Below are 230,686 nucleotides of genomic sequence, written 5' to 3' on the forward strand. Positions count from 1 at the left end.
CGATTATCACGATTGCCCATAACTTGGGGTTAACTGTAGTCGCCGAAGGTGTAGAAGATGAAAAACAACTGGCCATCCTTAGACGGTATCAATGTGAAATGATTCAGGGCTTTTTATATAGCAAACCCTTGAATAAAGAACGATTTAGCAAACTGCTATCTGAAAGTCACAAAATGAAGAAACTGATTAAACATCAAATATAGCCATCACAGACGTATTTCTTCCTGTCGCTATACACCTGGAATCTGAACACCACCAATTAAAGCGTAAAGCGCAACAACAATCTTTTGTGATTGCGTGCTCTATATTTATTATTCCTGATTTTACTCCACAGCTACCGCGTTAAACCTGATATTTATCTTTAAAATTCAACAATATATAAATTGGCATGATCTAAGCATTAATAAGCTTGAATATGACATTACGTCAATATTCGGACATAACACATCAAATTATAATGAAGGAAACAAAAAATGTTAAAAGCTTATGCAATCGCTTTAGTGCTTAGCACTTCACCTGTCGCCAATACCGCTAATGACGGAGCAAAAGAGCAGCAGAAAGACGTTACTACTGCTACTGAACAAGCTCTTAAGCCAGGTGGAATGATTCGTCGCGCGCTTAAGCCTGGCGGTATGATTCGTCGTTAATTAACGATGCACATCGTTGTCAGATGTGACTTAGGCAACAAAGATAGCCAAAAAAGAGAGGAAACTCTCTTTTTTTATGCCGATAGAAAAATTGAATTGAAACCAATGGTTTTACGCAATGCCATGCGTTTTTTAGCCGTAAAAATAGGTAATAACATGGGACCGGCTAACAAACCTGCGAGTGCCCACTTTTTGGCACTTAGCCCATATTTAAAGGCTTGAACGTAATAAAATAAAGAACTCAACGAAACCGTAATCAGTATTAACAACATCTATACACAACTCAAAGATATAACCACGTAAACGGATGACCAGTTTACTTTTTCATCGGAATGGCGACAAATTAGACAGCTAAAAAAATACCGGGCACGGCCCGGTATTTGTGTCGTTTAATTGACTAACTGTTAATAAAACGTAACTTTTTCCTTGGCCATTTTTTGCAATACCGCAGCGGGAGTAAATTTATCACCCAACAGCTTTTGATAATGGCTTAACCGCGCCACCACATGATCAATACCCAAGCTATCCATATAACGGAATGGCCCGCCCAGGAACGGAGGGAAACCAATACCAAAAATTGCGCCAATATCACCATCACGAGCATTACGAATCACACCTTCATCCAGACACATTGCCGCTTCGTTAAGCATTAACAATACGGTACGCTCAGCAATTTGATCATGTCCAAGTTTTTGATTGGGAGTAATATTCAGCAATTCATATACCGATGGGTCTACTTCTTTACCAGGCTTCTTGCCCTTGTAATCGTAAAGTCCTTTCTGGTTTTTCTTGCCCTTGCGATCATCCGTCAATAATTTGTCAAACGCATCCGGAGCGGTAAAACGTTCGCCTAAGTCTGCAACCAGAATAGGACTAATCTTGGAGCCTACATCAATACCGACTTCATCGAGTAACTTCATCGGACCGACAGGGAAACCAAAATTCAATAAGGCTTTATCAATATGCTCAATGGGTTCACCGGACAATAAAATACAAGCCGCTTCATTCATATAAGGCGCCAGAATACGGTTTACATAAAACCCGGCGCCATCTTTAACTACAATTGGGGTTTTGCCCTGCTTGCGAGCGAACGCAACAGTAGTTGAAATAGTCTGCTCTGATGTCGCCTCATGCGCGATAACCTCAGCCAATGGCATTTTATCTACCGGAGAAAAATAATGCAGACCAATAACTTGTTCTGGTCGCGCAGATTGACTGGCAATCTGTCCAATCGGAATAGAAGAAGTATTAGTGGCAAAAATTGTCTCCGCGCGGCAATGCTGTTCCACATCGGCAACCATTTGCTGCTTTAATTGCAAATCTTCGAATACTGCTTCAACCACAATATCAGTATTAGCAAAACCTTGATAATCAGTACTACCGGTTAATAGCGATAATTGCTTTTGCATCTCCGTACGAGAAATGATTCGGCGTTTAACCCGTTTATTTAATATGTCGTAGCTATACTTAATTGCATTGGCGATACCTTCGGCGCGAATATCTTTAATTCTTACCGGAATTTTGGCTTTGCCTGTAACAAACGCAATCCCTCCGCCCATTAAGCCACCACCTAACACCGCCGCTTTCTTAATCTCTTTAGGTTCAACACCTTCAACACCGGTTTCTTTTTTCATTTCAGTGGTAGCAAAAAAGATATTGCGCAACTGTTTGGATTCAGGTGACATCACCAGCTCACCAAAATGCTTGGCCTCAAGCTGATAACCTTTAGTCGGATTTGAGCAACCGGCTTCAATCACATCAATAATACGCTCCGGTGCCGGATAGTTTCCGCGCGTTTTACTTAAGGTCTGCTTGCGGGCTTGGCTAAATAAAATATTGCGACCCACAGGTGTTTTTTCTAACAACTTGCTGACCAAGTTCAACTTGGGTTGCGGAGCAGAGGGTTTCGATTTCCCTGCAAAAATTATCGCCACATCAAGTAACACCGATAAAGGAACCACTTCGTCGACTAATCCGGCTTTTTTGGCCTGTTTAGGACGTAACTGCTTACCGGTTAACATCATTTGCATCGCGGTCTGAACACCGATTAAACGGGGTAAACGCTGGGTGCCCCCGCTTCCTGGCAATAACCCTAACTGCACCTCAGGTAAGCCCATTACCGTGCTGTTACTATCACTACAAACACGGTAATGACAACACAATGCTAATTCCAGTCCGCCCCCTAAAGCCGGTCCATGAATAGCGGCGACAAAAGGAATGCGCATTTTTTCAATACGTTGCATCACTGCCTGACCACTGCTGGACAGCAACTGAGCGTCATCAGCCGATGTGCAAGCATCCAGCATCCCAATATCTGCACCGGCGACAAACGAATTCTTTTTACCACTCGCTAATACCACCCCTTTGATACTTTTATCCGTATCAATTTGGTCAAGGATCTGGCTGATCTGATCGCCAAATTCCGCTTTCAGGGTGTTCATCGATTCACCCGGTACATCCATGGTGATAACGGCAATACCGTCTTCGCGTACTTGTAAATCAAATGCGCTATTATTTTGGTTACTCATCGTTATCACTCCTTATTCGGTTTCAACAATCATCGCCGCGCCCAGACCACCTGCCGCACAGGCCGTTAATAAGCCACAGCCTCCACCACGACGATTTAATTCATTCAACATCTGCGTGATCATTCGGGTCCCTGTCGCTGCAAAAGGGTGTCCATAGGCAATAGAACTACCCATCACATTAAATTTAGTCATATCCACTTCACCGGTAGCTTTACTGCGCCCTAATTTATCTTGAGCAAACTTGTCACTGGCAAACATCTTTAAATTGGCCAGTGTCTGTGCAGCAAAAGCTTCATGCATTTCTATCAAAGTCAGATCGGATAGCTGCATTCCCGCTCGTTCCAACGCAATAGGCGTGGCATAAGATGGTCCCATCAACATATCTTCCCAGACATCGATAGCGGCAAACGCATAGCTACGCAAATAACCCAATGGGGTATAGCCCAACGCTTTGGCACGACTTTCTGTCATCATTACTATGGCAGATGCCCCATCGGTTAATGGCGTCGCGTTTGCGGCGGTAACCGTGCCGTATTTTTTATCAAATACCGGGCGTAATTTAGCGTAGCTTTCCAGTTTGGAGTCAAAACGTACGTTGTTATCTTTTTCCAGGGCCCCTTTATAGGGTTCGGAATAGGCCGTCATTACCTCACCGGCGAGCTTCCCTTCATTCCAGCTTGCAGCAGCATTTGTGTGAGAACGATGGGCTAGCGCATCTTGATCCTGACGGCTGATCTGATGGGTTTTAGCCATCTGTTCGGCCGTTTGTCCCATCGATAAACCGGTGGAATATTCCGCCACAGCAGGGGGAACAGGTAATAAATCTTTCAATCCCAACTTTTTCAATACGGACCATTTTTGTCCAAGGGTCTTAGTTTTTTGCAAATCGACCAACGCTCTGGCCAGCTTTTTTGAAACCCCGATGGGTGAAACAGAGGTAGAATCGGCTCCCCCGGCGATTCCCACCTCGATATTACCGGCCAACATCGTTTCGGCAATATTGACGGTGGCCTGAAAACTGGTGGCACAGGCACGAGATACACTGTAGGCGTCAGTATGCACATTCATACCAGTACCCAACACGATTTCTCGGGCAATATTAGGCGCTTCGGGCATTTGTACTACTTGACCATAAACAAGCTGTTCAATTAAATCGACGTCCATATTGTGTCGAACCAGCAACTCATTGACGACCATTTTGCCCAAGTCAACCGCGGGTACGCCATGGAAATGGGTCGCCATTTTAGCAAAGGGCGTACGTAATCCGGCAACGATGGCAATACGATCACCACTACGAGTGGTTAAGCTTTGGGTGGCCGATTTTTGTAAACGAGGCATAATATGTCCTTTAGTGGTCTGACCTGTAATAGACGGAATTGTACAGTCTGTTAACAAAAATACAAATATTAGTTTAATACTGAGCAAACTTGATATTTATAAATTCTGTAACATTGTTTTTGTTGTAATGAACCTTATATAAATTACCTTGTCAGTACTTCGGATTTAATTTTTCGACGACTTTTATTATTCGACACAGAGGATAAGTTGTAACTATCATGGCAGCAGAACAATTCAGACAACTACAAGGTTACCTGGACTCGCAGGTAATAGGCCAAACCGCCCTCACCCGTAACATTCTTATCGCTTTATTGGCCAATGGTCACTTATTAGTTGAAGGCCCTCCCGGATTAGCCAAAACACGCGCAGTGAATGCGTTGGCTCAAGGATTGGAAGGTGATTTCCACCGAGTACAGTTTACCCCCGACTTATTACCGGCTGATTTAACTGGTACCGACATTTATCGTCCAGAAGATGGCAGTTTTGTTTTTCAATCGGGACCGCTATTTCATAACCTGGTATTAGCCGATGAAATTAACCGCGCCCCGGCCAAGGTTCAATCCGCTTTACTTGAAGCGATGGCCGAGCGACAGATCACAGTCGGCAATAAAACCTACCCGCTTCCTGAATTATTCTTGGTAATGGCGACCCAAAACCCGATTGAACAGGAAGGCACCTATCCACTACCCGAAGCTCAATTAGACCGCTTTTTAATGCATCTGGAAATTGACTACCCTGGAGCCGATACCGAATTAAAAATCCTGCAACTGACGCGAAATGAAGAATTGAGTGAAAAAGTCGAAAAACCCACCCAATTAACCCAGCAGGATTTATTTGATGCTCGTAAGCAGGTGTTAAAAATCCACTTGGCCGATGCACTTGAACACTATTTGGTGCAATTAATTATCGCCACTCGTGAGCCACAAAAATACGATCCTCAATTAGCTAACTGGATCGAGTTTGGCGCCAGTCCTCGGGCAACTATTGCGCTGGATCGCTGTGCCAGGGCGCATGCCTGGTTAAATGGCCGGGATTTTGTCGGTCCAGATGACATTCAAGCCGTGTTCCACAATGTGTTACGCCACCGACTATTACTGAGTTACGAAGCCGAAGCTGAGGGCGTAACGACGAATCAGGTATTGGACAAAATATTACAACTGGTCACCGTACCCTAACGGCATAATCTCATGAAGCAAGTAGTTAATTGGTTATCCGAACGGCACTGTGATGGTGTCAATCTGGGGATCAAAGAGTTACTCCATTACCAAAATAAAACCGGCCTACTGGATCTGTCACCCAAACTGACAATTCAAGCTAAATTAGCCGGTAGTTATTTGGCCAAAACCAAAGGTCGTGGTATGGAGTTTGATGAAGCCCGTCACTATCAGCAGGGTGATGATATTCGCGCTATAGACTGGCGAGTGACTGCCCGAACCGGTAAAACTCATACTAAAATTTATCGGGAAGAAAAAGAACGTCCGGTGTTCATTCTGGCCGATCTTTCCGCCAGCATGTATTTTGGCACCCGGTTACTATTCAAATCGGTGCAAACGGCTCATTTAGCGTCTTTAATTGCCTGGTCAGCGCAAAAACGTGGCGATCGGGTGGGTGGTTTAATTTTTAATCAAAACCAACATCGCGAATTTAAACCCTATACCCGCCATAAAGCGGTATTGTCATTTTTACATGGCCTGATGGAGTTTCACCAACCCACGAATACCCAGCAACAATATCGCTTTTCCGAAGCCTGCGCCCGAGTACGTCGTTTAGCCCGTCCAGGCAGCCTGATCTTTATTTTAAGTGATTTTTTGCATCTGGATGACGCCGCAAAACAACATATTAGCCGAATGACCAGACACTGTGAGGTCATTGCTCATCCACTAAGTGATCCTTTTGAACATGAATTACCTAAAGTTAAAGTGGCTCAATCGGTTGCATTAACCGATGGAAACGAAAGCCAGACCATCATATTAGGCGAAGGGTCGATTGAACAACAGTATGCCAGTCAGCATCAGCAACACTTTGAGCAGATCACTCATATATTGAAGCATTGCCGTTGTAAGGTCATTCCCATTTCGGCCGCTGAGCCAATAGAATCGCAGTTTGGTGCACGATCATGAACCCGTTAGAGCAACTAAAAGATATTCATTTGCCAGCACCGGTGGGTATGTGGCCACCTGCCTGGGGTTGGTGGTTAGTCGCGTTGATGAGTATCAGCGTAATGATTTTAACACTCCGTTGGCTGATTAAACGGTATCGTAAAAAACAGGCAATTCGAGAAGCCATGGCCTTATTTTCCCAACTGGATAATCAGGCAAAGGATTACTTACAACAACTCAACTCGTTATTAAAGCGACTATGTTTGAGTTATTTTCCTCGTAGAAATATTGCCAGCTTGCACCAACAAGCCTGGTGTGAATTTTTAACCAGCCAGTTACCCACTAAAAAACAGGCTGAATTTTCCTCTAATTATCAGTTATTACTCAATGGGTTATATGATCCAACTGCCAGTGCACTTGAACATCAACAAGCAGGTTTGTTGGTTAAAAATTGGATTAAAACCGCATTACCACCGAAAAAACGGGAGCTAAAGCATGTTTGAGTTTGCTTGGCCTTGGGTGTTTATCGCCCTGCCCTTACCTTTTTTGATTTGGAAACTACCCGCTCGGCAACAGCAACAATCGGTTGCCTTGAAAGTACCTAGTTTGACGGATAGTTTTACCGACCAAACCCAGCAGACAAAATCAAGTTACTGGAAATATCTGCTGGCTATCGTGATCTGGCTTTGTTTAGTTTGTGCCGCTGCTCGACCACAATGGTTGGGTGAGCCAATGAGCATTCCCGCCGAAGGGCGGGATTTAATGCTAGCGGTGGATTTATCCGGCAGTATGAAAATTGACGATATGCAAGTCAATGGCCGTCAGGTAGATCGACTAGTGATGATCAAATATGTATTGAGTGATTTTATTCAGCGCCGGATAGGTGACCGATTGGGCTTGATTCTGTTTGCCGATACCGCCTACTTACAGGCACCATTAACTTATGATCGCGATACAGTAACAAAATTATTGGATGAATCTGTTATCGGTTTAGTTGGTGAACAAACGGCAATTGGTGATGCCGTTGGCTTGGCCGTTAAACGTTTTGAGCAGAAGAAAGACTCCAATCGCGTACTAATCTTACTCACCGATGGACAAAATACCGCAGGAAATATTTCTCCAGCACAAGCCACTGAACTGGCTAAAGCGAATAAAATAACGGTTTACACTATTGGTGTAGGGGCAGATCAAATGCAGGTACAAAGCTTTTTTGGTACCCGCACGGTCAATCCATCCCAGGAGTTGGATGAAAAAATGCTCACTCATATTGCTGATGAAACTGGTGGACGTTACTTCCGTGCTCGCGATGCCGAAGATTTAGAACATATCTACGAAATTCTGGACGAACTGGAACCTATTGCCCGTGAAAGTCGCCAAATGCGTCCACTACAAGCATTATTTTACTACCCCTTGTTAGTCGCGTTAGCCCTAAGTTTACTGATCGGCTTGTTACCACTGGGATATTCCATCCAGAATCGTTGGAGGAATCATAATGCCTGATTTATCCTTATTTCACTTCTTACGTCCCCACTGGTTATGGGCATTAATCCCCATGTTTTTGATGGTTTTAGCCTTAATCGGTCTACATAAACAAAAATCGGGATGGCAAGGCGTATTGGCGGGTCATTTGTATCGGCATATTATCAGCGAACAAGTCAAAGGCCAACAAAAGCCACTCTGGTGGTTATTGGCCCTGGTGTGGCTAATCAGTGTTGTCGCCTTAGCTGGTCCAACTTGGGAACGTCTGCCGCAGCCGGTATATCAACTCAATACCGGTAAAGTTGTCGTGCTGGATATGTCATTATCCATGCGCGCAACGGACATCAAACCGGATCGTCTAACCCGGGCTAAATATAAAGCGATTGATTTGGTAAAAAAGATTGCCGAAGGCGAAACCGGCCTTATCGCTTACGCGGGTGATGCATTTACCATAAGCCCATTAAGTTCTGACGGCCAAAATCTCACTGCATTGATCCCCAGTTTAGTACCGGAAATCATGCCGGTAAGCGGCAGTGAGCCCTACTTAGGCTTGAAAGCGGCAGCCGAATTGCTTGAAAATGCCGGCTTTTCACAAGGTGAAATTTTTTGGATCACCGATGGAATAGAAAGCCAGCAAATGAAAGAGATCAGTGACTTTCTATCTGATAGTCCTTATCGATTATCCATCATTGGAGTCGGCAGTAATGAAGGAGCGCCGATTGTGCAGGCCGATGGACAATTACTTAAAGATAACAGTGGCGCAATAGTACTTCCCAAGCTAAACAGTTCACAGTTACAAGCACTGGCGTCACAGGGACATGGGCGTTTCGCTCACTTGCAATCCGATGATAGTGATATTGATTATCTAACCGAACAAGCTTTGGTTGATCGTGATGTGGATCCGGAACAACAGGACGAAAATAACAGCGGTGACCAATGGCGAGAGATGGGTCCCTGGTTGTTACTGTTAGTGTTGCCTTTGGCCGCTTATGGTTTTCGTCGTGGCCTAATCATGGCGGTGTTATCAGTCAGTTTGCTATCGGGTTACATGCCCAAAGCGCAGGCCAACTGGTGGGATGACATGTGGCAACGCCCCGATCAACAAGGCCAAAAAGCCTTTAATAGTGAGCAATATCAACAAGCTGCTGAACAATTTAATAATCCCATGTGGCAAGGCAGTGCCTATTATAAAAATGGAGATTATCAAGCAGCCGCAGAGGCATTTAGTCAACTCGATAACGCTGAAGCCCTTTACAATAAAGGAAATGCCTTAGCACAATTGCAACAGATTGATGAAGCCATAGAAGCATATCGACAAGCGCTGGAAAAGCAGCCTGATTTTGAAGATGCGAAACAGAACAAAGCCTTGCTTGAGCAAATGAAAAAACAGCAAGAGCAACAAAAACAGCAAGAGCAACAAAAACAGCAGGATCAGCAAAATCAGCAAGATAAAGACGATCAATCTGATCAGGAAAAGAACCAGCAAAATAAAGATGGAGAAAATTCTACTGGTGACGGCACACAGCAGCAAAAACAAAATGATCAGCAACAACAGTCCGATCAAGATCAGCAGTCAGAGCAACAGAAAGAGCAAGAACAACAGCAGCAGAACCAAGGTCAATCTTCTGATGAGCAACCTGAGCAAAATCAAGCGCAAGCTCAACAAACCGAGATGACGGAAGAAGAAAAAGAACAAATGCTAAAAATGCAGAATTTGCTGCGCAAAGTGCCAGATGACCCGGCTTATTTGTTAAAACGTAAAATGCAGTTGGAATACCAGCAACGTAAACGCCGCCAAATTACGCCTCCCAATAAGGACAACTGGTAATGTTATCCATGTCATTAATCAACAAGTTAATCCCGTTTATGAAAATATCGAGAAGTACTCCAACAATGATAAAAACATTAACGCTATCTCTGCTGATGTTATGTAACAGCGCCTTCGCGCTGCAAGTCACCGCCACAGTAGATAAAAATCCAGTTATGGTGGACGAATCATTTACCTTGCAGGTGAGCGCCGATGACGATATGGACATCAGTGCTTTTGATCCCTCACCATTAATGAAAGACTTTGTAGTGGGTCGTACGTCGGTGAGTCGTCAAACGCAGATGATTAATTTTAACACCACTAAGGTCACCCAGTGGAATACGGTGTTAATTCCCCGCAAAGAAGGTCGTTATACTATCCCGGCACTCACCGTAGCTGGCCAATCGACTCAGCCTATTAATTTAATGGTGATCCCGGTATCGGCTAGTCATCAAAACCAAAATCGAGATTTATATATCACCACCGATGTGGACACTAAAAAGGCGTATTTACAAACGCAAATACGGTATACCGCGAAATTATATCTTGGTGTTGATCTGCAACGAGGCAGTCTTGAATCGCCTAAAATCGCTGACGCTGATATTCGTCAAATAGGCAAAGACAAAGAATATTCGGACATTGTCGATGGTCGCCGTTATCGGATCATTGAACGTACGTTTGCCATCATTCCGCAAAAAAGTGGCAAATTCACCATCAATGGCCCGCTATTTGAAGGTGAGGTCATCGACAACAATAGCAGCAATCAGTCGTTTGGCTTTTTTAAACGGACTAAAAATGTCAGTCGGGTAGGCCCTTCAATTGATATAGAAGTATTGCCCGTACCAGACAACTATCCCCATCACTGGTTACCCAGTGACTTTGTACAACTTACCGAAGAATGGCAACCTAAAGCCGGTGAATACAAAGTCGGTGAACCCATTACCCGCACTTTAACCTTAACTGCGGTTGGATTAGTCGAAGAACAATTGCCCGAAATCAACAGCCAGTATCCTGATAATGTTAAAACTTATCCTGATCAAGCCAATACGGTGACTGTTGAGCGGGATGATAATTTAATTGCCCAGCGCACCGAAACTATCGCCATTATTCCCAACAGTGAGGGAAAAATTCAGATCCCGGCGGTGAGTGTTCCCTGGTTTAATGTCGTCACTGGTGAAACCGAGTATGCGCGTTTACCTGCCCGCACCATCACCGTGGCACCTGGGGCCGTCACCAAAGCCGTTCCCACAGTCGCGCCCGCAGTTCCTGTCGCCGATACCGCCCCCAGTTCGTCTCCAGTATCTGTATCTCTAGGCACCACCACCGGTGAACCGGTTTATTGGTCGATCAGCAGTTCTGTATTATTGGCACTATGGTTACTGACATTATTATTATGGTGGCGTTCACAGCGCAAGACCCGTGTTGAAACTCACACCACCGAACAACAACGCTCCGTCTCCAGTCAGCAACTTAAACAAGCGTTGTCATCCAATCAACCTGCCCAAATACTGCCATTATTAACGCAATGGCTAGCCGAATATTGTGGGGAACCGTCGCAAACATTGGCATTGAGTCAACAGCAAATCGGTAACCCAGATCTGAATCAGGCAATAAGTGACATGTTGTCCAGCTTATATTCAAAACAGTCACAGCAGTGGAATAGCGATAAATTAAATGCCATTATCAATCAACTTGCCAAACAACCTGTTAAGACGAGTAATCACCCTTACCAGTTGCAAAGCCTTTATCCGCAATAATATGCTCTAATAGAGATGACAAAAAAAGCGATGGAACTCTGTGTTCAAACGAAATAAAAAGCAAAGCAACAAGGTCTCTACAGGCATGCTATCTAAACAACAGCGTTATGAGGCTCTTGTGCACGCACTGCATGGCGATATATTTCGCTACGCATACTGGTTAGTCAAAGACAAAACTGTCGCTGAAGACATCGTGCAGGAAACCTTTTTACGCGCATGGAAATCCTTGGATTCACTTAAAGATGAAAAAGCGGCTAAATCATGGTTAATCACCATATTACGCCGTGAAAATGCCCGTCGCTTCGAACGCAAGCAATTCGATCTGGTTGATATGGATGATGTGGTATTAGCGGATGAAATCCAGAGTAATGAACAGGATCTTGAACATCGTGAGTTACATCGACTAATTAATGGTTTGGCCGACGAATATAGAGAACCATTAGTTTTACAATCCATTTTTGGCTTAAGCGGTGATGAAATATCAGTGCAACTTGGATTGAACAAAAATACGGTTATGACCCGCTTATTTAGAGCAAGAAACCAACTTAAAGAGGCATTGGAACAACCTAATGAAACACGAGGCAGCCAAAATGGATGAATTAGAGTTCCGTCGTACCATTTATGCGCAACCCGATACTAACGATGCGGATGTTATTGAAGCTGCTGCCCAAGATGCAACCAAGCAGCAATTTTGGCAAGACGTTAAGCAACTCGATCATAAAATTAAACGCAGCGTTAATGAGGTTGATGTTCCCAGTGATTTAGCCCATCGACTTATTTTGCGCCAGACTATCTCCCGCCACCGTCAGCAACAAATCAGACAACGTTGGTATCTTGCTTTGGCGGCCTCCATCGCATTTTTGGTGGGGATCAATTTTACATTTTTACAAAATAGTCCGTTGGATTTGAGTCATTACGCATTGGCACACCGCTATCAGGAAGGTGAAGTTCCGATGCAAATGAATGAAAATGTCACTCTGCAACAACTTAATGTAAAACTCGCCAGTATGGGAGGACATTTACAAGGAACGGATTTTCACAATAATATCGGCAATATTTATTTCGCCAATTTTTGTGATTTTGAACAAGTACGTAGTTTGCATCTGGTGATTGATGGCGAGCAAGGCAAAGTAACCGTGTTTGTGGTACCACATGACAAAAAATACACGATAGATGGGCAATTTTCCGATCAACGTTTTAATGGTAAAGCTGTCGATTTAGGCTCTGTCGCCTTAATTGTGCTAGGTGAGAAAAACCAGCCTTTACAAAAGGTTACTGATAAGTTGAGAAAAGAACTGATTTTCTCAACTTAGTCATTGAGCTAGCTCCCGTGATATTCCATTTTAATGTGCTCAATGCCCGCATCATCAAAACTGTCACCCACCGATTCAAAACCAATTCGTTGATAAAAGTGTTGGATCATGACCTGTGCGGTCAAAGTGATTTTTTTCTTGCGTACCGGATCAATATGCGAACATTTCTGCAACGCTCGACGCATTAACTTTACCCCCCATTCCTGACCTCGGTGCTCCTTTTCCAGTACCACCCGCTCGATCTTGATTTCGTCATGGCATGAGCGAATACGTAAATACCCAACCAGTTTTTTATTTATATGCAGTAACAAATGCCAGCTGTTTTCATCCAGCCCGTCAATATCCGGATAAAGACTTTGCTGCTCAATAATGAACACTTTTTGACGAAGCCGATAAATCGTTTGTAATAGATACTGATCGATTGCAGAAAACTTACACCATCTGAACTCTGACATGCTACTCCGCTCAAGAAAGGGATAATGGAAAGGGGAACATCACTACTATTACACAGAATAGAAATAATGTTTAGGATTAATAGCATGTTCGAACAAGCATTTAAAAAACGTGACCTCATGACAATTACATGTAAAATCATTTATATGAGTCACTTTTTGAATAATTAGATATGGCTTTTTTTGCCGCACGGCAACCCATTTTAGACATCGATAAAAAGTTGTTTGCTTACGAGCTACTGTTTCGTGAGAATCTGGATAATGTATTTCCCGAAAACATAAACGCGGAAGAAGCCACATCCCGTATGGTAGAAGGGCTACACTTTAACCTGGGGTTAGATGGATTAATTCAAAATAAATGTGCTTTTATTAATTTTACCCACGAATCCCTGATTAACCAGTACCCACAATTACTCCCGAATGATCAGGTCGTGGTGGAAGTATTAGAAACCGTTAAACCGGGTAAAAAGCTGCTTGCCGCAATTATAGAACTCAAAGAAAAAGGCTACACCATCGCTCTGGATGACTATATTCATCATCGCATTTGGCTCCATTTTTTTCCTTATACCGACATTATCAAAATTGACTGGAAAGAAACGTCAATGGAGACCATACAAAAAGTCATTAATGACATTAAGCCCTTTCCTCACATTAAACTGCTCGCCGAAAAGATTGAAACCCATGAAGAATTTAATATCGCGGTTGGGTTGGGATTTAGTTATTTTCAGGGTTACTTTTTTAGTCGTCCCGAAGTATTGCAAAGTCGGGCCATTAGCCCTTCTCAAATGTCGTTAGCCAATCTAATGATAGAGCTCAGCCAACATGAGCCTGATATTAATGCCGTCACACAGGTTATCGAACGAGATGTTAATCTGTCATTTAAGTTACTACGGTATGCCCAATCCCCCTTATTTAAGCGTCGAACCGAAATAACCACAATCAAACACGCCTTACTGGTATTAGGCGATCAGGAACTAAGACGTTTTGTGTCAGTGCTATTTGCTGCGCAGTTTGGCGTAGCGAAACCGGCCGAGTTAACCAATATGTCTTTGATCCGGGCTCGTTTCTGCGAAACTTTGGCCGCCTTACCCGGACAAAATCAATCGAAAGAAAGCGCCTTTTTAGTCGGATTATTATCCTTACTAGACGCGCTACTCGATACCGAAATGACAGAGTTACTCGAAAAGCTACCGCTGGCAGACAGTATTAAGCAGGTATTAATTCATCACAACGGAGTGTTAGGTCAATATTTGACATTATTAATTGCCGTGGAACACGCTGATTGGAGTTTGGTGAGCCAATTGGAAGCGTCCCTCAACTTAACCGCAGACACTGCCGGACAGTTATATCAACAAGCATTAAAATGGGCCAACGAACGACAGGAATTTAGTTAGTCGTCCCTTACTTCAATATTCTTTTCTACACTTTCATATAGTATTTTGATTAATTCATTCTGACCTGCTTTCGTGTTAACTTATATGCATAGGCTATTTTGGAATATAGCTATCGATTAGCATTCAATAACGGAACCTTATATGACGGTTAAAATCCCCACAGTTACCCATTTAAAGCAGTTAGAAGCGGAGAGTATTCATATCTTTCGCGAAGTTGCCGCGGAGTTTGATAATCCGGTAATGCTCTATTCTGTTGGTAAAGACTCATCGGTATTACTGCATCTGGCACGTAAAGCTTTTGCTCCCGGCAAAATACCTTTCCCGTTGATGCACGTGGACACCAACTGGAAGTTCCATGAAATGATCGAATTTCGTGATCAGATGGCAGCGAAACACCAATTTGAATTAATTGTGCATCAAAATCAGCAAGGCCTGGATATGGGCGTAGGCCCCTTCACTCATGGCAGTGCCAAACATACCGACATAATGAAAACCGAAGCCCTTAAACAGGCCTTAAATAAATATAAATTTGATGCCGCTTTTGGCGGTGCCAGACGGGATGAAGAAAAGTCTCGAGCCAAAGAAAGGGTATATTCGTTCCGCGATGAAAATCATCGCTGGGATCCCAAAAACCAGCGCCCAGAACTATGGAATATCTACAATTCCAAGATCAACAAAGGCGAAAGTATCCGGGTATTCCCAATGTCCAACTGGACCGAACTGGATATTTGGCAATATATCTATTTAGAGAATATTGAAATTCCGTCATTGTATTTAGCCAAACCTCGTCCAGTCGTCGAGCGGGACGGCATATTAATCATGGTTGATGATGACCGAATGCCGCTCAAGGAAGGCGAAACACCAGACATGAAATCGGTGCGTTTCCGCACGTTAGGTTGTTATCCGTTAACCGGTGCTGTGGAGTCTACTGCCGCCACCTTGCCTGAAGTGATTCAGGAAATGTTGCTGACCAAAACGTCCGAACGTCAAGGCCGAGTGATCGATCATGATGAAGCCGGTTCAATGGAGAAAAAGAAAATGGAAGGATATTTCTAATGGCGAATAACATTGTTTGGCATGACCATAAAATTGATAAACAGGCTCGCGCTCAAGCCAAAAAACAAAAGCCTTGCGTTATCTGGTTCACTGGCTTAAGTGGCTCAGGTAAATCCACCATTGCCAATATTCTGGAGCAAAAGCTACACGAACAGGGCAAGCAAACCTACCTGCTGGATGGTGACAATGTTCGTCATGGTCTATGTGGTGATTTAGGCTTTAGCGATAAAGATCGGGTAGAAAATATTCGCCGTATTAGTGAAGTATCAAAATTATTCGTTGATGCTGGCTTAATCGTCATTACTGCATTTATTTCACCGTTTAGAACTGATCGTGATTCCGCCCGACAGATATTGGAAAACGGTGAGTTTGTTGAAGTGTTTGTAGATACCCCGCTGGATGTCTGTGAACAGCGCGATCCGAAAGGCTTATACGAAAAAGCTCGCAAAGGTGATATTAAAGACTTTACCGGAATTGGTTCAGCCTATGAAGCGCCTGTTAATCCTGAATGTCATCTGATGTTTGACGGACAAGATGCTGAACAATCAGCCGATCAGTTAATTGCCCAACTGAAACAGAAAGGATATCTGGATTAATGAGTGATACTACGTTGCATCAACCGGTAATCGATATTGCCCACCGAGCTGGTGATGCCATTATGCAAATTTATCAACGTGACTTTGATATTAGCACCAAGAGCGATACCAGCCCGCTAACCGAAGCAGACTTGGCCGCACATCATATTATTGTGCAAGGTTTGCAGACAATTTCCGACCTACCGGTATTATCCGAAGAATCCGCCAACATTCCATGGCAACAGCGTCAGCAATGGGATCAATATTGGCTAGTTGATCCGCTCGATGGTACCAAGGAATTTATCAAAAAAAATGGCGAATTCACCGTTAATATCGCCTTAATTGATAATGGCCAACCGGTATTTGGGGTAGTTTACGCGCCGGTATTAGAAAAGACCTATGTGGGCGATGCTCAATCCGGTGCCTATCTCATCGAAAAACAACAGAAAACTCCCATCAAGGTGGCGCCTCATCAGGATGGCGAGACCTGGCAAGTAGTGGGCAGTCGTTCTCATCAAAGTCCCGAGATCCAGGCGTTTTTAACTAATTTAGAGGGTGAAACCAATCTGGTAGCCATGGGCAGTTCGTTGAAGCTGTGCTTAGTGGCTGAAGGTGTGGCCCATGTGTATCCGCGATTAGGTCCAACATCCGAATGGGATACTGCTGCAGCACAAGCTGTAGTGGAAGCTGCAGGGGGACAAGTTGTGGTCTATCCCGGTGATACACCGTTACGTTACAACCAGAAAGAATCCGTTTTAAACCCTTATTTTGTGGTGACTAGCAAAGATGAATAGTGAAAATCAATTACTTCAATCCGATATTCTGTCCTATCTCGATCAGCATGAGAAAAAAGATCTGCAACGCTTTATCACCTGCGGCAGTGTTGATGACGGTAAAAGTACCCTGATTGGGCGATTACTGCACGACTCAAAAATGATCTTTGAAGATCAATTAGCCGCCATCACCAAAGACAGTAAAAAAGTCGGTACCACTGGTGAAAAAGTTGACTTGGCCTTATTGGTTGATGGTTTGCAATCAGAGCGTGAGCAAGGGATCACCATTGATGTCGCCTATCGGTATTTTTCTACTGACAAACGCAAGTTTATTGTGGCCGATACACCGGGACATGAGCAATACACTCGCAATATGGTTACCGGTGCCTCAACCTGTGATCTGGCCGTTATCCTGATTGATGCCCGTAGCGGGGTTAAAACCCAAACCAAGCGCCACTCGTTTTTGGTGTCATTATTGGGGATTAAACACGTTATTGTGGCCATCAATAAAATGGACTTAAAAGATTACGATCAAAAAGTATATGAATCGATTAAGACTGACTATCTGCGTTTTGCCGCGCAACTGGATATTCCAGATATTAACTTTGTCCCTATGTCTGCATTGGAAGGTGATAACGTAGTTAATCGCAGCGACAATACACCGTGGTATCAGGGTGAGACGCTGATGGAGATGTTGGAAAATATCGAAATAGCAGAAGATATTAATACCGAAGATTTCCGCTTTCCGGTTCAATACGTCAGTCGTCCTGATCTGAACTATCGCGGTTTTGCCGGTACGGTGGTATCAGGTAGCATCGCACCGGGTGATGAGATTATGGCATTGCCCTCAGGTAAGACATCCAGGATTAAATCTATCGATACCTTTGATGGTCCTTTGGACTTGGCTTACTCACCATTAGCTGTAACCCTGACATTGGAAGATGAGATCGATATTTCTCGCGGCGATATGATCGTGAAAGCCGATAATCGCCCTTTTGTTGGCGGACAATTTAAGTCTACCTTGGTATGGATGGCCGAAGATAGTATGACGCCCAACAAGCAATATGACTTTAAGTTTGCCACAAAAACGGTTGCCGGGAGTGTCAACGATATTAATTATCGAATAGACGTCAATACGCTAGAACACAATCAATCTACCCATTTAGGTTTAAACGAAATTGCCGTGTGTGATATTAAGCTTAATCAACCGGTTGCTTGTGATCCCTACCAACAAAACCGGGCAACGGGTGCGTTTATTATTATTGATCGTTTAACCAATGGTACTGTGGGTGCAGGAATGATTATTGCTCAAAACGAGCAGTCTAACACCAAAACCCAACAATATTCCGAGTTTGAATTAGAGTTTAATCAACTGGTACGGAAACATTTTCCTCACTGGCAAGCTCTCGATATTAGTAAACTTTAAATAACACAAACTAGGGTCTGTTGATTTATGACCATTGACCAAATATTGGTTGTCGGCATTTTTATTGCCACGATTGGGGCGCTTGTCTTTTCCGACAAGCGCCCTGCTTTTATTTTTTCGATTGTAATATTGGCACTCATTGTTAGTGGGGTGTTGTCTTTAGAACAAGTCACTCATAATTTAACTAACATCGGCTTAATTACACTAATACTGTTATTAATGGTCAGTGCTTCCGTGGATAAAACCTCGCTAATTAAAGGTTTAGCCCGTAAATTGGTTACCTTAGGATATAAACGCAGTTTCTGGCGTTTGTTTGGTGTGACTTTTTTAGCCTCAGCATTTTTAAATAATACTGCGGTAGTTGCCACCCTGATTGGACCGGTCAAACAAAATCAGTACCACCCGCCTTCGCGATTACTTATTCCTTTATCCTACGCGGCCATTTTAGGCGGCACCTTAACCTTAATTGGTACCTCAACAAATTTAATTGTGGACAGCTTTCTGCTTGAGCATGGCCACGCCGGCTTTAAATTCTGGGACTTCACCCTGTATGGCTTGGTCGCCGGGTTAGCCTGCGGACTGGTGATGTTTTTGCTCAGTCCGTTATTGCCTGACATTAAGGTCACAGGCAAAAATTACACCGATTATTTTATTGAAGCCGAGGTCAGCAATGATTCCGAGCTGGTAGGTAAAACCGTTGAACAAAACCATTTACGTAATTTACCGGAGTTGTTTTTAGCTGAAGTAGTACGCAAAGGTAAATTGATTAGCCCCGTTACCCCGGATGTGATTATTGATGCCGGTGATAAATTGATTTTCACCGGTAATATGCAACGAGTAGACAGTCTGCAACATATCGACGGTTTAAACATGTTTGCCGAAACTGATGGGTTATTACGCGAAAACCTGACCGAAGTGGTGGTATCCAACCGGTCCAGAATTATTGGAAAAACCCTGAAACAAGTGGGATTTCGCGCCTTGTTTGATGCTGCCGTAGTGGCAATCCGACGTGATGGCGAAGCCATATCAGGAAAGCATGGTGATGTTGCATTGCAAGCGGGAGATTTTTTGGTACTGGCCACCGGACCGGATTTTTCTGCACGACATAATCTAGCCAAAAACTTCTTTATTGTCAGTGAACGAAACATCGCTAAGAAACTGAGTACTCTTCAGGAATGGGTCACCCTAGGCGGATTTGGTGCGGTGATAATCGCTGCAGCCACTTCCATGTTATCGTTACCACTCGGTTTGATGTTATTAATGTGCGGATTAGTACTGGCAAACATTATCACCGGTAACGAGTTAAAACGTCATTTACCGATTAACTTGATTCTGGTTATCGTGGGCGCGCTCAGTTTAGCGACGGGGTTAGAAAATAGCGGGGTTATCAATTTGGTGACCCAAAGTATTGAACCTATATTACTCGGTGCCGATCCGTTTTACGCTTTGCTATGCGTGTATATAATGACGTTATTAATGACTGAGGTGGTCACTAACAACGCTGCTGCAGCGTTAATGTTTCCATTCGCATGGGGTCTTTGCACTGCGATGAACCTGCCCGTATTACCTTTTGCGTTGGCTGTCGCCTTTGCCGCTAGCGCCAGCTTTATTTCACCTTACGGTTATCAAACAAACCTGCTGGTATTCAGCGCGACCAATTATAAACTGAAACATTTTGTTAGAATGGGACTGCCCATTTCCATTACATATTCAACGATTGTATTGACGTTACTGAAGTTGAACTACGGGTTTTAAGGGGATATTAACGAACTAAAACATGATCATATTTTAGCTCGTCGCTCGAAGCTCGTTACTCGCAGTTATCTTTAAACTTTACGCCACGTCGTTCCCTGAGGGCCATCTTCTAGCACTATCCCCATCGCGGTTAAGGCGTCGCGTGCCACATCGGCTGCCGCCCAGTCTTTATCAGCACGAGCCTGCTTGCGATCCGCAATCAATTGTTCGATAGCCGCGACATCTAAATCTTTACCTTGAAAATAATGTTCGGGATCTTGCTGTAATAATCCCATCACACCACCAAGATAAACCATAATGCCGGCCAGCTTCTGAGCCTGTTGAGGATCTTCTAACCGCGCGATATTAATTTCACGAGCCAATTCAAATAACACTGAAATAGCCTCAGGGCTATTAAAGTCGTCATTCATTGCTGCATCAAAACGCTCCTGATATACATTTTCCTGTTTGGCATGCTGTCTATCTGGCTCTATACCCCGCAATGCCGTATATAAACGCTCTAAACTGGCGCGAGCCTGTTTGAGATTATCTTCGCTATAATTTAGCTGACTGCGGTAATGAGCGGTCATCAGAAAATAACGGACCGTTTCGGCATCGTGTTGTTTCAGTACGTCGCGTAACGTAAAAAAGTTGCCCAGGGATTTGGACATTTTTTCTTCGTTGACCTGCACCATCCCCGTATGGATCCAGTAATTCACATAAGGTGTATCAAAGGCGCAGCAGGATTGAGCTACTTCATTTTCATGATGGGGGAAAATCAGATCCGACCCACCACCATGTATATCGAAATGGGCGCCAAGATGTTTATGATTCATCGCTGAACATTCAATATGCCAACCTGGACGGCCATCTCCCCAGGGAGATTTCCAGCTCGGTTCACCAGCTTTAGCCGATTTCCATAGCACAAAATCCAAAGGCGACTGTTTATCCTGGGTCACTTCCACTCGCGAACCTGATTGTAATTGCTCCAAATCCTGACGGCTCAATTTTCCATATTGCGCAAAGCTACTTACATTAAACAATACATCACCACTGCTGGATACATAAGCGTGCTGCTTATCAACCAAACGCTGAATTACTTGGATAATTTCATCCATGTGCGTCGTCACACGGGGTTCAATATCAGCTGGTAATAAACCAATGGCAGCGAAGTCCTGATGCATCATCTCGATGGTACGACTGGTTAAATCTTCACAACTTTCATTGTTATCGATAGCCCGTTGGATAATTTTGTCATCCACATCGGTAATATTGCGCACGTAGTTAACCTGATAGCCCATGTGGCGCATAAAACGCACCATTAAATCAAAACTTAAGTAAGTACGGGCATGTCCCATATGACACAGATCATAAACCGTGATCCCGCACACATACATGTCGACCTTGCCCGCCACTAACGGCTTAAATATTTCCTTCTGGCGAGTCAATGTATTGTATATGTGCAGCATGTAGCGATTTCCTGTATTTATCCCCTTATCCTTAAAACGGCACTTTTATTGGCTTTGCGTAATTGCCGCCACCGTGTAATTTCAATGATTTTTGGGGATAGAGTTAAGTATAAAATGTCAAAAAGCGAATATTAACACCACCTCTGGCATGTCGCATCAACGATTGAACAAATTGTCATGCTGATCGGATTAGAAATTTACGTTAAACTGGCGTTTTTCCCTATTACGGAACTGATTATGGTTAAAATACACACTAACTTTGGCACTATCGGCCTGACAATGTTTGCTGATAAAGCCCCTGTGACCGTTGAAAACTTCCTGTCTTATGCCCGCGAAGGCTTTTACGACAATACAATATTTCACCGCATCATTAGCGGTTTTATGATTCAAGGTGGTGGATTTGAGCCGGGTTTAGAACAAAAGCCCACAAAAGATCCAATAAAGAACGAAGCCAACAACGGATTAGCCAATAATAAAGGTACCGTTGCCATGGCTAGAACCAATGAGCCTCATTCGGCCACATGCCAATTTTTTATTAACTTAACCGATAACAGCTTTCTAAACTTCCGTGGTGAAAGCCCGGATGGTTGGGGCTACTGTGTATTTGCGCAAGTCAGTGAAGGTATGGATGTAGTTGAGAAAATCAAGTCAGTTAAAACCGGCAATGCTGGCTTCCATCAAGATGTTCCGCTAGAAGATGTTGTGATTGAAAAGGTCGTAGTCGAAGACTAAAACCTGTTTATCTTTCATTTTACTGCTGTTGAGAAATGAAAATTTCTCAACAGCAACACAAGCAGTCTCGTTTATTCAGGTAATAAATAAGTTTGTTTGACCATGTTGTTTATAACGACCGGGAATGAAGGACTGTCAAACTCAAGCCAACCAGCTGGGGCTAATATTGAACACACTGTTTATTGCCGATCTGCACTTGTCAGAAAGCCGTCCGGATATTACCGCGGCTTTTATTCATTTTATGCAACAACAAGCCATCCATGCGGATGCCTTATATGTATTAGGTGATTTATTTGAGGTATGGATTGGTGATGATGAAATCACGCCGCTAAATACTCAAGTTATTCAGGCATTCAAACAACTCACTTCACAGCAGGTACCGGTTTATTTTATCCATGGTAACCGTGATTTTTTAATTGGTCGTCGTTTTGCTAAAGCCACCGGAGTGATCCTACTCCCGGAGCATCATGTGATTGATTTATACGGCCAACCTACTTTGATTATGCATGGCGATAGCTTATGTACGCTAGATGTGGCTTATCAAAAGTTCAGGAAGAAATCCCGCAGTTGGTGGTGGCAAGCGGGCATTCTGTCTTTGCCGTTATTTATCCGGCATAAAATTGGCCAAAATGCCCGTCAAAAAAGTCAGCAATCCAACATGAACAAATCGGATAACATTATGGATGTCACCGAGAGTGAAGTCATCACTCAAATGGAACAACATCAAGTACAGACATTGATCCATGGTCACACCCATCGTCCAGCGATTCATTCATTGGAAATTAACGGACAACCCGCCAAACGCATTGTATTAGGTGACTGGTATGAGCAAGGAAGTTGTTTGAAGGTCACCCCTGAATCGATCCTATTGGAGAGTAACCCTCTACCCAGTATATAAACCGGGTCACTTTCTCGTCCGCCGTACCACCTTTCCCTATAGAAATAGCTGCTTTGAATTAAGCTAATTCGCGATTGTGACTGGTCATATTTCCATCACACAAGCTTCATATTTATGTCAATTAAACGTCACCTCTAAACTGCTAGTCTCTACGCCCAGTTAATGTTGCCGTGCTTTCTTATCGCTAGTTCACGTCAATATTCAACTTTCAGTATCAAAACCATAACGAATGACAATCACTATTCAAAAAAATACAGAGGACAATAACTAATGATTATTGAGTCAAAATTGGCTAACACTATTCGAGCCTTATTAATAGGAATGCCCGTTGTAATGCTAGCTGCTTGCGGTGACGGAGACGATGGAAAAAACGGTGTGGATGGCGCAGACGGAGCAGATGGCGCAACCTCTTTAACCCAAGTGACAACCTTACCTTCAACTGATGAATGTCCCAATGGCGCGACACTATTGCAAGCCGGCACTGATACCAATGGTAATGGCGTTCTGGACGACACAGAAGTGACAAGCGAATCATCAGTTTGCTCAGCTGCCAGCGCCAGTTCACATCTGTTAGCTTCGTCTGCCACGATTAAATTTGACAGCGTTGATGCACCTTCAACCAATTATGAAAAACGTCAAATTCAAGTCGGCCAGGCTAAAGTCATCGATGGTGATGAAGAAACCATGTTGGATGTGGATTATCACATTCTCGCCCGTTCGGGTGACAAATTTGGCGATGTGGCTTTTGGTCAGTTAGTGGACAAAGAGGGGCAGCCTTTGTTTGGCGAAGATGGCGCACGTAAAATTTCGGATGCTAATGAACACACCTCATTACTCCCCATTGGTAACAAGCTGTTTTCTGTGTCCCAGATGGAATCAACTCCCGGAGCGATGTTCCTGATGGAATTGGCTCAAAATCAACAAAACGGTGAATTGAGCGTTAAAAGTATGCAGCAAATTGACCAATCTGGCGTGGACGGTGGTTGGGTTCACTGTGCCGCGTCGGTAACGCCGTGGACCACCCATCTCGCCTCTGAAGAATATGAGCCAAACGCAGCTAATCCCCTTAGCGCATCGGCAATGAATGAATATATGGGATTGAGTGGCGACACTAATCCATATTACTACGGCTGGAATATTGAAATAAAAGTCAATGAAGACGCCTCTACTGAATTAAGCAAACATTATGCAATGGGTCGGATGGCATTCGAATTGTCATATGTGATGCCTGACCAGAAAACCGTTTATATGTCTGATGATGGCACCAACGTTGGATTCTTTATGTTTCTGGCCGATACTGCCGGTGATCTGAGCGCCGGTACTCTGTATGCGGCAAAATGGCACCAAACCTCAGCAGACAATGGCGGTACAGCAAATATCAGCTGGATCAATTTAGGCCACGCGACTGACGCTGAAATTAGTGATTATGTCCATGGCACCAATGATAAGGCTAAATTGACTTTTACTGATATTTTTGACGTCGATGGAACAGGTTGCACCACAGTCAGTACCAATGGTAATACTGAGTGTTTAACCCTTAAAGACGGTATGGAAAAAGCAGCATCTCGCATGGAGTCTCGTCGTTATGCCGCATTGCAAGGTGCAACCACTGAATTACGCAAGGAAGAAGGTATTACTTTCGATCCTGACCGCAACAAATTGTATGTCGCCATTTCTGAAGTAGCTAAAGGTATGACTGACGGAGCGGGCGATATTCAACTAGCGGAAGCCAATTCATGTGGTGCGGTTTATCAATTCGACATCGCCACTGAGACAGTCAATGACAACGCGGGTAGTGCAATCGACTCCTCGTCTGTGGTCCACAACTGGAGCCCTCTGATAGCTGGCCGGCCCGTTTCCGCTGAAGACCCGCAAGTTGCCGGATTTGAAGGCAATAATGCTTGTCACATCAACGGAATTGCCAGCCCCGATAACCTGACCTACATGAGCGGCCACAACCAATTGATCATCGGTGAAGATACCGGTAGCGGTCACCAAAACGATGCTATTTGGGCTTACGATTTAGATGATGGCAGTCTAAAACGCATTCAAACCACTCCTTACGGTGCGGAAACAACCTCACCTTACTGGTATCCCAATATTAACGGTTGGGCTTATCTGATGAGTGTGGTTCAGCATCCGTACGGTGAGTCAGATGGAGATAAAGATACTGGAACCGGTGAAGCACGAGCTTACACTGGCTACGTGGGACCTTTCCCAGCCAAATCCGAGTAATTTATTCATAAAACATCTATGAGGGGGCACTTGCCCCCTTTTTCGATATATTGGAGAAAAACAAATGGGCCTTCCATTTTCGTCATTCAATTTTAAGACCCTGTTATTCTTAATGCTACTGTATGCTGCGCCTGCTCTGGCGGAATTAACCGACGTTAGCTATAACGATGTGCTAAGCCATCCCAGCCCTTACATTCCAGCACAATGTTATACTGACCCTAAAATTTCAGAAACCAGCATAGCTAACCCCTGCTATGCCTGCCACACCCCCAGCAAACGACCCAATGTGCTCAATGATACCGACGTACAACTGGTTTATGGATTTCCTGATAGCGTATTGCAAAATCCCTGGACTAATCTGTTTAAAGATCGCCGCGCCGCGATTGCCTCAATCAAGGATCAGGACATTCTCGAATATGTACGCCAAAACAATTATATTGATAATCAAGGCGAGATCACTTTGGCAAAACGCTTACACCAAAACGCCAAGCAATATGATACTAACGGTAATAACCAATGGGATGGCTACGTACCGGACAGTTACTTTAATTTTGACCATGAAGGTTTTGATCACACCCCAGACGGTCGCTATACCGGCTGGCGAAGCTATGCATACTATCCCCTACCCGGCAGTTTTATGCCCACCAATGGATCCACCGATGATGTCAGTATTCGTCTCGCGCCAGCATTCCAGCAAAATGCCCAAGGACAATTTGACCTTGCTATCTATAAGCTAAACTTGGCCATTGTCGAAGCCATGATCCTCGAACAGGATATTGCTATCGAACTGACAGACGAACAGGCGTTAGGGGTCGATCTGGACAAAGACGGTAAATTAACTCAAGCCTCGATAGTCAAGTATGATTGGGCGCCGCTGGAAAAACGTTTTATGAGTTATGTTGGAAACGCTAAACAGCAATTAGAGGCTGGAAAGGTTCATCTTGCCGCCAAACTATTTCCGGAAGGAACCGAATTTTTACACTCTGTTCGTTATCTGGATATTTCCCCTAACGGCCAAGTCGCGATGGCTCCCCGCATGAAAGAATTACGTTACGCCAGAAAAACCAACTGGTTAAACTACTATCAGTGGGAAGTATTAGTCAGCGCCGAAACTAAAGAACGCCACGACTTTCCTGGCCGCACCAAAAAAATACGCGGCAGTGCCGAAGAGGGTGTCGGTGTGTCACAAGGCTGGGTTTATCAAGGTTTTATTGAAGATCGCCAAGGCCAACTTCGCCCCCAAACCTATCAAGAGCAAGTGACTTGCACCGGTTGCCATAGTGGCATCGGAGTCATGATGGATACCAATATTTCCTTTTATCGCAAACTCCCCCACTCCAGTTTTCAACAAGGTTGGTATCACTGGGGGCAAAAATCCATGGTAGGACTTCCCGAACCTAAAAGGCAAAGTGATAACGAATACGAATATAGTTATTATCTAAAAAATAACCCTACTGGCGACGAATTCCGCTCTAATCACGAAGTACAACAACGCTTTTTTGATCCGCAAGGACACCCTAAAGAAGCAGTATTTGAGCAACTCCATCAAGACATATCAGTATTGATGTTACCGTCTGCGAAAAGAGCACTGGCGTTAAACAAGGCATATAAACTGGTCGTTGATGAGCAAAGTTTTATCCTGGGCAAAGCCCCCCTGTTGGCTCCGCTGGATAAAGTGTTATTTAAGCAAATATTGGTTAATCAACAAACCGGTATCAAGGAACCGTTAAGTGCGTTTTAAATACTTAAAAATCAACAAAGGGCTGAACACCCCTTTGTTGGTTTCGCTAATCGATTACTCGCTGGCCGCCAATTGATAAGACAAATGCTGGTAGAAACGCAATGTAATGGCATCACGGGTTGGACAGAAATTTAACTCTGCGCACATATCTTTAAGCGCAGATGTTAAGTGATTAATAAATTTGCCATAACCTCGGCTGGTAAAATCTGAATCCGATGCCAGAAAAACCAGATTAATACTGTCCACCATATTACGACTATCCCATTGACTGATAAAACTGCCACCAAGTTGATCAGGTTGAAAACCAATACGCAACAATTCACCTTGAGGATAAAAGTACTCTTCCTGTGCGTGGCGAATAATAGGCACCTTGCCATTAGCGATAATCGCTATCTGATTTAGGTTGTATTGCTTGGCAAACTTGGCAAATGTTTCCGAAACATGAGTATATAACGGGTTATAAGGATCTTCTGCAGCCAGATCAATATCGCATTGTTGCAACAAATTCATTGTCATCGGCAAAGTAGCCATGGCGAAATTCAAACAGTTGCGGTTACTGGGCAAAATAAAGGATTGTTGTTGATAACGATCGTGTAACTTGCGAAACCCATGGGTTTTAGTGGCTTTATCCCCTTTCTCGGCGGCATAGATATCCCAGGTAAGATGTTGATGATCTTTTATTTTAAAATTGGAAAGCGGCATTTTAATTTCAGTCCGCCATTCATTTACCAGCTGACTCACACGTTGATGAAAGTGCGCTGAGTCTTGCCTAACCTCATCGCCGGTAGATAAAAATAGTAACTCAATTTTATCAGTTAAAAAATTAACATCATAAAAAGAACGCATTCCCGAATGAGAAGCTGGATTGTACAAGAATATTAATTGCTGAGGGGTTTCGATAACCTGCTGCTCTTCACCATATCTAACTCTAACCAACTGATCTTTAGCGATAAAGTTGACATTGATTAACTGGTGCTTTTTACAACTATCAAAAAAGTGATGACTCAATTTCCGATAAAAATCATCGTAACGCTTAGTGGTTAATGGTTGCTCGATATAATCTTCAATCCACTGCCTGCCCAACTTACATTCAACCAGTACATACTGATTTTCCCGCGCACTAGCCGGTACATAGACTTTATGCACCGCGCCTCTTTTACGCACTAAGGATTGTCTGGAATTTATCTTTAACATCACACTGCTCCCTATTTAAGATGAGCAGCTAACCTAATTGAAACAAATTAAACTCAGATGACAGAATTAGGATAGTTTGATGATCGTGCTCTACAGTACACCGCTATGAAAACGCAATTCAGCATCTTTACTCTGAATTAACTCAGCTTCAATAGCACCAAATAGCAATACTCTGTCACTAATATCTTCAGCCGCGATACTTTGTGCCAAGGTTAAATAATCCTGATAATGACGAGCTTCGGAACGTAACAAAGAAATATAAAATTTGCTGAGTTCTTCATCCAGATAGGGAGCCAGCTTGGCAAAGCGTTCACAGGACCGTGCTTCAATATAAGCACCACAAATTAATTTATCGATTAACGCTTGGGGTTCATAAGTGCGAACATGTTTCATCAACCCCTTGGCATAGCGCCCGGCCGATACATTTTTATACTCAATCCCGCGTTGTTGCATAATCTCAAGTACTTGCTGAAAATGGTGTAGTTCCTCTTTAATCAACAACACCATTCTATTCACCAAATCCGAAGCAAAAGCCACATCCTCTCTAGCCTCTAGCTTTTTTCCCAGACCACTATGATTGGGATTAAACTCCCCTTCATAGTCCCGGCGATAAACAAAATCTTCATAAGGCTTTAACCACGCTAGCAAGGCCGCGCCATTGGCTTTATCTACGGCATATTTGCGCATTAACAACATTGCTGTTTGCGCAGCCTTTAGTTCACAGTTTGCGTGATCGACCAATAAAAGCGCCAAATTCGCCGGTTTAATCGCTTCATCTATCCAGCTTTGTGGGGTATCGCAGCGCAGAAATGCTTTAATAGGCTGTAAAAGTTCGTCCAATACGTATTCTCTTTGTCATCACACACATAACGTGATCGTGTTTTGGGGCGCTACATTATACCCAAATGTCCTCAGGCTAACATTACCCATTTAATTTGATGAATTTGTGATCCATCTGATTATGCATGTCTATACTGAAAATGAGTTTGGTAAACAAAGGCGATAACGCTTATCCAACTTAACAAAATATTTTGCTTGACTTGCATAAAACTGTTGACGATTTGTTCAACCTCAAACACACTGGTGTTAAATAAATGTTAAAAAACATCCCAGTGGAACATTTAGCGAGGTAATTAACATGATTCTAAATCACTTGTTTGGTTTATATACGCACCCAAAAGAAGAATGGCAAACTATCGACAGACGCCATGAAAGCTTGTTGTATAGCATGTCGCATATATTGATTATTGCGTTAATCCCCAGTCTGACCTGCTATTATTCTGCAGTACATATTGGTTGGAGCATCGGTGTAGGTGATCCCATTATACTTACCGAGCAAAGTGCGATGATCGTCAGTACTGCAATGTACGTAGGGCTTGTTTGTGGTGCGATTGCCTTGGCATATTTAATCCACTGGATGGCCAAAACGTTTGATGCCGAACCCACTTACACCCAATCTCTTGAGTTAGCCGCTTATACCGCCACTCCTTTGTTTATGGTCGGTTTCGCGTCTTTCTATCCAGAATTATGGTTTGTCATGGTTGTTGGTCTGGTTGGTCTAACCTACTCCGTTTACCTGCTTTATTCCGGTGTTCCCATCATTATGCATATACCGGAAGAAAAAGGCTTTATCTACGCCAGTTCTGTTGTAACTTGCGGTTTAGTATTGCTGTCTGTGATGATGGCAAGTACTGTCATATTGTGGAGTATGGGAATGGGACCAGTACTCGCGAGTTAGTTACATTCTGCTTATCTAACAAAAATGGCAGGGTTAACCTGCCATTTTTTGTTTTAAATTAGCGCTGTCGGGATTAGTTATCACTATCCATGTTATGCAGCTCCAAATTTGATACATTGCCAGCTTCGCTTTTATTTTTAGAACCTTCAGAACGCAATAAATCCAACTGTTCCAAATAGCCCTGATTAACGTCACCAGTAATATATTTGCCATCAAATACTGACGTATCAAATTGTTTAATATCCGGATTTTCTTCACGAACGGCATCCACCAGATCCTGTATATCCTGGAAGATCAAACCATCCGCTTTGATAAATTCACAGATTTCATCCACTTCTCTACCATGTGAAATCAGCTCATTAGCGCTTGGCATATCAATACCATAGACATTGGGGAAGCGAATTTCCGGTGCCGCTGACGCAAAATAGACTTTCTTGGCCCCCGATTCACGCGCCATTTCAATGATCTGTTCAGAAGTCGTACCGCGCACAATTGAGTCATCTACCAACAGCACGTTTTTACCTTTGAATTCTGATGGAATGGCATTTAATTTGCGACGTACCGACTGCTTACGCATGGTCTGCCCCGGCATAATAAAAGTACGACCAATATAGCGATTTTTTACAAAGCCCTGACGATAAGGCACGTTCAATTCTTGGGCAATCTGCAGCGCGATGTCACAGGACGTTTCCGGAATAGGAACCACCACATCAATTTCTAAATCTGACCATTCACGAGCTATCTTTTGCCCCAACTTACGACCCATATTCACTCGGGAAGCATACACCGACATTCCATCAATAAATGAATCAGGGCGAGCAAAATAAACAAATTCAAAAATACATGGGGCTGTTAATGGATTATCCGCACATTGCTGGGTAAAAAGCTGTCCATCTTCGGTAACGAATATGGCTTCACCAGGTGCGACATCACGCACAAATTTAAAGCCGACTGCATCCAATGCAACACTTTCAGAGGCAACCATATATTCATCACCTTCCGGCGTTGTGCGCTTGCCTAACGCCAAAGGACGGATCCCGTAGGGGTCACGAAATGCCACCATTCCAATACCAATCAGCGCAGCAACACAAGCATAAGCACCGCGAATTTTACGATGTACGTTGATTACCGCGGCAAATACATCCTCTGGGCGAATTCGCATATTCGGGCATAACTGTAACTCGTGAGCAAAAATATTTAATAATATTTCTGAATCTGAAGTGGTATTAATATGTCGTCTAGCAACACGAAACACTTCATCTTGTAACTCATGGGCATTGGTTAAATTACCGTTATGGGCAAAAGCAATCCCAAACGGCGAGTTAACATAAAAAGGTTGCGCTTCAGCTGAGCTGGAAGAACCTGCGGTTGGATAGCGAACATGACCAATACCAAATTGCCCGCTCAAACGTTGCATATGTCTGGTGTGAAATACGTCACGCACCAAACCATTTGCCTTACGCAAATGAAACATTCCCCGGTCAATTGTCACAATACCGGCAGCATCCTGTCCACGATGCTGCAACACAATCAGACTATCATACAATGCCTGAACTACAGGGGTTTTACCGACAATTCCAACAATACCACACATGCGTAATACCTACTTTTTAGATCGTATTCAGAAAACTGGAGTTACTTTTAAGGTAAGTAAAAAACCATTCAACAATTACTTTAAATTCAGGAACCAAAACAGACGATTGCCACCATGTGGCCTGGGGAGCAGGAGTAAATACATCCATGAAGAATAATAATGCACTAACAATTAATACGCCTCGCAGCATACCAAAAACACCACCGAGTGCTCTATCGGTGCCGCTTAAACCGGTATGCTCAACTAATTGGCCTACAACATAATTAAGCAGACCGCCTAAAATAAGGGTAACGACAAACAAAATAGCAATCGCCACTCCATTACGGATCATGGCATCGTCAAATTTGGTCATATAAACGGCAAGGTCGGCATAGAACTGGCTGGCGATAAAAAACGCCCCTATCCAGACAGCCAATGAAATAGCTTCTTTAACAAAGCCACGAACCAGGCTTATCAAGGTAGAGAGTAAAATAATGCCGAGTATGGCGAAATCAATCCAGTTCATGAACATACTTTGCTAGGAAAATGCGCGCGAATTCTACCAAAAGAACCCCAGCAATTCTATATTACAACGCGATATTCATTACTTAACACTGAACTCAGTCACTCGGCCTTTAAGATTAGTAATTTCTTTTAGATGTGGTAACGCTTTTTCCATTTTGGTTTTATCGACATCGGGGCCAACAAATACCTTGGTTAGCTCACCGGCGCTTGTTGGTATTTTTTGACTGAACGCGCGATAACCTGCGGCCTGCAAGGTGGTTAATAATTCACGAACATTTTTGTCATGTCGAAAAACGCCCAACTGCACCACCCAACCAGATGTGACGCTTTCTTGCTGTATCTGCTTCGCCAAGGCGTCTAATTCAGCTGAAGATTGCGGTTCGGCTTGCTGTGCTGATATTTGAGCGTCATCAGTTTGCTCTGGTGGATTTTCAGTTATCTCATCAGCGGATGGTGACTCATCATCAAGTACCGGATCGGTAACAACTTCAACTTCCCGAGTTACCGCCTGATTCACTTGTTGATGCGGAAATATCACTGTATTGGCGACGGGTTTCGAAGCAGGCCGTTGAGGAATCGGAACGAAACTATCTTTATGAGATACTTTTTCACCATCCAAAATATCGGGTAAAAAAATTACCGCTAATGCAACCAGTACAATAGTTCCGACCAAACGATTTTGAAATGCCGTTGCCAAACTCAAACTCCTTTGCAATCAACCCGCTGTAATATTTCAGCTACGGTATGAAATGAACCAAATACTACAATCAAATCATCTTCTTGGGCATTTTTTATTGCCTGTTGATAGGCATCTATTACCGTTTGGAATGATAACACTGTTTGTGAATCGGTTAGTAACTGATTTATCGAATCGGCACTGCCACCACGTGGGCCTGATAACCCTGCTGTATACCAATGCGCATCAAGGGGTTTCAACGGCGCCAAACTACTGGCGATGTCTTTGTCTTTCAACATCGCAACCACCAAATGGAGCTGCGCATAATCCATGTTACGAATTTTACTTGCCAAATAACCTGTGGATTGAGGATTGTGTGCCACATCCAGCATGACGGTCGGCTGCACTTGAATCACTTGGCATCGACCTGACACCTTAACTGAGGTCATTAATTCAGCAAATTGCTCAGTACTTAACGGTAATTCCAACCACTCAACAATGGCAAAAGCATTAGCAGCATTAGGCAAAGGTATATTGGCTTGAGGCAATGCATTAACAGACTTTAATCCTTGCCAGAACAAGCCATCGGCTCGTTGTTCAAAAGCATAGTCTTTACCTTGAAAGCGCGCGTCAACGTGCAACAAATCAATTTGTTGCAGCAAACTCATTGGCGGATCGGTCTCTCCAATAATCGCCTTACCCTGATTACGCAATATCCCGGCTTTTTCAAACGCAATCTTTTCCCGGGTATCCCCCAACCAGTCTTGATGATCCAAATCAATAGTGGTGATCACTGACAAATCCGGCTCAACAATATTGACCGCATCCAGCCGTCCACCCAAGCCAATTTCCAGTAGTACTACATCCGGCTTGTGCTGTGCCAACAAATATAAACCGGCTAAGGTACCAAACTCAAAATAGGTTAGTGAAATGTCACCACGTAACTGTTCAATTACAGCAAAAGCCTCCACATGCAGCTGTTCATCGAGCATTTGACCATTGACTCTGACCCGCTCACGATAGTCAATTAAATGGGGAGAACTATAAACACCAACGGTTTTCCCGGCTAATAAGCAAGCTTGTTCAACCATGGCACAAGTAGTGCCTTTACCATTAGTACCGGCCACCATAATGACTTGGGAATGGTTAAAATCCACCAACATACGCTGGAAAACCTGACGAACACGGTCAAGTCCCAGTTCAATATTGTGCGGATGAATTTTTTCCAGATAATCAAGCCACTGTGACAATGTAGTCAAAGTGGCTGAAGGTTTGGCTGTCATTATTGTAAATGGTGGTGATGAAGCTTAGTAAGAATACTGTGGACTTTATCGCGCATTTGGCGACGATCGACAATCATATCGATAGCGCCTTTTTCGAGTAAGAATTCACTGCGCTGGAAACCTTCAGGTAACACTTCGCGCACAGTTTGTTCAATGACTCGCGGGCCGGCAAAACCGATTAGCGCTTTAGGTTCAGCGATATTAACATCGCCCAGCATAGCTAAACTGGCCGAAACGCCGCCCATAGTCGGATCGGTTAACACCGAAATAAACGGTAAGCCCTGTTCACTCATTTTAGCTAACGCCGCGCTGGTTTTTGCCATTTGCATCAACGATAACAAGGCTTCTTGCATACGGGCGCCACCACTCGTTGAAAAACATACTAATGGTGTTTTATTCGCTAAACAGGCATCCACCGCAGCGACAAATCGGGCACCAACCACTGATGCCATTGAACCACCCATAAAACTAAACTCAAAGGCAGCAGCTACAATTGGCATACCTTTTAGTTTGCCTTGCAGAACAATCATCGCATCGGTTTCGTTGCTGGATTTCTGGGCTGCGCTAATCCGATCTTTATACTTTTTAGAGTCCTTGAACTTCAAAATATCCTTAGGCTCATACTCTGCACCCAATTCGGTACGATTGCCCTCATCCAGAAAACTTTCTAATCGTGTTCGTCCTTTAATCCGCATGTGATGATCACATTTAGGGCAAACTTCTAATTGTTTCTCAAGCTCGACTTTATATAAGGTAGCTTTACATTCCGAGCACTTGGCCCACACCCCTTCAGGGACATTACTTTTGGTAGACGACTGGGTACGAGGTAAAATTCGTTCAATCCAACTCATTCGATCAATTCCTGCTATTTAGCGTTCAGTTGGTTCAGACAAAGGGAAATAAAACTAATTCCCTTGCAAATTGGCCGTATTAAAGCATATTTCATTGTCTGGCGGCTAATGAAAACTGGTCAGAAGTCTTGTAAAGGCAAAAATAGCGGTCCCATCGGTGTTACAGGGATGCCAAATTTGGCTGGATAGGTTACATGCACCAGATACAATCCATTAGGTTTAGCAGTTGCACCGGCAACGGTACGGTCTTTTCCATCCAGTAAATGCTGCAACCATTCAATGGGTTGATTACCGTTACCAATTTCCACTAGCGAGCCGACAATATTACGCACCATATGATGCAAAAAGGCATTGGCCTGAATATCCACCGCAATATAATGGCCAAAGCGATGAATGCTGAGATGAGAAATGGTTCGAATTGCTGTATTCGCCTGACAATGCACCGCCCTAAATGCACTAAAATCATGTTTACCCATTAAACACTGAGCCGCTAGTTGCATACGTTTTTCATCCAGAGGCGTGTAAATATGACTCACTCCCTGAGGCAAAATAGCACTGCGTAACGGTTGATTATAAATAACATAACGATAGCGTCTGGCAGTGGCACCAAAACGGGCATGAAATTCATCACTTACTTCAATATTCCATTTTACCGCGATAGAAGAAGGTAAATAGGTATTCACTCCCATCGTCCATGCCCCTCCTGAACGAGGTTTCTGCACATCAAAGTGGACAATCTGGCTAGTCGCATGCACACCAGCATCTGTTCGCCCGGCACAAACCACTTCTACCGGTTGATTAGCAATTTTGGACAGGGATTCTTCTAAACACTGCTGGACACTGATGGCATCATTCTGCCGCTGCCAACCGTGAAATTGGCCACCATCATATTCAACGCCTAAAGCAATTCGCATCGATAACTCTTGTCGAAAGATTTGGGCGCTATTGTAGGGAATCTAACTGAAACGGACAATGCCAAGCTTTCACATTACTTCAATTTGGCACCGAGCGATGTTTTGTCTGGAAAATTGCTGGTCAAACTTAAGCGAATCAAAATACACATCTGTATTTTCATCAAAAAGACTACCATCAGCCACATCCAGTGCGAGTCCATCCTGACTCGATTTTGCCTGGCCAAGAACCGCCACCGTTACTTGATCATCCGACATGCCTTTGACAATGCCAAAATAATTGTCGTTAAAACTGCATACCGTATCCCCTATGGAATAATAGACTCTTCTGGCCACCGTCCACGCTCGGGAGTACTGACGACTTAAACGATATTGCAATTCGGCTGAGGCTAACAGCTGTTCATCAACGGTGGGCTTAAGCAGATGCCAACTGTCATTGGGCATGACTGAATTAACTAACCAGTTTTCATCTGCCATTAACGTGCTAGTTGCCCAGTTTTCATGCTCCTTTAATGGATTAACATTCCACAATAGATCGGGAGAATCAGCGTTACTCTGCCAATCTTTTTCAGGAAGTGAAACGTCAATATTCCAACCAATATTTGCCAACGGTGTATCATCATCCCAATTTTCATTTGGTAGTAGGGTGTCACTCAGCCAGTATTCATCCGGAGCAATCAATGTACCTGCCGAGATACCATCGACCAGAGGCCCTTCATCTTCCCACTTACTATCAGGCGCACTCTGAAGGGGGCGGTCTATTTTATATGCCGGATTTTTAGTCTTAATGACAAAGTCCTGCATTGAAGACAACATTAACCTATCGTGTAAATACTTAGCAAAATCATCTAAACGGTTAAATGATTGCTGTTCGGCAACTAAGGACTGCAGATAAGTATTAAGGAGTTGTGGGTTATTATTTTCTAACTTTTTTAGTTGCTTGTTTAATAACATCAACTTTGCATAAAAATCAAACAACTCAAATTCGTAATCAGAAAAGTATCGGATCAACAACGTTTGACCAGTGTGAAATGTGTCAGGGATATATAAGTTGATTCGTTGACAATCGATATTACACGCATACTTCACTAAAAACTCAGGAGACAATAAATTAATTTCATTTAATTGTTCGGTATGGTTTAAACGGATATTAGCCAAAGAGAAATCGGCTATATCGCCTTGCTTTTTAGTCACCAATTCGGCCGAAATAGTAATTCCATAACGACGCAATTCACTATCAGCATAATGGGCTAATTCATGCCATTTTTCCGTTGCCTTACGATGTTCAATTCCGGTGTTGGTTAGCGTTGACTGGCAGCCAATCAGGACAACAAAAATGGTGCATTGAATACCATATCTTATTAACTTAAAAATTGGTGGATTCATACCAGGAGGTTAATTGCCGTGTAGTTCATTTTCAATTTAGCTAATTCAGTGTTCTGACCTGTTAGAGATAAAGCAAATAGTGAGCCAAATTCCACTTAATCAGTTAATAAAGTTACGGTAATTCGCTCCACTCTATGCCATCTTCTTTTATCAGATGGTAAGTTGAAGACGGATTTAAGTATTGATTGATATATAAACGGCCACCTAAATTAATAGTAATAACACCTGTTGCACCACTATTTATCTGCTGGGCAATATTTGGCGTAATATCAATAGTTTGCACAGAGCTAACCAATTGTCCTTCCGGTACAAACATCAAGTTATCGCCTTCATTATCTCGCTGCAGAATTTTGATACTGACTAATGTATTACTGTTAACCACTAACTGATATTTACCCACTGTACCGGATGCATTGATACAGGTATTTGACGCGACCAAATCCGTAACTTGGCCAGTTTGATAGTCCAGTAAACAACTGCCTGGCACAAAAACCAGTTCACCAAAGTCAGGCTCCCGAATAATATTCATTACCGGAGTTATCTGTGCATAAACATTGAAGCTAAAAAGCAGATAAAACAAGACACTAAACGACACAGCCTGGTTATTTACCTTTATCGCGGACCGTAAAACAAACAACTGCATAATGTTAATCCGTACCTCCGATTGCAGCTAAGGTTTCATATTTATCGACTGGCACCACCCACGCATTAAGGCTCATTTTAGTGTTAAATGCCAATGCATCAGCTTTGGTTGGAAAAATCTCACTGGTAATACAATACCAAGTCTGGCCATTGATTAATTTGACTCCGCGGAATAGTGGGTTTATCGAGCGCCATTTTGCTAATTCACTTTTCCAGCCAGTTTCACTCTTGGCCGCATACAGCTGAACAACCCAACCGGTCAATGAGCTAACATTTAATTCTGCTGGTTGATTGATTAATAGCGGCTGCGCTATTTTTTTTACAAAATAAGGTTGAGAAGCGCCAATATTCTCAGCGGCAAATGCCACCGCCGCTGCTCTATCGGTATATTGTCCATAAACAACTTTATACAGTGTTTGTGCAGCGCGTTGTTGGAATGGCACGACAAGTGGCTTTTCGGGCAAATAAGCCAACTGGGTGACTAACTGATGGGCGTAGTCAATAACGCTGAATACGCCAAGCTGAATGGTATATACCGGAGCGATGGCTTGTTGATTATTGGCAGCTTCAGCTTGCTCTGTATCAATCTGGCGAATAATTCTGGCTCGTTGCAACCCGGTTTGAGTAGTCGATGAATTCTCCATAGAACTTAAAGAATCGCTTGCGATACTGTCTGCAATCCAGTCATGCAAGGCGATTTCACTAGGATCCTGTCTATTTAATGCTTGTCTGTTTGTCGTTTCACTGTCTGTCGCTTTCGAAAGTTCCCCGTCTTTATTATCACCATCGTGACTTAAAGAGTATGGAGCCTTAATTTCTTGTTTGGGCGGTAAATTAAAATAATTTCGTCTAACCCTTTCATCGTTATCCCACACGATACGTTCGTGATTACTTTCATCATAAATAAGCGGTTGAATGTGTTCTTCCTGTCTTTTTCCTGAGCTATCCACTCTTTCCAGATATATTGGTTGCAACTCGATATATCCTCCAGAATCGGGGGTAGATAATTGATAGCCAACTGTCTTGGCAGTCAATCCTCTTTGCTGCATATAATCAGCAGCGATTCTGACAATATACTCCCCCGGTTGAAGATCTTTGATATTAAAGTATCCATCAACATCGGTTTTTAGTTGCGTAATCAACCCTCCAGCGGCATTGACTAAATCAACATCAGCATAGGCCATCGGCACTTCATTTCCTTGACTTAATCGACTAACAAACCCGCCTAATTCAGTAGTCAAATAAAAGGGCATATTAGCTTCAACATAAGCGCCAGGGTGAGTGTAGACAACATAGTCATTATTAATTGTTTTACTACCGACCTGCCAATCTGCCTCAAAGCGAAACGGGGTTTCCGGTAAAACGCCAGGCAATAGTGCTCGACCGGTTTGTCCTGTTTCAATCCCTTGCCATTCAGGATTGCCACTTATGCTAACCCCGGCTATATCGTAATCCAGTGGATCGGGGATGCCATTAAGTTGCCGATCCAAATAAGTATGAGCATCCAAAGTGGCAGAAGCGGGGGTAATTCGACTACTAAATAAGGTACGATTATTATAATAATCATATCCGAAAAAGAATCGGAATCCGGCTAAGAAACTCCATTTATCATCTGACGCATAGCTCGACGATAGAGTTAACTGAAACTGCTTTGATTCCCATGCCAATCGATGTCCAATTTGCCATGATTTATCTTCATCAAGTAATCGATAACGCCCATCAAAGTAATGATTGAGACCAAAGCTATCTTCCAGTTTCCATTTCATTAAAATAGATGAATTATCAAGAATCGGGTCACTGGCCCGGGGATCGTAATTCACTTCAGCACTTATCCGTAAGTTTTCGGATAAATACCCACTTAATGCAATGACACCATTTATCGATGTGTTATCAATGGAATTAGTCAGTACATTATTTTGACCCAAACTATCATCTTTTATTGAAAGATAATTTAGCGTATGACTAACCGAAACGCGGCCAAAATAGCGGGAAATACGATTGGAAAATCTTAACGTAGAACGCTCATTCTGATCTTGGTAACCTAAATTAAAATTGTAATTCCACTGATTGATATTGCCGTAATAATTAGCATTAAATATCTGAAGTAATCCATCTTGAGCTTTTATCCGTGGGCTGTAAAAATCCTTAGCTGATTGATAACTAATTGAAAACCTGTCACTACCTATTGCATTGCCGGTTAACGTTGATAGCTGGGCGTAGCCTCCTTTTTGATCAATAGATATATTGTTTTCAAATAGCAGCCCCGGAAAAGCCCAGTTATTATTCAAGTTAAAAAATTGCTGTTTATTGCCTTGTAAATCCTCGGTATTAGTAAAACCAACTCCTAGTTGCCAACCGTCACTAATACCAACATCAAAATGTCCGCCATAATTTTTGATCCCATACTCATAGTCGCTCTGATCGTTAATTAACCGATGATTTGGATCAATTGCGTAGAATTCGTAAGCCTTATCGCCACTGCTCAATGAGTTTTTTGATAAATCATAATACTTTTCAATTACCTTAGTTTCACCATAGGGGCCGAATAACTTAATCTGAAAGTAGTTATTACCAAACTCAGTTTGCAGATCCTCAATAATAAGTAGCCCATCACCGGGTACCACATCACTCAATACAAAACGGCCATTATGATATAGCTCCATATCCCACCCTGGTGGCGCTGTTTCCTTAAGTGTCACCAGAAGATTCTGCGATCTGAAATAATCCGGTTTTTTACTGAGTACAACTCCGATGCCACTTTGACTTCCTGACGTTAGACTATTAGTGGTACCACTGACATCGCCCAAAGTGTAACGGTCAAAAAATCCTAGAACGGGCTTATCCGGCGCTTCTTTGTATCGAGAAAATGCTAATCTCGCCTGTAACTCGTCTATATTATTATCGGTAATTGTCAGGCTAGTACTGTGGTAAAGCAGATCCGAAACCAGTTGAAGTGACAAATAGTTATTTCTGTTAGTATCGTTAAGGGATACTCCTGTATCCAAATATCCATGAGGTGGTGTATATAATCGATATTGATCATCGATGGTGATGGGCAATATTGGCCTGGTTTGATCTATTTGTGCAGAATTGAGCCGTGTCAGTTCACGCTTTTTGGCAATTAACTCCAGTTGCTGAACCGGAAATAAATAATCTTGAGTTTTAATCTCTAAACGCAAACGGTATTTGTCGTAACTGGCTTCCAAGCCAAAAACCTTGGATAGCGTATCGAGATCGACATAACGGTAAAAACCGTCTTGTCCCCACATACCAGAAGAAGTATCTGTTTGATGACCAGTTAATTGAAAAACAAATTGGGCATCGTCTTTCCAAACTATTAATTCATTCTCATGCAACTGATAACGAACCGTAAGTGCGTCGAATAGCGGCTCAATACCGATTAACAGAAGGTCATTGTGGAGATAACCATCGATTGTTACCGCTCTGGTTTTACCATCAACAACCACATCCATTAGCTGAAATTCGTTGTCAGTGAGTGGTACTCTGGTTAGTTGCTCGGCTGTGATTGAGCAACTAATCAGTAGTAACAGCAGGGATAAAAATCGTCTCAATGCACACATTTTATTGTTATAATTTTTTATTAGCCTTTACGATATTGTATAGTCTATTCAGATATTTACATCCTGCTTAATATTCAAACTTCCCCCGTAACGTTGATCTTCGATAAATTGAATTTGTACGTCTTGCGGTTGATGGCCATCTAAAGACAATCGCTGGGCCTTTTTACTGGTTTCGGTATAAATTGAAAGCATTTTTAACTCGGATATAACCTTATCACTGCCCTTTTCAACGAGTTTCAGATCACCAAATACAGAACGATTTCCGGTACGTAAAAGATCAAAAGAAAGTGCCCCATTGTCTACCTTAATATTGTCAAAAGTCACATTCGCTTGTAATTCGCCAGTTCGAACAATCAAAGGGACATTATGTAATAATTTCGGCGAAACTCTAATTGGACCGTCCTGGTTATTCTTTTCTGAAATTTTTTCTTCAACACCACAATCAATAACTACATAGGAGCGATACTCTTTAGGTTGTGCATTAGCTTTACGTCGCATCGAAAATTTTATTGTTTGAGCATTGGCAGGAGATAACAAAAAATTTCGGGGTGAAAAACGCACCCAATTTTCAGCACTGTTACCCGGCATTGCTGCATCGGTTGGCAACACTGACATGTTTCCTAGTGAATCAAATTGATAATATTTAAATTTAAGTGAACAGTCTTGCGGCAAAGTATCACGGTTATAGACGGTAAAGGTGGCGTCACGTTGATCTTGATCCATATAAATACGGAACGCGGATAATCCAATTCCCCAAGTAGGTAGTGACAATAAGAAAACACACGTGAATAACAAACCACCTATACTTTTTTTATATTTCATTTATGACTCCGGTAATCAATAAAAATAAAGCCATACTTGAAGTCAAGTATGGCTTTTGTCTACCTGATAGCAATTACTTTAGTAAGTTACATCAATGGTAAATGCTTCTGTGTAGGTTTGTCCTGCATCAAAATCAATCGCTGCGGTAATCGTTCCGCCCAATGCAATTAACGCCTGACCAGAAACAGGAATACCACTCCCACCTGCATTACCTGTGGTATCACCCGTCGCCGCCAGATTAATCGGTGTCGCAGTATTAACCGGTAAGGCAGTGCAAGCATCACCATCCGAGCCTGCATCATAATCTGCAACACAACCTGCAGGTGCAAATGCAAAGCTGGTACCCGAAACACTGTTAGCCGTTACCGTAACGGCACCTCCAGGTACCCCCGTAATACGATAAAAGCCTGGTGTACCGGTAATTCCCGGGGTACTGCAGCCGTCACCTGATATAGCCCCATAACTGCCACCCGCAGCTAGTGCACCGCCTGTAGCAATCTTCATAGCGATATTACCGGGATAATTAAGTGGAGTAGCATTACCTGTAACAGTCATAATGCATTGAAGGCCTGTGCCTAATAGCATACCGGTACCGAAGTCCATTGGTGTCACTTCGACCAATGTTATTTCCGGAACCGTTGTAAATCCGACATCATAGGTTGTAGATGATGCAGCTACATTCATACTTATTGCACTGACTAATGTGGCACATGGCAATAAGATTTTATTTAAATTTGTAGGTCGCATAGCAACTCTCCTTAATATTCTTAATAAACCACGTCAACGGGAAATGACTCTGAGTAGGCCAAATTGGCAGTCAAATCAGAAGCCCCTATAGTAATCGAACCACCGACACTGAATATCAATTCACCCGCGGTAACGCCTGCATCACCACCATCAGTTGTTGATGCCAAATCATATGACTGTGCAGAAATAGCACCGCTATAAGTCGTACATAGATCACCATCGGCACCATCGTCATAAGTAGCAATGCATCCGGCAGGAGTAAAAGAGAAATCGGTCCCAACAACCCCACCGATCGAAATGCTAACCGACTGACCTTGCAAGCCGGCAATTTTATATAGTCCTGGTGTGCCCGCTCCAACACCATTAACACAGCCAGCTCCGGTTAAATCACCAAAACCGGTGGCAGTGACTGCCACCGCTCTCTTCGTTTGGGTAGCGGTATCTCCTGGAATATCTGCATCCATCGTACAAACACCACCTGCATCAATATATACGTTGGTACCAAAACTCAGGGCTTGTACTTGCGTTAAAACCAAGTCAGGTAGCGTCGTTACTGTAACATTAAAGGATTCTGACGCGGCATTGGCAAGACCAGCTCCTCCCAACAGTAACGCACTGGCAATCAGCGTTTTTCTAACACTTAGTATATGTTGCATCACAACACTCCTAGATTTATCAAAAGGTATGAAGCAGAAATATCGACAGCTAAAAATATATAGTAAGTGATCAACAACATGTCGATATTAAGCTACTTAACGTTTATCGGCATAAGTGACTGAAAATTAATTTTTCTATACTGAATTATCCGTTATTAGTAGCATTCTTATTAGCCAAACATTAAGCAATAAGCAACTATCTGTCAGTATATGCAGATGTAACGATTTACTTAAGACAACTAGCTAACTCACATTTTGCAAGCCAGATTTAGCCTCTCGGAAATCAATCTAACATAGTTTTAACAGAATCAAGCAATATTAATGGCAGTTAGCAACTAGTTAATGCTGCAAACTTTATTCTTTAACTAATTGAATATTATCAATAATCGATTGATTTAGCAGCGCATCAACTATCTGTGCAGGAAGGAAGCCCTGTGCCGAAGCAACAACAGCTTTAGATGAAATACCAACAATCCGGACATTGACTAACATACCGTCTTGCTGTTCAACGAGCGTACCTGTAAGTACATACTTTATGGGTAAATTGGCTTTTAATTCTGAGAAATCACGACTTAATATGAAGTCACCTTGCGGGGTAACACGAATAAAGTCCGTTGCTTTATAATCGACCACCGGAATACCAAATTTATGTACTTCGTGTACAAAACTTTCGGCCAATTGATTACCTACTACATTGCTGGTGGCAAAGTCGCTTTGTAAATTAACGAAGCTAGTAACCGCCATGGGTGTTGACTGATTTACATATTGTAAATTAGCCACTAAGTCCTGCATCATGCCGCGCACGTAATCATTTATATTCTTGGATGACAGTACGGTATTTGAATTGGCTTGAGGATCTTTGGGCATATTGGCCCGTAACTTCTGTTGGTAACGCTGCGTAAAATCTAGACTCGCCTGATAAGGTCTATCAATAGGTTCAGCAGCGGATTCAACTGACGGTTCTACTTGGTTATCACCTTTTTTATCAACCATTACGCCACTGCGATTATGTTTCGCCGTACTGGCTAACTTAGCGTCTCCCTGAAAAGCCGCACAGCCACTTAAGGTGCCAATTAAGAGAAAAGCAATAATTTGAATCTTCATGGTACTGCTCCTAATATTCGCTGCGATAAAGTGAGTTGTCACGACTGATCACCTTGGATTGACTCCACATGGTATTAGTCGGCATATAGTCTGTAGCGGCAGCGATAATACTTTTACTCTTAATATCTATTAATCGAATATTTAACACCAGACTATTCTGTTGCTGGCTATAGGTACCTGTTAAAAAATAATCAGCATTAATTTTCGTATCTAGTTGCTCAAGTTGTCTAGACAACATCTGATCATAGTTTTGCTTGATATTAATGTTCGGCATGGTCTTAAACTCAACTACGGTTAATCCTGCTTGAGCAGACAACGTAGTCAAACTTTCCTGCACCTGTAAACCAAAACTACCTGCATCTGGCAAGTTTTTGCCACTGTTTAACGCGACCGGTAATATTGTTCCCACTGCAACACGCTTTTGAATATCGATGTTATTTGCGGTATCAAACAATTGTTCCGTTAATTGTCGGACGTAATAATGAATAGAATTACTTTGCGGTTGCACCGTTGAGCTATTATTGCTTGTTGTCTTCGGAGTTTGTTCAGCATCAGCAAACATTGGCAGGTTTGCACATCCGGCCAATAAACATCCCCACAAAGATAAAAACAGACACTTTTTCATTATTAATCCATACCAACATTATGAGCTACATATAACGGTTATTGTTACTAGCTAATGGCAGTCACTATTGCAATGTGCTTTGCAATTAGTGCGCCAATCAGTTTATTAAATTGCGTTGATCACCTTACCGCGATACCAACCAATCAACCTTTACATCAATTTATCGATCAAGAAATTAGGCAGTAATTTGCTATTCGAGGCTACAACTTGCTTAGTGGTATAATTGATTAAACGCACATTCACCACCACACCGCGTTCGTTGCGCAGCATGGTTCCCGATAAGATGTAATTAATATCCATATCATCACTGATACTGGTAATATCTCGCGGATGCAAATAACCACTGTGCTTATCCATGTTAAGCATGCCAGTCAAATTATAATCACTGACCGGTAAACCTATTTGCTGCAAATCATTAATAAAAGCTTCGGCTAACTGATCCCCTAAGCGATTACTGCTGTGTTGCGGCGCATCCATATCTACAAACGCAGTCACAACAATAGGGCCGTCAATATCCCGTCCTTGCATATCATTTTGAATATCCGATGCCATTTGCTCAGTGTATTCCGTCAATAATTGAAAATGCACATCGGTATTAAACAAACTAGCCGGCGGTTGGGCGTCAATCGTTTGAGCGGACATATGAGTTGGCATGTCCTGACAAGGATAAAATTCGCCTTGATCATTAGCGCACAAAGGTTCTGGTGATACAGTCGATGAATTATAGGAAGTGAAGTCGAGCACGGAACAGCTCATCAGTATTGTCGATGCCAGCCAAAGGGTGACTAATTTAATGGAGTATGCCATAACGTGATCCGCAAACGATTTTTTAATCAATAACAGCACAAAGCAAATTTTACGCCAATTTAATGCCCCATTTAATTAAAGATAAGTTTTAGCACACATTCTTTCATCGAGATAAAAAAACGCGCCCGTTGGCGCGTTTTGATTTGTTAACAATGATTAATGCTTAGGCATAAACCGGAAAGGTTTTGCACAACGCCAATACTTCAGATTTAACCCGGTCGATAACTGAGTCATCCCCCATATTGTCCAGTACATCAGCAATCCAGCTGGCAACCTGCTTGGCTTGTTCTTCTTTAAAGCCACGACGAGTAATAGCCGGAGAACCAATACGCAATCCACTAGTGACAAACGGAGAACGCGGATCATTAGGTACCGAGTTCTTGTTGACGGTGATATTGGCATTACCCAGCGCTGCGTCAGCATCTTTACCGGTAATATCCTTGCTAATCAAATCGAGCAAGAATAAATGATTGTCGGTTCCACCAGAGACCACATCATAGCCACGCTCCTGTAACACAGACACCATAGCTTTAGCATTGGCAACAACTTGCTGTTGGTAAGCTTTAAATTCTGGCTGCAAAGCTTCTTTGAAGGCAACCGCTTTAGCCGCGATCACATGACACAACGGACCGCCCTGGCTTCCCGGGAACACGGCGCTGTTAAGCTTTTTATAAATATCTTCATCACCACAGGCTGATACAATCAAACCACCGCGTGGTCCCGCTAAGGTTTTATGTGTAGTGGTAGTAACCACATGAGCATGAGGAACCGGGTTTGGATAAACCCCAGCCGCAATCAGACCGGCAACGTGAGCCATGTCGACAAATAAATACGCACCGACTTTATCGGCAATTTCACGGAAACGAGCCCAATCCACAATACCGGAATAAGCCGAAAAGCCACCGATGATCATTTTCGGTTTGTGCTCTAAGGCTAACGCTTCGACTTGATCGTAATCAATCACACCTGTTTCAGGGTGCAAACCATACTGTACCGCATTATAGGTTTTACCCGAGAAATTCACATGCGAACCATGAGTTAAGTGGCCACCGTGTGCCAGACTCATACCCAATACCGTATCGTTGGGCTGTAACAACGCCAGAAATACCGCGTTATTGGCCTGTGAACCAGAATGGGGTTGTACGTTCGCATAATCCGCACCGAACAATTCCTTAGCGCGTTCAATGGCTAATGCTTCAGCGACATCAACATACTCACAACCACCGTAATAGCGTTTGCCCGGATAACCTTCAGCATATTTGTTGGTTAACTGTGTGCCTTGCGCTTCCAATACGCGCGGACTGCAATAGTTTTCAGAGGCAATCAGTTCGATATGCTCTTCCTGACGTTGGGTTTCTTGTTCAATGGCTTGCCATAATTCCGGGTCAAAATCAGCAATATTCATGTCTCTGGATAGCATCGGGCGTCCTCGTTAAAACTAAAATGGAGTAGTAAATTTGGCCGCTATTCTAGACAGAAACGCGATTTGATGCACCCGCTTTGAGCGACTTTCTTATGCGCTTTTTAACCTTTATAGAATATTCAGTGGCAACATAAGACAACAACCTCGCGGGAAAGCCATTTTATATCAAGCATTTCACCGAATTACGCTCCACCAATTCAGGGATAAATAAATGAGTATTACTGGTCGGTTTAGCATTGGGATCACTAAGATCAATCGCCAGTTTTGTGGCATAGCTAGCCATTTCTTCAATCGGATAATGCACAGTGGTCAAGCGCGGGCGGCAAGCGCGGGCGATACTGAGATCATCAAAACCGATTACCGATACATCTTCCGGCACACGTAAACCGGCATCAAATAAAGCATGCATCGCACCAATCGCCATCAGATCGTTATAGGCCAGCAAAGCAGTAAATTTATGACCTTTGCCCAGCAAGGCTTTAACCGCCTGCTCGCCTCCTTCAATATTGGCGGTTCCTTCTTCAATTGCCTGATCCGGTAACACTAAGCCATTGTCTTGCAAACATTCTTTAATGCCTTGCACACGCGAGCCAGGATCGCGGTTTTGATAAATACTGGTGATCACGGCAAACTGCTGATGGCCTTTTTCCAGCAAATGTTCGGTAGCCTTGCGTGAACCGGTCACATTGTCCAGCCACACACAACGATTGGCAATTTGTGGAATATAGCGATTAATCAACACCAAACCCGGTAAATCTTTGGCCAGTTTGATCAAGGTTTTTTCGTCGGAATATTCACTATGCAAAATAATCGCGCGGCAGTTATGATCGCGCAACGACTCAATCGCATCCAGTTCAGACTTGGTTTCATATAAAGAATTACTCATCAGCAATTTGTAGTTATTTTCACGCGCCGATTTTTCCACTCCACAGGCCAAACTGCCAAAAAAGGACATCGATAATTTGGGAGTCACCACACCAATGGTATTGGCCGATTTTTTGACTAACGCCTGCGCGTTAGTATTTGGCCGATAACCCAGTTCCGCAATGACCTTTTTTACTCTAGCTCGACATGCATCGCCGACCTGTCCGCCATCATGGATCACACGAGAAACCGTTGCCGTCGATACTCCGGCAACCCGTGCCACATCTTTTATGGTAGCCATCAGTTTTCATTTCCTTTCATATATCGCGGTTGTCGTATCTCAGCCCGTTCCACTAATAAACGTCGGGTTTGATTGCTACGCTGTTCATCGACTTTATAATACCGTAAAACAAGCAGCGGCAGCAGACTGAAAACCACTGTTCCCAGTGATAAAATAACCCGCATCGATAAAATACTGCTATCAGGCTGCTGATCTTGCAAATTGGCATTAAAATCAATCACATTCAGACTCAAACCGGATAATAGCAAAGCCACCGCCACACTCAAATGAATTGTCCAGCTATGAATAGCGGCAAACATCCCTTCGCGCCTGACACCATTAAGCCATTCATCTTCGTCACATAAATCGGCCAGCATGGATGGGATAATCACCGTCATGGCGGTCCAGATCGCAGTGCAAAACAGCGCATCAAATAATATCAGCCAAGGCGCCCCTGGAGTAAAAATAAACCATTTGGCTACGCCACCTATTGCGGTTAACCAATATAAAATGACCATCGCTGAAATTTTACCGACATGAGCCGACAATCGAGTCACCACAGGTACCGTAGCAAAACCGATTAACGCGTAAGCAGTAGACAAAATGCCTTTCCATATCGCGCCTTGCGCGATGTCCCCGTTAAACAGCGAATAAACCAGTAAATAATAATCCATACTGGCAGTAAAGCCGCCTCCGGCAAGCTGTAGAAAACACAGTAATATTACAATCAATAACGGTTTATAGCGGATCACCGTTATTAAGCTATCCCGCAAACTGACGGCCTGTGTCACCCTTGGCACATAACGCCGTTCGTGGATAAACAGCGCCGGGATCAACCCCATCAAACCGATAATAAATAGCCCAACCCCCCAACCGACATATTGAATACCAATAAATACACTGGCAAACAGACTCAGTTGCGCCAGCGGAAATAACCACTGGTATAACACCGACCCCAGTTTAATAAAATAAGTCACGATCCCCATGGTTTCGGTACGCTGATGATATTGCTGGCTTAATTCGTAGGACAAGCTGGTCATCGGCACTGTCAGTAAGGTGGTAGACAAATAAAACAAGGTTGAGAACAACACAAAATAGCCTAACTGGGCACTGGCTGACCATTGCGGCGACACCATCCAAATCATCCCGAAGGTCAGCCCGCTGAGTATCGCTGCCACAAAAATCACTGGCCGACGACGACCAAATCGGCTGCGTAAATTATCCGAGAAATGCCCCACCCAGGGCGCTGGAATATTGCCGAGCAAGGCCGGGATCGTCATGGCCAGTGCCAGCAAAAACGGATCGATTCCCAAGGTCATTTGATAAAAGGGGATCGCCAAAATAGTGACGCCCTGACTAGCAAAAAACAGTGAAAAAAAGCCACAACCGAGAATCAGGCGCTGATTAAGCATGGGATAATCGGTGACATCAGATGATAAGCTTTTCGGACGCCCAAACGGCGACATGCAAAATCCTTAAAGTTAACAAGTTCAGCGCGGGTAAGTTACACCGAACTTGTCTTCTATCGCAAAAATTTAATCCTGAATCAAACTTACCTCGGACAATTCAATACCGTGCCATCCTTTATGTTGACTACCTTGATAACTTTTTGCGTCAAAAGCCAACTGCAAACCTTGCAACAAATCAAGCTCTGTTAATGGTAAATGATTAGTTGATTCGGAAGGTTCAATTCTGGCTGGCATAAAAGTCGGATAAACCTGAGGCTGAATGGTATCCACGGCTTGCATTTTATTCAGCGGGATCAGTACATAATGCCAATTGGGATCAACCTTTACCACTGTGCCATACGCCAGACCATTTTTATCCAATAAAGAAATATGCACATATTCGGCTTTGTCATAGGCTCTTACTTTAACCGCCAAGGTGTTATAACCGGTTAAATTTCTATCTTTCAATGAGTTATCCATGCTGGGCATTATGCGTACTAATGGATTGGGCAAGTCCGTTTTAATTGCATCACTGGATAATTTAAGCGCCAATTCATCACCCTGCTGTCCACTGACGTATTCCCATTTAGAACGGGCATCTTTAGGATACAACAGATTATTTGTGTCCTGTGCCGGGTCAAACAAGGTCACAGGAGCACCAGCCGGACGTAATCCGGTTTGCCAATAGGGTTGCTTCGCCACAAAATCCCAATCCGTCGGCGTACCAGATGCCGCTCCCGGGAAAGTGGTTTTTACACCGGTTTGGGTGACGGTAATGGCGTATTCTAGCAACCCGCCTTTTGACCAGTTCTTATCCTTGGTTAAATTCACTTCATAGCGATTACCCTGCTCCAATTGCATGGGCAAGGCAGAAAATTCACTATCTCCATGATAACGGATCATTAATTCCACTTTATCCACCGGCGTGCTGGTGCCCACTTGAGCGCTAAAAGACAGCTTATCCGCCAGGTTAAACTGACGTTGCGGTTGATGATGTACTAGCAACTCTTCGGTTTTAATCGCGGGTAAATAGTAATGAGTATCCAGAGCTGTTACTTGCTCAGTATTGCTCAGTGGCTTGTTACTCAGTAGATAAATACCGGGACGAACCTTAAATTCGCCCTTATTCGCTTGCCGATTTTGTCTGCTAGAATCAACCGGCTGAATATAAAAGCGCGGACCTAGTTCAGCCAAGTCAATTTGCATTGTTTGGTTGTTAATATATAAACGCCCTACTTCCCGGTGCAAACTGGAATTTTGATGGGGATCCTCAATAGCTTGCAAGTCCGGATAGACTTCTAACTGCCACACGCCCGGTTTAACCTTATCCACAAAGTAACTACCGCTCCCCTGATAGTCCACCATCGACGAACTGCCTACCCCGGCAATATGTTGTAGCTGCTCAATGTCTTTGGGTGTAGCTTGAGTGCTATGGGTGTAATAAAAATGTTCGGCATTATTTAGCACCGCCAAATCCTGATGATAGTCCAGTGTCACATCAGCAAACTGGTTATTGGATGGATAGCTGCCGGTATCACTATTTAACGGCAATGTGCGAAAAACCTCACCAGCAATCATCAGACTGATCGCCTTGGACGGCGTATATAGCAAATTTAAATAATGGGTATTGTAGTTGGAATTGGTCTGCGCCAATACGGCCGAATCATAGGCAAACTGGGTGGCCCATTGAAAACCGGCGGCCTTGAAGCTGCGCGCCATGGCCGGATACATTACCGATTTGGTTACATCAGCCGCATCAAACTCATACACCATTTTGGCTTTATCAGCACAACCCCGCGTATTAGCAAAGGGGTTAGTGTATTGACTTACCGCCGGTAACATATTGGTTTGCAAGGCATTATTATGCACCAAGCCAGTGGGATACCATTGATAGGCAATGCCGTCGATAGAGGTGCCACATAAGGCTTTAGCAAACGGCTGGTTGTTGCCCTGCTCACTGATATTATAAAACAGCGGCTTATTGATATTCTCGCCACGAATAGTGGCAATCAGCTTTTCCACATAAGCCGCACTGTCAGCCAAGTCTCCCGGATGGCGAGGCTCATTAAAAATCTCGATGGCGATAATATTCGGATCCTGTCCGTAAGTCAGACCGGTGTAGGGATTTTTATGTCGAAATAGCTGCTGTAAATAGTTTTGCTGGGCTTTAACCGCTTTAGGCTGCTGGTTCATCTCGGCTTTAGTATACAGCGCCGCAAACCCCGGCTCTTGCGGATCAGGCTCAGGATAGCCACTGCCCCACCAGGCGATGGGGGTAATAATCACTTTAATATCATGTTCAGCCAGCTTTTTTAGCAAATAGTCAAACAACTCAAGGTGTTGGTTTTCGAGTAAATTGCCTTGCTGATCGGAGATTTCCCGATCCCACATATGGATCCGGTACGCATCCAGCCCAAGGCGGGCAAAATGATCCACATCCATATCAATGGCCGTTTTATGGTCAATACCCAACTTGTTTAACGAGCGGTAGGCATAAGCAAAAGGAGTTGAATAATTGACCCCGAACAAGGCAACCTGTTGCCCGTTTTGCCATTGCATCGCCCCATTTTTAATAGCTACATCGCCAGACGAAGCATTAGCCACTGAGCAACAAAAGGAGCTGACCAATGCTACTACAGTCATTTTGATTAATTTGTGCATCCTGTTGCTCCTTTTATTGTTGTTTTTTCGAGTTTGACTGTTCAAACGGCAAAGCGGCGCTGGTGAGTTTAAATTTGGCAGAGGTTGCTGTCACAGAGGCGTTAGCCAAACTATCACCAATTCTAACCAAGATAGCGGCTTTACCTTGTGCCGTCATCACCGCATCTGGATTCACAATCTGGATATCCCCTTTGCTGCTAAATTCAATTTGCTGTTGATTCAGTGGTACCAGATTACCTTTGCTATCAACAAGTTGGGCATACACAAACACTAAATCATTCACCCCGGCTTGCGCTGGGATACCACTAGTATCCATCGACAATGTTATTCCGGAAACCTGCCCCGGTGTACTCACCTGATGTTGTGCAACTTGTTTACCGTTAATAAACGCTGTTGCTTCTAGGGTACCGGCTTTAAATTGCCCCACATTAAAAATAAAAGGTGGATGGTTAAGGTGGGTAGATAGCGCATCTTGCTGCGGTGTTTGCCGCGCGACCAACTGACCATTTAAGCGTAATTCCACTTCATCGGCATTACTAAAAACGGTTACCAGAGGAGTGGATTCTGCTGTCCATTCGCTAGCAATATATACCATCGGGCCGGAATCAAATTGTGTTGACTGAACATTTGCATCACGCTGGCTTTGATAAAAGTAATAGCTGTATTTGGGTAATCGATACAGACTCATAATCCCGGAGGCTTCGATATCATCGGCATAACCGCGATTATAATCAAACATCACCCAATAACCGTCGGCAAAGGCCGGAATGGCCAGATTATCGTTATGTGCTTCCTTAATATTACGCGCTTGCTGTAATAAACGAGCTTCACCGTCACTGAGTAACTGGCGGCTGGTGCGTTCATCCTGTTTTAAATCACCCCAACTGTCCTGATTGAGCCCGGCATTTTGAGCGTAATATTCCCAATCACCATACTCGGAAACATTATAAGGTTGCTGCGGCGTTTCGTAATGCTTTAAACGGTGTTGGCGGGCTTGCAGATAAACATCAAAACCATGCTGCCAGCCAGCCGAATAACTGTGCGGATATTCCTGATGAACAGTTTGGTGTAAATCGGCAATAAAATCGTCCGGCATATCCGATTCATTCAGTGAACATTCCCAGGCTAATACACTGGCATGGTTACGATCGCGGCGCAGCATATCGCGACAGGTTTGTAATACATGCTGACGGAATTCTGGTGCTGGCGAGTAATATTGCCAGCCGAGAATGGCATCAATCAGTACCAGACCCAGCTCGTCGGCAGCCTGCATAAAAGCCGGTGAATGGGGATAATGGGACAGTCGTACATAATCAAAGCCAGCGGATTTGATTTTAACCGCATCGCGGTAGTCGGCCTGCTTTGATGTCGCATAGCCCACATGGGGATATTCCTGATGACGATTCACCCCGCGTAAAAAGGTTTTCTCACCATTAATTAGCAACTCATGCTGCTGATTGAAAGCAAACTGGCGAATACCAATCCGGGTATTTTGTTGTTGTAGCAGTCTGCCATTGAGGTATAACTGGGTGCGTAACTGGTATAAATTCGGGCTGGACGGGCTCCAAAGCCTGGGACTAGCTACCGTCAGTAATTGACTATATTGATGATCCTGGCCTGCGGCTAACTTTAGCTCACCACTACTGGTTTGTGCCACTATTTGCTGATCAGCCATCAGTTGTTGGCGCAGTTCAAAGGTTTTGCCATCAACATACTGATTTTGAATATGAGTGTTAACCTGAATCTGTGACTCGGTTTTGTCTACTTTAGGAAAAGTAACAAATACACCACCACTGGCGGTTTTATCTGCCAGCATTTCATCACTGATATGCAAGGGATCGCGGACAAGCAAATTAACACCACGATACAAACCACCGTAGGTATTAAAATCCAGGATTTTTAGCGCCTTGGGTCCGGTTACCGGGTTATCCCGATTATCCAGCCTGACCAATAACTTGTTTTCACCGACTTTCACACTGTCACTAATATCCAGCGTAAAGGGTAAATAACCGCCTTGATGTTGACCTATTTTGTTACCGTTGAGCCAAATATCGGCTCGGTTCATCGCCGCTTCAAAACGCAGCCACAATTTTTTACCTTGCAAACCGGGCTGAATAGAAAGCGTTTTTTTATACCAGGCAACGCCTTGCCACTGATCGTTGACCACTTTAGGTTCAATTTGTGGGGTATGCGGCAACCGCACGTTTTGCCAATGCTGCTGTTCCAGTTCGGCTAGCCCGGTTTGGGGATGGGTTTTACTAAATTGCCAGTCACGGTTTAAATTAATTTCTGTTGCCGACGGCTGGAGCTGTTGGGCTATTTTTTGGGTGCTATCGACCTGACAGCCGCCTAACAGGCTTATTAAGATTAAACCTATAGCGCTAATAAATGATTGTTTAAGCACCTTTGTTCCTTAATGCTATTTCTATCGATGCCTTGTGGTATCAACAGATGGTGATAATCGGGTAAAACAAAATAACGACCGGCAACAACCGGTCGATGGATTAATCAACTTAGATTAATTACATGGAGTACTGGAAACCAATCAGGAAGCGGCGTCCCCATTCCACGTTGTAGGCAGGTTTGGTTTTGTCATTATCCCAATAGTTTACTGACGCTGCGTTAGTCAGATTTTGTCCTTGCAAGGTCAATTTCAGGTGTTCATTCACCTGATAACCGATACTGGCATCCACTGTGGTTTCGGCTTCATTCAAATTAACCTGGGAAGGTAGCCAGCTATTAATACCGGTAAACTCACTGCGATAGTTATAGGATACACGCGCATCATAACCGTCTTTGTCATACCACAAGGTCAAGCTACCGATATGCTTGGACAACCCACCTAAATTATAAGGATTCTCTACTGGTTTAAATTCCATCACCTCACTATCGGTATAAGAATAATTGGCAAAAATACCCATACCATCAAAAGGTGCAGGTAGTTCGGTAAAGGCTTGTTGATAAAGTACCTCTACCCCTTTAATCACCCCGCCGTCACCGTTTACCGTGCCAGTAAAGGCATAATCAACCCCGTCAAAGGTCACAGTGCCAGCATCTAAGCCAATATGCGACTGTAAATCTTTGTAAAACAGATTAATGGTAGCGGCCGAGTTTTCGCCCCAGAAATACTCATAACCAATATCCATCTGATTGGCCACATAGGGATCAAGGGTTGGGTTACCGCCATTGGCTGTCGGCGGCTGCGCGGTGCTGTCCAGTGAGAAACCGGTACGCATTTCCAATAAAGGCGGGCGTGACATGGTGCGTGCCAAGGCAAAGCGGATCTGTGAATCATCACTGATGTTAAACAACAGGTTTAATGAAGGTAGCCATTCATCATAATCGTGATGCACTTCTGTCGGGGTGGGACCAGGCTGGTACCAGACATCATCATCGCCTTCTACCCATACCGCGGATTGTTCATGACCGCTGGATACCACTTCGGTTTTAGCATAACGCAAACCCAGATTACCGGAATAAGGAATACCTCCCAAATCGCCGGACATATTCAACTGCACATAAAAAGCAGTATTGGATTCCTGCAATTTCCACGAGGCCAGATCGTTTTTGCTATTGCTCGGGTCATCATGATCAACTACGCCACCAAAGGCGACCTCGGCCACTTTGCCCCAATCTTTAAAGGTATAAATATCCGGTACATTGTAGCCGCCGCCAATGGAATAGCTCATCCCATAATCGCTAAGGCCGTGATCCTGTTTGGCCGAGCGGCTCCAGTCATTGACCTGATCATTTTCCTTAGTGCGGTCGGTATAGCGACCACCAAACAGCAATGACTCAAACACACCCCATTCGATATCCCGCTGGAAATCCAGATTAATATTGGCCATTTCATCGGTTAAGACTTTATCGCCCTGCCCTTCCATTACCGAAGGCGTAAATTCCTGACCGGTAATTTCCCAAGTGCCCGGGGAAGTTTCTTCCCACACGTCGGCAACTGCGCCTAAAGCATATTGTTCGGGGCTGCTGATATCACCGCTATGGACAATAATTTCAGCCGCGTCTTTATTTTGAATATCAAAACCTAAATCATAATCGCCACCCACATAGGTCGGATTGATCGTGACCCAGACCGATTCAATACTAGCTTTGGAGTAACCCACATCCGCGGTGACTTTCCACACATCCCCCACATATTCGGTGTTAATACCGGTACTGAGCATTTCATTAGTCTGGAACCAGGTAGGCACATAGTTAGTCAAGCCATTATTAAACTGACTACCGGCAACTATCTGCTCGGAACCATCGGGTCTGGCAATAATGGTTGGCGTTACGCTGGAGGCATCATAGGCGGCTGCGCCCCATCCTCGTGGGCCACTATCCCCGTCGGCCCAGTTACCCAGATCACCTGGCCCCATTTGGTCATCCCGTTCTTTGATATCAAACTGGGAATAAAATAAATCGCCCTTAACACGTAAATTGTCAGACGGCTTCCATTCAACAATCGCTAATCCACCAGTGCGTTCGTTATTGCCTCTTTTACTTTTTGCCATCACACCCCAAGGTGCATGCTCAACGATGCCGTTTTCGTTCAGATCACCACGGTTATCACCATTGTTGTAATCCCAGGACTGCACGCCCCGCTCCAGTGAAGGCTGATCCTGATAGGTCAATCCCAATGCAATACCAAAAGTATCTGACAATTGGTCAATGTAGCTGATGCTACCCTTGTAGCCATTACCATCGGTATCGGGTAAATCATCACCCAACTCATTGTGCATAAAGTTACCGTTGATATTGATAATGCGTTTGTCTTTGGACAGAGGGCTGACAAAATTCATATTAACCAGACCGGAAATACCGCCTTCGGCTTTACTGGCGACCGGACTTTTATACACTTCAACCGAATCAATCAATTCAGCCGGGAACTGTTCAAAGCGCACATCTCGACTGGGCTCGGCAGAGACTATCTCACGATTATTCATGGTGGCCACGTTCAAGCGCGGCCCCATACCGCGAATCGAAATACGGCTGGCGTTACCGCGATCCCGCGAAGCGGCAATACCAGGCAAGCGCACCAGTGAGTCGGTAATACTGACATCAGGCAAGTTACCCAAATCATCGGAGGAAACGATTTCCACCACTGAATCGGCGAAACGCTTTTGGCGCAGCGCTTCCCCTAATGAAGCACCGAATCCACGTACTTCAATTTTTTCAAACTGATCCGCCGATTTATCATTTTTATCCTCGTCAGCGATCGTTTCCTGAGCCGATGCGATCTGCATCATTTGCGCGACGGAAAGTGCCAGCAGCGTGTATTTGAATTGAGCTTTCATGTTGTTAACCCTTTTTCTGTCTAATTATGTTGCGACCGTCAGCAAGATTGGATGACGCTGTCGTATTAACAATCACAGCCCAGTGAAAGCCTGAAGATCAGTACAAGGCTGATTATTGAATAACATATTTATAACATGCAAGGTAAACGTTTACCATAAATTAATCAAAACAAAACTAAACATACCTCTAAGCATCTGTTTTTAATGGTAATATAAACAATTAAAAAGGTTAAACGATTGCGTTAACTTGTTGTTATAGCCAAATGTCAGCCAAGGTAATTGTCGTTGCTGGCCAGCCTATATTACGTAATTAAGTAATATGGATTATGTTGTTAGTTTTTGTTAGTAATCCCCCATGCACCACTGATTGCGTATTTGATAACATAGTTACCCTGTTCAACATGATCCTTTTTCAAAGCAATCTAAACAGGAGTAATACAATGATTGAAACCTGGAGATGGTTTGGTCCCAGTGATTCAATCAGTCTGAGTAAAATCGCTCAGGCTGGCGCGACTGGCATTGTCAGTTCGCTACATGAAATTAAAACCGGTGACGTTTGGCCATTGGAGGCCATTGCCGAACGCAAAAAAATCATCGAAGACGCGGGTCTTGAATGGTCGGTGATTGAGAGTATTCCCGTTCACAATGACATCAAAACCCGTACGGGTGATTTTCAGACTTATATCGACAATTACAAACAGTCGATCCGCAATGCTGCCGAATGTGGTGTTTACACCATTTGCTATAACTTTATGCCGGTAGTGGATTGGACGCGTACCAACCTGATGTACAAACTGCCGAACAACAGCCATGCCCTGCGTTTTGAGATGACAGATTTCGCTGCTTACGATATCTATCTGTTACAACGTGACGGTGCGCGACAGAGTTATGCGCCGGAGGTTATTGCCAAAGCAGAAGCCCGTTTTGCCAAGATGTCCGATATTGAAAAACTGGAACTGGAGAAAAATATCATCGCCGGTTTGCCCGGTGGTGAAGGCTCTTATACCCGGGAGACTATCCGCAGCACGATTCAGCAGTTTATTAATCTGGGCACCGAGGGGTTCCGCCAGAACCTGTTTTTGTTCTTGCAGGAGATTATTCCGGTAGCTGAATCTGTCGGAGCACTAATGTGTATCCATCCCGATGATCCGCCATTTTCATTATTCGGTTTACCCCGGGTGGTATCCACTGCCGACGACGCCCGCAAATTATTACAAGCGGCGCCGGGCAAGGCAAACGGGCTGACATTGTGTGCCGGCTCTTACGGTGCCCGTTGCGATAATAACCTGGTGGAAATGGCCAAAGAATTCGGTCCGCAAATCCATTTTGTGCATTTGCGCAACGTGATCCGTGAAGCTGACGGCTCGTTTTATGAGTCCGATCATCTGGCCGGTGACAACGATATGGTTGGCCTGGTACAGGCCTTACTGAGCGAAGAAAGACGTCGTCAGGTCAGCGGCGATGACTTGCCCAGTATCCCGATGCGTCCCGATCATGGTCATTTGCTGGAAGATGAATTGAACCAGAAAGACGTTAAACCCGGCTATTCCTACGTAGGACGGCTCAAAGGATTGGCGGAACTACGTGGCGTGATCCATACCGTAGGTGCGTTTTTACAATAACCCAAGAACGCTGGATGCCCCAAAAAATTAACTCGTAAACATGATTAAATAGACTGGGTAATCGGTAATTATCGATTACCCGTTGTCATTTTTAATGTTGATTGCCGAAACATCCGCCCCGTCATATACAATCTATCACTTTTGATAGCTTGTAATTGCAGGGTATTAACCATGTCTTCCGCAAATGCCATTGCTTTATTCCAAATCAATTAAGTTCAAAGGCCACTATTGAACTATCATTTAACTCTGCAGCTTAACCTGAATGTGGGTGGTTAAGCCTTTGATAATCATACCGCTTATATATTCGCTTATCATATCATTTGTATGTATTTAAAGTGATAGCAAAATTAAATTCAGAAACAGGTGTTCGAATTTTCATTAATGACAATCCATGCAATATACAATTTTATTTCAGGGTATAAGATAACTTTATGAAAAATCAGTAAATTATCGGAATAAATGCCGATTTATGGGTTGCCCTCAGATGTTCTCCCCCTTAGACTGGGCTGAAATTGAGAGCGAATACTCAAAATGAATATATTAAAAACAATAACCACACGGTCGGCCCAATGCCTGAACTAGCACCACTTTATCGTCAGATAACAGTTTTGAATACGTTATGGCAGGCTCCATGGACGGTGCTGATTCAAGAGCTGTCGCTTACCATTCGCAGCCTGCTGCAAGCCAGCGATGCAACGATTTGGACGATAAATCAACATGATTTAACGCTGGAACTCCAATACCGACTGGATAATACTCGACACCGTGGTGCCGCGCATCGCAAGTTATCACAGTTCCCTCTTTATTTTGACGCCTTGAACAAACACGACTTACTCAGTCTAGACAGTGTCAACGATGACGATCTTGTGCACGGAAAGTTTGATCAGGACATTAGCTTTGATCGAGAGATAAGCGAACTTCACACCCCGTTAAGATATGATAAAAAATTGCTGGGGGTGTTATGCATCGATAATTTCCCCAAACAAGTCTCCACCCCCCAAGATCTGACCCATTTTTTGCAGGCATTAGGAGCGCTACTTTCACAACGCCTTTCACACGACAAAATACAACAGAGTCAACTCACAAACCACGAGTTGAATCGCAAGCTGCAAGCCACTTTCGACAATGCGGGTGAAGGTATCTTATTGATGCAAAATGAGTACTTTATCGATTGTAATCAGGCTATTTTGCAAATGTTTCGTTGTAGCAAAGAACAGATCATGCAACGAACACCTATGTATTATTCTCCCGAGTTTCAGCCTGATGGGCAATTGTCCCAAGACAAGGCCATGCAGCGAATAAAAGCGGCTTTTGATGGACAAGTACAATGTTTCGAATGGCAACATAAACGCCATGATGGAACCTTGTTTGATGCGGAAGTCACGTTGACTGTAGTCAACCTTGAGCAAGAACCATTGGTTCATGCCATTGTACGCGATATTACAGAACGTAAACTGGCAGAACGTCAACTTCAGCAGTCTAAAAATTTGCTGATTGCCCAAAACCAGAATTTGTCTTTGCTTAATGCGCTATCAATCAAGTTACATAGCAGCACCTCGGTCAAAACCATTGTCGATGAAACCCTCGATATTTTATTGGAGTTGTTAAATACCCCCTATATCGCGATTTATTTACTTGACGAGGATAAACAATATCTTAAGTTAGCCAGCAGTCACGGCTTCAATGACCATATATTGCAAGTCGGACAACGCATTCCGTTATCTGGCGGCTTAAATGTGCGTGCATTACAACAAGGTCACTTACTGGTTACCTCCGACATTGCAGGGGATCCACAAGCTAACCCGGATCTCAAAGCCTTGGTAGAGACAATCAACGTTAACTCCGGTGCTTTTATTCCATTAATTTATCGCAACGAACCTCTTGGCAGCTTGTGTCTGTTATATAAAGAAAGCTATGTATTCGATGAAGCCGAGAAAGACACCTTTGATACCATTGGTAAAAATATATCGTTGTCAATTATCAATGCCCGGCATATGCAAAAGCTGGAATATATGGCTCACCATGACTCGCTGACGGGGCTGCCTAACCGCGCGCTATTGCACCATGAGTTTGAAAATAACATTGCCTTTGGTCCGGGAATGCCAGCGGTATTAATGTTGATCGATCTTGACCGTTTTAAAGATATTAACGATACGTTAGGCCATTATGTGGGCGATTTATTGTTACAACAAATAAGCCCTCGGATCAGCCAATGTACCCAAAATTATAAAACGTTAATTTGTCGATTAGGTGGTGATGAATTTACTGTCTTAATTTATGGCCGCCCTAAACAGGATGAGTTAATCCAGTTAGCTAACGATATACTTAACAGTTTGCGCCAACCGATTAATATCGACTCCATGCTTCTGGAAATCGATGCCAGCATTGGCGTCGCGTTGTATCCAGAGGATGGCAAAGATAGTCACGCATTATTACGTTCTGCCGATGTCGCCATGTATGACGCTAAAAAACGTGGCGGTGGTGTGACCTTGTATAATCGGAAAAAAGATATTCACACCCCGGAACGTTTGTCCTTAATGGCTGAATTAGGTGGCGCTATCCGAGATGATCAGCTGGTATTACATTACCAACCCAAAGTCGATTTACAACACAACCGCATTACCGGATTTGAGGCGCTAGTCAGATGGGAACATCCTTTATCCGGCTTACTCTATCCGGATAAATTTATTCCACTAGCTGAAGTTAGTGATGCCATTCATCATTTAACTGAAAAAGTTCTGGATATGGCCTTGTCACAACAACAAATTTGGCGTCAACAGGGCAACGAATATTCAGTAGCAGTCAATTTATCGGCACGTAATCTGGTTGATGACCGCTGTGTTAACAGTCTGAAGTCCAAATTACAACAATACCAGACACCGGCGGGTATGCTGGAACTGGAATTAACCGAAACAGCGTTAATGCAGGATCCGGAAAAAGCGGTAGATTTGCTAATGCAGTTATCCCAGCTTGGGGTCAAACTATCGATTGATGATTTTGGCACCGGTTATTCATCCCTGTCATATTTACGCCAATTACCTATTGATACCCTCAAAATCGATCGGTATTTTGTCAATGAAATGCTGAAAAATGAACAAGATATTATTATTGTCCGCTCGACCATCTCGCTCGGTCATAATTTAAATCTAAAAGTCATTGCTGAAGGCGTGGAAGATCATGAAACCATGTCGGCGCTGCGTAAAATGAATTGTGACATTGCTCAAGGCTACCATATTAGTCGTCCGCTTAGTTGGCCAGACATGGAGCAATGGTTAAAGCAAACCACGTCAAGTTAGTTAGGGGCTGTTGATCTTTGATGTATGAATTTTGTTCAAGTCCAACGCCTTCTGATCGCGACGCCGGATTGCAGGCCTGGTGGATCTAAGTCAAAATCCGGCAACAAAGAGCAGAAGGTGTTGGGTTGAACCCTCCGGGCAGTGTTTGTAGCGCATTTCTACAGCGCTATCGCTCGTTTATGTAGAATAACTACACCATACTCGCTCTGCCTTGTATAAATGCGCTACAAACTACTGCAAAAACACACACCAAAGATCAACAGCCCCGATTAGTTATTCAACCAGGTCTGAATACCTAAACTGCTTTGACAAAAAACTATCTACTTTTTCAACAACTTGATTAAACCAGGGATGAAATAACCAAAAGCTATGAGGCGAATTGTCGAAATCATAGGATTGATGATAAATCTGCCATTTATCCAACTGGGCAAAAGCCTTTTTTCTGCCCTCAGCAAAACGAGTCTGCCCACTACCGATAAATAACATTGGAGGAGAGTTAGCACTAATATATTCAACCGGTGATGCTTGCTTCCAACGCTCAGTCTGACTGGCGTAATTTCCACCAAGCCATAACGCCAAAGCACTATCTGTTTGACCATTTTTGTCTTCATATTTCAACCCCAACTCAGAGGTGATATCCATAATACCATCCAGATCAATTACCGCCTGTACATCAGTGTCCCCATTTATTGTTTGCGGTTTAAACCATTGCAGATGGGATGTATTAGCCAATAACGCTGCCATGTGCCCACCTGATGAACCACCCAGCAAGGCCACCTTGCGGCTATCTATTTGATAATCTTTAGCATGTTTTTTTAACCATAATATGGCGCGATTTACATCCTCAAGTCCAGCAGGATAAAGTGCTTCAATGGATAATCGATACTCAACCGTAATAGCGAGATAGTCTCGCTTGGCCAACGCCGCTGCCAATGGAAAAAGGTGCGACTTATTACCGGAGCGCCAACCACCACCATGGATCAATATAACGGTAGCTTTAGGTTGAGCATTTTGGGGGACGAATAAATCCAGATGTAACTCGCGCCCATTAATAGTGGCATAGACTCGATCCAACTGGATGCCAATATCGTCATTTAATTGCATATCAGCGATACTAATGTGCGGGTATTTTTTATGATATTTTGCAAATGCCGAGGCGACGGTATAGCTATCGTCAACTTCATAGGCATGCGCTTGACAGAGAATTAATAGTCCCGCCAGCCAACCTAATAAACATTTAACAACATTCTTTGTTTTCATTGAATCACCTATGATAACAGACTTTACTCGGCAATCAGAATGCCATTATAGTGACGTACCTTAACCTGAACTCTATAGTGAAAAAACAGTATCCTTGTCTTCCCCTATTAGTCTTTCCTCAATTCAGGCGCGTAAAATCCAGCTCATCAGCCAGGGACTGGCAGCTGCGCAACCTAAACAGCAAAATGCTGCAACCACGCTCAACGTCATTCAGCAATTAGGTTATATTCAAATTGATTCAATCTCCGTCATCCAGCGAGCCCATCATCATTGCTTATGGAGTCGTTTGCCAAACTATCAGTTAGCACATATTGATCAGCTGCTCGCATCTAAGCATGTTTTTGAATACTGGTCACATGCGGCAGCCTTTTTACCCATGGATGATTATCGTTTTAGCCTTCCGCGCAAACAGGCTATCGCCCGCGGGGAAAAACACTGGTTTGACAAAGATCACAAGCTGGTCAAAAACATATTGCAGCGCATCCGTACAGAAGGCCCATTGCAAGCCAAAGACTTTGAGCAACGTAAAACCCTGAATACCGGCTGGTGGGACTGGAAACCGGCCAAAAAAGCGCTGGAACAGTTGTTTATGGAAGGTCAACTCATGGTAAGCAAACGACTGGGTTTCCAGAAAGTCTATGATTTGACCGAGCGAGTTCTACCTGCCAATGTTGATACTCGCCTACCCACCAATGAAGAATTTTATCGCCATCTGATTATCCGCCATTTGCAGGCTAATGGATTAGCTAAGCCCTTTAATATCAGTTATTTGCGTAAAGGTTTGTTAAAGCCCATTCAACAGCAATGTAAAGCCATGCTGCATGATGGTGAATTGTTATTGGTTGAGGTCAATCAGCAACAATATTATGCCCTGCCCTGTGTTACCGACTTATTGAATAAAAAACTGCGCCATACCAAAGTCCACATTTTATCTCCCTTTGATAATCTGCTTATTCAACGACAACGTACTCGTGAACTGTTTGGTTTTGACTATCAGATTGAATGTTATGTTCCGGCCCCCAAACGCCAGTATGGTTACTTTTGTTTGCCCTTATTATTCGGGGATCAATTCGCAGGGAGAATGGATGCCAAAATAGACCGAAAAACTGGTGTGCTCAATATTATTCATCTACATATTGAAACCGATAAAATCGAGGAATTTATAGCGGCACTCAAACCGGCATTGGTCAATTTTATGTATTTTAATCGCGGCCAAACAATGGAAATGAAACGTCTGTCTCACTACCGGGTGGATCTAACCACCAGTACACAACATCATTGGCGACAAATGCTAATTGATTAACCTTACGCGGGCTCGGACATCTTCATTAGCCCACTTCGATGTCAATCTATTAATCACATCGACCACGTTCTACTTTTTCAGTTTGGGTTGCCAGTTTTTAAACTCGATATGTGCAGGAACCACTTTATTTTTTGCTTCATGCCGGATGATCTGATCATTTAACCATTGAAACCATTCCCACGGAGTGTCGCGACCCACTTCTTTGCGTTGGCCTTCAACATAGGCTTCGAGCTTTTTCCATGAATGAAGGATCGGATAACTAAAAAAATCTGCCGCCAATCCCAACTGGAGTTGCTGCTTGTGCACCATAATACCGATACTCTCCCATGTCCCCATATACGCAAATAACACGCCCAACTCCGCGTCGAAATACTTCTCAATCTGTTGTTTATTTAATCCGGATGGCATTTCAAATACTTTGTGCATAACGTTCATCAGTTCTGTGGTTGCGTAACTGCGCAGCATTTGAAATGCCACTTCCCGCTCCGAACTTTTCTGCGATTCACGGATTTGTTTGGCCAAATAAACAATTGAGCTAATAACACCAATAGCTGCAATAAAGTCACTTATATCACCCAGTTCAGATATAGAAATCATTGTTTTACCCTTTTCTTTTTTGCTTTAAAAACTGTTGTGAGTATAGGTAAAATCAAAGTGAGTCAGCCAATCCGAATGCTGCATTGATAAACGAATTATTGCGGCAATGGCTTGCCGCATTAGGATAACTTGCTAAGGGAAGACAAAAATCATGACGGATGATCAATAAACGCCATAAAGAAAAATAAATGCAAATAATTGATTTAACTTAGTTTTTATAAAATTATCGAGCATTTGAAAATATTGGCACGACGTATGCTTTATTTACTCCCGACGCTTCTGGTGTCAATAATTTGAGCGCCTAGATAAAAAAGGCCGGGTCAAATGACCCGACCAACTTGCTCAAGTTAGGAGATCGAGCAAATAAGGTTTCTGTCCGACTGGCAGGGTTTGGGATTGCATACTGGCCTCTCAACCACTTCTACACTCTCAGTCCTGTTAGTCGGCGTTTTCTTCAGAGTGGCCTCTCAGTTCCTACTCTCTCTATTTTTATCCCAATTAGCCTTGCAGTAATGACAATGCAGATTGTGGACGTTGATTTGCCTGACTTAACACGGTTGTACTGGCTTGCTGAATAATTTGCCAGCGTGTCAACTCAGCCGTTTCCTGAGCAAAATCGGTATCGCGAATTCGAGAACGAGCGCCCGACATATTCTCCGATATATTACTCAAATTACGAATGGTGGATTGAAAGCGGTTCTGAATAGCACCTAAATCAGCCCGTTTAGCGTCAATTGCCGACAATGCGTTACTGACAATAGTCATGGCAGCTGACGCATCATCGACATTTGCCACCGATACGGCAACCCCATTGAACAACCCAGATGCTCCAAAACCTCCCATTCGTGAGATATTCACACTAATTTTCTGTCCGGCATTAGCTCCAACAAGAAACGCAGCCGAATAAACACCATCGAGTATATTCACGCCACCGAACTGGGTGGTGGTCGCAATCCGACTGATTTCCTGCTTCAGGGCTGAGACTTCTTTTTGCAGTGCCAAGCGGTCTGCCGACGAGTTAATCCCGTTTTGTGACTGAATGGCCAGTACTCGTATCCGCTGCAATGCTGTAGTGATTTCAGACATTGCACCTTCAGCCGTTTGCGCCAGGGAAATACCATCGTTTGCATTACGTACAGCTTGATCCAGCCCCATAATTTGCGACGTCATCCGATCGGATATTTGCAAACCTGCCGCATCATCCTTAGCGCCATTAATACGAAAACCTGACGATAAACGTTCAAATGAGGTGCTTAGCGCATTACTCGAATTGAATAATTGTCTTCTAGCATTGAGTGAAGACACGTTTGTATTGACATATAAACTCATTTTATTTCTCCTAACCTGATAACGACTATGGCTATTATTTTTATTATTTCGCCGCCGTTACTCGTGGTTTTCTATAAAAGTTAAAAATTGGCACATAATGTGCTTTGTTTATGCTGCCAGTCAGTTTTCTGACTTGTGTTTTTGTCAGGTTACCACCTGCAAAAGCTTATGCTTAAAGTGAGCTTCGGCTCATGTCGACTGTCAGGATTGATGGCCTAATACCTCAAACCTCACTACCTCCTGGCGTCTTTCCTGTCAGTCGGCGCTAAAAAACAAAGCCTCAACACTTTTGTTTTTTAAACGCGGCGTTCCTTTGCAGATCCTTTCCTGATAAAAAATCTCTACTGTCAGGTCGCTTGCTGCTTGTCCCCACAATCTCGCAATGCGACCTTCTTACCCCATATAATTCAATTACTTACACTGTTAATCCTGTTTTTCCTGATAACCTGAAAATCCTACTACGGTTAGTGTTTAACTCGTTCCTCTTTGCACATCGACGACCAATAACCAATCCATTTACAGTCGTACTTACCGACCTGATGTCAGGCATAAAAAAGCCCCAACATCCTGATTTTTAGACGCACTTGTCCCTTACAGCTCCTTTGCTGATAAAAAATCTCTAGTGTTTATTAATGTGATTGCTGCTTGTCCCCACAATGTGCAATCAATAACTAGTTAATAACCAGCCCTTCTCTTTTCATTTACCCCTGCAATAGTTGCAATGCAGCCTGCGGTCTTTGGTTAGCCTGACCCAGTACGGTAATACTGGCCTGCTGAATAATTTGCCAGCGGGTCAATTCTGCCGTTTCTTCGGCAAAATCAGTGTCACGTATACGCGATCTTGCCGCCGACATATTCTCGGAAATACTGCTTAAATTACGAATAGTGGATTGAAAACGATTCTGAATGGCACCAAGATCGGCGCGAACCCCATCAATAGTGGAAATAGCCTGAATCACTGAGGTTAATGCCGCAGAGGCACCATCGGTCGTCGCGACCGATAAATTAACACCATTGAACAGCCCTTCAGCACCGAAACCTCCTGGTCTGGAGATATTCACACTAATAGATTGTCCCGCGTTGGCTCCTACCAGGAATGCGGCCGAATACACGCCATCAAGAATATTCACGCTTCCAAACTGAGTGGTTGTAGCGATCCGACTAATTTCTTGTTTCAACGCTGACACTTCTTTTTGTAGTGCCAATCGATCTGATGAGGCGTTAATCCCGTTTTGGGACTGAATAGCCAGTACGCGAATACGCTGTAGTGCAGTAGTAATTTCCTGCATCGCGCCTTCGGCAGTCTGAGCCAATGAAATACCATCATTTGCATTACGCACCGCCTGATCAAGACCCAATATTTGGGATGTCATACGATCCGATATTTGTAAACCAGCAGCATCATCTTTGGCACTGTTGATCCTGAAACCTGATGATAAACGTTCGAATGCGACATTCAGATTATTACTTGAAGTAAACAGCTGACGTCGAGCATTCAACGACGACACATTAGTGTTGACGTACAAGCTCATTTTTTCTCTCCTAACTTAAAATTTATAATCCGCCAAACTGTTATTTTTGTTTTTATGTTTGTGCGGTATTCAGTTCTATTGCTTTTTTTGTATGAACCGAATATTTAAAGAACTGGCTATTGGTTTTATTATTTTGCTCAGTGCCTTTGCTCAACTTATCGTTAGGTAATGAATTTTACTTTAGAGAAATAATTAACTATTTTTTAATAACCTTAAAAATCAAATAGTTACAAAACGAAAAAGCCGAAGCAAAATTGCTTCGGCACGGTGCCCATCGTTAGGAGAAAATGAGCGAAACGGTTTTCATTTGACTAAATTGACCTCACTACCTCCTGGCTCAATAAGTCAAAATGAATATTATCCTAATAGCTGTAATGCAGATTGAGGACGCTGGTTAGCCTGGCTTAACACAGTAATACTGGCTTGCTGAATAATCTGGTTACGAGTCAGTTCAGCAGTTTCGGTGGCAAAATCGGTATCACGAATCCGTGAACGAGCGCCTGACATATTCTCTGATATGTTGCTCAAGTTACGGATAGTCGATTGGAAACGGTTTTGCAATGCACCTAAATCAGCTCGTGCCGCACCGATAGTTGATAGTGCATTATCGATACTGGTTAGCGCTGCAGAAGCCCCGGCAGTAGTAGCAACAGTTAAATCACCAATGGATAAACCTGAAGCACCGTAACCCCCTGCACGTGACAAGTTAACGGATATAGACTGGCCGCTGTTTGCACCTACCAGGAAGGCGGCTGAGAAGCTACCTTTCAAAATATCCAGTCCACCAAACTGTGAATCAGTGCTGATACGGCTGATTTCAGTTTTAAGGGCTGATACTTCTTTTTGCAGAGCAACACGGTCAGCAGAGGTATTAATACCGTTCTGTGACTGTACAGCTAGCTGGCGAATACGTTGTAATGAGCTGGTGATCTCTCCCATTGATCCTTCAGCTGTTTGCGTTAATGAAATAGCATCATTAGCGTTACGTACCGCTTGATTAAGACCCATAATCTGGGAAGTCATACGATCAGTAATTTGCAAACCTGCAGCATCATCAGCAGCACGATTAATACGAAAGCCTGAAGACAAACGTTCAAAGGATGTACTTAAGGCATTACCTGAATTGAATAATTGACGTTGTGCATTTAACGCAGAAACGTTTGTATTGACGAACATTGACATGATTTTCTCCTACACTCTCAGTCCAGTCGTAACTGGCATTCGATCGGTGTGATCAAAGGTTTAAAACACTTTTAAGTACATTCACCCTGTTTTACAAAATGAATGTTACTGGCTCTCTCGATAAAGTTTATCGACGCCATTTAGCACTCCTTTAGTATTTATTTGCCGCATGGCAAAAAAAGCGGAAATAAATTGCCGCCTTTGCAATTGCTAACTGATTGAGATTCAATAGGTTTAATTAAAAAATGCAGGTGTTAAAAAATGTTCAATGATGGGCAAAAAATGCTCTACAACAAAGCCAGTCATAATGCTTTTACCGATTTATGTGTGTACCGACAACAACTCTATTGCTGTTTTAGAGCCGCTCAAGATCATATTAGCCCTGATGGAAATATTGTTGTCTTACATCTAGGATGGCAGGGAGAAATACAGGCTGAAACTAAAATTCGAATGCCCGGCTGTGACTTGCGCGATCCTAAACTGTCGGTCTCAGCAGACGGTAAACTGATTTTACTGGCCTATGGCCGTCATTATGATCAGCAACACAAGTTTCTGTATTCACAACCTTATGTCTGGTTTAGCACTGATGGTAATAGTTGGTCCTGCGCCAAACCCATAGGTCAAAAAAATTGGTGGTTATGGCGTTTAAGCTGGTACGGGGATAAAGCCCTTGGATTTGCCTACAATCGTCGCCAACAGACTTTAGCCCTGTATGCTGGCAATCCCCTAAGAACCTTCGAGAAAATCCTTCCTGAGGCCTTCAGCCAACGTAAGAACAAGCTAGGCTATCCTAACGAGAGCGATATTTGTTTTAATCCTGATGGCACCGCTTATGCGATTATTCGGCGCGATGCCGATAGCGGTAGTGCCCAATTAGGTATCGCCAAACCACCCTATAAGCAATGGCGCTGGCATAATCTGGATTTTTATCTAGGTGGGCCGGCGATGTTGTTAATCAATCAACAACAGGCGGTACTTGCTGGGCGAATATGGCAGCCGTCGGGTCCTAAAACCGCGCTGATTAACCTTGATTTGGGCACATTTGAAGCCAAGATCAGGCAAATACTCCCTTCAGACGGGGATTGCAGTTACCCCGGCTTAGTCAAACAAGATAACCAATTATATGTAAGTTATTACTCAAGCCATATTAATCAACAAAGTGCGATTTATCTGCATCGAATCAATGTGGAATAGGCTCACGCCGAGGAATAAAAAGTATAAATCCCGTTTTATAACAGAGGCACCCTGTTGACGGAAAACGGTGGCGAGCCCGTATTGCGAGAAAGTCGTTTTACAGGATAGTTTAATTATCCCCTCGTAGCTCGTAGCTCGTAGCTCTTAGCTCGTAGCTCTTAGCTCTTAGCTCTTAGCTCTTAGCTCAAGTATCAAGCTTGTTTATAAATAATCAAACAAGCTTAACTGGGTTACCCGGGCAAATGTTGATTGAGCGGCTTGCAGTGCGTTTTCCTGCTTACTTAGCTCAGTAACCGCTTCGGCATAATCCACTTCATCAATAGAACTTCTGGCCAGTTTGTTACTGATTTCCAGGTCAAGATTGGACTCATATACCGATTGCGCCACATTGAGTCGGCCACCAACAGCCGAATTTGCGTCAGCCAGCGTTTTTAATGCGTTATCCATCCCTACTAAAGCATCGGCGGTCGCCTCGGCAAAATCACCATCAGAAATATTCTCGTCAGTTAATGCCAACATTAAATCGTTTAACGTTTCAGCGATATTTTTTTTCTGTGGTGCTTGTAGTTGAAAATCAACAGTGTCACCTACCGCACCATCAATATTGAATTCCATTCCTTTAAAAACAAAGGGTTCGCCAGCGGTATAACTGAATGTTCCCAAATTGGCTCCGGTGCCTACATTATCAACCGAGACCTGATCACCGGGCGCTAATATCGTAATTTGAAAATCATTATTGGCCGGAGTAACTTTGTCATAATTACTTTTATGAAAAAAATCATGGGCGTCTTGCTGGGTAATTTTAACATTAGCACTGGTGGCGGTGGAGCCGGTGACTTCAGTTTTTAAACGCGCTGCCACATCTTCAAATACCGCTTTACCGGAATCACCATTTTTAACGGTGACCGAGGGAGAGATCTGAATCTCATTCTGGCCATCATCACCGACAAAATTATACTTATTACCCGGTGAACTGGGGTTGTATTCAAAAGCGGGAGTGTGAGATTGATAACCGGCAAAAATATACTCACCTTCAGCGTTTCGGCTATTCATTAAATCGAACACTTCGTTACGGATCTGCTCAATCTCGATACCAATCGCGGTACGATCTTCATCGGCCAAGATTCCGTTGCCCGCTTGAATAGTCAACTGTCTGGCACGGTTCATCGAGCTGTTCAAACTGCGCATCACCACTTCTTCTTGTTCAAGTGAGTTAACCAGCAAGTTATTGTTTTCCTGATATTGGCTCAGTTGATCCAGTTTTTCGGTTAGTCGAATCACTTGCGAAGCCCCGACCGGATCGTCGGAAGGACGCAATAATTTTTTACCTGAAGAGAGTTGCTGTTGAACATGGGAAAGCTCGCGCTGATTATCCAGCACCCCTTTAATACTCATATCATACAGCTGATTAGTCGATATACGCATGATTCATTACCTCACTGCACTAAGGATGGTATCAAACAAGCTTTGCGCGGTACTAATCAACCTTGCCGAGGCCGAATAAGCTTGCTGGAAACGCATTAAATTAGCCGCTTCTTCATCCAAACTCACTCCAGACACAGACTCAAACCAGCTGGTTGACTGATCTACCAACGCTTTAGCGGCCTTAGCCTGCACATCAGCAGATGCGGTTCTCTCACCCACTGTCCCAACTAATGAGGCATAGGCTTCATGGAAAGTCAGCAAATTAGTGGAGCCGCCACTGGCATTCGCAGTCCGCCGCATGGTATCCATGTTTTGCAGATCTGCCATCACTAAGCCATTACGGTTGTCGTCAAAACCATCCGTATTATAACCAATAGTAAAGCTATCGCCGGGTTTGGGAACGCCCTGCAAAGTTAAATCATAGCCGGGGTAATTATCTAGCGCTGGTGGACTCCAGGCTGCGGGCCAGCCCGCAGTTGACGCCCCTTGTTCCAGCAAGTTTTCTAGACTTACCGCTCCACTGACGGTGGTGATCACCGTGCCAGCACTATCGCGAATTTCATAGCTGTCTGCGGCAGTAAAAAAGATTTCAGCCGGAGCACCAACCGTACCACCGGGCGCTGCACCGGGTCCCTGGATGCCGCCCGCACCATCAAATGCCGAAGCCGTTGTGGTCGTAAAAGCATTATCCACATTGGTGTTGGTCACACTGGTGGATACCAGTGTCGCATCACCGAGATTATTAATATCCGATTCCACCCGAATCGGTGAGGCAAAGGCGATATCCTCCGGTCTGACAATACCGACCTCGATTTGATTAGCGGTATATTTAGTGGGTTGTAATAAAAATTGGTCGCCACTTACATAACTGGCCCCATCCGGTATTTCAATTTCAAGGCCATCCATTATTGATACCCAGGTGCCGCCTGCCGCCTCTAAACCGGTATAGCTCTGGGTTTGCGGGTTGCCACTAATGTCTAACACCGGTGTACCATCTGGATTTAACAAATTAACCGTAATATCTACCGTATTGGGCACCCCCGCAGTAACATTATCAATGGTAATTTGATAATCCTTACGAGTTAGCTGACTGGCTTGTCCTTCTGCAACTCGACCATTCAAGCCCAATGTCAACGATGAGTTATTGGAGTAATTCAGTGCCTGAAACTCCGGTAAATTAAACACATCGGTACCTAACTGCCCATCGTAATCCATACCATAACGGTTTTGCTGGTTAACCGAATCGGCCAGTGCAAGAGCAAGTTGGCCCATTTGTCGTTGTGCATCGGCTAAAATATCATCCCTAAAATTAAATAAACCGCCGATACGGCCACCAACAGAGTTTTCAGCCAGATTAATCGTGACGCCACGACTGCCATTTTGCAGTTGTAAGTTTTTTTGCTTGGCATCCGGCTCACCATTAATTTCAAACACATTAAAAGTGCCGTCTTGCATCACTAATGATTGGCCACTTTTTAAATTCACTAACGTGGAGCCATCTTCATTGGTGCGCGTGGTAATATCCACCATCTCTGCCAACTTTAATATGGCATTATCCCGCTCACTAATAAGCGCCCCGGGCACATCATGTTGATTACGGTATTGATTGATGCGAATGCTATTATTCAGATCTGCGATATTTTCAATCAAATCGTTAGCATCTTGGGTTAACGAATTAAATTCCAGATTTAATTCGTCTTCTTTGTAGCTTAAAAATTCAGAGAGTGAGTTAAACCGCCCTAATAATGAATCCGCCTGCCCCAATACTAATTGTCTGGCAGCCATATTAGTTGGCTCATCAGCAGCAGTCTGCATCGCTTCAAAAAAACGACTCATGCTGGTTGCTAAACTGCTGGCATCACTGGCAAAAATATCATCCAACTGCGAGGCTCGATCATGATAAGCGGTATATTCGGCATAAGATGAGGTATCCCGACGTAACTGATTCTGCGCAAAAACATCAAGAATTTGACTCGTGGTGCCTTGGCCTACTCCACCGGTTAACTGCGCAACAAAACTGGTACGTTCACGGATATATCCATCAGTATTAACGTTGGCAATATTATTACCGGTTGTTTTTAACAACTGGTTTTGTGCATTCAAACCACTGGAGGCAATGCTGAGTAAATCTGAGCTACGTATCATCGCTACTCTCCGTCAATTAGGCTAAGTAACAACATCATCTTATTTATCCATCAATGCATGTTGAAAAGTACTACTACCCAATACGCCCAGCACTTTATCTGCGTAATTTGGATCCGTGGCATAACCAGCTTGCTGTAAACGACTAAAATATTCGGCCGGTTGTTGGGCCGATTCCACTGCATCGGAATAACGACCGCTGTGACTGACAAACTCCGCATAATCACGCATTGAGTCTTCAAACGATCCATAAGCGCGAAACTGTGCTTTATGTTGCTTGGCCTGACCATCTGTGTATTCGAGGGTATTCACTAAAGTACGGTCGCCTTGCCAACGTTGATCCGCCTTTATACCAAACAAGTTATGTCCATTCTGACCTTGTTTAGAATGGATCATGTACTGCCCCCAGCCGGTCTCAACGGCCGCTTGCGCTACCATGGATTTGGGATCCAGATTAAATTCTTCAGCCACTTTGTTGGCTAGCGGTAATAACTGTTGAACAAAGTCTTGTTGGCTGGCGAAAGCCGGCTGTTTAATGCCGAGTGAAATTTTTGCAGAGTAAGCAGATGATGACGCATCATCTGTTTTTGTCGGTGGCTGCAAAGCGGGTAAATTTGCGCCATTGCGCAACACCGATGCCGGCACAAATCCAGCTTGATGACCTAGTTGCTGCTCAATCATCTTGGCTAACCCGAGACTCCCTTTACTGGCTAAATCGACGGCTAACTGCTGGTCATGCATGTCTCGATAAAACTTGACCTGTTCAGAATTGAACGGGCTATCTTTATCTACCATGACATCTTCAGCTTTACGCATTGATTTAAGCATCATCTGAATAAAAATAGCCTCAAACTGTTTGGCTGCTTCACTTAATGCTTCGGGATCGTTTTTACGAACCGCCTGACGTAATTTATCCAGCCCGCCAATATCATTAACATTGCGGGCTTGCTGGAGTTGTGATTGAACTTGGTTAAAGTCTTCCATAATCGGCCTAGATCACCACCAATTGGCCTTGTAATGCACCGGCCTGACGCAACGCTTCAAGTATTGCCATCAGGTCACCTGGCGCGGCCCCCACTTCATTCACTGCCCGAACTAATTCATCAAGAGTGACCCCGGGATCAAACTTAAACATGCGTGAATCGGCTAAATCCACATCCACCACTGACTGCCCTGTCACTACGGTATCGCCCTGAGCTAAAGCATTAGGCTGTGACACATCGGTATTTTCGGAAATAGTCACGGTTAAGCCGCCATGGGTAATCGCAGCAGGTAATAAGCGCACGTCTTTGCCAATAACAATAGTGCCGGTACGACTATTAATAACCACTCGAGCTGGGGCATCGGCAGGAGTAAATTCAAAGTTTTCCAATACGGCCATAAAATCCACCCGTTGACCTATTTCTCGCGGTGCAGAGACTCGCACAGACGCAGCATCAATAGGAGTGGCAATCCGATAACCTTTGTCCGGGTCGGCGCCCAAACGCTGATTAATGGTATCTGCCAAAATTTTGGCCGTAGTAAAATCCGGATAATTCAGATTAAGGGTTAAATAATCATTGGCACTAAAACCGCTAGGTACCGCGCGTTCAACTATCCCACCATTGGGGATCAACCCTACCGTAGGAATATTATTAATCACTCTGGAGCCATCAGCCCCTTCAACACCAAAACCACTAACCACTAAACTTCCTTGCGCAACGGCATAGATTTCACCATCCAGTCCTTTTAGGAAGGTCTGTAATAACGTGCCACCATTTAAGCTTTTTGCTTCGCCCATGGACGACACCGTAACGTCAACTTTTTGTCCTGGTTTCAAAAAAGGCGGCAAGGTTGCGTGTACCGCAACAGCAGCAACATTCTTGATTTTAGGCTTTAAGCCACTTGGCATCATAATGCCGAAATTGGACAGCATGGTACGGAAGCTTTGTTCGGTAAACGGGCTTTGTTCCCCCGTTCCCGGTAAGCCCACCACTAGACCATATCCCACTAACTGGTTACTGCGTACACCTTGTATGGTTGCCAAATCTTTGATCCTTTGCGCACTGGCAAAGGGCGATAGCAACAAACAAAAGCAGGAAAATAGGGAAACCAACGTCTTCATCATAGTCTCCTAAAAAGGCCACCATTCGGAGGTAAAGAAACGTGTTAACCAACCTTGCTGTTGAGCATTAGCAAAATCACCGGTGCCACTATATTGAATCCGAGCATTAGCGATTTTGGTTGATTGCACTTCATTTTGCGGACTGATATCTGCCGCGCGAATAATGCCGGTTAGACGAATGTATTCGTCACCATTGTTCAGGGTGAGCCATTTTTCGCCTCTGACCACCAGGTTATGGTTGGCCAATACTTGCACTACTGTCACAGAAATATTGCCGTTTAAGCTGTTACGCTGATTCGCTTGAGCATCACCCTGAAATTCATTACCGGCATTTAAACCTAGCTGCACCGACTGGCCGCCGATATTAATCGGATTGCCGCCCAATCCAGTGGTCGGTTGTAAATCCACCGAGGTATCTTTACTAAAATCCGTTGTAGCAGACTTGCTGGCACTGGTATTTTCACTTAATACCACGGTGATAATGTCCCCTACCCGTCTGGCTTTAACATCTGAATAAAGACTGTTTGCCATATCCGTCTGAAACAATGAGCCGTCAGCACCAATTTTATGTTGTGGCATTTCCGGAATAACCGGCGCATAAAAGGGATCATTGGGTAACGTTTCCCGCACTGGTGTGCTTTGGCAAGCGACCACCAAAATCGACAGAATAAGTACCACCAGCGTTTTCATCACATCACCCATTAAAGTTGTTGAATAACCTGACCCAACATTTGATCCACCGATGAAATCACCTTGGAGTTCATCTCGTACAAACGTTGGCTTTCGATTAAATTAACCAGTTCTTCGGTAACATTGACGTTAGATGTCTCTAATGAGCCTTGCACAATTGTGCCTAATCCCTGCAAACCGGGGATCCCCTGAATAGGCGCACCACTCACTGCGGATTCCAAATAGAGATTCTGTCCAATCGGCTGCAAACCGGTAGGATTAATAAAATTAGAAATGGAGATTTGTCCCAAGATGACCGGATCGGCCTGACCTGGAACCGTGGCAGAGACTTGTCCGTCTTGCGATATCGTCAACTTTTGCGCATCTTCGGGCACCGTAATATTCGGCTGTAACACAAAACCGGCGCCAGGAGTCACTATCTGACCAGTATCATCCAATGTAAACTGACCATTGCGGGTATAAGCAATATTGCCATCTGGTTGCAGTATTTCGAAAAAACCACCGCCCTGAATCATCATATCCAGTGAGTTTTCCGTGGTAATCATATTACCTTGGGTAAACGCTTTTTGCGTTGCAACCACTTTACTGCCGGCCCCAAGCATTAAGCCTGAAGGTAATTCAGTATCAGCCGATGAACGGCCACCGGGTTGATTTATATTTTGATACAGCAAATCTTCGAAAATCGCGCGACTTTTCTTAAATCCAACCGTACTGGCGTTAGCCAAGTTATTGGATATGACTGACACATCAGTTTGTGCCGCATCGAGTCCGGTTTTGCTTATCCATAATGCTGGATGCATTACTCACCTCCAGTTAAAACTGCTGCACGGCAACGTCGCCGCATAATTTTCAATTCACGCCCTGACCAATTCAGCAAAGGCAACCTGATGAATTACAGTATCCTCATCATGTTGTTACCCTGAGCATCTAACTCACTAGCTTTTTTCATTAGCTTCACTTGCATTTCGTAATGACGCTGCAAACTGATCAAATTGACCATCTCTTCAATAGGATTGACATTGCTGTTTTCCAGCATGCCGGTTCGCACTTGCACATTGGCATCAGCCACGGCGATCGCCCCGTCTTTTTGTCGAAACAATCCGTCCAATCCCCGCTCAATATTTTTATTGCCGGGATTAACCAGTTTCAGCCGGCCAACTTCTTCCTGTACATTCGCTGGGGCTCCCAACGGCTGTACCGAAATAGTGCCATCATTAGCAATGCTGATATTGGATAGTGGTATAGGCAATTGCATGGGACCACGGTCACCAATAACCGGGTTGCCACTAGAGTCAGTTAACATGCCATTTTGATCGACGTGCAAACTCCCCGCACGGGTATAAGCTTCATTGCCTTGCTTGTCATTGACCGCCAACCATCCATCACCTTGCAAAGCGACATCCAGATTGCGACCAGTTTGAATCATGGCTCCCCCTTCGTAATCATTGGTGGGAGATTCTGTCATGGCAAAAACCCGGGTGGGCAAGCCTTCACCAAAGGCCGGCATTGCCCGCGCTTGCTCAAGCTGAGCTTTAAAACCGTTGGTTTGGGCATTAGCCAAATTATTGGAGCGCAGCGCCGTTCCTAATAAGTCCTGACTGGCACCACTACTGGCGATATAAAGCATTTTATCCATGACAATTAATTGACTCTAAGAAACCTTACTGTTTAGAAAGCAATTTTGATGCCATTAAATGTTGGGTTATCAATGAGGCGTGAACAAAAACGATTCAGTGGCGGGTGATCGACTGTAGAGGATGGGATAAAAACAAAGACCACCTTGCGGTGGTCTTATCAATCACTGTCGTAATCAGTTCAATTAACGGATATTCAGTACTGTCTGATTCAGCTGGTTATTGACTTCCAGTGCTCTGGAGTTAGCCTGGAAGTTACGCTGGGCAATAATCATATCAATCAATTCCGACGTCAGGTTAACATTAGCCTGTTCCAGCGCCGATGAATTGATATCCCCAAAGGTACCAGTGGTGGCTTCACCAGCGAGTGCTTCCCCGGACAAAATACTTTCTTGCCACTGGGTATTACTTTGCTGGGTTAACCCCTGATCATTGGCAAAGCGTACCAAGGCAACACGAGTAATCGGCTCTGATGTACCATTCGAATAAGTGGCACGTACCAAACCATCCGGACCAATATCAATCCCGGTTAACCGTCCTACCGGTAGGCCATCTTGTTCCAAGGAGGTGACTTCAAAAGGCGAAGCAAATTGCGTAATTTCGTCAGGAGTCGCATTACCACTATCTAATACAAAATTAGTTGTAATTGTCTGCGTTGCATCTGAACCATTAATTAAAGGAGGGTTGCCTAATGCTTCACTAACAATATTTCCCGTAGATAAAGAAGTTCCATCTGCACTTTGCATATCAATGAAATCCCCACCACTGGAAAATAACAATCTAAATCCTGCTACCGCATTCCCGGAAGTTTCACCTACCACGTTGGCACCCGTAGCTGGAGGGGCGACGGGAGCCAATTCATCCCCGCCCATACTGTTAATAGGTTCATCATCAATATACGTCACACCAACCCACTCATTGGTATTATTCACGTCTTTCATAAAGTAATAAGTCATCACATGACTATCACCTAAAGAATCATAAATAGTGATTGAGGTTGCTGCGTTATAGGTCAGTGGATCGGCCGGATCAAATAAATCTGGCTCTACAGGGTCATCCCCAGCAGGTAGATTGAACTTCGGTGACACTTCAGTGGTTTGTTGTGGTGACCCGGAAGAATCAGGAATTCGCACCGGTACCGTTGTACTTAGTGCCACTGATGAAGAAGTACCATCACTATTGACAGGAAACCCCATCAAATTGTCGCCATTAGAATTTACCACGAAATTGTTTGAATCCAGTTTAAACATACCGGCACGGGTAAAAGAGAAATCTCTAGACGCGGGTTCTGGTGTTGTGGCAAAAAAACCATTACCGGTAATCGCCAAGTCCAAAGCATTTTGAGTAAATTGCAAACTGCCCTGACTAAACTGTTGAGCGACTTCCTGGGTTAACACCCCGTCACCCACTTTGGTTTTCCCCCCGGCCAATAGAGATGCCGCATACACATCACCAAACTCAGCGCGGGATTCTTTAAATCCGACGGTGTTAACGTTGGCAATATTGTTGGCCGTTGTATCCAAATCTTTTTGCGCGGCATTGACACCACTTAATGCAATATTAAAAGACATCGCTTATTTCTCCTCGTTAACTACCAATCTCTAATACATCTGCCAGCTTAATGCTTTGTTCGCCTTGCAGATTGAGAATAATCCCCTGACTACTAGAAGCCAGGCTGACACTGTCAACATGCCGATGCATGGCAGTGACTAAATCGGTTGATTCACCACCGACGGTGGCATTGGCCTTGACGGAATATTTGCCGGGCGGCACAACATTGCCATTCTGATCCGTTCCGTCCCAATTAAATTCAATATTGCCAGCAGCATGATCACCTACGGGTATCACCTTAATGGTTTCACCATAGCTATTTTCAATTGTGATCTTCATTGAATGAGAAGCTTGGTCTGTAATCACCATACCACTAATATTGCCACCTTCTTCTAATACGCCCTGATTACCTTGAACCAATACATTCTGACCAATTAAACTGGAGGCTTGTAAGGCCTGATTTGAGGTCATCGAAGCGGCAAAACTGTCAAACTTGTCATTTAACTGTGACAAACTGTCTGCCATAGTGAACTGGGTCATCTGGGCAATCATCTGATCATTATCTACCGGTTTGGTCGGATCCTGATTAGACAGCTGTTCAGTTAACAGCGAGAAAAAGTCTTCCTGAGACAACTTACCGTTATCATTGGCTTCAGGCGTGGTTTCTTCCTGCCAATAATAGTTATTGTTCAGTCCAGTATTATTAACACTATCGACCATGACTTACCCCTTACTGGCCTTGGCCAAGTTGTAATACCCGACGGAAAATTCGCTTGGTGGTATCAGTAACCTGAACATTGGTTTCGTAGGATTTTGAAGCAGAAATCATGTCTGCCATTTCCTCGACAATGTTCACATTAGGCTTGTAAATGTAACCATCTTTATCAGCCATTGGGTGGTTTGGATTAAACTCAATTTGCAATGGTTTAGGGCTCTCGACCACCCCCAAAACCTGCACGCCTACGCCTTTCATTTGATCATCCGTGGCTTTTTGCATTTCAGCGGCAAAAACCGGATGACGAGCTTTATAGGTCGCATCGTAACTGCTGCTGACACTATTGGCATTGGCAATATTACTAGCAACGGTATTCAATCTGACGTTTTCCGCACTCATGCCAGTTGAAGCGATTTGCATTACATTGAAAAGACTCATCCGCCTTGTCCTCCACCGATAGCTTTTTTCATACCTTTTATTTTTCCATTCACAAATTGAAGCGTGGCTTGATAACGCATACCTGTATCCAAAAACTCATTACGTTCGACTTGTACATCCACATCGTTGCCATCCCCCGTATCCGGTTGTAAAGGAGAGCGAAACATAACACCGTCAGTGGACTGCATTTTGGCTTGGATATGTTTTTCGTTAGTCGTGGTCAGGCTGTGTCCCCGCTCGTATTGAGCGCTTTGCATAGCTGTTTTGAAATCAATGTCTTTGGCTTTATAGCCGGGAGTGTTCGCATTGGCTAAATTACCGGCAATCATTTCCATGCGGTCATTGCGCACGTTTAATGCTTTTTGATGGAAGCCAATTAATTTATCGAGGCTAATTGCCATAGTCGTTCTCCTGTTGATGGAGAATTAAAAGCAATTGCTATGCCAAATTAGTGAATAAAGTTGAAATGATGTTTAAAGGTATCAGGTAAACTATTGTTTTTTAGAGTAATACATTCCAGGAGAGCAACGATGCAAATTAAATTTATCAGATAGTCCCGTCATCGATTCTGACGCTCCGACCATTAAAATGCCGCCTGGCTGCAACCCTGCGGCAATTTGCTGCAAAATTCGGGTTTTTATTTCGGCCGAAAAGTAGATCAAAACATTACGACAAAAAACCAGATCGAATTTACCTAGTGAAGAATAGGATTCAAGCAAGTTAATCGGTTTAAAACTGACCAAATCGCGAACCGGTTTAATTACGCGCATTTCCCCGTTATCGGCATTTTCAAAAAACTTGGCTCGTCGTTCCGCGGATAAGCCTCGTCCTAAAGATAAGTTGTTATATTCTGCTCGTCTGCATCGTTCCAGCATATCGCTCGAAATATCCGTACCAATAATCTGCACGCCTCCAGGGAACGCGCCGGGTTTAGCTTGCATATATTCATGGATGGTCATGGCGATTGAATAGGGTTCCTGACCTGAGGAACAGGCTGCCGACCATATACGGATAGGAGTCCGTCTACCGGTAAAATTATTCAATAATTGATTTTTAAGAATTTCAAATGGATAAGTATCACGAAACCATAAGGTTTCATTGGTGGTCATGGCATCGATCACAGCGGCATTTAATTGCCGATCCATGCCTCGGGTAAACTTAGCCAGCAATGTCGATAAACTATCAAGCGAATGTTTGGCAACTAACGGGGTTAATCGGCTACGAACTAAATACTGTTTATTGGCACCTAAGACAATACCGCACTGCTTTTCTAGATAGTCACAAAACTCTTTATAATTCTTAGCATCAAAATCATTCGTTGACACGTAAGTTCCTTATCAATTATCAAGCCCTAGCCATTTTTTAACTGCCGAAGCTAATTCATCAGGGTGAAATTTAGCGATGAAATCATCCGCCCCAACCTTTTTAACCATGGCTTGATTAAACACTCCACTTAGCGAAGTATGCAACACAATATGCAAGTTTTTTAACTCTGGTGAATTTTTAATTTCTGCGGTTAAGGTGTAGCCATCCATTTCTGGCATCTCTATATCCGACACTAAAACGCCCACTTGATCGGTTACATCGCCGGTTTCAGCCGCAATTTCTTTAAGTCGATTCAGTGCCTCCAAACCGTTTTTCGCCATTTCAATTTTAAGGCCAAGTACGGTTAAGGCTTTTTTAACCTGATTACGGGCTACCGATGAATCATCGGCAATAAAAATAATTTTATCTTTGACGCTACTCACATCGAGGTTAGCCGTCACTGAATCACTTACGTCAGTATTGATCGGGGAAATTTCATGTAGAATTTTTTCCACATCCAGAATTTCAACTAATTCGTTATCAATTTCAGTCACCGCAGTTAAGTAACTTTTCTTACCTGAGCCTTTTGGGGGGGGCATCACCGAATCCCAATTGATATTGATAATGCGTTCGACCGAATCCACTAAAAATCCCTGAATAGAACGATTGTATTCGGAAATAATGATAAAGCGCTTATCCAGCTGGTCGATTTGTTTACCGCCAGTGGCCATACTTAAATCAATTACGGATATAGTTTGGCCGCGAATATGAGCGATTCCACGCACAAAAGGATTCAATTTTGGCATTGATGTTAAAGGTGGGCATTGCAACACTTCCCTGACTTTAAACACATTAATGCCAAAACGTTGGCGGCCATTTAACTTAAATAGCAATAACTCTAATCGGTTGGCACCAACGAGTTGCGTACGCTGATTAACTGAATCTAGAACTCCGGCCATTAATTACTCCACTATCAATCAAGTCAGGCATGAATATTGCCTTTGTTATATTAATACAAATTAATACAGTCAATTCGTCCGAATTATGACACTAAGATACACGAAATAGTGTTTAAGCATAGTCAAAGTGAATAAAGTGAGCATGAAAAAGATATTAATTAACATAAGATTACTAAAAACATTCGTCTTCACATTAGTGTTTATCGGCCTTAATTGCCAAGCTTTAGAAGATTTTGACCCACATAAAAAAATTATGCAGTTAGGTGAAAATTATGTGATGCAGCAATTATCCAACGGCAATGATGAGCATATTTCCGTCACGGCCATGCCGATTGATGAACGAATCACAATCCCCGAATGCGCAGCACCTTACACCGTATCCGCGGCGCCCAATGCATTGCAGCAAGCCAACATTACCGTAAAAGTAGCCTGCGCCGAACAAGACTGGTTTTTATATTTTATTGTTAAGGTATCCCAAACCCAACCGGTGGTAATTGCCACGAATGCCCTGTCACCAGGAGCCATTCTCAGCTCTGATGATGTTGAAATGGTACAAATGGATAAAAGTTTATTACGTAGTAGCACCTTCGCTAATGTGAATGATATTATTGGCGCTCGCTCAAAACGCAGACTGACATCAGGGCAACCCATCACCCCGAACCAACTTTGTTTTATCTGTAAAGGCGATGAAATAACTATTGTTGCGCAAGGTCCCGGCATTCAAGTCAAAGCCAGTGGTGTTGCCCAACAAGACGGCAATATTGGCGAGCAGATTCAGGTAATAAATGATCGTACCAAGCGGACAATTAATGCTCAGGTGGAAAATATTAACCAAGTGATCGTCAGGCTATAAATTGAACAATTTTAATGCTATAATACTGCCTTAAAACTAATTAAGATTTACTTTGAATTCATATATTTATACAGTGTGGTTAAATTTTGTTAAAGTATCTGAATTCACAGCCGATAAGCTCATAGAGGTTTCCTTTAAGTAGCAGGTTAAGACAATGTCAATGAACGTAAATAACAACAATGTGCCTAAGCCACATGTAGATAGTCAGAAGCTGCAACAGCAGCAAAATCAGTCTACGGCACAGGCTAATGCGCAACAGGCCAAGCAAGCAGTTGCACCTAGAAGTGATTCTGTATCACTCACGCAGTCTGCGCAACAGCTTACCCAATTGCAGAAAAAAGGCAGTGATACACCTTCGGTCAATCAGGAAAAAGTTGATCGTCTTAAAAAGTCGATTCAAGCGGGTGATTATAAGGTTAATCCTGAAAAACTAGCCGAGAATATCTCCAAGTTTGAATCCGCACTCTTCGGTATCAAGTAATTTATGAATGACGGGCTTAATAAGGCATTTGTTACTCAACAACAGCAACTGGAAACCTTAAAACTAACGCTGGAAGCCGAATTAAGCCTGATAAGTGCCCGTAATCCTGATGCACTAATGAAACTACTGGAAGAAAAAGAACAACTCCTTAACGACATTGCCGAACAAGATCGAACCATCGCTAATTTATATCAGCAACACCAACCCTCTAACGACGAAATTCAACCCGCTGTCACTATCATTGACGAGTTATTAAACGAGTGCCGCTACCGTACCGAAATTAACCAGCGAGCCGTAGAACAAGGCCAATTAAGATTAGCGCATTTACGCAATGTAATTGTTGAATCACGCGCTAAAGAGTCAATGACCTATGATAAAGCCGGTCAGACTCACAGCGGTAAAAAAGGTAAAGGGGTAAGTGCTTAGGCAACATGTTGGCATAAGTTCAATATGGTTTTTTGCCAGATTTGAGATTTAATAATAGTCGACTTTTTTAATCCGTTTCGGCCTAGCCGTAGACAGGTAGATGTCATAAACCTTTTTAAAATCCAGCTCCAATTCAGTCACATAAGTATCCTCATCCACCGCGTAAGCCTTAACGACTTGAGCGCCACGGATCACTCCCTGAATCGATGATTTTAAGCCGTTATCAGATAACACTAAATTGGATAATTGTTGATTACCTTCAATTTTTTGACCGTAAACCTGTTCGGTTAGCTCTCTGTAAGCATCTAATTTAGACGCCTTGATAGCCTGAATGGTGCGTAAAGAAACACTTTCACCATGTTGAGCGGAAATAGGAGCATAACCTACAGCGCGAATCACCGGATAGTTATCTGGCTGGACGTATTCCCATTCAACATTCTTGTCAAAAAAGGTAGAACAACCACCTAACGTCAGTGCGACTGCAGCAATAGCTAACTTAAATGACTTCATCTGTATTCCTTAAATCGACTTTTTGTACTCGATGCCAGCATCAAACTGTGGTGTATGTTCTGGCTTGAATTATTCAACTCACCCAAATAATAAAGCAATATCCATACCTGTTTAATCCAGTGTGTGAAACATTTCCCGCTAATAATACAAATAAGGTACGAAAAATGCTTATAACTACCCCAATCAGTGTCACAAACTACATTAGGTATCATGTTAGGAATGACTGTCAAAAATATGACTCACAAAATCAGGCTATCTTTACTACTGTGCATAATAACCAGTTTACCCTGTCAGGCTGTTTGGTTTGAAGCCAGTGGGCAATCCATTATCGTAAATGGCAATACACAGTTAGCCCGTCAGGAAGCCACCCAGGAAGCGATTAAACAAGCCCTGTTATTCGCTGGCGCATCGGTTCGCAGCGTGCAAAAAATGGCTAATGGTTTATTACAGGATGATCGCTTTGAAATTCGTGCCAATGGTGACGTGGACAGTATTGAGTTAATCAATGAACAATTGAGTGGTGACATTGTCACTGTATCAATACGTGCCGATATTTTTCCGAATAAAATTCAGTGTCGTGCCGCCGACTATAAAAAATCCATTGCAACCGCCTGGTTTCCAATTCAACACCGTCAACAAGCGTTAACTGGTGGGCTATTTGATCTTGGCAAAAGTGTTGCCACCAAATTGCAGCAAGAGTTTGAACGCTATGCCCAGCACAGCCATATTACTCAATTGGCCGGTTTTTATTCTAGTAGCGAACATATTAATACCGATGCGGCGATACAGTTTGCCGCCCAGGCAGATACTCAATATGCCATGTTTAGCACTATCACAGAGTTAAGTGTTGATCCGCCTTCAAGTAACGGTTGGAAATTTTGGCAAGATAACTACCCTCAACGGCATTTTGGCTTACAGGTTACGCTGTTTAACGGCACCACCGGTGAGCAAATCTTCAAACAACAATTTGATACCAGCGCCACTTGGGACTTCCCTATCCAGGAACAACTCGATCCGGCTAGTAACCGTCTATGGACGTCAAAATTTGGATTACAGGTCAGTAATTTACTGCAGGATATTAGCCAGCAGATTGATGAAAGTCTGAGCTGTATGCCAACCTTTGGTCGAATATTACGGGTCAAAGATGAAAAGATCAGTATTAACCTTGGCAGCCGCGATGGGGTTAAACAAGGGGATGAACTAAGCTTGTTCCAATTGGAACAGTTTTATGATCGAAGTGGCAATCAGCATTATCAGTACCGTATTCATCCGGTTAAGCTCGAAGCCAAGCAGGTATTTAATGATACCGCCCTACTGGAGTCAAACAGCGAAGAGCCTTTAGCCAATATTCAACCTAACGATTTTGTGTTACGGCGCTAAAATATCTAAACAGCAAAAATGACCGGGTTTAGGTTGTCACTTAAACCCGGTTTTTAGTATAGTTGCCGCGCTTAAAAATCTGCGTCCCCTTGGCACAGCTGGATAGCGCAGCCCCCTCCTAAGGGGCAGGTCAGAGGTTCGAATCCTCTAGGGGACGCCACTTTCAGCCTTAATCTCACCTAATCCTTAAATAGCCATTCGCTACAAAGCCTGAATCACATTTATTGATACATATCCGGCAGGTTATCTTCAAACAACGTATAAGGATCGGCGTAAAACTGTTTAAAGTTGTCGGCACTGGGATGCCCCACAAAAGGAGCGTAAAAGTGCTCTTTATGTTCGCGCTGTTTATTAGCGTTACGCCAAACCATTAAGTAAGCAATCTGGCGGGTGGTCTCATTTTGGGTAACCACATCTAAAATCCGATTAGTCCAATACTGATTATCTTTAATGCCATCCCATCCCCCTTCACTGACCGCAGGAAGTTTATGCTTTTGCTTGGCAATTTCGACGGTATATTCCAAGGTACGACGAAAATTATCTTTCTGTTGTTCAACACTGATATTTTCATCTCTGCCTAGATCGATATAGGTATCAATGCCCAGTACATCAACATAATTATCCCCCGGATAACCGTATAGATAATCTGCCTGATAGTTATCCAAATTAATCCGGCTGCGATCTGGCGAGTAAGCATAAATTAAATTATGTACGCCTTGAGATTTAAGATAGTCCACAGTAAAGCGCCACAGAGCGATATAGTCCTGCTCGGCGGTATGTCCCTTGCCCCACCAGAACCAGTCACCGGTATGCTCGTGCCATGGTCGGAAGATAAGGGGAATACTCACCTGCTTGCCTTGTTTATTAGTCACTTTAAGTTGCTGGTTAAACGCCACGAACGTATCAAGGTATTGCTTAAACTTTTGATGAGCTTTACCACCGGGAATAAGCTGTTGCACCGAGGCATTTTTATGCCATGAATTTTGGCCAGTCACCGGATCAAACATGTGCCAGCTCACGGTATTCACCCCTCCACGGAGATAGACTTGCTTCATCCAGCGTTGCATATTGGCAAAGTTAACCTTATCCAAGTTTTCTTTTTGCCCCATGCCCAATCCACCTAATTCCCAGCCATATAGCGCAGGAAAGGAACCGGTTACATCCTTAATGTCAGAACGACCTTCTTCGCCTTCCCAATTGACCCCATAGGCTAATGTATCCTGATGACCGAATAGCATATGTTGATCTTTTATCCGGTACAAATTAGCTAATAAGGCACGGGTCTCGGTGCTGGCTTGCGGATCAACCATATTATATGACTGCGCGGTTTTATCAGTCTGACTGACAGCAGCCATATCTGAACTACATGCAGACGATAATAAGGCACAGATAGTGACGACGAAACTGCGCCCCAATAACTTATTTTTTATATTCATCAATTTACCTCTAATAATTAATCTGAACTGGATCGCCCAAGCGGATCCCAAATAGGTGAGTATTTATATCAAGAGTTACCTGTAAGTGAAACTATGCTCGGCCGTGATCACAAAAAATGCCGATTATGTTATACCCCTATTTACTGGCTAATATCAGCAATAGGATACCAAAGCGCTTCACGATCAAGTGGCGTTAACTTGGGTAATATAGGGTTGGTTAATTTAAATATCGTCCGCTGTGACAAGTTAGCTTTATCGATAAGAGGCTGATGAACCTGCAAAAACAACTTATCAAACTCTCCGTTGGCCAACGCTTTTTCCATGCCTGAACGGATAATATTGGCCAAAATAACATTCTTCTTATTCACAAAAAAATACATGGCGGTGGGATAATAAACTGCTAATTTTTGTTCTATCTCGATAGGGAAATCCGCTTGACTGTTTTCCAATTCCGGCCATATTTCTACAATTGAACGCGGGAACAAATCCGCCTGATCCTGTTTAAGTAAATCAAATAAACCGGGATAATAAGGCGCAGTCATGACCTCAAAACCATTGGCCTGAAATATTTTGGTATCTGGCCAATCTCGCCCTTGTACCAACGTAAAATCACGCAAACCGGCCAACGTAGCAACTCGTTGTATATCACCTACATTTGTGGATTTAATCAAAAACAGGCGTAAGCCAATCAGTCCTTTAAAAATCGGGATTCTGATTGGCATTAATTGTGATTCACGATTACTGTCAGTCATACTCCACAGCACATTAATCTCACGTCCAGCAGCCAAACTGCTCAGCGCTTTACCTTGCTCCATGCGGCTAACAGATTCACGAAGTTGAAATTTCACTCCAGTTTGTTGCAACGCCAGTTTCAACATCGCAATGGGATACTCGTTACGCTTATCGGCTTCATTAATCGGTCGCGGATATACTACATCCCACACTGCAGCATGAGCGACTATCGACAAACTTAACGATATGGAGGTTAACCAGAGAGTTACTTTCATGTGGGTTACCTGTATGACTAGCTGATCTTTTTGTCTTTGTCTTTTACGATGGCGACAATATGCGTCACATCATTATTATGCATTTGCATCGTATAAGAGATTGGACACTCTAGTTTTATCTCACCATGGCTATCATAAAAATGCCAAATGATTTTGCAAAAGATAAAATCATTGGCCAGTTTCATCACATGTTGCACTTCCAATTCAACGCTCTTAATTCCTTGCTGTTGATAATTTTGAATAGCATCACTCACATATTGACGAATTTGCGCCCGATCAGTAAACACCTGCTTATCTTGTCCTTCCATCACGATCGCCGGCACATTATAGTGCTCCGCTAAATCATCGACATTCTGTTGGTTAAAGGCTTGGGTATAGCTGGCAAAAAAGTCGGTAATATGCATATTTTACTATTCCTTTATTCAATCCCGATAAACTTGTGAGTTTGCAACGACAAACGCCAGTTTCTGGCAATACAGGTACTGACTGCCAGTTCAGTTGCACGTTTTTGTTGACTGATTGGCTGTAGATAAATTAACACATCTTGTGAATGCTGCTGACGCTGTAATAAGGTATCAAGTTCATCAATATGTTTCGACATCGCTACCGGATGTTTAATTTCATTGGCCAATTGCAACACTTGATCAAGCACTTCATAGCCGCCCTGCATATTAATTTTAGGTGACAAAGTGATCCAGCTTTTCGGATTCGCTTTAACTTCGAAGGTTCCACTGGTTTCAATTTGCACTGAATAGTCAGCTGCAAGTAATCCGTCTGTCAGGCCATGCAAATCATACATACAAGGTTCACCGCCGGTTATAATAACGTGTTTTGCCTGATACTTCTGTTGGGTAAACAATGTTAATAAATCATCAGTATCACATGTAAACCAATGATCGGATTCATTATTTTCAGCCATGGCTTGGGCAGCGGAAAGCTGTTTGTCGGGATCCACCGTCCAGGTATGCTTGGTATCACACCATGAACATCCAACCGGACAGCCCTGCAATCGAATAAATATTGATGGCACACCGGTAAAAGCCCCTTCACCCTGAATTGACTCAAACACTTCGTTGATCTTATAGCTGGTCATATTTTCCTGTATCATTAGATAAACTGAACTCCGCATTGTTATCTACGAAAAATTTCGTCACCAAGTGAGCATGAATAAATATTTGAAGTGTTGATATAACTCATTTATTTCAACACTTGTTATTCCGAGTTCAGGTTATAGATTAAAATCCCCAGTATCTTAGCAAATTTCTTTTCGGCGTGATGGTAAAAAGGCACCTTAAATGACACAAAAAGCGGTAGTAATTTATTCCGGTGGTATGGATTCATTCACTGTTCTTAATAAAGTTATCCAACAAGGTTATGACGTACATGCCTTATCTTTTAATTATGGCCAAAAACATAGTAAAGAACTCGAATATGCGGCGAAGGTATGCCAAAAGTCGGGCATTTCACATAAAGTAGTGGATATCAGTGCAATTAACTTCTTGCTGGCAGGTTCTGCCCTAACCGACAATATTGACATGCCTGAAGGACATTACGAAGCTGCCAATATGGCACAAACCGTCGTACCTAATCGCAATATGATCTTATTATCATTAGCGGTAGGTTATGCTGTATCGATAGATGCTAAGCAGGTTTACTACGGTGCCCATGGTGGCGATCATGCCATCTATCCTGATTGCCGTCCCGAGTTTGTACAAAGAATGAATGATGTGTGCGCGATTGCTAATTATGAAGCGATTGAAATCGTCACACCTTATTTGCACAGCAGTAAAACCGAAATATTAGCCGATGGCTTATCGATGCAATTGGAGTATGGCGATACGTGGACTTGCTATAACGGTCGTGAAAAAGCTTGTGGAAAATGCGGGGCCTGTCAAGAGAGACTGGAAGCCTTCACCGCAAATGGATTGGTCGATCCTTGTCAATATGAGAGCTAACCCCACGTTGGACTTTTACCGACATGACAACTAGGCTTTTGAATTGATAATTATGCTGTTATTGGGCTTGTCATAATCACGATCTAAGCCCTTCAACAGCATAATATCGATAGCCGTAATTCTACTTACCAACAATCCATAAGGATTAAATGATGCCAAAGTTTGTCATAGAACGTGAAATAAATGGCGTTGGTAACCTGGCTGCAAGCGAATTTCAGGGTATTTCCCAAAAATCATGTGGTGTGTTGAAAGAAATGGGACCACAAATTCAATGGTTAGAGAGCTACGTTACTGACAATAAGACATACTGTGTATACATTGCCCCCGATGCTGAAACAATACTGGAGCACGCGAAAAAAAGCGGTTTTCCAGCCAACAGTATCTCGGCGGTTCGCAGTATTATTGATCCCACCACTGCGGAATAACTAACGCCAACACTGAACTGGCAATACGCTTCTATTGCCAGTTCGCTTTCATTTTACTGGGTAACGAAGTATTCCAATTCACGAATAAAATGCTTCAATACCGGATTCATTCGAGTGTTCTTGCCGTTCATCACAAATAGCTCGTGGTTGAACGCAAACTCATCCCCGCCCAAGGCAACCAACTCCTGAGAATAGTCTTTACCTTCAACAAAATAATCTGGCAATAAACCAATATACTCACCGGTTAAAATCCCCGATAAGCACGATTCAAAAGAGTCAGAAAACGTTTGTATCGCCATCCGTCGTTCATTACCAATATAATTTGACGGTGACATCCCCGTAATGCCAATGGCGGGATAATCCGGCATATCAATTGACTCAGGCAACGCATCACCATATTTGGCTAATGGATGCGTTTTAGCACAATATAGGCGGCCACTGCATTTGTAAGGCAATGGATGGAAAATAATCGATTCCGGTTTAACCATGTCGTAGCAAGACACCACCAGATGGCACTCACCGGATAACGCGGCATGTTCGACTTCATTGTATAACCGTGTTTGCACGTTAAAATGAATATCTTCAAACTTGTTCATGGCGGTTTTAACTGATTTACTCACCGCTGCCAGCACGTTCATCGGTAACCCTGACATCAATACAATGGTGAGATGTCCCGAATAATCATCGTGCAAACTTTTCAGGTTAAAAACGAAATTATCAAAGGCATTAAAAATACGTTTGGTTTCCTGAAAAACCACTTCGCCTTCTTTGGTCATCTGGAAGCCACCCCGCCCCCGATGACACAAAATAAGATCCAGTCTTTCTTCCAATTTTTTAATCGCTGCACTGATATTAGGGCGCTGCATTCGTAGCACCGGTTCGGCAGCAGTAAAACCATTACATGAGGCAACAGCAAAAAATACCCGCAATAATTTTATATCTGATTCTTGTAAGCGGTTAAGCATGATCCACGACCTGCGTTTTATTATTATGGTATATCTTTTTATACTATAACGCGCAGATCACCAGTGGCAAATAGATTTTTTTGGTTTAGGTTAACGGGTTGAACGAGTTTGCATGAATTTTCAACAACGCCCCCCATAAACCGATCAATAAAATACCTTTTAAGCAATTTTTACTAGCTGCGCACGCAGGGTTTCAACCTCATCACGAGTCGCCGCGGCTTTCTCAAATTCCAAATCTTTAGCATAAGCAAACATCTTCTTTTCCAATGCGGATATTTGCGCCATTAATTGTTCTGCTGATAACGCCTTATATTTACTGCCAGACTCAGCAACCTTGCGCAATCTGACTTTTCCATCACCGGATCCATTACGATCACCAACATCCATAATATCGGTAATACTTTTATTGAGCTTTTGCGGCACAATACCGTGCTTAGTATTATATTCCTGCTGGGTTTGCCGGCGCCGTTCGGTTTCAGAAATAGCCCGTTCCATTGAGCCAGTGACCCGATCAGCATACAAAATAGCTTTACCATTAAGATTTCTGGCAGCCCGTCCCATGGTCTGAATCAAAGAGCGTTCAGACCGCAAAAAGCCTTCTTTATCCGCATCTAAAATCGCGACTAATGACACTTCCGGCATATCCAGGCCTTCACGCAACAGATTAATTCCAACTAACACATCGAATTTTCCCAAGCGTAAATCGCGAATGATTTCGATCCGTTCAACAGTATCAATATCCGAATGCAAATAACGCACACGGACACCATGCTCATCCAGATAGTCACTCAGATCTTCTGCCATTCTTTTGGTCAGCGTGGTCACCAATACCCGTTCATCTAAGGCTACACGCAAGTGAATTTCCGAAAGCAAATCATCCACTTGTGTTGCGACCGGACGGATTTCAATGACCGGATCGAGTAATCCAGTGGGTCTGACGACTTGTTCCACAATATCATCAGGACACTTTTCTAATTCATATTTACCTGGTGTGGCGGATACATAAATAGTTTGTGGGGCTATTCGTTCAAACTCATCAAATTTTAATGGCCGATTATCTAACGCAGATGGCAACCTAAATCCGAATTCCACCAAGGTTTCTTTACGAGAGCGATCCCCTTTATACATGGCTCCAATTTGCGATACGGTGACATGGGATTCATCAATAAACAGTAATCCATCGGCAGGAAAATAATCGATTAATGTCGGCGGCGGCTCGCCGGGAGTTCGACCGGATAAATAACGTGAATAGTTTTCGATACCGGAGCAGTACCCTAGCTCTAGCATCATTTCGATGTCAAATTGCACACGTTGGGTAATGCGCTGCTCTTCAACCAGTTTATTGACTGATTTAAGTTGCGCCTGACGCTCTTTGAGTTCCGCTTTAATTTCATCAATCGCGGCCAGAATCTTTTCTCTGGGCGTCACATAGTGAGTTTTCGGAAACACCGTTACCCGAGCCACGGTTTTATCCACCGCTCCGGTTAAGGGATCGAATAAACTGATTTTTTCAATTTCTTCATCAAATAATTCGACCCGAATCCCCTGCCGATCCGAATCGGCCGGAAATATATCAATCACGTCACCGCGCACTCGAAATGAACCACGCTCAAAAGCAATATCATTGCGTTTATATTGCAATTCGGCCAAACGACGCAAAATATCCCGTTGATCCATCAAGTCACCTTGACGCAAATGCAATAACATTTTCATATAGGATTCGGGATCACCCAAACCATAAATGGCTGATACACTGGAAACGATGATAACGTCCCGTCGTTCCATTAGCGCTTTGGTTGCCGACAAGCGCATTTGCTCAATGTGATCGTTAATCGAGGCATCTTTTTCGATAAACGTATCCGTAGATGGTACGTAGGCTTCAGGCTGATAATAGTCATAATAAGAGACAAAATATTCCACCGCGTTATTGGGGAAATACTCTTTCATCTCACCATAAAGCTGTGCGGCTAAGGTTTTGTTGTGTGCCAGAATCAAGGTGGGTCGCTGCACGCTATCAATAACACTGGCCATGGTAAAAGTCTTACCTGATCCGGTCACCCCTAATAACGTTTGCTGAGCAAGACCGTTTTCCAATCCTTCCAGCAGTCCTGCAATCGCTTTAGGCTGATCTCCTGCGGGTTGATAGGATGATTTCAGCTGAAAACCTCTGGTTTTACTATTATCGATACTCATGAAGTGACCTCAGTAAGTTGATTCAAATTCTCACTCACTAACAAACGTTTAAACCAGTAGTAGGCAATCATTGCGGTAATAAGGTTGGCAACGATACCCGCAGCAAACATACCTTTTAATGCCAACAAAGCACTCCCCAAATAAGAAATGGGTACAAAAAACACAAATAAGCGGATCACGCTAAGGGATAAGGCCGCCATCGGTTTATGCATGGCATTGAATGAAGAATTGGTCAAAATAATAACGCCTTGCAAACCATAACCTAGTGGAACAATAGATAAAAATAGTTGAATTAACTCGGCAACTTTGGCTTCTTTGGCAAAAAGTTCAGCAATCCACGGTGATAATAGCCACACGATGACAAAAATAAATAGTTGCCAAGCCAGTACAAATTTAATACATAGCAGGTAGGCTTGCTCAACTCGATTAATTTTACCTGCCCCAAGATTTTGACTGATAAACGGAGGCAGTGTCATCGATAATGCCAGGATCACAATACTGGCGATAGATTCGAGCCGATTTCCCACCCCCCATGTCGCAACCGCTTCAGAACCGTAGGTTGCCACAACTGCGGTCAATACTCCGCTGGCAATTGGCGTCAGCATATTCGCCCCGGCCGCAGGTAACCCAATCTTGAGGATATTAACACTCGATAACTTTAATTCGCTCCAGGTTAATAGGCGGGGTAACACTAAATTACGTTTTACAATCAATAAATTCAGTATGTAAATTAGGCCGATCAGCCATGCGATTAAGGTGGCATAAGCTGCCCCTTTAATTCCCATTGCCGGAACCGGTCCCCAGCCAAAAATAAATATGGGATCCAAAATCGCATTGATAACTCCACTGGTCGCCATCACCAGACTTGGAGTTTTAGTGTCACCGGAAGCCCGAAGCACACTATTGCCAACCATCGGCAACGCTAAAAACACTCCCGCGACATACCAGACATGCATATAGTCACGGATATAAAGCAGTTGCTGAGGATCGGCACCTAATAACGTAAAAATGGGATCAATACTAAACCAGCCAATCAATGCCAACGCACCAACCATCATAAAAGACAGCATTAACGCCCCCGTCGCAAACTCTCGGGCCAGGTGAGTTTGTCCCGAGCCCAAATAACGGGCAATAATCGCCGAGGCACCAATACCCAGACCAATATTTAAACTAATAAGCGTAAACGTGACAGGGAACGTAAAACTGATCGCAGCAAGCTGTTCAGTCCCTAACAAACTGACAAAAAATGTATCCACCAAGCCAAACGTCATCAACATCACCATGCCCATAATCATCGGCAGGGTCATATTTTTAAGTGTTTTTGCAATGGGACTATGAATTAAATCATTTTTTGGGGGTATTGAACTGACTTTACTCACTACCGATTCCGAGGACTAAAAGCGCTATCATATTGCACCACTGCCTTTAATGCCATGCGACAATAGTATTTAAGTTATTTGACTATAAGAACAAGCTATTCAAAGCATCGATATATTGTGTGTTTTTCATCTTAATAGTCGAAAAAGGTATAAACAACACACAAGCACCACTACCACTGGTTGTTTTGTGTGCAAGAAGTTATTAAACCTCCACAAAAGCAAGATAACCAACTGTTTTAAATGGCTTTTTTAATTTATTGAGAATTATCCGACACTAGCCCTTGACAGCATTTTTACTGATGTAGAGCAAGTTGTAACAGAACAATTCACACACTTATCCACAGATTTAGTGGATAACTCATTGCAGCCCTGACAGGCCGCTTAGTCAACAATATTAGCTTCGAATAAAGGTAAGTCTGCACTAACGTTGCGAGTGACTATAATTGGTTACAAATTTGTTAAGGCTGGATGAATGAACAGCATATCCAACCATCATTATAACTAATCGTTCTATACAGTTATTTTTATGTAATACCTTTGTCACAATAAGCTTGTACAGAAAATAATCTGCTAATAAGTGAAAGTGAGTTTGGCAAACACACTTCGCCCAACCAAAGCACTATTAAGATCAGTCACATCTCCAAATTCCATATGGCTGGGGTTAAACAAATTCTGACCGGTTAAATTAAGTCGAATATTATCAGATAGCTGACCACCGATATTAATATCAACACGCGTGTAGTGCTTAATATTGCTGCCTTGCAGATCGTCAACGTACGAAGCGGTCGTGTCCATTGTCCAGTTTTCCACAATGTTCCAGAACACTTTCAAGGCCATTTTATGTCTAGGGTATAAATTAGCCAGTTGCTCATCGTTATTTTGTGGTTCCCTGAGCTGCTGAGAAAAATGCAGATAGGAATAGTCCAAGCTCAATTTAAGATCCGGATCTATCATCCAGTTAAATAACGACTCAAATCCATCAGACTTCGCTTGACTGCCATTAGTAAATTTTACCGGAAGTAGCAAATAAGTATTATTGAAACCGTTATCCACGACATAGGGCTCTCCAACCGATATGGTTTGTAACGCATCATAATCGTTATGAAACCCGGTCACATCAATAGAGAAGCTCGGAGTCAACTGGGCTCGATAACCAATTTCATAGGACGTCAACTTCTCTGGTTTAAATGCCGTATTGGGTACAAATGCCAATCTGACATTTTCGGCCGTTGCAATGGTACTGGTTAACTCTTGTTCGATGGGTGTCGGTGTCCTGACAGCATCGGAAATCGCCGCCCAAACCATTTGTTGGTCATTGGGTATCCATTGCAAACGGATGTTGGGCTGCATCTCGAAGCCGGAGAAATCATTGTGTTCAAATTTGGAACCTAAGGTCAAAAACCAGTGTTCTGGTGACAAGGTCATTTTATCCTGGATAAATGTACTGAATAGGCGGTTGCGTCGATTACTATCCACAAACGTGACATTATTATTACCCACATTGTGGTCAGCGTTAAATCGAACTCCCAGCCCGCTGGTCATTGCGTGCTGGCTCCCCACCATCCAGTTGTATTGCGTATCCACATCAAACGTGATCCGTTCATCTATGAAGTTAAAAGGCTCATCCCGTTTAGTCCAATCGAGAAAAGAGTGCAGACTAAACCCTAACCCTTGAGGATTTTGATCTGACCAGTTCATGTGTATGTTGGCGCCCTGATAGACGATAGTCTGATCTTCAATTGACGAGTATGGTGCAACAAGTGAATAGTTAATTTTCCGCTGCTGAGTCCGGGTTTGATAGGCGCCGCCACCGATTGTTAGCTCACTATCCCAATCCAGTCGAAATCCGGCATTAACACCGTTCCAGGCATCATAGTTATCTTCGCCATTTTGTTTTTCCAGATTGTCACGCTTAAATGCCTTGGCATACACCCGGTAATAGGCATTGTTGGCAAATTCTCCCCCTTGACGAACACTCACCGTTCCCTGTTCTTCATTCCCATACATTACTGTCGCCAACGTCCCCTGGGTATCAATCGCGTGTTTGGTAATGATGTTAATAACACCATTAACGGCATTGGCTCCCCATAACGTGCCCCCAGAACCGCGGATCACTTCAATGCGCTCAACATCGTCCAACACCACATCATGGGCTTCCCACATCACTCCACCAAAAACGGGGTTATAAAGCGTTCTTCCATCCAGTAACACCAGCAATTTATTGGCGAGAGTACTATTAAACCCCCGCACACTGACTGCCCAACTATTAGCATCGGACTGAGCCACATTAAGTCCCGGTACCATTCGCAGAGCATCAGGAATAGTCGTTACCCCAGATCGCTGTATATCTTCATTGGTAATCACGTAAATAGCGGCAGGAGCCGTAGCCATTGTCTCCTGCTTTTTAGACACGATACTGACATTAATATTCAGCAACTGTTCTAAGGTAAGATCGAAGTAATTATCATCGGCTCTGGCGAACGATGAAAATAGAGTTAAGACTGCAATTCCTAATAATATATGAACTATGCAGTACAACTTAGGAGCATTAGCCGCTCGCAATTGCATAATTTTGTCTCCTGAAAATCCTTTCACTTACACAAATAAGAACTTAAACCGGTTTCCAACCTTAACCCAGCATATTTTCCTATTACCCTTTGAGTTATTTATTGCCTTCATTGTAGTTATGATAGTAATTTGGTCAAATTGAGCAACAAACCGCCGTTTTGATCTTCCTTTAAAACGTTTTATTGCACAGCAAATAGGCAAACAGCTAAAAAGCAGTAAAATAGTTGTGTTGCGCTGTTGACACGCATGGTTTGGCTCATTAATATTCCGCACCGTTGAAAAGCAGGTCAGATAGCAATATTGGTTAATGCCTTTAACGTGTTGAATACCGTTCCCCCTTAGCTCAGTTGGTTAGAGCGACGGACTGTTAATCCGCAGGTCCCCCGTTCGAGTCGGGGAGGGGGAGCCAAATTCAACCCAATATTCGATTCCCCCTTAGCTCAGTTGGTTAGAGCGACGGACTGTTAATCCGCAGGTCCCCCGTTCGAGTCGGGGAGGGGGAGCCAATTTTGGATCAGCATACTTCAGCTTTATCAATCGCCTGTTTAATCTCCCCCACTTATGCCTATTTCTTATTCAGTTAAGCTTTTTTCTGATATATCAAGTTGTTAAATAGCCTATAAAAACGGATAATGTGTTCACTTTGAATGGCCTTATTGGCGGGTAATTTCTGCTTTATGTCTGAATATTTACTATTACTGGTTGGTACTGTACTGGTAAACAACTTCGTTTTGGTTAAATTTCTTGGCTTATGCCCATTCATGGGTGTGTCCGGACGATTGGAAACAGCCATTGGTATGTCCATGGCAACCACTTTTGTTTTAACCTTGGCCTCCTTATCCAGTTATCTGGTTGAACATTACATCTTATTGCCCTTAGGTATTGGTTATCTGCGTACGCTAAGCTTTATTCTGGTCATTGCCGTGGTAGTACAATTTACCGAAATGGTAGTGCATAAAACCAGCCCTACCCTGTATCGTTTACTGGGCATTTTCCTACCGTTAATTACCACCAATTGCGCGGTATTAGGTGTTGCATTATTAAATATCAATGAAGGACACAATTTTACTCAATCAGTCATTTACGGTTTTGGCGCCGCGGTGGGATTTTCACTGGTACTGATATTGTTTGCCGCGATGCGTGAGCGCCTGGCGGCTGCTGATGTTCCTGCGCCATTTAAGGGCGCTTCCATCGCGATGATCACTGCGGGATTAATGTCACTCGCGTTTATGGGTTTTACCGGATTGGTTAAGTTTTGATGTTAGTTGTATATGCCTTAATAGCTATTGGTTTATTAGCACTCATCTTTGGCCTTATTCTTGGTTATGCGTCGGTAAAGTTCAAAGTAGAAGCCGACCCTTTGGTGGACCAAATCGATACTTTGCTTCCCCAAACCCAATGCGGACAGTGCGGCTATCCAGGTTGTCGCCCATACGCAGAAGCTATTGCTAATGGGGACGAAATTAATAAATGCCCGCCTGGTGGAGATTCCACGATTAAAAATCTGGCCGAATTAATGGGGGTTGAAGCTAAACCCTTAGATGCCAGTCATGGTGAGACACCAATCAAAAAAGTCGCGTTTATTCGTGAAGATGAATGTATCGGTTGTACTAAATGTATTGTGGCTTGCCCGGTTGATGCCATTTTGGGGGCAGCCAAACAAATGCACACTATTATTGCAGATGAATGCACCGGCTGTGACCTTTGCGTTGAGCCCTGCCCTGTTGACTGTATCGAAATGCGCCCGGTGGAAACCACCGCAAAATCCTGGCGTTGGGATCTAAACAGCATTCCTGTCAAGCAAGTTAGCTGAGAGCAAGATGGACTCTATTATTAATCGCATTAAAAACGGCAAGCTTTGGGATTTCCCCGGTGGTATTCATCCTCCGGCACGTAAATCCTTATCCAATCAAACCAGCATTGAAACCATTCCCTTAGCAGAACAGCTATATATCAGTATCAAGCAACATATTGGTGTAGAAGGACGTGTTTGCGTTACAGAAGGTCAGCATGTACTCAAAGGTCAGCCGCTAACTCAAAGTGCCAATCCCTTTGCTGTACCCGTGCACGCCCCAACGTCCGGTACAATAAGTAAAATTGATTTACATCCCAGTGCTCATCCTTCCGCATTGCCGGAAATGGCCGTTCATCTAAAACCGGACGGCTTAGGTCAATGGGCGGAATTAACTCCGCTGCAAGATTACCAGTCACTACATAAATCCAAAGTGGTCGAGGCTATCTGTAAAGCCGGTGTGGCCGGTATGGGGGGAGCAGGCTTCCCGACTCATATAAAAGTATCACCGAAAAAAGATGTACAATTTTTAATTATCAATGGCGTTGAATGTGAACCTTATATCACCGCCGATGATCGCCTGATGCGTGAATACGCTTGGCAAATCCGTCAGGGCATCGATGTATTAACCCATTTGCTATCACCTAAATATATCGTGATTGCGATTGAAGACAATAAACCCGAAGCCATTGAAGCAATGAAAGTGGCTTGTCGTGATAATAATCAGTACCAAGTGTGTGCTGTACCGACTAAATATCCTGCCGGTGGTGAAAAACAGCTAATTCAGACCTTAACCGGTCAGGAAGTGCCGATTGACGGTCTGCCCGTAGATGTTGGGGTAATCATGCAAAACGTGGGAACCTGTTTTGCCATTGCCGATGCGATTTTCTCTGGTAAACCATTAATTCAACGGGTTGTCACCCTGACCGGTGAAACCCTGCAACAGCCTAAAAACGTCTGGGCGCCTATTGGTACACCAGTGGCGCATTTATTAAAGGTTGGTGGATATCAAGCAGAACCAACCCAGCGCTTAATTATGGGTGGCCCGATGATGGGCTTTGCGTTGGCCAGCGATATGATCCCAGTGGTAAAAATTACCAACTGTATTTTAGCGCCAAGCAATAGCGAAATGCCCCCAGCAGAACCGGAACAGCCCTGCATTCGCTGTAGTGCCTGTGCCGATGCCTGCCCTGCCAGTTTGTTACCTCAACAGTTATTGTGGTACAGCAAAGCCAATGATTTGGATAAAGCGCAGGAATATAACCTGTTTGATTGCATCGAGTGCGGTGCGTGTGCCTATGTTTGCCCCAGTGATATTCCCTTAGTGCACTATTATCGTACGGCCAAGGCAGATGTGCGTACCCAGCAACAAGAAAAAGATCAAGCGGATAAAGCGCGGGAACGGTTTGAAGCTCGCAATGCTCGACTGCTGCGCGACCAACAAGAGCGTGAAGAAAAACATCGCAAAGCCGCTGAGGCACGAAAACAGGCCATGCAATCTGATGGCGGCAATGCCAAAGACAAAATTGCCGCAGCGCTGGCCCGAGCCAAAGCCAAAAAAGCCGCGGCCAATACAAACAGCGAGGCGGCCCACGAAAATGCCGTACCCGATGACAATAATATAGATAAAAAGCAAAAGGTTGCCGAAGCGGTCGCCCGAGCCAAAGCGAAACGAGCAGAAAAAGCTCAGCAAAATAACGACGCTGGTACCGAATCCGAGCCGTCCATCGAAACGCTTGCCAGCGAAAACGATGATAAGAAACAAAAGGTCGCCGCCGCTATTGCACGAGCAAAAGCCAAGCGCGCAGCCCAATCATTAACTGAACAAGCAAGTGATTCGGCAGACAAACCGCAATCCAATGCGCAAAGAGGCGAAAATGAAGTTGAAAGCGCCCCGTCATCAGGTCAACCTCAATCAGCACCAAACAGTGGCTCGGAGGAATTAACCGATGCTGAACAATTGCGTAAACAACGAATTGCTGCTGCGGTTGCCAAGGCAAAAGCCAAAAAGCAAGCTAAACAAGAGGATGATTCATGACCTTTCGACTTGCCAGTTCTCCTCATCAGCATAGCCAACGCTCTACCGCACAGTTAATGCGGCTCGTCATTTGGTGTGCCTTGCCCGGGTTATTAGTACAAAGCTGGTTTTTCGGCTGGGGGACGTTAATTCATTTCTTATTGGCATCGGTTACTGCGGTAGTCACCGAAGCAGTGATACTGGAAATCCGTAAGCGCAATTTTGAGATTGCCATTAAAGACGGTTCGGCCATATTGACCGCCTTATTGATTGCCATCAGCATTCCACCTTTTTCGCCGTGGTGGATAAGCGTAATCGGTACCTTTTTTGCGATCGCCATTGTTAAACAGCTTTATGGCGGGTTAGGTTTTAATTTGTTTAATCCTGCTATGGCAGCCTATGTGGTACTGTTGATTTCATTTCCAGTGCAGATGACCGCTTGGCTTCCGCCAAGTAATATTGCCCAGCATAGTGCGGATTTATTCGATTCATTATCAGTAATATTTACCCAATTTAGCACCGATGGGTATAGCCTGAGTCAATTACAAAATGGTATTGATGGTCACACAATGGCGACCCCGCTGGATCAAGTTAAAACAGATTTAACAATGGGTTTGACCTACAGCGAAAGTTTGCAGAATCCTATTTTTGCGTCAGGCTTGGGTATCGGTTGGCTGTGGGTGAATCTGGCTTATCTGGCAGGTGGCCTGATATTACTTAAACAAAAAGCAATTAACTGGCATATTCCTCTGAGCTTGCTCGCCGCATTAACCATAATGGCCGGATTATTTCATGGCTATGATGCAGATCGATTTGCTTCACCGCTGTTTCATTTATTTAGTGGTGGCATCATGCTCGGCGCCTTTTTCATTGCTACCGACCCAGTTTCAGCCGCGACGACGAATCAGGGGCGTCTGATTTTTGGCGCGAGTATTGGTATCTGGATATTCTTAATTCGTAATTTTGGGGGGTATCCCGATGCCATCGCCTTTGCGGTATTAATCATGAATATGGCGGTACCGCTAATTGATTATTACTTCAGACCCAGAACTTACGGCCATGGACGTTCACGCAAATGAATAATATGAGCAAAAATGGATTAATACTGGCCGCATTCGCCATTGTTAGTACCGGATTAATCAGCATCACTCAATTAGTTACCGCGCCGGTGATCCAGCAACAGCAACAACAACAATTGCTCAATACCCTCAATGCGACGCTGGATCCGCAACTGTATGACAATGATTTACAACATGACTGCGCCAAACTAGCAGCACCTGAATGGCTGGGACAAACCGAAGAACAGATAATCTTTCGGGCTCGAAAACAGGGCCAACCGGTCGGTGTCGCGATAGAAACCACCGCACCCGATGGCTATAACGGTTCCATCGATATGCTGGTCAGTATCACCGAAGACAATAAAGTAAATGGGGTACGCATCTTAAAGCACAATGAAACACCCGGTTTAGGCGATAAAATTGAATTACGTATCAGCGACTGGATTTTATCCTTCAGTGGCAAAAAGCTCGAAAAAGGCCTCGAACAGCAATGGGCGGTCAAAAAAGATGGTGGTCAATTTGATCAATTCACCGGTGCCACTATTACCCCCCGGGCAGTAGTAAAAGCCGTTAAAAAATCCGTGCAATATTATCAACAAAATCAGCAGCAGATTTTCACCGCAATCAATCAATGTGAGAAACCATCATGAGTACTGATGTGAATCCGATCAATGATATTGAACAAGATGACACGCCTTCAACATCGACGATCAACAAAGCTGAACTGCAAGAAATAAGCTGGCAAGGATTGTGGAAAAATAACGCCGCATTAGTACAGTTATTGGGCTTATGCCCATTACTGGCCGTTACTGCAACGTTAATCAACGGTTTAGGTTTAGGTGTTGCTACCACTTTAGTATTAATCGGTTCGAACAGTACAGTGTCGTTGGTCAGAAACTGGGTCCCCAACGAAATCCGTATTCCGGTATTTGTAATGGTGATCGCCTCATTCGTTACCATCATTCAGTTATTGATGAATGCGTTTACCTTTGAGTTATATCAGGCACTGGGTATTTTTATTCCACTGATTGTCACCAATTGCGCCATTATTGGCCGCGCTGAAGCCTACGCATCGAAAAATCCGGTTGGTTATGCCGCCTTCGACGGCTTAATGATGGGCTTAGGCTTCACGCTGGTATTGGTCATTCTTGGCGCCATGCGGGAATTATTAGGAAGCGGCACTTTGTTTGACGGTGCTCATTTGTTACTGGGTCAATGGGCAACCAGTATGAAAATCACCCTATTTACCCCGGATAGTGCATTTTTATTAGCCATATTGCCGCCCGGAGCCTTTATTGGCATGGGATTTCTGATTGCGCTAAAAAATATCCTGCATGAACGAATTGAAAGGCTCTACAACAAACCGGCACCAACCAAAACCATTCAACGTGCCCGGGTAACCGCTGAAGGTTAAAATCAACTGAGATTATGAATAAACAAAAACGTATTGAGATCCTGACCCGACTACGGGACGATAATCCCCATCCCACAACCGAGCTGAACTTTAACTCACCGTTTGAATTGCTGATCGCGGTGTTATTATCCGCGCAAGCGACCGATGTTGGGGTGAACAAAGCCACCGCCAAACTTTTTCCGGTCGCCAATACTCCTCAAGCCATTCTGGATTTAGGACTGGAAAAGCTTAAAGACTATATCAAAACCATTGGCTTGTTTAATACCAAGGCCGTGAATACCATGAAAACCTGCCAGATGCTGGTTGACTTGCACGACGGTGAAGTCCCCGAAGATAGAGCCGCTTTAGAAGCCCTACCCGGCGTTGGCCGTAAAACCGCTAATGTGGTACTCAATACCGCCTTTGGCTGGCCAACCATCGCCGTGGACACCCATATTTACCGCGTCTCCAACCGCACTAAATTCGCCCCGGGTAAAAATGTCGATCAGGTTGAACAAAAGCTGCTAAAAGTGGTACCTGCCGAATTTAAGGTCGATGTGCACCACTGGTTAATACTGCATGGGCGTTACACCTGCATTGCCCGCAAACCGCGCTGTGGCTCGTGTATTATTGAAGATTTGTGTGAGTTTAAGGATAAAACTGAATAATTAGCCCAGAAATATATTATTGGACGATCACTTTAACTTGTTAAGTGTAATTGAAATTTCATTTGTTGATGAAGAACTCGAACAACAAAAATATCTAGCGGCCTTACCTTGAAGAATATGTAGTGCTTTCGATAAACAAACCTTAAATACCCTGCCCTGATATCACTCACACCTTGAGCAAGGTTTGGCTCAATTGCCAAGGCCTCTAAAGCTTCATGAATCCCTAACAGATAACTTTCAGCTTGTTCCTGTCCAAATTCAACTGATGTATATTGATAAATACGCTCCAGATCAGACTCAGCTTTATTTGATAGAGTATATTTACTCATAAATATTACGCTTTAGCTTTTTGCTTGGAAATAACATCTAATACGGAAGCTTTACTTTCACCACTTAACTCCCCTTCAACAAGCGCCATTTTTATCGCGTCTTTTTCACTTTGATTATGACGGATAAGGTCTCTGATGTAATCGCTGGCATTAGAAAAGTGACCAGATTCGACCTGAGCATCAATCCAAGCCCGCATTTCGTCAGGAATTGAAATGTTTAATGTAGCCATACCTGTTTCCATTAAATTGTTTACTTAAAAAATTATGGCATATATTGGCAAATATTGACAAACGCTCAACACAAATCAGAAAAGTTAACACTGCCACTATCTACCTTAGTTACCGTTCAACTGAACATCGCCGTGGACACCCATATTTACCGCGTCTCCAACCGCACCAAATTTGCGCCCGGTAAAGATGTCGATCTGGTCGAACAAAAGGTGGTTCCTGCTGAGTTTAAAGTCGATGTGCACCACTGGCTAATACTGCGCGGGCGTAATACCTGTATTGCCACAAGCCCTATTGAGGTTAATGCTTAATTCAAGAGTAAGTACAGAGAAAAGCTAAAATAGTGTAGGTCGTTTAACAGACGGCCACATACATTGTCCCATCTCTATGACAGGCAACTAGCGTTATCTGGCACGACACGAAAAAGAACTAATTTATCATTTTGTTTTTTTAGCTTGAGCAATGAAGTCGTTTAAGTAGTCAATATGCTGTTCGTGTTTGCGAATACCAACAAAAATTTGTTTGCTAATACCTTGTTCTCCAAAGCGGATACTCTTGATCGGTATTGATTTGGAATACTCGTCGACTAGCCAACCGGGCAAGGCACAAACACCTCGACCGGCCGCGACCATCTGTAACATAATTTCTGTTGTTTCAATATTTTTATGCTGTTTAACCGAACACTTTGCCGGGTTAAGAAATTGACTAAAAATATCCAGTCTCATCGGTTCAACCGGGTAACTAAACAACACTTCCTCGCTTAGCTGCTCGGGTAAGACAAAGTCTTGCGTTGCCAGTTGATGAGACTCTGCAACAACAAGTCGATGTTCATAATCAAAAACCGGAATGTAGTCTATGCTAGGTTTAAAGAGTGGATCGGGGGTTATAAGGACATCTATTTCGTAGCTAAGCAGAGCGCCCAAAGCGCCAAACTGGAACTCCTGTTTCACGTCCATATCGATATTTGACCATCGCTCCAGGTAAGGCTGAATAACCCTGAGTAGCCATTGATAGCAAGGATGACATTCCATTCCTATGCGTAATGCGCCGGCCTCACCTTTGGCAATCTGGCTGAGTAATAATTCGGTATGTGAAAACTGTGGCAACACTCTATTGGCAAGTGTTTGAATGCGCTCTCCCGCAGCAGTAAGGCGAAGGTTTCGTCCGTCTTTTTCCCAGATTGGCGTCGCAATTTGGCCTTCTAACTTTTTGATACTGTGGCTTAACGCAGATTGTGACAAGTGCAGTGAATCGGCCGCCTTAGTTAAGGTTCCATACTCTTTTATTGCCGTTAATATTTCTAAATGGATCCTCTCTAACATCAGCTAACTCCTGTCTCTACACTTTAATAATGAACAAAATTCATTGATGGATAAAATGATACCACTTTTGTTCATCAATTAAATCTGCCAGCTCGAGAATGGCTTGATAAATCCACCAAGCCTCAAAAGTACCCTTGCTACGCTTGCTGATTCTGGTATTCGGCAGCAAGCTCTCTGCGGATTATTTCTGCGCCAGCACTTAACGCATTCAGTTTTGCTCTTGCGACATCACGAGATAAAGGCGCCATACCACAGTTGGTACAAGGGTAGAGTTTGTCGGCATCGACATACTTAAGCGCTTCTCTTAGGGTATTGGCGACCTCATCTGGTGTTTCAATTGTATTAGTCGCCACATCAATGGCACCGACCATCACTTTTTTACCACGAATAAGTTCAAGGAGCTCGATTGGAACATGAGAGTGATGACATTCTAACGAGATAATATCGATATTTGATTTTTGCAGTTTTGGGAACGTATCCTCATATTGTCGCCACTCAGATCCCAAGGTCTTTTTCCAATCTGTATTGGCTTTAATGCCATAGCCATAACAAATGTGCACCGCGGTTTCGCACTTAAGTCCTTCAATTGCTCGCTCTAAGCAGGCAATGCCCCATTCATTTACTTCATCAAAAAACACATTAAATGCCGGCTCATCGAATTGGATAATATCAACCCCTACCGCTTCCAACTCTTTAGCTTCCTGATTAAGGATTTTGGCGAATTCCCAGGCCAGCTTCTCGCGGCTTTTATAATGATCATCATAAAGCGTATCGATCATCGTCATTGGCCCCGGCAGAGCCCATTTAATCGGTTTATCGGTTTGTTGACGTAACAACCTGGCATCTTCAACAAAAACGGATTGGGGCCGCGAAACTGCACCCACCACGGTCGGTACATTGGCGTCATAACGATTACGTATTTTGACCGTTTTACGGTTTTCAAAATCAACGCCGGACAGGTGCTCAATAAAGGTAGTCACAAAATGTTGCCGCGTTTGCTCACCATCACTAACAATATCGATACCGGCCTGTTGTTGCTCTTGCAGTGACACTCGCAGCGCATCCTGTTTACCGTCAATTAATTCCTGCCCCTGCAATTTCCATGGTGACCATAGCGCTTCTGTTTGTGCAAGCCAGGATGGCTTAGGCAAGCTGCCAGCGGTTGATGTAGGTAATAGTGTTTTCATAATAAATTGGTTGTCCCTTTGGATTAGAGCGTTCGTCGCTGTCGTTAAATGGCGTAGTTCGCAGACCACTGCTCAAGCACGGTTTGATAGGGTTTTATAAAATGCTCTTCAGCAAATTTTCCTTGCTTAATAGCCAACCTACTGCGCTCTTCCCGGTCGTAAACAATTTGGGTTAATGAATGATCCTGATTGTTTAAATTTGGTTGAAAGCGAATACCTGCAACAGCATTGGCATTATATATTTCAGGGCGGTAAATCTTTTGAAAGGTTTCCATGGTAGCGATAGTACTTATCAGTTCGAGGTTACTATAATCATTAAGTAAATCGCCAAAGAAATAGAAAGCCAAAGGCGCCACACTCGTATGTGGCATAAAATAGCGAACCTGTAGCCCCATCTTTTTGAAATATTGCTCAGTCAAAGATGATTCATTGGGCTGATATTCATAGCCCAACACAGGATGCTGATTTTCACGGCGAAGATACGTTTTGTTATCCGAAACACTCAAACATATAACGGGGCGCTTTTTAAAGTGTTGCTTATAGGCATTCGAGTTCACGAAATATTTAAACAGCTTGCCATGCAGTTCGCCAAAGTTGTCGGGAATGCTAAATTGGTTTTGCCCCTTATTATGCTCACCCAGCAATACACTAAAGTCATAATCCCTTACATAAGAAGAAAAGTTATTGCCTACAATGCCTTCAATCCGTTCATTGCTTGTATGATCAACTATATTCGTTTTCAATACTTCAATTGATGGGAAGGTCTCGCCACTGCCATCGATATCCATATCAACTGAAATAATTTCAAGCTCAACCGAATAACGATCACCTGTGGGGTTATCCCAAGACGCTAAGGCATTAAAACTATTATCGATCATCTTTAACGCGTTGCGTAAATTCTGCTGACGACTTTCACCTCTGGCTAAATTAGCAAAGTTGGTGGTAATACGAGTACTGTCTGAAGGATGATAGTTTTCATCGAGACAAATCTTGTTAATATTGAATGTGAAATCTTTATTCATAATGATCTGATATCCCATTTTTCATTATAAAACCTGAACTTGTTGCTTACTCTTTAAGGATTTAGCCCGTTAACAATCGATTGAACGTTACCAGAGTTAAAAGCATGAGTTGTTTTATACGTGGTTAATTACATGAAAAAAAATGGTTTTATTTCATCTATATATGAATAAAATTCATATTTAACAATTAGAATGATTGAATCTGTAATATTATGATCTTGAGTGGCGTATCGGCTGATGTACAAATCTTTTTGCTGGTCATTCCGCAATACCCGCTGTCGTTGTCCGTCGACGCCAATATCAGAACTGAAGAATTTTCCGATTTCGCTAGTGTCTTTTATGACATAGCAGATTATTTATTGATGAAATTGAAAAACACAATCACGTACCTAAATAGTTAGAATGACTATCTCACACTGGCGCCTCCCCCACGCTCGTTATACCTGTCTAGTTGGTAAGACAAGCTGAACTTCATGTTCAAATCAGCAGTTCTACAAATTTAAACATAAAAGAAGATAAATGTTTTCAACCGCTTGATATAAAATGATAAACGACCAGGCAGGAGGACATGAGTGAATAACATAAAAATCAGCCAAGACGAAAACCTGTCCATCAAAATCAGTTATCAGTTATTACCTAATGATCAGCAGCGCCTCGATCTGTATTTCTCATTACCGGATGAAATGGGGATTAGCCCTAAAACCTTAACCGAAGAACACTATTTTCATAGCAGTATCCAAAGCCACAGTGCCTATTACTCAGATCAATTGCATTTACCTTTAGTACGAAGCCGCTTTATCAGCCAACAAAAAGGGGAACAAAGTGATTACCGATTAAACCTTAATCTGTTTTCCTACCAAATCCGTACCGCCTTAGATACCGATATTAAACAAACTATAAAACTCAAAGAGAGCGAAGATTTTTATCCTCAAGCCGTGGTATTGGCAGAACAAATTTCGGGATTACTGAAAAAGCTCAGGCGCTACACGCCACCCGATCAAAAACTCAGGGCATTTTTTGAAAATGCCGACAATTACCTTAGCTGGCGAGTTGAGCAATCATTCTTAAAATTACTGTCGAATGGCCCCAAAAGTAGCGAATATGCGAGCGAGAGAAACTTCTTGTTTGCCTTATGCCGTCGCGAAAGTGAATATCGCGAAGAAAACCAATATAACTCACAAGTGACCTTGGGGGATCCGAATCGGATCACCAATAAAATGCGTTTGCTGCAACGGTTAATTGAATATGGTGTCGTGTTGCAAAAGGAAGTGAAGAGTCTCAATAGTAATTTAAAACGGATAGTACGGGGAACAGTAACCGCCGTTATTATGGCGTTTGTGATGGTATTGGTATTAAACGCTCGCACTAACTTTGCAGAAGTCACCATTGCCCTGGTCGGTATGCTGGGGGTGATTTACGGTTTAAGAGAAATATTTAAAGAAGATATTACCCGCATCATTTGGCGAAGAATTCAAAAAGGTTTGCCCAAATGGAGAAACATTTATACTAATAGCGTTAATAAAAATCGTATTGCTAGTCAGACTATTTGGCTTCAATACATTGGAAATAAAGACCTGCCCAAACAGGTCGACAAATTGTTTCAAACCCGGCGACAACAGAACAAACTGGCCGCACAATTACTGCACTTTCGCAGTGAAACCAAAGTCAATGCGAAAATATTTTTGCCTGGCTATGATAAAATTCAACAGCGGATATATTTTAATTTAACCCCTTTTGTCCGTTTTTTAAAAAAGGGCGAAGGTCGGTTATATTCGCTGGATGGGAATAAAATAACCAAACAAGCCGTTGAACGCCGTTATCAAATAAACGGCGTATTAATGCATACCGATAAGCAAAATCAACAGCAAACCCAGCGGGTTAAAATTACCCTCAATCGCTCTAATATTATTAATATTGAGGTCATACAAACTGAAAATAGTGATGAATAATCACTTTTTTGACACTACACAAAACTGAAATTTAAGGAGTACCATGCAACTGTTACATACCATGTTACGTGTCGGTAATCTCGAACGTTCCATACAATTTTATACTGAACTGCTCGGCATGAAATTACTACGTCAATCGGACAATACCGAATACCGTTACACCCTCGCTTTTGTGGGCTATGGTGATGAAAGTGACCATACCGTACTGGAGCTGACGTACAACTGGGATAAAGACAGCTATGATATGGGCGAAGCCTACGGGCATATTGCTATTGGAGCGGACGATATTTACCAGCTATGCGATAAACTCGAATCACAAGGTGCTGACGTGTATCGCAAACCGGGGCCGGTACTGGGTGGAGAAACGGTGATTGCTTTTGTACGTGATCCCGATGGCTATGCGATTGAGCTGATTCAGAAGTAGGCCAGCGCGCTATCTTAACCTGTTAACCATCGTGATAACCCGATTATTTTTACACCTGTCATATCATTCTAAGCTGAGTTAACACAGCGTAAGGAATAAATAAAAAAGCACACTTAACAGCCTTGCCGCTAAGTGTGCTTTATCGTTATTGGAACAAGTTTAATCAATAAACTGGTTCATCGTCATATTAGAAAGTCCAGTTTACACCAACATAGAAACGGCGACCGTTGGTCCACTCGTTAACATATATTTTGTCTAAATGGTTTTCGTAATAAGGCTTGAGTTCAGAAACAGGAATACCACTGGCTTGCGACAGCATCTCAAATGCTTCCTCTCCAGTAATTGAAGACTCAATGATTTCAACTCCATTATCATCTTTGGCTACAACACGGTTTCCTGTTGCCACACCGTCAACAACTTCATCAACCCACTTCATTTTGTTAATCACAGGATCATTAACAATCTGCGATGTTTCCATATATTGAACGACGTTTTCATTGGTCAGGTTGGTCACCGCAAAACTGGCAATCAGGTTTTTCATAATTTGATACGTTGCCTTAAAGTCCAACTGCTGACGGGCATCAGTGTAGCGAATACCATCAGTATAGGTTGCATCCGCAAATTCACTACGGTAGTTGTAGGAAAGACGAGCTGAAAAAACGTCATCTTCATAATAAACAGACGCATTCAACGTATCTTTAGACTGACCAAACATAGGTTCAGACTGCGTTGTAGTTTGACTACTAAAACCTGTTACTTCGAAATACTCACGTTGCGCCGGATCGGTTTGATGGGTTTCAATATCGTTCATATCGGCAATTTCATAGGAAAAGGTTGAGCTACTAAATTTCTGCTCTGGAACGTCGGTATAGGTGTAGTTAATTAAGCCACCAAAACCATTACCAAAATCATGCTGTAGCTGTAACTCCACCCCTTTCACTTTTTGCTGACCGGTATTGAAGTAAGAACTGATAACATAGTCACCAAAAATAGGATAACCATTATTATCCGTTTTACCTTCGGCTCCCAAGTCATCCAAATTCTGGACTTGAGACGTTGAACGAACCATATTTTTGATGTCTTTTTGGAACGCAGTCATCGCAAAGATAGACGACTTAGCGAAATACCACTCAATACCCAGCTCACTATTGACCGAAGTATAGGAACCAAGATTCGGGTTACCCACTGAGCCTCGACGTTGTGAATCCATCGCAAGACGTTCGGCGTTACCCTCTGGCGTTAGAAACTGCTGGCGACCATCAGTGTATAATCTCGATCTTTCCGTCACTAAGTAAAAGTTACTTCTCATTTGGCTCAGGCTAGGATGAGAAATATTCTTCGATGCAGCTGCACGTAAAATAACATCATCGGCTAAATCAACCGCCAAATTGAAGCTGGGCAAGTAGTCTTTAGTGCTACTGGTTTGAACCAATGGTACGTATCTATTAAAACCGGCAAGCTCAGCAACATAGTCTGGCGCACTGGGATCCAACGGATAAGACAGCTGCTGACCATTTTCGTCTTTCTCTACCTCATTACCGATTGATTCACGTTGCGTATCCACCACGCGCAGACCAAAATTACCGCGGAAATTTTCACCACTAAAATTAACCATACCGTAATAAGCAAGTAATTCTTCGGTTACATCATAGTAATCACCGGCAGATTCCGTCATACCTGAACGGCAACCATAATATTCATCTGAGCCAGACGCGGCGATGGCGTCGGTACAAGCACCTAAATTAGGGCTTGATTCAGAATGAACCAGCAAAAAGTGATCATTAAGCAGGGAGTTACGCTTTGCCTGGTCGATATCAAAATATTCGTTAGGAATATCGTGACCCGCAGAGTTTAAGCCTGAAACCGTTCCACCTACTATTTGCTCAGCCAAAATTAACGGGAAATCACTTGCCTGATCGGCATAACCATGAAATGTCGCATTCTCGGTAAAATAGTGTTCCGTGCGTTCGATATTTCGGTACTTGGCACCAAATTTGACACTATCAATGTAAAAGTCGTTATCAAGCTGCCATGTTACATCTGCTTGAGCAAAATCTTCTGTATTTTCACGATAACGAGCAGTATTTCTCAGACCACCGTTTAGCAAATAAAATTCATTGGTAGGCGCTAACAGGAAGTTTTCGGCTCGCTGCTGAGCGGCAGCCAATTCATCACCGGTTAGTGAAGGGTCGGCCTGCACGCCCCAGTATACTTTGCCTGTATCTGGATTGTAAGCATAGCCAAGGTTAACTCCCTCATAAGTCGGGATTTGCACATTTGGATTATCACCTGAATAGGGCGTTTCATAATCACCAAATCGTGTAGCAAGAGTTGTGCTGCGATCCATCACTGTGCTTTCAGCTTTAGTCTGACCTGCTTGTAATTTAACGGTAAAATCATCTACCTGATAATCAACTGTCAGATGGTAACGATTCTGTTCAGTCTCGGTGCCACTGCGATCATTGGAGTCACGGCGTACCATTTCCCCCCAGGTTCCAGCGCTACTATAGTAGCCATTGCCATCCCAAACTTCTCCACCGCCGCGCACCAGAGAGGTTCCATCAATAGGATAGTTCGCGGATAAAACAATATCACGCTCCGGATCCATTACTAAGCGTGGATCAATTCCCGGCACGTCGTTACTATATAAAAGCTGCACCATTCTATGCGGCTGCGCATATAAATTATCGCTTTTATTGTCACGATCGGTTTTATTCTGGTTAAGTTCAAGATTGATACTTAATGCATCCGTCGGAGCCCATTGCAGATTAACCGTGGTGTCCAGGCGGCTTTCATCAGTTTGAAATGCGGGCGCATATACCATATCTCCGATTGTTCTCGCCGGCGTTTGACCTAAGCCTCCCGCTCTTCGGTCACCCCAGAATAATCCCCAAACCGGGTCGATATAAGTGGGATCAATCACTTCATCAGGTTGTCCCCAATAATGAGTACTATTATTCCATACGCCGGAATCGGTCGGGTCATTGACGTTTGAATAAGGACCATTACCCGCTACCGCTTCCAGATCGCCGTAGGTATAACCGTTTAATGCCATATGCCTGGTAATAATCAAGTTATGATTATTCATATCTCTTAATTTGATATCACTGCTTAAGCATGCTTCAGTTGGGCAATTAATGGCATCAGTTTGCGCAAATCCGGTACTAACAGCACTTGTACCTCCGGCTATTCCGTCAGATTCAAAGCCGGTACGAAACGCATTACGCTGTTGATGACTGACACTGATTGAAGCACCGAACTTTTTGTCTTCAGATACAAAGTTATAAGCGGTTGAAATTTGCGGAGAGGATTTTTCTGACGCATCGTTGTATTCCCCCTCAACATTTAAATAGCCGTAACCATCTTCCTGCTCCAATGGCTTTTTGGTATGCAAAATGACGGTACCGCCTATGCCACCCGCATCGATGTCCGCACGCGCAGATTTAAGTACCTCGATTTTAGATACACTTTCAGCGGGAATATTTGAAAAATCAAATGCATTACTTTCCGATTGTCCAGGAAGATAGGAAGCAGACTTGGCCGATTGTCCGTTAACCAAGGTATTGGTTAGGTCTGGCGAGGTACCGCGAATTGAAATTTTGGCTCCCTCACCAAACTGACGTTCAATTTGTACACCGGGGATACGCTGTAGTGCCTCTGCCATATTTTTATCAGGGTTTTTAGCAATGTCTTCGGTATTGATGGAGTCAACAATAGAGTCTGAGAAACGTTTATTGTTTAAGTTCTCGCGAAGTGAAGAGCGAATACCGGAGATTTGAATAATTTCAAGGTTTTCCTTCTTACTGTCTTCTGCCGCTTTATCTGCTTGTTCAGCAGAAAATGCAGGCATAACCATACTGGCGCTTATCAACATAGCTGTATTAACGGCTATAGCAGTTTTAGACAATTGGATAGCTTTCATACCATTTCCTTTAGATGTCGTTATTATTTTAATGGCCCATTCTCTACAAACCTTCGTAGCAGTCTCAAAGAGCCGCAAAGTGCTGTTTTTAGATGGTTATTTGTAAAGTACGTAACAGACCCTATTAGTTGTTCTTCACCCACTAAGATTTTCGTTTCTGATTTCACTTTATAGCTTTCTTTCGGGCTATTTTTGAAAACGGAATCTATAGGTCGGGCTTAATTAAACAAATTTCACTCAAAATATCAAGAATAATATATTGATATTGTATATTTTTTAATAAAATAATTTATTATATTTAGCGATCATTCAAGTAACATACTTGCTGCCTAATGTGGACGGAAAGGCTATTTAATTAGGGCTTTAAGCCTTTTGATTGGTATTATTCCGATTACCATAATGCGAATGCTAGGTGGCAACTCAGAAATCACGAGATAAAACTGAATATAATATATAGATGGAATATAAATGTGATGAATAATTATACATTTATCACACCATTAATGCCGAAGACTGCAATACGATATGCGTAACGCCAATGGGCATATTGAGATTGAAAAAAGTGGGTATTTGCCCGTTATGCAAAAAGCGTAAATCGTTAGTAACGATATCTAGCGCAAAACGGGACCGTATTAGCTGGCGAAAAAGGAATGGCGTTGCGGCGCAATTTTTTTGTTTAGACCATTAAACTCATTCAGGATTAAAAACATATCCGGCAAAAAATTAGGGTCTATCCATGCGAATGACCACCCGGCGGTTTTTAGCGCGGGATAACTCGGTTTCATTGCTGGCAATGTGACGACGCTCACCATGACCGGTTATCTCAATACGTGTTGCATCCACGCCATTATCAGTAAAAAAAGTTTTGATAGTTTCAGCCCGTTTGACTGAAATGCGATTATTCACCCCCGGTTGACCATAACTATCGGTGTAGGCGTCTAGCAGTACCAATTCCATATTGGTATCTTCATGTAAATATTGGCTTATCATTTCCAATTTGTGTTTTGACTGTTTGGTTAGATCGGTACTACCAAATTTATAATTCAATACGGTATAAGCAATATCATCAAAACTAAATGGCAATAGATTAGACACACACTGCACAAATTGCTTATACACCGGCATAAAGTTACTGGCATTCAAGCCCACCGCCACCTTGTCATAATCGTTATACCAGTCCTGATAATAGATGGTTGGCCAATAGCCTTTTTCCAACTCCGACAACATGGTCCATGCGGCTTTTTTGGGTAAGTCACCATCATACTGTTTTCTGACGGTCATTTGTGCGATGGGACGTTGCATAGCCCCAGGCATCCAGCGTGGTGGCACCGAATAGACACCCGCGATTGAATAAGTATCGGGTAAACTCATCATATCCAGCTCAAATTCCATATTTAGCTGTTTACCCGCCATACTGGTAAATAACGCATTTCCATAACCAGAAATAGGATGCTTTAAGGTACATTGAAGCCGATTCGGACTATCTAATTGCCAATCTGATGTTTCCACACTGGCATTATAATGACGCACACCAGCCTGAACCAGCATGGGGAAACATGCCAAAAATAAGATTATTTTTTTCATAACATACTCGCCTGAACTCTCAGTTTGTTATCGACCTTATAAAAAAAATATTTAATAAAGAGGCTGTTTATCTTTGATCTTCACTGTGATTAAGCAGTCAACATTTCTCAATTAAACCGTAAGCCGCGTCATTGAGTCATTCCAACAAGTCTGCTGAGCCACTTTATTTAAATAGCGAGAGATTGTTTCAGACTCCCCGCCTATTTTAACCAAAAGAATTGCGCTATTTTTTGTCTTATGGTTTTGCCTTATCACTACATTATCAAACCCTTAAACAGTAACATAATTTGTGAATTGTCCAGCATGAACAAATTAAATAAAGGTCGCCAATAGTCGTGAATAGAAAAGATAAACCAGCAGTTGAATTTAGATTAATTGGTTTAGCGAAACTGGGCATGCAATAATTGCGCTCCCATTTTCAATTATTATTATTCATGTCTGATACAAAAATGCATCTTAATCAACGTTTTCGCGGTTATTTTCCAGTCGTTATCGATGTAGAAACAGCCGGCTTTAATCCGCATACCGATGCGTTATTGGAAATCGCGGCTGTGACTTTAAAAATGGATCAAGAGGGTTTTTTGCAACCTGATATGACATTACATTTTCATGTTGAGCCTTTTGAGGGGGCCAATCTAGAAAAAGCCGCGCTGGATTTTAACGGTATCGATCCCTATTGCGCGTTGCGCGGAGCAATAGATGAAAAATCCGTGATGACATCTATTTGCAAAGAAATACGTAAAGCGCAAAAACAGGCCGACTGTCAGCGATCAGTTATCGTGGCGCATAATGCGGCCTTTGATCAGGGCTTTTTTAATGCGGCAATCGAGCGCAGCGGTATCAAGCGTAGTCCTTTTCATCCCTTTGTTTCTTTTGATACCACGACTCTGTCTGGGCTGGCTTTAGGTCAAACCGTATTAATAAAGGCTTGTGAGGCCGCAGGAATCGAATTTGACCAGAAAGAAGCACATTCAGCATTGTATGATACGCAAAAAACCGCCGATTTATTTTGTTATATTGTCAATAAATGGCAACAACTTGGCGGTTGGCCTGTCGATATTAACTAAGTTTTCGATTATCTTAACTACAATACCAAGTGCATGATTTAAATAATAAAGTTAATCTATCTAAAATCACAACTGTAGGTACCTTTAATGAAAATTGAACATATTCTGGTTATCTCGGATCAACAAGATAAAGAGCAAAAAGCTCTGGTACGCGCTAAGAAGATGGTTGAGCGCCATGGCGCCAAACTGCATATTGTTGCCTTCAGTTATGAGCATTTACAAGGCCTGTCAGCCAGTCTCACTCAAGCTCAAATGCTTGAAGCTCAGACTAAAATCATTACCACTCATCAACAGTGGTTGACCAAGCAGATTGCGAAACAGGAACTCGATCAATACTGTACTTGTGAAGTTATTTGGGAAAAGGATATTGCAGACTGGGTCAAGAAGCACTGCAAAACAGTTAACTATGATTTGATTATTAAAACTGGACACCGGACTGAAGGCCCCTTCTACACACCCACAGATTGGCATTTATTGCGTAATGGTAGTGTGCCGGTATTGTTAGTGGCAGAAAAAAAGTGGCGCAAAAAACAGGCTATTATGGTTGCGCTCGATATGGCCACCCGTTCCAGAACGAAACAAGCGTTGAATAAAAAGTTAGCTGAAGCTGGGTTGGCCATGGCCAATAATACCGATATGCCACTGCATTTTTGTTTTAGTGTGCCCGTGTCTCCAATTTTGAAAGATATTGGTTTTATCAATAGTGATGATGCAGTAAACAAAGCCAAGCAAAAGTATATCCCGAAAATTCAGGCGTTATTAACAGAACATCCAATACCGCTGAAAAATATTCACATCAAAGCTGGTGAAGCAGATAAAGTCATTCCAAGTATGGCATCCGAGATAGGCGCGGCCTTAGTTGTAATAGGTACGGTAGGACGTAAAGGATTAAAAGCCAAGTTATTGGGCAATACCGCAGAAGACGTATTAAGTTTACTTAAAACCAACGTGATGGTTCTACAACCCTGAATTTGGAAGGTGTCGTTTATCGCAATAAAAAAGCCGCATTATTAATGCGGCTTTTTTAATTAAACAACTATATTAAAGTTTATCGCTGTTCTCAGACAAGTAAGCAGCCACACCATCTGGGCTGGCATTCATGCCTTTATCACCTTCTTGCCAACCTGCTGGGCATACTTCACCATGTTCTTCATGGAAAGCCAATGCGTCAACCATGCGGATCATTTCATCAACGTTACGACCTAGTGGTAAATCATTAACCACTTGATGACGTACCACACCGTTTGCATCAATTAAGAAAGAACCACGGAATGCCACACCTGCATCTGGATGTTCAACGTCATAGGCTTGGCAAATTTCATGCTTGGTATCAGCAACCAAAGTGTATTTAACCTGACCAATACCACCGTCGTTGATAGCTGTATTACGCCATGCATTATGTGAGAACTGAGAATCGATAGACACACCGATCACTTCAACACCGCGCTTTTGGAATTCTGCATAACGCTTATCGAATGCGATTAACTCTGAAGGACAAACAAAGGTAAAGTCCAGTGGATAGAAGAAAACAACTGCTGGCTTACCTTTAATTGCTTCACTTAAGGTAAAGCTGTCAACAATTTCACCACTACCTAGTACCGCTGCTGCTGTAAAATCAGGGGCCGGACGACCAACCAATACGCTCATATTATGTTCCTCAGATTAGAATTTATCAGATTTACGAAGACAAACCTTTTGTAATCGTAAGCTCACAGAAGATTATAGGGTCGGACTTTTAAAAACCAAGGCGCAAATGCAACTATTTTGAAACTATATTTCGCTGCGAAGAAATAAACCGGCATTAATACAATTAATTAAAATAAAGCTTGGCTTTTATCTAAATAACAATTATTATCATTTGCAGTACCACTAACGAGGTTATGCAATGTATATATGTCTTTGTTACGCCATTACAGATAAACAAATCGAAAAAGCGGTTCGCGAGGACGGTGTAGGTTCGATGCGTGAATTGCGCAAAAACCTGAGCGTTGGTGGTCAATGCGGTAAATGTGTGCAAATGGCACAACAGTTGATTGATTCAACGATTATGGATGAATCGCTATTTAAAGAAGTCAGTTAAACGATTCTTCTCCCCTCCTTTATTTTGATCTTTTTATAATTCAGTCAGTTAGCTAACTGGAACAAATTACGTCCATTTCCTAGCCGTAACGCCAATTAAGAATGATAATACTTACTGTTTGTATATTGTTGTTTTTATTGGATTTTTAATCGTAATTAGCTTGTAATAGCTGTTCAAAGCAACTACATTTTGTTGTATTAAACAGCCCATACATTGGTAGTAAAATGCGCGGAAACAAATTAGCTTTAGAACAGTTGAGTAAAGTACTCACCTGTGAACTGACTTCCATTAACCAGTACTTTTTGCATGCTCGTATGTTTAAAAATTGGGGATTATCGGTTCTTAATGACAAAGAATACAAAAAATCCATTCTGGATATGAAGCAAGCGGACAAGTTAATTGAACGTATTTTAATGCTTGAAGGCTTGCCCAATCTGCAACATCTGGAAAAGCTGCGCATTGGTGAAGATACGCATGAAATGCTGCAATGCGATCTTGCCATGCAAATGGAACATATGGAAATAATCAAAAAAGCCATCACGGTCTGCGAAGAACAAGCCGATTATGTGTCCAGAGAAATACTGGACAACATCCTTGAACAAGAGGAAGAGCATATCGATTGGCTGGAAACTCAATTACATCTGTGGCAACAGTTAGGTCAGGAAAACTACCTACAAGCCATGATTAACGACTAATCGGAGATAGACTCACATGAAAGGCCATCAGCAAATAATCGATAGCATGAACCGTCTATTAAGCGCCGAATTGGCGGCCATGGATCAATACTTTATCCATGCAAAAATGTATGAAGATTGGGGGTTAAGCAAACTCCACGAGCGTATTGCCCATGAATTTGACGATGAAAAAGGCCATGCCTCATTGTTAATAGAACGGATACTCATGCTCGAAGGCACACCTGATATGAAAACCCGTTGCGATGTCAGAATTGGTAAAACCGTGCCAGAGATGCTGGAAAACGACTTGTTATTGGAACAGGAAGTTGGAGAGGCTTTAAAGGCTGCGATCGCCCAATGTGAAACATTACAAGATTTTGTGACTCGAGAAATACTCGAAACCTTATTAGACGATACCGAACAGGATCATGCCCATTGGTTAGAACAACAACTAGGCTTAATCAAAATGACCGGACTGCCTAATTACTTGCAATCACAAATATGATGTCGCGATGACAAAGACAATACTTACAAAAAGGCCTGATAATTTCTCATTATCAGGCCTTTTTAATATTCATTAACTGTTATGCGTTATCTTGCTTATCGGCATATTTTTCGGCAGTTTGTTTAATCAGAGGTTGTAGTTCACCTTGTTGAAACATTTCCAGAATAATATCGCATCCCCCGATCAGCTCGCCATCAACCCACAACTGGGGAAAGGTTGGCCAATCCGCATAAACTGGCAACTCAGCCCGAATATCAGGATTTTGCAGAATATCTACATAAGCAAATTGCTCACCACAAGACATTAACGCTTGGCTGGCTTGTGATGAAAAGCCACAGCTAGGCAACTTTGGTGAACCTTTCATATATAAAATGATAGGATTTTCACTGATTTGCTGTTTAATTTTTTCAATTGTTTCCATTGTCGTTTGCCTTTAATGTCAAAATAATCGGTAATCACAGCATTTTACCTGCATATTGTCAGATACCCAAGCGATGTCGTTACTGTGTCAGTTATTAGATATAGCAAATACTTTGTTTAAATCACAATTATCCCTTTTACTCTGCACCATAACCGTCTAGGATCTAACAGCAAACCTTATTTTGTAACTAAAACGGAGATCTAAAATGGCTTTTGAATTACCTGCATTGCCTTATGAAAAAAACGCATTGGAACCCCATATCTCAGCGGAAACTCTGGATTTTCATTATGGTAAACATCATGCAACTTACGTGACTAAGCTTAACGGTTTGATTGCCGGTACCGATTTGGAAAGCAAGTCTCTGGAAGAAATCGTTCGTAGTTCAGAAGGCGGCGTATTTAACAATGCAGCACAAATCTGGAACCACACTTTTTACTGGAATAGCTTAAGCCCGAATGGCGGTGGCGCTCCAACAGGTGCAGTAGCCGATGCCATCAATGCCAAGTGGGGCTCTTTCGATGCCTTTAAAGAAGCGTTTAATGACAAAGCGGTTAACAACTTTGGTTCAAGCTGGACCTGGTTAGTCAAAACGGCCTCTGGTGATTTGGATATTGTTAATACAAGCAACGCTGGCACGCCTATTACAGAAAATGGCGTAACCCCACTCATTACCGTAGATTTATGGGAACACGCTTATTACATCGATTATCGTAATGTTCGTCCAAACTATTTGAATGGTTTCTGGGCATTAGTTAACTGGGATTTTGCGGCGAAAAACTTCGCTTAAGATTTCTCAATCGAGATATAAAAAAACGCCCCGATATCGGGGCGTTTTTCATTTAGCCATTTATTTAACACGGTTATTTTTTACGAAACTTCAGTGTCCAGCGATCAGTCTGTCCCGTTACGTCTTTGTGTCCGACTTCATATATTAATTCATCTACCGGACGGTAATGTAAATCACTGTAATCAACCAATTCAAACCCGGCATCCTGGATTTCCTTAATGGCTAAAACTGGATCGACGCGACGTCCATTAAAGTCATTATCTGGTTGCATATGACGGCGAGTATGATCGACTACAGCATATATTCCGCCCGTTTTTAACGCATTGTACACCGCTTCATTCATCGCCTTGCGACTGGCGGCATTAAAGTTGTGATAATTACGGAAGGTAAATACAATATCGACGTTATCCGTGCCCAGATCAGGATTATCCAGCACATAGCCGTCCGCCCCTTCCGGATTGTATAATTTAGACGTTGGTGCGAGCACTTTAACCTTATCAAAACCCTCAAGACCGTTTATGGCTTTCTCGGCACGTCCGGTCCCATAAGCAATGGAAAAATCCCCATTATCATGCAGCACGGGAGCAAGCAATTTAGTATACCAACCGCCACCAGGGATCAATTCAACGACTTTCATATTATCCTGCAAACCAAAAAACGCTAAGGTTTCCATTGGTTTACGGTTTGCATCTCGCTGCACTTCTGCTTCACTGCGAATATCTGACTGCATAGCCCGTTGCAATTTAGCCGAAATATCCGCGGCATTTACCGAACTAATCGTACAGCTAAGGCAGCCGGCAAGTATTAACCATTTTTTCATTTTCCCTTCCTTCTTATTGTTTAAGCTTGGATTATTAATGACCTGAGTTTGCCTGATTTAATTGCAAAATCATATCAGCGGCTTTTTCGGCAATCATGATTACCGCTGCATTAGTATTCCCACCAATGATAGTTGGCATCACCGAAGCATCAACAACTCGCAATGCTTTTATGCCTTTCACTCGTAGCTGTGGGTCCACCACACTCATTGGATCATCAACCGCTCCCATCTTACAAGTGCCCACCGGATGATAAATAGTTTGTGCTTGCTCGCGCAGAAACTGCAAAATTTGCTGATCGCTTTGAATAGCGGCACCGGGCTGAATTTCAGTAGAGCAATATTGGCTAAACTCGGCAGAATCTAATAATCGTCTGGATATTTTCACCGCGTCTATCATGACTTGTTGATCATAAGGATCGGTTAAATAACAGGGGTCAATCAGTGGTGGCTCGGTGGGATCGACCGATGCCAATCGAATATGCCCACGACTTTTAGGATAAAGTACACAGGCATGTAAACTAAAACCGTAACCGTAGGTCAGCTGACGCCCGTGATCTTGTAACTTAGCCGGTAAAAAGTGCAGCTGAATGTCAGGTTCATGCTCCGCATAAATACTCTTAATAAAACCACCGGCTTCAGCAATATTACTGCTTAACATTCCTGTGCGTTTTCGCCAATACCGGTACGCTGAAGCGATTATTTCCGGAAGCGCCGTGAAGGCCACCCCATAGCCTTGTGTGTTTTGACTTTCATGTTGAACAATCGCATCGAGATGATCCTGCAAGTTTTCCCCCACTCCGGGCAAATCAACCAATGGCTCAATACCCAACTCCTGTAATGATTGTTTGGAACCAATACCTGATAGCATCAATAATTGAGGTGAATTAACTGCACCAGCACAAAGAATCACTTCCTTACGGGCTTTTATCTGAATTGTTTGCTGAGCTTTTTTAACTTGTACGCCTGTAGCAACCAACTGTTTGAACAGAATTTTCTCCACCAGAACTTGGGTCATCACTGTCAGGTTAGCGCGATCTGGATTAGCAGAAAGGAACGCCTTGGCTGTCGAACAACGCTGCCCTTTTGCTTGAGTCACTTGATAAAACCCCAACCCTTCTCGCTGGGATTGATTAAAATCAGCGACTTGCGGCAATCCAAGTGCTTCTGCCGAACGCACAAAACTGGTTGATAAGGGACTGGTATGACGCAGTTCTGTTACCGATAACGGGCCATTGTGACCATGCCAGAAAGGATCTCCCTGCGAATAGGATTCGGATTTTTTAAAATAAGGTAAGACATCGTCCCAGCCCCATCCGGTCGCTCCCATTTGCTTCCATTGCTCATAATCATGACGGCTGCCACGAATATAGCACATGGCATTAACCGAACTGGATCCCCCTAAGGTTTTACCTCGCGGCCAATATAAACGACGGTGATTGAGCTGAACTTGCGGAGTCGTTGAATAATTCCAGTTTAGTGAGGTTAAACGCGCGAGTACGGCCAAACCAAAGGGAATATGAATAAAAGGACTGGTATCTTTTTTGCCCGCTTCCAACAAGCAAACAGATATCTGGGGATTTTCGGATAATCTCGCGGCTAAGGTAGCTCCAGCGGAGCCACCACCAACAATAATATAATCAAATACAAGGGGAGCGGCTTGCTGTACATTTGTACTCATCGTCCCACCTCTGGATGATCATTGGGTTATCAAGTATTAGTCAACCAATCCTTTGGGCATGGTATCGCGCACTTCTTTCCAGATTTTACCGCTTTCAATACCATAATGACGCACCAATTGAGGGACCGCTTCAAAGTCACCATTTGCCGCCAGTTCGCTAAGCTGAGCATAAAACTCGCGACTTAGTTTACGTGAACTCTGATGTGAAAAATAATATCCACCAATACGGGAATAAAGCCCTCTAAAACCGTTCATCAATAACACATAGATGTTGTTACCCGATGCCATGGCAATATCATGGTTAATACGATAATCGTACTCCGCGAATGCCTGCCCCTCTTCGGGAACTTGATCAAAATCTTTTAATGCCTCTTGGACTTTAACCGGATCATGTTTAATAGCACCGCGGATAAAGATGGCACTAACACTGGTGCGAGCCGCTAATAAATTGTCAACCAGTTCAGGAATACCCTCTTCATCGAGACGCGCCAATGTTTCGAGTATATTCAGGCTAGATGTTTCCCAGAAATTATTTACTTTAGTCGGTTTACCGTGTTGAATCGTTAACCAACCATCACGAGCCAACCTTTGCAGAACTTCTCGTAAAGTAGTTCGAGTTACGCCTATTAACTCGGATAGCTCACGTTCAGCGGGAAGAATTGTGCCGGGTGGAAAACGATTGCTCCAGATGGACTCTACAATATATTCTTCTGCAAATCCTGCCGGGCTTTGAGCTTTGTATATCATCTAAACTGCCATTCATAATTATTATTTTATCTACTGATTGTACCAGATGAATTTCAGCGGTAACAACGCTTGTTTACTTATCGCTGCAAAATAGCTGGTATTTTTTAACATATCACCCGCTTTTCAAAGATTTATTAGTGAAATTTCAATATCTTCCGCGCAGATTGTTTAGCGATTATGCTTGCAATTTAGGCCATCACCTTTTACAACATAAACAGTCATTTAAAGATAATAATTAAGGATGCTACTCAATGCAGCAATCTATACCTTCGGCTTTTTTCAAAAACTTTCTTGGTCAGGCACCAGAGTGGTACAAAAAGTTTATAATTGCTTGTTTGATTCTCAATCCAATCATTTTTGAAATAAACCCTTATATTGCAGGCTGGGCGTTGGTTCTGGAGTTTATTTTCACGCTGGCCATGGCCTTAAAGTGCTACCCATTGCAGCCCGGCGGACTGCTTGTCATGGAAGCAGTCGTTATCGGCATGACCTCGCCCAACCATATCAAAGCTGAAATTGTGACCAATATCGAAGTGGTGCTGCTACTGATATTTATGGTGGCAGGTATCTTTTTTATGAAAGATTTACTGCTCCACCTATTTACCCGCTTACTAATAAAAGTAAAGAGCAAGCTTTTGCTGTCCCTGGCATTCACCTTTGCTGCGGCTTTCTTGTCCGCATTTTTGGATGCCTTAACTGTAGTTGCGGTTATTATTGCGGTTGCCACCGGATTTTATAGCATTTATCACAAAGTGGCTTCAGGTAAGGATTATCACCATGATCACGATCACACCCATGATGAAAATGTTGCCAGCCTTAATCGTGACGATTTAGATGCTTTCCGTGCCTTTTTACGTAACCTGATGATGCATGCCTCGGTCGGTACCGCGTTAGGTGGTGTGATGACCATGGTAGGGGAACCTCAAAACCTGATCATTGCCGATAAAGCGACATGGAACTTTATTGAATTTTTTATGCGCATGTCACCCGTCACCGTTCCGGTACTCATTTGTGGCTTGTTAACCACAGTGCTATTGGAAAAATTCAGACTGTTTGATTACGGTGCACAGTTACCGGAAAACGTGCGCACGATTTTAACCGATTACGGCACATCGCTAGATAAAAAGCGTAGTAAACAAGAGAATATGAAAATAGCCGTTCAGGGGTTAATTGCCTTATGGTTAATTATTGGTTTAGCGCTACATATGGCCGCTGTTGGCTTGATTGGTCTATCCATTATCGTGCTAGCCACCTCATTTTGCGGCATTGTGGATGAACATCAATTAGGTCCAGCTTTCGAAGAAGCCCTGCCCTTTACCGCACTGCTATGTGTCTTTTTTGCAGTGGTTTCAGTCATTATCGATCAAAGTCTGTTTACACCGGTGATTGAGTGGGTATTAACCTACGAAGGTAAAACACAATTGGTAATGTTCTATTTGGCCAATGGATTATTATCCATGGTCAGTGATAATGTTTTTGTCGGTTCGGTGTATATCAATGAAGTGGCAACAGCATTAAGCAAAGGTGAAATTACTCGCGACCAATTCGATTTACTCGCCGTTGCGATTAATACCGGTACTAATCTGCCGAGTGTCGCCACCCCCAATGGACAAGCGGCCTTTTTGTTCCTGTTAACGTCAGCTTTGGCACCGCTATTGCGCTTGTCGTACGGTAAAATGGTTTATATGGCATTACCCTATACCATCGTATTAACCCTGGTTGGTTTGGCGGCCACTTACTTCGGTTTACATGATTTAACCGACTGGCTATATCAGATGCATCTGATAAACCATCACGATCCGTCACAATTGGCTCCAGTATTAGGTCACTAACAACTTGAACCCGTTATCTATTTTGTCTTTGCGGAAATAATTATAATGCTTAAAAATATCGCAAACTGGCCTGAGAATGCAGGAGCATGGAAACTCCTGTTTATATCCACTTTAGGTTTAGAACTCGCTGCACTGTACTTCCAGTATGTTATGGACCTAGCACCGTGCATTATGTGCATTTACCAACGTACCGCCATATTTGGCATCATGCTCAGCGGTTTAATCGGCATCTTGTTTAATCAAAACTTATTATTGCGCATTGTCGCGCTGACGGGTTGGGGAATAAGCAGTGTATGGGGTGGAATGATTGCTTACGAGCACGTGGATATTCAAACAGCCGCTAATCCGTTTTTTGCCAGTTGTGAAATTGTACCTAACTTCCCTGCTTGGCTACCTCTACATGAATGGATCCCGCAAATATTTGCGGCCACAGGTGATTGTGGTGATATAGACTGGCAATTTATGCAACTCAGCATGCCACAGTGGATGATGGCAATATTTGCCTTTTATGCCGTAACACTAGGCTTAATATTGCTAATACGCCTTAAAACATTGCATAGGCTTTAATTACCATCATCAATCCGCCAATAACATAAAGCCGCAAAATAATGCGGCTTTATTGTGTCATCAGAGTCATTGTTTAATCGATATCATCGAGTGGCCAGATGGCAATGTAGTTCTCAAAATCGTCCAAATTAACTTGCCCTTCATAAATCGTTTTATTGCGCACTGACATCCCCGCTTTATGCATGGCTGTTTTCTTGTGACGATTTAACAGTGGATGCCAGCTTGGTAATCCTCGCCCTTCGTATAAACGACGATAGCTACAACTGGGCGGCATAAAAAATATATCTTTCAGATTATCTTTAGTCAGCTTCACGCAATCAGGCACAAATTCGGTGCGTCTGGCATATTGTGAACAACTACAGGTGTTGGTATTGAGTAAATCGCAAACTATATTTGTGAAATGTACCCTCTCACCTTTAAACACCACATCAGTAGGCTGCATATCCCCATCATCGTCATCGATAAATTTATGCAAGCAGCACTTACCACAGCCGTCACACAGCGATTCCCACTCACTTTCGGTCATTTCAGATAATGATTTTTGTTCCCAAAACGGTGCTTGTGACATGCTTTAAATCTCAGTAATCAAAAGGATAAAGCGGCCTATAGGCCTGCTTTAATTTGGTCTGCCAGTATTCCCACTGCACTACCAAAATAGGTAGAACGATTCCAATGCATTAAGGTGTGAAAATTGTTGTAAACCAAATAAATGCGCCCTTTTTCATCATCCGGCATAATCAAGCTGGCCGGTATGTTACGGTTCGGTAGATCCGTTCCATCATAGCGACGTACTCCAAGCTTTTGCCATTCCTGAAGCGGTTTCATCTTGGCACTTTCCAAACCGGCTAAGGTTAAATCGAATCCAGTCGGAATTTTTACCTGGCGTCCCCAAGTCTGGCTCGCATCCCAGCCTTGTGACTTAAGGTAATTAGCAATAGAGGCAAACACATCAGCCTTGTTCTTCCAGATATTTTTTTTGCCATCCCCGTCACCATCCTGAGCATAGGCTAAAAATGATGTGGGCATAAACTGGCTTTGTCCCATGGCACCGGCCCATGAACCAACAAAATCATCTTTATCAACATGCCCTTCTTGCAATATTTGTAGTGCCGCAAAAAGTTCTTTTTTAAACATCGTTTCGCGGCGTCCTTCGTAAGCCATGGTCGTTAACGCCGATATCACTGGCATATTACCCTGATATTTACCAAAGTTACTTTCATTACCCCATAACGCCACAATAAAGCGGGCCTGTACGCCATATTTTTCAGCAACCTGTTCAAGTAAAACTTTGTTCTCTTGATATTGCGCTATCGCCATTTCGACCTTCCAATCAGGTAAACGACTGGATAAATATCGATCGAGGGTTAATTTAAACTCAGGCTGATTCTTATCCGCTTTGACCGAACGTTGATGAAATTTAACATCAGCAAACGCCATATCAATTAATGATTGGCTAAAGCCCTTTTGTGCCGCTTCAGATTTCAAGCTTTGTACATATTCATCAAAAGTCGGTTTAGCGTGAGCCACAGAACAGATTAATATAGCGGCTAAAGCTATTATTTTTTTCATAGTTAGGTATCCGTATGACTAGGGTTGTGTTGGTGCAGCAGATTTTCTTTTGGCGGCGGTAGTTGCAGATAAAATCCATTATCCACCAGTTCTTGCTTAACCTTTTCAGGGTCACTGATGGCTAATTTCCGACCTTCTTTTAGCACTAACATCATCACAAATATCGGCTGACCAAAAAAGCTCAGTAATGACTCTGGAACCGCAGAAAAATCATCGCGTTTAAGCACAAATAAATAGGTTTCTTCTTTCTTACTACTTTTATATACAGCACAAAGCATTTGGGTACTCTTTATCAGCCATTGATCAGGTTAACTCTATTTTAGCATTAACAACTTGCTCAATCTCATCCAATAGCAAGGTTCCTCTCCATCCAGACAGTAAATCGGGTAACAATTGTCTGGCTCGGGTTTCGTCTTGACTAAACCATAACCACTGTAACAGTTGGTTAATTTGCTTTTTAGACCCTAATACTTCTACCGGTATTTCCAGGCTGGTGGCCACATGCTGGCATCTTTCCCGCAAAGACTGTGCAATACCTTTATAGGCCGGGAAATCCACCAATCGTTCCACCTTGGGAGGGAAATCTTCGGCACTCATCTGATTAACTTGTTGAATGATCTCGATGATTTGTTCACCATTGCGACGAATTTCTTGTGGACTTAAGCCGACCACCGAATTTAACGCGGTTTTACTGGTCGGCAATTGCTTGGCAAGATTAAACAAATTAAGCTCTTTAACCACAAAATTAAGCGCCAGATTACGTTGTTTGGCTTGCTCCAAACGCCACTGTGCAAGCTTTTGCAACGCGGCTAACGAACGCCCGGATAATTGCCAACTATTTTTAATCGTCAGATAAGTTAAGGACAGGGGCAGTGCAGTTTGCTTTTTAATGGCTAACATGCGGATTTCTTCAAATACCCATCCCAATCGCTGTTTTTGTTCCACTTGTTGCTTTAGTTGCGGATAAAGCTGGTACAAATACAAAACATCATTGGCTGCATATTCGAGCTGTTTATCACTTAAAGGCCGGGCTAACCAATCCGTGCGAGACTCGCCCTTATCCACTTGCACTCCAAGCATAATCTCCACTAATTTGGCATACCCTAACATCGGCCCAATATTGGCAATACTGGCGGCGAACTGACTATCAAACACCGGTTCAGGCATCACATTTAATGCGGTCTGGAAGGTTTCTAAATCTTCCGAACAGGAATGCAAAATTTTGACAACGGCAGGATTGGTTAATAGTGCTGCCAAAGGGGTTAAATCGCTTACCGCAATAGGGTCGATCAGCACCAAACGTTCACCGTCATAGATTTGGATTAAACCAATTTGAGGATAAAGCGTACGTGTTCTAACAAACTCGGTATCAACCGCTATCGCATCCTTGCCTGATGCCTGTTGACAAAACAAGGCAACTTGAGCGTTATTATCTAAATATTCGTACAACATCCGTCCTTATCCGAATAAAAACCGGCCAAAGCCGGTTTTTTTAATCATTAAATTGGCAATCTCCGGGATTAGTCCCGCAACTCTCTACGCAGAATTTTACCTACGTTAGATTTCGGTAGCTCATCTCTGAACTCTACCACTTTCGGTACTTTATATCCGGTCAAATGTTGACGACAATGCGCAATTACCTGTTCTTCGGTTAAATCATGGCCTTTACGCACGACAAACAGTTTAACGATCTCACCGCTTGATTCATTGGGTATTCCCACCGCGGCCACCTCTAAAATATCCGGATGCATTGCTGCAACATCTTCAATTTCGTTGGGGAACACATTAAAGCCAGACACCAGAATCATATCTTTCTTACGATCGACGATATAGAAAAACCCTTTCTCGTCACAAGTGGCAATATCCCCGGTCGCAAGCCAACCATCATTGAGGATCTCGCGAGTCGCCTCTTCACGGTTTAAATAGCCCTTCATAACTTGCGGGCCTTTAACATACATCTCTCCGGGCTCGCCCATGGGGACTTCATTACCTTGTTCATCCAATAATTTAATATCAGTAGACGGTGCGGGCAGACCAATTGAGCCGTTATATTTTTTAACACTGGGAGGATTAACTGTAACTAATGGCGAACATTCAGTTAACCCGTAGCCTTCCAGCAATACATGGCCGGTTGTGGCTTCCCATTTTTCAGCCACACTGCGTTGCACCGCCATACCGCCACCTAAGGCAAATTTAAATTTGGAAAAATCTAGTTCTTTAAACCCTGGTGTATTCAATAACCCATTAAATAAAGTATTAACTCCGGTTATTGCGGTAAATGGATATTTGCCTAATTCTTTAACAAAACCACGCATATCCCGTGGGTTGGTGATCAACAAGTTTTGACAGCCAAACTTAACAAACACCAGGCAATTAGCGGTTAAAGCGAAGATATGATAAAGCGGCAGCGCGGTTACTACTAATTCTTGGCCTCGGGAAATAGTCGAGCCCAAAATACCGACTACTTGCTCCAAATTCGCCAGCAAATTGCGGTGTGTTAGCATGGCCCCTTTGGATACACCGGTAGTTCCCCCCGTATATTGCAAAAAGGCCACATCTTCACCAACCAACTCTGGACGGTGATAAGATAAATCTTTTCCCTGCGCTATTGCATCCACAAAACTGACGGAGTTAGCGAGTTGAAATGATGGCACCATTTTCTTCACATATTTAACTACCGCATTAACCACGGTACGTTTGATAAACGGCAGCATATCGCCTAATTGCGTGGTAAATACATGGGATACCGCCGTTTCATCAATGACATCCGCCAAGGTGTGAGCAAAGTTTTCAACGATGACGATACCCTTTACATTGGCATCAACGAGTTGATGTTTTAGCTCACGAGCGGTGTATAACGGATTAACGTTAACCACAACCATACCAGCACGCAGAATACCGAAAATGGCGACCGGGTTTTGCAGCAAATTGGGCATCATCACCGCAACCGCATCACCTTTATTTAGGCCGTTATTTTGCAAATAAGCGGCAAATTGACGACTCAACTGATCAAGCTGATTAAAGGTCATTGTTTGACCCATATTGATAAATGCAACTTTATCAGAAAACGCTTCTACGCTTTGCTCAAGAACATCAACTAAAGACGGAACACAATCAGGATCGATCTCGTGGGGCACTTCAGACGAATAGCTATCTAGCCAAATTTTTTCCACATGACCTCCAAGTTATAGGCATTATTATTATTGAGGAAATAGTGACAGAATGTGTCAGTTACGTAAATTTTGTAAGGATCTCGTTATATTAACCAACCACGGCAGAAAGATAAATGCTGTTAAAGGCAAAATTACCTATAACTGTCGTATTTTAGCGACAATATTGCTTATTTTTTATTAGTTTGTCATTACGACTGGAGAAATGTTTTTATTTTTTCCGCTACCGCAAATGGATGATCCATATGCAAATGATGCCCACCAGGACAGGTACTACTATGTAAATCTGCCACCCATTGTTGACGATGCTGAAAGTTAACCTTTAATTTTTCAAAGCCATTTTGCCCTAATATTAACAGCATCGGTACCTTAATCGCCTGCATAAACGCCTGGGCTTGTTCATCAGTCATTCGTAAAGACGATACGGTACGCAAACGACGATCGGTGCGCCAGCGTAACTCGCCAGAAGAATCATCCAGATTGCGGCTAACCAATAATCGAGCTGCATCTAACGACAAATCCCCAGCGACTTTTCGCGCTTGTACGGCTTGTCGGATTGTAGCTGGATGACGAGCCACTTTATGTTCTATTTCGATACGGCTGATGATTGAACGCTTTAATTGCTCGGGACTGGTTGTTGCAGCTTCAGTTAACGGTCCAAACGACTCCATCACAATTAACTTTGAAATCTGTTGTGGAAAACAACTGGCATACATCGATGCCACGATCCCGCCTAACGAATGACCGAGCAGTATCACTTCCGACCATTGATTAAGTTCAAACAACTGATGTAAATCTTGCACCCAATCCACTAAATGATAGTTAGCATCCGCACTGCGGTGTTGACTCAAACCGTGCCCCGCCATATCCAGCGCAATAACATGGTAATCAGCTAAAAAGGGAGCCAGAGGAATAAAGCTGGCAGCATTATCTAACCACCCATGTAATGCCACAATCAGCGGTTTAGATGAATCACCAAACGCCAATGCCGACAGAGTTATATTAGGGAGTTTAAAGCTTACTTCTTGCATTTAGTCACTTCTGTTATTGGGGTCTGTTTATCTTTATATTTCATCACTGGTATGGTTTATTCTTTATCAGACATCAAAAAGCGGCAAAATCTTGCCGCTTTTTAACTAGGGCTATGTTTTATCACAAGCAGAAAAGCCAAACGATGCCAGATAGGTCAACGACTTACTCGCGTACTCGCCGATCAGCATGATGCTGGCTCGACCCTAAACCTTTAGGCGGATCGATTCTTGGATTCGTATTGGTTCTTACACGGGTGGGTTGAGGCCCCATACCTGATACAGCGGGTTTATCATTATCACGAATGATCACACGCTGATGGACTGGCCACATGCTGCGATACCCCCAGCCATACCAACCACCCCAATAAGAACCAGGCCACATGGACATTGACACACTAGTCACATCCACCTGACTTCTTACATCCCACATATAATAGCTGCTGGCATGCAACGCAGGATAAGTATAAGGATGTTCACCCACTAAACCGGATTCAGTCCCACGCACCTGTCCCACAAACGTAATACTACGACCGGTTTGATAAATCATTGGATCTAAAAAGCTGTCCACATAAACGCGAAAACGTCCCATACTTTGATCAGACGGTGCCGGACGGCCATTACTTTTCAGTTCATGCCCGACAATTTCAACTACCGTGCTATCCGCTTTATTTTCAACATTAGCAATCACACCACCCCAACGGGCATTTTGACCTACATTGCCTTGAGGATTAGCCATCACTTGCGGATAAGTCACTAATTGTTGGCCCTCAGCGACTTTCAAGCTGTCAGGTACACTGGCACAAGAGGCCAATATCATTACCGCGAATAAAAGGGTTATTTTTTTATACATATATTCCTCACAGTAAGCTGCTAAATCTATTTCATTATGCTCAGTATGCACAGGCTGAACTGAACAATAACTGAATTAAAACCATGGCTACAGTAAAAAATCCGTATGAAGGATTAAAAAGAATGGAGTCAAACGTAGGTATCAACACCTAATGATTGGTGAATATCGCTGCGCTGACCGTCACGCTGCAAACTTTGATAGGCACTTATTGCCTGACGAGCTCTGGGTTCAGGTTGATCATACACGGCTTTTTGCTGTCGATATTTATCGGCTTCTTCAAATGCTTGTGCATTTCCTTGGCGCACTACAACTTGACTGGCCGGTAACTGGGTAACTTTTTGCTGCTCTTGCTGCTGGCGTGACTGAGCCTCCCGCTGCGGTTCACGAACCGGGGGATTAACAGCTAACGCATTCTGAGAAGCGACTAAAGAAGATTCAATTTCCACTTAAGCAAAATTCCAGTATTCATACATCGGTTGGATAACAATAAATATCCTAGTCGATCGTTATAATGCAATCAAATCACAAATTAGGCAAGAATCATTCCTTTTTAGACCTATTCCCGGCCCGGTAACTTTTTCCAGGTCACCTTATCTCGTAGGTACACCGGCTGAATTTGTTCGACGGATTGCGTCTCGCCCTGTGCAATGGCCTGTTCTGCCAGTTTTAGCATATAACGCGCATTGGGATACAAAATATCCGTATAAGGTGTTACCGCTGCCCCTTCATTTAAGGTTGAATAAGCTTGCCAGCCTGTTCCGGTGCCCATCAAACTCATTTGTTGAGTCACTAAGGGTTGAATAATTTGTTGATGTGCCAACTCTGGCGCTAACACCTGTTCATCACCCATAAGTTGCATGGTATTTTGTTGTAACTGATAGTGACCAATATACACCTCATCCATTCTGGCATCGGTAGCGGCAATCACATTTTGCACGTCATAAAGCTGGTAAGCCTGTTGCGCCATGGCGGCCAAAGTCGAAATTGCCACCACCGGTAAATCTGTTCCTAATGCCAAGCCCTGAATCATACCGGTCGCAATCCGCACGCCGGTAAAACTGCCCGGACCACGGCCAAAACCAAGATAATCCAGCTGTGCCAGTTTAATATTGGCTTCCATCAACACTTCATCCACCATTGGCAACAAACGCTGGCTATGTTGCTGCGGGCAAATTTCAAAACGGTGAAATTGTTGCTCACCCAATTGCAATGCCACAGAGCAGGCTTCGGTGGAGGTATCAATAATCAAAATATTCATGGGCTATTTTTCCTGCTGATGGATTTGTTCTAAAAATGACAACGCGTTAGACAATGTTCGGGTACGTTGCATATCGGGTAAGCTGGCTAAAAATATTTTACCGTAATCTCGGGTCACCAGTCGATTATCACAGATCACCAGCACACCTTTATCACTGGCATCCCGGATTAACCGCCCTGCTCCCTGCTTTAAGGCAATAACGGCCTGAGGGATTTGGATTTGACCAAAAGGATTACCACCACTTTTTCGGCAATCTTCCATCCTTGCCTGTAGCAACGGATCATCCGGCGATGCAAAAGGCAGTTTATCGATTAATACACAGGTTAAATCATCCCCGCGCACATCAACCCCCTCCCAAAACGCTCCGGTACCTAACAAAACTGCATTTTCGCTTTGCACATAAGTGTCTAACAATGCCCGCTTACTGGTACTCCCCTGAACCAGAATAGGATTATCGATTTTGTCTTCCAGCAACGCCGCAATTTGGCGCAACATGGCGTGGCTGGTAAACAGCAAGAAACAGCGACCCCGACTGGCGTTAATCAGCTTAATGGCGATTTCCAGTAACACATTTTTCATATCTCGGGAACTAGGTTCCGGCAAAAAGCGGGGGACACATAACATGGCTTGCTGCGGATAATCGAAAGGACTGCCTAGCGATAACGTATCGGCTCCATTTAACCCCATTTGGCGGGTAAAATGACTAAATCCCCCATCCACCATCAAGGTGGCAGAAGTAAATACCCAACCCCGTTTGGGTTCGGCAATAAAATCGGCAAACTTCTGCGCAATACTCAAAGGGGTAAGGTGCAAGGTAATATGCCGAGGGGTGGTTTCATACCATAAACTGACGCCCTGTTGTTGGACATCGTTCACCACTTTTAAATTGGAGCGAACTTTAATACAGCGTTCAAAAATCGTATCCAGATCTTTGTCACGACCTAAATGTAGTTTCAACACCGCATAGAATTGTTCCAGCGTATCAGACAACCGGCTCATCTGGGTGCTAATTTCAGGCCGATTAAGTTGTTCGCGCCAATTGCCTTTTTGTGGTTGTTCCGGATAAAAAATCCGCAAGTCGGCACTGACCATTTTCAATTTATCCGCCATCTTGGATAACTGTTCAGCATCTTTAAGACTGGTGCGATAAACAATATCGGTATCACGACACATATCGGCAATTTGCCGGGTGGAAACGGATTCGCCAAAATACTGACTGGCAATATCCGGGATTTGATGCGCCTCATCAAACACAATTAAATCGGCTTCCGGAATCAGCTCGCCAAAACCGGTATCTTTAAGTGCCATATCGGCAAAGAACAAATGGTGGTTCACCACCACCAAATCCGCCGCCAACGCTTTGGCTCGCGCCTTGATCATGTAACAGTCTTCATAATCAGGGCAATCTTTACCTAAACAGTTGTCGATGGTCGACGTTACAAAAGGCAATACCCGAGCATCTTCCGGAATGGTTTTTAATTCACCAATATCACCACTTTTAGTACTGTTAGCCCACTGACGAACTTGGGTCAGCTCAGCCAGCGTGTTTTTTTCTAATAACGTGGTGCTACTACTATGCTGCTGCAAACGATGCAAACACAGATAATTGGAACGGCCTTTTAACAGTGCCACTTGTTTGTTGGAATCCAGCGCCTGTTTCACCAAGGGTAAATCACGATGAAACAACTGTTCTTGCAAGTTTTTGGTGCCGGTAGAAATAATGGCTTTTTTATCGCTGAGCAAAGCCGGTACCAAATAGGCAAAGGTCTTACCGGTACCGGTTCCCGCTTCAACCACTAGTGCGGTGCGGGTAGAAATCGCCCGTCCCACGGCCACTGCCATATCAGTTTGCGCCTGACGAGGGATAAACCCATCGATGGCTTCGGATAAATAACCTTGTTTGGCAAATGCTTGTTTAATTGTTGGCATGAATAACGTCAAAGAATGGATTGACAGTAAACATCAATAACATAGCGGACAATAAGGATTGTTTTAACACAATAACGGCTTACCCATTTTAAGCAGGCCAGTGTACCCGCATTTAATAAAACTGCCGTTTATACAAGATATTGAACCAGACAGCCAGTGATAGTGACATTGTTACTGTTTGAAGTTGAAAAATGCCACTGTACATCGAACATTTTATAGATTTGGACGTATTTTAATATAAAAGTCATAGTTGATGGAGTAGCATTCTGCTCAAAATTAACATTAATCCTGAATGTCAGGTGAGTGGTTAACCAAGTTGATGATGCCCAGAATAACGATATTTCCTCTGAATTTAAGCGCACTAGCGCGGCTTTTTTTACTCACATTAAGTATCTGGTCCAGCGCCGCACAAGCTAACCATACTGACAATACTGTCATTTTGTTTTCCCTTGATGGTTTTCGTTACGATTATCTGGATAAATATTCCGCACCTAACTTAAACAAACTCGCCGCTGACGGTGTACGCGCCACCAAAATGCGCCCCAGTTATCCTTCGGTGACCTTTCCCAATCATATAAGTATTGTTACCGGCAAATACCCGGAACATCATGGTTTGGTACATAACAGCTTTTACGACAAACCATTAGATGACGTGTACAAAATGGGTAAGGCGGCCCAACAACCGGCGTGGTTACAAGCCACACCGTTGTGGGTGCTAGCCGAACAGCAAGGCGTTACCACAGCGACCTATTTCTGGCCAGAATCCGATGCCAAACTCGACGGCACCTTGCCTAGCTATTATTTTCATTACAATAAAGCCACACCTTATCAACAACGCATCGATAAAATTATTGAATGGCTAAAACTGCCTAAAGATAAACGTCCATCCTTTATCGCCAGCTATTTTTCAGCCGTTGATACCGCCGGGCATAAATATGGTCCCGATTCGGCAGAGGTCGCTGAAGCGGTCACCATGGTCGATAGCTATATTGGTCAACTAAAGCAGCGGATTGATCAGGAAATCGATTTTCCGGTAGATTTGATTGTGGTCTCCGACCACGGTATGCAAAACATCGACGCCAAACAGCAAATTCTGTGGGCCGACTGGCAAGGACTGGAGAACTTCAGGGTGGTCGATGGCAGTACCCAATTTATGCTATATGCCAAACCCGGTACCACTGAAAGCCAAATACAATCCCTTGCCAAACAACTCAAGCAAGATAGCCAAGGTCGATATCACACCTATTTAAAAGGCCACTTCCCAGAGCGCTTGCATTACAACGATAATGCACGGATTGCCGATATTGTCTTAGAGCCCATCCCCCCTGCATTTTTCCCCCATCACGGAAAAGCCGTTAAATTTGCCGGTGGCGCTCATGGGTTTAACCCTTATACCGTGCCAGATATGGGCGCAATCTTCATCGCCAATGGCCCTCATTTTAAATCCGGCCTGGTCATTGATGAATTTGAAAACGTCAATGTGTTTCCGGCCATTATGGATATTCTCAACTTAACCAGCCCAGACGATATTGACGGTAAGTTAAGCGTACTAAAACCGGCGATGCGTTAGGGGATTAGCGACGAGTATCGAGCTTAGGGCTACGAGCTAAAACACCTCGTTGCCCTGAACCCTTTATGTATTTGTCCAAGCCGCGTTGTGTGCGGCGATATTGGGCTTGTCAGGTTTCATTATTGACAGCTTCTTCTAGCGCTTTCTTATTTAAATATGGGCTGATGGTCTTCAGTGTTGAAACACTAAACTTCATCATGAGAGTACTTCCAAAAAAGAAACTCCCAATTGTAAGTGGCAATAAACCAAATAAAGATATATCTCCTTTGGTTATCAATTCATACGCAGGATAGCAAAGTATTAAGGCGCTGAGAGAAAAGAAAATATCCACCTGCTTTTTCATCTCAAAAGTAAAGTCATCAGGACAATTTGCCAACCTCAAAAAACTAGTGAGTACTTTTATTGTTTTATCCTTTTTCATAAATCTCCATTTGAAACATAACGCTTTGCTAATGGGAAAATACTGCGCATTGGCCGGAACGGCCAGCAGTAATTTTCCTAGTGAGTATATGAACGAAATTAAGCAACTTGTTATGCATACTCATTGCTGATGTTCGACAAATATGCCAGATATTTTTTGGCCTTTTATTTTATTGCACCACCATTTATATATTGGATAGCCCAAAACAGCATATATAACGCTGCTAATGAGACCATATAATGGTGTGGCAATAATACTTAAGAACCCAACAAAATTAGTATCAGAAAACATAGCGATAATTAGCATTATTAGTCCAACAACAACGCCACCCCCGCACCCTATAGTTGCAGACACTTTAATAAGTGATTTTAGATCCAATTGACTAAGGTATGATTGATTCAATTACTTTTCCTTGTATGTATAACAACTTAATAGAAGGAATTAATCCCGTATTCGTGCCGGGTGAAGTTCCTTCTTTGCTGATTTATTTTTCTGACAATACGCTGCATATTCAGGTAAATCAATCTGTTAGCTATGAATGATTGATGAGTCAAAAAAACAAACAAGGCTTTTCACTCGCAAGTTCTGGATACCCGCCTTCGCGGGTATGACGCGGTGTAATGATGGTGAATTATCCCTTCGACTACTCATACTCAGGACGAACGGTTTTGGTTTTACTTGCCCTTTGCAGTAAGCAAAAACCTTGTTCAGATTAGCATAACGATATTCGAGCCATGGATGGCGACAAAGCGTTAACTGAAGGGATGTGGATTTAACGCGTTATCGGTATGCCTGAATAAGTTTTTTTGTGTTTTTACTGCAAGGGTGACGGGGGATTCCAAAGGGGAATCGTCATTTATTCCCCTTTGGCTGTCGTCGCCAGCGCGACGCCCAAATTAAACTTTTATTACTCCGCTGATTTGCACAGCAATAGATGCATTTTATAGGTTTGTAACACTATGGATTCCGGCTCAAAACACTGCCGGAATGACCGGTTAGTGCCGTGTTGGCGAAGCCAATAAAACTAAGCCTCTGCACTAGCTTTCAAACTCACGACTATCGATTTATACGCCGGTGTATTACTTTTATCAGCGACGCTGGCCAGCGGAATTAAATTATTGGTTTCCGGATAATAACTGGCCACATTGCCACGGGGAATGGCGTAGCTGACCAGCCGATAACCGCTTTCCGTTTTGGTTTGTCCTTGCCAATGACTGGTAATATCCACCGACTGGCCATCTACAAACCCTAAATCCGCAATATCCTGGGGATTAATAAATACCACCCGCCGGGTGCCGCTAATGCCACGATAACGATCATTATCGGTGTAAATGGTGGTATTAAACTGATCATGACTGCGAATACTCATCATCAACAAACATCCCTGTGGTACCTCAACAGGCTCAATGGGATGAACGATAAAATTGGCCTTCTGATTGTCGGTATTAAACTGACGAGCGTCCCGTACAGCATTAGGTAAAGGAAATTCGCCTAAACTATCAATACGCTGATTAAAATCCTCAAAACCGGGGATCACCTTGCCAATATGATGACGAATACGGGAATAATCATCCGCCAGTTCGCCCCAGTTGATTTGACTTTCAGGCAAGCTGGCTCTGGCCATTTCGGCCACTATACGCACTTCACTTAGTAAGGCAGAAGATGCCGGTGGAATCTTGCCGTGGGAGGTTTGTATCACGCCCATGGAGTTTTCCACCGTGACAAACTGCACGCCTGTGGGTTGTTGATCCAGTTCGGTACGCCCCAAAGCGGGTAACAACAACGCGGTTTTACCCGTATATAAATGGGAGCGATTTAATTTGGTCGAGATTTGCACCGTGAGCTCACAATTAGCCAGGCCTTGTTCAGTTAAATCATGATCCGGCATGGCACGATAATAATTACCGCCCAAGGCTATAAAGACTTTAATTCTAGCGGCTAACATGCCATGCACCGTTTCAATCGCGTCCGTACCATGATGAGCTGGTGGGGTAAAATGAAATTCCTGTTCGATGGCATCCAATAGTCGCTGCGGTGGTTTTTCCCAAATGCCCATGGTGCGATCACCTTGCACATTGCTATGGCCCCGCACTGGACACACACCGGCTCCCGGTTTGCCCAAATTACCCTGTAGCATTAAAAAATTAGTGATTAACTGAATGTTGGCTACCGCATTTTTATGTTGGGTCATGCCCATCGCCCAGCACACGATCGTTTTTTTCGACTGGCAAACAATGTCCACAGCCTGTTCGATTAACCTGCGACTGACACCGCTATGCTGTTCAATAGTCTGCCAGTCGGTGTGTTGTATATCCTGTTTAAACAGCTCAAACCCATGGCAATATTGCTGAATAAAATCGTGGTCCAATACTTTTTCTGCGTGTTTAGTTACTAGCTTGTCACGTTCAAACAGTCCTTTGCATAAGCCTTTTAGCAGTGCCACATCACCGTTAATTTTTACCGGCAGATGCAGATCCCGCAATGCCGTACCGCTGCCCAATACGCCCGACACTTCCTGCGGATTTTTAAACCGCTTCAGGCCGGTTTCATCCAGCGGATTAATGCTAATTATCTTGGCGCCCTGACGTTTGGCTGCCTGTAAACTGGATAACATGCGGGGATGATTAGATCCGGGGTTTTGACCAAACACCAATATTGCCTTGGCCTGTTCCAAATCTTCCAGACTCACCGTCCCTTTGCCCAGACCGATGGTTTCACCCAATCCTACCCCACTGGATTCGTGACACATATTGGAGCAATCCGGTAAGTTGTTAGTACCGAATTGGCGCACAAACAGCTGGTATAAAAAGGCCGCTTCATTGCTGGTGCGACCGGAGGTATAAAATGCCGCCTGATCAGGAGAATCTAATGACTGTAGCTGTTTACCGATTAACTCAAAGGCCGCTGACCAACTAATTGGCCGATAATGGCTAGCCCCTGCGGGTAAAAACATCGGCTCCACTAATCGGCCTTGATCATTTAGCCAACGATCCGGTTGTTGTTTGAGTTGCTCAATGGAATAGTGAGCAAAAAAAGCGTTATCAACCTTTTTACTCGTGGCTTCGTCGGCAATGGCTTTAGCGCCATTTTCACAAAACTCGAAGGTGGCGCGCTGATAGAGTGGATCCGGCCATGCGCAACCGGGGCAATCAAACCCTTCAATCTGATTGGCTTTCAATAACAGTCCTGCCCCTTTTAAGGGGCCTACTTTGGTGGCAGCATTTCGATAGGCACTAAGCACCGCAGGCACACCCGCTGCCCATTCTTTGGGAGCAGAAATATGAATAATTTGCTCACTATTTGGCTTGCTTGTTTTAGTTGTCATGACAATACCCGTTGCTGACCACAGTACAAATTAAAGCCATCACCGCTGACAAAACCAATCAATGTCATATCCATCTCCTGTGCCACCTGCACGGCTAAACTGGAGGGCGCACCAATAGCCACTACCATTTGAATATGCAACATTGCGGCTTTTTGCATTAACTCAAAACTGGCACGGCCACTCAGTAATACGCCAAATCCGTCTGATGGTTGTAATAACTGCGCGGCGTGACGACCTAGTAATTTATCCATTGCGTTATGCCGACCAATATCTTCGGCGATGTCGACTATTGTTCCGTTGTGATCAAATAATCCCATTGCATGACTGGCACCCGTTTGATTAAACAAAGCTTGCTGTTGATTAAGTTGCCGAGGCAATTGCAAGACCTGCTGCGCAGTCAAACTTAAGGCACTTTGCTGGGGCGCATCACAGCGTTGTAAGTAAAGCCGTTCAATACGCTGTTGCCCGCACACACCACAAGCCGAATTTGCATCGACCTGTCGTGACAATGCATCGATTTGAAGATGCACATCCGGTTTTACTGTTACAATCAGCATATTAGAATTGGGGTTACGCTGACGGTGCGCCATTTTGATATGTTCAATTTGGTCAACGGATTGAATAACGCCACAGCTTAATAATAGTCCAACCGCCAGATGTTCATCATCATCTGCGGTTCGCATGGTACTGGCAAAGACATCAGTTCGGTATCGGCCCTGTTGCACAGAACGCAAGTGGATTTGTAACGGTTCTTCACACACCACAATATCCTGTTGGGAATCGAATTGACCGTGACTGTAGCGGCTAATAGCGGTGGTAATATAGGTACTCATAGGCGTCCGTTACATCCAGTCTCGTGGATCGGACTCCGCCAAATAAAGCGCCCGATTGGTTAACTGATAAACACTATCAATCGGTACATAAGGCAATGATAACGCGCCTGAAGCAATAATAATCTGTACGTTTGCTACCCCCAAACGACGCTGCCCACGCGATTGACTGAAGCTGATTTTCTGGACTTTATATAAAGGGAAAAGCGTGATTTTTTGACCAATAAAACCGCTACGCACCGCAGCATAGTCCTGATCGAACCATAAACCATAGCGACGATAATTCAGGTAAATAATCAGCAATAGTGGCGCAAGTAACACTAAACCAAACCATATTACAGGAGCAAACCAGCCCCCAATCCCACACAGTAAACCAATAGGCAGCAGCCAAAAATAACCAAATACACGTCGCACATAGGCTGAGTGAATGGGCGTAAAGGCCTGGTTGCCACCATGGGTAGCAAAAACGCGCTGACTAATGGCTTGCCATTTATCGGGCGGCAACAACGGGATCATAATGTCTTTGCTGGCTGCCATACTGAAGTTAGCCGTGCCAAACTGTTTAAAACTTAGAGAAACACGGTTGAGTAATCGGGCGATCATATTTTGCGAGATTTGAATCGATTGGACTTTATGTTTTGCGACCGATATTTGCTGGCGTTCCAATAAACCGGCAAAACGAGTCAATTTGCTCTGATCATCAAATAAACGAAAATTATAATAACGCAGCAAGGCTGCCAGCACCGAAAACCCAATCACCACAGCCACAACCAATATCAGTAACACAATCGCCGCCACGGCTTTACCGTTTTGCAGTTCGATCCCCATGAACGTCAATATATGTTCTATTTCGGGGATCACATAACGCTTGGTTAGCTCACCAATATCATCGATAAAGGGCATAAACGCTGCCAGCAATACCAGTACCGTCATATTGGTTAAACCGTATTTAGCAGCCTCTTTATTATCTAGTTGCAAAACCAGTTCACCACTGTCATGGATGGCTGTTTCCGTCTGGTTTTCCACATCCTGTGATGACCGGCTGTTGTCATGTTGCTGACGATGATAATTAAACACTGCCTGACGCACTTGAGTGGCAAAATCACCACTGACACCGGGTAAATTCACCTCGGCTTTACTGGAACCGGCCGAATCAAAAATACAGTTAACTAATTTAAACGGACTGAAATAAAAGGGAATGGCGATATTGACGTTTTGCACTCGGGAGAAATTCAGGTTCAAACGCTGTTTTTTAAACACGCCCTGATCCACTAAAATCTCGTTGTCCTGAATACGAAATTTGTAGTTCCACCAATACAACGCGGCAAACAATACAATCAACAACAGCAGCACCGGCAAGGTAATACTCAACCAGAACAATTTATTGTCCACCGACGCAATAAATACCGCTAAGCCAGGCAATGCAGTTTGCAACCCCTCTTTTATAAAGCGCAGGGTGAATTTAACCATAAAATAGGCAATGGCGACGGGTGATAGCCGTGTCCAAGCTTGTGCTGTATTGGCCGCACGAGACACCGTTTTTTCAGATGTCATCATTATCGTGCTTATCCTCAACCTGGTCAGCAAGGTCTAAACCGGCTTTTTGCAATACTTTGTACTTAATTTGCTCAGCCCGCTGCACTTCAAGACCAGACACTTTTAAGTCCGCCCCAGCGCCACCAGCGGTATAAAATTTTAAGCTGGCCAAACCTAATTTTCGTTCAATTGGACTGCGATGCGTTTCCAGATGTTGAATACGATTAAACGGTACAATTGTCACCGAACGCCAGAACATGCCTTTTTTAAATAAAATATCCTGCTCACGCAAACGCACACCTTTGTATTTATGGCTGGCAAACGTATGCCAGTAGCTGAACGCCATCACTAATACAACCAACAGCAACCCTAGCTTAACCAATAAAGTAAATGGGATATTCGCCACCACCAATAAAATAGCGACACCGGCCAATAAAATGCTGTTGAAAATAGTCGCGCTCCAGAATGACTCCCAAGGCGCGTTATCGGCTAGCGGTTCGTAGGTTTGTTGTTCGACTTGGGGAAGCTCGTCACTGGCGATAGGTTGATTGGAAAATGTTGGCACCGTTAAATCCACTTACGTCATTGAATGGAGTTAACTTACCACCTCACCGCTTGTTTAGAAATATGGCTGATGCATAAAGCGGCGCGTGCTAATAAAGTTCACCGTGAAGAAACGGAGCCATCGCCAGTATTAATGCCTGATGATAAGCGCTTTCCCGGCTAGCATGACCGTTGGTGAATAGGCCAATGGCACCACCTTTTTGCTTAATATTGTGGGTATTAAATAGCTTGTCGATAAGGGGGCCTAATTCCTCTCCTTTTAACAACGCCTGATAAATGGAATGAGGTAAAGGTAAGTTGGCGCTACGACCAATGGATTGTCGTTTACCATCATTAATCACCACGTACGCAAAAGTGGCGGCTCCGTATTCAAACTGGTCAACACCACCTTCAATCGCCACATAATAATCAGCGTCTTGCTGAGCCTGACAATACTCCACCCGATTTTTAGCACCTAATAGGGTTTCAGCGGCACTCATAGGTTGATCAGCAACCGCCGAAGGCGCGCTTATCCCCACACATTCAATGGATGATGACTCAAGTACCGCACTTAATGCTCTGCGCACGGCATTAACTTTAACCGGATTGGTAGACCCGACAATCACCTTAATTTTGCTTTCTTGCATGTTAACCACCAATAAATTCTGACCAGGACAGTAACGCTTGTTTAAAGTCGGCTAAACCACAACCTGCCTGATGCTCCTGATCGTAATATTCTGTACCTTCGGGCAATTCACTTTGCTCACCAACCAGCAAATCCTTACTGATAACATCCACTTCATCTTGACTTAAATTAAGCACAAACTCCTGTCCAACCAAGCGATACTCATCGATTTGACGCTGTTCCAATTGAGCAATGATTAATAACAAATGCTGGGCGCTTGAATGGGTAGCCAACTCATCACTGAACCAGCGGCCAAAAGCTTCTGCGCCCATTGAAAAGTGCGCAACAGGTTTAGCATTGTCATTACGGGTAAATTGATATTCCATTGATGAGGGTAACTTAGTTAAAAAGCTGAAACGAAGCGCGAATTGCGCCATAAACAGTATCGGTTTACAAGTAACATTCGCATGTTGTCAGCCTATGCAAATCAGAAACAGACGCTCCCTTAAAGCGGACAAATAATGTAATGGGTAACCGTCTGCAACGCCCGTAAATTCTGCGTAAAAACGGATAATACTAACCTGAAGCGCGGAAAATTATCTGCTTTATATCGATAAAACAACGATTAATTACGCTCAAATGCCGCTGCTTGAAAACAAAATATCTTAAGATAACAGCACTCGCAGAAAAACGTTTCTGCTCTTGCCGTTCCTTGTTGTTAAAACGGAACCGTCTTTTTCTGGTAGCTAAAAACGCTGCCCTTATCCAAAGGAGCATTTAATGCGAAAAACTGTCTTCGCCATTGCTGCACTCAGTACCATGATGACAATGGCTCAATCTGCCCAGGCTGATATTCCCGAGCCGCAAGATAAAGCCTATCACGGCACAATTAAGCTTAACGTTGATGCCACAGATCTAACCCATCGAGTTTTCCGTGTGCAGGAAACCGTTCCGGTTCAAGCCGGTCCGATGACCTTATTATATCCAGCCTGGATCCCGGGACACCATTCTCCAACTGGCCCCATCGATAAACTGGCAGGTCTGAAAATTACCGCCAACGGCAAAGTGATTGAGTGGGAACGGGATCAAGGCAACGTTTACGCCTTTAATATCAATATTCCTAAAGGCGTCAAAAAAATTGATGTCAGTTTCGAATATTTATCTGCGCAAAACTCCGATCAAGGCCGAGTGGTTATGACACCGGAAATGCTCAATTTACAATGGGATACCGTGGCCTTGTACCCAGCCGGCTATTACACTCGTCAGATTCAGGTTGAACCTAGTGTGACCTTGCCTAAAAACTGGAAATTTGCCACTGCACTTGAACAGGACGGCCATAAAGGTAATACCTATAAGTTTGATGATATTGATTTTGAAAACTTGGTTGACTCCCCCATGTTTGCCGGTATCCACTACAAGAAAGTCGATTTAGATCCCGGTGCTGACACCCCTGTATTCCTGAATATATTTGCCGACCGGGAAAAAGATCTGGAAATCAGTGACGAAGGCTTACAAGCTCACCGAAACCTAATCCAACAAGCTTACAAAGTGTATGGCGCTCACCACTATGATCACTATGATTTCCTGCTTGCGTTGACCGACAAGTTAGGCGGCATTGGCATGGAACATCACCGTTCCAGTGAAAACAGTGGCAAGGAAAATTATTTTTCCGAGTGGGATAAGTCTTGGTTAGGCCGTGACTTACTCGCCCACGAGTTTAACCATTCCTGGGATGGTAAGTACCGCCGCCCCGCTGGTATCTGGACGCCTACCTACAATCAGGTCAAACGTGATCATGGTTTGTGGGTTTATGAAGGTCAAACCCAGTACTGGGGCAACGTGTTTGCGGCCCGTGCAGGTTTGATTGATCAGGACAAAACCATGGATATGATGGCCAGCCTGGCTGCAACCTATGATCGTGGTCGTCCCGGTATGCAATGGCGTAATATTTTAGATACGACTAATGATCCAACCATCGCTCAACGTTCCCCATTGCCTTATCGTAACTACCAGATGAGTGAAGACTATTATCGTGGTGGTCAACTTATTTGGTTAGCGGTGGATGCAAAAATCCGTGACCTTTCGGGCAATAAAAAGAGCTTGGATAACTTTGCCAAAGCTTTCTTCGGGATCAATCCGGGTGACTGGAAAGTGAATACCTATGAGTTTGAAGATGTGGTCAACACGCTTAATCAGGTGCAAGCATACGATTGGACAACATTTTTAACTAGTCGCCTGAAAGGCCATGTTAATTTGTCAGATTCAATGGCCGATCAAGGTTGGAAGCTAATTTATAATGATCAAGCCTCTGATGCAGTCAAAGCCATTGAAGGACGCTACAAAAGTACCGATCTATTGTATTCGTTAGGCTTTATGGTTTCCAATAAGGGAACACTTAGAGATGTTATCTGGGACAGCCCTGCCTTTAATGCAGGATTAGCACCGAGCATGACCATTCTCGCCGTTAACGGAATTGAGTTTGATGGTGAAACAATTAAAGATGCCGTGACTGCCGCTAAAGACAGTAAAGCACCTATTGAATTATTGGTGAAAAACTTCAACCAATATCACACCATAAAAATTGATTATCATGGTGGTCTACAGTACCCACATCTGGTACGGATTAAAGATAAGCCAGATTACCTGACTCAGGTATTAGCGACACGCAAGTAGTTTTAGTAGGGTAAACCTCCCTTAGTATTGCTAATCAATTAAAAGCCAAACATGATGTTTGGCTTTTTTATATCCTTTTTATAAAAACATGCCGCCAGAGACTTCAATGCGCTGTGCCGTAATCCACTGATTATCGCCACTCAATAATGAGGCAAGCAGAAGCGAGTTCAGGTTTTTATGGACTGGCTAACCTTGCTGATTAAAGATTACATACAAGGTTAGCCAATAGTACGCTAACTGTGTCCTTCCGCTTGCGCCAGACGCACTTCCAAAAATAATCGGCTTAGCAGCAAATTATTGGAATGGTCCTGTAATGCCTTGGCAAAGTCGGCAATTTTGTGATTCACCTTTTCGACCGGCTCTTCTTTAACATTAAGCGATAACGAATATTCAAATTGATGTTCTTCCAATGCGCCTTTCATGCGATCAACGACCACTTCGGTCAATTTATCTGAAGCATTGGATTGATTAAGTAATGAACGAACTGTGTTTTCGATGGAAATCCAGTCTCTGACTGATTTGGTAGGAAATTCAATAATGTTACTCATAATTTTCACGTCCTTACATTAGTTGGATCTACGAAAAAGCGAGTGATATGGGCTAACGCCCCCGATTTTTAACACCTCATACTTATTAAATTTATCTATTTCTCACTGTCAATTGAGTAAACAACAGGACAGCATTGCTCTGTTATACAGGAGATTCCCTGGTAAAAGCCAGTATTCAACATAAATTTTCTTAATTTAACTAACTGGCGATAATTGACCACTAGACGAAAAATCATTGTCGTTCTTTGCCTGTAGCTAGTGACTTTAACAACCCAATACACCGCTTAATTGATTACCTGCCCAAGTTTTGCAACATACTGATTTAAATTGGAATCGAACTTATTTAATGCGCTAATAGGCACAAAACGCAGTCTCTATCAGATTAACTTTACATCCCTAAAAGCTGGTTAAACTTGTCCCTCAACATGTCTCGAAGTATCAGTACTGCGGGGGTAATTTGTGTACGGCCAGGACTCATTAAATTCAACTCAATACTGGGAGAATGATAATCAGGTAACACCCTAACCAGTCTTCCAGCTCTGAGGTCTTCACTTAAATCCAAGCGGGATTTAAACGCAATACCTTTACCTGCAAGTGCCCAGCGGCGCACTACATCACCATCATTAGCACAACGATTACTCTGGACTTTAATTTTAACTCTGTCTTTATGCTCGGACAGTAATTCCCAGCGATCATTAATACGGTTGTTAAGTTGAAACACCAAACAATTGTGTTGTAACAGATCTTCCGGCTTTTTTGGCACACCAAAGGTCGTTAAATAACTTGGCGATGCACACAATATTCGATCAATAGTTGCGAGTTTAAAAGCCACCATTGAAGAATCATGCTGGTTACCATAGCGAATGGCTAAATCCACTCTATCCAAATAAAAATCGGCAATCGAGTCGCCCAGCAACAAACTAATAGATAACTCAGGGTGGCGATCCATAATCTCATCCATCCAACCTAATAGTAAGTTACGCCCCAGATCCGAGGGAGCCGATACTCTTAATTCACCGGCAATTTCCCCTTTTATTGCATGGATAGCTGCTCTACCCGCTTCCAGATTAGCTAATGCTTCGCGACAATAAACTAAAAATCGTTCCCCTTCAGTTGTGAGCCTAAGTTGTCTGGTAGAACGAATAAACAATTGAATTTGAAGTTGCTTCTCTAACCGTTTAAGGGCTGCACTGGCCGCCGCAGAGGTCATATCTAGTTGCTCGGCAGCCCGGGATATACTGCCGTTGTCAGCAGTGTGCACAAAAAGAACAAGATCGTTTGTATTCATTATCAAATATTTTTTGATTATGTTTCGCTTATTATCCTGTTTATAGCATGATTATATTCGTCAATAATAGTCCTACTGAATTTTACAACCTAACTAACCGTGTTACGTCACAGATAAAATCAAACAAACAGGATTAAATATGAAAGCAATTGGTTATTTACAGCCTCAATCCATTGAACAGCAAGATTCGCTAATGGACATTGAATTGGCCACACCAAAAGTTACCGGATCCGATTTACTCGTTAAAGTACAGGCCATATCAGTTAACCCAGTGGATACGAAAGTGCGTTCTTCAGCAACCCCCAATGAGGGCGAACATAAAATCCTCGGTTGGGATGCGGTAGGTGAAGTGGTTGCCGTTGGCGAACAGGTTAGTCTTTTCAAGGTGGGAGATAAGGTCTGGTATGCTGGTGACATTACCCGCTCAGGCTCAAATGCTGAATACCAGCTGGTAGATGAACGTATCGTCGCAAAAAAACCGGTTTCGTTAACCAATGCCGAAGCGGCAGCGATGCCTTTAACGGCTATCACCGCGTGGGAATTATTGTTTGACCGGTTAGACTTTACCCCTTCAAAAGCAGGACAACCCCCTTCCCCCGCCGAAACGTCAACACCTCAGCCACATATTTTAATTACGGGTGCCGCTGGCGGTGTGGGTTCTATTCTGGTTCAACTGGCCGTGCAGATCACCAATGCTACGGTGATAGGCACCGCATCCAGACCCGAAACTCAAGAGTGGGTAAAGCAGTTAGGCGCGCATCACGTTATTAATCACCATCAACCATTATTACCGCAATTGAATGCACTTGGCATCGATAACGTTACTCATGTCATTAGTCTGACCCATACTGATCAGCACTTTGAGCAACTGGTAGAAGTGTTAGCACCACAGGGTAAGTTGGCGTTGATCGATGACCTCAAGAATCCGATCGACATTATGAAACTAAAGTTAAAGTCGTTGTCTTTGCATTGGGAATTGATGTTTACCCGCCCCATGTTCAAAACATGGGACATCAGCAAACAACATGATTTGCTTACGCAAGTGGCTAAACTGGTTGATGAGGGCGTGATTAAAACCACTATTGGTGAACATTACGGAACCATTAATGCCAGCAACCTCAAACGGGCACATGCTCATATTGAAAGTAAACAGGCCATGGGAAAAGTGGTTTTAGAAGGATTTTAGCCTGTAAGCACAAACATTGACGCAAGGCCATGATGGCCTTGCGTCAAACCATTTCATAAATCCAATCACTACCACATTAATGCATTCTAATTTCGACGGCTTACTTTTATACAAACTCGACTACACTTAACTTTATTCACCGATATGGATGTCACTGAATATGTTAAATCTCACATTACGTTATACCCTTGTCATTATCGTTGTTGGTCTGCCTTTTTATTGCTTGTCCATACCACCAGCTAACCATCAGCCATTACAACTAGCCAATATTTATCATGCCGGAATTCCGGTCAATGAATACTGGATAAGTGAAAAACTGGACGGTATTCGCGCCCGTTGGGATGGCACGCAATTACTGACCCGCAATGGCAATCTAATCCATGCGCCCAAATGGTTTGTTAAAGATTTTCCACAACAGAGTCTGGATGGTGAATTATGGATTGCGCGTAATAGTTTTGAACAAACAACCTCGATTGTATTAGATGACAAACCGGGTAAAGGTTGGCAAAAAGTCAAACTGATGTTGTTTGATTTACCCAATGACCCCGGCACTTTTAGTCAGCGACTGACCATATTGGAAACCCTGGTCAGTAACGCCCATAGCCCTTATTTACAGCTGATCCCGCAATTTAGACTGGATAACGAACAACAGTTAACCGCCAAGTTAGATGAATTGGTCGCTCAAGGCGCAGAAGGATTGATGCTGCATCATCAGGATGCATTTTATCAAGATGGCCGCAGCGATAAGTTATTTAAACTAAAAAAGTATCAAGATGCCGAAGCCACCGTTATTGCTCACCTACCCGGAAAAGGCAAATACCAGAATATGCTGGGCGCGTTGTTAGTAGAATTGGAAGACGGTACCCAATTTAAAATAGGCAGCGGATTTAGTGACTTACAACGACAAAATCCACCGCCAATAGGGTCATTAGTTACTTTTAAATACTATGGGAAAACCAGCAGAGGCATACCACGATTTGCCAGCTTTATGCGCGTCCGGGAGGAGCAATAGTATATTTTTTGCAAAACTGTTTAAGACCCGCTGAGCTAAAACGGATAACGCGCGAATCCAGGTCCTGCTTTGCCCACTGACGAGTTAACGTGTCATGCAAAATCCACTTTCCCAAGCTCCCGGCCAGATGATTAACCCGTTCACTCCAGTCCAGACAGGACTTACACAAGGGTCGTTTAGCTCTGCTCAGTGAATCAATATCAACGCCCATTTGCTCAAAGAAACCTTTGCCTTTATCTGTCAGCACAGTCATGTCTGATTTATCCAGCAATATATCCTGTTCAACTAACGCCTTATACAATGCAACGCCCCATTCACCGGCCAAATGGTCATAACAAACACGGGATTTTTTTAATGCCGTATCGGTTGGTCCGGTTACAATATTGGACGCATTCAAGCTGGCGCTAATATTCAACAGCTGTTCCAGCAATTCGGCAATAGTGTGATCTGTTAACTGAAAGTACTTGTGCCTTCCCTGCTTACGTACAGTTAAAAGCTGGCTTTGCACCAGCTTAAGCAAGTGGCTGCTGGCCGTTTGCGCAGTGATGTTACCCTCCAGCGCCAGTTCGGTGGCGGTCAAGGCCTTCCCTCCCATCAATGCCATCAACATTTTTGCACGGACTGGCTCACCAATCAGGCTGGCAACAGTTGAAATATCTGGCTGGATTGAAATCATCGCTTAGTTCGATCCGCGTCGAAGCATGTATAAGTCATCCTGTTAGATTACCGCAAAATTCATGCGGAGACATACAATGACAATTACCTGTTTTATTGAATATCAGCTTGATCCGGCAAAACTGGAACAATTTGAGCAATACGCCAACAACTGGGCTGAGATTATTCCTTCTTGCGGAGGCGAGCTCGTCGGTTATTTTATGCCGCACGAGGGCAGCAACAATATCGCCTATGGCCTGATCAGCTTTAACAGTCTCGCCGATTATGAAGCCTATCGACAGCGATTGCGCGAGTGTTGTAACGGCAAAGATAATTTCAAATTTGCCCAACAACAACAGTTTATTTTACAGGAAAAACGCAGCTTTTTGCGGACGATCGATACCACCTATATGCGACCTGCCAATACTGAGGTACAACCATGCTAGCGGTTATTTTTGAAGTCACGCCCACCGCCCAAGGTCGGCAACAATACTTTGATATTGCTGCCGATCTCAAAGCGGCATTAATCAAAATCGACGGGTTTATTTCAGTAGAACGTTTTCAAAGTCTGACCAACCCCGACACCTTTTTATCCTTGTCATTTTGGCGGGATGAAGAAGCAGTATGCCATTGGCGTAATTTGACCGAACACAGAGCGGCCCAACGACAAGGACGCGATACGCTTTTTGAACATTACCGTATTCGTGTTGCGCAAGTTTGCCGTGATTACAACCATCAACAACGTGAACAAGCTCCGGATGACAGGCTCTAGCTAACTTACACAGATTTAACACAAGGAATAACAATGGAATTGCTTAACTATCTTAATCAACATTTTTATACTCGCGAACAACTGCTAAGCATTAGCCAGATTAGTGACGAACAAATGCAACAATGGCAGTCAGACAAAATAATGCCACAAGCCTCGTATCGCCTGGATATTCAGCTAGATTGCGACTCTTTTTTTGGTTTATCCACACAACATCAACAAGTTGAATATTATGCTAAAGGCTATATAAGCTGGATTGGAATACTGTCGACCGGCGTAGATACCAAGCAAGTATTTGCGCTTTTTAGCCAACGCTATAAAGCGCGTTTGGATCAGCTACAACAGCAAGGATTTAGTAACAGGCACGATAAATTAAACCATAATTTTAAGGCGCATATTCAACAGGAATGGCGGTCATTTCTGGATGGCACTTACGGATTATGCACCCAAAGCGGGCTACCGGAAGATATTGCCGCCAAGGAACTGGCCATCATTGTGATTAATCAATTCATTGAGCATCCCAGTCTATCAACAGCACAGTTATCACAACTGGAACAGGCAATTAATTTACTCGATAAAGCTAGCGCACTCTTTGCCCCACATGAACGTAAAACCAGTTCACGGCAACGTTTGGTAAATGATTTAAGACGTAAATATGATTTAAGTGCCAGTTTGTAATGGGTTGAAGTCTGTCAGAACGGTGACTTTACGATGTAAATAAAAAATCAGCTTTAAGCGGTTTTACACATAAATATCCAGATGACCATCTTCGTCTTTATCATCATCGGATTCAGCATCCTGCTCTTGTTTGGGCTTTTTAGACTTGGCTTGATGCTTCTTTTCCTGTTTTTCACGGGCATCTCTTTCTTCAGCCGTCAGCGACTTTTCTTCGTCATTGGTTTCACGAATTTTGGCTTCTTTACTGACTTGCTCTACCTTAAATTCGTCTTTGACAATAGCAACTTGCCCTTCTCTGGGTAAAACAGAAAAAATTAAATCACTGACCATAGGTTTTATCTTATCCCTTGGGATCCCTTATCGTTGTTACAATCATATCGGATTAAATTGATTAAACTTTAACCACCTTAGTTAGTCTGACCGACGCTGGCAATATAAATTCAATCTTTTATATTTGTCTCATCAACATGCAGCTTAAAACCGTTAGCAATAACAATGGGGTAAAAATTATAAATAAATACATAATTATCCATTGCAATGCCACTACGCATTGGTTAATTTATGCCTTCCTTAGCGAATAATGAAAACGCAAAAAAATTATGAACAACCTGAAAGCATTACATCACCACCATCATATAGCATAACCTTTCAGGTTCGTGCTGGAAGGTCTATGGACACCTTCCAGTGGAACAGTTTAACGACTAAACCCCCGGCAGGTGACTACCGGGGGTTTTTTATTTCAGGTTTATACTTTTTCGATTACAACAAAGGCGACATATAGCAATGACAGATACCAACCGACTCAGAATTGCCGTACAAAAATCCGGACGTTTATGCGATGGCAGCATGGAACTGCTTAAAGCAATCGGGGTTAAACTTTCTATCCGTGACAGACTGCTTATTGCTCATTCTACCAATCTGCCAATTGATTTATTGCGGGTACGTGATGACGACATTCCCGGCTTAGTGATGGATGGTGTGGTCGATTTAGGCTTTATTGGTGAAAACGAGTTGGAAGAAAAAATGCTCGAACGCCAGGCAACCGGCCGCAATGCCAGTTACCAGGAACTGACCAAACTGGATTTCGGTGGTTGTCGTTTGTCCATTGCGGTACCCAATGAGTTTAACTATCAGTCGGTACAGGATTTTAATGGTAAATCCGTTGCTACCACTTACCCTTACTTGCTGGAACGCTATTTTAAATCAGAAAATGTCGATGTCAGTGCCGTTATGCTCAATGGTTCGGTAGAAGTCGCTCCTCGTGCCGGATTAGCTGACGCCATTTGTGATTTAGTTTCTACCGGTGCCACATTAGAAGCCAACGGTTTACATGAAGTACAGGAAATATTCCGTTCCACCGCAGTGCTAATTCAGCGCAGCGGCACCATGTCTGAATCCAAACAGGCGTTAATCAATAAATTAATGCCGCGGATTGCTGGAGTAATGCAAGCTAAAGAAAGCAAATACATTATGCTGCATGCCCCCAAAGACAAGTTAGATCAAGTCAAAGCATTGTTACCCGGTGCGGAAAACCCCACCATGTTGCCGTTAGCAGGTAATGACAATACCGTGGCGATTCACGTGGTTTGTACCGAAACGCTGTTTTGGGAAACCATGGAAAAACTCAAATCACTGGGTTGTAGTTCGATATTAGTCATGCCAATCGAAAAAATGATGGGTTAACGGGCAGAGTAGACAACGAAAATGAAAATTTGGTCACAACTCAATAGTACAGAACAACAGGCGTTATTAGCGCGCCCGGCCCTGTCTGATAGCCTTGAACTAACCAACACCGTGCGGCAGATCATTCAAACCGTGCGCGAACAAGGTGACAGCGCATTGCTGGATTTTAATCGCAAATTTGATGGTGCCAATTTAACTCAGTTAGCCTTGCCTAAGGCTGAATTAACCAGTGCTGAACAAGAACTTAGCGAAGAGATAAAACAGGCGATCCGGTTGGCATACAACAATATTCGCCAGTTTCATGCCGCGCAAATGCCGCAAGATAGCAAAATCGAAACCACCCCAGGGGTAATTTGCGAACTTAAACATAGCCCGATTGCTGCCGTGGGTTTGTATATTCCCGGTGGTACGGCGCCCTTGCCTTCTACAGTGTTAATGCTAGGCACCACCGCGCAAGTGGCCGGTTGTGCACGTAAAATACTCTGCACACCAGCAGGAAAAGATGGCCGCATTGCCGCCGAAATTCGCTATGCCGCAACATTGTGCGGTATTGATGAAGTCTATCGGGTTGGTGGCGCACAAGCTATCGCGGCCATGGCCTTTGGTACTGAATCAATTGGCAAAGTAGATAAAATATTTGGTCCGGGTAACAGCTATGTGACAGAAGCCAAACAGCAGGTCAGCCAAGTTGCTGACGGTGCCGCCATCGATATGCCGGCTGGGCCGTCTGAAGTATTGGTCATTGCCGATAGCAACGCTAATGCCGAATTTGTCGCCGCGGATTTATTATCCCAAGCCGAACATGGCACCGACTCACAAGCCATTTTGGTTTGTGATAGCCGTGAAGTCATTGACGCAACCAAACAGGCGGTAGAACGTCAGCTAGCACAACTAAGCCGTAAAACCATTGCCGAACAAGCGATGCAAAACAGTCGTTATATTTTAACTGACTCTATCGAGCAATCGTTACAAGTATCCAATGCTTATGCGCCGGAACACCTTATTCTGCAACTGGATAATGCCCGCAATTATTTGCCTAAATTAACCAATGCCGGTTCGATTTTTGTCGGCCAATGGTCGCCTGAATCAGCCGGTGATTATGCCAGCGGTACCAATCACGTATTGCCCACTTATGGTTATGCACGTAATTATTCCAGTCTGGGATTAATGGATTTTTTGCGCCGTTATACCGTGCAGGAACTGAGCAGTCAGGGATTACAAAATATTGGCCCAGCGATTATGACCTTAGCCAATGCCGAAGGACTGGATGCGCATAGACAAGCCGTGGCCATTCGACTGGAGGCATTAAAATGAGTGCAGCTAATTTAGTTGACCAGCTACTTTGTGAAAATTTAAAAGCCTTGCAGCCCTATCAATCGGCACGGCGCTTGTTTTCTGGTGAAGGAGCTGGAGAAAAAGGTATCGATGGCGCTGACGAAAATCAACCTGCCTGGCTTAATGCTAATGAATCACCTTTTGCTAATGAGTACACGTTAAATTGTGCCAGCTTAAACCGCTACCCCGATTGCCAGCCTCCATCAGTTATCAAAGCTTACGCTAAGTATGCGGGGGTAACACCGGCGCAAACCTTAACTTCACGGGGCGCGGACGAAGGTATCGAGTTATTAATTCGCGCGTTTTGCACGCCGGGGCAAGATAAAATTTTAATCTGCCCACCCACTTACGGCATGTATGCCATCAGTGCTGAAACCTTCAATATCGGGGTGGAAAAAGCCCCGTTAAACCATGATTTCAGTCTGGATCTGGAGGCCATCAAAGCACAGGTCGGCAAGGTAAAACTGGTATTTATATGCTCACCGAATAACCCCACCGGCACCGATGTAGGTAAACAACAGTTAATCCAAGTACTGGAAGCCTTTGCCGGCAAGGCATTGGTCGTAGTGGATGAAGCTTATATCGAGTTTACCCAGCAAGGCAGTTGGGCGGATGAATTGGCCAATTACTCCAATTTAGTGGTACTACGTACCTTATCGAAAGCCTTTGCACTGGCCGGTATCCGTTGTGGTTTTACCTTAGCCGATGAAGCCGTGATTCAGGCTTTACTCAAAGTGATCGCGCCATATCCGGTGCCTGAACCGGTGGCTCAAATCGCCAAACAGGCATTAAGTGATTCAGGGTTGCAACGCACACGCAATCAGGTCGCAATTATCAATCAGCAAAAACAGCAACTTCAGCAACAACTGGCGCAAATTCCACAAGTGACTTTAGTGGGCGATACAGCGGCCAATTTTATTTTGTTCAGAACCGGGCAAAAACAGGCTTTATTTGAATCGCTGGTGGCAAAAAATATCTTAATTCGTGACCAGTCCAAACAACTTAATCTGGATAATTGCCTACGTATTACCATTGGCAATGACCGACAGAACAAAATGGTGCTCAGCGCCATTCAGCAATTTTTTCAGCAGGAGAGCAGTAACTCATGAGTCAACACGCTATTTTATTTATCGACCGTGACGGTACGCTGGTTGAAGAACCGGCTGTAGATAAACAACTGGATTCGCTGGAAAAGCTGGTATTTGAACCCGCTGTAATACCCGTGTTGCTCAAACTGCAACAAGCCGGATTTCGTCTGGTAATGGTATCCAATCAGGATGGCTTGGGCACCGACAGCTTCCCGCAGGCGGATTTTGCCGCGCCACATAACAAGATGATGGATTTGTTTACCAGTCAGGGCGTGATCTTTGATGATGTTTTAATTTGCCCGCACTTTGATGCCGACAACTGCAGCTGCCGTAAACCTAAGCTAGGTCTGGTCAAAGATTATCTGCAGCAAGGTAAAGTGGATTTTACTCGCTCTTTTGTGATTGGTGATCGTCAAACCGATATACAGTTAGCTGAGAATATGGGTATTCAGGGTATTTTATATCACCGCGATAGCAACAACTGGAACGCGATTGAAAAACAGTTAACCAGTCAGAACCGCACTGCCGAAGTACACCGTAAAACGTCCGAGACCGATATTCTGGTCAAGGTAGATCTGGATTCCAGCGCTAAATCAGAGATCCACACCGGCATCGGCTTTTTTGATCACATGCTCGATCAAATCGCTACCCACGGCGGTTTTAATATGACCATCAAAGTAGACGGTGATTTACATATCGATGAACACCATTCGGTAGAAGATACCGCGTTGGCCTTAGGTGAAACCTTGCGTAAAGCACTGGGTAATAAACGCGGTATTGGTCGCTTTGGCTTTGCCTTGCCGATGGACGAATGTCGCGCCGAATGTGTATTGGATATCTCCGCCCGCCCCTGGCTAAAATTCGATGCTGAATTTACGCAAGAGCGCGTAGGTGAAATGTCGGTACAGATGATTGGCCACTTTTTCCGTTCGTTGTCGGACAGCATGGGGATTTCCCTGCATTTATCCACCACCGAAGGTAACGCTCACCATCAGGTAGAAAGCCTGTTTAAAGTATTTGGCCGTGCGTTGCGCCAAGCAATTAGCAAACAGGGTGATGAACTGCCATCCAGTAAAGGGGCGTTGTGATGCAGTTGGTGATTGTCAACACCGGCTGCGCCAATATTTCCTCGGTGCGATTTGCGGTAGAACGGTTGGGCTATCAGGTACAGGTTTCTGATAATGCCGAAATTATCCAGCAAGCCGACAAAGTCTTTTTGCCCGGTGTGGGTTCGGCCAATGCCGCTATGGCACAAATTCAGCAAAAAGGGTTAGTTCCGGTGATTCAACAACTTAAACAGCCTGTTTTAGGGATCTGTTTAGGCATGCAGTTAATGACCCGCCATTCTGAGGAAGGCAATGTAAATTGTCTGGGTTTAATTGATACCGATGTGCAAAAAATGCAGGTCGGTGAATTGCGTTTACCCCACATGGGTTGGAACCAAATTAATGTTACTCAGGACAATCCGTTATTTGCGGGCATCAAAAATGGTACCTATTTCTATTTTGTCCATGGTTTTGCCGCGCCGGTTAGCGATGTCACTCTGGCCAGCTGTGATTATGGTATGGCCTTTTCGGCCAGTATCGGCCAAGACAATTTTTACGGGGTGCAATTTCACCCGGAACGCTCCAGCGATGCCGGCGCCAAATTATTACAGAACTTTATTGAGAACACCTGAAACAAGGGAACACAAATAGATGATTATTCCTGCCATAGATTTAATAGACGGCAAAGTAGTACGCCTTTATCAAGGTGACTACGGACAAAAAACTGAATATCAATTTGATCCTATAGAAGTGGTCAATCAATACGCCAGCGAAGGGGCAAGCTGGTTACATATCGTTGATTTAACCGGCGCCAAAGACACCAGTAAACGCCAGCTTAAACTGATCAGCCAAATGGTAGCCACCGGCAAAATGCAGTTTCAGGCCGGTGGTGGCGTACGTGATGAACAGGATGTGAAACAACTATTGGACGCCGGTATCAGCCGCGTAGTCATTGGATCGGTGGCGGTTAAACAGCCGGAACTGGTTAAAAGCTGGATAGAAAAATACGGCGCGGAAAAAATTGTCTTGGCGCTGGATGTCAATATCGACGAGCAAGGCAACAAACACATTGCCACTCACGGCTGGCAACAAAACAGCGGCGTGGCGCTGGAAGTATTACTGGAAGACTTTTTAACTGTAGGTGCCAAACACGTATTGTGCACTGACATCAGCCGCGATGGCACCTTAAAAGGCTCCAATGACCAACTGTATAGCGAAATGACCGCGCAGTTTCCCACTATTGAATGGCAAGCCTCAGGCGGCATCGGTAGTCTGGACGATATTAAAACTTTGCAGCCTACCAACGTATCGGGCGTGATTCTAGGTCGGGCATTATTGGAAGGTAAATTTACCCTTAGCGAAGCTATCCAAACTTGGGAGACGCGCTAATGTTGGCCAGACGTATTATCCCCTGTTTGGATGTCAAAGACGGCAAAGTGGTTAAAGGAGTTAAATTCCGTAATCACGAGATTATCGGTGATATTGTGCCGCTGGCCGAACAATACGCCAAAGCCGGTGCCGATGAACTGGTATTTTACGATATCACCGCCTCCAGCGATGCCCGTGTAGTAGATAAAAGCTGGGTCAGTCGTATTGCCCAGGTCATCGATATTCCTTTTTGTGTGGCTGGCGGAATTAAATCAGTCGAAGATGCCGGCCGTATTCTGGAAATGGGCGCGGATAAAATCTCGGTTAACTCCCCTGCTCTGACTAGCCCCGAACTGATCACCCAACTGCACGACCAGTACGGACAGCAATGTGTGGTCATCGGCATCGACAGTTTTTATAACGAAGATACCGGTTTGTATCAGGTAAACCAATTTACCGGAGATGAAAGCCGCACCGTCACCACCAAATGGCAAACGCTGGACTGGGTTAAAGAAGTGCAACAACGGGGTGCCGGTGAAATTGTACTCAATTGCATGAATCAAGATGGCGTACGCCAGGGCTACGATATTGAGCAACTGCGTTTAGTTCGTGAAGCATGCAATGTACCGCTAATCGCCTCCGGCGGTGCCGGTAAAATGGAAGACTTTAAAAACGTCTATCAGCAAGCTGATGTAGACGGCGCACTAGCGGCTTCGGTATTCCATAAAGCCATTATCGATATTCAGGAACTGAAACAGTATTTGCGCACACAAGGCGTGGAGATAAGAGAATAGCTTCGAGTGACGAGTTTCGAGCTACGAGCAAAGAACAAGCAGTCCATCGCTGTTTTCGCTTTTCGCTCGCCACTCGCAGCTCGAAACTCTTGGCTAAAGAAGGACTTTTATGAACTATGAAAAACTGGATGTTTGGCAAAGAAGTTATGCTGTTACAAAAAACGTCTACTCGGTATTTAAACAATGCAAGGATTATGGGTTTAAAGACCAGATAACCCGAAGTGCGTTATCAGTACCGAGTAATATTGCTGAAGGCTGGGAACGTTTTAGCGAAAAAGAAAAATTCAGGTTTTTATCAATCGCCAAAGGCTCTGCCGGTGAGTTAAAAACTCAATTAATGTTAGCGCGAGATATAGGCTATATGACTGCTCAACTGGCAGAACCATTAATCATTGAGATAGAAGAAATATCTAAAATGATTGGCGCACTAATGAAAAAACTACAGTGAGCGTAGCTCGTAGCTCGTAGCTCGTAGCTCGTAGCTCGTAGCTCGTAGCTCGTAGCTCGTAGCTCGTAGCTCGTAGCTCAGGAAAGGATAAATATGATCATTAATAAAGACAACATCGAGCAACTCGCCTGGGACAAAATGGACGGGCTTATTCCCTGTATGGTTCAACATGCCATCACCGGCACTATGCAAATGCAGGGCTATATGGATAAAGCCGCATTGGTCAAAACGTTAGAAACCGGCAAGGTCACCTTTTTTAGCCGCTCCAAACAGCGCCTTTGGACTAAAGGTGAAGAATCCGGCAATGTACTGGAGCTAAAACAAATCAGTGCCGACTGTGACTTGGATGCGATTTTAGCCTTGGCCATTCCCCACGGCCCCACGTGCCATAAAGGCACCGACACCTGCTGGCCCGATGCAGCGACGCCGGATTTAAGCTTTATTGCGCAACTGGAACAAGTAATCGCCAGCCGCAAAGACGCTGCCGCAGATAGCAGCTACACCGCCAGCTTATACGCCAGTGGGATTAAACGCATTGCCCAGAAAGTCGGTGAAGAAGGTGTTGAAACCGCGCTAGCGGCTACTGTGGGTGATTTGGAAGAACTCAAAAACGAATCAGCAGATTTGCTTTACCATCTGATTGTATTGCTACAAGCCAGCGGATTGAGCTTGAATGATGCAGTTGGGGTGTTGAAGGAAAGGCATAAGTAGGAAGGGTGGCGGCCTTTTAGAGGCCGTCAGTTTTTTCAAGTTAACTAGATCAGCTTAGTTCCATGAGCATACCTTCAGTAACGCCTCACTTAGCTGCACAAATATGCAGGTTAAAATACAGAACGAAGCGAAGGGAACCTTTGTATCCCAAAGATTGACTACAGTGGTTTGTTATATTTCGTCCCTACTAACTTTACTAATCTTAGGATTATAGTTGACACGTTTTGTACCAGGTCTTGCTCTATTTTCTTCTGGGAAGTGCCAAATATTGAAACTTCTATTAGGGTAAGTGTCATAAATCAGCCTATCCCAACCTAGCATTTTAGCCATTTTCGGTAAGACAGCTTCTTTTGCATTTGAAAGGCGCAAACTTGGATTAAGAAATTTGATATAACCAGAGTTGACAGCGCCTGTCAGAATATCTACTGCTTGAAGACCCAAGTGAAGTTTGGAATCTTCCATTTTTACTGAATTTACGGATCCAGAAGAACGTATATTGGAAAGCATGTTATTTGCAATTATCCCAATGACTTCGTCGTTTCTTTTGTATTTGTCAGATTTTTGATCAATATGAACAGTAAGCTTGGATTTTGTATGCCTAGCGACAGCTTTAACTAGGCTAGTATATGTTTGATAAAAAGCTTTCTCTCGATCGGACCGCCAATTTCTATAGATACTTTTTTCCACAACAATAGAGTGAAAACAACATTGGCTTTTTAACGTCATATTTAGAAGAGCTAAACACATATTTGCTTGTCCAGCACTATTCTTAATTTTTGACCACTTTAATTCACCAGTAATGCCCCACTTACTTTTCTGCTCAAGCATGTAATCATTAAATTTATCTATGCTTTTCGTTGGTACGCATAGAAGTCCAATCGAGTAGCATCGATCGCTACCAGTTGTTCCACTTTCATCTCCATATACTGTGTAATCCATTACAGATGCCTCTCATAACTGGGCTCAGTTTAACGTTAAATCTGAAACTTAATCCAAAACCGATAATATGGCGTCGCGTTGGCGACTGCAACTCAGTGGGCTGTTCGGCCGCAGCCCCCTAAGAACCCCGCGGTCAACACTTTCCAACTAAAGGCACTGTATCTGGTCAATTTTAAATTCAGGTAAACCGCCAACGTTGCAAATCCACATCCCTTCTGTTGCGACTGACTAGGAAAACTAAAATTTTGAGTCTTCACCGCGACAGCGGCCAAACGCAGTTTGGCTAATCGCGACTCCAACTTGCCTTGTGCAGGTGAAACTTGTTCGAACGGGAAAACAGGACGTTTTCCCGAGGTGCGTGCTTTGCATGGATAGCTGCCTCGTACCGGTTCGAATAAACAAGTGAAACCGCAACAAGATCAGCAAGTTGGCGGAGTTAGGGATTCTTTCGCCTCTTTCTTATCCCTAAGAAAGGGGCTCGCCCCGCATGGATGCGGGGAGAAAAAAGCTAAGGATAGCTGTAAAATCCAATAGGGTCGCGCCCATAGGACTGGGCGTGAAAAATGTCAGGGATGATTAAAGCACGATTAATTATTGAAGGATTTTTACTGCGGACTTCCTGCCCTTCACCTTTCAGCCTGCGCCAACGCTTCTGAATAGCCATTCCCCCTTATTCGCGCTACAGTAATCGACTTCTTAATTTCCATTTATGATGATAAAGGGATATTTCCATGCGCTATCTGTTGATTCCGCTGGTTGTGCTAATCACCGCATGCCAGCCACAAACACCGGACACAAAAACTATGACTAAAACCATCGAATACGGCGGTTGGCCGTCACCGATTTCTGCCGCCTCAATCGTCGAAGGCAGCCGTGGACTGTCCACATTAGCCTATGACAATGGCTATGTGTATTGGGTGGAATCGCGCCCCGAAGAAGGCGGTCGTAACACCATTATGCGCTGGAAAGAAGGTTCAGCCGCACAAGAGGTATTGGCCGCCCCGTGGAATGCCAGAACCCGGGTACAGGAATACGGTGGGCGTTCGGTGCTGGTGCACAATAATACCATCTGGTTTACCAACTTTGCCGATCAGCGCCTGTATCGTATGCCCATTGGCGAAGCGCCTAAAGCGATCACCCCTGAAGATAAAATCCGTTTTGGTGCCTGTGAGCTGGATGCGCTGCGTGATCGCCTGATTTGTATTCGTGAAGATCACCGCGCCTTAAAAGAGCCTAAAAATACTTTAGTCAGTGTGCCAGCCAACGGTATGTCGGAAGGCGAAGTATTATTCGAGGGCAGCAGTTTTGTGTCTGCACCGGGGTTGTCGCCCGATGGTAAGTCGGTTGCTTTTATCAGCTGGAATCACCCTAATATGCCGTGGGACAATACCACGCTTTGGTCAGCCGCATTTGATGCTGACGGCAAGCTCAGCCAGTTAACTGAACATAATGCGAACACGCAGGAATCGGTAATTGATCCCCAATGGGATGCACAAGGTAACCTTTATGCGATTAGCGATCGTAATAACTGGTGGTCGCTATATCAGGTAAACGACGCTGAATTCACTTTAGTAGCCAGCCAACCGGAGAATTCCGAACTGGGCGGGCCAGCCTGGACGATAGGCAAACATTATTACCATATCCGTGACGATGGTTCGATACTGGCCGAAATTACTCAGGGCGCAGTTAGTCAGTTGTATTTGCTTAATCCAGCAACCCAACAGGCGCAATCCATTACCCCTGACAGTGCCGCGATTGGCGATTTTATCGATAGCGATAGCGGCCTGTTTATTGTTCAGGATCCGAAAACACGTCCAGCTGAACTGGTCGCAGTAACCGATATCAGCAGTAATAAAACCAATGTGGTGAGAAAAACCAAAGATAATAGCCTTGATCCAGCATGGATACCCGCAACACGCGAAGTGAGCTTCCCGGTCAATGACAACGCCACCGCTTACGGCACCTATTATCCACCCACTAACCCAGATGTGTCTGCACCTGAAGGTTCTGCTCCACCACTGATTGTCATGATCCACGGTGGCCCAACGGGCAGTTCATCTCCCACTTATGCAGTTAGCAAGTATTACTGGACCAGCCGCGGTTTTGCCATTTTGGATGTGAACTACCGCGGGAGTACCGGTTATGGCCGCGATTACCGTAAAGCACTATATGGAGAATGGGGCATTGCCGATGTACAAGATGCCATTGCCGGGGCGAAATGGCTGGGCGAACAACAACTGGCCGACCGGGAAAAACTGATTATCCGAGGCGGCAGTGCTGGCGGTTATACTACCCTAGCGGCTCTCGCCACCAGCCATGTATTTAAAGCGGGTGCCAGTTATTACGGCATCAGCGATATTGAAGCGCTGGCCGGTGATACCCATAAGTTTGAATCGCGTTATCTGGATCAACTAATTGGCCCCTACCCTGAGCGCAAGGATTTATATATCGACCGCTCGCCCATTCATCATCTGGATGGCTTTAACGCGCCCCTGTTATTGCTGCAAGGCTTGGATGACAAAGTCGTGCCACCCAACCAGTCGCAAATGATATTCGATGCACTCAAAGCTAAAGGCATTCCTACTGCTTACATTCCGTTTGAAGGTGAAGGCCATGGTTTCAGAAAATCTGAGAATATTATTACGGCACTAAATGCCGAGCTATATTTCTACTCGCAAGTTTTAGGTTTGCCGCTTACCGAAGACTTACCGGCAATCGAAATCGTGGGTAAAACGCAATAAGGTTTGTCGCAATTATGCAGTGACAGCAATAAAAAAGGCGCTTAATGCGCCTTTTTACTCTTCCCAAGTGCCAGTATATTAAGCAAACTGATTCATGGTGTTATCTTTACCACCCGCTTTAAGTGCCTGGGTGCCAGAGAAGTACTCTTTATGTTCGTCACCAATATCCGAGCCGGACATATTCTGGTGTTTAACACAGGCCAGTTGCTGACGAATTTCCTGACGCTGTACCTTATCCACATAAGCCAGCATACCCATCTCACCAAAATAGTCTTTAGCCAGATTATCAGTGGATAATGCTGCTGTGTGGTAGGTTGGCAGCGTAATCAGGTGATGGAAAATGCCCGCTTCTTTGGCCGCATCACGCTGGAAGCGCTGGATTTTTTGGTCGGCTTCCATTGCCAATTCGGTTTCGTCATATTGCGCCTGCATCAGGTTATCGCGTTGATAGCCGCTGGTATCTTTGCCCTGCTGCTGCCAACTGTCGAATACTTGCTGACGGAAATTCAGTGTCCAGTTAAATGAAGGGCTGTTGTTGTAAACCAGCTTGGCGTCTGGCACCACTTCACGAATACGATTGACCATACCGGCAATCTGGCCGATATGCGGTTTTTCGGTTTCAATCCACAATAAATCAGCACCATGCTGCAATGAAGTAATACAATCCAGTACCACCCTATCTTCACCGGTATTGGCTTTAAAACGCACCAGTCCGTTTGGCAAACGTGTGGGTTTGATCAGCTTATCGCCCTGTTTAATCAACATATCGCCAGATTGGAGTTGATCCAGTGACGTAATAGCTTGGCCATCAATAAATGCATTGTACTGGTCTGCCAGATCCCCAGCCCGTTGAGATACCGGAATTTTTTGGGTCAGCCCAGCGCCCAGTGAATCGGTGCGCGCAACAATAACACCATCCTCAACGCCCATTTCCATAAAGGCATAACGTACTGCGTTAATTTTGGCCAGGAAATCTTCATGGGGCACGGTTACTTTGCCGTCTTGATGGCCGCATTGTTTGGCATCGGACACCTGATTTTCAATCTGGATGCAACAGGCGCCCGCTTCGATCATCTTTTTCGCCAGCAAATAGGTGGCTTCCTCGTTACCAAAACCGGCATCAATATCGGCAATAATCGGCACTACATGGGTTTGAAAGTGATCAATCTGCTTTTGAATTGCCTGTACTTTAACTTCGTCACCCGTTTCACGCGCCGCATCCAGCTCACTAAACAACTGTTGCAATTCCCGCGCATCGGCTTGTTTTAAAAAGGTATAAAGCTCTTCGATTAAGGCGGGAACTGAGGTTTTTTCATGCATGGACTGATCGGGCAATGGACCAAATTCAGAGCGCATGGCCGCTACCATCCAGCCGGATAGATACAAATAACGCCCTTTAGTGGTGTTGAAATGTTTTTTAACCGAAATCATTTTCTGCTGCCCAACAAAACCATGCCAGACACCTAACGACTGGGTGTAGTTGGCCGGGCTATTATCATAGGCAGCCATATCTGCACGCATAATCGCGGCAGTATACTTGGCAATATCCAACCCGGTTTTGAAACGATTTTGCAAACGCATACGGGCAACGGATTCAGCGTCAATTGCCTGCCATCCTGCCCCTTGTTGATTAAGCGTTGTCTGAGCCTGATTGATTTCAGTCTTATAGTTTTGCATAGGGTACTCCGTATTATTATGTTTAGTGCAATGACTTTGCTAGGCATTGAACATTGTTTGAACACTCGGGAGTCATCTTAGTGAAGTTTTAACTAAAATTTCACAATAGAAATTACACAATGTAAATTTTACAAAACACTAAAATCCCATGCTTCTGAATAAGCTCGATTTACGTACTAAATTGATCAATGTGCGGTTATCAGATTGAGAGAACGCGATAAGGAATTGAGCGGTTATCACTGGCTACAGAGAATTTAGATTAATCCATCTAAAAATCGAATCATTATTATCTATATTTCGCGCTGTTTCATTTATACACTTCGAGTAAGCTTGTTATATAAAATTATCTATACAGGATGATAATGAAATTAACCAACAGTAAATCCAGCTTTGGTTGGGTCAGTATTATTGTTCACTGGCTTAGTGCCGCAGCCATAGTAGGCTTATTCGTATTGGGATGGTGGATGGTAGACCTGACTTATTACAGTAAATGGTACCAAACCGCACCGATGTGGCATGTTAGCATCGGTATATTATTAGCGGTATTAACCGTATTCAGGCTGATATGGCGTTTTAGTCAGCCTCAGCCCGTATTTGAAGGGGTGCAATGGGAAAAGATGTCAGCCAAATTTGCGCATGGATTACTGTATTTGCTGCTGATACTGATATTTATTAGCGGTTACTTGATCCCTACCGCAGACGGTCGTGGCATTGACGTGTTTGACTGGTTTACCCTTCCCTCAATGGGAGAGTTGTTCCAGCATCAAGGCACCACTAGCGGTGATGTTCATCGTTGGGGCGCCTATATATTAATGGGACTAACCGGTTTACATGCCTTAGCCGCCGTTAAGCACCACTTTATTGATAAAGATTCAACCTTGAGCAGAATGCTAAAACCTGCCAAAAACAACAAAACCAACGGAGATAATTAATGAAAAAACTGATTTTTACTACGGCGTTACTGGCAGCTTCACCATTTGCAAGCGCAGCAGATTATGTGATCGATACACAAGGGGCTCACGCATCCATCAATTTTAAAGTGAGCCATTTAGGCTATTCCTATGTGACAGGCCGCTTTAATACTTTTGATGGCAAGTTCAGCTATGATCCAGCCAAACCTGAAGCATCAACGGTAACGGTTAATATCGATACCAGCAGTGTTGATACTAACCATGCTAAACGTAACAAGCACATTAGCAGTGACGATTTCTTAAACGTAGATAAATTCAGTACCGCTAAATTTGTTAGTACAGACGTTGAAGATGCTGGTGACGGTAAACTAAATATCAAAGGTAATTTAACCTTAATGGGTGTCACTAAACCTATCGTGATTGAAGCGACTAAAATTGGTGAAGGTAAAGATCCTTGGGGCGGTTATCGCGCAGGCTTTGAGGGAACAACCACTATTAGTATGGGTGACTTCGGTACCAAAATGGATTTCGGCAAAGTCGAATTTGATTTAATTGTTGAAGGTATTAAACAATAATCTTATTTGAATAAGTCGGGCTTTCTTAGCCCATCAAAAAACGGCGAATTATCGCCGTTTTTTTGTGTACAAATGCACAGAGTGGTTAAGGATTCCAGTGATCGGCAGGACGATATTTTTTAGTCAGTCCTTGTAAAAAATTACGCAAAAACTGGTCGCCACATTCTTTATAATTGCGGTGTTGTGGGTTTCTAAACAACGCGGACAGTTCACTTTTGCCTAATTTGAAATCCGCTAACTGCATAATATTGATGATGTCTTGTTCTTGCAGGGTTAATGCGACGCGGATTTTCTTCAGGATTTCGTTATTTGTTAACTTTTCACCTGCTTCAAGTACTTTGGGTTCTCTGCCCTCTTGCTTACCCCGATTTTTGTAAATCAAGCCATCCAAAAATAATGACAATACTTTATCGCGACACAGAACAAAGCCGGCTTCGTCTTCTTTTTTCATAATACCGTGTAAATATTCCAACTCCATGTCGTAATCGGCCAACTTAAAAATGGCAATAGCGGCGGTATCATTAATAGTTAGGGCGTAACGCAGGCGGCGTAGAACGTCATTATGAATCATCTAATATTCCAAGGTAGTAAACGCAGATAATTGCGTAAAAATGCTATTTTAACCTGATTTAGCTTGGTCGTGGGATGCAATTAAATAAAAAATACATTTTTGTTTATTTTTAGCAAGACAAATGACTAATTTGCGTATATAAAGCGTCACCTTCAATCGCTGAGTAGTACACTTATGAGCGCATTCGCTCTACCTAATGACAATGCTTTATCTACCGGTAAACTCGATCATATTGCCGATGCATTAGTTGAACAGGGTTATTGCTTAATTGAAGACTTTTTCCCGCCCGTTTTGATCAGCCAGCTGGCTATGCAAGTCCGTCAATTACCGGATGATTATTTTAAACGTGCAGCCATTGGGCGCGCCACCGAACAACAAATTAACCAATTTGTGCGCACTGATCACATTCACTGGCTGAGTGGAGAAACCCCAGAACAGCAACACTATATGAAACTTATGTCAGATTTGCGTATCGAGCTTAATCGACGTTTGTTTATGGGGCTGTTTGACTATGAATGTCACTTTGCCCATTACGCTCAAGGTAGTTATTACAAACGCCATCTGGATGCATTTAAAGGTAATACCAACCGGGTTTTATCTACCGTGTTGTATCTTAATCCTGACTGGGATCCGGCTGATGGCGGCGAGTTATTAATGTACCGTAAAAAAGTTAAAGAACCTTTTTTAACCGTGATCCCCAAGCTAGGATCCTTTATTGTATTTCTGAGCGAACGCTTTCCACATGAAGTCTTAGCCGCCAACAAAAATCGCTATAGTTTAACCGGCTGGTTTCGCGTCAATAACAGCTTGGGTGATTGCATCGATCCTTCCAGATAACTCCTTTTAATATCCGGCAATCATCAATATTCAAATTAAAAATACTTATTATTCAATTAGTTATAAAATATTTTAAAATTTTCTGTTGAAAAAAGCTTGGCCTGCCATATATATAAATTGTCGACGCCGAAAGGGTTGACAAAAACGCCGCCGATTATCGGGGCAAACTTAAACATTGATGGTCTAGTCACAACAAAACGGCAGCCCATCACATATTGCTTAATTAAGAGGATATGCAAATGCGTAACATCGATCTATCTCCACTTTATCGTTCTTTCATTGGTTTTGACCACTTGGCGTCTATGATTGACAACGCCTCACGCAATGAAAAACAAACCAGTTATCCACCTTATAACATCGAATTGCTCGCCGAAGACAAATATCGGATCACGATGGCTGTAGCCGGTTTCGCTGAAGATCAAATCGAAATCGAAGCCCAGGAAAACACGCTACTGGTCACCGGTAATAAGCAAGCGAAAGATGAGGAACGTAAATTCCTGCATAAGGGTATTTCAGAACGCAACTTTGAACGCAAGTTTCAACTAGGCGACCATGTCAAGGTGCTCGCAGCCGACCTGCAAAATGGTTTACTGCACATTGATTTGGAACGGATAATTCCCGAAGCCAAGAAACCTCGCAAGATTCAAATAGGCAGTAGCTTAATCGAGAATAAACCCGAATAAGTTCTTCTACTGTGTTGTCTCTCTGATAAAAGCGGCCTGATAAGCCGCTTTTTTAGTATGTACAATCTTGGTAAATAAGCTGATGAATCACGCGTCGAATTGACTGCCCAAAGATAATTCCAATCCTTTACCCAATAAAAAGGCCGGCATTGCCGACCTGTTTTATATTGTACCGATTAACCTTATTTTAATGCGCTTCGCTGACTTGGTTCACGGTGTATTTAGGTATTTCTACCACCAGATTTTCATCTTTCATCACCGCCTGACAGCCTAAACGCGATTCCGGCTCCAAACCCCAGGCTTTATCCAGCATATCATCTTCCAGTTCATCACTCTCATCCAGCGAATCAAAACCTTCACGCACGATTACATGACAGGTTGTACAAGCGCAGGATTTCTCGCAAGCATGTTCAATATCGATGCCATTTTTCAGGGCCGCATCCAGTACTGTTGTACCTTCCTCAACATCCAATACAGCACCATCGGGACACAATTCGCTATGGGGTAAAAATATGATTTGTGGCATTCTTTATATCCTGTTTGAAATTTAAATTTCGCTAACGTTATGGCCAGACAAGGCTTTGCGGATAGACTTATCCATGCGCCGTTGGGCAAATTCCTGACTATGTTGATCAACCACTTCAATCGCGGTTTTAATTGCTTGAGGATCATTACCTTGAGCGGCTTCTAACATGGCAGCAATAGCGTGTTCAATTTGCTGTTTTTCATTACTCGACAGTAATTCATCACCATCATCGGCTAATGCCGCTTGCAGTGACTCTCTGACCCGTTCGGCTTCAACCTGTTGTTCTTTAAGCATTCTGGATTGCATATCCTGTTTGGCATGCTGCATGGATGATTTAAGCATTTCTGCCACCTGATCATCACTCAATCCATAGGATGGTTTTACTTCTACACTGGCTTGCACACCACTGGATTTTTCCATCGCGGTGACGCTTAACAATCCATCCGCATCTACCTGGAATGTCACTCTAATATGCGCGGCCCCTGCTGCCATCGGTGGAATGCCATGCAGTTCAAATTTGGCTAACGAACGGCAATCTGATACCAGTTCACGATCACCTTGCAACACATGGATCATCATCGCCGTTTGACCATCTTTAAAGGTGGTAAATTCCTGCGCTTTGGCAACCGGAATTGTGGTGTTACGCGGAATAATTTTTTCCACCAACTCACCCATGGTTTCAATTCCCAATGAGAGCGGTAATACATCCAGTAACAGCATTTCACCATCGGGTTTGTTACCGACCAAAATATCGGCCTGAATGGCAGCACCAATAGCGACTACTTTATCCGGATCGATTGAGGTTAACGGCGTCTGACCAAAAAATTCACCGACCTGTTCACGAACCAATGGAATGCGAGTTGAACCGCCAACCATCACCACCTGAATCACATCTTCTTTTTCAATCTCGGCATCTTTTACTGCGCGGCGACAAGCCCGTAAGGTTTGCTTAACCAATGCGCCAATTAAAGCTTCAAATTCGCTTTTGCTAATATCACATTGCAGCGCATTGTCGTTGTCGTCGGTAAAACGCACCGTTGCAGATGGAGCATCACTTAATGCTTCTTTGACTGAACGAGCCTGATCCAACAAGATTCGATGTAATCGAGATGGCAGTTTTTCAGGTAAATTTAAGCGATGACGGATTGTATCAACCAGAAGATGATCAAAGTCATCTCCTCCTAATGCGGCATCACCGCCGGTGGCTAAAACTTCGAACACCCCTTTGGATAAACGTAAAATAGAAATATCAAAGGTGCCGCCACCTAAATCATAAACCGCAATCACGCCTTCCTGACCACTATCCAGTCCATAAGCAATGGCCGCCGCGGTAGGTTCATTGAGTAAACGCAATACGTTCAGTCCGGCCAGTTGGGCTGCATCTTTAGTGCCTTGGCGCTGGGCATCATCAAAATACGCCGGCACGGTGACAACCACACCCGTCAGTTCGTCGGCCAAACTTTGTTCAGCGCGCTGCTTCAATGCCGACAAAATATCCGCCGAGACTTGTACCGCATTCACTTTACCCGCCGCAGTTTGAATAGACGGAACAGCTTGTTCAAGCTGGCAAAATTCATAAGGCAAATTAGGGTAACTCGCCTGAATATCCGCTAGGGAACGACCAATGAAACGTTTCACCGAGGAAATGGTATTAGCCGGATCACTGCTGGCCGATTCACGTGCGGCCATGCCAATAATTTTTTGCTCAGCTTGATAATGAACAACCGAAGGTAAAATATGTAAACCATCGTTATCGGCTAGCGTTTGCGCTTCTCCGCTGCGTACCGTGGCCACTAACGAGTTAGTTGTACCAAGGTCAATACCGACGGCGAGTTTACGTTGATGAGGGGCGGTGCTTTGGCCCGGTTCTGCGATTTGAAGTAATGCCATTAGTCTTGCAGTTTCTCTTCCAGGTTAGCTATTTCGCTGCGTAATTTATACAGGAATTTAAGTTTACGGATTTCATTGGCAGCAACTAAATCATCTTGCCCATTGTTACTGGCTAGAAGTTTTTTTAGTTGTTGCAAATGTGCGGCAATTTGTTGGCTAATTTCATCATCCATGTCTTCCAGTGCATCTAAATCTTTGCTGTGCTGAATATCCTCAAGCTGCTCACGCCACTCCATTTGTTGCATCAGGAACGTGCCGTCCTGCATGGTGGAAGTCTCGTGCTTGAGATCCATTCCTTTTAGTTCGAGTAAATATTCAGCCCGTAATAGCGGAGACTTTAATATCTGGTAGGCGTCATTCAGTTGAGCATTTTTTTGCACAGATAAAAAGCGTTGCTGATCACTGGCAGTGGCGAATTTGTCCGGATGGGTCAACTGCTGCAGTTTTTGATAACTGACAGACAACTGGGTCAAATCCAAATCAAATTGGGCCGGTAAATTAAAGAGCTCGAAATGATTCATAACACCTTACTTAAGTTGTTTAAGACGATAAACAAAGCATAAAAAAATCGGCCAACCGGCCGACTTCTATACACTTCGGCACTGGAATACGTCTAAACGTTAAAACTCTCGCCACAACCACACTCGCCATTCACGTTAGGGTTGTTAAATTGAAAACCTTCATTCAGGCCTTCTTTGGCAAAGTCCAGCTGTGTACCATCTAGATAGACCAGGCTTTTGGCGTCGACAACAATTTTGACGTCATTATCTTCAAAAACTTGATCATCTTCATTAACGTCATCAACAAATTCCAGCACATATGCCAGGCCGGAACAGCCGGTGGTTTTAACCCCCAAACGCAAACCAAGTCCTTGGCCTCGATTAGCCAAAAAGGTTTTAGCTCGTTTAGCGGCAGCTTCAGTTACGGTAATAGCCACTAACCAATCCTATGCCGGACGCTTTGACTTATAATCTTCCACTGCAGCTTTAATGGCGTCTTCGGCCAAAATAGAGCAGTGAATTTTTACCGGCGGTAACGCCAGCTCTTCAGCGATTTGAGTATTCTTAATCGACACCGCTTCATCTAGCGTTTTGCCTTTGACCCACTCGGTTACGAGTGAGCTGGATGCGATAGCGGAACCACAACCGTAAGTTTTGAATTTGGCATCTTCAATAATACCGTTCTCACCCACTTTCAGTTGTAATTTCATCACGTCACCACACGCGGGTGCGCCTACCATACCAGTCGCAATGCTTGGATCATTTTTATCAAAACCACCCACGTTACGAGGGTTTTCATAATGGTCAATTACTTTGTCACTATAAGCCATGACTGCATACCTCTGTATTGGGAACCGTTATTTAAACCGTTCCGGAAAATTTATTTCTGTTGCTTAGTGGTGAGCCCACTCAACTGTGTCCAAATCCACACCATCTTTGTACATTTCCCAAAGTGGTGACATTTCACGTAATTTGTCGATAGCGCCACAGACCACGTTAATCACATGATCGATTTCTTCTTCAGTGGTAAAACGACCAATACTGAAACGAATTGAACTATGTGCTAATTCGTCATTGAGTCCTAACGCGCGTAATACATAAGACGGCTCAAGACTGGCTGAAGTACAGGCAGAACCTGATGACACGGCCATATCTTTAAGTGCCATAATCAGTGATTCACCTTCAACATAAGCAAAACTAACATTCAAATTGTTAGCAACACGTTGCTCCAAATCACCATTCACGTAAACCGCTTCAATATCTTTAATGCCGTTCCATAAACGATTACGCAACATCAAAATACGTTCGTTTTCCGCCGCCATTTCCTGTTTTGCCAAATGGAATGCTTCGCCCATACCGACAATTTGATGAGTGGCAAGGGTACCAGAACGCATACCTCGCTCATGTCCACCACCGTGCATTTGAGCTTCTAAACGAACACGAGGTTTACGACTCACATATAAAGCCCCCATCCCTTTCGGTCCGTAGGCTTTATGTGCCGAAAACGACATCATATCGACTTGCAAAGCTTGCAAATCAATTGGCACTTTACCGGCACTTTGCGCAGCATCGACATGGAACAAAATTTTACGTGAACGACATAATTCGCCAATTTTCTCAATGTCCTGAATCACACCGATTTCATTATTAACATGCATTACAGACACCAATATTGTGTCTTCACGCAGATTGGCTTCTAATTCAGCCAAATCCAATAATCCATTGGGCTGAGGTGTCATGTATGTGACTTCAAAGCCTTCACGCTCTAACTGACGGCAGGTATCAAGTACCGCTTTATGCTCAGTTTTAACGGTAATAATGTGCTTACCCTTTTTAGCATAAAAATGCGCTGCACCTTTGATGGCTAAATTGTTAGATTCAGTGGCACCAGAGGTGAAAACAATTTCACGAGGATCGGCGTTCACCAAATCTGCAATCTGGTTCCGCGCAATATCAACGGCTTCTTCGGCTTGCCATCCAAAACGATGTGAACGTGACGCAGGATTACCGAAATTGCCTTCGTTGGTCAGACATTCCATCATTTTTTCGGCTACACGAGGATCAACCGGTGTAGTGGCTGAATAATCCAGATAAATAGGTAATTTCATTACTTGCTCCAATTACAACTGCAAGGTGACGGAAATAGGCGTTTCCGCCGAATGCTGATTCTTGTTCTGGCGCTCTGCGACCACCTGAACATCATTTTTATCCATCAGTTCACCCAAGGTGATACTGTTAAGAAAGATACTGATTCGGTCACTTAAATCAGTCCATAAACTATGAGTTAAACAACGTTGGCCGCCCTGACAATCTGACAATCCGCTACAGCGAGTGGCATCGACAGATTCATCGACTGCGTTAATCACTTCACCGACCGCTATTTTACTGGCTTCACGACCAAGTTTATAACCGCCACCGGGTCCACGAACACTATCAACTAATTTATGACGACGTAAGCGGGAAAAAAGCTGTTCCAAATAAGACAGGGAAATTCCCTGACGTTCAGAAATATCAGCTAATGAAACCGGATTACGTTGCGAATGTAAGGCTACATCCAGCATCGCGGTAACCGCATAACGTCCTTTGGAGGTTAATTTCATTTCAGAACCCATGGCTATTGATGGCTGAAATTTTCACATACCCGACTAATTTAGTCAAGTATTAATCCCTATTCAACATTTCGACTTATGATTGTTTTATATGCCGGGATCAAAGGACTCAGGCTTGTTTTTGCGCAGTTCAGAAGCGGCATTCTCGGCTTCAGAAAACTCTTCCAGCTTTAAACTGGGCAAGGATTTATCACAGACCTTGCCACCCATGTCGTTAATGGCTTTGCACATATCGGCAACTTTGGTATCGATTAAATGCACATGATCGAGCATGGTACCAATCGCATTGGCAACTGGATCGGGGTTATCGGGTGAGACAGCGTAAGCGTCGAAACCGTACTGACGGGCAATCTGTTCACGCTTATTGGTTTTATTTTTATCTTGTACGTTATTTACAATTCGTCCAGGGATCCCTATTACTGTCGCACCGTCTGGCACGTCCTTGACCACCACTGAATTGGAACCGACTTTACCACCTTGACCGATGGTAATTGGCCCTAACACCTTGGCTCCGGCGCCAATAACCACATTATCCTTTAACGTTGGATGACGCTTGCCCCCATTCCAGCTGGTTCCCCCCAAGGTCACACCGTGATAAAGGGTCACGTCATCCCCAATTTCGGCCGTTTCACCAATCACCACTCCCATGCCATGGTCAATAAAGAACCGACGACCAATAGTGGCACCGGGGTGAATTTCGATTCCGGTGATCCAGCGGCTAAAAGTAGATAAGCTCCGTGCTACCCAGTACCATTTGGCTCGCCACAAGCGATGGGCTAATCGGTGCATCCAGATAGCATGCAAACCAGGGTAATTGGTTAATACTTCCAAGGTATTTCGAGCCGCAGGGTCACGACTAAAAACACTAGCAATATCTTCTTTTATTCGTTCAAACATGTAATTTTCTACTTACTTTTAGCAGTAATAGATTTATCAATAGAAGCCAGAATACCGCGCAGGATATTCAGTTCTTCCCGTTCCGGTCTTGCACGATTAAATAAGCGACGCAATTTAGTCATTACCATACCCGGATGTTGCTTAACAATAAAAGTCGTTTTGGTTAGGGTTTGTTCCAGATGGGTATAATAACGTTCCAAATCTTCTGATAAGGGATAATCTTCTTCCACTTCTTCATTCGGACTTTCAGCTAAATGCGCCATTCGGACTTCATAACATAATGTTTGTACTGCTGCGGCTAAATTCAATGAGCTATATTCAGGGTTAGCCGGAATACACACATGAAAATGACATTGCTGTAGTTCTTCATTACTCAAACCATTATTTTCGCGACCAAATACCAAAGCAACCGGGTACTTAGCCGATTCGGCTACTAATTTTTCACCACATCCGCGAGGTTCAATCATCGGCCAGGATAAGGTTCTGGAACGGGCACTGGTACCAATTACTAATCCACAGTCAGCCACTGCCTCGGCCAGGGAATTAACCGTTATTGCATTGGCTAATACATCCGTCGCACCAGCAGCTAAGGCACTGGCTTGTCCATCTGGTGCACTAACCGGATCAACAAGTACTAACTGGCTTAACCCCATGGTTTTCATCGCCCGTGCAGTTGAGCCAATATTACCGGTATGGGAGGTATTCACTAAGACAACTTTAATATTTTCTAGCATGTGAGAGTATTTGATAGGCCGCGAAAATTCAGGCGCGAATAATACCACAGCGACAGTAACTGTCATCTTTACTTGCCTTTTTAAGCGGCTCTGTTAGAATTCGCGGCGATTTTTTGAGCGGCTTGTCTAACACGAGCCCTATTCTGTTCTTTTACAATTGGTGGACCATTTATGCATGCAATGCTGAATATTGCGGTGCGCGCTGCGCGCACGGCCGGAAACATAATCCTCAAAGGATTTGAAAACCGTGATGAATTAATGACTGAGTTAAAAGGTGACAACGATTATGTCACGCGAATTGACAAAGAAGCGGAACAGGCCATTATTCGCAAAATTCAACAATCTTACCCTACCCACAGTTTTTTAGGTGAAGAAGGCGGCATAGTTGAAGGCGACGCTGATTACCAATGGGTAATAGATCCGCTTGATGGCACCACCAATTTTGTCCGTGGAATTCCTCATTTCGCGGTTTCCATCGCATTATTGTATAAAGGCCGTCTTGATCAGGCAGTTGTCTTTGATCCCATCCGTGGTGAATTATTCACCGCCAGTAAAGGATCGGGTGCACAATTAAATGGTTTCCGTATTCGTACTTCTAAAGCCCGTGATTTAAGCAATACTGTTCTGGCCACCGCCTTCCCTTTCAAAGCCAAACAACAAACCCAGCAATGTTTGGACAGCTTTCAGGCTATTTTCATGAAATCTGGCGATGTCCGCCGTGCTGGCTCTGCCGCTTTGGACATGGCCTATGTAGCTGCTGGTCGTTACGACGGTTACTGGGAAAAAGGCATCAACGCCTGGGACATTGCTGCGGGTGAATTATTGGTAAAAGAATCCGGCGGACTGGTTACCGATTATGACGGTGGTAATAACCCGATGAAAACCCGCAGCGTCGTCTGTGGTAATCCTAAAGTAGTACAAAATCTGGTTAAACACTTAAAAAGCTAGACCATCAATTAATACTATTTTCAGATAACAAAAAGCCGGGAAAAACCCGGCTTTTTAGATCTTAGAAGAAGATATGGATTACATCATTGGATCCTGATCAGCACCTTCTTTTTCCACTTCGCTAGGCATCAAATCCTCTTTCTTCACACCTAACATTAGCGCAATGGCACTAGCAATGTAGATAGAGGAATAAGTACCGATGAAAATACCGAACAATAATGCAGTCGCAAAACCATGAATTAATGCGCCACCTTTAAAGAACAAGGCGACCAATACCAATATAGTGGTTCCGGAAGTAATAATAGTCCGGCTCATGGTTTGAGTTAACGATGTATCAATGACCTCTTCCGGCTCTGCTTTACGGATTTTCAGGAAGTTCTCACGAATCCGGTCAAAGACAACGATGGTATCATTCAGGGAATAACCGATAACGGCTAATACCGCGGCTAATACCGTGAGATCAAATTCCAGTTGCAATACCGAGAATAACCCAAGGGTAATAATGACATCGTGGGCCAACGCAATAACTGAGCTCAGTGCCAAACGCCATTCAAAACGCACAGCAACATAAAACATAATACATAACAGTGCGGTCAACATTGCCAAGCCGCCTTGTTCTGCCAATTCGTCACCCACATTCGGACCGACAAATTCAATCCTGCGCATATCAACCTGATCACCGTCAGAACGCAATGCACTTAGCACTTCATCACCTAATGTAGATGCTTTCACCCCTTCACGAGGAGCCAAACGGATCAGCACATCTTCACTGGTGCCAAAGTTTTGCACCACGGCATCGGTATAACTGGCATTTTCCAGTTGTTTACGAATGTTATCCAGTTTAGCTGGTTGTTGATAACCGACTTCAATCAGAGTTCCACCGGTAAAATCCAGTCCCCAGTTTAGGCTATTAGTCGATAAACTAAATATCGATATCAAGATAAGCACACCAGAAAAAATCTGAGCCGGGAGGCGCAGTTTCATGAACTTGATGTTTTCTTTAAAATTTAATATTTGCATAGTCGTTACTCCGCCTAAATCGACAATTTGTCGAGGCGTTTGCCTCCCCAAAAACCATTAATGATCACTCGTGTTACCACGATAGCGGTAAACATCGAAGTGATAATTCCGATGGCCAGAGTAATTGAGAAACCTTTAATTGAACCGGTACCGATGGCAAACAAAATAATCGCAGCGATTAAGGTGGTGATATTGGCATCCAAAATAGTTGAGAAAGCACTATCATAACCTTGATGAATAGCTTGCTGAGGGCCTCGGCCGTCGCGCATTTCTTCTCTAATACGCTCAAAGATCAGTACATTAGCATCTACCGCCATACCTACGGTCAAAACAATACCCGCCATGCCCGGCAAGGTTAATGTGGCACCCGGAATCATTGACATAATACCGACAATCATGACCAGGTTAGTAGCAAGCGCCACATTGGCGACTAAACCAAATTTACGGTAATACACCGCCATAAAGATCAACACTAACGCAAAGCCCCAAACGATGGCCTGCATTCCTAAATCAATATTTTCTTGTCCCAGACTTGGGCCAACGGTACGTTCTTCCACAATTTGAATCGGCGCAATCAAGGCCCCCGCGCGAAGCAGCAACGCCAGGTTTTGTGCTTCTTGAGGCGAATCTAAACCAGTAATACGGAAATCACGCCCCAAACGGCTTTGAATTGTCGCAACACTGATAATTTGCTCTACTTTTTCAAATTTCGGTTTATCATTTTCATCCCGTTCAGCTAAGGGCTTATATTCAATAAACACGGTAGCCATGGGCTTGCCAATGTTGCCCTTGGTACCGGCAGACATTTTATTACCACCATCTGAATCGAGTGAAATATTGACCTGTGGACGACCATACTCATCCAGACTGCTGCTTGCATCGATAATATGATTACCGGTAAGCATGATCTTTTTCTCAAGCAGATGAGGTCGATTACTTTGGTCATTGATTAATTGAGAACCCGGTGGTACGCGCCCGTCAACAGCCGAGCCTACATCATGTTCGGTATCCACCATGCGCAATTCCAGTGTGGCTGTAGCGTTAAGGATTTCTTTCGCCCGAGCAGTATCCTGAATACCCGGTAATTGCACCACGATACGATCAGCACCCTGGCGTTGAATTAACGGCTCGGCAACACCTAACTGGTTAACCCGATTACGCATAATAGTAATATTTTGTTTTACGGCATAATCGCGAGTTTCAAGTAACTTCTTTTCTGACATGGTAGCCAGAATCATTAGATTATCTTTTTCATTGAAGACTAAGTCTGGATTACGTTTCTTTAAAAACGCTAATCCTTGATCCAAGGTTTCTTGGTCACGAAACTGGATATCAACACCTTCGTCCAACTGGCGAACAGTGCGGTAACGAATTCCTTCTTCGCGCAATGAAGTACGGAAATCACCAACCATGTCTTCCATGGATTTAGCAATGGCCAAGTTCATGTCCACTTCCATCAAAAAGTGCACACCACCACGTAAATCCAGTCCCAATTTAATCGGTTCAGCCCCTAATGACTCTAACCATTTTGGTGTATCCGGTGCCAAATTCATGGCTACGTAATAATTGTCACCCATGGATTTATCTAACATTTCACGAGCAAGTAATTGAGTTTCTGAATCGGGCACTCGAATTAGAATTTGATCGTTTTCTAATACAGCGCTTTTGATTTTAATATTTGCTTGCTGCAGATCGTCTTCAACCTGCTTTAATGTCTGCATGGTGACGGTGGCATTACGACCAGCCGAAATCTGAATGGCGTGATCTTCACCATATAGATTCGGTGAAGCATACAAAGCCCCAATGGCGATAATAAAAATCACCATTAGGTACTTCCATAATGGAGTTTTGTTTAACACAAGATATTCCTTTGTTTGGGTTGACGATAAAACCTCGCTAACCGGCGCTTATTCATTAAGTAGCAAACAAGCACCGGCATACTCAGGTAAACCCAGTTCAAAAATTACAGGCTTTTCATCGTGCCTTTGGGCAATACTGCCGAAATAGCCGATTTCTGTACCACAATGTTGGTGGCTTCATTCAATGCCAGTTCAACAAAATCTTTTTCTTCACTTACTTTTACTATTTTACCTACCATGCCACCTTGCGTTAGCACCTCATCCCCTTTGCTTAACGAAGCAACCAGATTCTTGTGCTCTTTAACGCGTTTAGCTTGTGGACGATACAGCATGAAATAAAAAATCAGACCGAAAATACCCAACATAATCAGCATTGACATACCGCCATCTTGCGCGCCACCAGGTGCAGCTTGTGCGTAGGCATTTGAAATAAATAAACTCATGTTTTTCCCCTAATTAATAAATTTTTATATTTTATAAAGCATCACAGTGCTGGCACTGGCATGTCTTTTTGTTGATAAAACTCAGTCACAAACTGATCAAGTTGACCGGCATCAATCGCATCCCGCAATCCTTGCATTACTCGTTGATAATAACGCAGGTTGTGAATGGTATTAAGTCTGGCACCGAGTATCTCATTGCACTTGTCCAAATGATGTAAATATGACCGCGAATAATTTTTACAAGTGTAACAGTCACATTTTTCATCTAATGGGCCGGTATCGGTTTTATGCTTGGCATTGCGAATCTTGACAATACCTTCGGTGACAAACAAATGTCCGTTACGAGCATTACGGGTTGGCATCACACAATCAAACATATCAATGCCACGGCGCACCGCTTCAACAATATCTTCCGGTTTACCGACTCCCATCAGATAACGAGGCTTATCTGCCGGGATCTTTTCCGCGGTATGATCCAAAATACGGATCATATCTTCTTTAGGTTCGCCTACCGACAATCCCCCAATGGCATAGCCGTCAAAACCAATATCCACCAATCCTCGCAACGAAATATCGCGCAAACCTTCATGCATACCGCCCTGAATAATGCCAAATAACGCTGACGGGTTACCGGCATGGGCATCTTTACTGCGCTGTGCCCAGCGTAATGAGAGTTCCATCGATTTACGTGCTACTGATTCTTCCGCAGGATAAGGCGTACATTCATCAAAAATCATTACGATATCCGAGCCAAGATCACGCTGGACATGCATGGACTTTTCCGGGGTAAGCATGATTTTTTCACCGTTGATGGGGGAACGGAACGTCACACCTTCCTCGGTAATTTTGCGAAGTTCACCTAAGCTGAATACCTGAAAACCACCGGAATCAGTCAATATAGGTTTATCCCAATGCATAAAGTCATGTAAGTCACCATGTAACTTCATCACTTCAGTGCCGGGACGTAACATTAAATGAAAGGTATTACCTAAACAGATATGTGCACCGGTATCTTCCAGTTCCTCCGGAGTCATTCCCTTAACCGTGCCGTAGGTACCAACAGGCATAAACGCAGGCGTTTCCACCACTCCACGTTGAAAAGTCATTCTACCCCGACGAGCTTTTCCATCGGTTTTAATTAATTCAAATTGCATAAAAAATCCTGACAGCAGACCGGAAAACAGTCCGGAGCTGAGAAAAAAGAGCGCTGATTATATACGAACACGCCTCGATTTTATAAAGTAAATTTACTGTTCAGCCCGCTCAATAAACATCGCATCACCATAACTAAAGAAACGATATTTCTGCTCTATGGCTTGTTGATAGGCACTCATCACCTTGTCTCGCCCTACAAAAGCACTGATTAACATCAATAAAGTCGATTCGGGTAAATGAAAATTCGTCAACATGGCATCAACAATCTGAAACTGATAACCGGGATAAATAAAAATATCGGTATCAGCATAATAAGGTTGTAGATCCGTTTGTTGTTTCAACGCGGCCTGAGCGGCTGACTCCAGAGAACGTACTGATGTGGTTCCCACCGCTACCACTCTTTTACCTTTTGCTTTTGTGGCCAGGATGGCATCTACCACCTCCTGTGGCACTTCGGCATATTCCGCATGCATTTGATGCTCCAGAATATTATCTACCCGCACCGGCTGAAACGTTCCCGCTCCCACATGCAAGGTGACAAAGGCTTGTTGAACCCCTTTATCCTTGAGTTGTTGCAGAATTTGATCATCAAAATGCAATCCTGCCGTTGGCGCGGCTACCGCTCCGGGTTTATCGTTATACACCGTCTGATAACGTTCTTTATCCGAATCCTCGTCAGGACGATCGATATAAGGCGGTAATGGCATGTGACCAAACTGTTCCAATACCTCCAGTACCGGTTGTTCGGTTAAAAACTGCAACTCAAATAAGGCATCGTGGCGCTGCAGCATTTCCACTTTAACCTGTTGCTCCAGAATGAGTATCGTTCCGGGTTTAGGTGCTTTACTGGCTCGCACATGAGCTAACACTCGTTGCTCATCTAATATACGTTCTACCAACACTTCAACTTTTCCACCAGACTGTTTCTGTCCAAGTAGTCGCGCAGGAATAACCCGGGTATTGTTGAATACTAAAAGATCGCCTTCATTGAGCAGATCAAAGATATTTTTAAATTGTAAGTGCTGTACCGCACCGGATTGGCCATTTAGATGCAACAAACGACTGGCAGAACGATCTTTCATCGGATAGCGAGCAATTAGTTCATCGGGAAGTTCAAAATTAAAATCAGACAGTTTCATAGGGGTACCAGAAAAATTCACAGCGCATTTTACGTATATCCCCTAACTATCTCAAGTTAGGCTATATTCGTGATTTTGCAGCAAGTTAGGTATTTTAATTTATACCTTTAATGCACTTTTAATACCGACATCAATAATATTTATACGTATCATTCAGTCTGTTTCTTCCATAAAGCTTTAACAGGTTATGTCCCTGTCTAACATTTTAACCCGGCTCCCGCCGGGTTTTTTTTATCTTTTTTCCGCTGATACGGTTTGCTATTAGTTATCATCCGTCGCGATGCCCATATCGGCAAAAATATCTAACATATCTTCCCGCTCTATTCGTCTCACATTGAGTACAAACATAATTTGTAACAATAGATCCGCACCCAATATTCCCTTATTCACTTTATTTCTCAGGTTGTCTGCGCTTTGATCTATGCCGATACTGGACAGACGGTCACTGAGATCTTGGTATTTAACACCACGACGAGACATCTCAGCTTTCAGTAAGCGTTGAACTAATTGGCGCCAATCGGCCGTTTTTGGACTTGCATGCATAATAATTAACCCACAACAAATGTGACGTATAATTTACATTCAAACACTTTTTTATTCAAATAAAATAAATTAATGTTTGACTAACTATTTTTTTACTGACTATTATAGTGCCCAGAACAACTTAGTCAGATGCTTTAAAGGAGAGTAGCCATGACTTGGGATCTTGACCAACTTAAGACCCTTATCAGTAGTAATGATGACTATGTCGTCACTCATGAAGAAAATTGTCTGTTAATCGCTAATTCAGATGGTATCGATGCCTGGTTAGCCATTAGCGGTGAACAAATATTGGTTGAGTCGTTACTGTTTTCAATCGACGAAGTAAAAGACACAGCCGCCCTGAATGCAGAAATACTCAAGACACATATGATTTTTCCGTTGAGTACCGTGGGTATTTCAAACATTTCCGGACAAGAATATTACATCGCATTTGGTGCACTTAGTTCCCAGTCCAAAGAACAAAGCGTGCTGATTGAAATAGAAACCTTATTTCAGAATGTTGCCGGCTTCCTGGATGCCTATCAGGAACATCTGAAATAACCCTAGTCACAGTGTGAGGAGACAATTATGTCTGTTTGGAGAAAATTAGTTACTGCCGTTAAAGGTGGCGTTACCGAAGCAGCTGAAGCGGTTGCCGATAGTCAGGCAATTCGTATCCTTGAACAGGAAATTCGTGATGCCAAAGAAGAATTACGTCGTTCAGATCATGCTCGTACGCAAATTCTGGCCAAGTGTAAACTGGCTCAACAAAAGGTCGACAGTTTACAGTCATCGATTAGCCAGTATGAAGAACATGCTCGCAAAGCCATTGATACCGATCGTCAGTTAGCGTTGGATTGCGCCCAGAAAGTGGCCGACCTAAAAGCTGAAATGAATACAGAACAGCAATATCTGGATCAGTTCAAGCAATCGGAAAAACAGCTGGCCGAAAATATCAGCCAAGCCAAAAACAATTTGCGCCGCCTGGAGCAGCAAGTGGATATGGTTAAGGCCACCGAGTCAGTACAAAAAGCGCAGGTTGCCGTATCATCGCGCCATATGGGTGCCAACAGCAAAATGAAAACGGCTACCGAGTCTTTACAACGTATTCAGGATAAGCAGAATATGCGTAATGCCGAACTGCAAGCAGCTCAAGAACTGGCTGCAGATGAATCCACCGATGATTTGGAAAAACGTCTGGCCAATGCTGGCATCAAAGGTGGCGAAACGTCCGCAGATGATGAGTTAAGCCGAATATTAGGAAAATAATCGCTCTATGCCAATGATTCAGAAAATCAGAAAACTGGTCCTGAAACATTTTATCCATATGCGCTGGTACTCTGTAGTACTGGCGCTTATTGTTTATGCCACAATAAGCTGGCTATTGTTATGGATAAGTAATGAAACCGCATTAATTCAATGGCCTGATTTTCTCTATTGGCTAATGGTAACCGGCTCAACCGTAGGCTATGGCGATATGTCGCCGACCACTGATGCGGGAAAATACGTCACCAGTATTTTTATTATTCCCTTCGGCCTCAGTATTTTTGCCCTGATTGTGGGGCGCGCCGCCGCCTGGATCTCACAGCAATGGCATAAAGGAGTAAAAGGTTTGAAAGCAATTCATGTTTCTCAGCATATTTTAGTCATCGGCTGGCACGGTGAACGCACCATGCACTTACTCAATTTACTATTACGTGAACGTGACGAAGCGAATAAACAACAAGCAATCGTACTTTGTGTTCGCGCTGATATAGCCAATCCCCTTCCCGGACAGATTGAATTTGTAAAGGTTAACTCGTTTAATAAAGATGTGGATATGAATCGGGCGTGCATAGCCGATGCCTCGGTGATTATCGTCGACAATCCCCGTGACGACGAAACCATGACCACCGCGCTGTATTGCCATCAACGTAACCCGAACAATCATCTACTGGTTTACTTTGAGGACGAGAGTTTAAGTAAGTTGCTTAAACAACATTGTACCAATGTCGAATGCACTCCCAGCGTCGCAGTGGAAATGCTGGCTAAATCAGCATTTGATCCCGGTTCCAGCTCTCTGCATCACGATTTGCTGAATGTGGAAGACGACGGGCAGGCCCAATATTCGGTTAGCGTTCCGGAACTCCAGCAGCCAATTACGGTAGAGCAACTTTTTATTGGCCTGAAAAAGTCTTATAACGCGACCGTCATCGGACTGGCTAATCACCTTAAACAAATTGAACTTAATCCGAATCTGACCACCTTATTAGCGCCAGGCGATAAAATTTACTATATCGCCTCTCGCAGGCTGAAAAATATCGACTGGGAGACCTTTCATGTTCAGTAAATGGTTTGGCAAAAAAGACACTGACAATAAAGTCGATGCTCCAGAGATAATGGGCTTGTATCTGGGCGGCTCATTTGAAATCGATCCATTGAAATTACGCTTAATCGAGCCACAACTGATTATCGAGAATGCCGCCAGTCAGCATCTGATTCAGGCCGTAGGTGAAGTGCACCTCGATACTGGCGGTAAAATTTTACGTTTTTACACCGATGACGATGCGTTTGTGCAGGTGGTAATGGATGGCGGTGATACCGAAAACCATATTACGGATGTAAAACTATGGTACTTTTTCGACACGCAAACCGTTGGCAATGACCAACAGTGGCAACAGCTTGTTAACTCGGATATTTCCCAACCTGAGTATCAATTGGAACAACAAACCTTCAGCCGCGTCTGGAATGCCGTAGGTGAACAGTCTCCACCGGTGGCGATGACCGAAAAAACCTACGAACAGGATGGTGATGTTAGCGAAACGGATCAATTTGTGATGTTATATGAACGAGCCATTGGAGAAGACGAATTTGAGTCACTGATGGTCAGCGGCGAAGAAAAACAAGTGGGTAACAATCTTGACCGCTGCCGGGTAATCAGTACCGGGTTTAATCTTCAACCTGCGGATATTCGTATTAACGGATAACACTTTAATAAATTAAAGGAAACTATGATGGAACTGATTTTACAATCGTTAAGCGGCCTGACTAATTTTGCCCTGTATTTTATCGTCTCAATTGCGCTGCTGTTTATCTTTAAAATTGCTTACGCTTTTGTCACTCCTCACGATGAGTGGAAACTGGTTAAAGAAGACAAGAGTGATGCCGCCGCTATCGGTTTTGCTGGCGCCATGATTGGTTTTTCATTGGCATTAGCCAGTGCCGCCACTAATTCTACCCATTTAGTTGATTTTGTAATTTGGGGCATCGTGGCATTGCTTGCCCAATTGTTTGCTTTTGGTTTATTACGTTTTACCTTTATGCCCATGATTGCTGAACGTATCAGCAACAATGAAACCTCCGCCGGTATTATGTTGGCCGGCATGTCAGTTGCAGTTGGTTTGCTCAATGCCGCTTGCATGAGTTATTAGGGGGTAATGTTGTGAATGAATCGATTAAACGTAGTCGCACAATCAACCTAAGTAGAATGCGCAAGCATTTTGCACTCAAACCTCTTGCCCTTAGTGTCACGGCGGTGATGCTCAGTGCCTGCAGCAGTCCCAAACAAGACGCCACGGTTTATACCAGTGAAGATGACTGCTCCAGTGCCAATCCAGGACACGAGCAAGAATGTAAGGCGGCCTATCAGCAGGCTTTACAAGATGCCGAACGTACCGCGCCAAAATACAACAGCATGAATGACTGTGAATATGAATTTGGTGCCAATCAGTGCCGCCAGACTCATAGTGGTGGAGGGTCGTTTTTTATGCCCTTTATGGCCGGTTATATGCTAAGTAACTTACTCAGTCCTGGCCCTTACTACTCGCAACCGCTATTTACTTCCTATTCGCGTTATTCACCGTATCGTAACCACTGGATAACCGCTGATGGCAACGATTATGGTGACTTGCGTAACCGTAATCTGCGCGTCAGTAAAAATGCTTACAAACCTAAACCCACTGTTACCAAAACCATGCAACGGGGTGGTTTTGGTTCTTCGGTCAGAGCAAAATCTAGCTGGGGTAGTTCCAGTAAAGGTGGTTGGGGCGGATAGGATTGAGCTTCGAGCTTCGAGCTTCGAGCTTCGAGCTTCGAGCTTCGAGCTTCGAGCTTCGAGCTTCGAGCTTCGAGCTTCGGCAATATAATAGTTAGCCAATAATTGAGAACAAATGTTACGCATCGCTTCAGCACCGCGCCCTGACTGGCAAGCCAGGGCGAAAGCCTTTGGCTTTCATTTTCACACCTTGTACGGTGAGCCCTACTGGGATGAATCGGCTTATTATCAGTTCAGTCTCAAACAAATCGAACAGGATTTGGAAGATCCTACTGCCGAGTTGCATCAGATGTGTTTGCAAGTGGTGGATAAAGTCGTTAACGATGAACAGTTATTACAGCAGTTCCAAATTCCTCAAGCCTTTTGGCAGCCCATTGCCGATTCGTGGCAACGTCAGGATCCGAGTCTCTATTCCCGTCTGGATTTAGCCTATCACGGCACAGGCCCTGCCAAATTTTACGAAAACAATGCCGATACGCCTACTTCCCTGTATGAATCGGGTTTCTGGCAGTGGTTATGGCTGGAAGATTTGGTTAATCAGGGGCATATCAATCAAGCCGCTGACCAATTTAATTCCTTACAGGAAAAACTGGTCAACCGGTTTGATGCAATCGCCCGTCATTATCAAATTAATCAGCTGCATTTTGCCTGCTGCAAAGACACCGAGGAAGATCGTGGCACGGTGCAATATTTACAGGATTGCGCCAAAGAAGCAGGGTTACGCGACGACTTTGTGTTTATCGAAGATATTGGATTGGGTGAATCAGGTGATTTTACCGATTTAGTGGATAAGCCTATCCAATCAATGTTTAAACTCTACCCGTGGGAGTTTATGCAGCGCGAGGCCTTTGGCGAGCATATTGAAACAGCCGAGGTTAATTGGCTGGAACCGTTATGGAAATCGGTTTTATCCAACAAAGCCTTATTGCCGATGTTATGGAAAATGTTTCCCAAACACCCTAATTTACTACCCGCCTGGTTTGAAGATGAACTGCATCTGGCCGACCAGAGCCAACTGGTCAAAAAGCCGATATTTTCCCGAGAAGGTGCCAACGTTAGCGTGATTAAAGACGGTAAAACCATTATCGATGCCGATGGCCCTTATGGCGAAGAAGGCTTTATTTATCAGCAATGGTATGGGTTACCCAAGTTCGGTGATAACCATACCTTAATTGGCTCATGGTTAGTGGATGACCAGCCAGCGGGTATATCGGTAAGGGAAGACAAATCGGCCATCACTCAGGATATGTCCCGCTACTTACCGCATATTATTTTATAGGAACAATAACGATGGCTAGCCGCCTTCACAAATTTATTGGGCTATTCCTAGTTTTTGGGATTCTACCGGTCTGGATTGGACAGAGTTCAGTCAGCGCCACCACCATTAACGTGACAGATTACGGTGCCACAGGAAATGATAATACCGACGATGTAGTCAGCATTCAGCAAGCTATTAATGAAACCAGCGCGAGTGATACGCTGTTTATTCCCGACGGGATTTATAAAATTAGCCGCCCTATTCTGTTAAAAACAAACATCAAGATTACCGGTCAATCACAAAACAATACCGTTATTCAGTTTGCTGGAGATAACATTTATTCGATGATGACGTTATCTGGTGTATCCAGGGTAGAAATTGCCTCATTGACGTTGGATGGAAATAATCGCGATGTGGCCAATGCCATTTTTGCCGAAAAAGGCAGTGGCCATAAACTGCATCATCTGACCATAAAAAATCTCAATCACAACGGCTTCGGACCGCATGGAGTGCTATTTTCCGGTAGTGCCAGTTGGACGGATTCAGTAACCCACAGCGTGATAGTGGACAACACATTTAGAAATATTGGCGTTAACTCACCGTGGGGCGCCGCAGTTCGATTGGCTAATGGTGCGTCACACAATCAAGTTTTAAGCAATACCATCACCGATACTGGGCGTGGAGGAATACTGGCCAATCAGGGCTCTACCGATCTCATTATCCGTGAAAACCGTATTAGTGGCATTGGCAAAGCGGCTGAAGGCCTGTCTATTGAGGTACATACCGAATGCAATCGTGCCACTATTGAAGACAACATCGTTGATCACTGGATTAGTCTGGATAAAACTAACTACAGCGCGATACGTCGCAATAAAATAACGACCGATAAATCCTCAGACTGGAAATATGCCGCGCTGGAACTTGCGGGCGGCACCAATAATATATTTACCGACAACCTGGTTGATGGCGGCACAAAAACCGGTATTTCCATATCAATAAATTATCCAAAGGAATATATTTTTTGGGGACGTAACACCATCAAACATGCGGCAGACTGGGGGGCGCAGTTGCAAGGAGAATCACAGGGACTCAGTTACCATTATTTTTACCACAATACATTTTCTTATACTTACAGAAATCATCCCCAATCCTCTTACCCCGATCAGGGACATGGCTTTCGGGTTAATGGCAATACACATCACATCACTCTAGAACAAAATACCTTCAACAACAATCAGGGACTAGGCATTGAATTTAATGGTACGAATATTGACCAATTTACCTTTATCAACAACAGCATAGTTGGAAATAAGTTAGCAGCCATTACTACTTACCCGGGTAAGGATCTGCAATGGAGCAATAATAAAGTGAATGGTAATGGCGACGACAACGTTCCGGCATCTTCAGGATTTGTGCGTAGCGCATTACCTGTTGTCAACTTTACCAATGACGCAACTGTTAGGATGAATACCCCAATTCAATTTATCAATTCATCTGTTTCCAAGGATTCGGCAGGCAATAGCGCGCATGTATTGTGGGATTTCGATGATGGTCTACCCAGTAACCAAAACAACCCCACCTTCACCTACACCCAGCCAGGATCATACCGTGTCACCCTGATTGTCTGGGATGATAAAGGCAGAGCGGCGCGTAAGGAGAAAGTGATTACTGTTCTATCCGAGCGTTAACTCAATGATTTGAATGAATAAAAACTTCGTTTGTGTCATTCAAAATAACGAAAAAGCCTTTCTTTGTTACGTGATTATCACACACCGATGTGTGACATTGCTATTGGGTTAAAGCCTCAATAGCGCCGCAGCTAAACCGATCAAACCACCGAAGACACCGCCCCATACCACCAGCCAGCCTAAATGTTGTTTAATCATTTGTTGAATGATTTCCTTGACTAGTTGCGGGGTGAGTTCATTCAGACGATTATCCACAATCTGTGAGATTTGCTGATGCATCTCGTCTGTCAGCCCCGGTTTGGATAATTGCTGCTGCAATGCGCTTTTAAAATTGTCATCTTGACTAATATCCAGTAACGCCGATTGCATCTTGCTGATAAAAGGTTCTCGCAATGGCTCCAGTGCGGCAGCGCCGCCAAACATTCCCAACATTTGACCAAAAGACGACGCTTTAATCACTTCAACCAAGGAATCAAACGTGGGCGCCAGATCAACTTTGGCTATGATTGGCGACAGATCAAGATCAAATCTGTCATGCTCCTGGCTCAGTAACCGCTGAATATTTTGATGAGTAAAGAACTGTTCCATCATCAAATTGCGAATCCCCTGTTTGAATTCCTCAAAGCGATCCGGAATTACCCCAGAGCCATATAAACCGGGGACTTTCTCAAATAACATATAGATTGCCAGTGAATTGGTAAGCGCACCGGACAGCGCAAATAATCCGACGGATTTAGCAATATCGTTGTCCAGAATGATCCCCACCGCCACTAACAAAAACGCCAGACCGTTTGTCACTATATTCTTATTCACTGCTTTCCCCGAATGAGTTAATAATGCGAAAAATCGCAGCAAATATACTAATCTCGCTACGACTGTCAATATTCGATGGGATTGTATCTGGTTAGTGAGCTGTGCAGGGGATAACCATTTGAATGGATCACAAAACGCTTTAAACGAGTAGATTAGATATGGCTGGCTAAAAATTTAATCATTAAAGTCAGCCCTATCCCGTTACTCGTAAACTATGTTAAAAAGCGTAGTTAAAACCAATATTAATACTCTTCCAATCTGCTGAAATAGCAGGGTTCGGATTGAATTCCGAAAGCATATTATAATCAATAAAAAACCTAACACTATTGCTCACTTTATAATCAAACCCAAGGCCATAAATTAAGCCACTCTCAGTGTATGAATGTTTTGCTGTATTGACGTCCGTTAATATATCCCCTGAATCGAAAGTACCATTTTGGTCTATTTTAGTCTTGGAATAACCCGATGTAGCATAAATACCAAATCTATCAGTAAGTGGATAAGACACCTTAATTAATAGTGAAGTTTGATAATTTATATCGGTATCAAAACTTTCTGCGGGAAAACCGCCTAAACTAACATTAAAGGTATTTCCAGACGTGCCTTTTGAAAATCGTGTTTCAACTGCCATATAGTTATTGTATTGATAACCGACAATAAGACCTGCGGTATTGAAATCCCGACTGACGGGGCTTAAAGAGATTTTTTGTTCCGTATATAAACTGCCAACATACCAATTATCAATTGTTTTAGCTGATACAGGAGCAATAACAGTCGATAGAAATATTGTGGAAACAATAGTGGGTGCTTTTTTCATTTAAAGTCCTTTTTAAAATAATTCGATTACTTCATCAGATATTCAATTCAAAACCAAGTTGCTTTGCTAAATTATGAAAAGTTCAATTACTCCTAATTTAATGAATAATTTCTAACACTTGTGACAACGCTTTACTGATTTAGTTGTTAATTAATTTCATCAATAAATATCGCGCCGATATCGTTGCTGGATAATCAACGCTTGATATTGAGTTTCATCCAAGATTTGCTGTAACGCATTATCGACACCTTGAGCCATGCCTTTGCGGTTGCCACAGACAAAAACTAACGCCCCATTAACGATCCACTGCCTTAAATTATCTGCATGCGCCAACATGACGTCTTGCACATAGCGGGGACATGTTTTATCCCGCGAAAAGGCTTTGCTAACGATCACTCCCTGCTGTTGCCAACTCCGTACCTCGTCTCCAAGAAAAGCGTCTTTATCCGGATCACGTTCGCCAAAAATCAACCAGCTTCGACTCCCCGGATATTGCAGACGCTGCAATATATGTGCGCGTAAACCAGCTAATCCTGTACCGCTGCCGATAAAAATTGCCGGAATATCGGCATCCACCGCGTAAAAAGCCGGATTGGGTTTAATTTTCAATTCCACAATATCGTTAAGTCCTGCTAAATGGGTTAACCAGCCTGACCCTACCCCCAGTGAACCATCAGCAAACTGATGCTGACGCACAATCAGTTCGATAACACCGGTTCCCGACAAATTGGCAATACTATATTGACGAGTCACGCCGCGACTAAATTGCAGTTCGGCGATATCACCTACCCGCCATTCCGGACGATTAACTAATGAACGCAAGGTGATAAAGTATGCATCAGCACCGGGACTGCCCTGATTAAGTAATTGCCGCTGACTCAGTTGCCATGGTTCAAACTGATTTTCTGCGGGGGGCGAGATTTGCTGTTGTTCAAATACCAGATCCGAATGTAAACCCGACGCACTTTGCCATTTGCTGATCAATGCTTGAGGACGATGCCCTTCACTGGCACAGGATTCCAGCGGTTCAATAATCGGCAACGCGCCTAACTGGCACAACCCCAGATAGAGTTGATGGCCAAATCCGCAAAATTGTTGATAGAGTTTGTCACCCAACGCCATCACGCTAAATTGCAAATGAGATAAATCCTGCTGCAAGCTGCCGGTTAAAAAATGTTTGGCAAATGCAGCGCCATTATCCGGAGCCTCGCCTTCTCCATAGGTAGAGACCACAAAGAGCGCCTGACGCGTTGTTGCCAGCACATCTTCATTGACCTGATTTAGCGATAATAATTGCACCGGTAACTGACCATCAAATAACGCGGCACATTGCCGCGCGATGGATTCAGCCGTGCCGGTCTGACTGGCATAAGCCACCAAAATAGTGCCGTCATCTCTACGCATCTGCGCATTTTTCTGACGGGATTTACGCTGATAATTAAACCAGCTTAACAAGCAAAGCAGGCTATAAAGGGCAATCGTCAGGATGGCCAGTAACAGACGTTCGGATTCAGACATGCAAGATTAATTTACTGTGGCAACACTTCAAAGGTTGCGCTGTAGCCGCCACTGCGACGAGTTGCGGGCGCTTTGGCGTTGTCATCTTCATAACTGGCCGATAACCAGTACATTCCCGCTTGGGGCCAGCTTACCCTAAACAGACCATTTTTATCAGCGACTGCTTTGATTGCATTCTGGGAGGTGCGATAACGCATACCGCCTGCCAGTACTAATACTTCCGCCCCCGCAGCCGGCTCCCCATCAATCAATAAGGTAAACTCGGCACTTTCACCGGCATATAAATCATTGGGATGAGTAACAGGTACCAGCTCCAGCCCTTCATTACTTGGCTTGAATACCTGGTTGCTAGGCGCACCCGCGGTAACAAACGTTTCGACACGGCGTGAAAACTGGCTAACACTCAAATCTTTGGCGTCTTTCGGAACATTTTTATCAAACTCGGCCATCTCTGCTGGCTGTCCACGGCGAGGCCAACCCTGACGCTTGCCTTCGGCGTCGACCCAGCGGGCACGTATACCGCTACTGGCACTAAAAACTTTATAGGTTCCCTCTTGCGCCAATTGCAAATCAAAATTGCTGCGGTATTTACCAGTATTGGCATTTTTAAGTTCCACTTTATTGCCGTTAGGACTAAGGACCTCAACCGAATTCAGACGAAAAGGGGCATGATCAGCATGAAAAATATCGTTGGATACCGCGGCGTCAACCGTCACCCAGGCATTATCTGCTGACAAAACCGTCGCAGCAGGTAAAAACCAGGCACGGTGAGCTTGAGCCGCAAAAGACAAACTCATTGCCAATGTGCTTACAATTAAAGTAGAAAATGTACGTTTCATATTCAGTCCTTTCATTAGGGTTTGATGGTCAAATCGATGCGGCCCAGTTCTTTCTTACCCTGAACATTAAGGGTTTGCGTGTGGTTAATCGGTAATGTAAAAGGCACCGATAACACCTCACGGCCACCAACCTCCCGTACCGCTTCGATATAAAACTGATATTCACCGGCGGGTAAATCATTCAGAGCCAGTGCCTCTGAATCAAAACTCACCTGATAACTGCCAGCAGTTTTGGTTGCACCGGTAATCGCATCGACTGGCAAGCTTAAACTGCGTCCACTGCGACGCCACCATTGGCGTAAATCTTTCAGCCATTCCTGACCTTTCTGGTTGGCTTTGTCATGGTCGTACCAAAGCGCCAGATTTTTGATCTGGCTGCGATCTTGGCTCTGGATCCACATGGCCAGATAAGGCGCGTGATACTCCGCCACATCCAGTTTGGGCAATTCCACATTGGCCTCAATGGTCGCTGCACTCAAGGGCAGACTTAGCACTAACAATGGCAACAGCTTCTTCATATTAATCTCTCTAGGGATGGACAAATAAAATCACAATCAACACCGGCAGCAACACGCCAAAACCGACCATCGGCCAGGTCGTGGGGCGGCCACCCGCATAGCGATAGAGTAAAACCAGCCCGGTCAGACAAAACACCGCACAAGCCAGCGCAAATATATCGATAAACCAATACCAGACTTCGCCGGTATTGCGGCCTTTATGTAAATCATTTAAATACGCCACCACTCCGCGGGTCGTGCGCTCATAAATCAAATCACCACTTAGTCTGTCGATGCTCAGCCACGCATCACCTCCGGGTTCGGCCAGGGATAGATATATTTCGTCTTCCCCCCATTCCACCTTATCACTGATGGGCAAATGCACTGATTTATGCTGGGCCAACCACGCGGTAAGCTCAGTGGGCAACGGACCTTGCTGTACATCATGTAAACTGGACTGAATATCATCCGGCAGGGTCAGTTCCACAGTCGTAACATTGATATTGGCAGGGATATCCGCAGCATGATTTAGGGTGATGCCAGTGACGGCAAATAACAACATGGCAGCCAGACAGATAGCCGAACTGACCCAGTGCCATTGGCGAATAGAACCGAGGGAAATTCGTGCTTTTGTTTTTACCATTGACGCAACTCCGACCTAGATCACGACGTGTACTGAGACTGATTGACTAATTGCTCAAGCTGACGGATATTCTGCTGAACACCGGTTCGGTCGGGGTCAATATCCAGTAGCCTACGCAATAACTTCAGAGCACTCTGGTAATCTTTTTGATCAATTTTAAGCTGCGCATGGGCCAGTAAGGCTGATATCTGGGTATCTTTTAAACTAGTGGCACGTACCAAATATAATTCTGCTTGCTGGGGTTGGTCTAACTTACGATAAACATCAGCTAAAGCCAGAATGGCTTGTCCATTTGCAGGGTCTCTATCCACTGACTTTTGTAGAAAAATCTTGGCTTTTTTATAATCGTGTTGTGCTAACGCAAGTTTGCCACTCCAAATGTCGAGACTGTCTTTTTGTAGATCGGTTAACGAGGCTTTTTCAGCAATACCAATCAAACTTTCCGCCTGTGAGATTTTGTTCTGATCGATCAGCCACGGCAGGGTCTGATCAAAGACGGCTATCACCTGCTCCCGGTTTGAATTGTCCAGTTGTTGCAGACTTTGTGATAAAAGCGCCACAGCACGTTTTGGACTGCCTTCATGAGCATGCAAACCTACTGCCGTGAGCAGATTACTAGTGTTATCGTCTCCCAAACGGATCGCTGCTTCGAGACTCGCCAGCGCACTCTTATATCGATGTTGCTGCATGGCAATCTGACCTCGCATAAGCCAAAACTGCGGGTCATCACTATGGGTAGCTAACTGTTGTTGTAACAATGCGCTGGCATAATCCCAAGCACGAGATTGAATTAGCACATACAACAACCCCTGCAACCATTGTTCGTTGTCTGGCGACAAGTACATCGCTTGTTGGTATCCGGCAATAGCAGCATAAGGCTGATCATTACGGAAGTTAAGGTATGCCAGCTGACCATATGACTGTGCATCAGAAGTCCCTAATTCAATGCTGCGTGAAATATGGTTCTTAGCCTGCTTATAGTCTTTTTTTAACATATACAGCATACCCAGCGTGCGGTGTGCCAATAGTAAGTCGGGCATATCTTTTAGTGCCGACGTCAGGACACGCTCTGCTTTATCATAACTTTTAAGACTCAGGTAAACTTGCCCACGTAACACTTTTAGTGCGGGGCTATCAGTTCGAAAATCTTTTTCAAGAAAATCATCCCGTTCCTCAAAAGCCCTGATAACAAGACGATACTCCTGCTTTTCCAGCAAAGGTTCGATCTTTTTGCCAAACTCAGTTTCTCCTGGGGATATTTTGGCAATAGTTTGATTCAATGCTGGACGCTGAATAAAAGTAAAGTCGGGTTCGGCGAATTGAATCACAATGTCGCCAGCCTGTACCTGAATAGCCAGTAAAGAGCTCAGTAACAAGCCGGTTTTAGTTAAAATCGAAAATCTATTCATAACAAACTCTCACGAATTAATAGCAATCGGCCACACAAATCTGGCCCTGACAGGCACGCCATCTTTCATCGGTGCGCTAAAACGGCTGTTATGCACCATCTTTTTAATTTGCGGTAACAACTCCGGATAATCATTCTCAAGTACTTCAAGTAAGGTAATACTGCCATCCACATCGATTAAAACCCGTAAAGAAATCATAATTTTACGAATACCTTTTAATGATGCCCGTCGCGGCATTTTTATGCGTAGCGGTGTTAATAAAATCGGCATCCCATCAAGGCTGTCTAACTCAAAGGCTTGCATGTCTACCCCAACTGACTGCCACTCAGGTAATCTGGTATCTATTGTCGGAACATCAGGTAATTTAATACTTAATTTCGACTCTGGAATATCCACAGTCACTACTTTTGCCTGCCGTCCTTCAACCCTTAAATGCAGACTTTGTTCTGCCTGAGTCTGCTTAACTTTAGGAGGTGAAGGAGGAGGAGGCACTGACGGTATGACGTCAATTTCACGAACTGTAACGCTATCTTTCGGGTTAAGCGCAGCTGAACGACCTAACCACATCACTAGTAAAGCCAAGCTAAATATCACCAGACTAAGTAGTACAGAAATAGCGCGGGACGATTTCATCACCATTACTCGTTTTCTGTAGCCAAATTGACGACTTTGGCCCCCGCTAGTTTGACTTCATCAATCACTTCCACCAACTGCTGCGCGGCAACATTCTTATCTGCCTGGATTACAACCGGCCTATCATCTGCTTGTAGTAACTGTTCGAGTGTGCCACGAATTCCGGCTACACCGATGTTATTGCCATCGTAATACACCTGCCCGTCATCGGTGATAGCCAGTAAAATAACGGTTTGTTCTAACTGTTGCGCAGTAATGGATTGGGGTTTATCCACTTCCACCCCGGTTTCACGCACAAATACCGTAGTGACAATAAAAAAGATTAGCAGGATAAATACCACGTCTAATAACGGAGACATATCAATGCCACTTTGCTGCTGTTGTTCCAGTTGCTGTTTTAGGCGGTTTTGCATTAATGTATCTCCACCAGCGCTTTAGGCTGTTTTTTACGACGGAAATATCCCAGCAATGCACTGTGCATTAACCAGGCTGGTACGGCACAAACCAACCCCATCTGAGTGGTAAGCAAAGCATCAGAAATACCACCACTTAAAAGAGCACCACTAGCCCCCTGCACTGAGATGCCTTTAAAACAATCCAACAAACCAATAATGGTTCCCAGTAACCCAAGTAAGGGCATGGCTCCAATCAATACCAGTATCGTTTGCTGATTGCTGATTCGCTCGCAATATTCGCCATATTTAACCTGTAATAAAGCAAAAACAAGTTGCTGATAGCACCCCAAAGCCAACACCGCAATTGCCCAGCACACCCAGTTATTGAACATATCGTTTAACATGTGCCGGCCTTAGCCGATTTATCATATTCACGGCTATGCATCAGTTTTATATTACTTTCACTTAACTGGCTGATTTGAAGTGCAAAACTTTCCAGTTGCTGGTAATAATTTTTGGCTCGGCGCGATAGCAGCGCATTCAAAATCAATGCAGGAATAGCCACCACCAATCCCAGTTCGGTGGTAATCAATGCCTGGGCAATACCACCAGAGACCACTTCCGGATCACCGGAACCAAATAAGGTCATCATCTTAAACGTTTCGATCATTCCACTAACGGTGCCCAACAAACCTAATAGTGGTGATATTGATGCAACCACTGCAATCGCACCTAACCAACGTTCCAGTCGATATTTACTGTGCTGTAATTGATTGAACAACAAATCATCACGATGTGCGATATTCGGCTCGTCACGCGCAATTTGCATAAGAGATGCTTGCATACCGTTGAGATTGGTATCTTGTTTTTCTCCCTTTTGACTTATCCACTCTCCTAGTTTTGTGCTGGGTAATAACTGAATTTTTGGCAACCTGAATAATTGCCAGCTTTTAGCGATAGCGATAATCAGTGCAAAAAGCGCAAAAAACAAAATGGGTATGGCCCATAATCCCCCTTTGCTAATATGCTCGATTGCACTTTCATGCTGTTTGGCCATTGCGATCGCTTTACTGTTACTGGGATCAAAACTTATGCTGCCCTGTCCGGTTCGGGCTAATTCCAGCAGTGATTGCCGGGATGCACCTTCCAAAGGCAAACTCACTTTTAACCCATTATTACCTGATTCGAGTAAGCCAGCCTGCTCACCATTGACGTAAAACATTACCGGTCCTAGCGACAATACATCAGCCGGTTCAATCACACCTGATTCAGTTATTACCACTTGCTGGCTAAATACGGGCGACAATTGTGCCAACAGCTTTTCACCGTGCTGCAAAATACTGTTAAGGGACGCACGTTTTTCTGATACCGGCAGGTCCTGTTGACGAGTAAAACGGTTAATAAGATTTTGCTGAAAATTATGTTGTGCACGCCAACCGTCAATACGTTGCTGCAACTGAGTCAGCCCCAGCGTATTTTCATCCTGTAATCGGCGCACAACCGCCGTTTTATCCCGCAGTGTTAAAACTTGACGTTGCACCGCAGATAGTTTTTTAGCAATAACGGCGCGCTCCGCCGCCACTTTATCCTGTGCATTTTTCAACGCCTGTTGTGATTTTTTAATATCAGACAAAATAGATTTGTCGAGCGCTTGTGCTTGCACAAATTGTGGCGCTAATAAGATAAAAAGAACGGTAATTTTTAATAATTTCATTGTGCTGCCTCCACCGCGGAAAGCGTAAGTGGCAAACTAATCAATTCGGCCTGCGCTTGCTTTTCAAAAATAGCAATAGCTTTGGCAATTTCAGTCGCATCCAGATCAGTATCAAATGTCCATTGCCAGCCATCTGCGGTTGCATGTCCTGTACCTGCAATTGTATTGTCATGGTTAACAAACCAGGCTTGGGCCACACCGAGATATAACTGTTTTACCAGTACCTGCTGACCATTATCTGTGGTAACTGTGTCTTCATTCACACTGATCCGATTAGCAAATTCCGACAATTTAGATAATTTCGCCAAAGCGACTTGCAGTTGTTGTGAGAGATTCTGTTCATCAGTCAGCGCTTTATCTTCCTTTTGCCAACTTTTCAGTATAACCGGCGGCAATTGCCCCTTAAGTTCAGACAGGGTTTGAATTAACCTGGTAACAAATTCACCGATGGTTTGTTGTTGCTTTTCTAACTGACCTTGTTCGTTAAGCAAGCTGGTTCGCTGTTTATCTACTTCAGACTGAACATCCTGACTTTTATCCAGTATCTGCTGCAACTGTTTATATTCAGCATTAAGCAATGTCAGACGCTGCTCCAGCATCGGCTTTTCTTCCTGCCACTGACTATTTAATGCTGCGGTTTGACGTTCAATATCCAGCCATTGCTGAACCAATTTTTCAGTTTTATCTACTTGTTGCTGCGCCTGAATCGTCGTTGTTACGAGTAATACCAAAATACTTATAACACGGCTGAGAAGAATGATATTTCGCCTAATAACAATCACATTTAGTTCCTACTTTGAATGACTGGAATATTCCGTTATGGACAGAATACTACAACCAAATATATCAAAAAACAATTGCAAATGATAATAGTTTGCATTTGCATATTTATTATTATAATCTCCTTATCACTCAACTTCGAGTGAAATTTTAGTGACCTGTATTTTTAGGTTTTACGTAATTAAAACTTCACACACAAAAACGTCTAACAGGAGATAACACGAATGGGTCGTACCAACCTTTTAGTTCGCCTAAATGGGTTTCATCAAACTGCATTAGCAGTTGCGATTACTGCATCTTTACCTACCTTAGCGTCCGCTCAGGAAGTTAACCGACTACCGGTAGCTCAGGCACAGGCGCAAACCGAGCAAGATTACAAAGTGGATCAATCCACCTCATATAAAAACCCATTACCGCTGGTCAACACAGCCAAAACTATCGACGTTGTTCCTCAATCCGTAATGAAGGATCGTAATGTTGATAACCTGCGTGATGCATTGCGTAACGTACCGGGTATTTCCATGGCTGCCGGAGAAGGTGGCGCGCCTCCGGGTGATAGCATGACTATTCGTGGCTTTGATGCCAGTAATGATATTTTTATCGACGGTATTCGTGATTTGGCCGGTTATAGCCGTGATACCTTCAATACCGAAGCGATTGAAGTCAGCAAAGGTCCGGCGTCAACCTCAACCGGACGTGGTAGTGCTGGTGGTAGTATTAACTTACAAACCAAAACGGCCAAGTTGGAAGAATTTGCCGATGTGACCGGCCGTTTGGGCTCGGAAGGGGATTATCGCGCCACGCTGGATTTTAATACCAAAGTCTCCAACCGCTCTGCCCTGCGTATTAATTTGTTAACCGATGACGGCGATGTTGCCGGACGTGACAATGTTGAAAATAGCACTGACGGAATTGCCGCCTCCTTTATGACTCAAATCAGCCCTGATTCCACGTTGGTGATCAATGGCGATATGCTACAACAGGATAACGTGCCGGATTATGGTATTCCCTGGGTAAGCGCCGGATTAACCGAAGGTCCGCTAATGGATTATGCCGGTAGTGCCCCTCCGGTCGATTTTGATAATTTCTACGGCAATTTATATCGGGACTTTGAGGAAATTGATGCCAAATCCTTAACCGTTAAGTTCGAGCACCAGCTCAATGCTTCTACCCAACTTCGCGCTCAAGCGAGAACCGCTTCTGTGGATAGACTTAATGTCGTCACCGCACCACGTTTTATTAACGTGTCGGAATCAACCGATATTCGTATGAGTGATGAAAAAACCCGCGACACCAGCAACAGCATCAACATTGTGCAACTGGATTTGCATGGAAACTATCAAACAGGTTCAATCATCCATAATGTGGTGGCGGGTATGGAGTTTTCCAAAGAGAAATTCGAACGCTGGGGATATGTAGATCTGGTTGACGACAATCTGGATAGCACACCAGAATTAAACGACTTATATCACCCTGATCCACGTATTCCCTTTACCGGTGAATATGGCCGTGACGGCACCCGTACCTATGCTGATGGTGATACCAAAGCCGTGTATGTGCTGGATAATATGCAACTAAACAATCAGTGGTTAGTCAGTTTGGGCTTGCGTTGGGATGATTTCGACACCCAATATCACAATGATGATCAAGACCTGTCAACTTATGTCAGCACGTCCAGTAGCGATTTAAGCTGGAATGCCAGTATCAGCTACAAGCCAGCGGAAAATGGCAGTATTTATCTTGCCCATGGTACCTCCTTTACCCCCGCTTCGACCAATCTGACCGGTGGAAGTAGCGGTAATCAAAGTGAACTTGATCCGGAGAAGAACAAGAGTTTGGAGCTGGGTACCAAGTGGGAATTGCTAAACAATATGGTGTTGGTCAACGCTGCCATTTTCCGTACCGTCAAAACCGATGGACAATATCGTGATCCGGACGATCGCAATCTTTATCACTTTAACGGTGAAGAAAAAGTTACCGGTATGGAATTGGGCTTAACCGGTCGCTTATCCGACGCCCTTTCACTAACCGCAGGTTATACCTATCAGGATAGTGAAGTCACCGCTGGTGCCGACAATACGTTGGGTTTTGCCTTGGCCAGAGCCCCCAAACACTCAGCCAGTTTGTGGGGTAAGTATGACATTACTTCACAACTATCGGCCGGTTTGGGACTGGAATATGTGGGTGAACGTTATAACGGAAACAGCGAGACACGACGTTATGCAGAATCCTATACTCTGTTTGATATGATGGTTGCCTATCAGGCTACTGAACAACTGTCGATTCGGTTAAATGGCAGTAACCTGACTGATGAAGACTATATTGACCAACTGGGCGGTGGACACTTTATCCCCGGAGTTGGGCGTCATATCTCAGTAAGTGCAACCTACAGTTTCTAACGGTTTCCAGCGCTAATAATTGCCTCACACTTCGGTGTGGGGCATAGTTAACCTGAGCTTAAGTTATTTGTTTTATAAATCGGAACAACAAAAGACCCATTTATGCTGTTAAAAATCCCGCAAATACTCGACCAAGAACAAGTAAAACAAGCCAAACAAATGCTGTTACAAGCCGACTGGATGGACGGTAATATGACGGCTGGCTATCAGTCATCACAGGCTAAAAATAATCTTCAGTTGCCAGATAACAGCGAAACCGGACGGATATTGGGCGATATGATCCTGCAGGCGCTGGCCAAATCCAATCTATTTATGTCCGCAGCATTACCGCTAAAAATATTTCCGCCGCTATTTAATTGCTATCAGGGCGGACAATCTTTTGGTACCCATATTGATAACGCCATTCGCCAAGTGCCCGGTACCCCGGTTAAGGTGCGTACCGATATTTCCATGACCCTGTTTATTTCCGAGCCGGATGAATATGAAGGTGGCGAACTGATTATGGAAGATACCTATGGCTCCCATAAGGTAAAGCTCCCCGCAGGTGACTTGGTGATTTACCCCTCCACCAGTTTGCATCGCGTCACTCCCGTGACCAAAGGACAGCGTATTGCATCGTTTTTCTGGTTACAAAGCATGGTTGCCAGTGACGAAAAACGGGCGATTTTATTTGATATGGATATGGCGATTCAGGCATTAAGAGAGAAGGTACAGGACAGTCCTGAAATCGTGCAACTGACCGGTGTGTACCATAATCTGCTGCGCCAATGGGCAAATACCTGATCGCGCCAGCGTGGCACACCAAATTACTTGTATTGGTGCGTCATCGGCCATTCGACAAGCCTGTATTGGTGTCGTACAAGTGGCAGGTCCCCAACCCCACAAAAACACCACTCACATTTTGTAGCAAAAAGTCGGTTCAACCGACTTGTTCCAAGCGTTAAGCTATGTTTCGATCAGCGATAGCCCAATGACAGTGGATGACAATCATGGTATTCAGTAATCAGGTACTTCCTTTTAACAAACAAATTAAAGCCGTACTGATCATTATTGCGGTGGTGACCTCAATTGAACTGGTAAACCTGTTAACGCAACGTTGGTTAAATCAGTTTGGTCTGCTACCCCGGGATATCAATCATCTGTTAGGTATTTTTAGCAGCCCGTTTTTACACGGCAGCTTTAGTCACTATTTATCCAACATTATTCCGCTGGGCGTATTTAGTTTATTGATGCTGCAATACGGCACCAAACGTTTTGTACTGATCAGCCTGTGGATCATTTTTGCATCCGGCTTATTGGTGTGGATTTTCGGTCGCACCGCTTATCATGTCGGTGCCAGTGGCCTTATATACGGTTATTTCGGTTTTTTACTGCTGGCTGGATTTATGGCTAAAAAACTCAAGCTTATTTTAATTTCTTTACTAGTCGGCTTTTTATACGGTGGTTTTATTTATGGTGTATTACCGAATGATCGCTTGTTTGTATCTTGGGAATACCACTTGTTTGGTTTTATCGCGGGATTAGTCGCTGCACGCTATTGGGTAACCGAAAAAGGCACAGCGAAATAACACAGGGTAACGGTTCTGAATCAGGTTAACTAGATATGCTCAATTGTCGTTTTCTAGAATCTGGCGCATCCGTTGTTGCACCACATCGATTAACAAATCAGGCTGAAACTTGGAAATAAACCGATTACATCCCACCTTCTCCACCATGGCCTCATTAAAACTGCCACTAAGTGACGTATTTAACGCGATAAACAACTGACTCATGCGGGGATCATTGCGTACTTCAGCAGTCAGGCTATAACCATCCATTTCCGGCATTTCCGCATCAGTAAACATCATCAGTATTTCATCGGTAACCGTTTTACCCGCATCAGCCCAACTACGCAGTAAATTTAACGCTTTCAGGCCATCATTTTGTTCGATCACCTGTAGACCAAATTGTTCAAGGGTATCGCGGATTTGATTTCGAGCCGTGGGAGAATCATCGACAATCAATACTTTCTTGCCTTTTAAATGCTGAATAACCTCTTCATCCAGAATATCCGGAGAAACCTCGATATTATAATCGACGATTTCGGCCAGCACTTTTTCCACATCAATAATCTCCACCAGCCGTTTTTGTCCTTCCACTTCCACTTGGGTGATGGCGGTTAAATAGGCTGATTTTCCCACTGAACTGGGGGGAGGTTGAATTTCACTCCATGAGGTATTGGTAATACTTAATATCTGTCCAATCAAAAAACCTTGCACGGTGCGGTTGTACTCGGTAATGATGACATTGGCACCTTCGGATGGCTCCCGCTCGGGCATTTTAATCGCACGGCGCAAATCAATAATAGGAATAGATGAACCACGGTAATTGGTTACACCGCGCAAATTGCTATGAGAGCCAGGCATGGTATTTAACTTCGGCAGTGTGATGACTTCTTTGACTTTGAACACGTTCACAGCAAAGATTTGACTGGAGTTTAAACGAAACATTAATAACTCCAGTCGGTTTTCACCAACTAAATTCGTTCTTTGATCGACCGAAGCGAGTATTCCCGACATATTTCCCACACCTAAGATTATCTGTATTGGTTTATATTATACCAAACCATAAAAATATGTGATGGTTGTACTAAATACAACCCAAAAGACAATTCAATAACAAACGCTTAGGTTTATTTTTGAGCCACTGGCTATTCACTTGCCATGTTTCCAGTACACCGGCCCCACACCGCATCGATACAAGTTTTGCTGACAAGTTTCGCCTGCCACGATACAATTCAACCAAATTATCAATGTAACCCAAACCATTTACTTCATGAATATAGCTAAAATAGATTTAAACTTGCTGGTCTATTTTGATGTGCTGATCCGCGAACGTTCAGTGACCAAAGCGGCCCATCAACTGAGTATTACTCAACCTGCCATGAGTAATGGTTTGAAGCGATTGCGCGATTTATTTAACGATCCGGTTTTAGTCCGTACCAGTGAAGGTATGACGCCCACCCAACGTGCGTTAGAACTGCAACCCGTCGTCAGAGATGTGCTATCACGTCTGGAAGCAGCCATTCAGCCTGAATTGGATTTTGATCCCGCTAGTAGTGATCGCACCTTTCGAATTATGGCCAGCGACTATGCCGAATCAACCCTATTATTGGCAGTCATTGGTCAACTCAATCAATTAGCCCCCAATATTGCGCTGGATGTCATCACTCCCAGTGATGTGACTTTTCATGATGTGGAACAAGGCAAAGTGGATATGGCGATTAATCGCTTTGAAGAACTTCCCCAGTCCTTTCATCAAAAGGTTTTATGGTACGACAGTTTTTCTTGTGTAGTGAATAGCGAAAATCCCATTGTTGGTCGTTTTACTCTGGATAATTACCTTGCCGGACAACATATATGGGTTAGTAAAACCGGTTTTGGGGTGGGAGTGGGGATTGATCCCAATGAAGTGCAAAAACTCGGTTGGGTAGATGTAGAATTAGATAAACTCGGGCATAAACGTCATATTCGCACTTTTACTCGCCATTATCACGTTGCACTGCAATTGGCTAAAGTCCAAAACTTAATTGCGACATTACCCAGCCGGGCGGCCAAAATTTATCAGGACGATCCTAATGTCATTGTGCTCGACCCTCCTTTTGATATTCCGCCGATAGCACTGAAAATGGCCTGGAGTGCTTTACTGCAACATGATGCCGGGCATATTTGGCTGCGCCGCATGATTATGGATATCGCCAGTAAGTTATAATCCCTGCTCACTGAAAACGGCCAGAAATAATACTAATCGGATTACAATCCGCAATGAGGCGATTAACAATCAGCAGATGCTCTGGATACTCTGTTTCACCGCGACAAACTTCAGATTAAACAGGTTACTTGGGCTATCAGAGCCTATATAATTGGTTTATATTTGCTCTAATTTCAATTTAACTGGTCGTAATAAATTGATAGATTCGTTATTCAGCTATTTTCAGTACCCTGCCGAAAGTTTGTTGGTTTACGGTAACTTTGATCCTTGGTTAGTGATCTTGTCCGTAGCCATCGCCATTTTTACCTCATTTATGGCATTGCAGATCGCCGGTCAGGCCCGTTTTGTCGAACAAAAAACCCGTAAAAACCTCACCCTCGCTGCTGGCAGCATTGCGTTAGGGGGCGGCGTTTGGTCAATGCACTTTATTGGCATGCTGGCATTCGATTTATGCACCAACGTTGACTACGGAATTGAACTAACACTTCTCTCCATGTTGCCGAGTATTGCCGCATCATGGGTGGCGCTCAAGCTGATTAGTGATCACGATATTCGCCTTAGCCAACTGTTAATTGGTGGCGTATTGATGGGGGCCGGTATTGGCACTATGCATTATATTGGCATGGCTGCCATGCAAATGGCTCCGTTACTTCGTTACGACCCGTGGTTTTTCGCGCTATCAATTGTGGTGGCGGTCTCTTTGGCGATTATCGCGCTTTGGGTCAAATTTGGGATTAACCGTTTTTTTCGCAAAAAAATTTCTGAAAACTATTTAAACATCATTAGTGGCAGCGTTATGGGCTTTGCCATTGCGGGTATGCACTATACCGGTATGGCCGCAGCGCGATTTGTACAACCCGCGGGAATGAATTTACCACCAGAAACCGGACGCGATGCCGCCTTGTTAGCCATGGGGATTGCGATTACCACAATCACTATTACCGCTTTGGTGGTGGGGGTTAATCTGGTTTTGAAGTATCGGGATATTTCTAAAATATCCAATGCCAACGAAACACGTTTACTGGCCATGATGGACACCGCTGTTGACGCGATTATCACCGTCAATCATCACGGTATTATTATCGGTGCGAATCAGGCGGTATTGGAAATTTATGGTTGGTCACCACAAGTTCTGATTGGCCAACATGTATCCGTATTGATCCCCCCCTCTAAACAACCACTATTTGATTTATCTTCCTTTGCCAGTAATCGACAAGATTCAAAGGGCGGCAGTGCCCTCGAATCAGAGGCATTGCATAAAGATGGTCATGTTTTCCCAATACGTTTAGCGGTCGGACACGTCAAGTTAGCCAGCGAAGAATTGTATGTTGCCTTTGTGGCAGATATCAGCCAAAGACTGGCCATGGAGCAATCCATTCGCGATAGCGAAGCCAAGTTTCGCAGTCTCATCGATAATATCCCCGGAGCGGCTTATCGATGCCTGAATCAACCTGACTGGCCTATGTTATTTATTAGCGACGCGGTGGCCAATATTACCGGTTACCCGGCCGAAGACTTTTTAATGCCTAACCCTAAACGCAGTATCGCCGATTTATATCATCCAGATGATATTGAGAGGATAGGACTATTAGAAAATAACGGTGAACCTTTTAATTTGGAATATCGCATCATTCATAAAGATGGCGGGATCAGATGGGTTCTGGAAACCGGTAAATTTATCACAGACGACAGTGGCAAAATTGTCTGGCTAGACGGTTTTATTATGGATATTACCAGCCGCAAAGCGATGGAAGAAAGCTTGCGCGATTCAAAAGAAAAAGCCGAACAGGCGGTCGTCGCTAAAACCGCCTTTTTGGCCAATATGAGTCATGAAATACGTACCCCAATGAACGCCATTATCGGTTTTAGTAATGTGTTATTAGACACTCCCATGCAACGGGAACAACACAAGCACCTGTCCACCATCAATAGTGCCGCCAATTCATTACTGCATTTGCTTAATGATATTTTGGATAGTGCCAAGTTGGAAAAAGGTAAACTGGAACTGGAAATGCTCGACTTTTCCTTGCCAAATCAACTGGATATGGTGTTATCAACCCTCTCCATTCAAGCCAGCAATAAGCACATTGATTTGCAGTTGGAACTGAGTGAACAAGTGGGAGATTATTATTATGGCGCACCGGATCGTATCCGGCAGGTACTGACTAACCTGATTGGCAACGCCATAAAGTTTACTGAACAAGGCAGTGTGGTGGTGACCATTAATTTAACCCCGCAAGAACATGTGCATTTCAGTATTCGTGATAGCGGCATCGGCATTGCGCCTGATCGGCTATCCTCTATTTTTGAACCTTTTACTCAAGCTGATGCATCCATGAGCCGACGTTTTGGCGGCACCGGTTTAGGCACAACCATTAGTAAACAATTAGTGGAACAAATGGGTGGCAGCATTGACGTAACCAGCAAATTAGGTGAAGGCAGCTGTTTTGAGTTTACCTTGCCGCTAATACCGGCTAAAAAACCGCTAGCGCCTGCCACTAAAAGTACCTTACCCATTCCGCCACTATCGATTTTAGTCGCAGATGATATTCAACAGAACAGGGATTTACTGGTTTTACTGTTAGGCAATGCTGGTCATCAGGTAACGACCGTCACGAATGGTCAACAGGCCGTGAGTCATGTTGACAAACAACCCGTCGATTTGATCCTGATGGATATACAAATGCCCCATATGGATGGCTTGCAAGCCAGTCAGGAAATCCGTCAGTTGGAACAGCGTAAAGGACTCAGCCCTACGCCCATTATTGCTCTGACCGCCAGTGTATTAGCCGAAGATAAACTCGCTGCCAGTAATGCCGGTATGGACGGGTTTGCCAGCAAGCCGGTGAATTTCGCCATATTATGCGTGGAAATAGCCCGCGTACTCAAACTCAATATTAACGAGCAAACCTTGCCAGCTCCGGTACTAACGCAAAGTCATGCCTTAGTGGATACCCAGCAGGGCTTATCGTTATGGGGTGATATCGCCACTTTTAACAAAGAATTGCGACGTTTCGCAGAAAAATATCAGCATATCGCTAGTGCGTTACAAACCACGGCCACACAGCAAGGTTTGGCAGAGATAGCTCGGCAAGCTCATGGGATTAACGGCTTGTGTGGTAATCTGGGATTAAACCATACCGCCGAGCTGTTTCAACGCCTGGAAACTGCCGCCAAGCAACAGCAACGGGATATCTGCGACGATATTATCGATGAAATCACCCAGCATATGCCATTGGTGATCAATGAAATTGAACAATTCATCCATTCATCCGACAGGGTTTCAACCCCTGAGCCATCCCATATCGATATGCAAAAACTCACGCCCGTTATCGACGCCCTCATTCAAGCCGCCAACAGTAATGAAATGGATGAAGCAGCGATGCAGGAACTCATACAAGGATTACAGGGAAGTCATGGTAAGCTGCTGGAAAAAATCGAAAATGCCTTTGATGATTTTGAATTCGAACAAGCCATTAGCTTGCTAAACGAATTGTACAATGACAATTTGGAGCATTAATCGCCATGCAAAATACCTCTGACAACCAAACAAAAATTCTACTGGTCGATGATGAGCCGGCTAACCTGCGTGTGTTAAAACAGATATTACATGACAACTATCGGCTAATTTTTGCCAAATCCGGTGAAGAAGCACTTAAATTGGCTCAACGGGATAAACCGGATCTGATCTTGCTGGACGTAATGATGCCGGGCATGACCGGTTTTGAAACCTGTCAGCAATTAAAATCTGAACCCGACACGGCGGCGATTCCGGTGATATTTATTACCGCACTAAAAGATACCGATGACGAAGCCAAAGGCTTCGAATATGGTGCGGTGGATTACATCACCAAACCCGTCTCTCCTCCCATTGTCAAAGCCCGGGTCAAAACCCATTTATCATTAGTCAGAACCGATGAGCTTAAAAAAACCCGTTTACAGGTGATCCAGCGCCTCGGTCGTGCCTCGGAATACAAAGATAACGAAACCGGCCTGCACGTCATTCGGATGAGTCATTATTCAAAAGTAATTGCACTGGCCTACGGGTTTTCAGAGCAAAAAGCCGACGATCTGTTCCACGCCGCGCCCATGCACGATATTGGCAAAATCGGCATCGCCGATAGCATTATGCTCAAACCCGCCAAATTGACCGATGAAGAATTTGCTGAAATGAAAAAGCACCCGTTAATTGGGGCTGAAATTATTGGTGAATGCGATTCCGAATTATTAACACTGGCGAAGTCCGTCGCCTTGCATCATCACGAAAAGTGGGATGGAAGTGGCTACCCCTACGGGCTAAAAGGCGAAGATATACCGATTGAAGGCCGTATTGTCGCGCTGGCAGACGTATTTGATGCCCTAACGACCAAACGTCCCTACAAAGAGGCCTGGCCGATAGATGACACCATGAACTATATCAAGCAACAAAAAGGGATCCATTTTGATCCTCAATTAGTTGACTTGCTCGAACAGGAATTGGACAAAATTCTGGTCATTAAAGGCAACTGGCCAGAATAGCGATTACTGTTCAAAGAGTATATTTTCCAGCGTCGCCCCCGCAATCAGCTGTCGATAAGGCCAGTTGCGCTGATAACAGACACTCAGTACCTGTATATGCATATCCGGACTGATCTTCGGATCAAACTGTAAAATAAACTCATTGTGCGCCCCAGCCCGTACGCTCAACATGCCCGGTATTGCTTCCAATACCGACATAAAATCACTGTCGACCTGCTGCATCCGCAAGGTTAGTGTGTTCATCACACTCTCATGGCTAACAACCTGCTGTTGTTGCAATTGCCCCTGCTCCAGAAATAGCACCGAACCACAAAGACGTTCCAACTCATTTAAATCATGAGAGCTGAGGATAAAAGTAATGTCATTAGCCAAATCCGCCACCAAGTCACGGATTTGACGGGCATTTTTCGGATCCAGTCCAGCCGTTGCCTCATCCAGCATGACTATTTTAGGCTGACCAATCAACGCCTGGGCAATCGCCACTCGCTTGCGCATGCCATGAGATAAATCTCCGGGCCGCTGTTCAATGCAATCCGACAGGGATACCAGCTCCAAACAGCGTTCTGTTTCATATTTTTGCTCCGCGTCACTCAAGCCTTGCAGTCGCGCATAAAAACGCAATTGCTGGCCGACACTAAAACGCGGATCGAGCAACGCATCCTGCGGCAATGCCGATAACTGATTGATTAGTGCGGAACTGCCGGGAGGATGGCCCAGAATGGTGATCCGGCCGCTGCTGGGAGCCAAATAACCACACAGCAGACTAAACAAGGTGGTTTTTCCTGCCCCATTGGGACCAACTAACGCGACCGGTGCACCTTGGTTAATCTCAAAACTGACATTATCCAGCGCCACTTTATGGCCGAAACGACGACTAATCTGCTCACATTGAATCATTGCGCTCATAATGAACTCCGTTGATTTATTAGCCAGGCCAACGACAATAATCCAACCGTTTGCAATCCCGGTTGCAAATAACTCTGTAACGTTTGCCCCGGTAAACTGAGTAAATCAGTCAAATCATTGCCGGGTAGCAGATATTCCAAAACAGAAAAAGCCGGATACCAGTAGGTTAATAACGACAGTAATATACTCAATCCCCCCAGTACCAGCGATGCCACCAACACACATTGACGTGCTGAACGTAAAAAACCGTTAAATAACGTCATTAAGGCAATAAAAGGAAGTAATGCAATGAGCAAATGTAACCATAAACCAACGGCAATCAAACTGGCGGCAATGATGACCGCTATATTTTGGATCCCTCCCATAACCAATGCGGCAAGTAAACTGGCTCCTGTCAGCAGTCCCATAATCATGACTTGACCAGCAAAGCGTCCAAACAGAATTTCGCTGCGGCTAGCACGCAATACCAAAAACCGTAAGGTGCCGCGATCCCGGTCTGATGCGCTTTGGTCGGCACTCATCATTATGGTCATGAGTGGATATAAATGTATTGCCACCAGCCAGTAAATGACCAATTCAGCCATGGGCCACTGATAAATTTCCGACAACCCCAGTTGGCCAAAACTCTGTTCAGCCATCTCTGCAAAGGCAGGTGAATTCAGAATGTCTGCGCCACGGGAAATGAGATAATAAAAAATAATCAGCCAGAATAGACCAAAAACCGCCAAGGCTATCAGCCCCCGCCGGGTCATAAATAAGCGGTTAAGCTCGAATACCGCTAGTGCCCAACAACGTTGAATATCCATGCCCTACTCCTTCTGCAAATTCAACAACAAAGATACAATAGCAGCAAAAACAAGCATTTGGCTTGTTGTGATAACCAGCAAATTGTAAGCAAATTCGACTGTTTAGCAGGTGGGCAGAGTTTGTCTTAGTCGTAACAGATTAAGGTCTTCCAGTAATAAATCGATTCTTTCCTGTTGCGCCGGGGTCACCTTGGCGGCACGGGGATAGCGTGGCTCGCCACGGTCATCGACCCAGCCACTATTCCAGCCTTGCGTGGTCTGAATAAAAGCCCGTGCAAAATCGTCACCGCCATTTTCAAAACAACCGACTAAACAGGTATCCAGATAGGTTTGCATAATTGGGAAATCGCTATTGGCCGGATGACTATCCAGGCTTTGGCATAGCCAGATTTTTCGATTGTGTAACTGTTCAACTAGCGGGGTCAGTTGCGCAGGTTGAACCTGCAAAGTTAATTGCGCCAGTGAAACCGGCGCAAAGCGATAATCTTTTTCCCGTTGGCGCAATGAATCACTAATGGTTGCCGTTGGTACCAATACTCCGTTTAAACTGGCACCGGGCTGGGCAACTGCGCCCACATGAGATTGTTGTTCTTCAATATTGCGGGTGATCCAGCTTCGCTGCCAGCCTTGCACACTGACCGGGATCACCTCGGTATTCAAGGCAGAATAGCGCCAACGGCTATCGTGACTGAGTAAGCTACCATAGCCCAGAATAAATTCGTCAGTTTCCTGCAACAGAACTTAACTTACCATCATATAAGCATTGATACCTTGATACAGGCATAACACGCCACAGACGAGCAATAATAAAAAGGTCAGTGCAGCACCCCACATGCGGCCAAATTTAAATTTTTCGGTAAAGGCCAGCGCATAACCATGCAGTAGTCGCGAAACGACCAGGGCGATGCCCATAATATGCAGCCAAAAAGCCGGAAAACGGCCCATTTCCAATATCCCGATCATTAACAGAATAAAAGGAACAAACTCGGCAAAATTGCCATGGGCGCGAATACGGCGTTGCATAATATCATTGCCTCCATCGCCCAAACTAATGCCTTGACCACGCATCAGGATAACCCTAACGGTCAACACCAAAAATATTAACGCTAAAATACCTGCATAAATCGGGGTGATAATCATGCTTAATCCTCTGCTGTGTCCAAACTATATTTTACGTAATACCAAACTACCAATAGAGTAGCCTGCGCCAAATGAGCATAACACGCCTATATCACCAGAATGCATATCTTGTTGATGCAAATTAAACGCAATCAATGAGCCTGCCGATGCGGTATTGGCGTATTCATCCAATACGATTGGGGCTTCTTGCTGGGTGGCATCGCGCCCCAAAATTTTCTTTACAATCAACAAGTTCATATTAATGTTGGCCTGATGCAGCCACCAGCGTTTGACTTGACTGGTCTCCAGTTGATGAGCTTGTATATGTTGCAAAATATGCTCGGCCGCCATCGGGCAGACCTCTTTAAAGACTTTGCGTCCATATTGATAAAACAATTTATCCGGTGAGGTCGGATCCGAATCATTGGCATGATTGACATAGCCAATATTGGCGCGAATATTACTCGAATATTGGGTAACGGCTTTGGTACTTAAAATCTCAAAGGCGTTATCGCTTTGACAACTTTCGCTACTTTCGACCACCATGGCGGTGGACACATCACCAAAAATAAAGTGGCTGTCGCGATCGGTATAATTAACCAGCGGTGAGGTTAATTCCGGATTAATCACCAACACCGCTTTCGCTGTACCCGCTTTGACCATTTCATAAGCCCGGTGCACACCAAAGGTTGCCGCAGAGCAAGCGACTAACATGTCAAAGCCGAAACCGGTAATTCCCAGCGCTTCTTGCACCTCAATCGCTATGGCCGGAAAGGAACGCTGAGTGATCGCACAAGAGACAATCACAGCATCAATATCGGATGGCGACTTGTTCGCCGCTTTAAGTGCTTGTCGGGCCGCATGTAAGGCGATTTCAGCCTGATCCGACAGTTGATCATCGCTACGCAGAGGAATACGCGGACGCATTCGATTAATATCCAGAATACCGTCTTTAATATAGGCATAACGGCTTTTGATGCCGGAGGCTTTTTCAACAAATTCTGCACTGGAGTGAGGCTTGGCTTGCAAATCACCGGCTTCGATTGCTTGGGCATTCTCGGCATTATATTTGTCTGCCCAGGCATTATAACTGCCGATCAATTCTTCATTACTAATACGATGTTCGGGTGTCCACAAACCCGAACCACTAATAACAACACTACTGTTCATATTCAATTCCTGCCAATAAACTTTTGCAAGTTTAACCTGAAAGACGTTTTTTTACAGCGCTGTTTATCGGCTGTAAGTAATTGTATAGGTACGATGATATTGTTTTATGCGGGATAAAGAAAAGGGCAACTGCTGTTGCCCTTTGACTGATTAATATTTCATTACATTAGAAAAGATAAGTCTGCGCGTTAGATAACAATTTATTGGTATCGATTTTTTCCGCTACACAGGATTTTATATCCTTATTTTTGAAGACATAAATTTTGTCCTGACGGTCTCGTCCTTTCTCTTCACCAAAACCGTTTAACACAAAGCTGACATGCTCATCATCAGGCATTGATTTGACTCCGGCGCCGTATTTACACAAGACATCAGCAACATTTTCTTCGAAACGGGCCAAAAACGCTCTATATTGTTTTTCACGCGCTTCTTTAGTGGCTTGAGCCTGTTTTTGCTGCTCTTTTTCAATTTCGGATGCGTATTTATCGATTTCCTGACGCTTGGTATTGAGCTTTTCCTGTTCTTTATTCAGTTCCTTAATTTCTTGCTCCAGCTCTTTACGATCGTTTTCATCGGCATGGCTTTTTTCAAATTCGATGTCACGACGACGACGTTCATATTCACGCTGCTCCCAACTCAGTTCTCGTTCACGATTGCGTAAATCACGCAGTTGCTCACGAGCTTCTCGCATCGCATCCTGAGCGTGTTCCATTGCCTGTTCCACTTCCTGCTCAAAATCTTCCTGTTCAATATCAATGACCCAATGATTACCGTTACCGGCCGGTGCAACGGGCGCTCGCGGGGCAATAGGCAAGGCATTAACAATATCACCGAAATCAAAGTTAAAGTTCCAACCTCCTTTGGTGGTGCTGACTTCAAATACCACCCCCTGATCCGCCAGATAGCTCACATCCAAATTACGAAAACGGATACCTTTGTCATCATTACCTTGCTGTAAAGCCGTTTGTAAAATACTGGACATAATAGCCAAATCTTTACTTAATTCGGTCATGTTGGTGGCACTCTGTGCCGAACCTATTGTGAATGCCCCAGCGGCCAATGCGATTAATGCTTTTTTCATCTTTGATTACCTCTTAAAAAATATTGTCTGAACCAAACCGGCAGTAGATTAGTGCTTACTGTTGCCGGGATTGGCATAGATGTCGTCCTGTAATTTATTAATCTGTTTTGCGAAAAATAACTGATCATCACTGCGCTGCTCATTAACAAACTTAATTAGCTCAACAAAGTCTTCGCGCCGCTCCTCCCGGTTGGAAGTCAGTAAATAGTTAGTCAGTTGGGCGTTATTCAACTTCTGTTGCTCTTGTATGGTTTGTGAGAAATCAGCCAATGCCAATTGCTGGTTTTGCTGAAACTCATCGAGTTTGTCACTAACCAGTTTTTCAACCTGTTGTTGCTGCTGTTTGCCAGCAAAACTTAATGTCATTGCCCCGTCGTTTACCTGTATTTCTACCTTAAACAGCACCATACAAATAGCCACAATGGACATCGCGAAAGACAGTGAGCTTTGCCATTGAAACCAGCCCTTAGGCTCGTTATTAACTGCAAACGTCGCCGCTGCATTCCACTGGGGGACATCCCGTTGTTCGTAAGCATGTACTTGACGTTTGGCGGTTTGCGCCATGGCCAAGCGGTCAGCCATCAGCGGATCGGATTGACATTGCTGTTCAAATTGCTGTTGCTCAGAGGGGCTGAGTTTGCCCTCCAGCCAGCGTTCAAATTGTTGTTCGAGATCAGACATATTCAATCTCCATCACCTGCTTTAATTTATCTAAACCACTATACAACCGGGATTTGACCGTATTGGCCGATATCCCCAGTTGGTCGGCGATTTCCTCAAAGGTAAATTCACCGAAAAACTTTAATTCCACTACCGCTTTTTGTGCCAGCGGCAAACTTTGCATCGCATTAACCAACTGTTCTCCCTCACGTCGAGACAACATTTGCTGTTCCGCGGAAAGATCCTGTTCGTCGGGCGCTTCAGGCTGTTCATCAATACTTTGCATGGGCTTTTTACGCCGATAAAATTCGATCACCCGATAATTGGCGATCCTGAATATCCAGCTTTTAAAGCTGCCCTCGCCCCGATAGCTAGACAGATTGCGAAACACCGAGATAAAAATCTCCTGCATCACATCCATCCCGTCATCAGCATTACCGACCATCCGCAAGGCATAGTTATAGATTGGCTTTTCGTATCGCTTTATCAGTTTAAGCCAGGCGTTTTTATTGCCCTTTAGCGCTTTATTGATCAGCTTCTCGTCTGTTTGTTCAAACACTCAACTGCATTCCTTTGGTGTCTTTTTTGTTTTCTTTGTACATTAAGTCGAACCCTGTTGGAAAATAGTTTGAAAAAATAAAAAATTTTATTGATGTTAATCCCAATCCTGAAAAATAGACAATTGAGCGTCTTTGCGTTCACTTAATCCTTATGCAGGGTATAATCCTGCCTCTTTTTGTCGGGGAACCAGTCAATGGCTAAACAGCACGTCACCATCGGGTTAGTTAACCCCAAAAGTCCGGCCAATGTGGGCAGTATCTTGCGAGCCGCAGGGTGTTACGATGCCAATGCGGTGCTCTATTCCGGACAGCGTTACGAGCGTGCCAAAGCGTTTTATACCGATACCAAAAATATGCATCAGCATATCGATACTCGTGCTGTGGATGATCTGGCACAACATATTCCTGCCGGTGCGACCGTGGTGGCAATTGAATTAATTGAAGGGGCAAAGCCGTTAATTGATTTTAAACATCCCGATAACGCTTTTTATCTGTTTGGGCCGGAAGATGGCTCCCTGACACAACAACAATTAAGTTGGTGCGATGAAGTGGTGTATATTCCCACCAAAGGTTGTATGAATCTGGCCGCCACCGTCAATGTTGTACTCTATGATCGATTAGCCAAAAGTGATTGTGTAGAACTGGGCGACGAGCTTATTCGCCGCAGTCGAGATACCAATAATCGCGCTAGCGTTAATTCCAATAGCAACCATCAAAACAAAAACTAATTCAGTATTAACTTCAAGGTGTTAAATGCCATTATGCTAACTAAATTGATTAAAGAGCCGCTGTTTCATTTTATTTGTCTGGGCTGCATATTATTTGCCATTAACCATGTTATGAGTAGTGACAATGACGACACTCAGCAGATTAATATTGATAAAACCATGATCAACCAGCTGGTCACAGAATGGCAGCAAACCCATTCGGATCCCCTTGATCAAACGACCTTAGATCACTTAATCGAACAACGCATTAAGCAGGAAGTCTTATACCGTGAAGCCTTGCAACTGGAATTGGACAAGCATGATCCGGTTATTCGCCAGCGCTTGGCGCAAAAAGTCGTGATGCTTAACGATGGTTTTACGCAACCGGCCATCCCTGCACAACAAGATTTAAAAGCCTTTTATAACGGCCATAAAGCGCTGTTTAAACCACAACCCCAGATTAGCTTTGAGCAAATATTTATCGATCCGTTGCAACATCCGAACGGGCAGCAGCAAGCCAGTCAATGGCTAACAGCACTGCAGCAAAACAACGATGCAATGGTGGGTGATTCAAGTTCTCTGGCCAGGCAGTATCGCGATATTACGCTGGCTGGCGTACAACGTTTATTTGGCGAGGTCTTTAGCCAACAACTGTTTGCTCAACAAGCGGGCGAATGGCGTGGCCCGATTCAGTCTCAGTACGGATTGCATTTAATCAAAATCTCGCAACGTCTCGACCCTCCGGCCCCGGAATTTAGCCAGATTGAAGATGAGGTCGCACTGGTTTACCAGCAACAGCAACGCCAGCAGGCTGAACAGCGCTATTACCAAACCTTGCGTGCCCAATATCAGCTCAACATTGCGCCCTATTCTTTGGAGAGCCGTTAATGCGTGGCTTGATCCGTTTAACGATGATGCTATGCCTTTTGCCAAGTTTGAGCTGGGCCGATGAAATAAGACCGGCCTTTTTGTCGTTAGTGGAACAGGCGAATCACCACTATCAGGTGAGGTTTAAAGTGCCTTTGCATAGCGGCACACGTTTATCATTGCAGGCTCAATTTCCGCCACAATGCCGTCAAATCGCCCCCATCGCCATTGTGCAAAATGAACTGATTTCCAACCAACAATGGGAGATTCAATGCCCCGCATCATTGGCAGGTGAGTCAATCCAAATACAAGGCCTGGCGAATACTCGCACTGATGTATTACTGCGAATTGAATTTGAAGATGGCAGCCTGAGTATGCAGCGCTTCACACCCGCCCAAACGGCCTTAACCATAGATGCACCGGATGACCGTACCAGCATTGCTGCCAACTATACAATAATGGGAATAGAGCATATTTTAATCGGCTGGGATCATCTGCTGTTCGTGTTGTGCCTAGTCTTTATTGCCGGTACGCCCAAACGCATATTAGTCACCATTACCGGATTTACGCTGGCTCATTCTGTTACCTTATTGGCAACCTCGTTAAACTGGTTACAGGTGCCGGTTGCCCCCGTTGAAGCGGTGATTGCCTTGAGTATCTTATTCCTGGCCGCTGAACTATTAAAACCCCATAAAACCTCGCTAACCTGGCGTTATCCGGCCCTGGTCTCAAGTACATTTGGGTTGATTCATGGCTTTGGTTTTGCGGCAGTGTTAACCGAAATTGGCCTGCCACAAAACGGCTTTGCGATTGCACTGCTGTTTTTTAATGTGGGAGTGGAACTGGGGCAAGTGATCTTTATCAGCAGCTTGTTGATAGCGGCGTGGCTAATCAGTCAGTTCTGGCGGGTCAAACAACAGGATTTATTACAGGTAACGGCCTACACCGTAGGTACAGTGAGTGCCTTTTGGCTGGTGGAACGAACCGTCAGTCTGTTTTAGTGCATATAAAAAAGCCCTGGCTAGCAGGGCTTTTAACGAAAAAATAATATGATTGAGCCGCAATTAGAACTTATGTTCCAAGCCTACCGCTAACCAGTTTTTATCCTTTTTCTCATCCAACGATTGCATCGTATACCAGGCAAACAGTTTAGTATTTGCTCCCAGTTTGTAATCCGCACCAACGGAGGTTGCGTTATCGTCTTCCAAGGTTTGGAACTGGCCTTTATAGGTGATTTTATCCATTTTGTAAGCGGCACTCACCATAAAGCCTTCTTTGCTATCACCGGAGTTCGCTGCTTCCTGTTGCTGCAACATTGCTCCAATGGTTAATGCATCGAACTTGGTCTGTACGGCGGCACGAATAATATCGTAGCCATTCACATCAAAGTCCGCGGCAACCGAAGCGTACACAGCACTTTTCTTCAGATTTTTATCACCATAGTTCAGTGATACCGACGTACCGTCTTCGCCGTCTTCTTCACCTTCGGTGATATAGGTTAATCCCAGGGTAAAATCGCCTAGTTTGGGCGACACATAAGTAATGCTGTCACCTAAGCGATTTTCACCTTTCCAGATACCTTTTAAGTCGCCATCATAATTATTAAATTGATCCAGCTTGCCTTGCGACTGTTTTAGCATAGTGTCATTGCGACCAATCATCACCGCCCCAAAGTCACCTTTAAGACCCACATACTGATTACGTGATTTAATATTATCGCTACCGGATAACTCGGCTAAATCAACGCCCCATTCAAGCATGTAAAATGCGGTTAAACCGCCATCAAGTGCGACTTCGCCTTTTACACCGAAAAGTGAATTATTACTTTTAGTTTCAGTAAAACGATCTCCACCTTCATCTGCACTTTGCAGACTCACATTCGCCTTTCCGTAAAGGGTAACAGGATCAGCAAGTGTATAAGTGGATGCGCACATTAACGCAAGAAGTGACAATGGTTTGGATAAGTGCATCTAATAATTCCTCTACAAGTGACAAGACATAGCACGATAATGACTCACACTATGCCCTGCTTACATGACAGTTTTATTACATAATGACATTTTTTTTAAATTTTAATTAAAAATTTATGTCTTTAATATGACATTAATAAAACAAACGCTGAATTATTTGACTGGCAAACAATTCAGCTTTTACCTGTTCAGGCTTCAAATATAGCTTTAATAATATAGAAGAACACAATAGATAAGCCAGCACCCACCGGCAAAGTGATAACCCAAGAGATAACAATATTACGCACAACGCCCATGTTTAGGGCGGCGATACCACGCGCCATACCCACACCTAATACGCCACCCACCAGGGTTTGTGTAGTTGAAATAGGCAATCCGGTACCCGACGCGATTACAACCGTACTAGCCGCCGCTAATTCAGCCGCAAAACCACGACTGGGGGTTAAATGAGTAATTCCCTTGCCGATAGTTTGGATCACGCGATGACCAAATAAGGCCAAACCAGCCACAATACCCAATCCACCCAAAGGTAATATCCACCAAACTAACGGCGCCTGTTTGCCAATTTCACCACCACTGTTAACTACGCTAACAACGGCCGCTAAAGGACCAATCGCATTGGCAACATCATTTGAACCATGGGCAAATGCCATACAACACGCGGTCACCACCATAAGAATGGCAAAGACTTTTTCAACGCTAATAAATTGCAAACGATGATCATCACTTGCATCAAATTTGATGCGATTGATGAATAACCGGCCAATCAGCGCAACGCCCACCGCAATGGCGATGGCAATATAATACCCTTCGGCAGAAGGAATACTCAGACCAACATGCTTTAAGCCTTTTTTAATGGTCACCAAGGACAACACAAAACCGGCTAATCCCATATAAAATGGCACATAGCGCTTGGCATTTTTGAAGGGTTCATCGGTATCAAAAATCAGTTTTTGGGCACTCATAAAAATGATATAGGCAATAAAACCCGAAATAGCCGGGGTAATAATCCAGCTGCCCACTATCCCGCCTACTTTACTCCACATGACGGCGTCGGAACTCACCCCGACTGCGGCAAAACCAATAATTGCGCCCACAATAGAATGGGTGGTGGAGACCGGCCAGCCCAAGTAAGACGCTACCGCCAGCCAGACGCCGGCTGCGAATAGCGCAGAAATCATGCCGTAAACCAGTAATTCCGGTTGCTCAATAAAAAAGGCACTATCAATAATGCCTTTTCGAATTGTGGAGGTGACTTCCCCGCCCGCCAGATAAGCTCCAGCGAACTCAAATACCATGGCAATAAAAATAGCCTGCTTGATTGTTAATGCTTTAGAGCCAACTGAAGTTCCCATTGCATTGGCCACATCGTTCGCACCAATACCCCAGGCCATCAAAAAGCCTACCAGCGCCGCAATGACAACCAGCATTACGCCATAAGTTGATAATATATCCATCAGAAATCTGCCTGTTTAATTGGCTAACATAAGTTCGAGTCGAGAACCGACTCGCTCAGATATATCGGCTAAATCACCGACCCATTCAATGATGTTATACAGAAACATAACATCGACAGGATTAATACCGGACTCCAGCTCGCGGAGCTGTTTACGCATTTTTACCTGCATGACATCCGTATCATCTTCTATTTTATCCAGTTCTTTGATCATACCTTCGACCAAGCGAACTTCACGACCTTTAAAGCCAGCTTCAAGCAATTCATCAAGCTCATTGATTACAATTTTGGCCTGTTGAGTCGCATCTAAACAACGATCCAGATAAGCCTTAAACTGTTCCTGCATTGGCACTGGTATTTCCAGTTCACGACCTAAAATACGTCCCGAAATATCCTTGGCTTTATTGGCAATTTTGTCCTGTTGGGTCAACAAGTCCAAAATATCCTGCCGATTAATGGGCATAAAAATGCCGCCGGGCAAGCTCATGCGTAACTCACGCTTGAGGGTATCCGCCTGTTTTTCCATGTTTGAAATACTTTTTTGCTGCTGTTGGGCTTCTTTCCAGTCACAGCTAAAAACAGCATCGAAAAAAGGAACCAAGCCTTGAGAGCACTCGTGCACCATATTGATGTGTTCTTCTAACGGTTTAAGTGGGGATTTGGCAAAAACCCCTAAAAAAGAGTTTGCGGGCATATTAACCTCATGTTTGACTCATGTTCGTCGGCGCGCATAATACACGATCCTGTCAGTCATAAAATAACAAAATGACAAATTGCTTTGCAGCTTCAGAGTAGCTTATGTAAACCATCTTCTCTACAGCAATTCAACTTCCATGCACGCTGAATCCGCTAAAAATCCTGTCAGCCCTTTATAATTGGGCGTTCACTAATATTGTCCCAGCCTGAAACAGAAAAGATATGATGGACATTCCATGCAATTTTGCTAAACATAGGCCATAACTTCACCTCGAACTGACAACAAGCAACCTAAGAGAATCAGATATGAAACAAATTGTTGTGACACTGGTAGGCACAGACAAACCGGGGATTGTAGAACGTATTTCCAAAACCATTTACCAGCATCAAGGTAACTGGCTGGCATCCAGCTTGAGTAAAATGGCCGGTCAGTTCGCCGGTATTATTCAGGTTATGTTACCGGACGATCAGATTGACTCCTTTCATACCGCCGTTAACAATATTAGTGACTTGCGTTGTGTCGTCCATGAAGATATTAGTGAATTCCAGCCGGGCGAAACCCGCACTGCCACAGTAGATATTATGGGTAATGACAAACCCGGTATCGTGCAGGAAATCACCGCGGCCCTGCATCACGCTGGCGCCAATGTGCTCAAAATGCAATCCCATTGCGAAAGCGCCCCCAACTGGGGTGGCGAGCTATTTAAAGCCGAAATTCTAATTGGAGTACCAGCGGAATTGTCATTGGATGAAGTACAGGAACGTTTAGAAGATATTGCCAATGATCTGGTGGTGGAATTGCAATTAAAGCGGGATTAAGGCCTTGCCATAGCACAACAGCGAGGTTGTGCTATGGACGGAGACACCCTTGGGAAGTTAACTATAATAAGCTTCTACGGTGCCTTTTAACTTAAGCAAAAGGGGTTGACCCCGACGATCCAGCGCTTTATGGGCAGGTACTTTCACCCATCCTTCACTAATACAATATTCTTCCACATCGTTACGCTCTTTGCCGTTTAGTCGAATACCAATGTTATGCTCGAAAATTTCTTCCACATGGTATCGGCTACGAGGATTACCAGAGAGGCGATCGGGTAAAGGAGGACGTGATTGACTATCGCTCATATTATTAACCTGCATTAAATAGAAAAGTGCGCCATTCTAGACAATATAAATCAACCGCTCAAGCCGCATCGCTCGCCCAATGATGGACAATAATTTATTAGCCAAACTTGAAGCCCAATAACAATGCCAACGCACAATACCAATGGCGTTTAGTGATTTTCACGATGCCCAAAACTTAATACGCGGGTAACCTGCCATTTATTATTAACATTGTGCCACACCATCACAAAATCCGCTTTGCCCTCGCATTGCTCAGTGCCCGCTTGGCAAAA

Annotated in this window: 222 protein-coding genes, 3 tRNA genes, 1 pseudogene and 1 other annotated feature (1 of these 227 cut by a window edge); of the genes and pseudogenes, 92 read left to right on the plus strand and 134 right to left on the minus strand. The window is 43.8% G+C overall.

Translation table 11 applies throughout. The features are described 5' to 3' along the window. Together ACTD55_RS06075 and ACTD55_RS06080 are read left to right on the plus strand one after the other, a co-directional pair. A partial coding sequence (locus ACTD55_RS06075) for an EAL domain-containing protein (protein WP_438863426.1) occupies window positions 1–203 on the plus strand: 203 nt, incomplete at its 5' end. Window positions 204–473: 270 nt separating this feature from the next. Continuing rightward, window positions 474–647 (plus strand): hypothetical protein, encoded by a 174-nt coding sequence (locus ACTD55_RS06080; protein ID WP_438863427.1) that lies wholly within the window; start codon window positions 474–476, stop codon window positions 645–647. A gap of 74 nt (window positions 648–721) precedes the next feature. Here ACTD55_RS06080 and ACTD55_RS06085 read toward each other — a convergent pair whose 3' ends face one another. The 3 genes from ACTD55_RS06085 to fadI all read right to left on the minus strand — a co-directional run bounded on the left by ACTD55_RS06085 (window position 722) and on the right by fadI (window position 4,513). Next, window positions 722–919, minus strand: a complete 198-nt coding sequence (locus ACTD55_RS06085) for a hypothetical protein (RefSeq protein WP_438863428.1) — start codon at window positions 917–919, stop codon at window positions 722–724. 132 nt (window positions 920–1,051) lie between these two features. Further along, the gene (gene fadJ, locus ACTD55_RS06090; RefSeq protein WP_438863429.1) at window positions 1,052–3,175 is read right to left on the minus strand and encodes a fatty acid oxidation complex subunit alpha FadJ; all 2,124 of its coding nucleotides are present in this window, start codon (window positions 3,173–3,175) and stop codon (window positions 1,052–1,054) included. Between the two features lie 12 nt (window positions 3,176–3,187). After that, a complete protein-coding gene (gene fadI / locus ACTD55_RS06095) occupies window positions 3,188–4,513 on the minus strand; it encodes an acetyl-CoA C-acyltransferase FadI (protein ID WP_438863430.1) in 1,326 nt (441 codons plus the stop codon). 218 nt (window positions 4,514–4,731) lie between these two features. Here fadI and ACTD55_RS06100 point away from each other — a divergent pair, with 218 nt between their 5' ends. The 8 genes from ACTD55_RS06100 to ACTD55_RS06135 all read left to right on the plus strand — a co-directional run bounded on the left by ACTD55_RS06100 (window position 4,732) and on the right by ACTD55_RS06135 (window position 12,968). Further along, window positions 4,732–5,688 (plus strand): AAA family ATPase, encoded by a 957-nt coding sequence (locus ACTD55_RS06100; RefSeq protein WP_438863431.1) that lies wholly within the window; start codon window positions 4,732–4,734, stop codon window positions 5,686–5,688. A 12-nt stretch (window positions 5,689–5,700) separates the two neighbouring features. Further along, window positions 5,701–6,633, plus strand: coding sequence for a DUF58 domain-containing protein (locus ACTD55_RS06105; protein WP_438863432.1), 933 nt, complete (start codon window positions 5,701–5,703; stop codon window positions 6,631–6,633). Continuing rightward, on the plus strand, window positions 6,630–7,115 hold the full coding sequence (locus ACTD55_RS06110) for a DUF4381 domain-containing protein (RefSeq protein WP_438863433.1): 486 nt from the start codon (window positions 6,630–6,632) through the stop codon (window positions 7,113–7,115). Before ACTD55_RS06105 ends, ACTD55_RS06110 begins: the two co-directional genes overlap by 4 nt. After that, the gene (locus tag ACTD55_RS06115; protein WP_438863434.1) at window positions 7,108–8,112 is read left to right on the plus strand and encodes a vWA domain-containing protein; all 1,005 of its coding nucleotides are present in this window, start codon (window positions 7,108–7,110) and stop codon (window positions 8,110–8,112) included. Before ACTD55_RS06110 ends, ACTD55_RS06115 begins: the two co-directional genes overlap by 8 nt. After that, window positions 8,105–9,919 (plus strand): vWA domain-containing protein, encoded by a 1,815-nt coding sequence (locus tag ACTD55_RS06120; RefSeq protein WP_438863435.1) that lies wholly within the window; start codon window positions 8,105–8,107, stop codon window positions 9,917–9,919. The genes ACTD55_RS06115 and ACTD55_RS06120 overlap by 8 nt, the downstream gene beginning before the upstream one ends. Window positions 9,920–9,984: 65 nt before the next feature. Beyond that, a complete protein-coding gene (locus ACTD55_RS06125; RefSeq protein ID WP_438863436.1) occupies window positions 9,985–11,655 on the plus strand; it encodes a BatD family protein in 1,671 nt (556 codons plus the stop codon). Window positions 11,656–11,740: 85 nt separating this feature from the next. After that, window positions 11,741–12,253: a sigma-70 family RNA polymerase sigma factor gene (locus ACTD55_RS06130; RefSeq protein WP_438863647.1), complete on the plus strand. Its 513-nt coding sequence runs from the start codon at window positions 11,741–11,743 to the stop codon at window positions 12,251–12,253. Then, on the plus strand, window positions 12,225–12,968 hold the full coding sequence (locus ACTD55_RS06135) for a DUF3379 family protein (protein ID WP_438863437.1): 744 nt from the start codon (window positions 12,225–12,227) through the stop codon (window positions 12,966–12,968). The genes ACTD55_RS06130 and ACTD55_RS06135 overlap by 29 nt, the downstream gene beginning before the upstream one ends. Window positions 12,969–12,976: 8 nt before the next feature. Here ACTD55_RS06135 and ACTD55_RS06140 read toward each other — a convergent pair whose 3' ends face one another. Beyond that, window positions 12,977–13,423, minus strand: coding sequence for a GNAT family N-acetyltransferase (locus tag ACTD55_RS06140; RefSeq protein WP_438863438.1), 447 nt, complete (start codon window positions 13,421–13,423; stop codon window positions 12,977–12,979). Between the two features lie 170 nt (window positions 13,424–13,593). On the opposite strand from ACTD55_RS06140, the gene ACTD55_RS06145 reads away from it, so the two are divergent. From ACTD55_RS06145 to ACTD55_RS06170, 6 genes are all read left to right on the plus strand, one after another. After that, complete coding sequence (locus tag ACTD55_RS06145) at window positions 13,594–14,814, plus strand: EAL and HDOD domain-containing protein (RefSeq protein WP_438863439.1); 1,221 nt, start codon at window positions 13,594–13,596, stop codon at window positions 14,812–14,814. Window positions 14,815–14,955: 141 nt separating this feature from the next. Continuing rightward, window positions 14,956–15,870, plus strand: a complete 915-nt coding sequence (gene cysD / locus ACTD55_RS06150) for a sulfate adenylyltransferase subunit CysD (RefSeq protein ID WP_438863440.1) — start codon at window positions 14,956–14,958, stop codon at window positions 15,868–15,870. After that, the gene (gene cysC, locus ACTD55_RS06155; protein WP_438863441.1) at window positions 15,870–16,466 is read left to right on the plus strand and encodes an adenylyl-sulfate kinase; all 597 of its coding nucleotides are present in this window, start codon (window positions 15,870–15,872) and stop codon (window positions 16,464–16,466) included. Before cysD ends, cysC begins: the two co-directional genes overlap by 1 nt. Beyond that, window positions 16,466–17,239: a 3'(2'),5'-bisphosphate nucleotidase CysQ gene (gene cysQ, locus ACTD55_RS06160; RefSeq protein WP_438863442.1), complete on the plus strand. Its 774-nt coding sequence runs from the start codon at window positions 16,466–16,468 to the stop codon at window positions 17,237–17,239. The genes cysC and cysQ overlap by 1 nt, the downstream gene beginning before the upstream one ends. Next, a complete protein-coding gene (cysN, locus tag ACTD55_RS06165; RefSeq protein ID WP_438863443.1) occupies window positions 17,232–18,644 on the plus strand; it encodes a sulfate adenylyltransferase subunit CysN in 1,413 nt (470 codons plus the stop codon). Before cysQ ends, cysN begins: the two co-directional genes overlap by 8 nt. A 27-nt stretch (window positions 18,645–18,671) precedes the next feature. Further along, on the plus strand, window positions 18,672–20,399 hold the full coding sequence (locus tag ACTD55_RS06170) for an SLC13 family permease (protein WP_438863444.1): 1,728 nt from the start codon (window positions 18,672–18,674) through the stop codon (window positions 20,397–20,399). Window positions 20,400–20,470: 71 nt separating this feature from the next. On the opposite strand, the gene cysS is transcribed toward ACTD55_RS06170, so the two are convergent. Continuing rightward, a complete protein-coding gene (gene cysS / locus ACTD55_RS06175) occupies window positions 20,471–21,847 on the minus strand; it encodes a cysteine--tRNA ligase (protein WP_438863445.1) in 1,377 nt (458 codons plus the stop codon). Between the two features lie 237 nt (window positions 21,848–22,084). On the opposite strand from cysS, the gene ACTD55_RS06180 reads away from it, so the two are divergent. The 4 genes from ACTD55_RS06180 (at window position 22,085) to ACTD55_RS06195 (ending at window position 27,453) form a co-directional block, all read left to right on the plus strand. Continuing rightward, window positions 22,085–22,579: a peptidylprolyl isomerase gene (locus ACTD55_RS06180; protein WP_438863648.1), complete on the plus strand. Its 495-nt coding sequence runs from the start codon at window positions 22,085–22,087 to the stop codon at window positions 22,577–22,579. 124 nt (window positions 22,580–22,703) lie between these two features. Beyond that, entirely contained in the window at window positions 22,704–23,477 is a 774-nt protein-coding gene (gene lpxH, locus ACTD55_RS06185; RefSeq protein WP_438863446.1) for a UDP-2,3-diacylglucosamine diphosphatase, read from the plus strand. Between the two features lie 270 nt (window positions 23,478–23,747). Then, window positions 23,748–25,712: a PhoX family protein gene (locus ACTD55_RS06190; RefSeq protein ID WP_438863447.1), complete on the plus strand. Its 1,965-nt coding sequence runs from the start codon at window positions 23,748–23,750 to the stop codon at window positions 25,710–25,712. Window positions 25,713–25,776: 64 nt separating this feature from the next. Continuing rightward, window positions 25,777–27,453, plus strand: a complete 1,677-nt coding sequence (locus tag ACTD55_RS06195; RefSeq protein WP_438863448.1) for a hypothetical protein — start codon at window positions 25,777–25,779, stop codon at window positions 27,451–27,453. Window positions 27,454–27,507: 54 nt separating this feature from the next. Here ACTD55_RS06195 and ACTD55_RS06200 read toward each other — a convergent pair whose 3' ends face one another. Together ACTD55_RS06200 and miaE are read right to left on the minus strand one after the other, a co-directional pair. After that, a complete protein-coding gene (locus ACTD55_RS06200; protein ID WP_438863449.1) occupies window positions 27,508–28,647 on the minus strand; it encodes a DUF3083 family protein in 1,140 nt (379 codons plus the stop codon). A 90-nt stretch (window positions 28,648–28,737) separates the two neighbouring features. After that, window positions 28,738–29,487, minus strand: coding sequence for a tRNA isopentenyl-2-thiomethyl-A-37 hydroxylase MiaE (miaE, locus tag ACTD55_RS06205; RefSeq protein WP_438863450.1), 750 nt, complete (start codon window positions 29,485–29,487; stop codon window positions 28,738–28,740). Window positions 29,488–29,785: 298 nt separating this feature from the next. On the opposite strand from miaE, the gene ACTD55_RS06210 reads away from it, so the two are divergent. After that, window positions 29,786–30,385: a Yip1 family protein gene (locus tag ACTD55_RS06210; RefSeq protein ID WP_438863451.1), complete on the plus strand. Its 600-nt coding sequence runs from the start codon at window positions 29,786–29,788 to the stop codon at window positions 30,383–30,385. A gap of 73 nt (window positions 30,386–30,458) precedes the next feature. Here ACTD55_RS06210 and purF read toward each other — a convergent pair whose 3' ends face one another. From purF to ACTD55_RS06315, 21 genes are all read right to left on the minus strand, one after another. Further along, a complete protein-coding gene (gene purF, locus ACTD55_RS06215; protein ID WP_438863452.1) occupies window positions 30,459–31,979 on the minus strand; it encodes an amidophosphoribosyltransferase in 1,521 nt (506 codons plus the stop codon). A 16-nt stretch (window positions 31,980–31,995) separates the two neighbouring features. After that, window positions 31,996–32,484: a CvpA family protein gene (locus ACTD55_RS06220; RefSeq protein WP_438863453.1), complete on the minus strand. Its 489-nt coding sequence runs from the start codon at window positions 32,482–32,484 to the stop codon at window positions 31,996–31,998. Window positions 32,485–32,562: 78 nt separating this feature from the next. Next, window positions 32,563–33,180: an SPOR domain-containing protein gene (locus ACTD55_RS06225; RefSeq protein WP_438863454.1), complete on the minus strand. Its 618-nt coding sequence runs from the start codon at window positions 33,178–33,180 to the stop codon at window positions 32,563–32,565. 2 nt (window positions 33,181–33,182) lie between these two features. Next, the gene (gene folC / locus ACTD55_RS06230; protein WP_438863455.1) at window positions 33,183–34,442 is read right to left on the minus strand and encodes a bifunctional tetrahydrofolate synthase/dihydrofolate synthase; all 1,260 of its coding nucleotides are present in this window, start codon (window positions 34,440–34,442) and stop codon (window positions 33,183–33,185) included. Further along, entirely contained in the window at window positions 34,442–35,293 is an 852-nt protein-coding gene (gene accD / locus ACTD55_RS06235; RefSeq protein WP_438863456.1) for an acetyl-CoA carboxylase, carboxyltransferase subunit beta, read from the minus strand. The genes folC and accD overlap by 1 nt, the downstream gene beginning before the upstream one ends. 119 nt (window positions 35,294–35,412) lie before the next feature. Next, the gene (truA, locus tag ACTD55_RS06240; protein WP_438863457.1) at window positions 35,413–36,207 is read right to left on the minus strand and encodes a tRNA pseudouridine(38-40) synthase TruA; all 795 of its coding nucleotides are present in this window, start codon (window positions 36,205–36,207) and stop codon (window positions 35,413–35,415) included. Between the two features lie 69 nt (window positions 36,208–36,276). Continuing rightward, window positions 36,277–37,590 (minus strand): hypothetical protein, encoded by a 1,314-nt coding sequence (locus tag ACTD55_RS06245; RefSeq protein WP_438863458.1) that lies wholly within the window; start codon window positions 37,588–37,590, stop codon window positions 36,277–36,279. 112 nt (window positions 37,591–37,702) lie between these two features. Beyond that, window positions 37,703–38,233 (minus strand): hypothetical protein, encoded by a 531-nt coding sequence (locus ACTD55_RS06250; protein WP_438863459.1) that lies wholly within the window; start codon window positions 38,231–38,233, stop codon window positions 37,703–37,705. Between the two features lie 4 nt (window positions 38,234–38,237). Next, window positions 38,238–41,804, minus strand: a complete 3,567-nt coding sequence (locus tag ACTD55_RS06255) for an SPOR domain-containing protein (protein ID WP_438863460.1) — start codon at window positions 41,802–41,804, stop codon at window positions 38,238–38,240. Between the two features lie 57 nt (window positions 41,805–41,861). Then, window positions 41,862–42,635 carry a hypothetical protein gene (locus ACTD55_RS06260; protein ID WP_438863461.1) on the minus strand — a complete coding sequence of 258 codons (774 nt, stop codon included), beginning with the start codon at window positions 42,633–42,635 and terminating at the stop codon, window positions 41,862–41,864. A gap of 78 nt (window positions 42,636–42,713) precedes the next feature. Continuing rightward, entirely contained in the window at window positions 42,714–43,382 is a 669-nt protein-coding gene (locus tag ACTD55_RS06265) for a hypothetical protein (RefSeq protein WP_438863462.1), read from the minus strand. Between the two features lie 20 nt (window positions 43,383–43,402). After that, window positions 43,403–44,038 (minus strand): hypothetical protein, encoded by a 636-nt coding sequence (locus ACTD55_RS06270; RefSeq protein ID WP_438863463.1) that lies wholly within the window; start codon window positions 44,036–44,038, stop codon window positions 43,403–43,405. Window positions 44,039–44,392: 354 nt separating this feature from the next. Beyond that, entirely contained in the window at window positions 44,393–45,142 is a 750-nt protein-coding gene (locus tag ACTD55_RS06275) for a FlgO family outer membrane protein (protein WP_438863464.1), read from the minus strand. Between the two features lie 10 nt (window positions 45,143–45,152). Continuing rightward, window positions 45,153–45,767 carry a FlgO family outer membrane protein gene (locus tag ACTD55_RS06280; protein WP_438863465.1) on the minus strand — a complete coding sequence of 205 codons (615 nt, stop codon included), beginning with the start codon at window positions 45,765–45,767 and terminating at the stop codon, window positions 45,153–45,155. Window positions 45,768–45,917: 150 nt separating this feature from the next. Further along, on the minus strand, window positions 45,918–46,574 hold the full coding sequence (locus ACTD55_RS06285) for a FlgO family outer membrane protein (RefSeq protein WP_438863466.1): 657 nt from the start codon (window positions 46,572–46,574) through the stop codon (window positions 45,918–45,920). Window positions 46,575–46,737: 163 nt separating this feature from the next. Next, complete coding sequence (glyA, locus tag ACTD55_RS06290) at window positions 46,738–47,994, minus strand: serine hydroxymethyltransferase (protein ID WP_438863467.1); 1,257 nt, start codon at window positions 47,992–47,994, stop codon at window positions 46,738–46,740. Window positions 47,995–48,157: 163 nt separating this feature from the next. Further along, window positions 48,158–49,162 carry a LacI family DNA-binding transcriptional regulator gene (locus tag ACTD55_RS06295; protein WP_438863468.1) on the minus strand — a complete coding sequence of 335 codons (1,005 nt, stop codon included), beginning with the start codon at window positions 49,160–49,162 and terminating at the stop codon, window positions 48,158–48,160. Continuing rightward, a complete protein-coding gene (locus ACTD55_RS06300; RefSeq protein ID WP_438863469.1) occupies window positions 49,162–50,607 on the minus strand; it encodes an MFS transporter in 1,446 nt (481 codons plus the stop codon). Before ACTD55_RS06300 ends, ACTD55_RS06295 begins: the two co-directional genes overlap by 1 nt. A gap of 69 nt (window positions 50,608–50,676) precedes the next feature. Next, window positions 50,677–53,250: a hypothetical protein gene (locus tag ACTD55_RS06305; RefSeq protein WP_438863470.1), complete on the minus strand. Its 2,574-nt coding sequence runs from the start codon at window positions 53,248–53,250 to the stop codon at window positions 50,677–50,679. A gap of 13 nt (window positions 53,251–53,263) precedes the next feature. Continuing rightward, entirely contained in the window at window positions 53,264–55,654 is a 2,391-nt protein-coding gene (locus ACTD55_RS06310; RefSeq protein ID WP_438863471.1) for a glycoside hydrolase family 2 TIM barrel-domain containing protein, read from the minus strand. Window positions 55,655–55,772: 118 nt separating this feature from the next. Continuing rightward, a complete protein-coding gene (locus tag ACTD55_RS06315) occupies window positions 55,773–58,544 on the minus strand; it encodes a TonB-dependent receptor (protein ID WP_438863472.1) in 2,772 nt (923 codons plus the stop codon). A 440-nt stretch (window positions 58,545–58,984) separates the two neighbouring features. Here ACTD55_RS06315 and uxuA point away from each other — a divergent pair, with 440 nt between their 5' ends. Then, window positions 58,985–60,166, plus strand: a complete 1,182-nt coding sequence (gene uxuA / locus ACTD55_RS06320; protein WP_438863473.1) for a mannonate dehydratase — start codon at window positions 58,985–58,987, stop codon at window positions 60,164–60,166. 68 nt (window positions 60,167–60,234) lie between these two features. Here uxuA and ACTD55_RS06325 read toward each other — a convergent pair whose 3' ends face one another. Then, complete coding sequence (locus tag ACTD55_RS06325) at window positions 60,235–60,357, minus strand: hypothetical protein (protein ID WP_438863474.1); 123 nt, start codon at window positions 60,355–60,357, stop codon at window positions 60,235–60,237. A gap of 378 nt (window positions 60,358–60,735) precedes the next feature. On the opposite strand from ACTD55_RS06325, the gene ACTD55_RS06330 reads away from it, so the two are divergent. After that, window positions 60,736–63,462 (plus strand): EAL domain-containing protein, encoded by a 2,727-nt coding sequence (locus ACTD55_RS06330; RefSeq protein WP_438863475.1) that lies wholly within the window; start codon window positions 60,736–60,738, stop codon window positions 63,460–63,462. A gap of 273 nt (window positions 63,463–63,735) precedes the next feature. On the opposite strand, the gene ACTD55_RS06335 is transcribed toward ACTD55_RS06330, so the two are convergent. After that, the gene (locus ACTD55_RS06335) at window positions 63,736–64,722 is read right to left on the minus strand and encodes an alpha/beta hydrolase fold domain-containing protein (RefSeq protein ID WP_438863476.1); all 987 of its coding nucleotides are present in this window, start codon (window positions 64,720–64,722) and stop codon (window positions 63,736–63,738) included. A gap of 94 nt (window positions 64,723–64,816) precedes the next feature. Between ACTD55_RS06335 and ACTD55_RS06340 the strand changes: the two genes are divergently transcribed. After that, window positions 64,817–66,025, plus strand: a complete 1,209-nt coding sequence (locus ACTD55_RS06340; protein ID WP_438863477.1) for a winged helix-turn-helix domain-containing protein — start codon at window positions 64,817–64,819, stop codon at window positions 66,023–66,025. 69 nt (window positions 66,026–66,094) lie between these two features. Here ACTD55_RS06340 and ACTD55_RS06345 read toward each other — a convergent pair whose 3' ends face one another. The 4 genes from ACTD55_RS06345 to ACTD55_RS06360 all read right to left on the minus strand — a co-directional run bounded on the left by ACTD55_RS06345 (window position 66,095) and on the right by ACTD55_RS06360 (window position 70,665). Beyond that, complete coding sequence (locus ACTD55_RS06345; RefSeq protein ID WP_438863478.1) at window positions 66,095–66,622, minus strand: DUF4760 domain-containing protein; 528 nt, start codon at window positions 66,620–66,622, stop codon at window positions 66,095–66,097. A 498-nt stretch (window positions 66,623–67,120) separates the two neighbouring features. Further along, window positions 67,121–67,951 (minus strand): flagellin, encoded by an 831-nt coding sequence (locus ACTD55_RS06350; RefSeq protein WP_438863479.1) that lies wholly within the window; start codon window positions 67,949–67,951, stop codon window positions 67,121–67,123. A gap of 701 nt (window positions 67,952–68,652) precedes the next feature. Next, entirely contained in the window at window positions 68,653–69,483 is an 831-nt protein-coding gene (locus ACTD55_RS06355; RefSeq protein ID WP_438863480.1) for a flagellin, read from the minus strand. Between the two features lie 357 nt (window positions 69,484–69,840). Continuing rightward, window positions 69,841–70,665: a flagellin gene (locus tag ACTD55_RS06360; RefSeq protein WP_438863481.1), complete on the minus strand. Its 825-nt coding sequence runs from the start codon at window positions 70,663–70,665 to the stop codon at window positions 69,841–69,843. Between the two features lie 261 nt (window positions 70,666–70,926). On the opposite strand from ACTD55_RS06360, the gene ACTD55_RS06365 reads away from it, so the two are divergent. After that, window positions 70,927–71,859: a hypothetical protein gene (locus ACTD55_RS06365; RefSeq protein ID WP_438863482.1), complete on the plus strand. Its 933-nt coding sequence runs from the start codon at window positions 70,927–70,929 to the stop codon at window positions 71,857–71,859. Between the two features lie 201 nt (window positions 71,860–72,060). Here the strand turns inward: ACTD55_RS06365 and flgL are convergent, their stop codons facing one another. The 13 genes from flgL to ACTD55_RS06430 all read right to left on the minus strand — a co-directional run bounded on the left by flgL (window position 72,061) and on the right by ACTD55_RS06430 (window position 84,822). Further along, on the minus strand, window positions 72,061–73,284 hold the full coding sequence (gene flgL / locus ACTD55_RS06370; protein ID WP_438863483.1) for a flagellar hook-associated protein FlgL: 1,224 nt from the start codon (window positions 73,282–73,284) through the stop codon (window positions 72,061–72,063). A 6-nt stretch (window positions 73,285–73,290) separates the two neighbouring features. Then, window positions 73,291–75,429 (minus strand): flagellar hook-associated protein FlgK, encoded by a 2,139-nt coding sequence (flgK, locus tag ACTD55_RS06375; RefSeq protein ID WP_438863484.1) that lies wholly within the window; start codon window positions 75,427–75,429, stop codon window positions 73,291–73,293. Between the two features lie 39 nt (window positions 75,430–75,468). Continuing rightward, the gene (gene flgJ, locus ACTD55_RS06380) at window positions 75,469–76,410 is read right to left on the minus strand and encodes a flagellar assembly peptidoglycan hydrolase FlgJ (RefSeq protein ID WP_438863485.1); all 942 of its coding nucleotides are present in this window, start codon (window positions 76,408–76,410) and stop codon (window positions 75,469–75,471) included. 7 nt (window positions 76,411–76,417) lie between these two features. Then, window positions 76,418–77,530: a flagellar basal body P-ring protein FlgI gene (locus ACTD55_RS06385; RefSeq protein ID WP_438863649.1), complete on the minus strand. Its 1,113-nt coding sequence runs from the start codon at window positions 77,528–77,530 to the stop codon at window positions 76,418–76,420. Window positions 77,531–77,539: 9 nt separating this feature from the next. After that, window positions 77,540–78,220 carry a flagellar basal body L-ring protein FlgH gene (gene flgH, locus ACTD55_RS06390; RefSeq protein WP_438863486.1) on the minus strand — a complete coding sequence of 227 codons (681 nt, stop codon included), beginning with the start codon at window positions 78,218–78,220 and terminating at the stop codon, window positions 77,540–77,542. Window positions 78,221–78,231: 11 nt separating this feature from the next. Next, a complete protein-coding gene (flgG, locus tag ACTD55_RS06395) occupies window positions 78,232–79,020 on the minus strand; it encodes a flagellar basal-body rod protein FlgG (protein WP_438863487.1) in 789 nt (262 codons plus the stop codon). A 92-nt stretch (window positions 79,021–79,112) separates the two neighbouring features. Next, entirely contained in the window at window positions 79,113–79,856 is a 744-nt protein-coding gene (gene flgF / locus ACTD55_RS06400) for a flagellar basal-body rod protein FlgF (RefSeq protein ID WP_438863488.1), read from the minus strand. Window positions 79,857–80,039: 183 nt separating this feature from the next. Next, complete coding sequence (gene flgE / locus ACTD55_RS06405; RefSeq protein ID WP_438863489.1) at window positions 80,040–81,425, minus strand: flagellar hook protein FlgE; 1,386 nt, start codon at window positions 81,423–81,425, stop codon at window positions 80,040–80,042. Between the two features lie 16 nt (window positions 81,426–81,441). Beyond that, window positions 81,442–82,125 carry a flagellar hook assembly protein FlgD gene (locus ACTD55_RS06410; RefSeq protein WP_438863490.1) on the minus strand — a complete coding sequence of 228 codons (684 nt, stop codon included), beginning with the start codon at window positions 82,123–82,125 and terminating at the stop codon, window positions 81,442–81,444. A 10-nt stretch (window positions 82,126–82,135) separates the two neighbouring features. Further along, window positions 82,136–82,558 (minus strand): flagellar basal body rod protein FlgC, encoded by a 423-nt coding sequence (gene flgC, locus ACTD55_RS06415; protein WP_438863491.1) that lies wholly within the window; start codon window positions 82,556–82,558, stop codon window positions 82,136–82,138. Beyond that, entirely contained in the window at window positions 82,555–82,959 is a 405-nt protein-coding gene (gene flgB, locus ACTD55_RS06420; protein WP_438863492.1) for a flagellar basal body rod protein FlgB, read from the minus strand. Before flgB ends, flgC begins: the two co-directional genes overlap by 4 nt. Before the next feature lie 90 nt (window positions 82,960–83,049). Further along, a complete protein-coding gene (locus ACTD55_RS06425) occupies window positions 83,050–83,883 on the minus strand; it encodes a CheR family methyltransferase (RefSeq protein ID WP_438863493.1) in 834 nt (277 codons plus the stop codon). 12 nt (window positions 83,884–83,895) lie between these two features. Then, entirely contained in the window at window positions 83,896–84,822 is a 927-nt protein-coding gene (locus ACTD55_RS06430; protein ID WP_438863494.1) for a chemotaxis protein CheV, read from the minus strand. A gap of 142 nt (window positions 84,823–84,964) precedes the next feature. Between ACTD55_RS06430 and flgA the strand changes: the two genes are divergently transcribed. The 3 genes from flgA to flgN all read left to right on the plus strand — a co-directional run bounded on the left by flgA (window position 84,965) and on the right by flgN (window position 86,582). After that, a complete protein-coding gene (gene flgA, locus ACTD55_RS06435; RefSeq protein WP_438863495.1) occupies window positions 84,965–85,675 on the plus strand; it encodes a flagellar basal body P-ring formation chaperone FlgA in 711 nt (236 codons plus the stop codon). 154 nt (window positions 85,676–85,829) lie between these two features. Continuing rightward, window positions 85,830–86,156 carry a flagellar biosynthesis anti-sigma factor FlgM gene (gene flgM / locus ACTD55_RS06440; RefSeq protein WP_438863496.1) on the plus strand — a complete coding sequence of 109 codons (327 nt, stop codon included), beginning with the start codon at window positions 85,830–85,832 and terminating at the stop codon, window positions 86,154–86,156. Window positions 86,157–86,159: 3 nt separating this feature from the next. Then, complete coding sequence (flgN, locus tag ACTD55_RS06445) at window positions 86,160–86,582, plus strand: flagellar export chaperone FlgN (protein ID WP_438863497.1); 423 nt, start codon at window positions 86,160–86,162, stop codon at window positions 86,580–86,582. A 48-nt stretch (window positions 86,583–86,630) separates the two neighbouring features. On the opposite strand, the gene ACTD55_RS06450 is transcribed toward flgN, so the two are convergent. Further along, window positions 86,631–87,092, minus strand: a complete 462-nt coding sequence (locus tag ACTD55_RS06450; protein ID WP_438863498.1) for an LPP20 family lipoprotein — start codon at window positions 87,090–87,092, stop codon at window positions 86,631–86,633. Window positions 87,093–87,311: 219 nt separating this feature from the next. Here ACTD55_RS06450 and ACTD55_RS06455 point away from each other — a divergent pair, with 219 nt between their 5' ends. Together ACTD55_RS06455 and ACTD55_RS06460 are read left to right on the plus strand one after the other, a co-directional pair. After that, window positions 87,312–88,472, plus strand: a complete 1,161-nt coding sequence (locus ACTD55_RS06455) for a flagellar assembly protein T N-terminal domain-containing protein (protein WP_438863499.1) — start codon at window positions 87,312–87,314, stop codon at window positions 88,470–88,472. Between the two features lie 83 nt (window positions 88,473–88,555). Then, window positions 88,556–88,632: transfer RNA gene (locus ACTD55_RS06460), tRNA-Arg, on the plus strand. A gap of 61 nt (window positions 88,633–88,693) precedes the next feature. On the opposite strand, the gene ACTD55_RS06465 is transcribed toward ACTD55_RS06460, so the two are convergent. The 4 genes from ACTD55_RS06465 to queE all read right to left on the minus strand — a co-directional run bounded on the left by ACTD55_RS06465 (window position 88,694) and on the right by queE (window position 92,008). Next, window positions 88,694–89,908 (minus strand): glycoside hydrolase family 26 protein, encoded by a 1,215-nt coding sequence (locus ACTD55_RS06465; protein ID WP_438863500.1) that lies wholly within the window; start codon window positions 89,906–89,908, stop codon window positions 88,694–88,696. A 140-nt stretch (window positions 89,909–90,048) separates the two neighbouring features. Continuing rightward, window positions 90,049–90,915 carry an amino acid ABC transporter substrate-binding protein gene (locus ACTD55_RS06470; RefSeq protein WP_438863501.1) on the minus strand — a complete coding sequence of 289 codons (867 nt, stop codon included), beginning with the start codon at window positions 90,913–90,915 and terminating at the stop codon, window positions 90,049–90,051. Window positions 90,916–90,932: 17 nt separating this feature from the next. After that, a complete protein-coding gene (locus ACTD55_RS06475) occupies window positions 90,933–91,319 on the minus strand; it encodes a nuclear transport factor 2 family protein (RefSeq protein WP_438863502.1) in 387 nt (128 codons plus the stop codon). Window positions 91,320–91,333: 14 nt separating this feature from the next. Next, window positions 91,334–92,008 carry a 7-carboxy-7-deazaguanine synthase QueE gene (gene queE, locus ACTD55_RS06480; protein WP_438863503.1) on the minus strand — a complete coding sequence of 225 codons (675 nt, stop codon included), beginning with the start codon at window positions 92,006–92,008 and terminating at the stop codon, window positions 91,334–91,336. A gap of 202 nt (window positions 92,009–92,210) precedes the next feature. Between queE and queC the strand changes: the two genes are divergently transcribed. Further along, window positions 92,211–92,870, plus strand: coding sequence for a 7-cyano-7-deazaguanine synthase QueC (gene queC, locus ACTD55_RS06485; protein WP_438863504.1), 660 nt, complete (start codon window positions 92,211–92,213; stop codon window positions 92,868–92,870). A gap of 152 nt (window positions 92,871–93,022) precedes the next feature. Further along, window positions 93,023–93,295 carry a DUF4242 domain-containing protein gene (locus tag ACTD55_RS06490; RefSeq protein ID WP_438863505.1) on the plus strand — a complete coding sequence of 91 codons (273 nt, stop codon included), beginning with the start codon at window positions 93,023–93,025 and terminating at the stop codon, window positions 93,293–93,295. Window positions 93,296–93,348: 53 nt separating this feature from the next. On the opposite strand, the gene ACTD55_RS06495 is transcribed toward ACTD55_RS06490, so the two are convergent. The 4 genes from ACTD55_RS06495 to ACTD55_RS06510 form a co-directional block, all read right to left on the minus strand. Next, a complete protein-coding gene (locus ACTD55_RS06495; protein WP_438863506.1) occupies window positions 93,349–94,260 on the minus strand; it encodes a LysR family transcriptional regulator in 912 nt (303 codons plus the stop codon). Window positions 94,261–94,419: 159 nt separating this feature from the next. Next, window positions 94,420–96,453 carry an excinuclease ABC subunit UvrB gene (gene uvrB, locus ACTD55_RS06500; protein ID WP_438863507.1) on the minus strand — a complete coding sequence of 678 codons (2,034 nt, stop codon included), beginning with the start codon at window positions 96,451–96,453 and terminating at the stop codon, window positions 94,420–94,422. Further along, the gene (locus tag ACTD55_RS06505; RefSeq protein ID WP_438863508.1) at window positions 96,450–97,832 is read right to left on the minus strand and encodes an MATE family efflux transporter; all 1,383 of its coding nucleotides are present in this window, start codon (window positions 97,830–97,832) and stop codon (window positions 96,450–96,452) included. The genes uvrB and ACTD55_RS06505 overlap by 4 nt, the downstream gene beginning before the upstream one ends. A 570-nt stretch (window positions 97,833–98,402) precedes the next feature. Further along, on the minus strand, window positions 98,403–100,400 hold the full coding sequence (locus ACTD55_RS06510; protein WP_438863509.1) for a TonB-dependent receptor plug domain-containing protein: 1,998 nt from the start codon (window positions 100,398–100,400) through the stop codon (window positions 98,403–98,405). A gap of 332 nt (window positions 100,401–100,732) precedes the next feature. On the opposite strand from ACTD55_RS06510, the gene ACTD55_RS06515 reads away from it, so the two are divergent. From ACTD55_RS06515 to nth, 9 genes are all read left to right on the plus strand, one after another. Further along, window positions 100,733–100,809, plus strand: a tRNA-Asn gene (locus tag ACTD55_RS06515). Between the two features lie 20 nt (window positions 100,810–100,829). Next, window positions 100,830–100,906, plus strand: a tRNA-Asn gene (locus tag ACTD55_RS06520). Between the two features lie 171 nt (window positions 100,907–101,077). After that, the gene (gene rsxA, locus ACTD55_RS06525) at window positions 101,078–101,659 is read left to right on the plus strand and encodes an electron transport complex subunit RsxA (protein ID WP_416308132.1); all 582 of its coding nucleotides are present in this window, start codon (window positions 101,078–101,080) and stop codon (window positions 101,657–101,659) included. Continuing rightward, the gene (rsxB, locus tag ACTD55_RS06530) at window positions 101,659–102,213 is read left to right on the plus strand and encodes an electron transport complex subunit RsxB (RefSeq protein ID WP_438863510.1); all 555 of its coding nucleotides are present in this window, start codon (window positions 101,659–101,661) and stop codon (window positions 102,211–102,213) included. Before rsxA ends, rsxB begins: the two co-directional genes overlap by 1 nt. 7 nt (window positions 102,214–102,220) lie before the next feature. Further along, window positions 102,221–104,230, plus strand: a complete 2,010-nt coding sequence (gene rsxC, locus ACTD55_RS06535) for an electron transport complex subunit RsxC (protein ID WP_438863511.1) — start codon at window positions 102,221–102,223, stop codon at window positions 104,228–104,230. Then, the gene (gene rsxD / locus ACTD55_RS06540) at window positions 104,227–105,288 is read left to right on the plus strand and encodes an electron transport complex subunit RsxD (RefSeq protein ID WP_438863512.1); all 1,062 of its coding nucleotides are present in this window, start codon (window positions 104,227–104,229) and stop codon (window positions 105,286–105,288) included. Before rsxC ends, rsxD begins: the two co-directional genes overlap by 4 nt. Next, complete coding sequence (gene rsxG, locus ACTD55_RS06545; protein ID WP_438863513.1) at window positions 105,285–105,917, plus strand: electron transport complex subunit RsxG; 633 nt, start codon at window positions 105,285–105,287, stop codon at window positions 105,915–105,917. The genes rsxD and rsxG overlap by 4 nt, the downstream gene beginning before the upstream one ends. Next, a complete protein-coding gene (locus tag ACTD55_RS06550) occupies window positions 105,914–106,681 on the plus strand; it encodes an electron transport complex subunit E (protein WP_438863514.1) in 768 nt (255 codons plus the stop codon). Before rsxG ends, ACTD55_RS06550 begins: the two co-directional genes overlap by 4 nt. Window positions 106,682–106,695: 14 nt before the next feature. After that, window positions 106,696–107,328 carry an endonuclease III gene (nth, locus tag ACTD55_RS06555; protein ID WP_438863515.1) on the plus strand — a complete coding sequence of 211 codons (633 nt, stop codon included), beginning with the start codon at window positions 106,696–106,698 and terminating at the stop codon, window positions 107,326–107,328. Window positions 107,329–107,360: 32 nt separating this feature from the next. Here nth and ACTD55_RS06560 read toward each other — a convergent pair whose 3' ends face one another. Next, complete coding sequence (locus ACTD55_RS06560) at window positions 107,361–107,657, minus strand: type II toxin-antitoxin system RelE/ParE family toxin (protein ID WP_438863516.1); 297 nt, start codon at window positions 107,655–107,657, stop codon at window positions 107,361–107,363. 5 nt (window positions 107,658–107,662) lie between these two features. Continuing rightward, complete coding sequence (locus ACTD55_RS06565; protein WP_438863517.1) at window positions 107,663–107,887, minus strand: type II toxin-antitoxin system ParD family antitoxin; 225 nt, start codon at window positions 107,885–107,887, stop codon at window positions 107,663–107,665. Between the two features lie 126 nt (window positions 107,888–108,013). Here ACTD55_RS06565 and ACTD55_RS06570 point away from each other — a divergent pair. After that, window positions 108,014–108,196, plus strand: a pseudogene (locus ACTD55_RS06570) (endonuclease III); the annotation flags it as partial. Between the two features lie 126 nt (window positions 108,197–108,322). On the opposite strand, the gene ACTD55_RS06575 reads toward ACTD55_RS06570, so the two are convergent. From ACTD55_RS06575 to ACTD55_RS06585, 3 genes are all read right to left on the minus strand, one after another. Continuing rightward, window positions 108,323–109,207, minus strand: coding sequence for a LysR family transcriptional regulator (locus ACTD55_RS06575; RefSeq protein ID WP_438863518.1), 885 nt, complete (start codon window positions 109,205–109,207; stop codon window positions 108,323–108,325). Window positions 109,208–109,344: 137 nt separating this feature from the next. After that, window positions 109,345–110,394: a methionine synthase gene (locus ACTD55_RS06580; protein ID WP_438863519.1), complete on the minus strand. Its 1,050-nt coding sequence runs from the start codon at window positions 110,392–110,394 to the stop codon at window positions 109,345–109,347. A 44-nt stretch (window positions 110,395–110,438) separates the two neighbouring features. Then, the gene (locus ACTD55_RS06585; RefSeq protein ID WP_438863520.1) at window positions 110,439–111,416 is read right to left on the minus strand and encodes a DUF1852 domain-containing protein; all 978 of its coding nucleotides are present in this window, start codon (window positions 111,414–111,416) and stop codon (window positions 110,439–110,441) included. A gap of 572 nt (window positions 111,417–111,988) precedes the next feature. On the opposite strand from ACTD55_RS06585, the gene ACTD55_RS06590 reads away from it, so the two are divergent. Further along, entirely contained in the window at window positions 111,989–113,365 is a 1,377-nt protein-coding gene (locus tag ACTD55_RS06590) for a hypothetical protein (RefSeq protein WP_438863521.1), read from the plus strand. Window positions 113,366–113,408: 43 nt separating this feature from the next. Further along, window positions 113,409–113,789: a lactoylglutathione lyase gene (gloA, locus tag ACTD55_RS06595; protein WP_438863522.1), complete on the plus strand. Its 381-nt coding sequence runs from the start codon at window positions 113,409–113,411 to the stop codon at window positions 113,787–113,789. A gap of 187 nt (window positions 113,790–113,976) precedes the next feature. Here the strand turns inward: gloA and ACTD55_RS06600 are convergent, their stop codons facing one another. Together ACTD55_RS06600 and ACTD55_RS06605 are read right to left on the minus strand one after the other, a co-directional pair. Beyond that, window positions 113,977–117,711, minus strand: a complete 3,735-nt coding sequence (locus tag ACTD55_RS06600) for a TonB-dependent receptor (RefSeq protein WP_438863523.1) — start codon at window positions 117,709–117,711, stop codon at window positions 113,977–113,979. Window positions 117,712–118,434: 723 nt separating this feature from the next. After that, complete coding sequence (locus ACTD55_RS06605) at window positions 118,435–119,295, minus strand: flagellar protein MotY (protein WP_438863524.1); 861 nt, start codon at window positions 119,293–119,295, stop codon at window positions 118,435–118,437. Window positions 119,296–119,729: 434 nt separating this feature from the next. Here ACTD55_RS06605 and rnt point away from each other — a divergent pair, with 434 nt between their 5' ends. Together rnt and ACTD55_RS06615 are read left to right on the plus strand one after the other, a co-directional pair. Then, entirely contained in the window at window positions 119,730–120,362 is a 633-nt protein-coding gene (gene rnt, locus ACTD55_RS06610) for a ribonuclease T (RefSeq protein WP_438863525.1), read from the plus strand. An 87-nt stretch (window positions 120,363–120,449) separates the two neighbouring features. Beyond that, window positions 120,450–121,331, plus strand: coding sequence for a universal stress protein (locus tag ACTD55_RS06615; protein ID WP_438863526.1), 882 nt, complete (start codon window positions 120,450–120,452; stop codon window positions 121,329–121,331). A gap of 72 nt (window positions 121,332–121,403) precedes the next feature. Here the strand turns inward: ACTD55_RS06615 and ACTD55_RS06620 are convergent, their stop codons facing one another. After that, window positions 121,404–122,009, minus strand: coding sequence for a peroxiredoxin (locus tag ACTD55_RS06620; RefSeq protein WP_438863527.1), 606 nt, complete (start codon window positions 122,007–122,009; stop codon window positions 121,404–121,406). A 238-nt stretch (window positions 122,010–122,247) separates the two neighbouring features. On the opposite strand from ACTD55_RS06620, the gene ACTD55_RS06625 reads away from it, so the two are divergent. The 3 genes from ACTD55_RS06625 to bfr (ACTD55_RS06635) all read left to right on the plus strand — a co-directional run bounded on the left by ACTD55_RS06625 (window position 122,248) and on the right by bfr (ACTD55_RS06635) (window position 123,621). Then, the gene (locus tag ACTD55_RS06625) at window positions 122,248–122,442 is read left to right on the plus strand and encodes a bacterioferritin-associated ferredoxin (RefSeq protein ID WP_438863528.1); all 195 of its coding nucleotides are present in this window, start codon (window positions 122,248–122,250) and stop codon (window positions 122,440–122,442) included. Between the two features lie 224 nt (window positions 122,443–122,666). After that, window positions 122,667–123,137: a bacterioferritin gene (gene bfr / locus ACTD55_RS06630; RefSeq protein ID WP_438863529.1), complete on the plus strand. Its 471-nt coding sequence runs from the start codon at window positions 122,667–122,669 to the stop codon at window positions 123,135–123,137. Between the two features lie 16 nt (window positions 123,138–123,153). Continuing rightward, the gene (bfr, locus tag ACTD55_RS06635) at window positions 123,154–123,621 is read left to right on the plus strand and encodes a bacterioferritin (RefSeq protein WP_438863530.1); all 468 of its coding nucleotides are present in this window, start codon (window positions 123,154–123,156) and stop codon (window positions 123,619–123,621) included. Window positions 123,622–123,700: 79 nt separating this feature from the next. Here the strand turns inward: bfr (ACTD55_RS06635) and ACTD55_RS06640 are convergent, their stop codons facing one another. After that, window positions 123,701–124,042 (minus strand): Grx4 family monothiol glutaredoxin, encoded by a 342-nt coding sequence (locus ACTD55_RS06640; protein ID WP_438863531.1) that lies wholly within the window; start codon window positions 124,040–124,042, stop codon window positions 123,701–123,703. Window positions 124,043–124,247: 205 nt separating this feature from the next. Between ACTD55_RS06640 and ACTD55_RS06645 the strand changes: the two genes are divergently transcribed. After that, window positions 124,248–124,829, plus strand: a complete 582-nt coding sequence (locus tag ACTD55_RS06645; RefSeq protein WP_438863532.1) for a superoxide dismutase — start codon at window positions 124,248–124,250, stop codon at window positions 124,827–124,829. A gap of 73 nt (window positions 124,830–124,902) precedes the next feature. Here ACTD55_RS06645 and ACTD55_RS06650 read toward each other — a convergent pair whose 3' ends face one another. Genes ACTD55_RS06650 through fadR form a run of 3 tightly spaced genes read right to left on the minus strand, consistent with a single transcriptional unit; the run spans window position 124,903 to window position 128,074 of the window. Then, window positions 124,903–125,649, minus strand: a complete 747-nt coding sequence (locus ACTD55_RS06650; protein WP_438863533.1) for a class I SAM-dependent methyltransferase — start codon at window positions 125,647–125,649, stop codon at window positions 124,903–124,905. Between the two features lie 34 nt (window positions 125,650–125,683). Beyond that, a complete protein-coding gene (locus ACTD55_RS06655) occupies window positions 125,684–127,327 on the minus strand; it encodes a GMC family oxidoreductase (protein WP_438863534.1) in 1,644 nt (547 codons plus the stop codon). A 36-nt stretch (window positions 127,328–127,363) separates the two neighbouring features. Continuing rightward, a complete protein-coding gene (gene fadR / locus ACTD55_RS06660; protein WP_438863535.1) occupies window positions 127,364–128,074 on the minus strand; it encodes a fatty acid metabolism transcriptional regulator FadR in 711 nt (236 codons plus the stop codon). 251 nt (window positions 128,075–128,325) lie between these two features. Here fadR and nhaB point away from each other — a divergent pair, with 251 nt between their 5' ends. Both nhaB and dsbB read left to right on the plus strand, forming a co-directional pair. Further along, the gene (gene nhaB / locus ACTD55_RS06665) at window positions 128,326–129,906 is read left to right on the plus strand and encodes a sodium/proton antiporter NhaB (protein ID WP_438863536.1); all 1,581 of its coding nucleotides are present in this window, start codon (window positions 128,326–128,328) and stop codon (window positions 129,904–129,906) included. A 45-nt stretch (window positions 129,907–129,951) separates the two neighbouring features. Further along, complete coding sequence (dsbB, locus tag ACTD55_RS06670) at window positions 129,952–130,473, plus strand: disulfide bond formation protein DsbB (RefSeq protein WP_438863537.1); 522 nt, start codon at window positions 129,952–129,954, stop codon at window positions 130,471–130,473. A gap of 73 nt (window positions 130,474–130,546) precedes the next feature. On the opposite strand, the gene ACTD55_RS06675 is transcribed toward dsbB, so the two are convergent. From ACTD55_RS06675 to ACTD55_RS06720, 10 genes are all read right to left on the minus strand, one after another. After that, on the minus strand, window positions 130,547–131,041 hold the full coding sequence (locus ACTD55_RS06675; protein ID WP_438863538.1) for a YcgN family cysteine cluster protein: 495 nt from the start codon (window positions 131,039–131,041) through the stop codon (window positions 130,547–130,549). 35 nt (window positions 131,042–131,076) lie between these two features. Further along, window positions 131,077–132,042, minus strand: a complete 966-nt coding sequence (locus ACTD55_RS06680; protein ID WP_438863539.1) for a lytic murein transglycosylase — start codon at window positions 132,040–132,042, stop codon at window positions 131,077–131,079. A gap of 2 nt (window positions 132,043–132,044) precedes the next feature. After that, on the minus strand, window positions 132,045–132,320 hold the full coding sequence (locus ACTD55_RS06685) for a YcgL domain-containing protein (protein WP_438863540.1): 276 nt from the start codon (window positions 132,318–132,320) through the stop codon (window positions 132,045–132,047). A 25-nt stretch (window positions 132,321–132,345) separates the two neighbouring features. Next, the gene (gene rnd, locus ACTD55_RS06690; protein WP_438863541.1) at window positions 132,346–133,494 is read right to left on the minus strand and encodes a ribonuclease D; all 1,149 of its coding nucleotides are present in this window, start codon (window positions 133,492–133,494) and stop codon (window positions 132,346–132,348) included. 68 nt (window positions 133,495–133,562) lie between these two features. Beyond that, window positions 133,563–135,215, minus strand: coding sequence for a long-chain-fatty-acid--CoA ligase FadD (gene fadD / locus ACTD55_RS06695; RefSeq protein ID WP_438863542.1), 1,653 nt, complete (start codon window positions 135,213–135,215; stop codon window positions 133,563–133,565). A 188-nt stretch (window positions 135,216–135,403) separates the two neighbouring features. Continuing rightward, window positions 135,404–136,243 (minus strand): alpha/beta fold hydrolase, encoded by an 840-nt coding sequence (locus tag ACTD55_RS06700; protein ID WP_438863543.1) that lies wholly within the window; start codon window positions 136,241–136,243, stop codon window positions 135,404–135,406. A 163-nt stretch (window positions 136,244–136,406) separates the two neighbouring features. Next, a complete protein-coding gene (locus ACTD55_RS06705; RefSeq protein WP_438863544.1) occupies window positions 136,407–137,093 on the minus strand; it encodes a Slp family lipoprotein in 687 nt (228 codons plus the stop codon). A gap of 128 nt (window positions 137,094–137,221) precedes the next feature. After that, on the minus strand, window positions 137,222–137,539 hold the full coding sequence (locus tag ACTD55_RS06710; RefSeq protein WP_438863545.1) for a hypothetical protein: 318 nt from the start codon (window positions 137,537–137,539) through the stop codon (window positions 137,222–137,224). A 110-nt stretch (window positions 137,540–137,649) separates the two neighbouring features. Then, window positions 137,650–138,351, minus strand: coding sequence for a tRNA (adenosine(37)-N6)-threonylcarbamoyltransferase complex dimerization subunit type 1 TsaB (gene tsaB / locus ACTD55_RS06715; RefSeq protein WP_438863546.1), 702 nt, complete (start codon window positions 138,349–138,351; stop codon window positions 137,650–137,652). A gap of 3 nt (window positions 138,352–138,354) precedes the next feature. Beyond that, window positions 138,355–140,280 (minus strand): ATP-dependent DNA helicase, encoded by a 1,926-nt coding sequence (locus ACTD55_RS06720; protein ID WP_438863547.1) that lies wholly within the window; start codon window positions 140,278–140,280, stop codon window positions 138,355–138,357. A gap of 292 nt (window positions 140,281–140,572) precedes the next feature. Between ACTD55_RS06720 and ACTD55_RS06725 the strand changes: the two genes are divergently transcribed. Then, window positions 140,573–141,850, plus strand: coding sequence for an ectonucleotide pyrophosphatase/phosphodiesterase (locus ACTD55_RS06725; protein WP_438863548.1), 1,278 nt, complete (start codon window positions 140,573–140,575; stop codon window positions 141,848–141,850). Between the two features lie 109 nt (window positions 141,851–141,959). On the opposite strand, the gene ACTD55_RS06730 is transcribed toward ACTD55_RS06725, so the two are convergent. The 8 genes from ACTD55_RS06730 to ACTD55_RS06765 form a co-directional block, all read right to left on the minus strand. Next, complete coding sequence (locus tag ACTD55_RS06730; protein WP_438863549.1) at window positions 141,960–142,271, minus strand: hypothetical protein; 312 nt, start codon at window positions 142,269–142,271, stop codon at window positions 141,960–141,962. A 120-nt stretch (window positions 142,272–142,391) separates the two neighbouring features. Beyond that, window positions 142,392–142,673 carry a hypothetical protein gene (locus ACTD55_RS06735; protein ID WP_438863550.1) on the minus strand — a complete coding sequence of 94 codons (282 nt, stop codon included), beginning with the start codon at window positions 142,671–142,673 and terminating at the stop codon, window positions 142,392–142,394. A gap of 622 nt (window positions 142,674–143,295) precedes the next feature. Then, window positions 143,296–145,596: an FdhF/YdeP family oxidoreductase gene (locus ACTD55_RS06740; RefSeq protein WP_438863551.1), complete on the minus strand. Its 2,301-nt coding sequence runs from the start codon at window positions 145,594–145,596 to the stop codon at window positions 143,296–143,298. Then, entirely contained in the window at window positions 145,593–146,429 is an 837-nt protein-coding gene (fdhD, locus tag ACTD55_RS06745; protein WP_438863552.1) for a formate dehydrogenase accessory sulfurtransferase FdhD, read from the minus strand. The genes ACTD55_RS06740 and fdhD overlap by 4 nt, the downstream gene beginning before the upstream one ends. 9 nt (window positions 146,430–146,438) lie before the next feature. Then, window positions 146,439–147,983 (minus strand): PH domain-containing protein, encoded by a 1,545-nt coding sequence (locus ACTD55_RS06750; RefSeq protein ID WP_438863553.1) that lies wholly within the window; start codon window positions 147,981–147,983, stop codon window positions 146,439–146,441. After that, window positions 147,970–148,527, minus strand: coding sequence for a PH domain-containing protein (locus ACTD55_RS06755; RefSeq protein ID WP_438863554.1), 558 nt, complete (start codon window positions 148,525–148,527; stop codon window positions 147,970–147,972). The genes ACTD55_RS06750 and ACTD55_RS06755 overlap by 14 nt, the downstream gene beginning before the upstream one ends. A gap of 88 nt (window positions 148,528–148,615) precedes the next feature. Beyond that, a complete protein-coding gene (gene yjjX / locus ACTD55_RS06760) occupies window positions 148,616–149,152 on the minus strand; it encodes an inosine/xanthosine triphosphatase (protein ID WP_438863555.1) in 537 nt (178 codons plus the stop codon). Window position 149,153: 1 nt separating this feature from the next. Beyond that, on the minus strand, window positions 149,154–149,516 hold the full coding sequence (locus ACTD55_RS06765) for a YacL family protein (RefSeq protein ID WP_438863556.1): 363 nt from the start codon (window positions 149,514–149,516) through the stop codon (window positions 149,154–149,156). Between the two features lie 394 nt (window positions 149,517–149,910). Here ACTD55_RS06765 and ACTD55_RS06770 point away from each other — a divergent pair, with 394 nt between their 5' ends. Continuing rightward, window positions 149,911–151,803 (plus strand): M61 family metallopeptidase, encoded by a 1,893-nt coding sequence (locus tag ACTD55_RS06770; RefSeq protein WP_438863557.1) that lies wholly within the window; start codon window positions 149,911–149,913, stop codon window positions 151,801–151,803. A 233-nt stretch (window positions 151,804–152,036) separates the two neighbouring features. Here the strand turns inward: ACTD55_RS06770 and ACTD55_RS06775 are convergent, their stop codons facing one another. After that, a complete protein-coding gene (locus ACTD55_RS06775; protein WP_438863558.1) occupies window positions 152,037–152,351 on the minus strand; it encodes a hypothetical protein in 315 nt (104 codons plus the stop codon). A 388-nt stretch (window positions 152,352–152,739) separates the two neighbouring features. After that, window positions 152,740–153,639: a LysR family transcriptional regulator gene (locus ACTD55_RS06780; protein ID WP_438863559.1), complete on the minus strand. Its 900-nt coding sequence runs from the start codon at window positions 153,637–153,639 to the stop codon at window positions 152,740–152,742. Window positions 153,640–153,778: 139 nt separating this feature from the next. Here ACTD55_RS06780 and ACTD55_RS06785 point away from each other — a divergent pair, with 139 nt between their 5' ends. Then, window positions 153,779–154,825 (plus strand): zinc-binding alcohol dehydrogenase family protein, encoded by a 1,047-nt coding sequence (locus ACTD55_RS06785; RefSeq protein ID WP_438863560.1) that lies wholly within the window; start codon window positions 153,779–153,781, stop codon window positions 154,823–154,825. A 160-nt stretch (window positions 154,826–154,985) separates the two neighbouring features. Then, window positions 154,986–155,837 carry a DNA ligase gene (locus ACTD55_RS06790; protein WP_438863561.1) on the plus strand — a complete coding sequence of 284 codons (852 nt, stop codon included), beginning with the start codon at window positions 154,986–154,988 and terminating at the stop codon, window positions 155,835–155,837. Here the strand turns inward: ACTD55_RS06790 and ACTD55_RS06795 are convergent. Next, complete coding sequence (locus ACTD55_RS06795) at window positions 155,812–156,513, minus strand: ArsR/SmtB family transcription factor (protein ID WP_438863562.1); 702 nt, start codon at window positions 156,511–156,513, stop codon at window positions 155,812–155,814. The two genes, ACTD55_RS06790 and ACTD55_RS06795, sit on opposite strands and share 26 nt — an antisense overlap. 76 nt (window positions 156,514–156,589) lie before the next feature. On the opposite strand from ACTD55_RS06795, the gene ACTD55_RS06800 reads away from it, so the two are divergent. From ACTD55_RS06800 to ACTD55_RS06810, 3 genes are read left to right on the plus strand one after another with little or no spacing between them, the layout of a single operon-like run. Further along, window positions 156,590–156,937 carry an NIPSNAP family protein gene (locus ACTD55_RS06800; protein ID WP_438863563.1) on the plus strand — a complete coding sequence of 116 codons (348 nt, stop codon included), beginning with the start codon at window positions 156,590–156,592 and terminating at the stop codon, window positions 156,935–156,937. Further along, on the plus strand, window positions 156,931–157,263 hold the full coding sequence (locus ACTD55_RS06805; RefSeq protein WP_438863564.1) for an antibiotic biosynthesis monooxygenase family protein: 333 nt from the start codon (window positions 156,931–156,933) through the stop codon (window positions 157,261–157,263). Before ACTD55_RS06800 ends, ACTD55_RS06805 begins: the two co-directional genes overlap by 7 nt. Before the next feature lie 33 nt (window positions 157,264–157,296). Continuing rightward, window positions 157,297–157,938 carry a DUF6058 family natural product biosynthesis protein gene (locus ACTD55_RS06810; RefSeq protein ID WP_438863565.1) on the plus strand — a complete coding sequence of 214 codons (642 nt, stop codon included), beginning with the start codon at window positions 157,297–157,299 and terminating at the stop codon, window positions 157,936–157,938. Between the two features lie 63 nt (window positions 157,939–158,001). On the opposite strand, the gene ACTD55_RS06815 is transcribed toward ACTD55_RS06810, so the two are convergent. Next, window positions 158,002–158,268, minus strand: coding sequence for a hypothetical protein (locus ACTD55_RS06815; RefSeq protein WP_438863566.1), 267 nt, complete (start codon window positions 158,266–158,268; stop codon window positions 158,002–158,004). A gap of 289 nt (window positions 158,269–158,557) precedes the next feature. Further along, window positions 158,558–158,677 (plus strand) — a sequence feature (His leader region). Between the two features lie 44 nt (window positions 158,678–158,721). Here ACTD55_RS06815 and hisG point away from each other — a divergent pair. The 9 genes from hisG (at window position 158,722) to hisIE (ending at window position 166,411) form a co-directional block, all read left to right on the plus strand. Next, window positions 158,722–159,621, plus strand: a complete 900-nt coding sequence (gene hisG / locus ACTD55_RS06820) for an ATP phosphoribosyltransferase (protein WP_438863567.1) — start codon at window positions 158,722–158,724, stop codon at window positions 159,619–159,621. 21 nt (window positions 159,622–159,642) lie between these two features. Then, entirely contained in the window at window positions 159,643–160,935 is a 1,293-nt protein-coding gene (hisD, locus tag ACTD55_RS06825; protein WP_438863568.1) for a histidinol dehydrogenase, read from the plus strand. Then, window positions 160,932–162,065, plus strand: coding sequence for a histidinol-phosphate transaminase (hisC, locus tag ACTD55_RS06830; protein ID WP_438863569.1), 1,134 nt, complete (start codon window positions 160,932–160,934; stop codon window positions 162,063–162,065). Before hisD ends, hisC begins: the two co-directional genes overlap by 4 nt. Next, window positions 162,062–163,132 carry a bifunctional histidinol-phosphatase/imidazoleglycerol-phosphate dehydratase HisB gene (gene hisB / locus ACTD55_RS06835; RefSeq protein WP_438863570.1) on the plus strand — a complete coding sequence of 357 codons (1,071 nt, stop codon included), beginning with the start codon at window positions 162,062–162,064 and terminating at the stop codon, window positions 163,130–163,132. Before hisC ends, hisB begins: the two co-directional genes overlap by 4 nt. Continuing rightward, on the plus strand, window positions 163,132–163,722 hold the full coding sequence (gene hisH, locus ACTD55_RS06840) for an imidazole glycerol phosphate synthase subunit HisH (RefSeq protein ID WP_438863571.1): 591 nt from the start codon (window positions 163,132–163,134) through the stop codon (window positions 163,720–163,722). Before hisB ends, hisH begins: the two co-directional genes overlap by 1 nt. Before the next feature lie 19 nt (window positions 163,723–163,741). Then, complete coding sequence (gene hisA / locus ACTD55_RS06845) at window positions 163,742–164,479, plus strand: 1-(5-phosphoribosyl)-5-[(5-phosphoribosylamino)methylideneamino]imidazole-4-carboxamide isomerase (protein ID WP_438863572.1); 738 nt, start codon at window positions 163,742–163,744, stop codon at window positions 164,477–164,479. Continuing rightward, window positions 164,479–165,252, plus strand: a complete 774-nt coding sequence (hisF, locus tag ACTD55_RS06850) for an imidazole glycerol phosphate synthase subunit HisF (RefSeq protein WP_438863573.1) — start codon at window positions 164,479–164,481, stop codon at window positions 165,250–165,252. Before hisA ends, hisF begins: the two co-directional genes overlap by 1 nt. Window positions 165,253–165,361: 109 nt before the next feature. Continuing rightward, window positions 165,362–165,700, plus strand: coding sequence for a four helix bundle protein (locus ACTD55_RS06855; RefSeq protein WP_438863574.1), 339 nt, complete (start codon window positions 165,362–165,364; stop codon window positions 165,698–165,700). A 93-nt stretch (window positions 165,701–165,793) separates the two neighbouring features. Further along, the gene (gene hisIE, locus ACTD55_RS06860; protein ID WP_438863575.1) at window positions 165,794–166,411 is read left to right on the plus strand and encodes a bifunctional phosphoribosyl-AMP cyclohydrolase/phosphoribosyl-ATP diphosphatase HisIE; all 618 of its coding nucleotides are present in this window, start codon (window positions 165,794–165,796) and stop codon (window positions 166,409–166,411) included. Between the two features lie 171 nt (window positions 166,412–166,582). Here the strand turns inward: hisIE and ACTD55_RS06865 are convergent, their stop codons facing one another. After that, window positions 166,583–167,350: a DUF3800 domain-containing protein gene (locus ACTD55_RS06865; protein ID WP_438863576.1), complete on the minus strand. Its 768-nt coding sequence runs from the start codon at window positions 167,348–167,350 to the stop codon at window positions 166,583–166,585. A 731-nt stretch (window positions 167,351–168,081) separates the two neighbouring features. Here ACTD55_RS06865 and ACTD55_RS06870 point away from each other — a divergent pair. Further along, complete coding sequence (locus ACTD55_RS06870; protein ID WP_438863577.1) at window positions 168,082–170,091, plus strand: prolyl oligopeptidase family serine peptidase; 2,010 nt, start codon at window positions 168,082–168,084, stop codon at window positions 170,089–170,091. A gap of 78 nt (window positions 170,092–170,169) precedes the next feature. Here the strand turns inward: ACTD55_RS06870 and ACTD55_RS06875 are convergent, their stop codons facing one another. Continuing rightward, complete coding sequence (locus tag ACTD55_RS06875; protein ID WP_438863578.1) at window positions 170,170–171,768, minus strand: isocitrate lyase; 1,599 nt, start codon at window positions 171,766–171,768, stop codon at window positions 170,170–170,172. Window positions 171,769–172,130: 362 nt separating this feature from the next. Between ACTD55_RS06875 and ACTD55_RS06880 the strand changes: the two genes are divergently transcribed. Together ACTD55_RS06880 and ACTD55_RS06885 are read left to right on the plus strand one after the other, a co-directional pair. After that, complete coding sequence (locus ACTD55_RS06880; RefSeq protein ID WP_438863579.1) at window positions 172,131–172,700, plus strand: cytochrome b; 570 nt, start codon at window positions 172,131–172,133, stop codon at window positions 172,698–172,700. Continuing rightward, window positions 172,700–173,254 (plus strand): YceI family protein, encoded by a 555-nt coding sequence (locus ACTD55_RS06885; protein WP_438863580.1) that lies wholly within the window; start codon window positions 172,700–172,702, stop codon window positions 173,252–173,254. The genes ACTD55_RS06880 and ACTD55_RS06885 overlap by 1 nt, the downstream gene beginning before the upstream one ends. A gap of 85 nt (window positions 173,255–173,339) precedes the next feature. Here ACTD55_RS06885 and ACTD55_RS06890 read toward each other — a convergent pair whose 3' ends face one another. Beyond that, entirely contained in the window at window positions 173,340–173,825 is a 486-nt protein-coding gene (locus ACTD55_RS06890; RefSeq protein ID WP_438863581.1) for a DUF1456 family protein, read from the minus strand. 174 nt (window positions 173,826–173,999) lie between these two features. Between ACTD55_RS06890 and ACTD55_RS06895 the strand changes: the two genes are divergently transcribed. Both ACTD55_RS06895 and ACTD55_RS06900 read left to right on the plus strand, forming a co-directional pair. Then, window positions 174,000–174,662: a 2OG-Fe(II) oxygenase gene (locus ACTD55_RS06895; protein ID WP_438863582.1), complete on the plus strand. Its 663-nt coding sequence runs from the start codon at window positions 174,000–174,002 to the stop codon at window positions 174,660–174,662. 239 nt (window positions 174,663–174,901) lie between these two features. Beyond that, window positions 174,902–175,345 (plus strand): Hsp20 family protein, encoded by a 444-nt coding sequence (locus ACTD55_RS06900; RefSeq protein ID WP_438863583.1) that lies wholly within the window; start codon window positions 174,902–174,904, stop codon window positions 175,343–175,345. A 187-nt stretch (window positions 175,346–175,532) separates the two neighbouring features. Here the strand turns inward: ACTD55_RS06900 and fdx are convergent, their stop codons facing one another. From fdx to trmJ, 9 genes are all read right to left on the minus strand, one after another. Next, window positions 175,533–175,871, minus strand: coding sequence for an ISC system 2Fe-2S type ferredoxin (gene fdx, locus ACTD55_RS06905; RefSeq protein ID WP_438863584.1), 339 nt, complete (start codon window positions 175,869–175,871; stop codon window positions 175,533–175,535). 21 nt (window positions 175,872–175,892) lie between these two features. Then, window positions 175,893–177,761 (minus strand): Fe-S protein assembly chaperone HscA, encoded by a 1,869-nt coding sequence (hscA, locus tag ACTD55_RS06910; RefSeq protein WP_438863585.1) that lies wholly within the window; start codon window positions 177,759–177,761, stop codon window positions 175,893–175,895. Then, window positions 177,761–178,282: a co-chaperone HscB gene (hscB, locus tag ACTD55_RS06915; protein WP_438863586.1), complete on the minus strand. Its 522-nt coding sequence runs from the start codon at window positions 178,280–178,282 to the stop codon at window positions 177,761–177,763. Before hscB ends, hscA begins: the two co-directional genes overlap by 1 nt. A gap of 92 nt (window positions 178,283–178,374) precedes the next feature. Continuing rightward, on the minus strand, window positions 178,375–178,698 hold the full coding sequence (gene iscA, locus ACTD55_RS06920) for an iron-sulfur cluster assembly protein IscA (RefSeq protein ID WP_438863587.1): 324 nt from the start codon (window positions 178,696–178,698) through the stop codon (window positions 178,375–178,377). A gap of 9 nt (window positions 178,699–178,707) precedes the next feature. Next, window positions 178,708–179,091: a Fe-S cluster assembly scaffold IscU gene (gene iscU / locus ACTD55_RS06925; RefSeq protein WP_438863588.1), complete on the minus strand. Its 384-nt coding sequence runs from the start codon at window positions 179,089–179,091 to the stop codon at window positions 178,708–178,710. Between the two features lie 63 nt (window positions 179,092–179,154). After that, complete coding sequence (locus ACTD55_RS06930) at window positions 179,155–180,369, minus strand: IscS subfamily cysteine desulfurase (protein WP_438863589.1); 1,215 nt, start codon at window positions 180,367–180,369, stop codon at window positions 179,155–179,157. Window positions 180,370–180,381: 12 nt separating this feature from the next. Next, window positions 180,382–180,861 carry a Fe-S cluster assembly transcriptional regulator IscR gene (iscR, locus tag ACTD55_RS06935; protein WP_438863590.1) on the minus strand — a complete coding sequence of 160 codons (480 nt, stop codon included), beginning with the start codon at window positions 180,859–180,861 and terminating at the stop codon, window positions 180,382–180,384. Window positions 180,862–180,957: 96 nt separating this feature from the next. Continuing rightward, entirely contained in the window at window positions 180,958–181,767 is an 810-nt protein-coding gene (cysE, locus tag ACTD55_RS06940) for a serine O-acetyltransferase (RefSeq protein ID WP_438863591.1), read from the minus strand. 8 nt (window positions 181,768–181,775) lie between these two features. After that, complete coding sequence (trmJ, locus tag ACTD55_RS06945; protein WP_438863650.1) at window positions 181,776–182,501, minus strand: tRNA (cytosine(32)/uridine(32)-2'-O)-methyltransferase TrmJ; 726 nt, start codon at window positions 182,499–182,501, stop codon at window positions 181,776–181,778. A gap of 171 nt (window positions 182,502–182,672) precedes the next feature. Between trmJ and suhB the strand changes: the two genes are divergently transcribed. Then, window positions 182,673–183,449 carry an inositol-1-monophosphatase gene (gene suhB / locus ACTD55_RS06950; protein ID WP_438863592.1) on the plus strand — a complete coding sequence of 259 codons (777 nt, stop codon included), beginning with the start codon at window positions 182,673–182,675 and terminating at the stop codon, window positions 183,447–183,449. 78 nt (window positions 183,450–183,527) lie between these two features. Here the strand turns inward: suhB and secF are convergent, their stop codons facing one another. From secF to ACTD55_RS06980, 6 genes are all read right to left on the minus strand, one after another. Beyond that, window positions 183,528–184,469 carry a protein translocase subunit SecF gene (secF, locus tag ACTD55_RS06955; RefSeq protein ID WP_438863593.1) on the minus strand — a complete coding sequence of 314 codons (942 nt, stop codon included), beginning with the start codon at window positions 184,467–184,469 and terminating at the stop codon, window positions 183,528–183,530. A gap of 14 nt (window positions 184,470–184,483) precedes the next feature. After that, window positions 184,484–186,328 (minus strand): protein translocase subunit SecD, encoded by a 1,845-nt coding sequence (gene secD / locus ACTD55_RS06960; protein WP_438863594.1) that lies wholly within the window; start codon window positions 186,326–186,328, stop codon window positions 184,484–184,486. Window positions 186,329–186,432: 104 nt separating this feature from the next. Further along, on the minus strand, window positions 186,433–186,771 hold the full coding sequence (yajC, locus tag ACTD55_RS06965; protein ID WP_438863595.1) for a preprotein translocase subunit YajC: 339 nt from the start codon (window positions 186,769–186,771) through the stop codon (window positions 186,433–186,435). Between the two features lie 41 nt (window positions 186,772–186,812). Then, entirely contained in the window at window positions 186,813–187,925 is a 1,113-nt protein-coding gene (gene tgt, locus ACTD55_RS06970) for a tRNA guanosine(34) transglycosylase Tgt (RefSeq protein ID WP_438863596.1), read from the minus strand. A gap of 93 nt (window positions 187,926–188,018) precedes the next feature. Further along, entirely contained in the window at window positions 188,019–189,065 is a 1,047-nt protein-coding gene (gene queA, locus ACTD55_RS06975) for a tRNA preQ1(34) S-adenosylmethionine ribosyltransferase-isomerase QueA (protein WP_438863597.1), read from the minus strand. Between the two features lie 261 nt (window positions 189,066–189,326). Continuing rightward, complete coding sequence (locus ACTD55_RS06980; protein ID WP_438863598.1) at window positions 189,327–189,608, minus strand: DUF6471 domain-containing protein; 282 nt, start codon at window positions 189,606–189,608, stop codon at window positions 189,327–189,329. 150 nt (window positions 189,609–189,758) lie between these two features. On the opposite strand from ACTD55_RS06980, the gene ACTD55_RS06985 reads away from it, so the two are divergent. From ACTD55_RS06985 to ACTD55_RS07020, 8 genes are all read left to right on the plus strand, one after another. Continuing rightward, a complete protein-coding gene (locus ACTD55_RS06985) occupies window positions 189,759–190,148 on the plus strand; it encodes a YjfI family protein (protein ID WP_438863599.1) in 390 nt (129 codons plus the stop codon). Window positions 190,149–190,175: 27 nt separating this feature from the next. Then, entirely contained in the window at window positions 190,176–190,856 is a 681-nt protein-coding gene (locus ACTD55_RS06990; protein ID WP_438863600.1) for a PspA/IM30 family protein, read from the plus strand. A 13-nt stretch (window positions 190,857–190,869) separates the two neighbouring features. Then, on the plus strand, window positions 190,870–191,916 hold the full coding sequence (locus ACTD55_RS06995) for an ion channel (RefSeq protein ID WP_438863651.1): 1,047 nt from the start codon (window positions 190,870–190,872) through the stop codon (window positions 191,914–191,916). Beyond that, window positions 191,906–192,553 (plus strand): YjfK family protein, encoded by a 648-nt coding sequence (locus tag ACTD55_RS07000; protein ID WP_438863601.1) that lies wholly within the window; start codon window positions 191,906–191,908, stop codon window positions 192,551–192,553. The genes ACTD55_RS06995 and ACTD55_RS07000 overlap by 11 nt, the downstream gene beginning before the upstream one ends. Before the next feature lie 27 nt (window positions 192,554–192,580). After that, on the plus strand, window positions 192,581–192,997 hold the full coding sequence (locus tag ACTD55_RS07005) for a DUF350 domain-containing protein (protein WP_438863652.1): 417 nt from the start codon (window positions 192,581–192,583) through the stop codon (window positions 192,995–192,997). An 11-nt stretch (window positions 192,998–193,008) separates the two neighbouring features. After that, window positions 193,009–193,620, plus strand: a complete 612-nt coding sequence (locus ACTD55_RS07010; RefSeq protein ID WP_438863602.1) for a DUF1190 family protein — start codon at window positions 193,009–193,011, stop codon at window positions 193,618–193,620. A 115-nt stretch (window positions 193,621–193,735) separates the two neighbouring features. Further along, window positions 193,736–194,899, plus strand: coding sequence for a glutathionylspermidine synthase family protein (locus ACTD55_RS07015; RefSeq protein WP_438863603.1), 1,164 nt, complete (start codon window positions 193,736–193,738; stop codon window positions 194,897–194,899). Window positions 194,900–194,910: 11 nt separating this feature from the next. Further along, window positions 194,911–196,566, plus strand: a complete 1,656-nt coding sequence (locus ACTD55_RS07020; protein ID WP_438863604.1) for a right-handed parallel beta-helix repeat-containing protein — start codon at window positions 194,911–194,913, stop codon at window positions 196,564–196,566. Window positions 196,567–196,674: 108 nt separating this feature from the next. Here ACTD55_RS07020 and ACTD55_RS07025 read toward each other — a convergent pair whose 3' ends face one another. The 12 genes from ACTD55_RS07025 to ACTD55_RS07080 all read right to left on the minus strand — a co-directional run bounded on the left by ACTD55_RS07025 (window position 196,675) and on the right by ACTD55_RS07080 (window position 206,626). Then, entirely contained in the window at window positions 196,675–197,379 is a 705-nt protein-coding gene (locus ACTD55_RS07025) for a DUF445 family protein (RefSeq protein ID WP_438863605.1), read from the minus strand. Window positions 197,380–197,596: 217 nt separating this feature from the next. Continuing rightward, window positions 197,597–198,196, minus strand: coding sequence for an outer membrane protein (locus ACTD55_RS07030; RefSeq protein WP_438863606.1), 600 nt, complete (start codon window positions 198,194–198,196; stop codon window positions 197,597–197,599). Between the two features lie 159 nt (window positions 198,197–198,355). After that, window positions 198,356–199,714, minus strand: coding sequence for a sulfite reductase subunit alpha (locus tag ACTD55_RS07035; RefSeq protein ID WP_438863607.1), 1,359 nt, complete (start codon window positions 199,712–199,714; stop codon window positions 198,356–198,358). A gap of 11 nt (window positions 199,715–199,725) precedes the next feature. Further along, window positions 199,726–200,553, minus strand: coding sequence for a DUF4198 domain-containing protein (locus tag ACTD55_RS07040; RefSeq protein ID WP_438863608.1), 828 nt, complete (start codon window positions 200,551–200,553; stop codon window positions 199,726–199,728). A gap of 14 nt (window positions 200,554–200,567) precedes the next feature. After that, entirely contained in the window at window positions 200,568–201,071 is a 504-nt protein-coding gene (locus ACTD55_RS07045) for a DUF2271 domain-containing protein (RefSeq protein WP_438863609.1), read from the minus strand. Window positions 201,072–201,081: 10 nt separating this feature from the next. After that, window positions 201,082–201,693: a PepSY-associated TM helix domain-containing protein gene (locus tag ACTD55_RS07050; RefSeq protein WP_438863610.1), complete on the minus strand. Its 612-nt coding sequence runs from the start codon at window positions 201,691–201,693 to the stop codon at window positions 201,082–201,084. A gap of 20 nt (window positions 201,694–201,713) precedes the next feature. Beyond that, window positions 201,714–203,102, minus strand: a complete 1,389-nt coding sequence (locus ACTD55_RS07055; protein ID WP_438863611.1) for a tetratricopeptide repeat protein — start codon at window positions 203,100–203,102, stop codon at window positions 201,714–201,716. Window positions 203,103–203,111: 9 nt separating this feature from the next. After that, window positions 203,112–203,735, minus strand: coding sequence for a hypothetical protein (locus ACTD55_RS07060; RefSeq protein ID WP_438863612.1), 624 nt, complete (start codon window positions 203,733–203,735; stop codon window positions 203,112–203,114). Window positions 203,736–203,740: 5 nt separating this feature from the next. After that, window positions 203,741–204,148 (minus strand): ExbD/TolR family protein, encoded by a 408-nt coding sequence (locus ACTD55_RS07065; RefSeq protein WP_438863613.1) that lies wholly within the window; start codon window positions 204,146–204,148, stop codon window positions 203,741–203,743. Then, the gene (locus tag ACTD55_RS07070; protein WP_438863614.1) at window positions 204,148–204,534 is read right to left on the minus strand and encodes a MotA/TolQ/ExbB proton channel family protein; all 387 of its coding nucleotides are present in this window, start codon (window positions 204,532–204,534) and stop codon (window positions 204,148–204,150) included. Before ACTD55_RS07070 ends, ACTD55_RS07065 begins: the two co-directional genes overlap by 1 nt. Then, complete coding sequence (locus tag ACTD55_RS07075) at window positions 204,528–205,844, minus strand: MotA/TolQ/ExbB proton channel family protein (RefSeq protein WP_438863615.1); 1,317 nt, start codon at window positions 205,842–205,844, stop codon at window positions 204,528–204,530. The genes ACTD55_RS07070 and ACTD55_RS07075 overlap by 7 nt, the downstream gene beginning before the upstream one ends. After that, the gene (locus ACTD55_RS07080; RefSeq protein ID WP_438863616.1) at window positions 205,841–206,626 is read right to left on the minus strand and encodes a DUF3450 family protein; all 786 of its coding nucleotides are present in this window, start codon (window positions 206,624–206,626) and stop codon (window positions 205,841–205,843) included. Before ACTD55_RS07080 ends, ACTD55_RS07075 begins: the two co-directional genes overlap by 4 nt. Window positions 206,627–206,848: 222 nt before the next feature. Between ACTD55_RS07080 and ACTD55_RS07085 the strand changes: the two genes are divergently transcribed. The 3 genes from ACTD55_RS07085 to ACTD55_RS07095 all read left to right on the plus strand — a co-directional run bounded on the left by ACTD55_RS07085 (window position 206,849) and on the right by ACTD55_RS07095 (window position 210,591). Continuing rightward, on the plus strand, window positions 206,849–209,023 hold the full coding sequence (locus ACTD55_RS07085) for a TonB-dependent receptor (RefSeq protein WP_438863617.1): 2,175 nt from the start codon (window positions 206,849–206,851) through the stop codon (window positions 209,021–209,023). A 102-nt stretch (window positions 209,024–209,125) separates the two neighbouring features. Beyond that, entirely contained in the window at window positions 209,126–209,806 is a 681-nt protein-coding gene (locus ACTD55_RS07090; RefSeq protein ID WP_438863618.1) for a Fe2+-dependent dioxygenase, read from the plus strand. Window positions 209,807–210,003: 197 nt separating this feature from the next. Then, on the plus strand, window positions 210,004–210,591 hold the full coding sequence (locus tag ACTD55_RS07095) for a rhomboid family intramembrane serine protease (protein WP_438863619.1): 588 nt from the start codon (window positions 210,004–210,006) through the stop codon (window positions 210,589–210,591). 39 nt (window positions 210,592–210,630) lie between these two features. Here the strand turns inward: ACTD55_RS07095 and ACTD55_RS07100 are convergent, their stop codons facing one another. Beyond that, window positions 210,631–211,581 carry a chemotaxis protein CheV gene (locus ACTD55_RS07100; protein WP_438863620.1) on the minus strand — a complete coding sequence of 317 codons (951 nt, stop codon included), beginning with the start codon at window positions 211,579–211,581 and terminating at the stop codon, window positions 210,631–210,633. A gap of 256 nt (window positions 211,582–211,837) precedes the next feature. Here ACTD55_RS07100 and ACTD55_RS07105 point away from each other — a divergent pair, with 256 nt between their 5' ends. From ACTD55_RS07105 to ACTD55_RS07115, 3 genes are all read left to right on the plus strand, one after another. Further along, window positions 211,838–212,773: a LysR family transcriptional regulator gene (locus ACTD55_RS07105; protein WP_438863621.1), complete on the plus strand. Its 936-nt coding sequence runs from the start codon at window positions 211,838–211,840 to the stop codon at window positions 212,771–212,773. 196 nt (window positions 212,774–212,969) lie between these two features. Continuing rightward, the gene (locus ACTD55_RS07110) at window positions 212,970–216,293 is read left to right on the plus strand and encodes an MHYT domain-containing protein (RefSeq protein WP_438863622.1); all 3,324 of its coding nucleotides are present in this window, start codon (window positions 212,970–212,972) and stop codon (window positions 216,291–216,293) included. Window positions 216,294–216,298: 5 nt separating this feature from the next. Continuing rightward, on the plus strand, window positions 216,299–217,291 hold the full coding sequence (locus ACTD55_RS07115) for a response regulator (RefSeq protein ID WP_438863623.1): 993 nt from the start codon (window positions 216,299–216,301) through the stop codon (window positions 217,289–217,291). Window positions 217,292–217,294: 3 nt separating this feature from the next. Here ACTD55_RS07115 and ACTD55_RS07120 read toward each other — a convergent pair whose 3' ends face one another. From ACTD55_RS07120 to ACTD55_RS07155, 8 genes are all read right to left on the minus strand, one after another. Continuing rightward, window positions 217,295–218,197 carry an ABC transporter ATP-binding protein gene (locus tag ACTD55_RS07120; RefSeq protein WP_438863624.1) on the minus strand — a complete coding sequence of 301 codons (903 nt, stop codon included), beginning with the start codon at window positions 218,195–218,197 and terminating at the stop codon, window positions 217,295–217,297. Further along, window positions 218,194–219,003, minus strand: a complete 810-nt coding sequence (locus tag ACTD55_RS07125) for an ABC transporter permease subunit (RefSeq protein WP_438863625.1) — start codon at window positions 219,001–219,003, stop codon at window positions 218,194–218,196. Before ACTD55_RS07125 ends, ACTD55_RS07120 begins: the two co-directional genes overlap by 4 nt. Window positions 219,004–219,105: 102 nt before the next feature. Further along, complete coding sequence (locus ACTD55_RS07130) at window positions 219,106–219,738, minus strand: gamma-glutamylcyclotransferase (RefSeq protein WP_438863626.1); 633 nt, start codon at window positions 219,736–219,738, stop codon at window positions 219,106–219,108. A gap of 6 nt (window positions 219,739–219,744) precedes the next feature. Next, entirely contained in the window at window positions 219,745–220,143 is a 399-nt protein-coding gene (locus tag ACTD55_RS07135) for an MAPEG family protein (protein WP_438863627.1), read from the minus strand. 24 nt (window positions 220,144–220,167) lie between these two features. Further along, window positions 220,168–221,292 (minus strand): beta-ketoacyl-ACP synthase III, encoded by a 1,125-nt coding sequence (locus tag ACTD55_RS07140; RefSeq protein ID WP_438863628.1) that lies wholly within the window; start codon window positions 221,290–221,292, stop codon window positions 220,168–220,170. Between the two features lie 166 nt (window positions 221,293–221,458). Continuing rightward, window positions 221,459–222,373: a hypothetical protein gene (locus ACTD55_RS07145; RefSeq protein WP_438863629.1), complete on the minus strand. Its 915-nt coding sequence runs from the start codon at window positions 222,371–222,373 to the stop codon at window positions 221,459–221,461. Between the two features lie 48 nt (window positions 222,374–222,421). Next, on the minus strand, window positions 222,422–223,054 hold the full coding sequence (locus ACTD55_RS07150) for a hypothetical protein (RefSeq protein ID WP_438863630.1): 633 nt from the start codon (window positions 223,052–223,054) through the stop codon (window positions 222,422–222,424). After that, on the minus strand, window positions 223,047–223,592 hold the full coding sequence (locus ACTD55_RS07155; protein ID WP_438863631.1) for an RNA polymerase sigma factor: 546 nt from the start codon (window positions 223,590–223,592) through the stop codon (window positions 223,047–223,049). The genes ACTD55_RS07150 and ACTD55_RS07155 overlap by 8 nt, the downstream gene beginning before the upstream one ends. A gap of 195 nt (window positions 223,593–223,787) precedes the next feature. Between ACTD55_RS07155 and ACTD55_RS07160 the strand changes: the two genes are divergently transcribed. Genes ACTD55_RS07160 through ACTD55_RS07170 form a run of 3 tightly spaced genes read left to right on the plus strand, consistent with a single transcriptional unit; the run spans window position 223,788 to window position 226,168 of the window. After that, window positions 223,788–224,321: an RNA methyltransferase gene (locus ACTD55_RS07160; protein ID WP_438863632.1), complete on the plus strand. Its 534-nt coding sequence runs from the start codon at window positions 223,788–223,790 to the stop codon at window positions 224,319–224,321. 33 nt (window positions 224,322–224,354) lie between these two features. Then, the gene (locus tag ACTD55_RS07165; protein ID WP_438863633.1) at window positions 224,355–225,188 is read left to right on the plus strand and encodes a peptidyl-prolyl cis-trans isomerase; all 834 of its coding nucleotides are present in this window, start codon (window positions 224,355–224,357) and stop codon (window positions 225,186–225,188) included. Then, window positions 225,188–226,168 carry a HupE/UreJ family protein gene (locus ACTD55_RS07170; RefSeq protein WP_438863634.1) on the plus strand — a complete coding sequence of 327 codons (981 nt, stop codon included), beginning with the start codon at window positions 225,188–225,190 and terminating at the stop codon, window positions 226,166–226,168. The genes ACTD55_RS07165 and ACTD55_RS07170 overlap by 1 nt, the downstream gene beginning before the upstream one ends. A gap of 63 nt (window positions 226,169–226,231) precedes the next feature. Here ACTD55_RS07170 and ACTD55_RS07175 read toward each other — a convergent pair whose 3' ends face one another. The 3 genes from ACTD55_RS07175 to ACTD55_RS07185 all read right to left on the minus strand — a co-directional run bounded on the left by ACTD55_RS07175 (window position 226,232) and on the right by ACTD55_RS07185 (window position 229,287). After that, complete coding sequence (locus ACTD55_RS07175) at window positions 226,232–227,137, minus strand: porin (protein WP_438863635.1); 906 nt, start codon at window positions 227,135–227,137, stop codon at window positions 226,232–226,234. A 188-nt stretch (window positions 227,138–227,325) separates the two neighbouring features. Next, window positions 227,326–228,594 (minus strand): inorganic phosphate transporter, encoded by a 1,269-nt coding sequence (locus ACTD55_RS07180; protein WP_438863636.1) that lies wholly within the window; start codon window positions 228,592–228,594, stop codon window positions 227,326–227,328. Between the two features lie 15 nt (window positions 228,595–228,609). Further along, entirely contained in the window at window positions 228,610–229,287 is a 678-nt protein-coding gene (locus tag ACTD55_RS07185; RefSeq protein ID WP_438863637.1) for a TIGR00153 family protein, read from the minus strand. Between the two features lie 308 nt (window positions 229,288–229,595). Between ACTD55_RS07185 and ACTD55_RS07190 the strand changes: the two genes are divergently transcribed. Next, the gene (locus ACTD55_RS07190) at window positions 229,596–230,108 is read left to right on the plus strand and encodes a glycine cleavage system protein R (RefSeq protein ID WP_438863638.1); all 513 of its coding nucleotides are present in this window, start codon (window positions 229,596–229,598) and stop codon (window positions 230,106–230,108) included. Between the two features lie 57 nt (window positions 230,109–230,165). Here ACTD55_RS07190 and ACTD55_RS07195 read toward each other — a convergent pair whose 3' ends face one another. Both ACTD55_RS07195 and ACTD55_RS07200 read right to left on the minus strand, forming a co-directional pair. After that, window positions 230,166–230,414, minus strand: coding sequence for a DUF3297 family protein (locus ACTD55_RS07195; RefSeq protein WP_438863639.1), 249 nt, complete (start codon window positions 230,412–230,414; stop codon window positions 230,166–230,168). A gap of 149 nt (window positions 230,415–230,563) precedes the next feature. After that, window positions 230,564–230,686, minus strand: the 3' end of a protein-coding gene (locus ACTD55_RS07200; RefSeq protein WP_438863640.1) for a nuclear transport factor 2 family protein. 336 nt of this gene lie beyond the right edge of the window; 123 of the gene's 459 nt are visible here — the last part of the coding sequence; the start codon falls outside the window, past its right edge; its stop codon occupies window positions 230,564–230,566.

Origin of the sequence: Neptunicella sp. (assembly GCF_048268085.1) — a bacterium.
GTDB lineage: Bacteria > Pseudomonadota > Gammaproteobacteria > Enterobacterales > Alteromonadaceae > Neptunicella.

Excerpts from the sequence above, each read along its gene's own strand:
- ACTD55_RS06080 (WP_438863427.1), top strand. The coding sequence starts at position 474 with ATGTTAAAAGCTTATGCAATCGCTTTAGTGCTTAGCACTTCACCTGTC.
- ACTD55_RS06085 (WP_438863428.1), bottom strand. The coding sequence starts at position 919 with ATGTTGTTAATACTGATTACGGTTTCGTTGAGTTCTTTATTTTATTAC.
- fadJ (WP_438863429.1), bottom strand. The coding sequence starts at position 3,175 with ATGAGTAACCAAAATAATAGCGCATTTGATTTACAAGTACGCGAAGAC.
- fadI (WP_438863430.1), bottom strand. The coding sequence starts at position 4,513 with ATGCCTCGTTTACAAAAATCGGCCACCCAAAGCTTAACCACTCGTAGT.
- ACTD55_RS06100 (WP_438863431.1), top strand. The coding sequence starts at position 4,732 with ATGGCAGCAGAACAATTCAGACAACTACAAGGTTACCTGGACTCGCAG.
- ACTD55_RS06105 (WP_438863432.1), top strand. The coding sequence starts at position 5,701 with ATGAAGCAAGTAGTTAATTGGTTATCCGAACGGCACTGTGATGGTGTC.
- ACTD55_RS06110 (WP_438863433.1), top strand. The coding sequence starts at position 6,630 with ATGAACCCGTTAGAGCAACTAAAAGATATTCATTTGCCAGCACCGGTG.
- ACTD55_RS06115 (WP_438863434.1), top strand. The coding sequence starts at position 7,108 with ATGTTTGAGTTTGCTTGGCCTTGGGTGTTTATCGCCCTGCCCTTACCT.
- ACTD55_RS06120 (WP_438863435.1), top strand. The coding sequence starts at position 8,105 with ATGCCTGATTTATCCTTATTTCACTTCTTACGTCCCCACTGGTTATGG.
- ACTD55_RS06125 (WP_438863436.1), top strand. The coding sequence starts at position 9,985 with ATGATAAAAACATTAACGCTATCTCTGCTGATGTTATGTAACAGCGCC.
- ACTD55_RS06130 (WP_438863647.1), top strand. The coding sequence starts at position 11,741 with ATGCTATCTAAACAACAGCGTTATGAGGCTCTTGTGCACGCACTGCAT.
- ACTD55_RS06135 (WP_438863437.1), top strand. The coding sequence starts at position 12,225 with ATGAAACACGAGGCAGCCAAAATGGATGAATTAGAGTTCCGTCGTACC.
- ACTD55_RS06140 (WP_438863438.1), bottom strand. The coding sequence starts at position 13,423 with ATGTCAGAGTTCAGATGGTGTAAGTTTTCTGCAATCGATCAGTATCTA.
- ACTD55_RS06145 (WP_438863439.1), top strand. The coding sequence starts at position 13,594 with ATGGCTTTTTTTGCCGCACGGCAACCCATTTTAGACATCGATAAAAAG.
- cysD (WP_438863440.1), top strand. The coding sequence starts at position 14,956 with ATGACGGTTAAAATCCCCACAGTTACCCATTTAAAGCAGTTAGAAGCG.
- cysC (WP_438863441.1), top strand. The coding sequence starts at position 15,870 with ATGGCGAATAACATTGTTTGGCATGACCATAAAATTGATAAACAGGCT.
- cysQ (WP_438863442.1), top strand. The coding sequence starts at position 16,466 with ATGAGTGATACTACGTTGCATCAACCGGTAATCGATATTGCCCACCGA.
- cysN (WP_438863443.1), top strand. The coding sequence starts at position 17,232 with ATGAATAGTGAAAATCAATTACTTCAATCCGATATTCTGTCCTATCTC.
- ACTD55_RS06170 (WP_438863444.1), top strand. The coding sequence starts at position 18,672 with ATGACCATTGACCAAATATTGGTTGTCGGCATTTTTATTGCCACGATT.
- cysS (WP_438863445.1), bottom strand. The coding sequence starts at position 21,847 with ATGCTGCACATATACAATACATTGACTCGCCAGAAGGAAATATTTAAG.
- ACTD55_RS06180 (WP_438863648.1), top strand. The coding sequence starts at position 22,085 with ATGGTTAAAATACACACTAACTTTGGCACTATCGGCCTGACAATGTTT.
- lpxH (WP_438863446.1), top strand. The coding sequence starts at position 22,704 with ATGAAGGACTGTCAAACTCAAGCCAACCAGCTGGGGCTAATATTGAAC.
- ACTD55_RS06190 (WP_438863447.1), top strand. The coding sequence starts at position 23,748 with ATGATTATTGAGTCAAAATTGGCTAACACTATTCGAGCCTTATTAATA.
- ACTD55_RS06195 (WP_438863448.1), top strand. The coding sequence starts at position 25,777 with ATGGGCCTTCCATTTTCGTCATTCAATTTTAAGACCCTGTTATTCTTA.
- ACTD55_RS06200 (WP_438863449.1), bottom strand. The coding sequence starts at position 28,647 with ATGTTAAAGATAAATTCCAGACAATCCTTAGTGCGTAAAAGAGGCGCG.
- ACTD55_RS06210 (WP_438863451.1), top strand. The coding sequence starts at position 29,786 with ATGATTCTAAATCACTTGTTTGGTTTATATACGCACCCAAAAGAAGAA.
- purF (WP_438863452.1), bottom strand. The coding sequence starts at position 31,979 with ATGTGTGGTATTGTTGGAATTGTCGGTAAAACCCCTGTAGTTCAGGCA.
- ACTD55_RS06220 (WP_438863453.1), bottom strand. The coding sequence starts at position 32,484 with ATGAACTGGATTGATTTCGCCATACTCGGCATTATTTTACTCTCTACC.
- folC (WP_438863455.1), bottom strand. The coding sequence starts at position 34,442 with ATGACAGCCAAACCTTCAGCCACTTTGACTACATTGTCACAGTGGCTT.
- accD (WP_438863456.1), bottom strand. The coding sequence starts at position 35,293 with ATGAGTTGGATTGAACGAATTTTACCTCGTACCCAGTCGTCTACCAAA.
- truA (WP_438863457.1), bottom strand. The coding sequence starts at position 36,207 with ATGCGAATTGCTTTAGGCGTTGAATATGATGGTGGCCAATTTCACGGT.
- ACTD55_RS06245 (WP_438863458.1), bottom strand. The coding sequence starts at position 37,590 with ATGAATCCACCAATTTTTAAGTTAATAAGATATGGTATTCAATGCACC.
- ACTD55_RS06250 (WP_438863459.1), bottom strand. The coding sequence starts at position 38,233 with ATGCAGTTGTTTGTTTTACGGTCCGCGATAAAGGTAAATAACCAGGCT.
- ACTD55_RS06260 (WP_438863461.1), bottom strand. The coding sequence starts at position 42,635 with ATGAAATATAAAAAAAGTATAGGTGGTTTGTTATTCACGTGTGTTTTC.
- ACTD55_RS06265 (WP_438863462.1), bottom strand. The coding sequence starts at position 43,382 with ATGCGACCTACAAATTTAAATAAAATCTTATTGCCATGTGCCACATTA.
- ACTD55_RS06270 (WP_438863463.1), bottom strand. The coding sequence starts at position 44,038 with ATGCAACATATACTAAGTGTTAGAAAAACGCTGATTGCCAGTGCGTTA.
- ACTD55_RS06275 (WP_438863464.1), bottom strand. The coding sequence starts at position 45,142 with ATGAAGATTCAAATTATTGCTTTTCTCTTAATTGGCACCTTAAGTGGC.
- ACTD55_RS06280 (WP_438863465.1), bottom strand. The coding sequence starts at position 45,767 with ATGAAAAAGTGTCTGTTTTTATCTTTGTGGGGATGTTTATTGGCCGGA.
- ACTD55_RS06285 (WP_438863466.1), bottom strand. The coding sequence starts at position 46,574 with ATGGCATACTCCATTAAATTAGTCACCCTTTGGCTGGCATCGACAATA.
- glyA (WP_438863467.1), bottom strand. The coding sequence starts at position 47,994 with ATGCTATCCAGAGACATGAATATTGCTGATTTTGACCCGGAATTATGG.
- ACTD55_RS06295 (WP_438863468.1), bottom strand. The coding sequence starts at position 49,162 with ATGGCTACCATAAAAGATGTGGCACGGGTTGCCGGAGTATCGACGGCA.
- ACTD55_RS06300 (WP_438863469.1), bottom strand. The coding sequence starts at position 50,607 with ATGTCGCCGTTTGGGCGTCCGAAAAGCTTATCATCTGATGTCACCGAT.
- ACTD55_RS06305 (WP_438863470.1), bottom strand. The coding sequence starts at position 53,250 with ATGCACAAATTAATCAAAATGACTGTAGTAGCATTGGTCAGCTCCTTT.
- ACTD55_RS06315 (WP_438863472.1), bottom strand. The coding sequence starts at position 58,544 with ATGAAAGCTCAATTCAAATACACGCTGCTGGCACTTTCCGTCGCGCAA.
- uxuA (WP_438863473.1), top strand. The coding sequence starts at position 58,985 with ATGATTGAAACCTGGAGATGGTTTGGTCCCAGTGATTCAATCAGTCTG.
- ACTD55_RS06325 (WP_438863474.1), bottom strand. The coding sequence starts at position 60,357 with ATGGCATTTGCGGAAGACATGGTTAATACCCTGCAATTACAAGCTATC.
- ACTD55_RS06330 (WP_438863475.1), top strand. The coding sequence starts at position 60,736 with ATGCCTGAACTAGCACCACTTTATCGTCAGATAACAGTTTTGAATACG.
- ACTD55_RS06335 (WP_438863476.1), bottom strand. The coding sequence starts at position 64,722 with ATGAAAACAAAGAATGTTGTTAAATGTTTATTAGGTTGGCTGGCGGGA.
- ACTD55_RS06345 (WP_438863478.1), bottom strand. The coding sequence starts at position 66,622 with ATGATTTCTATATCTGAACTGGGTGATATAAGTGACTTTATTGCAGCT.
- ACTD55_RS06350 (WP_438863479.1), bottom strand. The coding sequence starts at position 67,951 with ATGAGTTTATATGTCAATACAAACGTGTCTTCACTCAATGCTAGAAGA.
- ACTD55_RS06355 (WP_438863480.1), bottom strand. The coding sequence starts at position 69,483 with ATGAGCTTGTACGTCAACACTAATGTGTCGTCGTTGAATGCTCGACGT.
- ACTD55_RS06360 (WP_438863481.1), bottom strand. The coding sequence starts at position 70,665 with ATGTCAATGTTCGTCAATACAAACGTTTCTGCGTTAAATGCACAACGT.
- ACTD55_RS06365 (WP_438863482.1), top strand. The coding sequence starts at position 70,927 with ATGTTCAATGATGGGCAAAAAATGCTCTACAACAAAGCCAGTCATAAT.
- flgL (WP_438863483.1), bottom strand. The coding sequence starts at position 73,284 with ATGCGTATATCGACTAATCAGCTGTATGATATGAGTATTAAAGGGGTG.
- flgK (WP_438863484.1), bottom strand. The coding sequence starts at position 75,429 with ATGATACGTAGCTCAGATTTACTCAGCATTGCCTCCAGTGGTTTGAAT.
- flgJ (WP_438863485.1), bottom strand. The coding sequence starts at position 76,410 with ATGGAAGACTTTAACCAAGTTCAATCACAACTCCAGCAAGCCCGCAAT.
- ACTD55_RS06385 (WP_438863649.1), bottom strand. The coding sequence starts at position 77,530 with ATGAAGACGTTGGTTTCCCTATTTTCCTGCTTTTGTTTGTTGCTATCG.
- flgH (WP_438863486.1), bottom strand. The coding sequence starts at position 78,220 with ATGAAAACGCTGGTGGTACTTATTCTGTCGATTTTGGTGGTCGCTTGC.
- flgG (WP_438863487.1), bottom strand. The coding sequence starts at position 79,020 with ATGCATCCAGCATTATGGATAAGCAAAACCGGACTCGATGCGGCACAA.
- flgF (WP_438863488.1), bottom strand. The coding sequence starts at position 79,856 with ATGGATAAAATGCTTTATATCGCCAGTAGTGGTGCCAGTCAGGACTTA.
- flgE (WP_438863489.1), bottom strand. The coding sequence starts at position 81,425 with ATGTCTTTTAATATTGCATTAAGTGGTGTCAATGCCGCGCAAAAAGAT.
- ACTD55_RS06410 (WP_438863490.1), bottom strand. The coding sequence starts at position 82,125 with ATGGTCGATAGTGTTAATAATACTGGACTGAACAATAACTATTATTGG.
- flgC (WP_438863491.1), bottom strand. The coding sequence starts at position 82,558 with ATGAGTCTTTTCAATGTAATGCAAATCGCTTCAACTGGCATGAGTGCG.
- flgB (WP_438863492.1), bottom strand. The coding sequence starts at position 82,959 with ATGGCAATTAGCCTCGATAAATTAATTGGCTTCCATCAAAAAGCATTA.
- ACTD55_RS06430 (WP_438863494.1), bottom strand. The coding sequence starts at position 84,822 with ATGGCCGGAGTTCTAGATTCAGTTAATCAGCGTACGCAACTCGTTGGT.
- flgA (WP_438863495.1), top strand. The coding sequence starts at position 84,965 with ATGAAAAAGATATTAATTAACATAAGATTACTAAAAACATTCGTCTTC.
- flgM (WP_438863496.1), top strand. The coding sequence starts at position 85,830 with ATGTCAATGAACGTAAATAACAACAATGTGCCTAAGCCACATGTAGAT.
- flgN (WP_438863497.1), top strand. The coding sequence starts at position 86,160 with ATGAATGACGGGCTTAATAAGGCATTTGTTACTCAACAACAGCAACTG.
- ACTD55_RS06450 (WP_438863498.1), bottom strand. The coding sequence starts at position 87,092 with ATGAAGTCATTTAAGTTAGCTATTGCTGCAGTCGCACTGACGTTAGGT.
- ACTD55_RS06455 (WP_438863499.1), top strand. The coding sequence starts at position 87,312 with ATGACTGTCAAAAATATGACTCACAAAATCAGGCTATCTTTACTACTG.
- ACTD55_RS06465 (WP_438863500.1), bottom strand. The coding sequence starts at position 89,908 with ATGAATATAAAAAATAAGTTATTGGGGCGCAGTTTCGTCGTCACTATC.
- ACTD55_RS06470 (WP_438863501.1), bottom strand. The coding sequence starts at position 90,915 with ATGAAAGTAACTCTCTGGTTAACCTCCATATCGTTAAGTTTGTCGATA.
- ACTD55_RS06475 (WP_438863502.1), bottom strand. The coding sequence starts at position 91,319 with ATGCATATTACCGACTTTTTTGCCAGCTATACCCAAGCCTTTAACCAA.
- queE (WP_438863503.1), bottom strand. The coding sequence starts at position 92,008 with ATGACCAGCTATAAGATCAACGAAGTGTTTGAGTCAATTCAGGGTGAA.
- queC (WP_438863504.1), top strand. The coding sequence starts at position 92,211 with ATGACACAAAAAGCGGTAGTAATTTATTCCGGTGGTATGGATTCATTC.
- ACTD55_RS06490 (WP_438863505.1), top strand. The coding sequence starts at position 93,023 with ATGCCAAAGTTTGTCATAGAACGTGAAATAAATGGCGTTGGTAACCTG.
- ACTD55_RS06495 (WP_438863506.1), bottom strand. The coding sequence starts at position 94,260 with ATGCTTAACCGCTTACAAGAATCAGATATAAAATTATTGCGGGTATTT.
- uvrB (WP_438863507.1), bottom strand. The coding sequence starts at position 96,453 with ATGAGTATCGATAATAGTAAAACCAGAGGTTTTCAGCTGAAATCATCC.
- ACTD55_RS06510 (WP_438863509.1), bottom strand. The coding sequence starts at position 100,400 with ATGCAATTGCGAGCGGCTAATGCTCCTAAGTTGTACTGCATAGTTCAT.
- rsxA (WP_416308132.1), top strand. The coding sequence starts at position 101,078 with ATGTCTGAATATTTACTATTACTGGTTGGTACTGTACTGGTAAACAAC.
- rsxB (WP_438863510.1), top strand. The coding sequence starts at position 101,659 with ATGTTAGTTGTATATGCCTTAATAGCTATTGGTTTATTAGCACTCATC.
- rsxC (WP_438863511.1), top strand. The coding sequence starts at position 102,221 with ATGGACTCTATTATTAATCGCATTAAAAACGGCAAGCTTTGGGATTTC.
- rsxD (WP_438863512.1), top strand. The coding sequence starts at position 104,227 with ATGACCTTTCGACTTGCCAGTTCTCCTCATCAGCATAGCCAACGCTCT.
- rsxG (WP_438863513.1), top strand. The coding sequence starts at position 105,285 with ATGAATAATATGAGCAAAAATGGATTAATACTGGCCGCATTCGCCATT.
- ACTD55_RS06550 (WP_438863514.1), top strand. The coding sequence starts at position 105,914 with ATGAGTACTGATGTGAATCCGATCAATGATATTGAACAAGATGACACG.
- nth (WP_438863515.1), top strand. The coding sequence starts at position 106,696 with ATGAATAAACAAAAACGTATTGAGATCCTGACCCGACTACGGGACGAT.
- ACTD55_RS06560 (WP_438863516.1), bottom strand. The coding sequence starts at position 107,657 with ATGAGTAAATATACTCTATCAAATAAAGCTGAGTCTGATCTGGAGCGT.
- ACTD55_RS06565 (WP_438863517.1), bottom strand. The coding sequence starts at position 107,887 with ATGGCTACATTAAACATTTCAATTCCTGACGAAATGCGGGCTTGGATT.
- ACTD55_RS06575 (WP_438863518.1), bottom strand. The coding sequence starts at position 109,207 with ATGTTAGAGAGGATCCATTTAGAAATATTAACGGCAATAAAAGAGTAT.
- ACTD55_RS06580 (WP_438863519.1), bottom strand. The coding sequence starts at position 110,394 with ATGAAAACACTATTACCTACATCAACCGCTGGCAGCTTGCCTAAGCCA.
- ACTD55_RS06585 (WP_438863520.1), bottom strand. The coding sequence starts at position 111,416 with ATGAATAAAGATTTCACATTCAATATTAACAAGATTTGTCTCGATGAA.
- gloA (WP_438863522.1), top strand. The coding sequence starts at position 113,409 with ATGCAACTGTTACATACCATGTTACGTGTCGGTAATCTCGAACGTTCC.
- ACTD55_RS06600 (WP_438863523.1), bottom strand. The coding sequence starts at position 117,711 with ATGAAAGCTATCCAATTGTCTAAAACTGCTATAGCCGTTAATACAGCT.
- ACTD55_RS06605 (WP_438863524.1), bottom strand. The coding sequence starts at position 119,295 with ATGAAAAAAATAATCTTATTTTTGGCATGTTTCCCCATGCTGGTTCAG.
- rnt (WP_438863525.1), top strand. The coding sequence starts at position 119,730 with ATGTCTGATACAAAAATGCATCTTAATCAACGTTTTCGCGGTTATTTT.
- ACTD55_RS06615 (WP_438863526.1), top strand. The coding sequence starts at position 120,450 with ATGAAAATTGAACATATTCTGGTTATCTCGGATCAACAAGATAAAGAG.
- ACTD55_RS06620 (WP_438863527.1), bottom strand. The coding sequence starts at position 122,009 with ATGAGCGTATTGGTTGGTCGTCCGGCCCCTGATTTTACAGCAGCAGCG.
- ACTD55_RS06625 (WP_438863528.1), top strand. The coding sequence starts at position 122,248 with ATGTATATATGTCTTTGTTACGCCATTACAGATAAACAAATCGAAAAA.
- bfr (WP_438863529.1), top strand. The coding sequence starts at position 122,667 with ATGCGCGGAAACAAATTAGCTTTAGAACAGTTGAGTAAAGTACTCACC.
- bfr (WP_438863530.1), top strand. The coding sequence starts at position 123,154 with ATGAAAGGCCATCAGCAAATAATCGATAGCATGAACCGTCTATTAAGC.
- ACTD55_RS06640 (WP_438863531.1), bottom strand. The coding sequence starts at position 124,042 with ATGGAAACAATTGAAAAAATTAAACAGCAAATCAGTGAAAATCCTATC.
- ACTD55_RS06645 (WP_438863532.1), top strand. The coding sequence starts at position 124,248 with ATGGCTTTTGAATTACCTGCATTGCCTTATGAAAAAAACGCATTGGAA.
- ACTD55_RS06650 (WP_438863533.1), bottom strand. The coding sequence starts at position 125,649 with ATGAAAAAATGGTTAATACTTGCCGGCTGCCTTAGCTGTACGATTAGT.
- ACTD55_RS06655 (WP_438863534.1), bottom strand. The coding sequence starts at position 127,327 with ATGAGTACAAATGTACAGCAAGCCGCTCCCCTTGTATTTGATTATATT.
- fadR (WP_438863535.1), bottom strand. The coding sequence starts at position 128,074 with ATGATATACAAAGCTCAAAGCCCGGCAGGATTTGCAGAAGAATATATT.
- nhaB (WP_438863536.1), top strand. The coding sequence starts at position 128,326 with ATGCAGCAATCTATACCTTCGGCTTTTTTCAAAAACTTTCTTGGTCAG.
- dsbB (WP_438863537.1), top strand. The coding sequence starts at position 129,952 with ATGCTTAAAAATATCGCAAACTGGCCTGAGAATGCAGGAGCATGGAAA.
- ACTD55_RS06675 (WP_438863538.1), bottom strand. The coding sequence starts at position 131,041 with ATGTCACAAGCACCGTTTTGGGAACAAAAATCATTATCTGAAATGACC.
- ACTD55_RS06680 (WP_438863539.1), bottom strand. The coding sequence starts at position 132,042 with ATGAAAAAAATAATAGCTTTAGCCGCTATATTAATCTGTTCTGTGGCT.
- ACTD55_RS06685 (WP_438863540.1), bottom strand. The coding sequence starts at position 132,320 with ATGCTTTGTGCTGTATATAAAAGTAGTAAGAAAGAAGAAACCTATTTA.
- rnd (WP_438863541.1), bottom strand. The coding sequence starts at position 133,494 with ATGTTGTACGAATATTTAGATAATAACGCTCAAGTTGCCTTGTTTTGT.
- ACTD55_RS06700 (WP_438863543.1), bottom strand. The coding sequence starts at position 136,243 with ATGCAAGAAGTAAGCTTTAAACTCCCTAATATAACTCTGTCGGCATTG.
- ACTD55_RS06705 (WP_438863544.1), bottom strand. The coding sequence starts at position 137,093 with ATGTATAAAAAAATAACCCTTTTATTCGCGGTAATGATATTGGCCTCT.
- tsaB (WP_438863546.1), bottom strand. The coding sequence starts at position 138,351 with ATGAATATTTTGATTATTGATACCTCCACCGAAGCCTGCTCTGTGGCA.
- ACTD55_RS06720 (WP_438863547.1), bottom strand. The coding sequence starts at position 140,280 with ATGCCAACAATTAAACAAGCATTTGCCAAACAAGGTTATTTATCCGAA.
- ACTD55_RS06725 (WP_438863548.1), top strand. The coding sequence starts at position 140,573 with ATGTCAGGTGAGTGGTTAACCAAGTTGATGATGCCCAGAATAACGATA.
- ACTD55_RS06730 (WP_438863549.1), bottom strand. The coding sequence starts at position 142,271 with ATGAAAAAGGATAAAACAATAAAAGTACTCACTAGTTTTTTGAGGTTG.
- ACTD55_RS06740 (WP_438863551.1), bottom strand. The coding sequence starts at position 145,596 with ATGACAACTAAAACAAGCAAGCCAAATAGTGAGCAAATTATTCATATT.
- fdhD (WP_438863552.1), bottom strand. The coding sequence starts at position 146,429 with ATGAGTACCTATATTACCACCGCTATTAGCCGCTACAGTCACGGTCAA.
- ACTD55_RS06750 (WP_438863553.1), bottom strand. The coding sequence starts at position 147,983 with ATGATGACATCTGAAAAAACGGTGTCTCGTGCGGCCAATACAGCACAA.
- yjjX (WP_438863555.1), bottom strand. The coding sequence starts at position 149,152 with ATGCAAGAAAGCAAAATTAAGGTGATTGTCGGGTCTACCAATCCGGTT.
- ACTD55_RS06765 (WP_438863556.1), bottom strand. The coding sequence starts at position 149,516 with ATGGAATATCAATTTACCCGTAATGACAATGCTAAACCTGTTGCGCAC.
- ACTD55_RS06770 (WP_438863557.1), top strand. The coding sequence starts at position 149,911 with ATGCGAAAAACTGTCTTCGCCATTGCTGCACTCAGTACCATGATGACA.
- ACTD55_RS06775 (WP_438863558.1), bottom strand. The coding sequence starts at position 152,351 with ATGAGTAACATTATTGAATTTCCTACCAAATCAGTCAGAGACTGGATT.
- ACTD55_RS06780 (WP_438863559.1), bottom strand. The coding sequence starts at position 153,639 with ATGAATACAAACGATCTTGTTCTTTTTGTGCACACTGCTGACAACGGC.
- ACTD55_RS06785 (WP_438863560.1), top strand. The coding sequence starts at position 153,779 with ATGAAAGCAATTGGTTATTTACAGCCTCAATCCATTGAACAGCAAGAT.
- ACTD55_RS06790 (WP_438863561.1), top strand. The coding sequence starts at position 154,986 with ATGTTAAATCTCACATTACGTTATACCCTTGTCATTATCGTTGTTGGT.
- ACTD55_RS06795 (WP_438863562.1), bottom strand. The coding sequence starts at position 156,513 with ATGATTTCAATCCAGCCAGATATTTCAACTGTTGCCAGCCTGATTGGT.
- ACTD55_RS06800 (WP_438863563.1), top strand. The coding sequence starts at position 156,590 with ATGACAATTACCTGTTTTATTGAATATCAGCTTGATCCGGCAAAACTG.
- ACTD55_RS06805 (WP_438863564.1), top strand. The coding sequence starts at position 156,931 with ATGCTAGCGGTTATTTTTGAAGTCACGCCCACCGCCCAAGGTCGGCAA.
- ACTD55_RS06810 (WP_438863565.1), top strand. The coding sequence starts at position 157,297 with ATGGAATTGCTTAACTATCTTAATCAACATTTTTATACTCGCGAACAA.
- ACTD55_RS06815 (WP_438863566.1), bottom strand. The coding sequence starts at position 158,268 with ATGGTCAGTGATTTAATTTTTTCTGTTTTACCCAGAGAAGGGCAAGTT.
- hisG (WP_438863567.1), top strand. The coding sequence starts at position 158,722 with ATGACAGATACCAACCGACTCAGAATTGCCGTACAAAAATCCGGACGT.
- hisD (WP_438863568.1), top strand. The coding sequence starts at position 159,643 with ATGAAAATTTGGTCACAACTCAATAGTACAGAACAACAGGCGTTATTA.
- hisC (WP_438863569.1), top strand. The coding sequence starts at position 160,932 with ATGAGTGCAGCTAATTTAGTTGACCAGCTACTTTGTGAAAATTTAAAA.
- hisB (WP_438863570.1), top strand. The coding sequence starts at position 162,062 with ATGAGTCAACACGCTATTTTATTTATCGACCGTGACGGTACGCTGGTT.
- hisH (WP_438863571.1), top strand. The coding sequence starts at position 163,132 with ATGCAGTTGGTGATTGTCAACACCGGCTGCGCCAATATTTCCTCGGTG.
- hisA (WP_438863572.1), top strand. The coding sequence starts at position 163,742 with ATGATTATTCCTGCCATAGATTTAATAGACGGCAAAGTAGTACGCCTT.
- hisF (WP_438863573.1), top strand. The coding sequence starts at position 164,479 with ATGTTGGCCAGACGTATTATCCCCTGTTTGGATGTCAAAGACGGCAAA.
- ACTD55_RS06855 (WP_438863574.1), top strand. The coding sequence starts at position 165,362 with ATGAACTATGAAAAACTGGATGTTTGGCAAAGAAGTTATGCTGTTACA.
- hisIE (WP_438863575.1), top strand. The coding sequence starts at position 165,794 with ATGATCATTAATAAAGACAACATCGAGCAACTCGCCTGGGACAAAATG.
- ACTD55_RS06865 (WP_438863576.1), bottom strand. The coding sequence starts at position 167,350 with ATGGATTACACAGTATATGGAGATGAAAGTGGAACAACTGGTAGCGAT.
- ACTD55_RS06870 (WP_438863577.1), top strand. The coding sequence starts at position 168,082 with ATGCGCTATCTGTTGATTCCGCTGGTTGTGCTAATCACCGCATGCCAG.
- ACTD55_RS06875 (WP_438863578.1), bottom strand. The coding sequence starts at position 171,768 with ATGCAAAACTATAAGACTGAAATCAATCAGGCTCAGACAACGCTTAAT.
- ACTD55_RS06880 (WP_438863579.1), top strand. The coding sequence starts at position 172,131 with ATGAAATTAACCAACAGTAAATCCAGCTTTGGTTGGGTCAGTATTATT.
- ACTD55_RS06885 (WP_438863580.1), top strand. The coding sequence starts at position 172,700 with ATGAAAAAACTGATTTTTACTACGGCGTTACTGGCAGCTTCACCATTT.
- ACTD55_RS06890 (WP_438863581.1), bottom strand. The coding sequence starts at position 173,825 with ATGATTCATAATGACGTTCTACGCCGCCTGCGTTACGCCCTAACTATT.
- ACTD55_RS06895 (WP_438863582.1), top strand. The coding sequence starts at position 174,000 with ATGAGCGCATTCGCTCTACCTAATGACAATGCTTTATCTACCGGTAAA.
- ACTD55_RS06900 (WP_438863583.1), top strand. The coding sequence starts at position 174,902 with ATGCGTAACATCGATCTATCTCCACTTTATCGTTCTTTCATTGGTTTT.
- fdx (WP_438863584.1), bottom strand. The coding sequence starts at position 175,871 with ATGCCACAAATCATATTTTTACCCCATAGCGAATTGTGTCCCGATGGT.
- hscA (WP_438863585.1), bottom strand. The coding sequence starts at position 177,761 with ATGGCATTACTTCAAATCGCAGAACCGGGCCAAAGCACCGCCCCTCAT.
- hscB (WP_438863586.1), bottom strand. The coding sequence starts at position 178,282 with ATGAATCATTTCGAGCTCTTTAATTTACCGGCCCAATTTGATTTGGAT.
- iscU (WP_438863588.1), bottom strand. The coding sequence starts at position 179,091 with ATGGCTTATAGTGACAAAGTAATTGACCATTATGAAAACCCTCGTAAC.
- ACTD55_RS06930 (WP_438863589.1), bottom strand. The coding sequence starts at position 180,369 with ATGAAATTACCTATTTATCTGGATTATTCAGCCACTACACCGGTTGAT.
- iscR (WP_438863590.1), bottom strand. The coding sequence starts at position 180,861 with ATGAAATTAACCTCCAAAGGACGTTATGCGGTTACCGCGATGCTGGAT.
- cysE (WP_438863591.1), bottom strand. The coding sequence starts at position 181,767 with ATGTTTGAACGAATAAAAGAAGATATTGCTAGTGTTTTTAGTCGTGAC.
- trmJ (WP_438863650.1), bottom strand. The coding sequence starts at position 182,501 with ATGCTAGAAAATATTAAAGTTGTCTTAGTGAATACCTCCCATACCGGT.
- suhB (WP_438863592.1), top strand. The coding sequence starts at position 182,673 with ATGCATGCAATGCTGAATATTGCGGTGCGCGCTGCGCGCACGGCCGGA.
- secF (WP_438863593.1), bottom strand. The coding sequence starts at position 184,469 with ATGCAAATATTAAATTTTAAAGAAAACATCAAGTTCATGAAACTGCGC.
- yajC (WP_438863595.1), bottom strand. The coding sequence starts at position 186,771 with ATGAGTTTATTTATTTCAAATGCCTACGCACAAGCTGCACCTGGTGGC.
- tgt (WP_438863596.1), bottom strand. The coding sequence starts at position 187,925 with ATGCAATTTGAATTAATTAAAACCGATGGAAAAGCTCGTCGGGGTAGA.
- queA (WP_438863597.1), bottom strand. The coding sequence starts at position 189,065 with ATGAAACTGTCTGATTTTAATTTTGAACTTCCCGATGAACTAATTGCT.
- ACTD55_RS06980 (WP_438863598.1), bottom strand. The coding sequence starts at position 189,608 with ATGCATGCAAGTCCAAAAACGGCCGATTGGCGCCAATTAGTTCAACGC.
- ACTD55_RS06985 (WP_438863599.1), top strand. The coding sequence starts at position 189,759 with ATGACTTGGGATCTTGACCAACTTAAGACCCTTATCAGTAGTAATGAT.
- ACTD55_RS06990 (WP_438863600.1), top strand. The coding sequence starts at position 190,176 with ATGTCTGTTTGGAGAAAATTAGTTACTGCCGTTAAAGGTGGCGTTACC.
- ACTD55_RS06995 (WP_438863651.1), top strand. The coding sequence starts at position 190,870 with ATGATTCAGAAAATCAGAAAACTGGTCCTGAAACATTTTATCCATATG.
- ACTD55_RS07000 (WP_438863601.1), top strand. The coding sequence starts at position 191,906 with ATGTTCAGTAAATGGTTTGGCAAAAAAGACACTGACAATAAAGTCGAT.
- ACTD55_RS07005 (WP_438863652.1), top strand. The coding sequence starts at position 192,581 with ATGGAACTGATTTTACAATCGTTAAGCGGCCTGACTAATTTTGCCCTG.
- ACTD55_RS07015 (WP_438863603.1), top strand. The coding sequence starts at position 193,736 with ATGTTACGCATCGCTTCAGCACCGCGCCCTGACTGGCAAGCCAGGGCG.
- ACTD55_RS07020 (WP_438863604.1), top strand. The coding sequence starts at position 194,911 with ATGGCTAGCCGCCTTCACAAATTTATTGGGCTATTCCTAGTTTTTGGG.
- ACTD55_RS07030 (WP_438863606.1), bottom strand. The coding sequence starts at position 198,196 with ATGAAAAAAGCACCCACTATTGTTTCCACAATATTTCTATCGACTGTT.
- ACTD55_RS07035 (WP_438863607.1), bottom strand. The coding sequence starts at position 199,714 with ATGTCTGAATCCGAACGTCTGTTACTGGCCATCCTGACGATTGCCCTT.
- ACTD55_RS07040 (WP_438863608.1), bottom strand. The coding sequence starts at position 200,553 with ATGAAACGTACATTTTCTACTTTAATTGTAAGCACATTGGCAATGAGT.
- ACTD55_RS07045 (WP_438863609.1), bottom strand. The coding sequence starts at position 201,071 with ATGAAGAAGCTGTTGCCATTGTTAGTGCTAAGTCTGCCCTTGAGTGCA.
- ACTD55_RS07050 (WP_438863610.1), bottom strand. The coding sequence starts at position 201,693 with ATGGTAAAAACAAAAGCACGAATTTCCCTCGGTTCTATTCGCCAATGG.
- ACTD55_RS07055 (WP_438863611.1), bottom strand. The coding sequence starts at position 203,102 with ATGAATAGATTTTCGATTTTAACTAAAACCGGCTTGTTACTGAGCTCT.
- ACTD55_RS07060 (WP_438863612.1), bottom strand. The coding sequence starts at position 203,735 with ATGAAATCGTCCCGCGCTATTTCTGTACTACTTAGTCTGGTGATATTT.
- ACTD55_RS07065 (WP_438863613.1), bottom strand. The coding sequence starts at position 204,148 with ATGCAAAACCGCCTAAAACAGCAACTGGAACAACAGCAGCAAAGTGGC.
- ACTD55_RS07070 (WP_438863614.1), bottom strand. The coding sequence starts at position 204,534 with ATGTTAAACGATATGTTCAATAACTGGGTGTGCTGGGCAATTGCGGTG.
- ACTD55_RS07075 (WP_438863615.1), bottom strand. The coding sequence starts at position 205,844 with ATGAAATTATTAAAAATTACCGTTCTTTTTATCTTATTAGCGCCACAA.
- ACTD55_RS07085 (WP_438863617.1), top strand. The coding sequence starts at position 206,849 with ATGGGTCGTACCAACCTTTTAGTTCGCCTAAATGGGTTTCATCAAACT.
- ACTD55_RS07090 (WP_438863618.1), top strand. The coding sequence starts at position 209,126 with ATGCTGTTAAAAATCCCGCAAATACTCGACCAAGAACAAGTAAAACAA.
- ACTD55_RS07095 (WP_438863619.1), top strand. The coding sequence starts at position 210,004 with ATGACAATCATGGTATTCAGTAATCAGGTACTTCCTTTTAACAAACAA.
- ACTD55_RS07100 (WP_438863620.1), bottom strand. The coding sequence starts at position 211,581 with ATGTCGGGAATACTCGCTTCGGTCGATCAAAGAACGAATTTAGTTGGT.
- ACTD55_RS07105 (WP_438863621.1), top strand. The coding sequence starts at position 211,838 with ATGAATATAGCTAAAATAGATTTAAACTTGCTGGTCTATTTTGATGTG.
- ACTD55_RS07115 (WP_438863623.1), top strand. The coding sequence starts at position 216,299 with ATGCAAAATACCTCTGACAACCAAACAAAAATTCTACTGGTCGATGAT.
- ACTD55_RS07120 (WP_438863624.1), bottom strand. The coding sequence starts at position 218,197 with ATGAGCGCAATGATTCAATGTGAGCAGATTAGTCGTCGTTTCGGCCAT.
- ACTD55_RS07125 (WP_438863625.1), bottom strand. The coding sequence starts at position 219,003 with ATGGATATTCAACGTTGTTGGGCACTAGCGGTATTCGAGCTTAACCGC.
- ACTD55_RS07135 (WP_438863627.1), bottom strand. The coding sequence starts at position 220,143 with ATGATTATCACCCCGATTTATGCAGGTATTTTAGCGTTAATATTTTTG.
- ACTD55_RS07140 (WP_438863628.1), bottom strand. The coding sequence starts at position 221,292 with ATGAACAGTAGTGTTGTTATTAGTGGTTCGGGTTTGTGGACACCCGAA.
- ACTD55_RS07145 (WP_438863629.1), bottom strand. The coding sequence starts at position 222,373 with ATGAAAAAAGCATTAATCGCATTGGCCGCTGGGGCATTCACAATAGGT.
- ACTD55_RS07150 (WP_438863630.1), bottom strand. The coding sequence starts at position 223,054 with ATGTCTGATCTCGAACAACAATTTGAACGCTGGCTGGAGGGCAAACTC.
- ACTD55_RS07160 (WP_438863632.1), top strand. The coding sequence starts at position 223,788 with ATGGCTAAACAGCACGTCACCATCGGGTTAGTTAACCCCAAAAGTCCG.
- ACTD55_RS07165 (WP_438863633.1), top strand. The coding sequence starts at position 224,355 with ATGCTAACTAAATTGATTAAAGAGCCGCTGTTTCATTTTATTTGTCTG.
- ACTD55_RS07170 (WP_438863634.1), top strand. The coding sequence starts at position 225,188 with ATGCGTGGCTTGATCCGTTTAACGATGATGCTATGCCTTTTGCCAAGT.
- ACTD55_RS07175 (WP_438863635.1), bottom strand. The coding sequence starts at position 227,137 with ATGCACTTATCCAAACCATTGTCACTTCTTGCGTTAATGTGCGCATCC.
- ACTD55_RS07180 (WP_438863636.1), bottom strand. The coding sequence starts at position 228,594 with ATGGATATATTATCAACTTATGGCGTAATGCTGGTTGTCATTGCGGCG.
- ACTD55_RS07185 (WP_438863637.1), bottom strand. The coding sequence starts at position 229,287 with ATGCCCGCAAACTCTTTTTTAGGGGTTTTTGCCAAATCCCCACTTAAA.
- ACTD55_RS07190 (WP_438863638.1), top strand. The coding sequence starts at position 229,596 with ATGAAACAAATTGTTGTGACACTGGTAGGCACAGACAAACCGGGGATT.
- ACTD55_RS07195 (WP_438863639.1), bottom strand. The coding sequence starts at position 230,414 with ATGAGCGATAGTCAATCACGTCCTCCTTTACCCGATCGCCTCTCTGGT.